Raw genomic sequence first — 230,686 nt, forward strand, 5'->3', positions numbered from 1 at the left:
GCAGACCATTTCCCGCGCATCGCCAAAGCCTATCTGATCGGCGAGGCACGTGATGAGTTCGCGGCTACTTTGAACGGCTATGTGCCAGCGGAACTGTTCGACAGCCTTGAAGAGGCAACAGCTGCCGCAATTAAAGATGCGCGCAACGACACGGCCGCCGACATCACGGTTTTGCTGTCACCGGCCTGTGCCAGTTTTGATCAGTTTTCCAATTTCGAACAACGCGGCGAGGCGTTTCGCGCCGCTGTGTTCAGTAACCTTTCGCGTAACGAAATGCATGGGGATCAATCATGAAAGTCTCACGCGCTGACAGAAGCAGCTTCGCCCATTGGTGGTGGACCGTAGACCGCTATCTTTTGGCGGCCTTGTTGACCCTTATGATTTCGGGCGTTGTCCTGTCATTTGCCGCCAGCCCTCCCATTGCGGAACGCTTGGGGTTGGACAGCTATCATTTTGTATTCCGCCACATCCTGTTTGCGGTGCCCGCAGTCTTGTTGTTGATCGGCATATCTTTCCTGAATGAACGTCAGGTGCGTCGCCTTGCCATGCTTCTTTTGGTGGGTGGGCTTGTGTTGATGGTAGCAACGCTGCTTGTGGGCTTTGAAGCCAAGGGCGCACGTCGTTGGATTTCCATTGCAGGCTTCTCCATTCAGCCCTCCGAATTCGTAAAACCGGGGTTCGTCGTGATCTGCGCCTGGTTGTTTTCGGAAGGGTCCAAACGCCCGGATATTCACGGCCATGCCATCGCTGTAGGCCTGTTGGTGCTGGTCTGCAGCCTGCTTATTCTACAACCGGATTTCGGGCAGACAATGTTGGTCGCCATGGTCTGGAGCGGAATCTTCTTTCTCGCGGGAATGCCATGGTTCTTTATCATTGGCTTGGCACTTCTCAGCGTTGCTGGAATTTTCACAGCTTACACTATGATTCCTCACGTTGCGGGCCGTATTGATCGGTTTTTGAACCCGGAAGGCGGCGACACATTTCAGGTCGATACAGCGCTGGAATCCTTCACCCGTGGCGGCTGGTTCGGGCGCGGACCGGGGGAGGGCACAGTGAAAAACATTCTGCCCGATTCCCATACTGATTTTATTTTCGCGGTGGCAGCGGAGGAATACGGCATTATCATTTGTCTGGTTTTGCTGGCGCTTTTCACCTTTGTGGTCATGCGCGGCTTTTCGCATGCGTTGAAAGAGCATAATGCGTTTACCCGTCTTGCGACCTCAGGTCTGATCGCTTTGTTCGGCGTGCAGTCGGTTATCAATATGGCGGTCAATCTGCATTTGATGCCGTCCAAAGGCATGACATTGCCGTTTGTATCCTATGGCGGTTCTTCCATGATGGCAGTTGCGATTGGCATGGGTATGGTGTTGGCATTGACCAGAAAACGCCTTGATACAAGTCGCTTGGTCTTTCACTCTGGCCTCGAGTTGCGCCATGCCTAAGATTGCCCTGTTATCAGCTGGCGGCACAGGAGGGCATTTGTTCCCTGCAGAAGCTTTGGGTCGCGAATTGATCGCGCGTGGGTGGCAGGTGCATCTGGCAACGGATACCAGAGCAAGCCATTTCCTCAGCGGTTTTGATGGGATTGAAGTTCACGAAATCCGCTCGGCGACACCATCCGTGTCCTCACCGATCAAGGCAATCAAGGCAATTGCGTCACTTGGGCTTGGCACATTGTCGGCGTTGAAATTGATTCGACGCATCAAGCCGTCGGTGTTTGTTGGCTTTGGCGGTTATCCAACTGCGCCGCCAGGCGTTGCGGCTGCCATTTTGAAAGTCCCGGTTGTGCTTCATGAAGCCAACGCAACGCCAGGCCGGGCAAACAAATTTCTTGCGCGCTTTGCCACAGCAGGCGCGCGCAGCCTTCCCGGACCCGCCTTTGCCAAAAAGGCGCGGGACGTAGAGACGGGAAATCCGGTGCGCGATGCCGTTCTGAACGCCCGAAGCCCCTTTATTGCGCCAGGATCCAGCGACCCCATAAAACTCCTGGTCTTTGGCGGCAGTCAGGGAGCACAGGTCTTTTCCACGCTTTTGCCTGCAGCTCTGTCCTTGTTGGATGACACTGTACGCAACCGCATCGAATTGACTTTGCAGGTGCGTGATGAAGACCGGCCTGCTTGCGAAGCCGAGCTTGCCCGATTGAATATCGTCGCTGATCTGGCCCCCTTCTTCAAAGATTTACCGACCCGTATCGCAGATGCTCATCTGGTGATTGCAAGGGCTGGTGCATCCACTGTTTCAGAACTGGCGGTGCTTGGGCGACCCTCGCTTCTCGTGCCTTATCCTTACGCTCTGGATCACGATCAGGCAGCCAACGCGGCGGTTCTGTCGGCAGCCGGCGGCGCTGAAGTCATTGTCCAAAAACAACTGACACCAGAAGAGCTTGCCAAACGGCTGACCGAGTTTGCGAACACGCCGGAACGGCTGGATACAATGGCCGCCGCCGCCGCCGCAATGGGCCGTCCTGATGCTACAGATCGTCTTGCTGATCTGGTCGCTGCAACCGCAAGGGCGTAGGTCTGCACCCAAGACCCTAGATTTGCCGCAATAATTGCGGCATAAGCCGCGACAATAAAAATTCGCGAATCTGCCGGGGTATTTCCATGAAGCTGCCACTCACCATCGGGCCAATCCACTTTGTGGGCATTGGCGGAATTGGCATGAGCGGTATTGCCGAGGTGCTGCACAATCTGGGTTATACGGTTCAGGGCTCCGATATGGCGGAGAGCCCGAATGTGCTGCGGCTGCGTGACAAGGGCATCATTGTCAACATTGGCCATGAAGCATCTCATGTAGATCATGCTGCAGTCGTTGTGGTGTCATCGGCGATCAAACGCGATAATGCTGAATTGAAAGCGGCGCGTGAGCACCGGTTGCCAGTTGTACGCCGGGCGGAGATGCTGGCCGAGCTGATGCGTTTGAAATCCTCCATTGCCATCGGCGGAACCCACGGCAAGACAACCACCACTTCGCTGGTCGCGACGCTTCTGGAAGCCGGTCACCTCGATCCAACCGTTATCAATGGTGGCATCATCAACGCCTATGGCACCAATGCACGGCTCGGCGATGGAGAATGGCTGGTGGCAGAAGCGGACGAATCGGACGGCACCTTTGTGAAATTGCCTGCTGAGATCGCAGTGGTCACCAATATCGACCCGGAGCATCTGGACCATTACGGCACCTATCAGGAAGTCAAAAATGCCTTTCAAAGGTTTGTCGAAAACGTGCCTTTCTATGGCTGTGCCGTCATGTGCACGGACCATCCGGAAGTGCAGGCGCTGGTTGGCCGCGTCGAAGACCGCCGTTTCGTAACCTATGGTGAGAACCAGCAGGCCGATGTTCGCTTTCTCGATGTTGAAGTGATCGACGGAAAATCCCATTTTCAGGTGGATGTGCGCAGCAGTTCCGGAGCGGTGCGCAGCATTGAAAATCTCATCCTGCCTATGCCCGGCGTTCATAATGTTTCCAATGCAACCGCTGCCATTGCCGTCGCTCTGGAACTTGGATTGACGGATGATGAAATTCGCAACGGTCTTGGCCGCTTTTCTGGCGTAAAGCGACGCTTTACCCACACCGGAACAATTGGTGACGTGCAAATCTTTGACGATTATGCGCACCATCCGGTTGAGATTTCAGCCGTGTTGAGGGCGGCGCGGTCTGCTGCCAAGCGCAATGTTGTTGCGGTGGTTCAACCACATCGTTACACGCGCCTGCAGAGCTTGTTTGAAGACTTCTGTGCCTGCTTCAATGATGCTGACACAGTGATTGTCGCGCCGGTCTATGCAGCCGGGGAAGAGCATATTGAAGGCGCTGATGAAAAAGCTCTGGCGGAAGGGTTGCGCATGCGCGGCCATCGCCATGTTCTGGAACTCTCTTCGTCTGATCAATTGGCGGAACTTGTCAGCCAGAACACCGAGGCGGGCGATCTGGTTATCTGCCTTGGTGCCGGCTCCATCACGAAATGGGCGTATGATTTGCCCGTTGGCCTGGAAGAAATCGGGGCGCACGCGTGACGCAATCTCTTGTAGAGCGCATACGCGGTGCGGTGCCTGATATCAGGGGCTCGCTGACAGAAAATGCTGATCTGTCGAAAATCACATGGTTCCGCGTTGGTGGCCCTGCAGAAGCCTTGTTCATGCCGGCAGATGACGCTGATCTGGCAGATGTCCTTGCCGCTTTGGGCGATGATGTGCCGGTTATGGTTCTGGGACTTGGTTCAAATCTTCTGGTGCGCGATGGCGGAATTACGGGGCTGGTCATCCGCTTGTCCGGCAAGGGGTTTGGTCAGGTTGAAGTGACCGGAGACCATACCATTCAGGTAGGCGCAGCCGTGCCGGATGTGCGGCTGGCAAAGGCCGCCGGTGAAGCGGGTATTGCCGGCTTTTCGTTCTATCGCGGCATTCCCGGCTGCGTCGGCGGCGCTCTGAGCATGAATGCCGGTGCCCATGGTGGAGAGACCAAGGATATTTTGATGGAGGCCCATGCGGTGGACCGTCAGGGCAATCGACACGTCCTTTCCAATGCCGATTTGGGCTATGCTTATCGCCATTGTTCTGCACCCAAAGATTATATTTTCACTAAAGCCATTTATCGCGGCACTGCTGGTGATCCAGCTGAGTTGCTGACGGAAATGGATGAAGTTGCTCGTTATCGTGAGGAAGTTCAGCCGGTCAAGGAACGCACTGGCGGCTCCACCTTCAAGAACCCGCCTGGCCACTCCGCATGGCGGGTCATCGACGAGGCCGGGTTTCGGGGCCACCGCGTTGGCGGTGCGCAAATGTCCGAAAAACACTGCAATTTCATGATCAATGTTGACGGCGCCACCGGCCATGATCTGGAAACACTCGGTGAAACTGTCCGCGCTGGCGTAAAAGCGCATTCCGGTATTGAACTGGAATGGGAAATCAAGCGGCTGGGCACATTCAGGCCTGGCGAATCTGTGATTCCCTTAATGGGCCAGTCGTAACCTTTCATTAATCATATTTGTCAGTTCTTTGGTCACGGAATCGGTCTGATTTCGTGGCTTTTGGTACACAAATCGTAAATCAGTCACGCAATCTGCAATTCGTAAACTAAACTTTTACCTGTTCTTAACCATGATGGGTTGGAACAGAGGTTCATAGAAGTTTGTGACGCGCCCGAAAGCGCATCGCTGAGGCAGAACCGCCAAAGAGAGTTCAGGCCCGATCTGATTTGGGTGAACGCGGATTAGGAATTGCATGACGCAGGCAAAACATATTGCTGTTTTGATGGGAGGGTGGTCTTCAGAGCGCCCGGTCAGCCTTGCGTCTGGAAAACCCTGCGCTGAGGCCTTGCGCACATGCGGCTACGATGTGACCGAGATCGACGTGGATCGCGACATCGCTTCTGTGCTCACGAAGCTCTCACCTGACGTGGCATTCAATGCGCTTCACGGTCCCTTTGGTGAAGATGGCACCATTCAGGGTGTTTTGGAGATACTGAACATCCCATACACCCATTCCGGCGTTTTGGGCTCGGCACTGGCCATGAACAAGGAAAAAGCAAAATTTGTGATGGGTGCGGCCGGCGTACCAATTGCTGATTCCAAAGTGCTGCACCGGCTGGAAGCTGCAAAGAAACATGTTCTGCAGCCGCCTTACGTTGTGAAGCCTGTCAATGAGGGCTCCAGCTTTGGTGTTTTGATCGTGTCTGCTGAAGCGGCTCATCCACCACAAGAGCTTTATTCCAATGAGTGGCCTTACGGCGATATCGTTATGGTCGAAAGCTATGTTGCCGGTCGCGAATTAACTTGTGGCGTGATGGGCAACTCCGCGCTGGGCGTAACCGATATTATTTCGCAGGGCAGCCCGTTCTACGATTTCGATGCCAAATATGCTGATGGCGGTTCCCGGCACATCTTGCCAGCTGAATTGCCAACCGATCTTTATGAGGCAATTCAGAACCATGCGGTAACTGCGCATAACGCCCTTGGGTGTCGTGGAGTTTCGCGGGCGGACTTCCGCTTTGACGAAGCGACAGAGGAATTGATCTGTCTGGAAGTTAACACCCAGCCGGGCATGACGCCGACATCGTTGGTTCCCGAAATGGCCGCACATGCTGGTTTCGACTTTCCTGCACTCATGAACTGGATGGTGGAGGACGCGTCATGCAATCGTTGATCCGCCGCGCCATGGGGCGTCCAGCACTTCAGCCAACTGTAACCGTGTTGGACTTTTCCTTCCTCCAACGAATGCTGGCAGCAGAGAAAACCATATTGCCGCGCGCACTGCGCAAACCTGTTCGCATGCTGTCGCGTCTGCAATTTGAAGTGCCGCAATGGATCGGGAAAAAAGCTGCGATCGGCTTGCTCGCATCAACTGCGGTCTATGGATTGATCATCGGGGGGCATGCCACCGCTCTGGTTGGGCATGCGACGTCTCTGACCGGCCTGAAAGTTCAGGAAGTGCGCATCAAGGGCCAGGTCGAAGCATCAGAAGGCGATATTATTCGCTCGCTGGATCTGAAGACACATGCGTCAATGGTATTGTTTGATGCAGCCGCTGCGCGCAGTCGCATTCGATCCATGCCATGGATCGAAGAAGTCAGCATTCGCAAGACCTATCCTGGCAGCGTTGATATCGTCATCAAGGAACGTCAGCCGTTCGCCCTGTGGCAAAGCGGAAAAGTCGTCTCCATTCTGGATGCGGACGGCCGGATCATAACCGGTCTTGAAGACAACAAATTTGCCTCTCTTGTGCTGCTGGTTGGTGACGGTGCGGACATGGCGGGCCCTGCCTTCTTGGAGACATTATCGGACTTCACCATTGTCGAATCACGTGTTCGTGCAGCCGTGCTGGTTGCAGGCCGCAGATGGAACCTTGTCTTGGATAATGGTCTGGAAGTGAAACTACCGGAATCCAACATGGAGCAGGCGCTGTCGAGAATGGCGATGCTGCAGTCCGACGATGAACTTCTGGACCGCGACATTCAGACCATTGATCTGCGTATTGCAGGCCGTATGGCTGTGCGTTTGCCAGAGACTGCAATGGAAGAGCACAAAAAGGCCTTCGACAAGCGTGTCAAAGAGCTAAAGGCAGGGGCAATCTGATGATGCAATTCGGTTCTGCCAAACCAAACACATTCCGGCCATTGTCGCCGAAAAAATCCGCAGTGGTATCTGTGCTCGATATCGGCTCCAGCAAAGTCTGTTGCCTGATTGCGCGTCTGCGCCCTCTTGAGGGGTTTGATGTGCTGCCTGGCAGAACGCATTCTGTTGAAGTGCTTGGCATCGGTCATCAACAATCTCGCGGTATCAAGACGGGCGTCGTGGTTGATCTTGACGGAGCGGAGCAGTCCATTCGGCTGGCGGTTGACGCCGCTGAGCGCATGGCGGGCATCACGGTTGAGAGCCTGATTGTCAGCGTAACCAGTGGGCGTGTTTCGAGCGAATCCTATTCTGCCAATATTGGTTTGTCGGGTCACGAAGTGTCGGACTACGATATTCAAAAGGTGCTTCAGGCCGGCAGTACTCATTCGGTTGGTGACGATCGCAGGGCCATCCACTCTCTGCCAATCGGTTATGCGCTGGACGGCAATCGCGGCATTGATGATCCACGCGGTATGATCGGCAAGGACCTTGGGGTCGACATGCATGTGGTGACCGCTGATACAGCGCCGCTGCGCAATTTGGAACTGTGCATCAATCGCTGTCATCTGAGTGTTGAGACGATGGTGGCGACACCTTATGCCAGCGGGCTTGCATCGCTTGTGGAAGATGAAGCTGGTCTTGGTGTGACCTGCGTCGATATGGGCGGTGGCACCACAACAATGTCGATCTTTATGGACGGGCATTTTGTCCACGCTGATGCGATTGCCGTTGGTGGGCACCACGTGACCATGGATATTGCACGCGGCCTGTCTACGCGCATGGTCGATGCTGAACGCATCAAAGCGCTTCATGGCAGTGCTCTGCCAAGCGTGTCTGAAGATCGTGACATCTTGTCAATTCCGCAGGTTGGCGACGGCGATGATGATGTTCCCAATCAGGTGCCGCGTTCCACGTTGACACGCATTATCCGCCCCAGGGTGGAAGAAATTCTTGAACTCATTCGCGATCGCCTCAGCGCATCCGGCTATGCCCCCCATGTGGGTCGCCGTATCGTTCTGACCGGCGGCGCGTCACAGCTGACTGGCATGACAGAAGCCGCCCGACGAATTATCGGACGCAATGTCAGGCTTGGACGCCCATTGGGCGTTGTCGGACTGCCGGAGGCGGCCAAAGGACCGGCATTTTCGGCAGCGGTAGGTCTTCTGATCTATCCCCAGATTGCGCAACTGGAGCAACTTCGCCCCCGCGCAACAACCAAGGTTCTGCTGAATGGCACGGACGGGTATTTTTCCCGTGTCGGACAGTGGTTCAAAGAGAGCTTTTGATGCGTAATTTCAGGAGCATAACGATGACGAGGTCGCCGGACGGGAACGCTGAATGCCTTCACCACCGGCTTAGAGAAATGGAGCGACCCGATAGCAACCGGTCGACCGAGACATTAACGAGGGTAAAATGACGATTAACTTGCAAATGCCTGAAATTACCGAATTGAAGCCACGGATCACCGTGTTCGGCGTGGGTGGAGCCGGTGGTAACGCCGTCAACAACATGATCCGAGCCGGTCTGCAAGGTGTGGACTTTGTAGTTGCCAACACCGACTCCCAGGCGCTTTCCATGTCCCATGCTGAACGGGTTGTTCAGATGGGTGTTGCCGTAACCGAAGGGCTTGGTGCTGGTTCTCAGCCTGAAGTCGGTCGTGCGGCAGCAGAAGAGGTCATGGATGAAATCAATGACCATCTGAACCAGGTTCATATGGCCTTCATCACGGCTGGCATGGGCGGCGGTACCGGCACTGGTGCTGCACCCGTAGTTGCCCGTGCGGCGCGCGAATCCGGAATTCTGACGGTTGGTGTCGTAACCAAGCCATTCCATTTTGAAGGCAAGCGGCGCATGGCGCTGGCGGAAGCCGGCATCGAAGAGCTGCAAAAACATGTGGATACGCTGATTGTCATTCCCAATCAGAATCTGTTCCGCATTGCCAATGAGAAAACCACCTTTGCCGATGCGTTCGGCATGGCCGATCAGGTGCTTTACTCCGGTGTTGCCTGCATTACCGATCTGATGGTCAAGGAAGGCCTCATCAATCTTGATTTTGCCGATGTGCGCTCCGTGATGCGCGAAATGGGCAAAGCCATGATGGGAACCGGCGAAGCGGGCGGCGAAGGCCGTGCGGTTCAGGCGGCAGAAGCCGCGATCGCCAATCCGCTTCTGGATGATGTATCGATGCGCGGTGCCAGAGGTCTGCTGATCTCGATCACTGGTGGCAATGATTTGACCCTGTTTGAGGTTGATGAAGCAGCGTCCCGCATCCGCGAGGAAGTTGACGATGATGCAAACATCATTCTGGGTGCGACTTTTGATGAATCCATGGAAGGCGTCATTCGGGTTTCCGTGGTTGCCACAGGCATTGATTCCATTGCTGAATTAAATGCTGCGCCAGCTGATGTTCGCATGGCAGAGCTGACCCAGCGCCTTCGCGGTGGAGCAGGTGCTGCTATCACAACATCAAACCAGACTGCCGAAGGGCAACAGCCGCAACTGGCGGCTCCAGCCCCTCAACAGCCTGAACATGCGCCCGCACAGGCATCAAATGAGCTGGAAGAAGATTTGCGAATTGCACGGCCAGCGCCACAGGCGGCTCAGCCGATGGCACGTCCTGCAGCATCTGATCCAAATGTGACATTGGCTCCGCTGAGAGCGCCTGCTCCTCAGCATCCGCCACATGACGCCTATGAACAACCACCTCAGGAAGCCCCGCGCACTGCCGGGTTTGTGCCTGCGGCAGCTCAGGTGCCGGAAAGCACCACGCCGCGGATGCCAAAAGTGGAAGACTTCCCGCAAGTGGCGCAGCGTCAGATGCGGGCACATGAGGGTGGCGCAGAAGACCGGACCCATGATGGCGATGATCGTCGCCCAATGGGCCTGCTGCGCAGACTGGCAAATGTTGGTCTGGGACGTAGCGAGGAAGAGCAGGGACATCCCGCTCAACCACAGCAACCGCGTCAGCCACAGGTTCCTGTAGCCCAGCAGCCAGCGGCACCACAACATGCGCCTGCGCCTCAGCACGCACCAATGCCGCAAGCCGCCCACCCACGTCAGGCGGCACCTGAGCCAATGATGCAACAGTCGGCTCCGCGCCCTGCTGCACCACAGCCAGCTGCAGGCCAACTTGATGCACATGGTCGGGCACCTGCACCAAACTACGGTCAGAATCCGGCTCAGAATCATGGCCACAATCCGGCCAATTCACCGCAGGAAGATGATCAACTGGAAATTCCAGCCTTTCTGAGACGCCAGGCAAACTGATCCTCGATCAATTTGTGTAACAATTAACCCCGCTGCGTGAGCAACGCAGCGGGGTTAATTGTTTGGTTTACCACCAAAAATTCGAAAAAGCGGCGAATGTTACGTAATATTACAAACATGACACATTAGGTTAAAAAGCGTGATTTTCGTTTCCGATGGCAAAACCCTATTGTCTGTGGCGAAAGCAAGGCAAATTGACTCGCGCTTACGATCTGCCAGATGGCGATAACATGTACCATTTGGTTTGATCACACGATGTCATGGTCTTGAAATCGAGGAAGTCAACAGAATCCATCAGGATCGGGGCTTTTGAGATCAGGTGACAGGGATGCGGGCCAGGTACCGCATTTTAGATGCACGTTGGAGTTTACGTGCAGGTTTATTGGGGCTGATATGACGATGTTTGATGTGAAGACAACCGCGCGGAATATAACTGCCGGAAAGACGTCCACCAGGACGGCACGTCAGACCACTTTGAAGGACAGTATTGGCATTGCGGGCATCGGTGTTCATTCCGGCAAGCCATCCAGTATTGTTTTGCATCCGGCCAAGAGTGGCAGCGGAATTACATTCCTGCGCAAGGCTGACGGAAATGCCATCGACCAACTGATTCCTGCTCATGTAAACAATGTTGGCGACACACGCCTTTGCACCGTTTTGGGCAATCCCGAAGAATTATATGTTGCGACTGTTGAGCACCTTCTGGCTGCGCTGCGCGGCATGAATGTTGATAATGTGCTTATAGAGATTGATGCCGCTGAAGTGCCCGTGATGGATGGCAGTTCCCGTCCGTTTGTCGAAGCCATTCGTGAAGTGGGAACAATCAGACAATCTGCACCACGGCGCTATATTCGTGTGTTGCGGGAAGTAAAAGCAGCTCATGGCAAAGCACATGCTGTGTTGCGCCCACATGATGGGACACGTTTTGACGTGGAAATCGACTTTGAATCAGAAGCGATTGGTCGCCAACGTTTTATCGCAGAATTGACACCTGAAGTTTTTGCCAAAGATATCTCCCGTGCCCGGACATTCGGCTTTCTGGCCGAAGCAAAGCAGTTGCGGGCCATGGGCTTGGCTCAGGGCTCTTCCTTCGATAATTCGGTTGTGATTGATGATGATGATCGCGTCATGAACGAAGAAGGCCTGCGTTATGAAGACGAGTTTGTGCGTCACAAGCTGTTGGATGCCATCGGGGATCTCGCTTTGGCTGGTTCACAAATTCTGGGCGAGTACAAATCCATTTGCGGCGGCCACAAGCTCAATGCGATGATTTTGGAAGCTCTGTTCGCGGATTCGAAAAACTGGTGCTTTGAAGATGCAGCTCCCGTTGAAGATCAGCCTATGTTTTCAACGCCTGTTGGAGCACCTGTTGGCCTCGAAGCTGCCAGTCAACCGGTCGCCGCTGCCAAGGCGTAAGTTTGGGCCAAAATTTGGGACCTAAGTTCAGGATCTGAGAAGGCGGATTAAGCGGAGCTTAAGGGCTTGTAATATATAGCTTGCTGCTGTTGGACACCGTTTTGCCATTCTTGCTTGTCAGAACATGGTTCGGTTGCGGTGGATGAAACTGATCACACATGAAATCCGATTGCCTTATTGAGGTGGTTTCATAGGAAGTTTTCCGGTATAAACCGCTGGTGAACAATTTAAGTCGCGCTTACAAGACAGTCTGATTATGGCCTTTATCAATATGTCTCCATTCGTGCCCGGTATGAGTCGCAATTCTATGAACATGATTTCGCGCCTGTTTCTGGTGGCAGGGCTTGGCCTTGCAGTTGCTGCCTGTGCGTCCAAGGCAGACGATTACAATCAGCTTGCTTTTGAAGAGCCAGATCCCGCTGATGCTACCTATAATGAAGGTCTGTCTCTGCTGAACGCAGGCCGGATTGGCAAAGCCGCTGACAAGTTCCAGGAAGTCGATAAGGCACACCCTTATTCAGACTGGGCACGTCGCTCGCTCATTATGTCCGCTTATTCCAGTTACAAGACCGGCGACTATGATACGACGGTGACGTCGGCCAGACGCTTCGTTTCGCTTTATCCAACAAGTCCTGATGCTGCCTATGCGCAATATCTGATTGGCGAGAGCTATTTCCGGCAAATCCCGGATATCACCCGTGACCAGGAAATGTCGGCGCGTGCGCTCAGAGCCATGGATGAGGTGGTCAAGAAATACCCCGAGAGTGAATATGCCGATGATGCCCGCCGCAAGACCCAGGTCGCGCGGGATCAGATCGCCGGTCAGGAAATGATGGTTGGCCGGTATTATCTGGAGCGCAAGAATTTTTCAGGCGCCTTGAATCGCTTCAAAACCGTCGTCAACAAATATCAAACCACACGCCACATCGAAGAAGCGCTGATGCGTTTGGTCGAAACCTATCTGGCCATGGGGATTGTAAGCGAAGCACAGACCGCAGCAGCCGTTCTTGGCCACAACTATCCTGACAGCGAATGGTACAAAGATGCGTACGCTTTGCTGGATACTGGTGGTTACAAACCTGAGCGCAATGCCGGCTCTTGGATTTCTCGGGCATTTGGTGCTGTTATTCCCGGGTAGGGATATCACCTGCTGTGGAGCCTGGGGGAGCCGACCGTAAATGCTGGCGAATCTTTCGATCCGCGACATCGTTCTCATCGATCAATTGCAAATCAACTTTGAATCCGGCCTGACCGTTTTGACCGGCGAGACCGGTGCAGGCAAATCCATCTTGCTGGACTCCCTCTCTTTGGCGCTTGGTGCGCGTGGTGATGGCAGCCTTGTGCGTGAGGGGCAGGAAAAAGGGTCAATCACAGCCAGCTTCGACCTGCCGCCATCTCACCCGGTTTTTTCCACCATGAAGGCTCATGATCTGGACGTCAGTGGAGATTTGATTCTGCGCCGGGTCCAGTCTGCCGATGGCAGGACACGGGCATTCATCAACGATCAGCCAGTCAGTGCCACCTTGCTGCGGCAAATTGGCGAAAACCTCATTGAAATCCATGGCCAGCATGATGACCGTGCGCTGGTTGATCCGGCAACACATTTGCTGCTGCTGGATGCTTTCGGTGGTCTGGACGCCGCCTGTGCAGATGTAGCTGCCTTGTACAAGGACTGGCGCAGCAAGAAAGACGAATTGGCAGAGCTCAGCCGCAAGTCAGAGGAAGCCAATCGCGAGGCTGACTATCTGCGTGCCAGCGTTGAACAATTAAGCACCTTGTCACCTGAAGAGGGCGAAGAAGAGGAACTTGCAGACAAGCGCCAATCCATGATGCAGGCGGAAAAGGTCGCTGGCGACATCCATGAAGCCTATGAGGCCGTTGCCGGACCGCAATCACCGGTTCCTGTCATTGCCAGTCTGATGCGTCGTCTTGAGCGCAAGGCGGAACAGGCCCCCGGGTTGCTGGATGAAGCGTTGGCAGCGCTTGATCGCGCCCTTTTGGCGTTGGATGAAGGGGCTTCATCATTGGGACTGGCCCTGCGAGCAACAGAGTTTGATGCAACCGTTTTGGAAAGCTGCGAAGAGCGGCTGTTTGCGCTGCGGGCCGCAGCACGTAAATACAATGTGCCTGTGGAAAGTCTCAATCATCTTGCGATCAAAATGGCAGATGAGCTGGATACATTGGACAACAGTGCGGAGCGTCTTGTTGCGCTGGAGAGGGAAACCAAAACGGCTGAAGCCGATTTTGTCTCTGCGGCCCGCGCTTTGTCTGAGCAGCGCCAGCATGTCGCCCACGCACTGGAAGAAGCTGTTGCCAAAGAACTGCCATCTCTGAAGTTGGAACATGCGCGTTTTCTTGTGGATTTCCAAAGTGACGAAACTCAGCGCAATGAGCGCGGAATTGATCAGGCTGCCTTCTGGGTTCAAACCAACCCAGGCACACGACCAGGACCCATGTTGAAAGTGGCCTCTGGCGGGGAATTGTCACGCTTTCTATTGGCGCTGAAGGTTGCGCTTGCCGATAAGGGATCTGCGCCTTGTTTGATATTTGATGAAATCGATACCGGTGTTGGTGGCGCAGTGGCAGAAGCAATCGGTCGCCGGCTCGCGCGACTGGCTGAAAGCGTTCAGGTGCTTTCCGTCACTCATGCGCCTCAGGTAGCAGCACGCGCGTCAGGACATTTGCTTATTGAAAAGGCTGGTGTCTCCGGGCAGAACAGGGTGGAAACCGCTGTCCACCCAATTGGTGGCGACGCGCGCAAGGAAGAAATTGCGCGTATGCTGGCCGGTGCCACAATCACCAATGAAGCAAGAGCGGCAGCGGAAAAGCTCATTGCTGGAACAAGCGAATCCTGAGACTGGGTATTACATATGGCTGAACTGGACGGAACGCCGGTTGATGAACTGACATTGGAACAGGCCGCTGGCGAACTGGAACGGTTGGCAGCAACCATCGCTGATCATGATCAGCACTACCATCAGGATGATGCGCCAAAGATAGATGATGCACAGTATGACGCTCTGAAGCGCCGCAATCTGGAAATTGAAGTGCGCTTTCCAGAATTGATCCGGTCGGATTCTCCCAGCAAGCGTGTTGGCTATGCGCCGTCGGAGAAGTTTTCAAAATACACCCACTCGGTTCCCATGCTCTCGCTGGACAACGCTTTTTCAGAGGGGGATGTACAGGATTTTGTTGGGCGAGTACGGCGTTTTCTGGGGCTTGACGGTGACGTTGCAATTCCCATCACAGCTGAACCCAAGATCGACGGCCTGTCTGCAAGCCTGCGCTATGAGAACGGCGTTCTGGTCAATGGTGCCACCCGTGGCGATGGGCAGGTCGGCGAGAATGTCACGGGAAATTTGCGCACTGTTGAAACCATCCCTCAGCGCCTGAAGGGATCTGGCTGGCCGGATATCATCGAAATACGCGGCGAAGTCTACATGGCACATGAGGATTTCAAAGCTCTGAATGCGCGGATGCTGGACAGCGGACGGCAATTTGCCAATCCGAGAAACGCCGCTGCCGGGTCCTTGCGGCAATTGGACGCCCGTATCACAGCCGAGCGCCCTTTGAGGTTTTTTGCCTATGCCTGGGGCGAAATCAGCGCTCCCGTTGCTACAAGTCAGCTTGAGATGATTGAGAATTTCAAAGCCTGGGGCTTTGACATCAATCCGCTGATGCGGCGAGGCGAAACTGTCGCCGAGCTGATTGCTGTCTACAATGATATCGAGGCGCAAAGGGCGAGCTTGGGCTATGACATTGATGGCGTGGTCTATAAAGTTGATGATTTGGCACTGCAGGCAAGGCTGGGCTTTGCGTCCCGTTTTCCGCGCTGGGCCATCGCCCACAAATTTCCTGCCGAACAGGCGACGACCATTCTCGAAGACATAGAAATTCAGGTCGGTCGCACAGGCGCACTGACACCTGTTGCCAAACTGCGCCCGGTCACCGTTGGCGGTGTCGTAGTCTCCAATGCCACCTTGCACAATGGTGACTATATTGCCGGAATTGGTGCCAATGGGGAGCCGATCCGCGAAGGTCGGGACTTGCGCAAGGGGGATCAGGTCACCGTTCAGCGTGCCGGGGATGTAATACCGCAGATCGTGGATGTGGATATTTCAGCGCGCGCTGCTAATTCCAAGCCTTTCGAGTTCCCTGAAATCTGTCCGGCCTGTGGCAGTCACGCCGTGCGCGAAGTCAATGCCAAGTCCGGCAAAATTGATGTGATACGTCGTTGTACGGGCGGTTTGATTTGTCCTGCGCAGGCCGTGGAAAAACTGAAGCACTTTGTGTCCCGCAACGCTTTGGACATTGATGGCTTTGGAGACAAGCAAGTGGAAGCGTTCTATCACGATGGTCTTGTCACACGCCCGGCAGATATCTTCACGCTCCAGGCTCGTGACAAGCGTTCTCTGAAACGTCTGAAAGACCGCGAAGGCTGGGGGGGAACCTCGGTGCGCAATTTGTTTGAAGCCATTGATGAGCGTCGCAACGTCGTTCTGAACAGGTTTATCTTTGGACTTGGCATTCGCCATATCGGGGAGGGCACAGCCAAATTGCTGGCCCGGCAATATGAAGATTTTGAGGGTTTGCGCTCTGCCGTCAAAGCTGCGGCGGACGAGACGTCTGATGCCTGGATGGATTTGGTGAATATTGACGGCATTGGGGAAACTGTTGCCCATGCTCTTGTCGAGTTCTTCACCGAGCCACACAATGATGAAGCGCTGGATACCCTGTTGGAACAGGTGAGCCCAACACCGATGGAAAAAACCGCAAGTGACAGTCCGGTTGCCGGAAAAACTGTGGTGTTTACGGGGGCACTGGAAAAGTTCTCCCGCGATGAAGCCAAAGCCATGGCCGAACGGTTAGGTGCCAAAGTCGCTGGCTCGGTTTCCAAGAAAACCGATCTTCTTGTGGCTGGCCCCGGAGCAGGGTCCAAGCTGAAAAAGGCTCAGGATCTGGAGATTGAAATTACCGACGAGGATGGTTGGCTGGCCATCGTAGGGTAGCGAGCATCTGATTCATTCGATTCACTGATTACAGCTTTCAATACAATGCGTGTGTGTTTGAACCCGTATGGTAGTATAAGACAGCATTGCTGACTTATTTATGAGGTGTGCATGTCTGTTGAAACACCACTGATCAACGAACGGCGAGAGTTCAAAGACGGTGTGAAAGCATCGCTGCCGATTGTTGCTGCCGTCAGTCCCTTCGGTGCTGTTTACGGCGCAGCGGCAATTTCCAATGGCATGAGCTTTTTTGATACCGTTTTCATGAGCGGCATTGTCTTTGCCGGAGCCAGCCAGATGGTTGCTGTTGATCTACTGGCAACGCCCCTGCCATTCTGGACAATTGTTCTGTCAGTATTCGCAGTCAATTTCAGGCATATTCTCTACAGCGCTTCGCTGGGGCGCAAAATGCATCGGTTTGGACCAATCCAGAAAGCATTGGCATTTATGCTGTTGATCGACCCGCAATGGGCGATTTGTGAAAAACGGACCCAGTCGCGGCCACTGACCGCCGGATTCTACTTCGGCCTCGCCATGCCTCTTTGGATTGTCTGGTTAGTGTCCAGCGGCTTTGGTGCCGTTTTTGGAAAGCTTGTCACCAATCCACAAGCGATTGCGTTTGATTTCATCTTGCCGATTTATTTCATAGCCCTGCTGATGGGATTTCGGGAACGGTATAGTTGGCTCCCGGTGGTTTTTGTCTCGGGCAGTGCAGCTTTGGTTGCTTTCTGGGTAATAGGCCCACCCTGGCATGTGGCCAGTGGCGCGTTTGCCGGTATTTTCTATGCTGCATGGCGTGGCAAGCCAAAGGACTTGATGGCGTTGTCCCCAAACGCAAATCAATCCGGAGAGGGTGCCAATGTCTGACATGATCTGGCTTATTCTGACCCTGGCGGTCCTGACCTATGCCACCCGATTTGGCGGGCATGTGGTCTTGTCGCGACTCAAACGGATCAACCCACGGCTTGAAGCTGCGCTTGATGCCGTTCCCGCAGCTGTCATTACGGCACTTGTGGTTCCCGCTGCCTTCACGACCGGCATTCCGGAATTTATCGGGGCCGCAATGGCAGTTGCGCTGAGCTTCCGGCTCTCAATGATCAGTGTTTTAATATTGTCCACTGGCACCGTGGCCGCTTTGCGCTATTTGCTGTGAGCTTTGCGCATCATTGGTGATGTTGCCCGTGACAGCCAGGCCGTCTCGTCCGGTGTCAGCAGATCAGTGTGAACCAGTTTTTCAAAGACTTCGTGATGGTATTCATTGAGCCACTCCAATTCCTGGTCGCTGAGACCATCAGCATCAACAGCACGTAGATCAAAAGGGCAGAATGTGATGGTCTCAAATCCCATCATGAGCATATCGCCGCCCTCAATTGGTTGCGGCTCTTCAACGATGATGAGGTTTTCCAGACGAATGCCAAAATGGCCGGGCTTGTAGTAACCGGGTTCATTGGACAGGATCATGCCCGGCTCAAGCGGCACATGACCGGTTTTGGCAATTCTTGCCGGCCCTTCATGAACATTCAAATAGGCACCAACGCCGTGGCCGGTTCCATGGCCGAAATCACAACCCGATTGCCAAAGCGGCAGCCGTGCTAGCGTATCCAATTGCGCGCCGCTGGTGCCTGATGGAAAGCGTGCGGTAGAAATGGCGATGTGGCCACGCAAGACCTGGGTGAAGCGCTGTTTGCGTTCCGCATCGACAGAACCGATGACGATTGTTCGCGTAATGTCGGTGGTGCCATCTTGATATTGCCCGCCTGAATCAACCAGATAGAGAGAGTCATCCTCAATACCCGCGTTGTGATGTTCCATAACCCGGTAATGCGGCAGCGCCGCGTTGCTGCCGGCTGCTGAAATCGTATCAAACGAAATTTCCTGCAACTGTGAGCTATCGGCCACCGCAGTTTCGCGCCTGATATCTTCAAGTTGGCGGGCAGCATCAATTTCCGTCAGACTTCCTGCCGGTTGCTGATCAAGCCAGCATAAAAACTTCACCATGGCAGCCCCATCACGCAAATGCGCCCGGCGCATGCCATCCAGTTCAACAGCGTTCTTTGTCGCCTTCATGGCCACCACCGGGTCTTTGCCTTCAACCAGTGTCGCACCACCTTGCTCAAGAACTATGCGCACAGCGTCTGCACAACTGTCTGGATCAAGCAAAATGGAAGGATTGGCGCTGGAAATACGTTCTATGGAGGCGCTGAAATCTGACATCTCTTCAATCTCGGCTATCTGAGACAGTGCATCACGAACGGAATTTGAAAGCTTTTCTCCATCGACCCAAAGAATCGGTTTTTCATTTTTTCGCAACAACGCAAAGGCAAGGGCAACCGGGTTGTGAACCACATCATTGCCTCGCAGATTGAAGGTCCAGGCAATTGAATCCGTCAGTGTGATAAGAGCCGCATCGGCGTTCATTCCATCCAGATGCTCCGAGAGGCGCTGTAGCTTGGCGGGGGCGCTCTCGCCTGCAAATGAAATGTCCTGCAGGACAATGCGACCTTTGGCAGGGGCGGGCCGGCCGCCTTCTTCCCAGATTTGATCAACCGGGTCGATAGGGCATGAAACCAGTTCTGCACCGGCTGTTTCGCAGGTTTTTTTGAAGTTGCGTACCTGTGAGACGGTCAAATAGAAGGGATGATACCCCACACGATCACCCGGTTTAAGATTGGTCTTCAGCCATTTGGCTGGACCTGTCATCACAACATCAACAGTTGAAAAAGTGTCAGGGTCAATCTGCTGAGAGGACTGTTCTGTATACCGCCCGTCAATGAACAGATATCCCCGGTCAGCCATCGCAATGGCCCAACCGGCAGAGCCAGTGAACCCGGTTATATACGACAGTCGCTCCTGATCAGCCGGCAGGTACTCGCTTTGATGTGCATCAGCGTGAGAGATGATGTAGCCATCAAGACCATTGCCTTTCAGAGCTTTTGCAAAGCGCGCAAATCTCTCTCCAAGCAGGTTCTTTCCAACGGGTGGCTGAGCAAAAGACTGAAACATAAATATCTCCTTTTATGCGCGTATGACCCGCCATCGGTCGAATGTCAAAACAGACAGCAATGCTGCATTGCGAAATAAATTCTTCGCATATGCAAAAAACGCAATGCTGACATGCAGCATTGGCCCTTTTCTTATGCGCCGTGATCCCTAAATTCTAAAACATCAGAGCGGCGCACTTTACTCCCTCCCAGATGTTGAAAGCGATCTCCTCCCACGCTGACAACGCAAGGTGCGCCGCTCGAAACCAATTTTAAAGCTAAGGACAAAGATCATGGCTACAACTGCCTCTTTTAATAAAGTCCCCGCTCGTGCCGCCGGTTCAAACTCCGTATTTCGTCGCGCAATGGACCGCATGGTATCTGCACGGGAACGTCAGGTATCCCGCTATGTAAACGGTTACCTTCTGACACTTGACGACCAGACACTGGCCGAAAATGGCTATAACCGCAAAGCGCTTGAAAAAGCAGGTTCTTCCATTTACCCGTTCTAAATCAGTCGCTTAAATCGAAATTAAAAACACCGGATGGTCTTACCATCCGGTGTTTTTTTGTATGGAGTTTGGATTCGGATGAACAACACAGGGCTCTAAAGCACGGCGCAAAAGGTCAGCGTTGTCCAGCCCTCGCGAGAAGCGCGCCGCTGCAACGCCAGACCATGTGCCACATAGGCTGCAACCACCCGGTTTGCCTGCGCATCCAGAATTCCCGAGAGTATCAGCGTTCCGCCAGCAGCCAGCTGACCGCCAATTTCTCCCGCCATTGTCATCAATGGCCCAGCCAGAATATTGGCAACAATCAGATCAAACGGTGCGGTAATGCGAATGGCCGCGTGATGCATCCCGTTTGCTTCGACTACGTGAATTCGGTTTGCGACCTGATTCAGTTGGGCATTTTCGCGTGCAACGACCACCGAAACCACATCAATATCGCTGGCCAGAACAGGTTGGTGACAGGCTTTGGCAATCGCAATGGCCAGAAGGCCTGTTCCCGTACCCATGTCAAAAATTCGTTCAAAAGAACGGCGCCTAAGAACATATTCCAGTGCCTCAAGACAGCCGGCGGTTGTGCCATGATGGCCGGTACCAAATGCCTGTCCCGCCTCAATTTCCACGCCAACCGCGCCGGCGGGAATAAGAGCCTTGTCATGGGCGCCGTGAACAAAGAATCGCCCGGCAGCAACGGGTCGCAAGCCTTCAAGGCTCATGGCCACCCAATCCTCATCGCCAACGTCTTCATGGGTCAATTTCAGACCTGACATATCGTTGGTACGCAGACCTTCGATTCGGTCCAGAACTTCTGTCAGCTCCTCTTTGGGAACATAAATATCGATGGTCCATTCCAGCGAATCGGGATTGTCGGGCTCCACCTCGAAATGCGAGATGGCATAGCCGTCTTCTTCAAACGCAGCTTCAAGCAATAAGAAGAGGTCGCTGGCTTCCGGAGTATCCAGCCGCAGCATAATACGGGATTGGTTCATGATCAGTGGGTTTCCAGAAAACTGTCGACGACTTTTTTGCGTCCGGCCTTGTCGAAATCCACTGTGAGTTTGTTGCCGTCGATCTGCGCCACCAGCCCATAGCCAAACTTCATGTGGAACACGCGTTCGCCAAGTGCAAAACTTGATGATGCAGCAGAACCGCTTTTGGCCACCAACTCACCTTCAATGGTGCGTGGGCCGCCGCTATTGCGTTTGGCGCCTTCGGTCTTGTGATGTTGTTGTGCACGCTGCCAGCCGGGGGTGGAATAAGTGTTGCGAAACGTATCCTGAGTGTCGAACCGACTGGCGCCATAGGCACCACCACCGGACGATCCATAGCCGCCATAGCTGCTGTTGCTTTCATTGATTTGGGCATGGGTCTCCGGCAGTTCGTCCAGAAAACGCGATGGAATAGAGGATTGCCAGGTACCGTGAATGCGCCGGTTTGAGACAAACCAGATCTTTGCGGCTTTCTTGGCACGCGTCAGGCCCACATAGGCCAGCCGCCGTTCTTCCTCCAGCCCGGAGCGCCCGGATTCATCCAGCGCGCGTTGATGGGGGAACAGGCCTTCTTCCCACCCGGGCAGATAGACAGTGTCGAATTCCAGACCTTTTGCAGAATGCAGCGTCATGATGCTGACCGCATCGTAATCTTCCTTCGTGTCGACATCCATAACCAGAGAGATATGCTCCAGAAAGCCGCCCATGCTTTCAAATTCTTCCATGGAGCGGATCAGCTCTTTCAGGTTTTCCAGACGGCCGGGCGCATCTGCGGATCGATCATTCTGCCACATCTCCGTGTAGCCGCTCTCATCCAGAATGATTTCGGCAATTTCCGTGTGGGGCAGATTGTCGGCCTGTTCGCGCCAGCGCGACAGGCTGGTGACCAGATTGGACAAGGCTTTGCGTGGTTTGGGCTTTAACTCTTCGGTCTGGCACAGTTCGTGCGCTGCTTGAATCAGCGGTATCGCGCGTGCCCGCGCAAAGGCGTGCAACAGATTGAGTGTTGCATCACCAAGGCCGCGGCGCGGCGTGTTGACGATCCGCTCAAAGGCCAGATCATCAGCCGGTTGCAGCATGGCGCGGAAATAGGCCAATGCATCGCGAATTTCCATGCGTTCATAAAAGCGCGGGCCGCCGATCACACGGTAATTCAGTCCTAACGTTACAAAACGATCTTCAAATGAGCGCATCTGGAACGATGCTCGTACCAGTATCGCCATGTCGTTCAGTGCATGGCCATCGCGTTGCAGTTGCTCGATATCTTCGCCAATGGCCCGGGCTTCTTCTTCTGAATCCCAGACGCTGGAGACGATAACCGGATTTCCCATTTCAGCGGTATCAGTGAACAGGGTTTTCCCAAGCCGGTCTTCATTGTTTTCAATCAACCCGGCAGCAGCGCCCAGAATATGGCCCGTCGAGCGATAATTACGCTCCAGTCGAATGACCTTGGCACCCGGAAAATCTTTCTCAAACCGCAGAATATTATCCACCTCGGCACCGCGCCAGCCATAGATCGACTGATCATCGTCGCCCACACAGCAAATATTGCTGTTGCCCTGTGCCAGAAGGCGGAGCCACATATATTGCGCCACATTGGTATCCTGATACTCGTCCACCAGAATGTATTTGAAACGGCTGTGATACTCTTTCAGTACGTCCGGATTCTTGCGGAACAAATTGAGACATTCCAGCAGCAAATCGCCAAAATCAACCGCGTTCAGGGCTTTCAAGCGGTCTTGGTAGGCCTGATACAGCTCGCCTCCTTTGCCATTGGCAAAGCTGCCCACATCGCCTTTGGGTACCTGATCTGGGGACCAGCCACGGTTTTTCCAGCTATCAATGATATTGGCCAATTGGCGTGCCGGCCAACGCTTCTCGTCAATGTTGTCCGCCTTGATGATCTGTTTCATCAGGCGAATCTGATCATCTGTGTCGAGGATCGTGAAATTCGATTTCAGGCCGACCAGCTCTGCATGTCTGCGCAGCAATTTGACGCCGATGGAATGAAAGGTGCCAAGCCAGGGCATGCCCTCTACCGCGCCACCAATCAGTTTCCCGATCCGTTCTTTCATTTCCCGTGCAGCTTTGTTGGTAAAGGTGACAGACAATATCTGCCCCGGATGTGCACTTCCCGTTGCAAGAATGTGGCCGATGCGTGTGGTCAGAACCCGTGTCTTGCCGGTTCCCGCACCAGCCAACACCAGCAGCGGCCCGTCAATGCTCTCCACAGCGTCGCGCTGTTCTGCATTCATGCCGTCCATATAAGGCGCAACCGGACGTGAAGCCGCCGCCTGTTTGCTGGCGCGCGCCGCCAGACCACCCGCCTTGGGTGTGTGCGGCGTAACAGAAGGATTTTGACGTGTGGCCATGATGGATGAATTGATTCGCTGTGTTGTTATTCAATGAAGATAGGACAGCTAAAGCGCGAACCCAATAAATTCTGTTCTATTGATGTTCTAGCGATGTTCTTCCACATTTGCATCAATCAGCGCATCATTGAAATAGGCCAGTGCCTTGACCTGAACAGCCCAACCGACAAAAGCTCTGTTTTTACCGCTTGAAACCACCGGAATGCGGCCCAGACCCGTCTCGTCGAAGGCTCGCAGGGCTGTTTCTAATGTATCGGTCAACGTCATAACCCGCATATCATCGCCAAAGCTGAATCCGTCTTTCAGGAATTCTGCATCGTCTTCGGGATTTGGCGGCTGAAGAAATTCGGCGACACGCACTGTCTGAACCAGATATTTGTGCGGCCCCACATTCACAAACAGCCCACGCATTTCCAACTGCCAGTGGAAATAGGAGCGCCCATGGATGGCCATGTTCAATCCGACCGCCACAGACACAGTCAACAAAAGCGCGATAGTGAGGCCGTAGCCGCCAGTGAGTTCAAATACGATCATAGTTGTGGAAATTGGTGCGCCAATGACTGCAGCCGACACAGCACCCATGCCCAGAATGGCATAGAGGCCCTGACTTGAGGCCATTTCCGGGAAGGCACTGGCGGCGATGATACCGAAGGCACCGCCAGCCATGGCACCCACATAAAGGGCAGGGGAGAATATGCCACCGCCAAAGCGCGACGCCAGCGTGATGGAGGTTGCAGCAGTTTTTGCAACAATCAGGGCCAGCATTAACGTCAACGGCAGTTGCTGTCTCAACGCCTGATCGGTTGCCTCATATCCCACACCCAGAACCTGCGGGAACCACAGTGCAATCAACCCAACCAGAAATCCTCCAACGACCGGCCGCAGAAAAAACGGAAAGGTCAGTCGGCGCGTGAGATAATCTGTACCGATCAGGGAAAACTGGAAAATCACAGCAACCAGAGCGCAGACAATGCCAAGAAGGAAGAATGCTGGAAATTCCAGATAAGAGGTAATCTGATAGACCGGGATCTCAAATGCCGCGACATCGCCAATCCAGACCCGTGAAAGAATTGTGCCGCAAACAGAGGCAATGACGATGGGCACAAAGGCAGTCGTTGCATAATGGCCAAGGATCACTTCCAGCGCGAACAGCACACCTGCAATGGGGGCATTGAAGCTGGCAGAGACCGCGCTTGCAACACCGCAGGCCAAAAGCGTGCGGCGGCTGGTTTCGGGCAGGCCCACGCGGCGGGTGATTGCCGTTGCAAGTGTTGCACCAAGATGAACGATTGGGCCCTCACGCCCGGCGCTAGCTCCGGAACCAAGGGAAATAGCCGTCAAAATCGCACTGCGAATTCCAGATCGCAGCCCCAGGCTTTCTGTACCGGATACGCGTGCCTCTATAACATCTGCTACGCCGCCGGTGCGCCGTCCCGGGTGAAGATATTGCAGCGCCAGCCCAACCACCAGACCGCCCGTCATGGGTGCCGCCAGTATCACCCACCAGGGCAATGCTGCAGCCGTAGACGCTACGCGTTCTGACATATCGCCCAGCCAGACCCATTGCACCGCGCCAATTGCCAGGCGAAACAGAATGGCGACAACGGCAACACCAAAGCCGATCATAGCTGCCAGAATCCACAATTCCGGCTGTCTTGTGCCAGCAAACACCCGCCAGTTCGGCTCTATCCAACTATGGGCAATTCCATAAAGACGCTTGATGTGGGAGCTCACGAAACCGGTTCCGAATTTATGGAGCCGCTGGATTTTCTTGTGAAAAAGCCGCAATGATTTTCATATCTGACAAGCTCAGGGAAGGGTGTGTTCTGCGCAGACACAAGTTGATTCTGACCAATGAGGCGGATGCGAGCATTGGCTCGATCCTCTAGGACATTCAGAAACCACAAGAAATTGGACTGCGTCAAGGGACAATGCCCCCTATATGGCAAGAATGGCTTGGTCTGCGTGTGGTGCTTTGCTACCCAGACCGGGCGACAGAAATTAACAGGATAAGAAAATGTCAGCTGACCTGGTTGCACCGAATGCCGAACGCGGAGATTTTGAGACAGTCGGCGCTGTTTTAAAGCAGCGCTTCGGTGAGCGATTTTCAACAGCGCAGGCTGTACGCGAGCAGCACGGGCATACAACAAGCTGGATAAAGAACCAGCCGCCTCAGGGGGTGGTCTTTGTTGAAACGACTGAAGATGTATCCGATGTCGTGTCCATTTGTGCGGATCATAATATTCCCATCATCCCTTATGGAACCGGCACGTCGCTTGAAGGCCATGTGAATGCACCGGAAGGCGGCGTGTCGCTGGACATGTCCAGAATGAACCGTGTGCTGAAAGTAAACGCGGAAGATCTGGACTGTGTGGTTGAACCGGGTGTGACCCGCAAACAATTGAATGATCATCTTCGCGACACCGGGCTGTTCTTCCCGATTGATCCAGGCGCTGATGCCAGCCTAGGTGGCATGGCGGCTACCAGGGCCTCTGGCACCAATGCGGTGCGCTATGGCACGATGCGCGACAATGTTATCAATCTCACGGCTGTCCTGCCGGATGGCCGGATTTTGAAAACCGGCAATCGGGCCCGCAAAAGCTCTGCGGGTTACGATCTTGCCAGATTGCTGATCGGCTCTGAAGGTACGTTGGGCATCATCACGGAACTGACCCTGAAATTGCAGGGCATCCCGCAGGCGATTTCAGGCGGCGTCTGTCCCTTCCCGACCATTGAGGACGCCTGTAACGCTGTGATTCAAACCATCCAGTATGGCATTCCGGTGGCCCGGATTGAGTTTCTCGACACCCTTCAGGTGAAAGCCTGCAATGCCTATTCCAATTTGCATTTGAGTGAACAACCAACCTTGTTCCTCGAGTTTCACGGCAGCGATGCGGGCGTTGCTGAACAGGCGGAAATGTTTGGCGAAATTGCAGACGACTGCAATGGCGGCGCGTTTGTCTGGACGGCGCAGGCAGAAGAACGGACCAAACTTTGGCAGGCGCGTCATGATGCTTATTGGGCGTCGATTGGATTGCGCTCCGGCTGCGAGGGTATCTCAACGGATGTCTGTGTGCCGATCTCCCGTCTTGCGGAATGCGTCACGGAAACGTTTCATGACATTGAGGAAATGGAACTTGTGGCCCCCATGGTTGGACATGCGGGCGATGGAAATTTCCACGTGCTGGTCTTGCTGGATATGGATGATGCCGATGAAGTGGCGCGCGCCGCCACATTTGTATCAAAGCTGAACAGGCGCGCAATTGCGATGGATGGTACTTGCACCGGCGAGCATGGCATAGGCCAGGGAAAGATGCCCTATCTTGAGGCCGAAATAGGACATGGGGTTGATCTGATCCGCCAAATTAAAGCCGCTATCGATCCGCAGAATATCATGAACCCTGGGAAAATCGTGTCTCAGGTAAAATAGTGCCAGCCAATTGATCTTGCAGGCCGAAACTGTCCCATTTGTATGCGGATAAGCAAAGAAATCGGTTGAATTCGATATGAGGCGTCTTAACGTGGTGCAAGCGTCTTTCACCGGCACCTTTGGAGCGCTGCCCTGAATAAATTATACATCTTCGTTGGAAGTTTTATCATTCTGATCCTTGTGGGCGGGTTGATAGGACCGTTTTTTATCGACTGGACTGCCTATCGGCAGATTTTTGAAGATGAGGCCTCCAAGGCGCTCGGGCATCCGGTGCGTGTAACCGGCGCAGCTGACGCCCGATTTCTGCCAATGCCGGCCATCACCTTTACCGATGTGCGCGTTGGCGAATCGGAAGGCGAAGCACTTGCGCGGATTGACGAAATTCGCGTGAGAATGGAACTGATGCCACTGCTGCGTGGCGAAATCCATATCACGGATTTGGTTGCGGAACGGCCCGTCGTTTCCGCCGCTATCGACGATTCTGGTCGTCTGGACTGGCTTTTGACTACAGATAATCGGACCCCGATTGATCCCGACAAGGTAATTTTCAACAGTGTGCGGGTTTCAAATGGGACCTTGCGGCTGATTGACGGTCGGCGTGACAATCTGTGGCAGTTGGACGATGTGAATTTTGAAGGCAATGCCCGCTCGTTGCTGGGCCCTTTCCGTGTTGAGGGTGGCTTCACTTATGAGGGGCAGCCCAATTCGTTCCGCGTTGCCACTGGCCGAACAGATGATCTGGGCAATTTGCGTGTCACCTTGCAGGTCAATCCGCTTGAAACGCCCGTGTCTCTGGCGCTTGATGGAATATTGTCGAACTCCGAAGGCGGCCCGGTCTATGAGGGCACCTATACTTTCAGTGCCTATGCCGCGGAGGAAGAGGATGATGCGCCACGAGAAGAGCCTCCAATCCGCTCACAGGGCCGCTATTCGCTGACCTCCGCCGATTTGGAATTGCCTGAATTTATCATTGCCATGGGCCCGCCAAGTCTTGCTTCCACTCTGGAAGGGACAGGACGTATTCTGTTCGGCGACACGCCGAGCTTTGATTTGAGCCTGCGCACGGATCAAATTGATCTGGACCGTTCCATCGGACGCGGCCCCTCCGAGCCGGCACGACCATCTCAGGTATCTGCCCTGCTCGGTCAGCTGGCTTTGGCAACACCAACGGAATTGGGAGTCGCTGGACGTTTGCGAATGGATGTCGGCTCAATTGTTTTGGGCGGCAGTATTGTGGAACGGCTTGCCCTCGACGCTTCAAATGATCGGGGCGGCTGGCAGATTGACAAATTTGAGGCACGGTTTCCCGGCAGGACGGCCTTCATAGCGTCCGGGCGTGTTGCGCGAAACGAGGAAACTCGGACACCGCAATTTGATGGATTTATGCGCGTTGCTTCTCTGGAGCCGGGGAACTTTGCCGTCTGGGCACGGCCAGATCAACCAGTACCGGGTACGCCGCCGCCAGCAGTGCAATTTGAAGCGCGTACCGAATTTGGCCGCGAGCATCTGGTTCTGGAAGAAATCACGGGTACGCTTGGAAACGACGCCCTGTCCGGTAATCTGGATTTGAGAACGCCTCTGGGTGCACGCAGCCAATTGGATATGACCATTGATGCAGAACTGCTGGATCTGGACGCCATCAATGATCTGACCCGGCTTCTGTCTGGCCGCGATGCGGTTGCAGCTGCAGCTGTCACGGACAATGTGTCACTGAACCTGCATGCAAACCGGCTGGTCAGCGAAGGCGTGAATGCACGTGACGTCATCGTTGAAGCGTCACTGGCAGACGAAGTGCTGGAGTTAAAACGTTTTCAGATTGACGCCGTTGCCGGTGCTAATATTACAGCCATTGGACGGCTGGAAAACGTGTTCAGCAGTCCGATTGGCACAATGACTGCCGAGCTTGAGGCACCGGATTTGTCTGGCCTGCTGCGGCTTATGACACCCTATCTGGAAGATCTGCCAGTCTTCAATGCGATCACCATTGCCGCGCCTGCTTTGGCTCCGGCAGATCTGGATATTCGCTTTTCCTCTGAAACAAAAGCAGAAGGCATTCAGGCCAATCTTCAGCTGGGTGGAACAGCTGGCGGGTCCCCGCTGTCTTTCAAGGGCGAGTTCAATGGTCGTCCTGACGTGATGGAAAGTGGCGAAGTGACCTTCACATTGGCCGCTGATTCAGAGGATTCCGCACAATTGCTGCGGCAATTCTCAATCCCGGCTGAGCCAACTTTGGAGCCGGTTTTCGGGGCGTTGAGCATGTCCGGTCAAGGGTCGCTGGATGCAGGAATATTCTCCAGTCTGATCGCCGATCTTGCTGGCACGCGCATAAATGCTGAAGGTTTTATCCGCCCCGGCAACGGCGCAGCCCTTGGATTTGACGGGTCGTTGACCCTGAAAACGAATGCGGTCAATCCGCTGTTGAAGATGGCAGGCATCACCTTCGCCGGCGCTTTGCAGAGCGAAGTGGGACTGGTCAGAGACCTGCCGCTGGAATTGGCCGGTCAGATCAGCCTGGATGGTGCGCGAATGGACGCGGAAATTTCCAGCGCCAGAATTGACGGCGAGGATATCACGGGAAGCGGAACACTGGATTTGTCAGACGACACCCCCAGTCTTGTCGGCGATTTTTCAGTGGATCGGCTGAGCTTGCCGTGGCTGCTGTCACTTGGTCTTGGAGAAGACCCGCTGGCAATTGTCATTGACGAAACAATCTGGTCCGAAAATCCGTTCAACGTGACAGCCCTTCGTGATTTGGAACTGGCAGTTGGATTGCGGGCAAAAATCATTGAGTTATCAGATCGCCTGGTTGCTGACTCTGGTGGTGTGACCTTGACCGCGCGCACCGGTAGCCTGGGTGTAGAGATAATCGAGGCGGGCTTTGCAGGTGGTCTTCTGTCAAGCGTCATCAACATTCGCAACACGCTTGGCTCGGTCGTCTTGGATGGTCGGGTGAGATTGCAGGAAGCTGCTCTGGAAGAACTGGTCTGGCGTCCCGAAGGCCGCGCTTCTGCCTTGGGTGGACTGAATTTCTCGGCCAATTTCGAAGGCAATGGCGACACCATGAAGGAGCTTGTCTCCAGCCTGACAGGCGGTGGTACTCTGCTGGTTGAAAACGGCGAGTTTCGCAGCATCAACCCTTTGGCCTTCAAAAAAACCATGAGGGCGGTGGATGCCGGGCTTGAACTTGAAGAAGAGAAAATCACCGAGGAATTCCTGAAGCACATCAATGATGGTGTGCTGCCCTTCAATTCTGCGGAAGGCGTGTTCTCCATCGTCTCCGGTTCTGTCCGCGCGGGTTCAGTCTCTGTAGATGCCGGGGAGGCGTCGGCGCTTGGCGGCGGCACAATTGATCTCATCAACTTGTTGCTTGAAAGCGACTGGACCTTGCGAATGGACCCAGGCACTGAAGCTGTTATTGGCGCTGAACCTCAGATCGACATCAGCTTTGGTGGCACTTTGGAAAACCCCGAACGTGAGTTTGATGTCTCAGCTTTGACAGGTTTTCTGACCCTGCGGGAATTCGAGCGCGAAGTGGCGCGTATTGAAAATCAGGAAGAAGACATTCTGGAAAAGGAATGGTTTGGACGTCAACTGCGCATGTTGCGTGAACGCCGCCAGAAGCGTGAGGCCGCAAATGCTGTGCCGCCAGCGCCTCAAATCAATCTGGAAAACCAGATTCGCGATGCGTTGCAGAATCCGCTCCAATAACCAGCTTTACTGATCACCGCGCCGCGCCGCTTTCCTGCTGATAATAGCGCAACACCATCACCCGGATGGCACTGGACAGATTTTCTGACGGTAGATCAGTCAGACCAGCGGTACGGGCCTCATCAATCTCCCGGATTAAGGATTGCAGCGATACATCGCGTTCGCGTGCAATGTGCTGCAGCCCATTCCAGAAAGCATCCTCAAGAGAGATGCTTGTGCGGTGGCCCTCAATGGAAATCGAGTGCTTTTTCAAGACACATCATCCCGGCGAGATCATCTTCGAAGGCACGACAATCTCATCATATTCCGCTTCCGTCACAAGTCCGGTCGCCAGCGTCTCCTCTTTCAGCGTGGTGCCGTTCTTGTGGGCTGTTTTGGCGATTTTCGCTGCATTGTCATAGCCGATTTTTGGCGCCAGTGCCGTGACCAGCATCAGTGAGCGTTCCAGCCCGCTTTGAATGTTTTCCAGCCTTGGCTCCAGGCCAACAACACAATTGTCAGCAAAGGAAACCGCCGCATCGGACATCAGGCGGACGGATTGAAGGAAATTATAGGCCATCACAGGGTTGAAGACATTCAATTCGAAATGGCCCTGACTGCCGGCAAAGGTCAGCGCTGCATTATTGCCGAAAATCTGCACACAGACTTGCGTCAAGGCTTCGCATTGTGTCGGGTTGACCTTGCCCGGCATGATGGATGATCCGGGCTCATTTTCCGGAAGTGACAACTCGCCAAGGCCGGCACGCGGGCCAGAGCCTAAAAAGCGGATATCATTGGCGATTTTAAACAGCGAAGCGGCAACGGTGTTGATCGCGCCATGAGAAAAGACCATCGCATCATGGGCGGCCAGGGCCTCAAACTTATTGGGTGCGGTGGTGAACTTCATGCCGGTAATACTGGCAATCTCGTCAGCCACTTTTTCCGCAAAACCAATGGGTGCATTCAGCCCTGTACCAACGGCAGTGCCGCCTTGCGCCAGCTCCATCAGCTTGGGCATGGCGCTTGTGATGCGTTCAATGCCATTATCAAGTTGCTGCACATAGGCGGAAAATTCCTGACCCAGTGTCAGGGGCGTTGCGTCCTGCGTATGGGTTCGGCCAATCTTGATGATCTTGTCCCAGGCCTGTGCCTTGTCATTCAGCGCATTGCGCAATTGCTGCAGGGCAGGGAGCAAACGATGCTCGATTTCCTCAGCGCAGGCCACATGCATAGCAGTGGGGAATGTGTCATTGGAGGATTGCGACATGTTGCAGTGATCATTGGGATGCACAGGTTTTTTGGACCCCATCTCACCGCCCAGAATTTCGATGGCGCGGTTGGAAATCACTTCATTGGCATTCATATTGGATTGGGTGCCGGAACCGGTCTGCCAGACCACAAGCGGGAAATGAGCGTTCAGCTTGCCTTCAATAACTTCCTGCGCCGCAGTCACAATGGCATCGCCAAGTTTTGGATCGAGCCGATCCAGCGACATATTGGCCCGCGCTGCAGCCTGTTTGACAATACCAAGCGCCCGAACAATTGGCTCTGGCTGTTTTTCCCAGCCGATTTTGAAATTACCAAGAGACCGTTGCGCCTGTGCGCCCCAATACCGGTCGCTCTGGACTTCAATCGGGCCAAACGTATCAGATTCCGTACGTGTTGCGGTCATGGCGTGTTCCATCCAGTCATATAATCAGTGAAAATCAGTTCTTTTTGCGGAAGGAGTCCAGCGAAACAACATCAGCGCCTTTGGTGTCGTCCTCATCAGTCACATCATCACCCTCAACGTCGGGCAGGTCTGACGGCTCACCATCTGCGTCTTCGTCATTGTCGGCTTCCGCCGTGGCCTTGGCGGCTTCCTCAGTCTCGCGCTTGGCAGCTTCTTCTGCCATGCGCGCCGCTTCTTCGCGCTGCTTTTCCCGCTCGCTTGGGAGCATTGGACGGGTGGCATGCAATTCTTCTACCTGAGCCGGGGCCGTTGGCACTGCAGCCAGCTCAACAGCATCGCTGCCTTCGCCTGCAACATCGTCATTTGTCTCAGCATCTTCATCTGCCGATTTGGCCATTTCAGGATCAAACTGAAGACCGAATTGCACCGACGGGTCATAAAACGCCTTGATGGCGGCAAAGGGAACATGCAGGCGTTCGGGAATGGCATTGAAGGACAAGCCAATCTCGAACGATTGCTCACCAACAATCAGATCCCAAAATTGGTGCTGCAGCACAATCGTCATTTCTTCAGAGTATTGAGACTTGAGCCGGTTGGAGATTCGCACCCCCGTTGCCGTGGTGCTGAAGGTGATGAAAAAATGGTGTTCGCCGGGAAGGCCGGTCTGAGAGACTTCCACAAGGAGTTTCCGAAGCATTCCGCGCAGCGCCTCCTGCGCCAGCACGTCGTAACGGATCATGTCTTTTGCCATAGGAATCGCAGCTCCGGTGTTCGCCCAGTTACCAAGGTGATAAAGCGTCACTGCGGGGTAGGGCAAGAGCCTAATGGAGATATTGCAGTTACGGCACGACCGATCCGGAAATGCGGACACGGATAAGTGGAGGCTTCTGTTGCCAGGTGCCTCCGAACCCCGCCAGTTCATGCGAATGAACTGGGCTTCAGTTGAAGTTGTCGAACCGCATTACGCAGCCAGACGAACCTCCGCATAGTTGTCATTTGCAACTACTAAAATGGTCCGATATCGGTGGTACCATGCCGAGCGAAAACACAATTTTTACACCCTCGTCGAAGCTGTTTCGCCCCCGCCGAAGCACACTTGCACTGAATCACATACATTGTGTCAAATGCGCTTTGGTGGAGGCGCCGGGTACCGCCCCCGGGTCCGAGTAGCTTATTACAGAGGCCATTTATCGCCATAGTCGGCTTGCACCGACAAAAGGAGATATAACAACTAAGCGGCGTTCTTTAAAGGCCTGTCATCAGGACAGTGCAAAACTCCTGTATAAACAAAACAGGTTCTGACGCGCTGCTCGCGGAAATGTGCATTGCAAGTGAACTGTGGATTTCTTTTATTGTTGCGGAAATCAGTCATCACTTCAGCAGATCGGGAATCGACATGCCCTCATTCAACCGCCGCAACTTCTTGACCCTCACAGCCTCTGCAGCCGTGGCTGCATCGCTGGGCCTTATTTCCAGCAGCGCCTTTGCCGCCAAGCCAGACATCTTTACCGGCCTGGTTAAAGGTGTCGCCGTTGCGGGTTACGATCCGGTCGCCTATTTCACCCAAGGCAAGCCTGTTAAAGGCAGCACAGAGCACAGCCTTTCGCATGAAGGCGCGGAATGGCGTTTTTCCAGCGCTGACAACAAAACCATGTTCGAGGCCAATCCAGCCAGATATGCCCCACAATATGGCGGCTATTGCGCTTATGCTGTGTCACAGGGCTACACTGCCAAGGGCGAGCCTGATGTCTGGAAAGTCGTCGATGACAAGCTTTATCTGAATTTCAGCCGTGGTGTTCAGCGCCGCTGGGAAAAAGACATTCCGGGCCACATCGTACAAGGCGATGGCAACTGGCCAACAGTTCTGAATAATTGAGTTTTGGCCAACTGAGTTTTGGCCAACTGAGTTTTGGCCAACTGAGTTTAAACTAACTGATCCTCCAAAGATCTTATCAGCAGCAATGGCTACGGATTCCGGTCAAACACCAGAAACGTAGCCATTGCTGTATCTTTTGCGCCTTGCGGCAACTTTTGACTGTCGCTCTTTATCCAGTCCTGCTCTGAAAGGCCGGGGAAGAACGTATCCCCCTCGGGCTCAATATGTATGCGCGTTAAGTAAATGCGAGAGGCCAGGGGCAGGGCCTGTGCATAAATCTCGCCGCCACCGATAATCATGATTTCAGCCGCGTTGCCAGCAAGCTCCAGTGCCGCGTCCAAAGTGGCCGCAACATCCACCCCGTCAGCCTGCCAGTCCGAATTACGCGTCACCACAATATTTTGACGGCCCGGAAGCGGGCGACCAATCGACTCAAACGTTTTTCGGCCCATGACAATCGGTTTTCCGCTTGTGATGGCTTTAAAGTTCTTCAAATCACCCGACACATGCCAGGGCATCTCGCCCTGATGGCCGATCACGTTGTTTTCAGCCGCGGCTACAACAATGCTGATTTTCGAACTATCGGAAATCATACAGCAATCGGTGCCTTTATATGCGGGTGCGGGTCATAGCCGGTGATTTTAAAATCCTCGAACTGGAAGTCAAAGATCGAATCGCGGTCATTCAACAGGTTCAGTTTTGGCAGTGGTTTTGGTTCCCGGCCCAACTGCAATTCGGTCTGCTCCAGATGATTGAGATACAAATGCGCATCGCCCAGCGTATGGACAAAATCACCAACCTGCAGATTGCAGACTTCCGCAACCATATGGGTCAACAGGGCGTAAGACGCGATGTTAAACGGCACACCCAGAAAAATATCGGCGGACCGTTGATACAATTGGCAGGACAAGCGCCCGTCAGCCACATAAAACTGAAACAGACAATGGCACGGCGGCAGCGCCATTTCGGGCACATCTGCCGGGTTCCAGGCGCTGACAATCAACCGGCGGCTGTCCGGATTGGTACGGATCATCTCAATCAACTGCGATATCTGATCAATCGTGCCGCCCTTATTATCGGGCCATGATCGCCATTGATGCCCATAAACCGGCCCCAGATCACCAGCTTCATCAGCCCAGTCATCCCAGATCGAAACACGGTTTTCATTGAGATAGGCAATGTTTGTATCGCCGTTCAAAAACCACAGCAATTCATAGATGATGGAGCGCAGATGCAGTTTCTTGGTGGTGACCAGCGGAAACCCTTTGGATAAATCAAAGCGCATTTGATGCCCGAACACCGATTTTGTGCCGGTTCCGGTGCGATCTTCCTTGCTGTGCCCCGTGTCCACAACGCGTTGCATGAGATCAAGATATTGCTTCACAATTGAGCGCTTTCACGAATCTGTTTTGATCGCGCCACAATACATGTCTCTGCCGCAAATGGGGAGCCGATACGGGAGCTGGATTCACAGCTTTCAGATAGGGTCTGGTCACGGCGCACTTCGACCTTTAAAAAGCACAGCTTCTGCCTCTGCAATACACAAGAAATTATGGGAAGAGATTCTATGGCTCACCGCGTCACAGATCATGATCTGCAAATCGACGAAAAACTGCATCAATTCATTGAAGAAAAGGCGTTGCCCGGCACTGGCGTCAGCAGCGAATCCTTCTGGGGTGGTTTGAGCAAACTGATCCACGAACTCGGTCCCAAAAACGCAGCTCTTCTTGCAAAACGCCAAGACATTCAGACTGAAATCGATAATTGGCATCTGACACACAAAGGTCAGGCGCAGGACATGGAAGCCTACAAGGCGTTCCTGACCGAGATTGGCTATCTGGTGCCGGAAGGCCCCGCTTTTGAAATTGAGACCGAAGCCGCCGATCCGGAAATCTGCGATATTGCCGGGCCGCAGCTGGTCGTGCCGGTTATGAATGCACGCTATGCCCTGAATGCCGCCAATGCGCGCTGGGGTTCGCTTTATGATGCGCTGTACGGCACCGACGCCATGGGCGATTTGCCAGCATCAAAAACCTATGATGCGGAACGCGGTGCCCGTGTCATCGCCTGGGCGCGTGATTTTCTGAATGATGCTGTGCCTCTGGATGGTGATTGGACAGAAGCCACCGGCCTGTCCATCAAGGATGGCAAATTGTCTGTTGCCACCAGCGCTGGCGACATTGGCCTGAAATCCGCCGACCAGTTGGTTGGCTTTCTGGGCGATGCAGGCGCGCCTTCCTCCGTGGTTCTGAAGAACAATGGTCTGCATGTGGAAATCGTGGTCGATGCTTCCAGCCCCATTGGCAGCTCTGACAGCGCCAGCATTTCTGATGTGCGTCTGGAATCAGCCATGTCCACCATAATGGATTGCGAAGATTCCATCGCTGCGGTGGATGCGGAAGACAAAATTGCCGTTTACACAAACTGGCTTGGCCTGATGAAGGGCGATCTGACCGAAGAAGTCAGCAAGGGCGGCAAAAGCTTTACCCGCAAGCTCAACCCGGATGTCACCTATCAGTCCGCTGATGGTGGTTCGGTCACGCTGAAAGCCCGCTCACTGATGCTGGTGCGCAATGTGGGTCACTTGATGACCAACCCTGCAATCCTCGACAAGGATGGCAATGAAGCCCCCGAAGGCATGCTGGATGCAGCCATCACAGTGCTGATCGCCATTCATGATCGCAACCGCGACGAAAACAAGAATTCTGAAGTCGGCTCCGTCTACATTGTAAAACCCAAAATGCACGGCCCGGAAGAGGTCGCTTTTGCCGATGAAATTTTCACGAATGTTGAAAATTTCCTGGGCCTGCCTGCCAACACGGTCAAAATGGGCATCATGGATGAAGAGCGCCGCACCACGGTGAATTTGAAAGAGTGTATTCGCGCCGCCAAAAACCGGGTTGTCTTCATCAACACCGGCTTCCTCGATCGCACAGGCGATGAAATGCACACCTCCATGGAAGCTGGTGCCATGATCCGCAAAGCGGATATGAAAACACAGCCATGGATCTCCGCTTATGAAGACTGGAATGTCGATGTCGGTCTGGCCTGCGGTCTGCGCGGCAAAGCCCAGATCGGCAAAGGCATGTGGGCCATGCCCGATTTGATGCAGGACATGCTGGAACAAAAGATCGGCCATCCCAAAGCCGGTGCCAACTGCGCCTGGGTGCCATCGCCAACAGCCGCCACACTGCACGCCACCCACTACCACAAGGTTGATGTCAGCGAAGTTCAGGCCGGGCTTGCCAAAGGCGGACCGCGTGCAAAACTGGACGATATTCTGACCATCCCGCTGGCCGACCGGCCCAACTGGTCCCCGGAAGATGTGAAGGCCGAACTCGACAACAATGCACAGGGCATTCTCGGCTATGTTGTGCGCTGGGTTAATCAGGGCGTTGGTTGTTCAAAAGTTCCCGACATCAACAATGTCGGCCTGATGGAAGACCGCGCCACCTGCCGCATCTCCTCGCAACATCTGGCCAACTGGCTGCATCATGGCGTGGTGACGCAGGAAAAGGTCATGGAAACCATGAAGCGCATGGCAGCCGTGGTCGACGGCCAGAATGCCGGCGACCCGGATTACACTCCCATGGCCCCCGATTGCGACGGCATTGCCTTCGGCGCTGCCTGCGATCTGGTGTTTGAGGGCCGTGTGCAGCCGTCCGGTTATACGGAGCCGATCCTGCATCGCAGACGGCTGGAGCTGAAAGCTCAGCAGGGTCTGAATTGATTAAAGGCGCAACTTCGGTTGCGCCTTTTGTCTTCTCGGGAGACCCGCAGGACCCAGATTCAGGAACGCCTGAACATCGCTGGTAAACCAGCGTCCTCTTGGCATATCAGCAAGATATGAGCGCATTGCAGAATGTTGGTTTCAAGCAGGCGGTCACGTGTTGGGACGAGGCCGTTTTGACCAGATGTTTGGGTGAAATAGATTTTGCCGGAACACTGTGTCTCAAACTCCGGCTTGAGACTGCATGACCGTTTCCTCAAAAGCCTGAACTGATATCTCGCGCAGTGTAAGTTCGCTTCCCGCAAGAAACGGGTGGTCACTTTAAGATCGGTCGCGGTACTGGAACGCAGCAACCCATGCCTCTGGAGCCGTTCGACATGACCAACGCCACATCGCCCACACTGGATGTGAAATCGACAAGCTTGTTGTTAATGCTGGCAGCGATTTGGGGTGGATCGTTTTTCTTCAATGAAATAGCGCTGCGTGAAGTGCCACCGCTCACCATTACCCTCCACAGAGTCATCTGGGCCGTGCCAATCCTGGCCGTGATTGTGTATCTGAAGCGGGTTGCCGTTCCCCGTTCCAAAAGTGTTTGGGGCGCTTATCTTGTCATGGGCGCACTTAATAATGCGGTTCCATTTTCGTTGATCGTGTGGGGGCAGACACAGATTGAAAGCGGATTGGCCTCTATTCTGAACGGGACCACAGCCATGTTTGCGGCGGTGGCCGCAGGGTTGCTGCTGAAGGATGAGCCTTTGACGGCAAAGAAAATACTTGGTGCGGTGCTGGGTCTTGCCGGTGTGGCTTTTATCATGGGCCCCAATGCGCTGACTGAATTCAATCTCACCAATCTGGCTCAACTCGCCATTCTCGGCGCAACACTGTCTTACGCATTCGCCAGTGTTTGGGGAAAAGCAGCACTGGCTGGCCATCCGCCGCTAATGAACGCACTCGGAATGTTGATCGGCAGCACCGTGTTGATGATCCCGATTGTGCTTGTTGTCGACGGCCCGCCAAACCTTGCACTGTCCGCAAGCGTCTGGGGTGCACTGCTGGGCCTGGCAACTTTGTCGACGGCGATGGCCTATGTCCTCTATTTCGCCATTCTCGCACGGGCCGGAGCCGCCAATTTGATGCTGGTCACATTGCTCGTTCCCCCCTTCGCAATTGCCCTTGGAGTGCTGTTTCTGGGGGAGCGAATGGGACCAGAGGCGTGGATCGGCTTTGCCATCATCGGCCTGGGCTTCGCAGTGACGGACGGACGGTTGTTGTCGTTTTTCATTCGAAAGTTCTCTGCGGACGCGGGCAGGGGGCAATCTTAGGCAGGCGTTTGTTTCGGCCCATAACCGACTTTCAAGTCATGCCCACCAGTCCTCAAAATGTGAGGATGAGCTCCGCTCAAAAGTAGCGGAGGTTGCCGGGTTGAGGTCAAAGGTGAAATTCCAAAAAGGTCGACACCTATATCATCGGATTATTGAAACAGGCATCAAAAAATGAGTCAATGGAACCGTGAATTGACAATAGATTGCTGGCGTGATCGGAAAATTGGTCATACTATTAATACTGGATCGGGAGATAAGAGCAGACAATGGCACGCGGTGAACTCATGAAGAAACTCTTAGCCAGCTTTGGCCGAGAGGATGAATTTAGGGCCGTGGCCGAACAAATCATCGGTGAGGAGGAGAAAAAGAACAACAGAGTTCTCGCAGATTCCCTTCGTAAGTCCCTTGATGCGCCTCTTGCCGGTAGGAAGCCAAAGCGCCATTCGGCTTTAGCTCCTCTTCTGCCATTTCCTGACGCAGCGGGTGATTTTGTAGAGCGCATCGAACCAGAAAAATCCAAGTCAGACATCGTATTGAGCGCACCCAATGTTCGAGTTTTATTAGGCCTTCAAAAAGAATATCGTAAATCTGATGAGATACGTCGACACGGTTTACCCGTTAGATCCAAATTGCTGTTTTGCGGCCCTCCGGGTAACGGCAAGACACTGGCAGCGGAAGTCTTTGCTGCGGAACTGGGATTGGTGCTCTATATTGTAAAGCTTGATCGATTGATTTCGTCATATCTGGGAGAGACCGCTAGTAATCTTCGTAAGGTTTTTGATATGGCACGCACGCAACCCTGTGTAATTTTCTTTGATGAATTTGATGCACTTGCAAGATCGCGTTCAGACGAGGGTGAACACAATGAGCTCAGACGCGTAGTCAATAGCCTTTTGGTATTCATTGATAGACTGCAACCGAAAGGTTTTCTAATAGCGGCCACCAATCACGACAAAGCACTGGACCCAGCGGTATGGAGACGATTTGACGAGGTTATCTGGTTCGAAAAACCTGAACTGCCCATGGTCCGCCGTTATTTGATAATGAAATTCAAGAATGTGAAAACTGAATTCAACCCTGCAGACTGGTCTCGAAAATTGGAAGGATTTTCATATGCTGAGATCGAGCGTGTTTGCCTACAATCGATAAAGTCTATGGTGATTGAAAGTCGTTCAAAGGTACGCGAGCGTGATTTCAACCGCGCCTTAACAGATGAAGTAAGGCGCAGATCCAAAAACCAAGCCCTTCAGTCGTAACGGAAACATTTCAACATGGCGCGTTATGATCACTTGAAACTCGTGCGTCTTCCTGAGCGCTTGGAGCGCAGGAAAACTGGCGGTGGTGGACCACCCCCAGCTAGAGATAGAGCAACTCACCCGGGGAAAGTTCGAGAGCAACTTGATCAGGCTATTGAGGTTCAACGGCAACGCCGCAAACCGGAAATGGTTGACCCGTCATTGATCTTGCGCGTCTCAATGACCGGCGCGTCGATGGAAGAAGAATGGGCAAAGCTTGGACTCACAGTTGTATCAAGTGACATGGATAAATCTCTCATCTTGTTTTCCTCAAGAGAGGAAATGGACCAGTTAATTGCTCGAATTGATGCTTATTCAGGTGAAATCCCAAAGGGGCAGAAGAACCCTTCGTATCAAGGGTTCATCCATGCAATCGATTCCATCGGTGTGGTTCAACCGAAGGATCGTGTTGGCCCGCGATTTCAGGAAGATGGTTTTGCGGAGATTGCTGATTTCGTTGCTGACGAAATGTACTGGGTCGATATAGAGGTTTGGCAAATTGGAAGGCGCGAAGCACGGGAAAGGAAACTCAACCAGATTGAAGACTATATAATAGCCAAGAGTGGCGAAGTTACAGACCGGTACGTAGGCCCTTCCTTAACCGTTGCAAGAGCTCATATCTCGGGCGCGTTACTTGTATCGCTTTTGAAAATCGAAGAAATTGCCACAATTGATTTGCCGCCACAACCTGACTTCGAAACGGAAGAAGCACTTGAGATGGAACTGGGTGGTATGCCCGTTCCGAACTCATTGCCGGATGACGCGCCAATTATTGGTATTATCGATAGCGGTATAAATGATCATCCAATGTTGGCCGATATTTTAGTCGGATCAATTGCTGTCCCGGCAACACTAGGAACCGCAGACGATTTTGGGCACGGAACCAGGGTTGGATCAATTGCTGCCTTCGGGGATATAAGAGCGCAAATCAACGCTGGCACAATGAACCCTGGCGCACGATTGTGTTCTGCAAAGGTAGTCAATGGAAACGGTCAATTTGACAATCGTCGCCTTGTTCCAACGCAGATGCGCGATGCTATCACTGGCCTGAATGAACAATTTGATTGCCGAATATTTGTCATATCATTGGGGGACAGAAAACTTCCATACAAAGGGGGTAAAGTTGGAATATGGGCAGCAACTCTCGATGAGCTCGCGCGCGAACTTGATGTTGTTATCTTTGTATCTTCTGGCAATCGAAGGCCACGGAGCGGCAACCGTGTTGAGGAGGGAATCACCGATTATCCGCTTTATTTGATGGAAGACTCAAACCGTTTCTTTGAACCGGCAGGTGCCATGAATGTAATGACAGTTGGTTCCATTTCTCACGGCGAAGGTATCGATGGAAACTTAGCTGCATTTCCGAATGTCAGAGCTATTACACGCGAAGGAGAGCCTTCGCCATTTTCCCGAATTGGGCCAGGTATGGCAGGATCAATCAAACCAGATCTCGTGGAGGTCGGCGGAACAATGGTTTACGACGCCACGGTTATGCGGTTGAGGCAGGGTGATGATCTACCAAGTGCGGGTGTACTGGCACTTCATCACGCTTATCTAGGTTCAGGACCCATTAAAATTTGGGATTCCCATCGGCAGTGATTTGTGATTCCTTCCAATCGAGGAGGATCACAGATGAGCACTTTGTTTTGGCTTTCCGAAGAGCAACTTGAGCGGATGAAACCACATTTTCCACTTTCGCACGGCATCCCGCGTGTCGATGACCGTCGTGTACTGAGTGGCATCATCCACGTTATCAGAAACGGCCTTCGATGGTGCGATGCGCCAGTTGATTATGGGCCGCATAAGACGCTGTACAATCGGTTTGTGCGGTGGAGCGGACTGGGCGTTTTTGATCGTATATTCAGCAGTTTGGTGGCCGAGGAAGGTCCGCCAGATACATTGATCATTGATGCCACACACCTGAAGGCTCATCGCACTGCGGCAAGCCTTCAAAAAAAGGGGTTCTTCCCCGTCGCATCGGTCGCACCAAAGGCGGGTTAAATTCCAAGCTTCACGCTGTCACCGATGGCAAGGGACGGCCCATCATGATGGCCTTGAGCGAAGGGCAAATGTCGGATCATCTGGGTGCCAAGCTGCTGTACCCAGCCATGCCAAGCGCCCAAACGCTGATCGGGGACAAAGGATACGATAGCGACGAGTTCCGCGCAGCATTGAAAGCAAAAGGCATCAAGCCCTGCATTCCGCCAAGATCAGGCAGGAATAATCCGGCCACATATTCAAAGGCATTGTACAAACAGCGCAATCTGATCGAACGCATGTTTGGCAAACTCAAGGACTGGCGCCGTATCGCGACCCGCTACGACCGATGCGCCCATACCTACTTCTCAGCAATCTGCATCGCCGCAACAGTGATCTTCTGGATCAATCAATGAGTCCTGACCCTAGATAGGTTGGTGACCTCTGGATCCGGAACATCCTACTCGACACCGCTAGCTGCATATAGCGCTTCCCAAATATTAACACGGTTACCCCAAGCTTCTGCAAATTTGGTTAGAGCATTGATGGTGGGTTCGGCGAGTATTCCTGAGGCTGCCGCCATACGATTGTCTGGATTGACGGGAGACGCTGCGCAAAAAATTTGTGGCCACGGACTACCCAATCTTGAGCGCGCTGCATTTTCAGATGATGATCGAGTTGTACTATACGCTGAAGACAGTTTACAAATTGATCATTTCGCGATTTACAAGGTACCCATTCCAGCGCCATTTAAGACTGGTGAAGGACGCCGGACTATCAAGGTGACGATGGCATATGATCCGCCAGTTCGTCATACTCGCGCAGATTATTTGGATACAGGGATGAGTTTCCGTCTTATACGTGGCTGTCCCGACGATGTGATTAGAGATCATTTTCGTAGAAGAGCCCAAGTCGAAGGAAAGCGGCCCGAATTAGCAGGAAGATTTCAATGTAATTTGGAGCCAGGCCCGAATGCGCGTGAAAAGGGAACAGTCCAGACGGCAACGGTGACGTTTCATCGTGAAGTGGAACGTTATGGTGATGAGTATCACCTGGTGGTCCGCTGCGAGTCAGGCTGGTTCGGCGATGCGGGTAATCAAGCGTATTCTATTGTTGTCGAAATTGCGCAGGAAGCGGAAGTGCGCTTGTACGAACGACTACGTGCACGTGTTTCGGTATAAGAACCAATGAGTATTTCCTCATTGAGATGTTCCACACGCCGGTCCCTCAGGAAGTATACCCAAAACTATTGCTTTCACGGAGCTCAGATGAAAACGGACATTCGGTCATAGCGCCGTGAATGCCCGCTTCCCGCCCAACATTGCAATTGAAAGAGCATTTGTGAATGTTTCTGCTTACGACGAAACCGTAAACACATGAGAAACGGTTGAATTCTCCAGAAACCCAGAAAGCCGCAATTCTTTACATCTCAAAATACGCAATCAAAGCCGCGAACATTCAATTTCAATCGTTTGAAAAGTCAGTTCTTTGTCCACCAAAGCGTTGGAGCGATTCAAGGGCCCTTGCCGGTTTTGGAACTTCAATGCACGTTCCCAATAGGGCAGGCCGCCGTGGCCCTGATTTTCCAGTTCACGTCGGTGCGGTATGCCCTTTGCCTGCCGCTCGCCTTGCAATGACTCCGCCACAAATAATCGCCGCCAAACCAATCAGCGAGAGCGCTGTCAAAACGTCACCGAACAGCAGCGCAGCAAGCACGACGCCGAAACCTGTTCCCCAATAGCCGATCTGGCTGAAGACGACGGGACCGGCAACTTTCTGAAGCTGAAAATTCAGAACGTAGGAAATGGCCGATACGGCAATCATGAGGGCGATCCAGCCCCATAGAACCGGCAGGGAGAATTCCCAAGTGCGAGGGTCTTCGAACAGGGGCGCCATGCATAAGACCAGCACGCTGGATGTCAGAAGGGTGGCACCGGCAAATGCCAGTGCCGAAGTGCCTGCTGGCCAAAATTTTGACCTGATGACATTCCCGATGGCCGCAAATGCGGGGATCAGAAGGCCGAGTGCGACCCATAATGTTGCATCAGTATCTATCTGCGTGAATTGCTGTTGAACCAAAATCAACATGCCGGTCAGGCCGATTAATATCCCCAGGAACCGTCGCAGATACATCCGCTCGATGCCCAGACCCGCCGCGAAAGACATGGTGAGAATGGGCGAGAGCGCGTAGACGGTGGACGTATAGGCCGGGCCGACGCGGTCCACGACGGCGTATGACAGCACGGTTGGTGCCGCAAAGCTGATGATGCCCAGCCCAAGATAGAGCAATATGTGGGCGCGACTGGTCGGAATGCGCTCCCCCGACCTCAGAATAAGGCCAAAGACCAGTAGGCCGGCACCAAGATTCCCCACAAATGCCAATTGGAACGGCAGAGCCCCCGCAGAAAGGGCAGCTTTTGCGACCATGATTTTTGTCGCAAACACGAAACTGCTGCCGACCAGAAGCAACATTGGAGATCTGGCCATAAGCGTCAGACGGTTTTTCATTTTGGCATAATCCATTTGTCTTTACCGAAAGATAAATGGATTTGTCTTTATGTAAAGGTAAAACTATTCTGTCAGTCATGATTGATTCCAAAAAACCAGATCATGTCGACCGGTTGCGTGCCCAATGGGCGGAACAACGACCTGATATCGACACATCGCCAATGGCTGTGCTGGGGCGCATCAACCGCATTGCACATCTCACCGGCCCGGCCATTCTGGCCTCAATGCAAAAACATGGTCTGGATCGCGGCGAGTTCGATGTTCTGGCGACATTGCGCCGGTCCGGTCCCCCTTTTACCCTGTCTCCGACCAATCTTTACACAAGCCTGATGCTCTCCTCGGGTGGTCTCAGCAACAGGCTTAATCGGATGGAACAAAAGGGATTTATTCAGCGATCAGACAACAAAACTGATGGCCGAAGCCAGCTTGTCAGCTTGAGTGAAAAGGGATTGATTATGGTTGATGAGGCGTTTGAGGCTGACATGAGTTTGGAATTGGACATGCTGTCGGGTCTGGATGAGACTGAGTTCAAACAAGCCGAGGCCGCCCTGCGCATGCTGTGCCAATCCATAGAGGCGGCGCTTTCAAAGCGATAATGCGGGTCGCCTCCAAATGCTTTGGCCTATTTGAACGTCAAGCAATCTGCTATGCCTGCGGTTCAAACGCATTCATATGTCTTCGCAAGTATCGTCACCAGCCTATCCCGGAGTTGTTATGTGGTTTCGCCTTTTGAACGTTATCTGCATCGTGTTTTTGCTTTTGTCTCCAGCCAGAGCTGACATCAAAGACCAGATTGCTGCCCTTGCACCGTCCGGGCTGGTGCTGGTGCTGGATGAAAAAGGCGAGGCACTGGTGGCTCAAAATGCTGATCAGCCATTTGTCCCGGCCTCCGTTGCCAAGATCGCCACGGCATGGCTGGCGATGGAAGTGCTCGGCAGGGATCACCGGTTTCAGACGCAATTTTACCTCGACAAAAAACGGGTGCTTTACGTGCGCGGTGGGGGAGACCCCTTTTTGATTTCTGAGGAGCTGGCTCTGCTTGCACCAAAACTTCTTGAAGCGACCAATACGGACCCGTTCAGTGGCATTGTCCTGGACACCAGCTACTACCCCGATGATCTGCGCATTCCCGGTATTGAAGACACTGACGAAGCGTATGATGCCTTGAATTCGGCGCTCGCGGTGAATTTCAATACCATCTATGCGGTCCGTAGGGGCAAGACCGTCCATTCGGCGGAAAAGCAGACGCCGATCACGCCTTTGGCCATCAGCCAGTTTCGCGCAAGGGGGCCAAATGGCAAGGGGCGCATCAGCCTGGCGCAACAGGACCGGCATGTCAGCGCGCTTTATGCAGGAGAGCTTCTCGCGGCGTTTATCCGCAAGGCAGGCGGAGAGGTTGAGGGAGACATATCGATTGGCGCGCTGCCTTCAAGGCAAAAGCCCATCTATGTGCACCGGCAATCGCGCGCGCTGCCGGAAATTCTGGCTGCCATGCTGCTTGGTTCGAATAATTATATCACCAATCAGGTTTTCCTGGAGATTGGCGCTTACCGTCTGGGTGGTCCGGTCAGTCTGAAGAAATCGTTGAAGGTCACTCAGGACATTCTTGCCAAACACAAATTAGCCGACGCAATTTATCTGGTCGAGGGATCCGGCATCAGCCGCGAAAACCAATTCACGGCGGCAGGTCTTGCAAAAATGCTGCATCTGTTTGCGCCACATGCAAATCTGCTTCGAAAGACAAAGGCAGGCTCGCGATACAAGACTGGCACGCTCTCCGATGTAAGTACTTTGGCAGGCTACGCCAAAACATCGGAACATGGTCTGGTGCGGTTTGTCATTTCACTGGGCGGTGGCAAGGGCAAGTTGAGATTTCGGCTGTTGCGCGCCATCGAACGCGGGTTGTGAGCCATTAGGCTCAAGAGATCAATTAAAGTCGGCAAACCCGCCAAGCGCTATGTATTGCCATTAAAAAAGGGCGCAGCCAAAGCTACGCCCCTTCATTGTCAAAACTGAAAAATCAGTTCTTTTCCTTGTCGACCAATGCGTTGGATTTGATCCAAGGCATCATGCCGCGCAGTTTTTCGCCGACTTCTTCGATCTGGTGGGAATCGTTCAAGCGGCGTGTGCCTTTGAAGCGGGCCTGACCGGCTTTACATTCCTGCATCCACTCGGATGTGAATTTGCCGCTCTGAATGTCTGTCAGAATGCGCTTCATTTCAGCTTTGGTTTCGGATGTCACGATACGTGGGCCGGACATGTATTCGCCCCACTCAGCTGTGTTGGAGATTGAGTAATTCATGTTGGCAATGCCGCCTTCATAAATCAGATCAACAATCAGCTTCACTTCGTGCAAGCACTCAAAGTATGCCATTTCCGGTGCATAACCGGCTTCAACCAGTGTTTCAAAACCGGCGCGGATCAGCTCGACCAGACCGCCACACAGAACCGCCTGTTCACCGAACAGATCAGTCTCGCACTCTTCCTTGAAAGTGGTTTCGATAACGCCGGAACGGCCGCCGCCAACCCCGGATGCATAGGACAGCGCCAGATCATGGGCATTGCCGGACGCATCCTGATCAATCGCGATCAGGCAAGGCACGCCGCCGCCTTTCAGATACTCGCCGCGCACTGTGTGGCCGGGGCCTTTTGGTGCGATCATGACAACGTCAATTTTGTCTGTCGGCTCGATCAGATTGAAGTGAACATTCAGACCATGTGCAAATGCGATGGCAGCGCCATCACGGATATTGCCCGCAATATGGTCGCGATAGATATCGGCCTGCAATTCATCAGGCGTGGCCATCATCATCAGATCAGCCCAGGCCGCAGCTTCCGCCACAGACATGACTTTAAGGCCATCAGCTTCGACCTTTTTGGCTGTCGCTGAATCCGGGCGCAGAGCCACGGCCAGGTTTTTAGCTCCGGAATCCTTCAGGTTCAGCGCGTGTGCACGGCCCTGTGATCCGTAACCGATAATGGCAACTTTCTTTTCCTTGATCAGATTAACATCTGCATCTCTGTCATAATAAACGCGCATGATTTTTTCCTCGTGTTTGCGGTTATCTTTGTTGACGGCGCTTACGCCCCGTATAGGTGGAAGAACTGTTGGACGGCCCGGTCCGCCTCGGTGGAAATTTCATTTTCTGTAAAACTCATTGTGTCCCCGAGCAGAACCCGAATGTGAACATCGCGCACCACAAGGCCGTAAAAGCTGCGAAAGGCATCTTCGCTGTCGCTCCGGCGCAGGAGCCCGGCTTTCATGCCAGCCTCCAAAGCCGGTTTCAGGCGCGGGCCGGTGGAAAAGCGTCCGTTCTGCAGCACAATTGATCCCATATTGATGCTGTCAGCGCCCTGATGCGCCTGAGCAATGGCAAGCCGGTTCAGCGCAATCGAGATTTCGCTGGTCAAAATGGTCAGCAGATCGGTGGCAAAACCCAGCAAAATCGAGGTCAGCTTGGCTTCGCTCATGCCCTCGGCGTCAAACGGCTCAACCTTCACCTTGGACGCCTGATAGCGCACCGTGGCAACCAGCAACCCATCCCGGTCACCGAACCACTTATACAGCGTTTCCTTGGAACAGCTGGCCCGCCGGGCAACGCCGATCATGGTGATGTTGGCCGCATTTTCAATCAGCAGGGACAGGGTGGCATCCAGCACCTGCCGCTGGCGCTCGGTCCAGTCATCAGGGGCGGTTTCAATCCGCTGTAAGGTTGCCAAATTGTTCAAACGTCAGGATCCAAATCCGGGAGGCTTCTATTGCGCCAAACCTTTTGGCAACTTCTAAAAATAGACTGTACCGTACCGTACGGTACGCAATTTCTATAGTTTTCCCGTTGCAGATGCAAGTAGGGAATCAAAAAACTTGGATGATGGAATGCAGGCTGATGTCTGGCGCTCGACGTCATCGCATCTATCGTGAAAAAAATCTTGTATTTTGAAAGCTGTCAGAGCCAGTTTGGATAGCGCAATTGTCAGGCTGATATGTGGATTCCCGGAATAAATCCGAGAATGACTGCGTGTGTTGTGGGCGCGTAATTTGGGTAAAAGGTGTCGGCGTATAGTCAGTCCTGTTGAAGACGCTCTCCGCGTCGTCCTTGGATTTATTCCGAGGACCCACGGAACCAGCCGGCATGGTCAGACAATCGATAAGACCAAACTTGCCTTGCGCTAATCCTCAACAGCCAACTCGTCATAGGGAACCATGACGTGGTCAGCGTATGCCGCACGGTCTGTCAGCGCATTGTAGTAAGCCGTCAGGACGGGGCGGTCGCGACGCTCAATATCAATGGTGAAATAGCGGAAGAGGCAATGTCCGAACTGGATGTCCGCAAGGGTCAGTTCTGGTCCGGAGAGATAGGGTGTTTTCGCCAACTGCGCTTCGGCAATGTCCAGCTTCTTATCAAGCGTGGCGAGAGCGTTTCTGATCGCCACCGGGTCACGCAGGGCAGGGGCTGTGCGCACAACCCGCCAGAAAATCGGTCCGGTGAAACTTTGTGTGAAATTGACTTTTGACCATTCCGCCCATTGATCCACAAAAGCACGGGCAGCCGGGTCTGCAGGCCAGAAAGTCTCCGGCGCATACATATTGGCCAGGTAACGCAGAATAGCGCCACTTTCCCACAGCGGCGGGTTTGTGCCGTCAACAAGCGTCGGCACCGTGCCGTTGGGGTTCATGGCCAGATAGTCTGGCGTATTCACCACACCATATTTGAACCCGGCATCAATGCGCTCAAAAGGCAATCCAAACTCGGCAATGCACCACATCACGGCCTGCACGTTTGACGATGTTTTTCGACCCCAGATTTTCAGCATGATATATCAGATCCTCACAGCCTATCGATACAGATCAGCCCGGCTTGGCGGCACGCTTGATGGGCCTTTGGCATTGTGTCCCGCAAGTGTCTGGTAGATGCGGGCAGAGCCACGCGTGAAAGCGAGAGAACAGCCTGCCAGATAGGCCACCCAGATGCGATAGGTCTGTTCGCCCACTATCTCGATGGCTTCTTCACGCCGGGCTGTCAGGCGCTCACACCAAAATCTTGTTGTGAGCGCGTAATGCTCGCGCCAGCCTTCCACATCATGCACTTCAAACCCGGCGTGTTCCAGTTCCTGCAAGGTGTTGCCAATGTCATCCAATTCGCCACCGGGAAAGATGTACCGCACCAATGCGCGCTGTTCAGGGCGGTTGGCAAAGCGTGTTGCCTTGCGTTTGGCGCGTCTCGTAATGCCATGGTTGAGGAACAATCCGTCAGGTTTCAGCAATGAGCGTATCTTGGACATATACTCCGGCAGTGCTGCAACGCCGACATGTTCATACATGCCGATGGAAGAAATTTTATCGTATTTGTCTGTGACGTGCCGGTAGTCAATCAGGTCAATGGATACCTTGTCCTGCAAGCCGTCATCGGCAATGCGTTTGACCGCATAATCATATTGGTCCTGAGACAGGGTCACGCCGTGTGCATGGACACCATAATGCCTGGCTGCATGGCAGATCAGTGCGCCCCATCCGCAGCCAATATCCAGCATGGTTTCCCCGGGCTTCAGCCGCAGCTTTCGGCAAATCATATCCAGCTTGTCGAACTGCGCCTTTTCCAAATCATGCGACCAGTCCGAAAAATAGGCACAGGTGTAGACCATCGCCTCATCCAGAAACAGCTTATAGAATTCATTGCTGACATCGTAGTGAAAGCCGATATTGTCGCGCTCATTGCGTGTCTTGCGGTTGCTGCCCGTCTCATCGCCTTCAAAGCTGCGGGAAGCGGAAACATTTGCTCCCGGCATGGTGACAAACGGCAGCAGGGTTTTGAGCAATTTTCGTTTCGAGATGGCCTTCAGTCGCTTTCGGCTGCTTTTGCCGCCCAGAACCTCGCCGATATCAATGAGTGTGCCACCCTCAAAATCGATCTTGCCATGGGCATAAAGCCGGATGATCCGGTCCAGTGTCGGACGCCGCAGCAGCGATGGCACCGCGCCTGGATCCGCTATGACAAGTGCCAGTTGCGGAGTGGAGCCATTGGTGGATTGCGTGCCAAGAGAAAACGAAGACCCGTCCCACAATTTCAGGCAAAGAGGCGCGTCCAGATGAGGGGCAATGTAAGAGGCAACCTCTTCCAGAGCCTGGCGCAGTTTTGAAGTTTGTTTGGAATTCATTTGGGAATAGAGCCCCGGCCCGTATGGCGACATTTGTGTCGGATAATCATAGGGTCAAATAATCAGGCGCGCAAATGGCGGAATAAAGGTCGCATCCCATGCAGGACATGTATTCTAGCTGGCTTGGGCAGTTAGTTCCAAAGGTACCGCGTCAGCTTTCGGCAAAATAATTTTGTCATTCGCAGGCTTGACGATCGTCAGTTCTTTGACTTGCTCCAAAAGCTGCTCTGCCGGAACCGGGCGTGAGAAATAGAAGCCCTGAGCTTCATGTATACCCATAGCCATCGTAACCGCTGCCTGCTCGGCAGTTTCAATGCCTTCGGCCACAACATTCATATTGTATTCTTTGGCCAACTGACAAAGCATCTCCACCATGAGACGGGATTTTTCGTTTTCCACAATTCCGTCAATGAAGAATTTATCGAGCTTTAGAATACCCGCTTCAAGAGTTTGAATGGAGGACAGGCCATTATGGCCGGTTCCTACATCATCAATCGCAATGCGAATTCCTTTTTCCGCATAGCGCTGTACGGTCTTGCGGGCCAATTCCAGATCGGCCATCTCCTGACGCTCGGTTATTTCCAGCACCACACAATTCATCGGGAAGTTTCCGACGATCAGAACTTCCTGCAAATCAACAAAAAAACGTGGGCTGAGAAATTGATCAGTCGTGACATTGAAAGTGAACTTCAAATTGGGATTTTCGTGCAGCAGCGGCACAATTTCTGCGCCAGCCTGGCGCAACAAGGCAAACGTCAGTCGGTCAACCCGATTCAAATTTTCAATAAGCGGAATGAATTTCAGCGGCGTTACCATCTCGCCTGATTTCCGCTGCCACCGCGCCAGCATTTCAAAACCGACTATTTTGCCCGAATTCAGGGCAACAATCGGCTGATAATGGGGAATGAATTCGCGGTTCTTGAGGGCTGCATCAATCTCTCCGACCGCACCGGTGGGCCGGAAAACAGCGCGTCCGACCAAAAAACCGATAATGATGCTGAACAAAACAATCAAAAGCTCAACTTCTAGCGATGTGAAATTACGCCAGTTCCAGAGAAAATCCGGAGAAACCGAAGTATAGGCCGTTATGGGATAGCGCTGGGATTCCGCGTTAACCAGAAAATCCGGCTCCCAATCTGCAACCAAATCCGGTTCGGCAGCGATTTGCTGGTAAGCTGCAACTGTCCGGCCATTGTTGAGAACAACTTTCATGGAAACCTGTTCGCGCAGCGCCGCAGGTATAATATCGTCCAGAAGGCCACCGGTGCTCAGAACAGCAACAACATCAAACTCGTCACCCGCCCAGCGGATTTTGAAGCGGGAATCTTTGGGAGCGCCGGTTGCCGCAAATTGCAATGTTGGATTGGTGGCAGACTCCCAATCAGCTGTTTCTGCAAGGTCTTGTGAAACAGTATCAGCGTTAAAGCCTGCACATGTCTGTTGTCCGTCCGAGAGCCTGATATCTTTAATGCTCGCGACCGAAAAAATCAGCTTCCGATATTCTTCGATTGTGCTGGGGGAACATTGCGTCAATCCATTGATGTGAATTTCAGCAATGGTTGTTACGGCTCTGTCCGCTGCCAGTTCCATGCGCACAATGCTGCGGTCCGTCAGATCGCGCAATTGAGCCTTGTTCCAGCTGCTCATTATGTTCCCAAGGATGAGATGCACGGATACGACGAGAAGCACAGACACTGCGACTGTGAGCAATATTTGGCTGAGTAGGCGGTTCAACATATTGCTGTGGACCTTAAGCGTTCAGATTTCAGCATTGTAAAAAAGATATATGCACCATACACATAGTCGAGAAACCAGAATCTTAATCTCAACATTTATGCAATAAAACCATTAGGTTTACGTAAACGTTGCCATATAAGTTGGAGGCAACTGCAAAAAGGGTCTTGATCCCGGCCCGCAATTAGGGTGCGGACCCTTTATGGGTGGTGAAATAGTCGGGATCGGTTTGTTTGCAGACCAGGAGCAAAGAAGCAGGAAGTCTGAAGACTTTCAAGTCTTTGCGACGCGGGCTGCGGGCAAAAAGGCCCGATCCCCGATGGACAGAAAAATGGCTGCGACCTGCGGCGTCAAAGCGCTTGACCGGGCAGAAAGCCCGCTCTGCGCGCATTTCCTTGCATCTCTTTGCCATTTGTTCTGCTATTTCGTCACCCATAAAGGGTCCGCACCCTAGTCCCTTGCAAGCCTCAGGGCTGCGGCGCCCGCAACCGGTCCAACAACCAGACTGATCAGCGACAGCGCGCACAGAACCAGAAAAGGCGTGGAAAAGGGGGTGGAGATGGTTGCGCTTGCACTGTTCAGCGCATTGGCGGCCGAGACACCAAAAATCAGCACCGGGATGGTGAGTGGCAGCACCAGAATGGATAGCAACATACCACCACGCTGCAGGGCAACCATCAGCGTTGACCCCACGATGCCGATAAAGACCAGCGCCGGGGTTCCAACAAGCAGGGTCAATGTGACGCCCGCAATAGCGGTCCCATCCAGATTGAGGAAAAGAGAAAAGACAGGCGCTCCGATGATCAGGGGCACGCCGGTTGCAATCCAGTGGCCAAGGCCTTTGGCCAAAACTGCCAATTCCAGCGGCAGGGGGCTGAGATAGAGAATATCCAGCGAGCCGTCTTCAAGATCCGCCTGAAACAATCTATCGAGGCCAAGCAGCGTTGCCAGCAATGCACCAATCCACAGAATTGCGGGGCCGATGCGCGCCAGCAGCTTCAAGTCCGGCCCAACCGCAAATGGCATGATGATGACAACCGCCAGAAAAAACAGCAGTCCAAGCAGCGCGCCGCCGCCAACGCGCCAGGCCAGTTTGAGGGATTGACCCAGGATTGCATTAAAACCGCTCACAGCCAGACCTCTTCCGCCAAGCTTGTATCCGCCATTGCCGGCTCCAGGTTCAGGACAGTTTCACTGCCGCCGGGCAGCGGCAGATGGGTGGCCGCAATAATTATTCCACCGGCGTCAAGGTGAGCCCCCATCATTACGCCAAGGCGCTCTTGAGAAGCGGTATCCAGCGCCGAAGTCGGCTCGTCCAGAAGCCACACTGGTCGCCTGTTCAAAAGCAAGCGCGCTAAAGCCACACGCTTGCGCATGCCCGCTGAAAGATAGGCGACGGGCAGCGAAATTGTATGCGCAAGTGCGACTTGTTGCAGAGCCTCCTCTATGGATAACATAGAGGAGCCAGTGCCATAGAGCTGTTTGAAGAAACTCAAATTTTCTTCCACACTCAAAGCACTCTTCAACCCATCGAGATGTCCGAAATAGTGACAGTGTTCGCCGCGCGGCGTGTCATCATCGATCTCCTGTCCCGCCAGATTTATGGTTCCGCTTTCAACAGGCAGCAATCCGGCAAGGGCGCGCAAAAGGGTTGATTTCCCGGCGCCATTGGGCCCGCGCACGGCAATGGACTGACCTTTTGACAGGTCAAAGTTGACAGGCCCAACAACGCGGCGTTCCCCGCGCACGAGAACGACATCTATGACGTTTAAACGCATTGCAACGGTCCACGAAATTTCTGGTTCCGGCATCCATTGCATCTCATTATTCTGAACACGTTCACTGTTTAACTCGCCCTAACGGGTTTCCTGGCACATGCGCCATACCAAAGGTGATAGCCGGGTCTCTGGTCACAGCGCAATATATCTATTATAAGCCAATCGACTCTCGTTATAGAATATGGCGCAGCAGCATGTCCCACTCTCCGGGTCATGCAGTGATCACCATTGATTTTCCGCCACCGGACAGGGCTGGTCGGAACCAATTTAAAGGAGCCGCCCATGGCTAAATCTCTAGACAGCTTCAAATCGCGAAAACAGCTTACCGTCAAAGGCAAGACTTACACCTATTTCAGCCTGACGGAAGCCGAGAAAAACGGTTTGGCCGGAATTTCTCGCCTGCCAATTTCATTGAAAGTTCTGCTGGAAAATCTGCTGCGATTTGAAGATGGCCGCACAGTGACTGCAGATGACATCAAAGCCATGGCCGAATGGCTGGTTGATCACAAATCCACGCGCGAAATCGCCTATCGCCCGGCCCGTGTGCTGATGCAGGATTTCACCGGCGTTCCTGCTGTTGTCGATCTGGCCGCCATGCGCGATGCAACAGCGATGCTCGGCGGAGATCCTGCCAAGATCAACCCGCAGGTCCCGGTTGATCTGGTCATCGATCACTCAGTGATGGTCGACAATTTCGGCAATGTAAAAGCGTTCCAGCAAAATGTTGATCGCGAATATGAGCGCAATGGTGAACGTTACACCTTCCTGAAATGGGGACAGGAAGCCTTCGAAAACTTCCGTGTTGTGCCACCAGGCACCGGTATCTGCCACCAGGTCAATCTGGAGTATCTGGCACAGACCGTCTGGACCAGGGAAGAAGGCGGCGAAACCATTGCCTACCCTGATACGCTGGTCGGTACTGACAGTCACACAACAATGGTCAACGGCATGGCCGTTCTTGGCTGGGGTGTTGGTGGCATTGAGGCTGAAGCCGCGATGCTGGGTCAGCCGGTTTCCATGCTGATACCGGAAGTGATCGGCTTCAAGCTGACCGGCAAGCTGCTTGAAGGCGTCACTGCTACTGATTTGGTTTTGCGGGTCGTTGAAATGCTGCGCGCTAAAGGCGTGGTCGGCAAGTTTGTTGAATTCTATGGTCCGGGTCTTTCCAACATCTCGCTGGAAGATGCGTCCACCATCGCAAATATGGCGCCTGAATATGGTGCCACTTGTGGCTTCTTCCCGGTTGATGATGATACTTTGCGTTATCTGGAAATCTCCGGCCGTGAAGAAGACCGTATTGCACTTGTGGAAGCCTATTCCAAAGACCAGGGCATGTTCCGCAGTGATGACACGCCGGACCCGGAATTCACCAGTTCGCTTGAACTGAACATGGATGATGTTGTTCCTGCGATCGCCGGACCAAAACGACCTCAGGATCGTGTTGAATTGTCCAATGCAGCGCCCGCTTTTGCGGATGCCATGCAGGGTGAGTTCAAAAAGTTTGCCCGTACTGATCGTGTTGCTGTCGAAGGCCGTGAACATGATCTTGGCAATGGTGACGTGGTTATTGCAGCCATTACGTCGTGCACCAACACATCCAACCCAAGCGTGATGATTGGTGCCGGCCTGCTGGCACGCAACGCACACGCCAAAGGCCTGAAGGTCAAGCCATGGGTCAAAACGTCCTTGGCACCTGGCTCTCAGGTCGTGACGGAATACCTGAAAGCCGCCAATCTTCAGGATGATCTGAATGCCATGGGCTTCAACCTCGTTGGTTACGGTTGCACAACCTGCATCGGTAACTCCGGCCCGCTGCCGGAAGAAATCTCTGAAGCGATCAACGAAAACGATCTGGTCGCGACATCTGTCCTGTCCGGCAATCGCAACTTTGAAGGTCGCGTCAATCCGGATGTGCGTGCCAACTATCTGGCATCACCGCCACTGGTCGTGGCCTATGCCATTGCCGGTTCGATGACGATTGACATCACCACGGAATCTCTCGGCGATGATCAGGACGGAAATCCTGTTTATCTGAAAGACATCTGGCCATCTTCCCAGGAAATCGCGGATCTGGTCCGCACGTCAATCACGCGTGCCATGTTCCGCGAACGCTATGGCGATGTGTTCAAGGGCGATGAGCAATGGCAGAACATCAAGATCTCCGGCGGCATGACCTATGGCTGGTCCGATGGCTCAACCTATGTCCAGAACCCGCCTTACTTCGACGGTATGGAGATGGAACCTGCTGATGTGTCCGACATCAAGAATGCCCATGTGCTGGGCCTGTTCCTGGACAGCATCACCACTGATCACATTTCACCGGCTGGTTCCATCAAACGCGATGGTCCGGCTGGCGATTATCTCATCGAGCATCAGGTGCGTCCGACCGACTTCAACTCCTACGGCGCACGCCGCGGCAACCATCAGATCATGATGCGCGGCACCTTTGCCAATATCCGCATCAAGAACCAGATGCTGGATGGTGTTGAAGGTGGCATGACCCGCATGGAGCCGGCTGGCGAAGCTATGCCCATCTATGATGCGGCTATGGCCTACAAGGAAGCTGGCACGCCGCTGGTTGTCTTCGCGGGCAAGGAATACGGCACGGGCTCATCCCGTGACTGGGCCGCCAAGGGCACACGCCTTTTGGGTGTGCGGGCCGTGATTGCTGAAAGCTTTGAGCGTATTCACCGCTCAAACTTGGTTGGCATGGGCGTTCTGCCATTGGTCTTTACCGGTGGTGACAGCTGGCAGTCTCTGGGCATCACAGGCTCCGAGCAGGTCAGCATCAGCGGCCTTGACGATCTGAAACCTCGCCAGAACCTCAATGCCGAGATCACATTCTCCGATGGCACGGAAAAGACGGTGGAATTGTTGGTTCGGATCGATACGGAAGACGAGTTGGAATACTACCGCAATGGCGGCATTCTGCACTATGTTCTGCGTAATCTGGTCAAAGCTGCCGCTTAGACAGCACCTTAATCAGGACTATAAAAACGGCCCCGTTCGGGGCCGTTTTTGTATCCGGCGTCGACCCAGTATTGATCAATGCTGCGATCCTCCAAACACGGCAGGAAACGCGTTGAGGACATTTTGCACAACGCTCCGTAACGATTGTGATGCATGAGTCTTGACTGTGGAATTTCAGAAATTGCTGGAGCTGATCCAGGCGACGGAAAGCACACTCAAAACACCCGCTCATTCTCGCACGCCATCGCTTGAACCAGGCCTGATCATCGCCATATCTGGAGGACAAACCCAACAGGAGAGTGCCTAATGCAGATGAAGTCCCTTCTCGACCAGTTCCTTGGATCCAATAGCGATGAGAATGCGCAAGGGGGAGGCTCCAATAAGGGGGCGCTCGCGAAAGGGGCTCTGGCCGGTGGTTTGCTGACACTATTGATGAGCGGCGGTTCCCCAAAAAAGATGATTAAACGCGCGGTCAAGGTTGGCGGTGCGGCCGCTATCGGCGGGCTTGCCTACAAGGCCTATTCCGACTGGCAAGCTGGTAAAGACCCGCAGGCGGTCACCAGGACTGATGCGGCGCCAGAGCTCCCGTCGCCTGAAGGCACGGCCTTCATGCCGACAGATCCTGTTGCTGCCGAGGATTTGTCGCTGCGCCTCGTGCGCGCCATGGTTGCTGCGGCCAAGGCCGACGGCCACGTGACCAGCGCCGAACGCCGGCGTATTCAATCGCAACTGCCGCAGCTTGGCCTTGGCACTGAAGCTGAAGCGTTGATCGCGGAAGAACTTGATGGTCCATTGGATGTGGGCCGTGTGGCCGATATGGCCAATGGTCCCGAGGACGCTGCCGAGATTTACGCCGCCTCGCTTCTTGTGGTCGACCACGAAGCTCCGGCCGAACGCGGCTACCTTGCCATGCTCGCTGCCCGCCTCAAGCTTGACCCGCGCCTCGTTGAGCATTTGCACACCAACGTCCACGCATTGGTTGAACTCTAAAGCACTCTTTCTCACCACCCATTATACAAAACGCTGTCCACAAAGCTTGGTATTTTAGCTTTGTGGACCCCAAGACAGGCAAGACTTGGCAGGGCATTGCCCGCTGTGATCCTGTCTGTATCATCAGTCGACTTTTGCAATGATCAACTGATCAAGAGTGCAGTCATCCAGCACTGCAAGAAATGCATTGGCTGCGTTGTGTACAACGCCCCGCAACAGGCATTGGGGCATGAAGGTGCAGGTTGATGTCTCTGCTTTCATGCACTCGACAATAGCAAAGTCGGCTTCGATCAGTCGAACCACGTCTCCAACCGAGATTTGATCTGGCGTGCGCCCCAGCAGGATGCCACCATTTCTGCCGCGCTGCGTTTCAACAAAGCCTGCCTGCGCCAATTTGGCAGTAATCTTCATGATATGAGACTTCACCAGGCTCAGACGCGTGGCGACCGCATCAATTGTCATGGGATCATCTTCCGATGCCAGAAGCATGAGAATGCGAAGAGCGAAATCGCTTGCCTGATTGAGACGCATGGTCTGATTTCCAAATGATGCATTTAATATGTTGCTTTTACCGCATGGTCTGCTAAAAATATAGATACATATTAAATGAATGTATTATCATGACATCCAATCAAATGAACATTAGAATTATTCCCGCACCGCCAGCACGCACGCTCGCACATGACACCATCACAGCTGAGCAAGTGTCTCATTTGGTAGACAGCTTTTATGAGCGCGTGCGATCCGATGAACAGCTGGCGCCCTTGTTTCTGCAGCATATGAGCCTAGACTGGCCGGAGCATCTGGGTCGAATGAAAGCATTCTGGCGCTCGGTTCTTCTGAAAACCGGAGAATATAAGGGTAAGCCAGTCCCTGCACACACCAAGATGCAGAATGTCGGGACTGAAGATTTTGCGCATTGGCTGGATCTGTTTGGAATGACGGTGAAGGAGGTGTTTGTGCCCGCTGCACAACCCATTGTCATTCAAGCCGCAGAAAGGATTGCCACAAGTCTGTGGCTGGCCATGAAAGCCGATCCGTTTGCAAAACCACCAATTTGGCCAAAGGTCGGAAGAGGCGATTCAAAATGATTATTCTCAAAAGGTTGTTGGCCGTATTTTTGTGGCCCGGAAACGCAATCAGCCGGGCACTTTCAATCGATATATCAGCGGATGGTGGTCAGGTAAGGTCCCTGGTGAATGGCCTTTTCTGGGGCACGCTTTTGCTCATCCTGACGCTTATCTTTCACGGCTAGCCCGCGCCTTGCTGAGACAGCTTACGATAGTTTTTCGGGGATAAAACAACGAATTCACAGTTGAAACCCGCATCAGCTGAGAAGGGATGCAACTAATTGGGGTCATTTGACGTATCTGAAACAGTGCAGCATTCTATTTCAGTTGATGATCCTCTTTATGACCGCTCTCAAAATCGTACTTCTGGCTCTCGCAGCCCTTACCCTTGTTCTGGCAGCCTACACCTATGCCACAAGCCGCTGGCTGGAGCGTGTATACCCGCCTTCGGGCGCGTTCATTGAGGTGGGTGATGAGCAACTGCATTACCTGGCAAAAGGGGAAGGGCAGAGCATCGTCCTGCTGCATGGCGCGAGTGCGTCGTTGCGTGACTTTGAAGCCAGCCTGTTTGACGGCCTGGCACAAGACCATCAGGTTATTGCATTCGACCGACCGGGTTACGGATACAGCACCCGGACATCTGAGAATTGGCCCAATCCGGAAGTTCAGGCAGACCTGATCCATCAGGCACTTGAAAAACTGAATGTTGAGAACCCGGTGATCATCGGCCACTCACTGGCTGGCTCCGTGGTGATGGCCTATCTCCTCAAATATCCTGACCAGGTGTCTGGCGGTGTTCTATTGGCGGGTGCAACGCATTCCTGGACTGATGGTGTCAGTGCCAATGTGCAATTGGCGGGAATCCCTGTTCTGGGTAAATTGTTTGCATCCACAGTGGTCATGCCAATTGGCCAATTGGTGTTTGATGGAGCGGTCAAAAACGTCTTTGAACCGGAGCAGCCGACGCAAGATTATCGCGAGCGCACTGGTGCCATACTGGCCTTGCGGCCCAATGCGTTCCAGGCCAGCGCCGAAGATGTGCGCAATTTGAGCGACTTTCTGGAACAGCAGTCCAAACGCTATGGCGAAATCAACAAGCCACTACTCATGATTACGGCGGAAAAAGACACGATTGTGCCCGCATGGAACCATGCTGACAGGGTGGAGAAACAAGTGCCGCAATCTGTCCAGATATCGCTTCCCGGTGCCGGCCATGCTCTCCATCATAGCCAAAGGGAGGAAGTGGAAAGCCTGATCCGAAACTTCATCTCAGACCTTCCATCAGATTAAGCCAGTATTTTGTGAAACCGGCCCGTTGCAATTGGCTTGTTACAAGCGACAGGCGTTCAGCTCAATGTTTGTGCGCGCATTTGAACCAAAAGTGCCGGATGCGGACTTGCTGTCCAGAGAAAAAGCCACTTTTGCGCCGACAATTTCAGAGCCGGACACAGTAATCTCCCGACCACCCATCGTGTCGTCCACATCAATGGTAAAGGAGATGCTTTGGCCCGCATCAAGCTGATTTATGTCCAGAGTAATCTGATTGTCGCCATCCTTCACGGTGGGAACACTGTGCAAAGCATTTGCGCCGGAGACGATTTCCAAGGGTTGAAACACCTCAACGCCTGCACCGCTTCCGGTCACATCAAATATCAGACCTGACTTCGAGCCAGACAGATCCAGCGTCACTTTTGCATTTGCGATTGTGCAAGAGCCCTTGTTCGCGAACGTGAACCGATCTTTCGGCGCGCCCTCATCAAATTCTACGGCCATATCGGCAAAGGCCAGCGATGTTGCGCAGGCGCAAACTCCGGCAGCAATCGTCAGGGTTTTCATCAAGGAATTCATCGTCTGGTATCCAGTTGTTGCGTCCAAAGAAATGCCGCTGATCCGATAGGTTTGGGATCAGCGGCAGGAACAAATCAGTTCGTGGCAAAGCACATGAACAGACCAGCACCGCCGGTCGAGACCAACGCTTCGGCTGAGCAGCCTCTGGAGTTATGAGCAGAATTCCAGGACGTGTTGCCACCACCATGGCGATCATGATGACCGACAGTTGCGCTGCCTTCGCCAGAGCTCGTCCAGTTACCGCAGGTCCGGTCTTCTGTGACGTTTGGGAAATATGCAGTTCCATCCATCATCGTGCCTGTCAGCAGATCATGCTGGTTTGGACTGTCACCTCTGCCGTTGACAAGGTTGCCGGCTTCATCCAGCGCTGTGGTCTTGATGATGTTCGGGCTTAGATGCAGCACATCCAGGTCGTCCGCGATCAAAACACCCTTTGCGTTGTGCCATGGGCCACTGCCGATGCGATCACGCGCTGAAACGCCACGCTTTCCATCTTCTTGGGTACTGAGATAAGCCTTCCATGTCTTGCCGGTCACGCCAGCCGCTTCTGCAAGCTGGGTGCAGTGCGCATCCGCACCGTCAAGGCCGCCAAGGTCTCCACCATTGCCGGGCCCGGCACTGGTAACGAAAAAGCTCATTGAGGTGTCCTGCGCATGTACCGCCGGAGCGCTAAAGGCGATCAATGGCAGGGCAGCGAGTGCAAGTTTTGCTAGTTTCATCGGAAATTCTCCACATTGGTTGGACCGTCCATGCGCACTTTGTGCGACGTGATCGAAACTAGCCTGATTTTCTGCCGCCTCAAGTCGCCATGAGCGCCGTTTCGCCAGTGGCATCGATGGGAGTGAGGATTGTTCCGGATAATCCCTTTGATTCAACGGTTTTGAAGGCCATAATGCATTCAAGAAGCATGAATGGATTGCATGAATGAAGCATATCGAAGAGCGCTATATGGCTTTGATTGCCCTGTTTGCCGCGTGCCTCATTGCAGCTCACAGTGCTGGCGGTGGCCCTGCAGCATTTCTTGGCACCTATTTCTACTGGCTTGTCCGCATTGGAGCGGAGAGCCTGCTGTTCTTCGGGGTCCGGTCCAATATCGAGAGCTACGCACCAAAATCCCTTTCGCTGACAATGATTACCATACTCGCAATCCTGATAAGCCATCTGCCCTTTGTTCTGTCAGTCACGGCCATGGATATTGTTCTGGGATATCCTGAATTGGGTATCAACGGGTCAGGAACTGGCGAAACATCACGGATAGCAGAGCTGGCACTGGAGATGATTTATCTCTTTGACAACCATTTGGCGCTTTGTTTGCTCCTGAGCGTGCCACGACTTGTTCAGCGCTCTTTATCCCGGCAGTCATTGCCTCATGAGGGGGGTAACAATGGCGCCTTCCTGTCTGCAATTGATCCTGCGCTGAACGGGGAAATCTTGTGGGTTGAGGCGCAGGAGCATTATGTGCGCATCACAACCGAACACGAAAACCGCATGGTGCTGGCGCGGTTTTCGGATATTGTCCGGGAGCTGTCACAGATGGACGGAATGCAGGTTCATCGATCCCACTGGGTGGCAAATTCAGCCATTGTCAAAGAACAGAAGAATGGACAAAACCTGACCCTGCTCCTGAGTACAGGCGATAATGTGCCGGTGAGCCGGTCATTCAAAAGCAAATTAGCGGCAATCAGAAACGACGAGGCGCAGGGCTGAAACTGAAAGATTGGCAGGTCTGGGCACGCGATTTGCTCCGACCCACGGTTGCCATGCTACCGGACAGTTTAAAACACTATTGGGCCACGCCCCCGCAAAGGTGCGGCCCATTGACTTACATCGCTTCTGGGCCACGGCTGAGCGCCGCAATGCCGGTCCGTGAGACCTCGACCAGACCCAGGGGACTCATGATCTGGATGAACTGTTCAATCTTTGAACTACGACCGGTAATCTCAAACACGAAATGGTTGATATTGGCGTCGATAACCTGCGCACGGAAGGCATCGGCAAGACGCAGGGCTTCAACACGCTGGTCACCTTTTCCGGCCACTTTGACCAGAGCCAGTTCTCGCTCCAGCGGTTTATCGTAGCCAAGTTCATCCGCCAGCCGGGTCAGGTCAACCACACGATGGACCGGGACAAGTCGTTCCAGCTGTGAGCGAATCTGACGCAGGACCTGCGGTGTGCTGGTTGTCACAATGGTGATGCGCGACAGATGCTTCTCATGCTCGGTCTCAGAGACCGTCAGACTGTCAATATTATAGCCACGGCCGGAAAACAGGCCGATAACCCGCGCCAGAACACCCGGCTCATTGTCCACCAGAACTGACAGAGTGTGTGTCTCGAGCGTATCGAGAAATTCGGGAATGAAATAGGCTGATCCCGGTTGGTCTTTAAGATTTGTATCGCTCATAAGTGTCTCAATTCATCTCTTTCAGAAGACGCAAAAGCGCTGGATTACACCAGCGCTTTGCCTTCTTCATCAATTGCGGAGCCCATGGCTTCATCGCTGGCTTCATCCGGCAGAAGCATTTCATTATGTGCCTTGCCCGATGGGATCATCGGCAGGCAGTTTGCCAGACTGGCAACACGGCAATCAAAGATAACCGGCCGTTTCACCGCAATCATTTCCTTGATCGCATCATCCAGCTCATCTGGTTTTTCCGCACGCATGCCAACGGCACCATAAGCTTCTGCCAGTTTGACAAAGTCAGGCATGGCTTCCGTATAGCTGTTCGACAGGCGGTTGCCATGAAGCAATTGCTGCCACTGCCGCACCATGCCCATATACTGGTTGTTCAGGATGAAAATCTTGATCGGCAATTCATGCTGAACCGCTGTTGCCATCTCCTGAATGTTCATCTGAACAGAGGCATCACCGGCCACACACAGACAAAGACTGTCTGGATGCGCAACCTGCGCGCCAATCGTTGCAGGCAATCCATAGCCCATTGTACCCAGCCCACCGGAGGTCAACCAGTGGTTCGGTTCTTCAAAGCCATAATACTGGGCTGCCCACATTTGATGCTGGCCCACTTCGGTGGAAATATAACTGTCCAGATGCTTGGTCAGCTCATAGATGCGCTGAATGGCATATTGCGGCATGATGACATCATTATTTGGCGCGTAGGCCAGCGAGTTGCGGTCGCGCCACTGGTCAATCTGTTTCCACCAAATTTTCATTGCGGCTTTGTCCGGTTTGCGGCTGCTGCCACGCACCAGTCGGATCATATCTTCCAGAACATGGGCGATATCGCCAACGATCGGCACATCAACGCGTACGTTCTTGTTGATGGAAGAGGGATCAATATCGATGTGGATCTTCTTCGCATTGGGCGCAAACGCGTCCAGTCTGCCGGTGATGCGGTCATCAAACCTTGCGCCAACACACACCATGACATCGCAATCATGCATGACCATATTGGCTTCATAGGTTCCGTGCATGCCCAGCATGCCCAGCCAGTTATCGCCGGAAGCCGGATAGGCCCCAAGACCCATCAATGTCGAGGTGATGGGAAAGTCTGTCAGGGCAACCAGCTCGCGCAGCAAATGCGTCGCTTCCGGGCCGGAATTGATGACGCCACCACCGGTATACAGGACCGGCTGTTCGGCATTCATCATCATGTCAACGGCGCGGCTGATCTCGCTCAACTCGCCTTTGACCTGCGGATGATAGGTTTTATGCGCAACATTTTTGGGTCCGGTGTAGATGCCTTTTGCAAACTGCACATCCTTTGGAACATCAACAACAACCGGTCCGGGACGTCCGGTTGTGGCAACGTAAAAGGCTTCATGCAGAATGCGCGACAGATCATTCACATCGCGTACCAACCAATTATGTTTGGTGGCGGGGCGCGTAATGCCAACCGTATCGCATTCCTGAAAGGCATCATTGCCGATGAGGTGCGTTGGCACCTGGCCGGTAATGCAGACAAGGGGAATGGAATCCATCAGCGCATCGGTGAGGGCGGTCACCATATTGGTGGCACCTGGGCCGGATGTCACCAGAACGACGCCTGGCTTGCCGGTTGAGCGCGCATAGCCTTCGGCTGCGTGTCCTGCGCCCTGTTCATGACGCACGAGGTAATGGCGCACGTCACTTTGCTGGTGAAGTTCATCATAAATTGGCAGCACAGCGCCGCCCGGATATCCAAACAAATCTGTAACACCCTGATCTTTCAGGGCCTGAATGACCATTTCTGCTCCGGTCATTTCTTTGCCGTCCATATTGCGCGTCACGATGCTACTCCCGTATGTCTGTGCGCCGAAAACCAATTCATGCAATTTCTGTATTCTGATCGGGCAACAAAAAAGGCCCCGTTCGGGACCTTAGCTGCGCGTTACCATTCGGTGCGATTGTCAAATCGCCCCGGCAACGCGCCTCATCACCACAAGAATAACAGACTTCAACATCAAATGCTCCGTTTCAAGTGTGGGCAAGTTAGATGCGGCACGATATGTGGTCAAGCCTGTTTTTCCAATTCTTGCGCGATTTGCTGCAAATCTTTCAGCATCTTATCACTGTCGTTAACCCATTCCATCGGATCAAGCCGGGGCCAGTCTTTCATCTGGTTGCGAAACCACGTCATTTGCCGCTTGGCATAGCGCCTGGTATCACGCACCGACTTCTCAACAACACCGGCGCGGTCAATTGTCTCGGGATCGTTCACATGTGTCGCGTAGTGCGGCAGGCTGATGGCGTTCATGACTGGCAGACCGGTCGCCAGGTTTTTCCGCAACAGGTTCAAAGCCTCAGCTTCCCCGCCGTCATCCAGCATGGCTAAAAACCGCTTTTCGATACGTGCATAAAGCCAAGACCGGTCGGCGGGCATCAGAACCCGATGAACTGTCTGTGCCAATGGCAGAAGCGCCTGCTGCTCAGCACTGCGTTGCCAGTCCGACAGGCTCTGCCCGGTCTGTTCCAGCACCATCAGGGCACGCAGGGTTCGCTGTCGGTCATTGCGCTCGATCTTGTTGGCCGACACCGGATCAAGCCGGGCAAGGCGTTCCTGCAAATCCTGAATGTCGATATCGGCATGATCCGCCACAAATGCTGCGTGTTCGGCCTCGGAAATGTGAGGTGTTTCTGCAATGCCTTCTGTCAACGCTTTGAAATAGAGCCCAGTACCACCAACCAGGATAGGCAATTGTTTGTTGTCCCAAATGTCCTGCAGTGTCGGCGAGACATCCCGCAGCCAGCCGCCGACCGAGTAGCGCGTGTCCGAAGAGACATGGCCATAAAGCCGGTGAGGCAGGGCCTGTTCATCCTCTTCAGAAGGGCGCGCAGTCAAAATCCGCAACCCATCATAGACCTGCATGGAATCTGCATTGACAATGACACCGCCCAACTGCTTTGCCAGCGCCATGGCAAAGCCGGACTTGCCGCTGGCCGTTGGTCCGGCTATCAACACCGCGCGTTTTGTCACCTTGTCCAACCTTGAATTCTTTATAGCTCTGGAGTTTCCATGCCATATGTTCTGACGTTAATTGCCGCCCCCGACTTCGTGGATTTTTCCGGCTTCGTCACAACAATCAGGCAACGTCTGGCTAGCACGCAGGAACCGGTCTGGCTACATCCCGGTCAGGCTGTTGATCTGTCGTTGCCCGAAAGTGATTTTGTGGTGGCTGAAGGGCTTCTTCAGGGGCAGGCCATCGACTATGCCTTTCAATCATCACATGCGCGCCGTCGTAAATTGCTGATCGCAGACATGGACAGCACAATGATTGGTCAGGAATGCATTGATGAACTGGCCGCAGAAGTGGGCCTGAAAGAAAAAGTGTCTGCCATAACCGCAGCTGCCATGCGCGGCGAAATCGAATTTGAACCGGCATTGCGGGAACGCGTCGCTTTGCTCAAAGGTCTGCCGGAATCGGTTGTCGATGAAGTCATCCAGAACCGCATCACCCTGACGCCCGGCGGCGCAGCGCTGGTCGCCACCATGAAACAGCATGGGGCTTACACGGCGCTTGTATCAGGTGGCTTTACGGCCTTCACAAGCCGTATCGCCAGCCGTATCGGCTTTGATGAAAACCGCGCCAATATTCTGAACGTTGAAAACGGTTTGCTGACCGGTACGGTTCAGGAACCTATTTTGGGACGGCAGGCAAAAATTGAAGCGCTTGAGCACATCACTGCGCGCCTTGGCACAACACCACAACAGGCTATTGCCGTTGGGGACGGAGCCAATGATCTCGGCATGATTCGTCTGGCCGGTCTTGGGGTCGCAATCCACGCAAAGCCCGCTGTCGCAGCTGAGGCAGATGTGCGTATCGAGCATAATGATCTGTCAGCATTGTTGTATCTTCAGGGTTACGCCCGGGACGAATGGGTCACAGAAGCGACATAAAAAAAGACCGCAACTTCAATAGGAAGCCGCGGTCTTTTGAATCAGTTCGTTAAAAACGGCTGACGTTTACTCGGTCTCTTCTTCTTCAAGCCGAACAGCGACAAAGCGCAGTTCGTTTTCCTTGTTCACCAGCAACAGCAGCGCTGATCGGCGACCGCCTTCTTCCTGCAGTTCTGCAATGCGCTTTACCACATCATCGACAGTGCTGACTTTCTGCTGAGAGACCTCTTGAATGACATCGCCTGCACGAACCTGCTTTTCAGCCGCATTCGAGTTTTCAATAACATCAATAACCAGAACGCCTTCGGCATCATCAGCAAGTTCGAACTTGGCGCGGGCATCATCGTCGATTTCGCCAAGCATCATGCCCAGAACTTCAACAGGTTTTGACGCATCATCCTCGTCCGCGTCTGTCTGAGCCGCGATCAGCTTCTCACCTTCTTCCAATCGACCAAGCGTGACGGCAATCTCAACGGCCTGACCATCACGAAGCACAGTCACGGAAACTGCTTTGCCAACAGCCGTATCGGCCACGATGCGAGGCAGTTCACGCATGCTGGGCACTACTTTGCCATCAAAAGTCAGAATCACATCACCCGGCTGGACACCAGATTTTTCAGCGGGACCGCCCGCAGTCACACCTGCCACCAGCGCACCGGTTGCTTCTTCCATATCCAGGCTCTCGGCGATGTCATCAGTGACCTGTTGAATGCGCACACCCAGCCAGCCGCGACGCGTCTCACCAAACTCCTGCAACTGGTTGACAACACTGGCGGCCAGATTTGAGGGGACCGCAAACCCGATACCAATGGACCCGCCGGTTGGGGAAATGATCGCTGTGTTGATACCAATCACTTCACCCTCTGCGTTAAACAGAGGCCCACCGGAATTACCGCGATTGATTGCGGCATCCGTTTGAATGAAGCTGTCATAGGGGCCGGAGTTAATGTCGCGGTTCTGGGCAGAAATAATGCCCACCGTCACTGTGCCACCCAGGCCGAACGGGTTCCCGATAGCCATAACCCAGTCGCCAACGCGCATGGATTTGGAATTGCCAAAGTCCACGGCAACCAGCGGTTCTTCTGGCTCAACCTGCAAAACGGCGACGTCGGTTTTTGGATCTGTGCCAATCAGTGTTGCCGTCAACGCCGAGCCATCAGAGAAGTTGGCAATAATTTCATCGGCGCCTTCAATCACATGATTGTTGGTAATGATGATACCGGAAGAATCAATCACAAAGCCGGAACCAAGAGACTGTACCTGACGCCCTCTCGGGCCACGTGGCTGCGGTGTTTCGTCACCGTCTTCGCCATTTTCGCCGCCATCTCTGTCGCCAAAAAATTCGTCGAAAAATTCCTGAAACGGTGAGCCCTCAGGGGCTCTTGGAACCGGCACCCGGCGCTGGTCCGTGGCCTGCACACGCTGCGAAGTTGAAATATTGACAACTGCGGGCAGGAGCTTTTCGGCCAGATCTGCAACCGAATCCGGTCCATCAGCCTGGGCCGAAAGGCTGCCGGCAAATGTCATGGTTACAATCAGGCTCGTGGCAACAAAGCCGCGCTTGAGAGTCTGAATAGCCGCTTCATGGAACATGAATCGTCTCTTTTTCTGCTGAAGTTAAAATTGTGATGTGAGAATTGGCAAAAGGCGCGGCGAATGCAAGCCCCTAACCGGATTTGCGAATTAAACTTCGTTCATAAAATTCGCAAGGGCTGTTCTATTGAGGGCTGAACTCAATTGGGAGATAGGGTCCGTACCCTAGTGCCGCAGCAGCCATACAATCACGAAGCCAAGGCCCATCGCGATCAGTCCACCGGTTCGCAACCGGGTTTCAGGAATGGGTAACATCTGTTGTATGGCGCGTTTCATAGCGCCAGGGGCTAGCGCATACAAAACGCCCTCGATCACAAGCACGAGACCGAGGGCGGTAAGTAGATCGTTCATTCAGAAACCGTCAATTCGTGGTTGCTGGTTCTGATGTCGAATCAGCAGGTGCCACATCATCAGATGGTGCAACGGCTTCATCATCAACAGCTTCTGTTTCTGCGCTCGGAGTTTCACGGAAAGCGCTCGGCTCTGCCGCTTGGCCAGGAGAAGCGAAGAACTGGAAGAATTCGCTGTTTGGAGAAATCACAAGCTGAGTGCTTTCACTGTCCAAACCACGCTCATAGGCCTGCATGGAACGGTAGAAGGAGAAAAACTCCGGATCCCGACCAAAGGCGTTCGCAAAAATTTCGTTTCGCTTCGCATCGCCTTCACCACGGACACGTTGGCTGTCACGTTCAGCTTCTGCGCGGATCACGATGCCATCACGGTCGGCTCTTGAACGAATGCGTCGACCGGCTTCCTCACCACGCGCACGAATGTCCGTCGCTTCACGCTCACGCTCTGTCTGCATCCGCTGATAGACCGCCTGACTGTTAGCTTCCGGCAGGTCTGCACGGCGGATACGAACGTCTACAACTTGTACGCCAAAGTCACTGGCTTCGCGGTTCAACGATGCTGTGATGCCTGTCATCAGAGCTTGGCGGTCATCCCGAACCAACTCCTCAAATGATGCCTCACCAAGAACCCGCCGTGTTGCGGAGTTCAGGACAGTTTCAAGCCGCTGATTGGCATTCACTTCAGAGCCAGCTGCCTGGAAGAAGCGTAATGGATCAACAATTTTGTAACGTGCAAAAGCATCCACGACGATACGCTTCTGATCCGAAGCGATAATCTCCTGCGCAGGCGCTGAGAGACTGAGAATACGTTTGTCGATATATACAACATTGTCGATCAACGGCAGTTTGAAGCTGAGGCCAGGTGAGGTGATAACATTTACCGGCTCACCAAAGCGCAACACCAGCGCTTGCTGCGTGACGTTGACAATGAAGAAACTACCATAGGCCAGCAGAACCAGCACACCTATGATGACAAGGCCTGCGCCTCCGAAAAGACTCTTCTTCATTGGGTAGTCCTTTTATTCAATTCGTTCAGTGGCAGATAAGGCACAACGCCTGAACCAGCCCCTTCTTCCAGAATGACCTTGTTTGTTCCCGCAAACACTTTTTCCATGGTCTCAAGGAACATACGTTTGCGTGTCACTTCCGGTGCGATTGCATATTGTTCGTAAATGCTGACGAAACGATCTGCCTGACCTTCGGCCTCGGCAATTGTCTGTTCACGATAGGCTGCTGCGTTCTCGAAAATACGAGCCGCTTCACCGCGTGCACGTGGCAGAATACCATTCAAATAGGCCTGCGCCTCGTTCTGCGAACGTTCAGCATCAGCACGAGCTGCCTGAACATCACGGAAAGCGTCGATGACCTGGCTGGGCGGATCAACCTTCAAAAGTTGAACCTGTGTGATGAGAATGCCAGATGCGTAGCTGTCCATGGTCGATTGCATGACTTCCTGAACGGCTGTTTCCGTAATCTGCCGTGCCTGTGTCAGGATTGGCTGAATGTCAGAACTGCCAACCACTTCGCGCATGGCGCTTTCAGCAACCGCTTTTACGGTCGTGTCTGCATCCTTGACGTTAAACAGATAATCGGACGCATTGTTGATGACCCAGAAGACTGCAAAATCTACATCGACGATGTTTTCATCGCCTGTCAGCATCAGGCTTTCTTCCGGCACATCGCGGATTGCAGTGGATCGTGGCCCATTGTCGCGCATGCCCACATCAACGCGATTCACACGTGTAACTGATGGTGTGAACACAGTTTCCAGTGGGTAGGGCAGGCGGAAATTCAGACCCGGCTGGGTCGTCCGGTGCATTTCACCAAATCGCAGCACAACGCCCTGCTGTTCTGGCTCAACGCGAAATGTGAAGAAATTGTAGAGCACGAACCCAAGAATTGCCAAAGCGGCAAAACCAAGGAAAACCGGGTTGCTGCCACCCAGGCCGCCGCCAGAGCCACCGCCGCCCGGCAGGACCTGCTTAAGGCGCTCCTGGCTTTTACGGATAAGGTCTTCCAGGTCAGGCGTGTTGTCACCGCCACCACCGCCGCTGCCATTCTGGCCGCCGCCCCACGGTCCCTGATTCTTGGGTCCGTCATTCTTTTTACCGGATCCCCACGGCCCGCCACTGCCGTTCGATCCGCCTCCGGTTTGGTTGCTCCAAGGCATAAATGTGTCCTTACAAGGAAAAAATTGCTTGAAGGGGTTATAGGCATGGCGTCGCTGGCTTTCAATGCGGTGAGGGCAATGAGCGTGTTGAAAGTAAATAATTTTCACTCATTTAATGAAGTAGTCGCCTTTGAGATCACAAACGACCCTTCTGGGAGGGAAGTTCAATTGCAAAATTTTTCTGCGCAGCTAAAAGGATGGCCATGAGCTGGTTTAACGATTTAGCAAATCCCACACGTTTTCTGAACCTGTCAGCAAAGCTGCTGCCGTGGCTGTGGGGTGCTGCCCTGATAATTCTGGTGGTCGGTTTTTATATGGCGTTCTTCGTTGCGCCAGAAGACTATCAGCAGGGCCAGACCATTCGCATCATGTTTATCCATGTGCCATTTGCCTGGCTTGCGATGGCAACCTACGCTTTGATGGCGATTTCAAGCATTGGCACGCTGGTGTGGAAGCATCCGTTGGCCGATGTCTCGGCAAAGGCCGCTGCCCCGTTGGGCGCTGCCTTTGCGCTGATCTGCCTGCTGACCGGTTCCTTCTGGGGCAAGCCCATGTGGGGCACCTGGTGGGTTTGGGATGCGCGCCTGACCTCCATGCTCGTGCTTTTTCTGATGTATCTTGGGCTGATAGCGCTTTGGAATGCGGTTGAGGATCCTATCCGTGCCGGCAAAGCCGCCGCCGTTCTGACACTGGTGGGCTCCATTAATCTGCCCATCATCAAGTTTTCAGTAGACTGGTGGAATACTCTGCATCAGCCTGCCAGTGTGTTTCGGTTTGACGGCCCTACCATTCATGTTTCCATGCTCATCCCACTTCTTTTGATAGCCGTCGGAATGACCATTTTGTTTCTGGCGCTGCATATGGTCGCAATGCGAACAGAAATCATGCGCCGACGTGTCAGAACGCTTCGGCTGCTGGAAGCTTCACGGGCTGTGGGGGCCTGACCATGCAAAATTTCGGGTTTATCCTGGCTAGTTATTTGTCCACCGTCCTCATCATTGGCGCTGTTGCGTTGTGGCTTGTACTTGACCACAAGAAGCAGAAGGGCGCTTTGCAGGCCCTGGAAGCGCGTGGGGTGCGGCGCAGGGCACAATCTGCGACCGCTGCCGCCGATCCTGCCAATCCAACCCCTACCAGCGAACAGGTGACAAAGTGACCTCACGCCGTATGCTTGCCTTTGTGCCGCTGTTGATCTTTGCCGGTTTGGCAGCCTTGTTCTTCATTCAACTGTCCCGGGGTGGCGGCAGCAACGTGGTGCCGTCCGCCCTGATCGGCGCAGCGGTTCCGCAAGTGGAACTGGCCGCACTGGACGGACTGAAGACCAATGGCGTGCAGGTGCCTGGCATGTCGCCGGACCAGATGAAGGGGCAGGTCAGCATCGTCAATATCTGGGCAAGCTGGTGCGCCCCCTGCCGGGCCGAGCATCCGCTTCTGGTGGAATTGTCTGAAGATGAACGGTTTCAGATGATTGGTATCAATTACAAGGATAAGCCCTCGAACGCGCTGCGGTTTCTCGGATCACTAGGCAACCCCTATGACATCGTGGGTGTGGATGAGGATGGGCGCTCTTCTATCGAATGGGGTGTTTATGGCGTCCCGGAAACCTTCATCGTCGATGCTGATGGCAAGATCGCACACAAACATGTGGGCCCGTTATCAGCCGCATCAATGGAAAGCTCTTTCATGCCGGCGTTGGCTGAAGTGTTGGCGTCGCGTCCGTCAGCCATCCTGAAACCTGATTGAGAGCATTCCCGGATGGCAAAAAACCCAAAAGACCCGATACAGATCGAATTGTCGCGCGGCGTGGCTGTTCCAATCATTGCTGTCCTGCTGGGTCTGGCGACCTGGCTCCTCGTCACACTCTTTGCCCTGCCAACCATTGATCAATCGGGAGTGGGCCTTCCGGGCACCGAAATTCTGACACGCTTTGCGCTGGGGGGGCTGCTGGCCGTCGCCATGATCGCGCCTGCCTATACGATGATCAGAGCCATTCTGGACAAACGCCCGTTGATGACATTTGATGAAATCGGCATTCGGGCACTCAACTGGCCGCTGATGCGTCGCTCCATCCTATGGCAGGACGTGGATCAGTTGATGGGCAAGGGAATTTGGGTCGTCATGCTGGACAAGAACAAGCGACGCCACAAAATGATCGAAAGTCTAACCGGTGCCAAAGGCCTGTGGTTGCCAACCGTGCTGGCCAAAGGCGGTACGGCGGTCGTTGCCGACGCGGTGAAGACTTTTCGGCCTGATTTGTTTGAACCGGGTAAGATGTCGTAGCCGCTTAATCCGGGCTGCAGCATCAAACAATATGCGTTGGGCAAATCCACCAGTTTGGATGTGATTTCTGCAAAGCCTGTGCCGCAATAACAGCGTTTTGCGAAGCGTCAAAAATTCCGAAACATGTCGCCCCGGAACCAGACATGCGTGCCATTTGCGCACCCTCATGAACCAGTTGCGCAATCACAAATTCAATGTCCGGGCAAAGCCTGCAGGCCGGTTCGAACAGATCATTGCGTGTCCCCTCCAGCCAGGTAAGCCAGGCGTGACGATCACTTTGATCCGGAAGAGGGGGCAGTGCGCTCTGATCCGTATCTTGAAGGGCCTGAAACACCTGTGGTGTAGAGACGGGCAATCCAGGATTGACCAATACGACATTAAAGCCGGGCATATGCCTTTTGCTCAGCGGCACCAGTTTTTCACCAATCCCGCTCATGCGGCAGCTTTTCTGAGCAATGCAAACGGCGACGTCAGCGCCCAGCCCTATGCCAATAGCTTCAAGCACATTGGGGGGAAGGTTCAGGCCCCAAAGACGGTTCAGAGCTCGTAATGTTGCCGCCGCATCAGCTGAGCCACCGCCAACACCAGCTGATATAGGCAGGGTTTTCTCCAACACCAAATCAGCACCGGCACAGCTGAGCTCCAGTCCATTTGTATTGGCATGGTGCAACAGCGCGTGGGCAGCCGCCAGAACACTATTGTTTGTATCAGACGGCAGCGTTTCTGCGCTGCCCCCCTGAATGGTCAATGAAAGTTTGGCAGCCGCAGTCGCTGAAATTTGGTCTCCGACGTCTGCAAAGACAACAAGCGAATCCAGCTCATGATAGCCGTCAGCCCGCTTGCCGGTGACATGCAATGCCAAATTGATTTTCGCGTGAGCGGTCTCAGCACAAGCGGCCGTATTGCTGTTCATCACCTTCGACCGGCTCAAGTCCCGATCTATTTGCGGTCAGGAATATGCAATTCGGTACCAACCACAAGCGGGCCGCTTTCCGGCAGACGGTCACGGTTCAATTCCAGAATATCAAGGTAGGCGTCGCCATCTCCCAAAAGAGACTTGGCAATGTCCCACAGGCTCTCACCATCGGCCACAATATGCGTGCGCCTTGCTTTGCCCTCGTCATTTGCCTGATCAATCACGGTGTCGGTTTGCTTGGCAGCAACTTTTCTAGCAGCCTCCGGTGGCAGACCGTTTTCAAGCTTGTCTTCAATCTTCGCCAGATCATCGGGGTTTTCCGGTTCCAGATCACGGGCATGAGCCCATTGGAACTGAGCCTCCAAAGTGCGGCCGGCGCGCCAATAGGCATCGCCAAGATGATCATGAACCAGGGGATCAGCGGCCATTTTCTCCGTTGCTTTTTCCAACTGAACGACGGCTTCTCCATAACGACCAAGCTTGAAGTAAGCCCAGCCCAGACTGTCCAGAATGAAACCCTCTTCGGGCCGCTGCTCGACAGCTTTTTCAATCATCCCAAGCGCCTCATCCAGATTGATGCCCTTGTCGACGAAAGAATAGCCGAGATAGTTCAGCACCAGCGGCTGGTCGGGGAACAATTCGAGTGCTTTGCGAAAATCGTCCTCCGCTGCGTCCCATTGGTCTGTGCGCTCATAGGTGATGGCGCGGGAATAGAACAAGGACCAGTGACGACGCTCAGGCGCATCAACGCCATCAATGATGATGTTGTAGATTGCATTGGCTTCTTCGAAACGCTTTTCAAATCGCAGCACATTTGCCAGTGCCAGATTTGCCGGAAACGGATCGTCCGTCTCGCGCGCTATATTGGTCAGGCGCTTAATCGCCTCATCGACTTTCTCCAGCCGAGCCAGATTCCGCGCCGCTTCAATATTGGCAGCATCTGCAAAAACGGATTCTTCTGGCAAACCATCGACCAGATCTACCGCCAAAGCATATTGCTCATCGTCATTGTAGACGTCCACCAGAGCCATAATCGCCAAATCGGATTGCGGATTGAGGTACAGTGACAATTGGAGATAAATTTTCGGGAGTTCCGAGCCGCCATCGCGGCCAAGAGCCGAGCCCAGCCCAAACAGCACCTCTGCGGCACCCTTCAGGCTTGAGCCTGCAAGCTCAACCCGCTTGCCATCATTTATATCTGCCTCAACGCGATCCATATACGGATGGCGAGGAACCTGCTGTTTGAAGGCGCGGATTGCGGCAAGGCCTTTTTCAGGGGAGCCTTTCAGTGCCTGCAGCCGCGCAAAGCCTTCAACAATGCGCAGAGCTGACTGATCATATTCATAGGCGCGGGCCACACGTGCAAAGGCCTGTTCCTGATCACCAAGATGCGCCGCGATCAATCCGGCGTGGAAAGAGCGGAAACTCTCATACCAATCCGGGCCTTCGAGCTTATCAATGCGTGCAATGCTTGCGGCAAGGTCTTCCTTACCCGCTTCGGACCATGCGGCCAGCAATTGATTGGTCAATAGTTCCAGAGGCGCTTGTCCGGATGCCTTGTCAAATTGTCCGGCAGCTTGCCCAAAATTGCCCTTTTTCAGCGCTGTCACGCCCAGAACGGTTCTTGCCAGATCATTGGATGCATCGAATTGCAGAATATCCTTGGCAAACGGCACGGCTTCTTCAACGGATCCATTTATGAGATGCAGGAAAAATGCTTGTTGAATAAGGACAGGGTTGCCCGGATCACGACTAAGCGCTCGTTCAAAAAATTGAACCGCAGCTAGGGTATCATTGTCACCGCCAGCTATTTGAGCTGCCAGAAAATTACCGGAAAATCCGCGGGCAAAGCGCAAAGGCTCGGCGTCTTCATCTGCAAAGGACGGCGCTTGAAAAGCGGCGCTGAAACCACCGACCAGCAAGGCGGCGGCCAGAACTTTGATGTGCTTTAAAGTACGGTCAGACAAGGCATGCCTGGACTTTGAGAATTTCACGGGTGTCGTTTGCTTCGCCATTTGGTCCATCTTTGTTTCAACCTGAGCCACGGTTTTCAGACGTGCTGTCGCATATCTTACCCCAACCTTCAAATTGTTGCATTTCGCGGCAGGTCGGTTTGTAGACTGTCTGATGACGTTTAATTCCGACAATTTCGCGGCGAATCCCAATCCGGGCTTCAATGTCCACGATAGATGCAGAAGTCGACAGTCTCCAATAAACTTTTCTTCATGTTGCTGTCCGGGAACGCAGCCAAGGCATCTTTTGCCACTGCACCATAATGGCTGGCGCGCTCGACAGTGTCCTTCAGCGCATCCAATTGCTTCATTGTGGCAATGGCGGTTTCAAGATCGCCATCCTGCACATCCCCTTCCATAAGCACGCGGTCAAAGAAGGCCCGGTCTGCATCGCTGCCACGGCGGTAGGAGAGAACCACGGGCAGGGTGATTTTCCCCTCGCGCAGATCATCCCCGATATCCTTACCCAGATCAGCTGCAGAGCCACCATAGTCCAGTGCATCATCAATCAGCTGGAAGGCAAGGCCCAGATTGGTCCCGTAAGAGCGGAATGCGGATTTGGCTGCTTGGGGTGCCTTGGCCAGCACTGGCCCCACTTCTGCTGCCGCCGAAAACAGAGCCGCTGTTTTAGCCCGGATGACTTCCAGATATTCATCTTCCGTCGTGGCCGTGTTTTTGGCCGCTACAAGCTGCATCACTTCGCCTTCTGCAATCACAGAGGACGCGGTGGAGAGAATATCAAGAGCTTCCAGAGAACCAACTTCCACCATCATGCGAAACGATTGTCCCAGCAGATAATCGCCAACAAGCACGCTGGCCTGATTGCCCCAGACCATGCGGGCTGATTTCTTGCCGCGCCGCATGTCACTCTCATCCACCACATCATCATGCAGCAGAGTGGCGGTGTGCATGAATTCAACGCAGGCAGCCAGCTTCACATGGCCATCACCCTCATAGCCGCACATATCCGCTGCAGCCAGGGTCAGCATGGGCCGTAGCCGCTTGCCGCCAGAAGAAATCAGATAATCTGCAATTTCCGGGATCATGTCCACATTGGCGCCAGCCATCTTCAGAATCAGATCATTGACCTGACCCATGCCCGGTTTGGTCAGCCGGATCAGTGCTTCCACACTTGGCTTCTGCTCTTTGTCTGGATTGAGGGGAACCACAATGCCCATAATACTGCTTTCTGATTGCCCGGTGTGATGTGCGGGATTTTTAGTCGATATGCTGCACTAGATTAGAAGTTTGATTGGCCAATAACAACTCTCGTTCAATTTATTTATGTAGTCCAATCCGAACGAAAAACCAGTCAGAGCAACATTCAATTCCTGCCGCCTGATATGCGCACCACACCTGATCGATTGATAATGTTCCAAACGCAACGATTGCTGCGTGGCAAGTCTCAACAAAACTCGTTCCCGCTTTGACTGGTGGTCAGGAAGACGATCTGGGCTGCCGGGTTTGTTATCAGATATGGTTTGAACCCTTCACGCTTGATCTTTGTTTCGCATCCAGCTAGCCGAATGTCGTGCCTGTTTGCGGCTGATCTGAGTTTTAGAAGCGTGGGAATGTTATCGACTGTTTCGTCGATCGGACATTCAATCCAGTAAGGGTCAAATTGGGCCAGTTCAGCCGTGGCCTGTGGGCGCTCATCTCGTTAAAACGCCAGTGACAATCCACCATCAGCCTTGCATCAGAACCGATCGCCCTTCGAATGGCATCCACACGAGCGACGCCCTCATCAATGAATTTGATGGTCTCTATCTTCGATTTCTCAGAATCCAGACTATCAAAAGGGGCGATCTTAATTGCATTGAATCCAGCCCTAATTGCATCTGAAGCACTGTTCGCAAATCCTTCAGGCGTACGATCCAATGTCCGGCGGTTGATGTTGGCATAGACAGGAATTTTGGCGCGAAGAGGTTCGCCCAAAACCGCGCTGGTTCGTTTGCCCGTATTCCGACCTGCAATATCCCAGATTGCATGCATGACCGCTTAGGAAAAAGCCGCTTCTGGAAGGGTTGAAAATGGTAGGGTTTGGAAAAGAGTATCAGGGGAATTTGCGTCGGCACCCAGCACCAGTTCTTGGTGCTTTTTCCCTGCTGCAACAACTTCAGCATCCTGACCATTGAGTGTCGCCTCGCCGACACTGTCTACGGCAAGACTGTAAATCAGAGCGATCAGGTGAAAACTCAAACAATAGAAGGACGTCTGTTCAAGATCGGGGATCGGGATGTGGATCCAGTGAGGCAACAGGTGCGACCTAGATCAGGCCCTCATAAGCGCCACCATCGAGTTGCAAATTCTGGCCTGTCATGAAGCCTGCCTGATCGCTGCAAATGAATGCGCAGGTATCGCCAAATTCAATCGGCTTGCCAAACCGGTTGGCGGGCAGTGTGGCAGCGATGCGGCGGCGGGCTTCTTCCATATCCACATCATGCTTTGCCATGATCCGCTCCGCCATGAATTTCTGGCGGTCCGTATCGAAGCGTTCCGGCAGCAGATTATTGATGGTGACATTGTCGACCATCACCTGACGTGACAATCCCTTGCAGGCTGCGGTCAGCCCGGCCCTTGCGGCGGTCGAAAGCGTCATTTGCGGACGTGGGGATTTTACCATCGCGGACGTGATGTTGATGATGCGGCCGAACTTCCGCGCCTGCATTCCTGGTAGCACGCCTCGGATCATCATCAACGCTGCCAGCATGTTAGCCTCGATTGCCTCAATCCATTGGTCATGCTCAAAGCCCAGAAATTCACCCGGGGGAGGGCCCGTATTATTGTTGATCAAAATATCCGCCTCCGGACAAGATGCCAGCAGCTCTGCACGTCCGTCAGCTGTGTTGATATCAGCAGCCACAACTCCAACCGGACGCTTTATCTTGGCTTCCAGTTTGGCTTTTGCGGCAGCCAGTCGCTCAGTGTCGCGCCCGTTGATGACAACGTCGACCCCTTCGCGTGCCAATGATGCGGCGCAGGCAAATCCCAAACCTTTGGACGACGCGCAAATGAGCGCCTTGCGTCCGGTCAAGCCTAATTCCATGTCAAACCTCGTTGTATTGAAGACTTCATGTTGAGCTGTCGCCGGTGATAGGCCCGGCGACAGGATTTTCAAGACAAGTGTCTATGCGTGCCCCGGTGCGCGGCCTGGATGAACTTGCGCGTAGTGTTGGCGCAAAAGATCCTTGCCGTAATCATTTCCATTCGGCGTGCGCACAACCGTATGAATATGACATTTCGCGGGCTCCTCATTGGCAAGCCAAATACCGCTGTGATGATCGAACTCCACCATGAGCAACGGGCTTTGGATGCGGTAGTAAAACGGGTCATCATCGCCCCAGCCACCAATCCAGCTCCACGATGTACGCTCCAGCTCTGCTTCGATCTGCGACATGCGCACAGTGCGGACAGCGTCAGGAAGATAGCAGATGAAAGCCTCAACGATCTGCAACAATTGGTCCCGCGCACGCGGCGCGAATTCCGACACGGGAACACCCTCTTCAGGGATGATCTGATTATCGCGGAATGCGCCGCCCAGATGCCTTTGATCCGCAAAATTCCAGCGCCCCTCCGGCATTGCCGGATCGTGCAGTTCCGCATAGGTCCGAGCACGACCCTGCAGCGCAGGCGACAGAGAACGCATAAGTTCAAGCCCGCCATCTTCTTCGTCGCTGAACAGGCGCAGCCCTTCATGAGGTCCGGCATCAATGTGGTTCGGCTCTGCTCCCATAAAAGTGGGCGAAATCACCATTTGCCCGCCAAGCACAAAGCAGTTGAGGGCCAGGTGATGACCATAAAAGCTCCAGCCCCATGGCTCGGCTGTCGATGGTGCTCCGAACAGGAGTATGTTGTAGCTCCATTCGTTCATCAGGTTTTCCAACCCACAAAGCTGGCCAAGAAAGGCATTGGTGCGCATGCAGCCAACAGCCTTTTGATACCCCGTACCGCTGAGGCTGGCGCGTATGAGCCCCATTGCGGCATCGCGCGCAGCCGGGTCCATCTCCTCAAGCCGCAATCCGTTGGGATTGATCAAAAATTCCGGATTGGCCCACCTTCGCCACTCGACTGCCTCGAGCGCGTAGACAAGCTGCGTGCGATCCGTGGCAGAGAGCGCGGACAACAATGCCTCGGCGGCTGCCACCATCTCATTGGTGGGCGCGCCCTCGTCAGCAAGGCAGAACAGCCCGTCTTCGAGCTGGCCATTGTTCGTGATTCCTTGAAATGGTTCGTTACTGAGGCTGTCCCACTTAGCAATCAGTGGTCCAACCAAAGGGTCCTGTCGCACGGCCATGCCAAAGTCACGGGCAGAAACGGAGCGAAGTTCGGAAAACCGGGCACAATCAAACGGGAGAAGAAGGTCGCGAAAATTATTGGACGGCATCAGATCGGCCCCTGGCTTCATTCTGACAAAAATCAGGGTCGCGTGCAGTTTGTCCAAATGACAAACCTTCGCCATCGCTACCCGCGGAAGCTTGTTATGCCACCCATACTGGCAAACATGTTCAGTATATCACGCACGACAGGCCTATCAAATGCCAAAGACATTGCTACTGTCACTTATGCGTCAGATGTTGGGCCTCCTGAGACTATAGAAACTTTGTTGAACGGGAGAACTGTGATCATATATGCTTGGAGTTGATGACGCTGTGGAGGCATTGGTGTGAAAGAAATTCTCAGAACGAATGATATGGTGCTGATTTCATTCGTCGAAACGCTGCTGACCGAAGCCCGGATCAAATATCTGGTCCTTGATCAGAATATGAGTGTTATGGATGGCTCGATTGGTGTGCTGCCTCGACGCTTGCTGGTGGCAGAAGAACAGGAAGCCGCCGCGCGTAAATTATTCGAAGAGGCCGAGATCGCCCACGAATTACGCAGCGCATAGGGTCGCAAAATAATATGACCACCACGGCCTCGAAAGATCAGTTTATAGGCGGTGGTGCTTATGTCCTGCAGCCACGCAGCGATGGACATCGCTCAGGCTTGGACGCTGTGTTTCTGGCGGCAACTGTGCCGGGAGCTGCGACGGGCCTACTCTATGATTTGGGCTCGGGTACAGGCGCTGCCGGTTTCTGCTGCGCCGCTCGCGCACCAGACCTGATGGTCCGTTTGGTCGAACGCGATGAAGATATGCTTGAATTGGCAAGGGAAGGCTGCGACCTTCCTGAAAACAGGACGTTTTCTGATCGGGTGGAGGTGTTGTCAGCTGACATATTAATGCCGGCACCCGCCCGCGAAGAGGCTGGGCTTGTTGCCAATTCGGCGGACTGGGTGATCGCGAATCCACCCTTTTATTTGCAACAAAAGGTGCGCAGTTCCCCGCATCAGCATCGTCGCGAAGCCCATGTGCTGGAAGAGGGAGATTTGGAAGCCTGGTTTCGCCTGACCGCCATGTTGCTGAAACCCGGAGGCCAGATGGCGATTATTCACACCGCAGACGCATTGATCGACGTGCTGAAATTATGCGAAGGGCGGTTTGGCAGCCTTGAAATCCGCCCCATCCATCCAAGGCTTGGCAAGAAGGCTAACCGGGTTGTGGTGTCAGGACAAAAGGGCAGTCGTGGGGAGTTGACGCTTCTTCCTGATTTCATTGTTCATGATGATGCTGGAAACACCACACAGGCCGCTGCCATATTGCGTGAGGGAAAGGGGTTTTCAGATTTGGAGACACCCCTTTAAATCCAGCCCGAAATAGACCATTTAAACTGAACTGATAGTCCAACCCACCGGAGCCCACCTTGTTGAAAGCCCTCAGAAACCGCATCCGTGTCTATTTGCCGGAAAAATACCGCACGCCAGCCCCTGTTGTCCCCGTGGTCAGGCTGTCAGGTATTATTGGTGCGGGCAGTAATTTCAGACCCGGCCTCAATCTGGCCAGTGTCGCAGGTCCTTTGCAAAAAGCGTTTTCGCATAAAGATGCGCCGGCCGTCGCAATTGTAATCAACTCACCCGGCGGCTCCCCGGTTCAGTCGAATCTGATTTTTAAGAGGATTCGCCAACTGGCTGAGGAAAAAGAGAAAACCGTTCTTGTCTTCGTAGAGGATGTCGCGGCGTCCGGCGGGTACTTTATTGCTGTTGCCGGCGATGAAATTATCGCTGATCCATCGTCTGTCGTCGGATCCATCGGTGTGATTTCATCAGGTTTCGGCCTGACCCAAGCCATCAGCAAACTGGGCGTTGAGCGCCGCGTCTACACATCCGGTAAAAGCAAATCGACGCTGGATCCGTTCCTGCCTGAAAAGAAGCAAGACGTTGCCCATCTGAAACAGCTTCAGGAAGAAATCCACGAAACCTTTATTGATGTGGTCAAATCGCGCCGCGCCGATGTTTTGAAGGAAGATGACGAGACATTGTTCAACGGCCTTTTCTGGACGGGCAAAACAGCGCTGTCCATGGGTCTGATTGATGGCATCGGAGATTTGAGCTCAACTGTAAAAGAACGGTTCGGCGAAAAAACCAAGCTCAAGGTCATCGACACCAAAAAGGGATTTAGCATGCGACGTCTGTTTGGCGGTGCCATAGATGAGACAGCCATAAGCCGAATTGGTGACGGTATTATCGGATCTGTTGAAGAGCGTGCCCACTGGGCACGGTTTGGATTGTAGGCCCGGATATGCTGCTAAAAATACTTATCTTTGTCGGCAGTCTGATCGCCGTCTATGTCGCTTCTAAACGACATCAGATTTTTGCCAATCTGATGTCGAGGGTGAGCGACAATCTTGGTTCAAAAGAAGCTCCGCCAAAACAGGCGGACGCAAAACCTGCCGACACAGTGCAGGACGAGGCGGACCAGATAGAAGAACTGGATTATGATCCCGAGACCGGCCGTTATTCAGTTCGGAAAAAGCGGAAAAGCTGATCCTGCATTCATCGCCGCAGCGATTGCATTAGATGCGGATTCTTGCGTGCGCATATGGTTGCATGGCTTGACCCTTTGTCCGCGTCATGGCAACACCGCGCCACAATCGCGAAAAGCTTGTCCCAGGTCACCCCATGTCTCCATCTGATCAGCAGTCCACGGCACTTGATCTGCCGCCTCATATGCGCCCCGAGCGTTCCTTTCAGGGCCTTATACTGGCGCTGCAGCGTTTCTGGGCAGATTATGGCTGCGTCGTGCTGCAGCCTTACGATATGGAAGTGGGCGCGGGTACCTTTCATCCAGCGACTACATTGCGCGCTCTGGGTCACAAACCCTGGCGCGCCGCCTATGTGCAACCCTCACGCCGTCCAGGCGATGGCCGCTATGGTGAAAACCCCAACCGCCTGCAGCATTATTACCAGTTTCAGGTGCTGCTGAAACCCTCTCCACCGGACCTGCAGGACCTTTATCTGAAAAGTCTGGCAGCCATTGGTGTGGATGCAGCGCTCCATGATGTGCGCTTTGTCGAGGATGATTGGGAAAGCCCGACATTGGGTGCTTGGGGCCTGGGCTGGGAGTGTTGGTGCGACGGCATGGAAGTTTCGCAGTTCACGTATTTTCAGCAGGTTTGCGGTATTGAATGCAGCCCGGTTGCAGGCGAGCTGACCTATGGTCTGGAGCGTCTGGCCATGTATGTGCAGGGCGTCGACAATGTTTATGATCTGAATTTCAATGGCCGTGATGGTGACGAACGCATTTCCTACGGCGATGTCTTTTTGCAGGCCGAGCAGGAATATTCGCGTCATAATTTTGAACACGTCAACACAGACATTCTGTTTCAGCATTTCAAAGACGCCGAAGCCGAATGTCAGGCTCTGCTTGCGGCCGGCGCACGGCAGATGGAAGAAGCAGGGGATGGCATCCACAAAGTCGTACTCCCAGCCTATGACCAATGCATCAAAGCCAGTCATGTTTTCAATCTGCTGGATGCACGCGGTGTGATCTCGGTGACCGAGCGTCAAAGCTACATTCTGCGGGTGCGCGATCTGTCAAAGGCTTGCGGTGAGGCCTTCCTTCAAACCGAGGCCGGTGGCGCTGTTGCAAAGGAGAGCCAAAATGCCTGATCTCCTGCTAGAATTGTTTTCAGAAGAAATTCCTGCGCGCATGCAAAAGCGGGCCAGCGAAGATTTGCAAAAACTGGTGACCGATGGCCTGGTGAATGCTGGCCTGACCTATGAAGGTGCCAAAGGGTTTGCAACGCCGCGCCGTCTGGCCTTGACTGTGCATAGCGTAACTGCGCGCTCTGCCGATACCCGCGAAGAACGCAAAGGCCCCAAGGTCGGCGCGCCCGAAAAAGCGCTGGAAGGCTTTATGCGCGCAGCGGGCCTGTCCTCTATCGATGAGGCGCAAATCCAGAGCGACCCGAAAAAGGGCGAGTTCTATGTTGCCGTGATTGAAAAATCAGGCCGCGATGCGCAGGAAATTATCGCCGAGCTGATACCGGGCATGATCCGCAATTTTCCGTGGCCAAAATCCATGCGCTGGGGCGCAGGCTCCACCAAACCGGATACATTGCGCTGGGTGCGCCCATTGCGCTCCATCCTGTGTACATTCGGACCGGAAACCGAAGACCCTGAAGTGGTTGCATTTGAAGTCGATGGCATCACATCAGGCGATGTGACCTATGGCCACCGATTTATGGCGCCAGCACCTTTGCGCATCCGCCGGTTTGATGATTACACTGACAAGCTGAATGCAGCAAAAGTGGTGCTGGATAGCGCCCGCCGTGAAGAGATTATCCTCGAGGAAGCCAAGAATTTGGCGTTCTCCCAGAATTTGGATCTGGTGGAAGATACAGCTCTGCTGCTTGAAGTGGCTGGCCTTGTGGAATGGCCGATTGTGCTGATGGGTACATTTGATGAGCGGTTTTTAAACCTGCCCGATGAAGTGATCCAGCTCACCATTCGCGTCAACCAGAAATGCTTTGTGCTGCGTGATCCGAAATCCGGCGCTTTGACCAATCGCTTCATTCTTGTCTCCAACCTGATCGCCAGTGATGGCGGCAAACAGATAGTGGCCGGGAATGAAAAAGTGGTGCGGGCGCGCCTGTCCGATGCAATGTTCTTCTGGGAAACCGATCTGAAGACGCCACTGCAGGCACGGGTGGAAAAACTTGGAAACATTATTTTCCACGAACAACTGGGTACGCAATTGCAGCGCGTTGAGCGGATCAGCGCCCTTGCAAAAGCGCTGGCACCTGCCACCTCTGCAAACATTGTTGAGGCGGAACGGGCCGCTGAATTGTGCAAGGCCGATCTGGTCACCGAAATGGTCGGTGAGTTCCCGGAACTGCAGGGCCTGATGGGCCGCTACTACGCCACCGCGCAGGACGAAACCGGTGCGGTTGCGGCTGCCTGTGAAGACCACTATCGGCCACAGGGGCCGGGCGATACGGTTCCATCCGATCCGATTTCCGTTACAGTTGCGCTTTCTGACAAGCTGGACACACTGTCCGGTTTTTGGCTGATTGACGAAAAACCAACCGGATCAAAAGACCCTTATGCTCTGCGGCGCGCAGCGCTTGGCGTCATCCGTTTGATTTTGGAAAATAATATTGAACTGTCTCTGATCGGTGCCATTGAACAGGCCTGTTCCGGCCATCGCAATGGCGAGATGCAAGTGTCCGTTGCGGACGGTGTTGCGACGGATCTTCTGTCCTTCTTCCACGACCGGCTAAAGGTCTATTTGCGCGATCAGGGCCGTCGTCATGATTTGATTGATGCGGTTATCAGTGAAAGCGCCGATGATCTGCAACTCATCGTTCGCCGTGTCGAGGCATTGAGCGATTTTCTGGCAAGCGAAGACGGCAAGGCACTTTTGTCCGGCAGCAAACGGGCTGCCAACATTTTGCGTGCTGAGGAGAAGAAAGAAGGCAGGGCCTTCGACGGCACCGTGTCATCCGACCTTTTGTCCCTCCCGGCTGAAAAAGCATTGGCGGAAGCGGTGGATGCGTCGGTTGGCAAGGCGAAAGCAGCAGTGGACGCGCATGATTTTTCTGCAGCCATTGAAGCGCTTTCGGAACTGCGTGCGCCAGTAGATGCTTTTTTTGAGGATGTCATGGTCAATGATGACAATGCGCAAATCCGCGAAAACAGGCTGAATCTTCTCAATCGAATCCGGCAAGCCACGCAAACCGTTGCCGATTTCTCCAAAATCGAAGGGTAGTGGCAACATTATGGTGAATCAGATAAGAACGTGCTTTTTAGCGCAACATGGACTATTTGGAACTTGAAGATCGCCAGACGGTCACATTTCTTCGATAACAAAGATCAGATATACTCTCAGGGGAATACTCATGAATAAAGCAATTGTTGGAATTTTAGGTGCTGTTGTTGGTGCTGCAGGTGGCTATTTCGTCCAGGACGCGAATGTCAAAAACGTTATGGATGAAGTCACTGCATTGACAGAAAAAGCCACAGGCCTGGAAAGCATGGTTGACGAATCCAAGACTGCCGCCGAAACCGCTGTCGCTGACGCGGAAACCGCGCTTGAAACAGCCAAGGCTGAAGCACAGGCCGCACTGGAAGCTGCACAGGCAGAAACCGAAGCTGCCAAAGCTGCCGCTGAAGAGGCTGCAGCCGCACTTGAAGGCGCAGAAGCTGAAGCAGCTGTTGCGCTGGCTGCAGCAAAAGCCGACGCAGAAGTAGCTGTCATGACAGCAAAAGCTGAAGCGGAAGCAATGATGGCACAGGGTGAAGACGCTTCAACTGCTGAACTGAGAACCCAATTGTCTTCCTATCAGGATCAGGTCGCTGCTCTCACATCTGATCTGGCCAGCAAAGAAGTCATGGCCGCTGATCTGAGTTCCGCTGTTGATGGACTGAAAGCCGAAGCTGCTGAAAAAGCACAGATGACTGCTGATTTGAGCGCAGAGGTTGATGCCCTGACTGCCGAAGCTGCTACAAAAACGCAGATGGCCGCCGATCTTGAAGCACAAGTTGACGCTCTGACTGCTGAAGTTGCGACAAAAACGCAAATGGCGGACGATCTTGAAACACAAGTTGATGCTCTGACTGCTGAAGTTGCTGACTTGAATGCATCCATGGAACAGATGAAAGCTGAAATGGAAGCTGCTGCTTCTGATGTTGATGCGGCACCTGCCAATTAATCCATTCTGACAGCTGAAGTTTCAATCGGGCGGTCTGCATACAGGCCGCCCTTTTTTGTGTCGGCATGCAATGCTCGGTTACTTCAAAATCCCTGTTTCATGCTTCCTTAAGTGAACTCCGCGCATAAAGCCTGCTGAACCGAAATCTGTCAGATGCGGAATTGCGGGCATTGGTAGCATCACGAAAATCATTGAAAAGCAGGCTTAAATCAGTCCTTGTCATGCTGCGGCCTGCACAGAATTCCTCTGTGAATGACGATGAGGCGGACGTAGAAGAATCTGACACGACCTCTGCCGGTCGTGCGGGCCTGTTTGCACTCATTATCCGGCTGGCCAATGCCGCCATCGCCTATGTAACCCAGATTATCTTCGCGCGCATGCTGGGCGAATTTGAATATGGTGTTTTTGCGCTGGGTTGGGTGTGGATCGCCATTCTTGGTCATACCACCACATTCGGCTTCTCCATGAGCGCCATTCGCTACCTGGCACGCTATAAGGCAACAGGAGAGGCCGGGCTGGCAGTTGGTTTCTTCCGTTTTTCATTACTCATCCCATTGCTCGTCAGTTGCCTGGCTGCAATTCTGGGCGTGTTTCTTTTGACCTCCCGAGCTTTGCCTGTGCCGGAGTACTATGTGCTGCCCCTGATACTCGCCGCGGTCTGCGTGCCGCTTTTTGCGCTTCAGGATATGATGGAAAGCTTTGCCCGCGCCCGCCATTGGGTTTTGTTGGCACTGATACCAACCTACCTGTTGCGGCATGGCTTTCTTGGCCTGTTTTTGGTCCTGGCGGTTGTCATCGGGTTTGATGCTACGGCCGTCACTGCGCTTGTTGTTGCTTTCGCGGCCATCGGCCTGTCACTGGCCATACAGGCAAGCATTCTGGCCAAACGCCTCATTGATGAACGACGAGCGCTCCCAAAGGCGGTGCCGCCACTTTACGACCGCAGAACCTGGCTCAAAACATCCGCGCCCCTGGCCCTGCAGGATGGTGCTTCATTGCTGGTGTCCTATTCAGACATTCTGGTTCTCAGCTTTTTTGTGTCGCCCGGCGAAATCGGGATTTACTTTGCGGCGACCCGCATTGCGCAAATTGTCGGCTTTGTCCGCTTTGCAGCCTCAGCAGGAACCGCAAACGTCTTTTCCAAACTGAGTGCGCAGGGCAAGACAGATGAATTGAAATCCCTGTCCCGAGCCACAATCCGTATCTCATTCTGGCTATCGCTCATCGCCTGCGCATGTCTGGCCATTGCAGGTCCGCTGCTGCTGAAACTGTTTGGAGCAGGCTTTACTGTGGGCTACCCGGTTCTGCTGGTTTTGATGGCAGGCTTGCTGGTTCAGGCCGCGTTTTCATCAGCGGAAGATCTGCTTAACATGACCGGTCATCAGGGCATGACTGCGTCTTCTTATTTTGGTGCGCTTGTGGTCAATCTGGTTCTCAATCTGGCACTCATTCCCTATTTCGGTCTGATTGGAGCTGCGATTGCCACCTCCCTATCAATTGGCTTCCGGGTCATTTATCTGGCCTTCGGCGTTCGCTCCCGCCTCAATATTTCTCTATTTGGTGCCCAGTTCGGGCGCTAGAGTGCTTTCAACAATGATGAAATCCAGAATTAGTCACCTGCCAGAAAGAACTGCCAGACGCCATCGGGAGAAATGCCAAGGCGGAAAAAATTATAGGCGCCAAAGACCTTCATATCTTCGTAGTCGCCGGCTGTCACCAGAGTGAAGAGCTCCACGCGTTGCTGCGGTGTCAGCGTATCAATGCGAATATTTGCAAAATAGGGCCAGACATAAATCTCCGCATCCGTGCCCGCATCAATCTGGGCGTATCCGGCTTCCAGAACTTCCAGCATTATGGCCAGAATTTCCTGACCTTCCTCGTCTCCAGACAATTCGCGCAGATACAGAACCGGGTCTTCCACCTCTTCAAACGCCACAACCGGTATCTTGCCATTGGCTACAATAATGGCGGTCAGTGCAGCAAGATTGCCATTGCGCGCAGCTGTCAGTAGCGTTGCGTGGATTTGTTGAACTGCTTGCGGCAGCAACGTCATATCGTAGGAAATGCGCGGTGGTGCTTCAGCATCATTGGCGTTGTCAGGTATGGTACCCTCTACATCTGATGAGGGCACGGATTGCGACTTTAGGGAAAAGGATTCCGTTTCAACCGTTCTGGCCGCAAATGCCATGTCAGCGCACGTAAATAAAAACGCGCCAAACGCAAAAATCGGCAGACTATGAGAAAAGCGATTAAGTGAGGTGTGTGCAAACATAGAAACAGATAAGGGCTACAAGCCCCGATCTGTCAAATGAATATGTTTTGGATGTCCGCTGCCGGATAAAGGGTGCTAATTCAGCACCCTGAACATAGTGAATTCGCCGGTCTGGATGCGTTCTGGCAGTTTCGCGCAATAGTCTGCAGCAACGTCTTCACCGTTTTCGGTGACAATCCGCGAGAGCGCGGCAAATATGGAAGTTTCGATCAGAATACCTGGCTCAACGCCTTGTTCCAGGGCTTCTTCCCATGCGGCTTGAAGCGTGCACAGGGCAGTTCTCTGGCGGTCTGCGAGTCCAAAGTCCTCGTCGAAATCTTCTTCTTCCTGCCACAGATTCTGCATGATCAACCTCGATTTGTGCAATATTGTAGCTAATTTATCACAAAGCTGAATGAGTTGGCGCAGTACCTGATTTTAGGGTCAACAAAGTCTAAACGGTCAATTTCCAGCTGAATTTACTGTGGGGCAGCGGTGTCCGCAGCTTCAGCTGAAGAGTCGTCGGCAGGGTTTTCTGCATCGGCATCTGCAGGAATGGGTTGAACGGGGCGATATTTGGTGGCCATAACCCGCGTCAGTTCTACGGCCTCTGTTTCATAACGACGCAAAATCGTCTGCGCGGCAGGCGTGCAGGTGTTGTGAACCTGTTCCAGAACCGCAAAGGCTTTGTTGTATGTAGCCATGATACGGGCGCGTCTGCCGGGTGTCGGCTCTTCAGCTTCCAGCAAATTGGCCATCTGGTCTCGCCACACACCGCGTGGGTGGCGTTCGCACAAGGGATGCAGGAATTCCAAAGACCCCATGATGCTGACGAGGCGAAGTAGCTCATTTTCGTAGGGTGGCAAACCGTCGCCCGACTGTGCAGACTGCGCATGTGCTGATCCCATCAGCATTGGCAGCAGGCACAAGCCAGCAAAAGAAACGGCACGGATGCGATTTGAGTTTGAAATCATAACCGCACCGTGCCGTGATGGCATTCAAATTTCAAGATTGATCTTGGTCCAGAGTGTCTTATTCCTGAATTATTTCTGCGTCGGGATGAAAGGCTAGAAAAGCAAACGCAAAGGTTACGTCGTAAACCGCCTCGTCACCTCGGCTGCCATCGGCATTTAGCTGATAAGCCACGACATTTCCAACATCCTTGCCTTCGGCAATACGACTGGTGTCCAGCGCAGAGTTCTGGCCGCTTTCCCATGTCAGCTCTACATCGCCAAGCTTCACCGATGCCTGATCACGCAGATGCGTCAGTGTTGTTGCCTTTGGCTCACCATCCTGTTTGACAACGACAACGCGCACCATTGGCCCGATATCGGAGGGCAGATCGCCACGGAACAACGGATACGGCGCGCCGCGACTGTCATAATTGACGTAAGGGTTGGAGCCGTAACGGCGCATATTTGGATTGTTCGGAACAAGCACTTTTCCGTCCGGATTGGCTTTCGCAAAGCGTTCAAAACTTTCCACACGGCTGGGGATCATCCGCAAATCCGTATCCAGCAATTCACCGACAATGGCGTTTCCTGTAAATTGCTGCCACCAGGATTCAGTCTGTCGATCATACATCACCAGATCAGAATTCCTGAGTTTCCCCGTGGTGCCAAAATCCAGTAATTGTTCACCAACCCGGCGGTCAAACACCAGTGCGGAATTACATAATGGGCAATAGGTAACTGCCACAGGCGTGCCGCCGACTTCATCATTCACAATTTCATGCCACGTCATGACCTGAAGCGGATAGGCGCGAATATCTCCGTTTATGTCCAACCGGATCACCGGCTCCAACGGCCCAAGATCGGTGATATCTTTTGCGGCCACAAATTGCGGATTGTCTATGGATGGAATTCCGTCGCGCGGAGGCCCGCCCGACAGGATTTCGTCGAATTCGATACTGCTCTTGGAAAAATCTGTCTGCCAACCTTCCGAGCGCCACAAACCCGCATCGGCAAATGCCTGGCTGGCGATTATAAGCAACAGCGGTACCAGCCCCGCTATGATCGATATCTGTAAGGCAGATGGAAGTCGCTTGTGGTCTGCGACAGCTGACTGCACGGGCTTCACTATGGGCATGACAAACCTCCCGGTTAATTATTCGCGAACTTATCTCTTCCACTGAGATTGTCATGTTTGCTGTGCATCACCAATCAATCCTGTTCACGGAGTTGTGACCGCAGCCCACCAATCTTCAAAAGGGAAGGCCCAGGCTCTCTTTGCTGTGTGCCAGGATGTCAGCAAGTCCGGGGACGGTTTCTAAATCCAGAAGGTCGGTAACGCTCATCCATTTTGCATCTGCGGCATCGTCCCCGGCAGCAAGATCGCCGACGGGATTTTCCGCCCGGACACAATTCAACACGTAGTGAAAGCCATCTTCAATTATCTCTCTGATGAAGAATATGTTTTTGGGAATGGCTTTCAGGCTGGTTTCTTCGCGCAACTCTCGTATTGCAGCGGCGGCAATGGTTTCCCCAGCATCGACTTTGCCACCTGGCAATGCCCAAAGGCCCTTGTTTGGTGCATTGGCACGCCGCACAAGCAATATTTTGTCGTCCTGCCAAATAGCGACGCAAACTGCTAAAACTGGATGTTGCACTGAATGAGAATTTGTTGGCACCATAAAATCCGGTCTGAGTCGCTGATTGTCTATCAGTGACCTAGTTTGTTTGTAGGAGGTCGCTTGTCAATTGTGTGGTCGATTAACATTAACGCACCCAAACGAGGCAGTTGCCGCGCTTTTTAAATATGAAAGCGACGACAAGGCCGCAGAGGAATTCCCGCCAAGATACAATATCGGCCCGACGCAACCCATTGTAACGATCCGGCAGGAGATGTCGCGCCGTGTTATGCGCCTTGTTCGCTGGGGGCTTGTGCCCGCCTGGGTCAAGGACCCGCAGCAATTTACCCTGTTGATTAATGCCCGGGCAGAAACCGTGCGCGAGAAACCAAGTTTCAGAGGCTCCATGCGTCATCATCGGTGTTTGGTGCCCGCGACCGGCTATTACGAGTGGCGTCGGGAAGGGGGGCAAAAGCAACCCTTCTACATGCGTCCCAAAACTGGAGATTTGTTTGCAATGGCGGGGCTTTGGGCCGAATGGTCTGGTCCCGACGGCAATCTGATCGATTCCGGTGCTTTACTTACCCAGCCTGCCAATGAGGCATTATCTGGCATTCACCACCGGATGCCAATTGTCCTGACGCCGGATCTATTTGACGACTGGTTGAATGTCTCGCAGATAGATGCACCCGAAGCACACCGATTGCTGAGGCCCGTCCCTGAAGACTTTTTTGAAGCGATACCCGTCAGCTCTCGCGTCAATCACATCCGCAATGACGATTCGGAGCTCATAAATAGAGTTGAAACTGAAACCAATAGTGAAGCACCGCAAACAGCCAAAGATGCACAACTGGACCTGTTTTAGACATTGCCTTTCAAAGGTGATCAGCACTGGACGTATGCAAATCGCTATGACAGATTTTGATTAAATTATTATCAGTCTGACGTACAGAATCAAAACCACAAACCATAAAGTGCGATAGAGCAACACAACCAACTTTGGGGCAAAGGCGAGTTGAATGGACCACTATGATCTGATTGTGATCGGAAGCGGCCCGGCAGGGCGGCGCGCTGCCATTCAGGCGGCAAAACTTGGAAAAGACGTTCTGGTGGTGGAGCGCGGTCGACGCGTTGGCGGCGTGTCCGTCCATACTGGCACCATCCCGTCAAAAACCTTGCGCGAAACAGCCCTGAATCTTTCAGGCTGGCGGGAGCGTGGCTTCTATGGACGTTCTTATCGGGTCAAACAGGATATTTCCGCAGATGATCTGCGCACCCGGCTTCACATCACGCTTGGTCATGAAGTTGAAGTTCTGGAGCATCAGTTTGCCCGTAATCAGGTGACCACCCTGGCCGGAGAAGCTAAATTTCAGGACGCCAAGACCATCGAAGTGACTGGCGAGGAGGGCGAAATCTTCCATTTCACCGCCGACTTCTTTCTGCTGGCTGTGGGGACAGTTCCTTTCAAGCCGGATTACGTTCCTTTTGACGGCGTATCGGTGTTTGACAGCGACAGCATTCTGGAACTTGGCAAACTGCCACGGTCATTGGCCGTGATTGGGGCCGGTGTCATCGGCATCGAATATGCCACCATTTTCAGCGCACTGGATGTGAATGTCACTCTGATTGAGCCACGTGACACAATGCTGGACTTCATCGACAAGGAACTGGTCAGCGACTTCACCTATCAGCTCCGCGACAGGGGTGTGGTTCTGCGTATGGGCAATGCTGTTACAAAGGTAACGAAACGCGATAATGGCGGCTGCACCATAGAACTGGAAGGTGGTCGGTCGATTCGATCAGAGACCGTATTGTTTGCGGCCGGGCGCATGGGCGCAACGCCCAATCTCAATCTTGAGGCGGTCGGGCTGGAATGTGACCACCGCGGACGCTTGAAGGTCAATCCTGCAACGTTTCAGACGGCCGTCCCGCATATCTATGCCGCTGGTGATGTTATCGGCTTCCCAAGTCTTGCTTCCACATCGATGGAACAGGGCCGCATTGCTGCCTGTCATGCCCTTGAGGTGGAATCTCATGCGCCGCCTGAATTTTTCCCCTATGGCATTTATTCCGTTCCGGAAATTTCAACTGTGGGTTTGACAGAAGAAGAGGTGAAAGAGCGCGACATCCCGTATGAGGTGGGAATTGCCAGATTCCGCGAAACGTCCAGAGGGCACATTATGGGGTTGGATTCAGGTCTCCTGAAAATGATCTTCTCTCTCAAGACGAGGCGTTTGCTGGGCTGTCACATCGTGGGTGAGGGGGCAACAGAACTGATCCATATCGGCCAGGCGGTTCTCAACCTTCAGGGAACGCTGGACTATTTTGTCGAGAACGCATTCAATTATCCAACCCTTGCCGAGGCCTACAAGATCGCGGCACTGGATGCCTGGAACCGTATGCAATCCGAATGATGGACATAGCCGTTGTCAAGGATATTGATCTTCAGGTGGCGTTTGATCTGCTCGCCCTGATAGGGACGGCTGTGTTTGCTATCAGCGGTGCATTGCTCGGTCTGCGCAATCGCATGGACATTGTTGGTGTTTCTTTTGTGGCCACGGTTACGGGCGTTGGCGGCGGCACCCTGCGGGATTTGCTGCTGGGCGCAACACCGGTCAGTTGGGTTGAACGCCCAATTGAAATTGCCATCTGCATTATCTGTGCAGTGGTGGTGAGCCTGTTCAATACAAAGATGCTCGGCCGTCGTATGCAGTGGTTGCTTTATGCTGATGCGGCCGGACTGGCCCTGTTCTGTGTGCTGGGAGCCGCAAAGGCAGAAGAGGCCGGCGCGCATGCGATGGTGGCGATCCTATTTGGGGCCATGAGCGCCAGTTTCGGCGGCCTGTTGCGAGACGTCATCTGCAATGAAGCTCCGATCATCATGCGCAAGGAAATCTATATCACAGCCGCTCTGGCAGGCGCGGCTGTTTATGTCCTGCTGCCAGCCTCAATAGGGTTTGATATCCGTGCCTTGGCCGGATTAACGGTTGCCTTGGTGTTGCGCATATCGGCCATTCGCTATGGCTGGAACCTGCCCTTTCCAAAATATGACGACGAATAGTTGCTACGGCAGCAAAGCACCGGGATTGAACACGCCATCAGGATCGAGTGTGCGTTTCATCTGGCGCATCATGTCCAGTTCCACATCCGATTTGATATGAGGCATCAGTTTTGCCTTCAGCCGCCCAATGCCGTGTTCGGCAGAGACAGAGCCGCCATATGCCGCAACAATGTCATGGACCACGGTGTTGACCCGATCCCACTCAGCCAGAAAGGCGTCCTTGTCGGCACCGATGGGCTGGCTGACATTGAAGTGAATGTTGCCATCACCAAGATGCCCAAACGGCACGGGACGACAATTCGGGATCGTGGCCTTAACGGCAGCGCTGGCTTCCAGAATGAAATCAGGCATTTTCGAAACCGGGACAGAAACGTCATGCTTGATTGAGCCGCCCTCAAATTTCTGGACTTCTGACATGGCATGCCGCAAGCGCCAGAAAGCATCCTGTTGGGCAAGGGAATTGGCAAGCACCGCATCATTGACATGGCCTGCGTCGAAAGCCGTTTCGAAGGCCTCGGCCATAAGCGCTTCAGCTTCGGCATCCGAGCGACCGCTGGAAATCTCAATCACAGCATACCACGGATGCTCGCCCTCTAATGGGTCACGTGCACCCTCAAGGTGGCGATATGTATACTCCATCCCGATCCGCGGAATGAGCTCAAACCCGGTGAGATTTGAGCCAGCCAACCCTTGCGCAATATTCAGTGTTGCAAGGGCTGCATGAGGGGACTCAAAGCCCATAAAGGCAACTTGTTTGCCTTTCGGTTTGGGGAAAAGTTTCAGTGTAGCGGCTGTTACAAGACCCAAAGTGCCTTCTGCGCCGATGAATAATTGTTTCAGGTCGTAACCTGTGTTGTTCTTTCGCAAGGCACGCAGTCCGTTCCAGATGCGCCCATCGGCAAGAACCACTTCAAGTCCGAGCACCAGATCGCGCGTATTTCCATAGGCCAGAACACCCGTGCCGCCCGCATTGCTGGAGATATTCCCGCCAATCTGGCACGAGCCCTGTGAGCCCAGCGACAGTGGAAAAAACCGATCCGCATCCGAAGCTGCCTGTTGAATACGCTCCAGCACAACGCCTGCTTCCACGGTGATTGAATTGCCCTCTGAATCGAGGTTTCGTATGGCGTTAAGTCTGTCTGTAGACAGGATAATATGGTTTTTTTCATCGTCGGGCATTTGCCCGCCAACAAGCCCGGTATTGCCGCCCTGTGGAATGATTTTCAGCCCGTGAGAGCAAGCCAGCTTCACGGCATCACTGACTTCCTGTGTTGTTGAGGGTCGAACTACCGCAAGTGCCTTGCCTTGGTAAAGGCCGCGCCATTCGCGCAAATAGGGTTGCATGTCATCTTGATTGCTCAGCACGGCATTGGCGCCAAGCGCGTTTTTGAATTCTGAAAGCATGAAATTGGTTTCTTAAGGCCTGACTGTGTGTTGCATCTGCTTGAAGCTGCTAAGCGCTTGTGGCATAAGCCGCCTCGATCCAGAGTCCGATCCCGGACCCTGAACACAGACCCCGACGCCACAGACTTTGCCCCACCCGGCGGCCTGCTTGCAAGAATAATCAAGGACGTTTTCAATGGCTGACGAATTTGCCAATCTTACCGGTAACATCATGAAGGGCAAAAAAGGCCTCATCATGGGGCTTGCCAACAATCGCTCCATTGCCTGGGGAATTGCCAAAGCTTGTCATGAACAGGGCGCGGATCTGGCATTTACCTATCAGGGCGATGCGCTGAAAAAGCGGGTTGAGCCATTGGTAGCGGAATTGGGCGGCCATGTTGCGGGCCATTGCGATGTGACGGACACGGCGACCATCGACGCCGTCTTTGCCGATTTGGAACAACATTGGGGCAAGCTCGACTTTGTCGTGCATGCCATCGCCTTTTCCGACAAGGCAGAATTGACCGGGCGCTATGTAGATACATCCGAAGCAAATTTTCAGAAGACAATGCTCATTTCGGTTTACTCGCTGACGGCTGTCACACAACGAGCAGAAAAGCTGATGACCGATGGCGGGTCAATTTTGACGCTGACCTATTTCGGCGCTGAAAAAGTTATGCCGCATTACAATGTCATGGGCGTTGCCAAAGCTGGACTGGAAGCATCTGTGCGTTATCTGGCCGTTGATCTCGGCCCCAAGAAAATCCGTGTAAATGCATTGTCTGCTGGCCCAATCAAGACATTGGCTGCCTCCGGCATTGGTGATTTCCGCTATATCCTGGACTGGAATGAAAACAATTCGCCCCTGCGCCAGACAGTGACAACTGATCAGGTTGGTCGCTCCGCCTTTTATCTGCTGTCTGATCTCAGCAGTGGGGTTACCGGAGAGGTTCACCATGTGGATTCCGGATACCACGTCGTTGGCATGAAAGCCGTCGATGCGCCTGATATTGTTGTAAACAAGAAGTAGCCACACAGTGAAACACACGATTTACTTTGTCCGCCATGGTCAGACGGACTGGAACCATGTTGGCCGCTTTCAGGGCCAGATGGACATTCCGCTCAATGACACAGGACGTGATCAGGCACGGCGCAATGGACGCGCTCTGAAAGATCATTTGTCCTCATTCGATTTGCCATTTCTGGCAAGCCCTATGTCGCGGACCAGCGAAACCATGGAATTGCTGCGCGGTGAAATGGGATTGCCACCGACCGATTACGCCACCGATGACCGATTGAAGGAAATTGGCTTTGGTAAGTTTGAAGGTCTCACGGCAGCGGAGATTGACGAACAGCATGCGGATCTGGAATCCGAGCGGAGACGTGATAAATTCCATTTTGCACCGCCTGGAGGCGAAAGCTACGCGATGCTGACAGAGCGTGTGCGCGGCGTCATTGAGTCCATCGACAGGGATATCGTGATTGTCTCCCACGGCGGCGTTAGTCGCGCAGTGCGCGGTATTTTGCAAAATCTTTCGGGCGACGAAGTTCTGGCTCTGCCAACCCCGCAGGATCAGGTGATGAAGCTTGTTGATGGGCGTGTCCTGCTGGTCTAGCAGAACATCAAATCCAACGTTGTGTTTGACCCAAACGCTGCACTCACTTAAACACCGGTCACCAGCAATTAGTGGCGTACTCTCATGTCTCACAACAGTTTTGGCCATCTCTTCCGCGTCACCACATGGGGCGAAAGCCACGGCCCGGCACTGGGCTGTGTGGTGGATGGATGTCCGCCCCGTCTGCCGATTTCCGAAGAAATGATCCAGCAATGGATGGAAAAGCGCCGTCCCGGCCAATCACGCTTCACCACACAGCGCAAAGAACCGGATCAGGTGCGCATTCTGTCCGGTGTTTTCCCAGATGAGGAAACCGGCACATTGCTGACAACCGGCACGCCGATCTCGCTGATGATCGAGAATGTAGATCAGCGCTCAAAAGATTATTCTGAAATCAAGGAACGCTATCGTCCCGGTCATGCTGATTTCACCTATGATTCCAAATATGGCATCCGCGACTATCGCGGCGGTGGGCGCTCATCAGCACGCGAGACAGCTGCGCGCGTTGCGGCAGGAGCCATTGCCCGTCAGGTCATCAACCCGATGCGTGTGCGCGGCGCTCTGGTGCAGATCGGAGACATTGCGGTCGACCGGGATCGCTGGAACTGGGATGAAGTCGACAACAATCCATTCTTCTGTCCCGATCCCGTTATTGCTAAGGAATGGGAAACCTATCTGGATGGAATTCGCAAGGCGGGTTCCAGTGTCGGTGCCATCATCGAAGTGGTCGCGGATCAGGTGCCGGTTGGCCTTGGCGCGCCGGTCTACGGCAAGCTGGATCAGGATATTGCTTCCGCCTTCATGTCGATCAACGCGGTAAAGGGTGTGGAAATTGGCAATGGCTTTGAGGCCGCCCGCTTAAGTGGTGAGGACAATGCCGACGAAATGCGCATGGGAGACGATGGCAAACCCGTCTTTTTGTCCAACAAGGCAGGCGGCATTCTGGGTGGCATTTCCTCCGGCGAGCCGGTTGTGGCGCGCTTTGCAGTGAAACCGACCTCTTCCATTTTGACAACGCGCAAAAGTGTGACCCGAAGTGGTGAGGAAGTTGATGTGCGCACCAAGGGGCGGCATGACCCGTGCGTCGGTATCCGCGCCGTGCCGATTGGCGAGGCGATGACGGCCTGTGTTCTGGCCGACCATTTTCTGCGTCACCGTGGACAGAATGGCTGACATCATGACAGACTCAAATCTGCGCGTTCGGCAGGCCATTGAGGCTTTCAAAGCCGGTGAAATGGTTGTGGTCACCGATGATGATGATCGCGAAAACGAAGGCGATCTGATTGTTGCGGCGGTGCATTGTACGCCGGAAAACATGGCGTTTATTGTGCGCTACACCAGCGGTATTGTTTGTGCGCCGCTGAGCCGTTCGCAAGCTGAGCGCCTTCAGTTGCAGCCGATGGTCGCGAATAATGATGCGCCGCACAGCACTGCATTTACGGTGTCGGTTGATTACCGCCACGATACGACCACCGGTATTTCGGCGGCAGAGCGGTGCTCGACAGTGCGCGCACTGGCCAATCCGAATGTCGGCGCAGTCGACTTTGTGCGCCCGGGTCATATTTTTCCTCTGGTTGCCAAGGAAGGCGGTGTTCTGACACGGTCTGGTCACACAGAAGCCGCCGTCGATTTGTGCCAGCTTGCTGATTTGCCGCCAGTGGGGGTTATCTCCGAACTGGTCAATGATGATGGCACAGTAAAGCGCGGCGCTGCGGTTGCGGCGTTTGCCGAAGAGCACGGTCTTAAATCAATTTCCGTGGCCGATCTGATTACCTTCCGCCAACGACGGGATAAATTGGTGGAGCGCGTGGGTGAGCGCCACATTCAGACAAGTTTTGGCGAGGCGCGCGCCATTTCCTACCGCACACCATTTGATCCCATGCAACATCTGGCTCTGGTCTTTGGTAATATCCATGACGGCGCGCCGGTGCCGGTGCGTCTTCACATGGAAGACATTCTGGGTGACGTTTTCGGGGCCAATTCGACCCTCAAGACGGGAGCAGCCTCAATTGCGGAAGAAGGCAGGGGCATCATTGTCTATCTGCGTGAAGGCGGTGCAGGTGTGACGTCGGATTCAGAACGCGAGTTACGTGGCCCCACGCTTTCCCCGGATGAAGAGGAAGCCCACGGATCGACCCAAAGCCGCGAAGAGGCCTGGCGTGAGATCGGCCTGGGCGCGCAGATATTGCGTGATCTGGATGTGTCCAATATTCGACTGCTGGCCTCCCGAAAACGCCACTATGTGGGCCTCAAGGGATTTGGGATTACGATCTCAGAGACCGACATTCTCGACGTTTGACGCTGTCACGGGACGCACCACAAAGCGCGTCAGGATAAAGGCAATGATCGAGCAGATGGCAATTGCAATCACCATGGGTGTTGCAGTTCCATCGAAAAATGGCCCGGCCACCATCACAGCCACACCACCTGCCACCATTTGCAGAGTGCCTCCAAGTGAGGATGCCAGTCCGGCGATTTCACCATGCTCTTCCAGCGCCATGACCATGGTCGTGGGGAACACCAGACCGAGACATGCATTTGCCAAAAACAGCAACCCGATAATGACGGGCAGTGTTCCAAAACCGGCAAGGGTCAGGATCAGCAGAAGGGTGGAGAACAGCATAAACCCAGTCACAGCGCCCGAAACTGTGCGGATCATGCCGAACCGCTCGCCAAAGGGGGCTGCCAATTGGGAGGCTGCGAAAAATCCAACGGCGTTCGCTGCAAAGGCCAGGCTGAACTGGACAGGGCTCATGCCAAACTGGCCGGTATAGACGAACGAGGCGCTGGCAATGAAGACGAAGAAACTGGCAAGGCCAAAACCGCCGATGAGTGTCAGCATCATGAAGCCACGATCCAGAAACAGGGTTTTGGTGCCCGTCGCAAGATTTTTCAAATTCACCGGGACACGATGTTCCTTTGCCAGTGTTTCCGGTTGCAAAAATGCGGTCATCAAAAGGCTGAGAACCGCCGCGCCGCAGAGGATCGCAAATATGGACCGCCAATTGCCGATGTAGATCACGCCGCTGCCAGCCAGTGGGGCAAGCATGGGCGATATGCTGATGACCAGCATGATCAGCGCCATCAAGCGGGTCGCTTCCGCACCAGTATGCAAATCGCGGATGATCGCGCGTGGTATCACCATGACGACCGCAGCACCCAGACCCTGCACAAAACGAAACGCTATCAGCGTCTCAATCGACGGGGCAAAGGTGCAGCCGAGGGAGCCAGCTATGAAAATGGAAAGGCCTATATAGAGCGGCGGCTTGCGCCCGACCTGGTCGGCCAGGGGGCCATAAACCAGTTGTGCCAGGCCAAACGCGATAAAATAGGCTGTCAGCGTCATCTGGGCGCCGGCAATTGTGCTACCAAGATCGGCCGCCACATTTGGCAATGCAGGTAAATACATGTCGATTGCAAATGGGCCTACTGCTGACAAGAGGCCAAGAATTGCTGCTGAACGAAAGAGTCCACTGGACATGGCTAAAGCCTTTTTCAAAGTCGGACACAGAAACGGCGCACATTAAGCGCGCCGTCCTATACCGGTTTTAGAGTTGGCCTGTCACATCAATAATGATGGGCGAGTGATCAACTCTTCTGATCACGGGCCTTTTTGATGCTGTCACCCAGCTGATCTTTGCCAACCGCGCCAAACAGAACCTGGTCACCAACCACATAGGATGGTGTACCGGTCAGGCCCAACGCATCTGCCAGCATATAGACTTCCTGAATGGTCTCGGCAGCCCGATCAGTTTGGGTGGCAGCCTCCAGTGTGGCACCATCAATTCCGAGGCTGGTTGCAACCCGCATTGCCTTGGCAGCATTTGCCTGACCTGGCCCAAGCAGCAGTTGCAGATGAAACTCTTCAAACTTCTCAGGGGCCAATTCACTCACAGCAATGCTGACACGGGCAGCTTCAACCGATCCTTCCCCAAGAACAGGGAATTCTTTTAAAACAAAGCGCAGATTGGGATCCGTTTCCAAAAGCGCCAACATATCCGTATGGGCTCGTTTGCAGAAGCCACAATTATAGTCAAAGAACTCCACCATGGTTACATCACCATCGGGGTTCCCCAGAACAACCTGATTGGGGGAATCGAAAATCTGTGCCTGCATGTTGGCGACGGCTTCAGTCCGCGCAGCTTCAGCCATCTGTTTCTGGCGCGACTCCAGCATATTTAATGCTTCTGCGATGATTTCCGGATTTTCAAGAAGATAGTCGCGCACGATAGACCGAATCTCATCCTGTTGCGCTTCAGGAAAACTCTGCGCTGATACAGGCACCGCGAGCGGCACAAGCAGAACTGCAGGCATGATAATGCGTGCCAGGCGGGAGAGTGTCAGTTTCAAAGGCATTGTATTGTTCCTAATGCAAAGTGATTGGCTTGAACGGTGCCGGGCCAAATGCTCGAACGAGTAGTTGGCGAGACTGTAGCAAACCAAATACCAAATTTTTGCTAAGGTCAGCAATTATGCTTGTCGCTTACGCCCGATACGCCCGATTAGTTGGTACTGAAATATGAGTTAGTCTAGATTTCCAGCCCGTGCCGGTCAAATAACGCTTTTGTCATGGAAGCCCGCAATTTCCGCGCAATCAATCTGGAGCGACCCCTCCGAAATACGCAGTCAGATTTGCAGCCAAAGCCTTATAGGTGGCAACGACTTCATCCAGATCGGGCACCACAACTTCATCGATCCGATGAAGATGAGGGCAGGTAACCACGGCTATGGCACGCGAAAAAGAATCAAACACCGGAAATGACAGATCGGTCACGCCCTGTGTGGCTTCGGATGGGGCCTGCTCGTAGCCACGGTCAAGAATGGCCTCGAGGCGTTTTTTCAGGATGGCCCTATCAGGTCTCGGCTCTCCAAGGGCGAGGCGATGATTGTCCAGCAGGGCTTTGCGTTCCTCCGAAGGTCGAAAGGCTGCCAGCACGCGCCCGGTCCCCGTATTGGTCAGTCCAATGACAGAGCCCGCGCGCATTGCAAGTCCCCAGTTTCCCGGAGAGGGATGCGACGCGACAATGACGACCATCCAGTTATCTTCCATCCCGATATGACAGGATTGCCAGGAACTTTGTGCCGCGGTCTGCATCAGCGGTGCGGCATAGGCCAGCAATCTGTGCATCGGCGGATGAAACTGTGCCAGCGAGAACATTTTCAGGGAAAGCGCAAAAAGATCACTTTTTGCATCACGTGAAATATAGCCCCGTTGCAGCAGCGTTGTCAGCATACGGTAAATCTCGTTTGGAGAGCGCCCGAGTGCCTCGGCAATGTCCTTCTGAGACAAGCCATGACTGCGCTCTGCCAGCAACTCGATGATATCGAGGCCCTTGTCGAGAGCCGGCGCGCGATACTTGTCATTGGCACTATCGTCCATAATGGCCTCTCATTCATGTCCACATACGGAATTATGACTTAAAAAAATAAATTTACAAACGAAGATATCATTTGTATATGAATTTCAAACATTCATGGGAGCGATCATAATGTCTTCATCATTACGTCTGGCGGGAAAAACTGCCCTGATAACTGCAGCCGGTCAAGGTATCGGCAGAGCCACTGTAGATATGTATGTGGCTCAGGGCGCAAAGGTGTTCGCAACGGACATCAATTCCGCCTCTCTAAGCGTTTTTGATGGCGTGGAACAGGTAACAGCCATGCCATTGGACGTGACAGATGCGGACGCCGTTGCCAGCACCGTAGCGGACATTGGTCCGGTTGATGTGCTGTTTAACTGTGCCGGATATGTCCATGCGGGAAACATTCTGGAATGCAGCGACGAGGACTGGACCTTCGCCTTTGATCTGAATGTGACAGCCATGTACCGGCTGATGAAACTGACCTTGCCTGGCATGCTTGAAAATGGCGGTGGGTCAATCATCAACATGTCCTCTGTGGCGTCTTCCATAAAGGGCGTTCCCAATCGCTTCGCTTATTGTGCGTCCAAGGCGGCGGTCATCGGCATGACCAAATCCGTTGCTGCGGACTTTGTGACAAAGGGCGTGCGCTGCAATGCCATTTGCCCGGGCACCGTTGATACGCCCAGCCTTCATGAAAGGCTTCGGGCTACGGGCAATTATGATCAGGCCTGGAAAGATTTTGTTGCCAGACAGCCAATGGGCCGTGTCGGCAATGTGAACGAGATTGCAGCTCTGGCCACCTATCTGGCCAGTGATGAAAGCGGCTTTACAACGGGACAGGCCCACGCCATCGATGGCGGATGGGCCATATAGAAAGAGGATTTTGACATGAAATTATTGCGATACGGGCCACAAGGATCCGAAAAACCCGGACTGCTGGACGATGACGGATCAATCCGCGATCTTAGCGGTGTGGTTTCCGATGTTTCAGGCAAGGCTTTGAGTGAAGGGCTGATCGATAGCCTCAGCGGACTGGATGTAAAAAGCCTCCCGGTGGTTGATGGTAATCCACGCTTGGGGCCATGCGTTGGCGGCGTCGGTAAATTCATCTGTATCGGTCTCAACTATGCAGATCATGCTGTAGAAAGCGGTATGGAGCTGCCTGAAGAGCCGGTGATCTTTTTCAAAGCGACCTCGGCCATTTGTGGCCCGGACGATAAGGTTGAAATTCCACGCAATTCGGTCAAGACAGACTGGGAAGTCGAGCTGGGTGTCGTCATCGGCAAAGAAGCCAAATATGTGTCGGAAGCAGATGCTTTGGACCATGTTGCCGGCTACTGTGTCATCAACGATGTCAGCGAGCGGGACTTTCAGTTGCACCGCTCCGGCCAATGGGTCAAAGGCAAATCTGCTGACACCTTCGGGCCTATCGGGCCATGGTTGGTGACGCGGGACGAAGTGGCTGATCCTCAGGATCTGGCCATGTGGCTTGAAGTGAATGGCCACCGTTACCAGAACGGCTCCACACGCACCATGCATTTTGGTGTTGCAACCGTGATTGCACATCTGTCGCAATTCATGTCGCTTCAGCCGGGGGATGTCATCTCCACGGGAACGCCTCCAGGTGTTGGCATGGGCCAGAAACCGGAAACCTATCTCAAGCCCGGTGATAAAATCGAGTTGGGCATTGATGGACTTGGCCAGCAATCCCAGGATGTGGTTGCAGGCTAATGGTCAAGATTACCGGACTGACCACACGCGATCTCAGATTCCCGACAAGTCTGTCTCTGGACGGCTCTGATGCGATGAATCCGGATCCGGATTACTCGGCTGCTTACGTCATTCTGGAAACAGATGGCACTCATGAAGGGCATGGACTGACCTTCACGATTGGACGTGGCAATGAAATCTGTATTGTTGCCATCAAGGCACTGAGCAATCTTGTGGTCGGTCTGGACCTTGACTGGATTCGCGATGATATGGGCCGTTTCTGGCGTCATATCACTGGCGACAGTCAGCTAAGATGGATTGGACCCGACAAGGGGGCGATCCATCTGGCAACAGGCGCGGTTGTCAATGCGGTTTGGGATTTGCTCGCCAAGGAAGCCGGCAAGCCGGTTTGGCAATTGGTTGGCGACATGTCGCCAGAGGAAATCGTCAAACTGGTGGATTTCCGCTATCTGGCCGATGCCCTGACCCCGGAAGAAGCGCTGGCGCTTTTGAAGAAGGCAGAGGCTGGTAAAGCAGAACGGATCGAACGTCTGAAACAGGAAGGCTACCCTTGCTACACAACGTCAGCAGGCTGGCTTGGCTATTCGGACGAAAAGCTGCGCGGTCTCTGCCGTGAAGCGCGGGAGTCCGGTTTCACCCACACCAAATTCAAGGTGGGGCGTGATCTGCAGGATGATATTCGCCGCCTGACAATTGCCCGGGAAGAACTGGGCGAAGAAATGACCATCATGATCGACGCCAACCAGGTCTGGGAAGTCAAAGAAGCCATCGACTGGGTCAAGGAACTGGCTTTTGTACGCCCGTTCTTCATTGAAGAACCTACCAGCCCGGACGATGTTGCAGGCCACAAGGCCATTCGCGACGCAATCGCGCCCATCAAGGTCGCGACCGGTGAAATGTGCCAGAACCGCATCCTGTTCAAACAATTCATCGCTGGCGGTGCCATTGATATTGTTCAGATCGATGCCTGCCGCCTTGGCGGCTTGAACGAAGTGTTGGCCGTGCAGCTGATGGCCGCCAAATATGGCCTGCCAATCTGGCCGCATGCTGGTGGCGTGGGCTTGTGTGAATATGTCCAGCACCTGTCGATGATCGATTATGTCGCCATTTCAGGAGAGAAGGACAGCAAGAGGATTGAGTTTGTGGATCATCTCCACGAGCATTTCATCAATCCCTGCATCGTAGAGGATGGCGCCTATCAGGCGCCACAAGCAGCGGGCTTCTCAATCGAAATAAAACCCGAAACGCTCAACAATCCGGACTTTATCCACGGATAGAAGTCGCCGTTTCAGGGATGGCCGTCAGGCCATCCCCACCTGCGGCAACTGGGTTGGCAACGCGTCATCCGGACGTGATGCGATCATACCTTCAAGTGTGGCACGCATATCCGCATAATCCGGATTTTCGTACAGGTTGACGCATTCATTCGGATCATTCAGCAGATCATACATCTCGCCGTCACCGCTGATCATATCCTTGCTCAATCTCTGGGTCCGTGTCCGCACTGTCCGCAGATCGAGCGCAACACCGGAGCGGGAGGAACGCAAATCCCACTCATTATAGGCAAATTCACGGTGTGCATCATCTGTCTCGATTAGGTCACGCAGGCTTTGGCTGTGCATATCCATGAGTTGCGGCGCATCGGCGTAATCCAGGATTGTGGCCGCAAAATCCAGATTGGACACCGGATCAGTAACCCGCTTTCCGGCAGGGATCCCAGGTCCTTTGATGATGCAGCCGACCCTCAGCAGCCCGTCATACAGCATGGGGCCTTTCAACAGCAGGCCGTGATCACCAAGCCAGTCGCCGTGATCGGCTGAATAGATAATGATTGTATTGTCATCCAGTCCAAGATGGCCAAGCTCTGCCATGATCCGACCGACATTGTGATCAATCAGCGCTATCATGCCGTAGTAATTGGCGATGACTTCACGCAATTGATCATCGCTCATAACCGGCGTGCGCGAGTATTTCGTGCGAAATTCTGCCAGATCTTCCCGAATGTCGGGTTTACCTTCCAACGCCTGCTTATGCCACCAGGGGCGTTTTTCCAGATCAAGCGTACGGTTTTCCGGCAGATCAACGTCTTCTGGCCGATGCAACAGGCTCCAGGGAACGGGGCAGTCAAAGGGATGGTGTGGATCAGGAAAAGAGGCCCAGATGAAAAACGGCTCATCTTCGTCCTGTACCTCATTGATGCGGGCAATGGTCCTGTCGGCCACCCAGGTTGAGTTGTGCCACACCGGGGGAAGCCCTGAATGCCATGTCTGTGGAGCATCCTTTGTATCCGGTCCCACATTGGCCGAGTAGGCTTCGTTCTTTTCAGCGCCGTACCCGTCTCCATAATACCAGTTTTCATAATGCTGGCCATTGGGCGGCTGCAGGGGAAGATGAATATTGTGTCCTTCGACAACCAGTTCGACATGGGAAAATCCCATATAAGGGCCAAACCAGTCTTCTGAATAATTTGCCATACTGTCACGGCATTCCGCCGAGCCAGTTGGCTCAAATGTATGTGCGGTGGCAAAATGAGCTTTGCCGATGAGTGTGGTGCTGTAGCCTGAGGCTGTTAAAGCGCCGCCAAATCCTTTTTCACCCAATTCAGGGTCCAGATCGATGCCATTGTCCGAAACCCCATGGGTTCTGGGCAACAGACCGGTGACCAGAGACGCACGCGCAGGCTGACAGACCGGATTTGAGGTGATGCAAGTGGCAAAATGGGTGCCCTCACGCGCCAACTGGTCCAGATGCGGTGTCTTGACCTTGCGCCCTTCAAACCCGAAACAGTCGCCGCGATGCTGATCAGCTGTGATGAAAATGATGTTTGGCCGTTTACTCATGAACTGCTTCCTGTATCTGGGGCATGTGTTGGCCCTGCCGATGGCAGGGCCAAACGGCTTACTTATTTGATCAGCTTTGCAAGATCAGACATGCTCTTGGCAGATGCGCCAATATAAGCTTCAGCTTCATCCAGCGGCTTCCAGATGGGTGTCACACCGTAGCTTCTGGCAAAATTCGTCCAGTCGTCGGACTGCGCCATGCCGCCGAAGATTGTGGCCAATTTAGCCATCACATCATCCGGCGTATCCTTGGGTGCCCAGAGCGCGGCCCAGATCCCAAGATCATGGGGAATGCCAGCTTCTGGAAAGGAAATCATATCTCCTTTGAATTTGACAAGCTCAAGCTCGGTTGAAGCCACAAGAAAGACCGCTTCTCCAGCATTGACTGAGTCCAGTCCTGCGGGCGCACCAGGCATACCAGCGTCAATCTGGTCACCAAGCAATGCGGCCATTGTCGGGGCGCCGCCACCATAGGGAATGATGTTCACGTCGATATCAAATGTGTCTTCAATGGCAATCACGGCAAGATGCTGCGGGCTGCTGAGCGCTGGCACGCCAACAGTCAGTTCGCCCGGACGTTCTTTTGCAGCTGCCACAAAGTCAGCCAGTTTTTCCCAGCCTTTTGAAGGGCGTGCCAACAGCCATGCGCCACGCAGGTTGAAAACGCCAATGGGGCGGAAATCTTCTGCGCTGACGGGAAGGTTTTCCTGAAACAGCGGCAAGGTGGTCATCACGGTATCGGCGACCAGAAGCGTATAGCCATCCGGCTTGGCACGTGATGCCTGTAAAATCCCGGTCACACCACCGCCACCTGTTACTGAATCAATGACAATCGGCTGATCAATGAAATTGTCAGACATTTTCGTCAGGCCGCGAATGGCCGTGTCAGTTGCGCCGCCGGGCGCAAATGCATTGATGATCTGGATGGGCTTCGATGGAAAATCCTGGGCCATCGATGCGCCATTGAATGAGACAGCAACAGCCGCCGCTATTGCCGCTAGTCCGGCTATTCTTGAAGTTATATTTTTCATTGTTTCCTCCTGTTAAAAAAGTCATGCGTCGGTCGATTGTTTGGCCTGTGTCTCGGATTTCTTTTTTGATTTTGAGACAAAGTCGTAGAGAAGCTTTCCCGCAAGCAGGGTCAGCAGAATGATGCAAATCAGCGAGATCGGGCTGGTGAGAAACACCATCGCGTCGCCGCGCGAAATCATCAGCGCCCGGCGGAAATTACTTTCGATGACCGGTCCCAGGATCAACCCCAGGGCCAGGGCGGGAATAGAGAACCCGAACCGATGCATCAAATAGCCGAGCACACCGAATGACAGGGCAATCATCATTTCAAACGTATTGTTTGTACTGGCAAAACTGCCTGCCAGCGCCAGCACCAGAACACTGCCAAGCAGCATGGAGCGATCAATGCGCAACACTGCAGTGAAAGGTCTGATCAACAGAACCGCGGCCAACAGGGTGGTCAGATTGGCAACCCCGAGCGCTATCAGAATGCCGTATGCCATATCAGGGCTTTCACGGAAAAACAGCGGGCCCGGTTGCAGCCCGAACAACATCAGTGCGCCCAGCATGATTGCCGTGGAGCCGTCGCCGGGAATGCCAAGTGTCAGCATCGGAATTGTAGCGCCGCCGGTGACGGCGTTGTTGGCAGCCTCTGGCGCTGCCAGGCCTTGCGGGACGCCTTCTCCGATTTTGCGATCGCTTTTCAAAAACCCTTTTTCGATCTGGCGTTTGACATAGGCAAAGGACAACCAGCCGGCAGTATCCGAGCCAACGCCCGGAACAACGCCAAGGATAGATCCGATGGTCGTGCCAACCGCCAACTGCTTGCGCATGCTCCACAATTCGCGCATCAGCGAAACCAGATTGAAGCGTCCTCTTTTTGTTGGGGGCTTGGCGTTCACAGCTTCTTCGGACATGTCGACCAGCACGGTTGCAATGGCGAACAGGCCGACAATCGCTGCCAAAAACGGAATGCCACCAAGCATTTGATAGTATCCCAGCGTCAGTCGTGGCGTGCCTGTCAGCTCATCCAGTCCAACTGTTGCCAGGATCAAACCAAGGCACGAAGACATCAGGCCTTTCAGCAGGTCCCGGCCAGACAGGCTGGAGACAGCGGCCAGCGCCATAAGGCCGATCATGGCCAGATCAGCAGATGAAATCCGGACCGCGTAAAGACCAATGACGCCAACCAGAGGCACGGCAACCATCCAGCTTACAGTCCCGCCCACAAAGGAAGAGCCAATCGAGATCGCCAGCGCCCGTCCGGCTTCTCCCCGCTGCGCCATGGGAAAACCTTCCATGGCTGTGGCGGCGGCAGCTGGTGTGCCGGGAGTGCGAATGAGAATGGCGGCAAACGCACCGCCGGTTTTGGTGCCGACATAAATGCCGATCAGGATCATGAAGGCAGAAAATGGCTCCATCCCGAATGTGATTGGAATGAGAATGGCCAAAGCCATTGGCGATGACAGGCCCGGCAGAACGCCGACCAGCAAACCCAATGCGCTGCCAACAAAGAGAAACGCAAAGCTCATTGGCTGAAAAATATCAGCAAACGCTCCGAGGATGTGAGAGGTCATGATCTCACCTCACAATCCCGACAATGTAGACAAACAAAATGGTCAGGAAGCCTGCTGATAGGGCTGTGCTGATGAGAAGCCGCTTCAATGGGCGCACGCCGAAAGACAGGAACACCAGGAATATGAATGCGAAGGTGAGGGGTGCAAATGGCACCAACCGGAACAGAAGAATGTAGAGCACCATCAGCACAGTTGCTGAGACAATGCGGTGCATGCTGTTCCAGTTCCAGTCGTAGATGCCGTCAAACGTGCCCGATTTGACAACAAACATCAGCATCCGAACAATTGCCAAAACGCCCATGGTACCTGCAGCCAGCCGTGGAAAAGTGCCAGATGCCACCTGACTGCCGCCAGCGTCCATGATGGAACCTGTCTGCACAAAGACCAGAACGGCGATGGCAAGAATAGCGGTTAAAACCAGCAATTCCTGAATCAGCGCATGTCGCATATTGTCCCTCCCCAGGGGGCGGATCCTGAACTGATCCGCCATAACTTGATCAAAGTCTCGCATTCAAGGTATATTCCAATCAAGACTGAATAGGTTGAAATATATATGACAAAAATGAATACCTTTGTTCCCCTGCGTCATGTTGCGGTCATGCTGACCATTGAAGAATATGGCAGCATCAACGCAGCGGCGAGTATTATGGGGATGACCCAATCAGCTCTCACCAAAGCACTGAAAAGAGCCGAGGACGAAATGGGCGTGCGGCTGTTTGACCGCCATGCCAAAGGTGTCACACCGACCCCGTCGGGCAAGCTGGCTTTGGAACACGCGAAAATCATCCGCAGTCAAAGCGATCAGATTATCAATGCGATTGATGGACTGAGAAACTCACCCGGCCGGGTTCAGGTCGGAGCAGGGGCATCATTTCTGGATGCCTTGTTACCACGCGCCATAGCCAATGTGGTTTCGCGTTATCCTACAGCGGAAATCCATTTGAAGATGGATAATGCGGTGGTGCTTTTGAACATGTTGCGGGAAGGTAAGCTGGACTTGTTGTTTGGCTCAGAATTTCCTGGAGCCGCCGCAATGGAGGACATTGAGTGGCTGCCCTTGATCGCAAATGAGATGGATGTGGTCGCTCGATCTGGCCACCCATTGGCCGGAAGACATAACATAGGCCCATCTGACTTGAGAGATTATGGCTGGGTTCTGGGTGGACAGAATGATCCGCCATATCTCCATCTGGAAAGCGTTTTTCGGGCGAAGGGTTGGGTCTTTCCCCATGTCGCAGTGCACTCGGTCTCGCGGACTGTCGCCATACGCATCGTCCAGCAATCCGATCTTTTGACGCTGTTGCCAAACATGCGCACCAATCCAAACCATAGCGATATTGTGCGCATTGATTGCGAAGACCTGACGTGGACGCGCATTGCAGGCATCGCTGTACGCAAAGGCTACGAACTGCCGCCAGCAGGAAGGGCGTTGCTTTCCGAGATTAAAAACGTCTGCAAGACCTATAATTAATCCAGCCTTGGATCAAAACCGTATCCTTTGTGGCATGTTGCGACGAACAGACATGCCCGCAGCTGCGAGTCGCAGGCAGGGCATGAGCTGCGTCATGCGTATGTGCATCTCAATTCATCAAACGGATCAATTGCAGGCGCTAGGAAACAATGAACAACAAGTGTCTGCAAGGAACCGATGATGCTGAGTGCAAAAATAATCGAGAACATAATTGATGCCGTGCGCGAGGCTGGCCGGAGCGAAATCATGCCGCGGTTTCGCAAGCTCGATGCAGCCAGCATCAACTCCAAATCCGCGCCGGATGATCTGGTCACCATCGCCGACGAAAACGCGGAAAAGCTAATTGCAGCATTGGTCCGTCAGGTTCTTCCTGAGGCTGATTTCGTGGGAGAAGAAGCCAGCGAAAAAGATCCCTCCCTGTTATCCCTGATTGACGGCAGCGAAATGGCCGTGATCATCGATCCGGTCGATGGAACATGGAACTATGCCAATGGACTGGCGACCTTTGGCAGTATCATAGCTGTTACAAGGCGCGGAGAGACTGTTTTCGGCTTGCTATATGATCCGGTGATGGATGACTGGATTGCAGCGGAAAAGGGCAGTGGTGCCTGGTCTGTCACCACCGGCGACAGACGCGTCTTGAACTGTACCAAGCCTCAGGACGGTCTATCTGGATATATTCCCTTCAACATGTTCTCGCCTGATGTGAAGAAAAATCTCTTTGAAGTGTTGCCGCAGTTTGACCGGGTCGCGTCATTGCGTTGCTCCTGTCATGAATACCGCATGCTGGCGCAAGGCCATGTCGGCTTTTGCATCGCTGCGTCGCTGAAGCCGTGGGATCATGCCGCAGGTGCCTTGATTGTCGAGGAGGCCGGTGGTGTTGCCAGGCTCATCGACAACACGCCTTATCGTCCGGGTGTCTTTAAAGGCACCATGCTGACCGCGATTAGCGAAGATGTATTTGAAAATGTGACCGCCATTTTGCAGCCTGTGTTTGCCAAGCAGTAGGCTCAGCTTTGTGTGGGCTTTTGCGCCAGTCTTGAGTCTTTGTGTTCTCGGTAAACCACGTAAAGTCCAGCCAGAATTGTAATCATGATACCTACTGCTGCCAGACCATTGGGCAAATCTTTGAAAATCAGAAATCCAAAAAATGTTGCCACCGGGATTTCAAGATATTGCATGGGTGCAAGGGTTGCGGATGGTGCAAATTTTAAAGACCACGTCATCAAAAGATGCGCGCCAGTACCCAGAACACCGATTGAAAGTAAAAGGTAAATTTCGGTGGCATTTGGGTATACAAATTGTGAGCTTATGGGTGTGCCGCCCAGCGCGAAAGCTGCATAGGCAAGCGCCAGAATGCCGACCGCTATCATGCCGCTGACAGCCTGCAGGCTGATAGGATCAACATCCTTTGCAATTTGACGCGTGACCAGCATGAACAATGCAAAATCCACAGCAACGACCAAAGGCAACAAGGCTGGCGCACCGACTTCGGAAAAACTCGGTTGGATAACCAGTAATGTGCCGAAAAAACCGACCGCACAAGCGGACAGGCGCCGATAGCCGACGGTTTCGTTGAGAACAAACCGGCCAAGCAGAAGCAGGATAAAGGGCATCACGAATGCGATGGCGATTGCGTCAGCCAATGGAAGATATTTCAGCGACACAAACATCGCCCCCACACCCACAACATGCAGCACTGTTCGGATGACAGTCAGTGAAAATATACGCCGGCTCATATGAAAATGGCGTGTTGTCACAATCACAATTGGCAGCAAAATGAGCGCCTGTAACGCAAATCGGACAATCAACAACTGCAACAGGGGAATCGTGCTGCCCAATAGTTTCGCGATGGAATCTCCCAATGGCGCGAGTAGACAGAAGCCGATCATGAGGCTGATACCCAAAACAGGGCGGTCATTGTTCATTGGTAAATTACCGAAGGTCGAATCTGGTGAGGAACTTGGTTGGCGCACACCTTCAGGTTTTAGCTGCAGGGATGCAAGACCCTGATTGATAGCCGATCTCAACCGGTTTTAAATTGAGTGTTTCAGCCGCTGCGATTGCCGCATCTCAGGTTTCAGATACATCACAGGAAGGCTCGGTCCGTTTTTCAACATTCATATTGAAGGGTCTTGCAGACCTTTCTCGACAACTGGAAACCAGATCTATCGTTCTGATATTAGTGCATCGCGGAACCACGCTTCAACGGCTCAAGTCCTAGAGCAGGGTCCATAAGTGGAACAGCAATCCAGCCAGAAACGAGCCACCCAAAGCCAGAGCAAGATACAAGACAAAAACCTGTTTCTTGACCAACGCGAAGACGGCAAGCGCTGCGGGCAGGGAAGTCACCCCTCCGGCGACGAGAAATGCCAGTCCCGCGCCCGGTGCCATGCCCTGTTCCACCAAGCCGCCAACAAGCGGGAGGGCCGCATACCCATTCAGATAGGCCGGGACTCCAACCAATGTTGCGATTGCAATTGGCAAAACACCTTCCCCGCCAAGCGAGCGCGACACAAGGTCAGCAGGCAGATAGGTCAGCATCAGGCTTTCCAGAATGTAAGCCAGGAACAGCCATTTGGTCAGAAAGAGTGTGATTTTGACGCCTTCACGAAAAAATCGATCAACACGTGTCTTGTCCTGCCAGAAGCGCCACGCGACCGGCTTTGCCATGCTGACCTTCGTTCCACCACAGCCGCCATTGCCAACACCGTCTTTCAGTGTATCAAGCAGCCTTCCGTTCGCTGAAAGAAGATAGACCACCGTGCCGCCCAAAAGGCCCAGACTTACAGCTGCCAGTGTTTTCACAAGTGCAAATTCAACACCCAGAACGCCTGCAGTCAGCACGAACATGGACGGGTCCATAATGGGTGACGCCAGCCAAAAAGCCATGACAGCTGCCAAAGGCACACCCATGGACAGGAGTGCGGCAATTAACGGGATCACACCACAAGAGCAGAACGGAGACAGCGCGCCAGCAATCGCGGCCAATACAATCATCTTTCGCGGTGATCCCTGAAAGACGCGCGCAATTAAACCATCAGCGCCCGTTGCGCTGGCATAGGCTGCCAAGCCAATGGACAGCAGCAGAAACGGAAATGTTTGCAACAGATTGGAAAGGGCAAACTGGAAGCTGCTGGATGCCTGTGGCGGGTTTATCGCCAGCAAGACAGACAATATCAGCAGCGAAACAAACCAGACCTGTCCCTTGTTCCAAAAACCAGCGACATTTATGACGAAGGGCCAAACTGCAAACGGCTTTGATTGTAACATTTCTAAATATCCGGATTTATAGTTATTTAAAGTCAAAAAAGGGAGGCCGCGTTCTTCTCAGGCCGCGTCCTCACTTGCAACGCCCAGACCAATGCAACACTCATCCGTCAGGAAAGAAACAGTCTGATTCATGATGTCAAAATCAACGCGGTTCAGCACTTCGCGGCCATTTTTCTGCTGAACAACAAGGCCTGTATGAACAAGGCTGGACAGATGATGAGACAGGGTCGAGGCCGGCATTTTCAAATGCGATCCAATTTCACCGACATTCAATCCTGGTTCTCCGGCCCGCACCAGAAGACGATAAATCTCCAGACGTGCTTCGTGGCCAAGGGCTGCAAGCAGGGGGGCATAGGTCATGTTCTCATTCATCCTACTAATATAACTAATAATCTAGTTATGTAAAGACTTTTCAAATGTACGGCGTTACTGGTCCATTATTGACCTGAACGACCACCTCTGATTCTGTGGAGTGGGGCTGGTGCGAAGGAATTGCCGATGAGCTATGTGCATGCCTGGAAATCCAACGGCGAGATTATTTCGAACAGTGACGCAATTGCCCCTTGGTGGAGCATTACGAAAACAGTCATTGCTGTGGCATGCCTCAAGTTCTGGGAAGCTGGTGATCTGGAGCTTGATAAGCCGCTCCGGAATCGTCCTTTCACGCTACGGCAGCTCTTGAGGCACACAGCTGGTGTTCCCAATTACGGGCGCGTCAAAGCCTATCACGATGCAGTATCGGGAAAGCAGAAAGCCTGGTCCGCCGAGAAGCTTTTAGCTGTTGTGAAGGCTGACACTCTGGATTTTGCGCCGGGCCAGGGATGGAACTACTCCAATACAGGCTATCTGCTGGTGCGGCAGCTGTTGGAAGATATTTCGGACAGACCCTTTGCTGAACTCATTCATCGAACCATTTTTGGCCCCCTTGATCTCAGCTCTGCTTCCATCGTGCAGACAAAAGCAGACCTTGAAAAATGCCGGTATATGAAAAACACCGGGTATGATGCCGGCTGGGTCTATCACGGTCTGGCAAGCGGAACGGCGGCGGATGCAGTTGGTTTTCTCGATCATATTCTCCACTCCGACTTTCTGACGCCCGCTTCAAAGATGGCTCTGCAAGACAGGGTTGAGGTTGGTGGACCTCTGCCCGACCGGCCCTGGCAGACCTGCAATTATGGTTTGGGTGTAATGTGCGGTGAGACGAAAAATGCAGGGCAGGTCATCGGCCATTCTGGCGCGAGCCCATTTTCGGTTTCGGCGCTGTATCATTTCTCCGATTTGCCGGTTCCGGTAACGGCCTGTGCGTTTCATTCCGGCACTGATGAAGGGAAAACTGAATGGGAGGTTCTGCGGCTGGCTCAAAAGTGCCAATAGCTGCTGGAGCCGCTTTGCACAGGCATTCTTGTCGTTTGACCTGTGCCAGTTTATGAACGCTTCCATTCACTGCCCGAAGCCTTCAAACCTATGAGTCAAACTTCCATGAAGACCACCCCCTACAAACTCGCCGCTTCTGTGCGCAGTGCGGTCGATCCGTTTTTGGCAATGGATGTCATGGTGGCTGCCCAGGCGCGCTCGGGAGAGGGCAAGCAGGTTCTGCATATGGAAGTTGGCGAGCCAGGACATCAGGCACCTTTGATCGTACGGGAAGCCGCAAAAGCTGCCATTGATCACGACCGGATTTCCTACACACCGGCCTTGGGGCTATTGTCCTTGAGGGAACGCATTTCCGCACATTATCAGGACGCCTACGGGGCTGTCGTTCCACATGAACGGATTGCCATCACAACCGGATCTTCGGCAGCGTTTATTCTCAGCTTTTTGTCGGCTTTCGACGCTGGCGCGCGTGTTGGCCTGGCAGCGCCAGGCTATCCGGCCTACCGTAATGTTTTGAAGGCTCTGGGCCTGGTTGCCGTCTCAATCCCGGTCAAAGCAGAAAACAGATATGTCATCACAGCCGATGATCTGCAGGCTGTGCATGATCAGACGCCACTGGACGGCGTGTTGATTGCAAGCCCGGCCAATCCATCAGGCACCATGCTGTTGCCAGATGCATTTGCGCAATTGATCGCGTGTTGCGCGCAGAACGGCATCAGATTTATCTCGGATGAAATCTATCATGGGATTGTCTTTGAGGGCACAGCCAGAACGGCATTGTCGCATACCGACCAATCCATCATCATCAACTCATTTTCCAAATATTACTGCATGACCGGTTGGCGCATTGGCTGGATGGTGCTGCCGGAAGATCTGGTGCGTCCGGTGGAACGGTTGGCACAATCCCTATACATTTCTGCGCCCTATATTTCGCAGATTGCAGCCGCAAAGGCGTTTGATGCATCAGACGAGTTGGATGCGATCTGCCAGCAATATGCCGCTAACCGGCAAAAACTTCTGAAAGCCTTGCCTGAAATCGGGTTTGAGGGCCTTCATCCCGCAGATGGAGCTTTCTACATCTACGCAAATGCCGGGCGCTTCACCAATGATGCTTTGAGTTTTTCAAAATCGCTTTTGGATAACACTGGTGTTGCCGCCACACCGGGCGTGGATTTTGACCCTGATCACGGCCAGACCATGATGCGGTTTTCCTTCGCCGGCGACGAAGTTACCATCGACAAGGCTATTGATGCCATGGCGCGCTGGCTGGGATAGGCAGTATATGAGTTTTTGGGGACCTGTTCTTGCGGGTTTTTCGCTTGGCGGTGGGCTGATTGTGGCCATCGGTGCGCAAAACGCCTTTGTGTTGCGCCTTGGGCTCCTGCGCAGTCACGTCTTTGCAATCTGTCTGCTTTGCGCCTTGTCGGATGCCGTTCTGATTATTCTTGGCATTGCCGGGCTGGATACGCTGGTCCAGCGCTCACCACTGCTTCTGACAACCGTGACTTATGGCGGTGCATTGTTTCTGTTTGTGTATGGCCTGATGGCATTTCGCAGGGTGTTCACGCCGGAGGCAATGAAAACCGCCCAGAAAGAAGCGCCAACCCTGGCAGCTGCTGTCGCAACAGCGCTGGCTTTCACGTTTCTCAATCCGCATGTTTATCTGGATACGGTACTACTGCTGGGAAGCTTTTCGGCCAAATATTTGGGGCAGGAGCGCGTTGCATTTGGCGTCGGCGCTGTAACCGCTTCATTTGCCTGGTTTTTTGGCCTCGGCTATGGCGCGCGCCTGCTTGCGCCTGTGTTCGCACGGCCACTCGCGTGGCAGGTGCTGGACGTGCTGATTGGCAGCGTTATGTGGTTGCTCGCCGCGTCACTGCTTTTTAGCTAGCAGGTTTTGCCGGAGCTGAGATCGATTTGTGCATGGGAGCGCTTTTGTGCTTGGTGCACAAAGACTGAGCTGCCTGTACGGATTTGATGCCGATTTCGCCGTAGTGCGAATCCAATTCCTTATCTTTTGCCCGGTCTTCCTTGCAGCGAAAACCCTTTGATTTCATCAATTGCATCACTCAACTCCAATACACATAGTCAGGTCAGTAACGTGCTGACAACGCACGACATCGCCATATTATTCCCAAGTCTGCGCCAGTTAAGTGAATCAAGTCTTAAGCCAGTGCATCAAATTGACTTGTTTTGAACCAATTGAAATTTGTAGAAAAGCATCGCAGTCGCCACGAAATGCGATATCTATGAGAGCCCAGTCAGGCTGCAGCCTCTTTTTGCGCAGGGATAGTTTTTGAACCGGACCGTCAACAGATCTATTTCACCTGATCCATTCTCGCTGCCAAAGCCCGAGTTAGCGCAGGAGACAGGGCATGTCGTTGTAGAGGCGTCCACAAGAGAACTTGCGGGGCTGGCCTTGCAGGGAATGCTGCTCACAGCTCTCACCTTGGGGCTTTATCGGTTCTGGTATGTCACAAGGGTCCGAAAGTATTTCTGGGCACACACACGCATTGGCAATTACCCGCTGGAATTCACCGGCCATCCAGTTGATTTGATCGTCGGCTTCTTCATGGCTGTAGCAATATTGCTGCCGCTCTATCTGGGTCTGTTTGTTGTGTCATTGGGTTTGCAAAATGGCGTTCTGGCCGCCAATTTGGGGGCTGTTTTGGTAGTGTGGTTTCTCAGCCAGTTTGGGCTGTACCGCGCCAGAAACTACCGCCTTACAAGAATGCTGTGGCGCGGTCTGCGGTTCCGGCAGGGTGGATCCGGTATCATCTACGCGCTTCTGTCGACAATTTGGCTTGTGATCGGGCTGGCCAGCCTGGGGTTGCTTTGGCCAGCGCGCCGCCTTGCATTGCAGGCCTATAAAATGCGCAACACCTGCTTTGGGAACCAGACGGCCAGTTTTGACGCATCACTGACACCGCTTTACCGCGCCGGCTGGCCGTTATTTCTGGGTGTGGCTCTGATCAGCACATGGACAGTCTGGCAATTTGCAAACATCTGGCAGGCAACACCCGGAACGTTTGATATTTTGGATGTTCTGGGATCTGACCTGCGCAATATGAGCTTCGAAGACACTGTGCGCGCAATTCCCTTTGCCGATATTCTTTGGGTCCTGAGCATCGCGGGCTTCGCGTTCGTTGCTGTTTTGGCGCTTGCCGGGCCTTCTTACCTGGCGGCTGAAACACGTCATTTTGCAGGTGCCACATCGTTTGGCGTAGTCAGAATGAACTCAAAGCTCACAAGGTCATCCTTAGTCGCCGTTTGGGGGCGGTTTCTGGCGATCCTGGCAGTTTTCAGCGCCGTTTATCTTGGACTGGGTGCCGTCCTTTTCGGAGCGTTTCTGTATTCCGATTTGCCTGTCGGCATTCTGGACAGCGCCACAACCCGCTTCTGGTTTTTTGCGGCTCTTTTTCTGTATTACTGCATCGGCTTCATAACCTATGCAGTCATTCATCTGGTCCATTTGCGTTTCCAGCTCTGGCGCGCGATCGGCAATTCCATGTCGTTTTCGCCAACAGACCCGATATCCAGCATAGCCGTAGGATCGGCAGAAGAGTTGCGCCGCCGCGATGGGTTTGGCGAGGGTATCGCAGACGCCCTGGACGCGGGCGGGGTGTAAGATGCAGCAAAGCCAAATCTCACTGGAAAATTCGCCACTAGAACAGCACAAATTCAAGGCCGTTTTTTTCGATGGTAAAACTGCCTTAGCGCAGTTGGTGCGTGTCACTGTCGAAAAAGACAAACTGCTTGTTGTCAATTCGAAGACTGAAATGGCAGACAAGGTCAGCCTCGATCATCTGCTGCGCCCCATAACCACATCAGATCAAATCGTCCTCGCTGTCGAAGGCCCGCAAAATGACCGCCGCATTACGATTGAAAAGGTCAATGTGCCAACCGATGTCTGGACGTATCTGAAGACCCTTCCGGAAGCGCGTCGGCAATCCCCGGGCCATCCACTTCGTATCATTCTGGCCAGTGTACTGTTCATTTTGGCTTGTCTCGCCACCTTTACGATCCTCATCCCTTTAGCATCAGACCGTTTGGCTTTAATTGTACCGCGAAGCATTGAACAGACACTTGGTGATCGCCTGGAACGCACCGTGCTGCAGGTTGGTCCTCAGAACATATGCGGCTCGTCATCAGACAATCCCCATCTGGGCTTGCTGGCTAAACGTTTGCAGACAGCAAGCAGCAGCACTGAACCGGTCAGCCTGCACATTATTGATCTGCCGGTGGCCAATGCCTTTGCCTTGCCATCAGGGCGGATATTCATAACTAGGCCGTTGTTGGATCTCAGTCAGAATTCCGATGAACTGATCTCGATTCTTGCCCATGAGATGGGGCATGTTCGAGCGCATCATGCCATGCGCCTGTCTTTACGGGTGGGCGGATCTTCTGCCATGCTCGGCTTCCTGTTGGGTGATTTTACCGGAAGTGCCGCAATCATTGCCATCGGGCAGATCTTGATGGGCACTGCTTTCAGCCGCGAGTTTGAACGGGAAGCCGACGAGATGGCCGTGCAGATCCTTCAGGATCTGGGCGTTTCGCCGCTGGTTCTGGCAAACATGCTGGAGCGGTTGCAGGGGGATGACCAGCAGGTTGGTTTGCTGGCAACACATCCGCTGACCGCTGACCGCCGCGCTTTTCTGACGCAGGCCGCTTTGGCGTGGGACAAGACAACGCAGCGTCCGGAAGCAGAGAAACTTTCAATTCAAAGCTGGGATTCGCTTAAGTTGATTTGCGATTAGCCGGAATCACTGATAAAACGCTCCAAATTCCAGCATTTGGGGCCCAGTATTTGGGGCAGTGTATTTGCCATGTCTGCGGTTGATTTTGAGTACAACGGCTTTAAGAAATCGGGAAGCGGGTATCAGGGTGCTTCCTTCGCACGGATAAGTGCAGGACAACAAACCCGAGAAGATGTATCCCGCTCCGCAATCTGGGCCAGAAAAACAGCTCCCTTGGGATTTGCGACCATTATGTTGGGCGCATTGCTACATCGTTTTGGATTCATTCCTGTTGATGAAATGCTGTCCGTTCTGGGAGCAGGCGCGCTGCTTGCTCTGGCTGCGGTCGGTATGTCGCTCAACAGTTTCATTGATATCTGGCAGTTGGGCGTACGCGGCTTTTTTCGCGCCGCAGTAGCACTGGTCATCAGTCTGATAACATTGGCACCCTTTGCCCTTGTTGTGATTGGGCTGCTTTATCTGCCAAAAGTCAGCGGTGTCACAACGAATGCGGAAGATCCGCCATTAATGCTGGCAGACATTGCCTTTGGCCGGGTTGATCAGCAGGTGCTGACAGATCAGCAAGCGGCCTATCCCGCCATCCAGACTCAGGAATTCCCCCTGCCTGCACCCCAGGTCTATGATCTGGCGCGCGGTGCCGCGGAACGCACAGGGCTGAACATAACCTTTGAATTGCCGCCCATCGTTGCAATCAAATTCATTGAGGTTGAAGGCGAAAGCGTTGCAAGCATACCCGCCCCAAGAGCGAAGCCCATCGTTTTGAGAGACGGTTCGGTGATGCGGCGCACAGTGGCGAAATTCTACACCGAAGCTTCTGCTGAAGGTGTGTTCGAAGCGTCCGGAAAGACCCCAGTTCTGGGCTTTATTGATGATGTGGCAGTTCGCGTTCGCGCCACCAACAATGGCTCAACTGTGGATGTCAGGTCAGCGTCCCGGATTGGCGATCACGATCTGGGTGCTAATGCCAGACGTGTCCAGGCCTTCCTGCGGGAGCTGGATTTAACGGTCAAAGCGCTGAGCGTGAATTAACCGATCAACTGGCAGTTTTGAATCTCGACGAAAGTATCGCCTGAGAATCAGCGGTTTTTACTTTGCCCGCTTCAATCAGGGATTCCAGATGTGCCAGAACCGTCATGGCGGCTGCGCCCTGCAGCTTTGCAGGAAGAGTGCGATAGAGAATTGCGACAAGTTCAGGAATGCTATCCACTCCTTTTGACACCTGATCCAGAATGGCCGTTTCGCGCATGATCCGGTGGGTTTTTAAACCTTTTACATAGGCATGTGCCTGCGGAATTGCGTCGCCATGTCCGGGTAAATAATGCTTCTCTGGACGCGCCAGCAACACGTCCAGCGATCGCAGATAATCAGCCATGGAACCATCAGGTGGCGCAACAACCGTGGTTGACCAGCCCATCACATGGTCACCTGACAACAGCAAGTCAGTGCCACTGATAGCGAAGGCAGAATGATTGGCGGTGTGTCCCGGCGTCAGGACTGTCTCAATTTGCCAGTCGCGTCCCTCAATCTTATCGCCATCCGCCAGGATGTGGTCTGGCATAAAGCCAAGATCAGCGCTGCGACCAAGGATTTCAGTCTCTTCTTGCGTCAAATCGCGATAGGGCTTGTGCGGTCCTGCTGCGTAGACAGCTGCGCCGGTCTGGCGCTTCAATCTTGCGGTCAGAGGTGTGTGGTCGAGGTGACTGTGGGTCAGAATAATGGCATCAACAGAGCGGCCGCCGATGACGGAAATCAGCGCGTCAAAATGTGTGTCACTGTCAGGCCCCGGATCGACCAGCGCCAGAGTTTGTTCGCCAATCAGATATGTATTTGTGCCGCGAAACGTATAGGGGCCGGAATTGGGGGCCGTCATGCGTTTCACGCCGGACGCGATATCCACAGCAAAACCATGTTTCGGATCGAAGTCTGTATTGAAGGAAAGGGCCATCAGGACGCTCCTGCGGGCGCGCAATCTGTTCGCTGCGCCCAAAATGATAAGTTTTCTTGAGGGCGGTTTATCTGGGAACTTGTTTCAAAACAAGCAAACGGCTAAAAGCAGAAAACGAAACACGGCAGGTGGAATTCAACCTGTTATCTTCGTGTTTCAGGAATTTCTCGCAAGTAAGAATATCTCATAAGGATGTAGCCCATGAGTGCTCAAAGTCTGACCTCTCCCAATCCACTCGCAACTGCCCTTTGGCCAACGCAAGCAGAGAGCAGTGCGCAAGCCGCATTGCGCTTTATCGCGCTGGCCATTATCGGAGCCGCATTGCTGGCCATTTCGGCAAAAATTCGCGTGCCGCTGCCATTTACACCAGTGCCAATGACCCTGCAGACAATCGCCATCATGGGCCTTGGTGCGGCCTATGGCATGCGTCTTGGGCTGGCAACTGTCCTGCTATATCTTGCCATTGGTGCATTGGGCATGGATGTGTTCACCAGCTCGACAGCTGACAAAAACGGTCTGGCCTACATGATGGGCGGCACAGGCGGTTATCTGGTTGGCTTTATCATTGCCATGGGCGTGATCGGCTATTTTGCAGAGCGCGGCTGGGATCGTTCGATTGTCAAACTCTTCGGCTTGATGCTGTTTGCTGACGCGATCATTTTTGGCCTTGGCGTGTTGTGGCTCGGCAATCTTGTCGGTTGGGACAAACCGGTTCTGGAATGGGGTCTTTATCCGTTTGTGGTTGGCGATCTGATCAAGATCGCGCTTGCATCGGCGCTTATCCCTGCCATCTGGACTTGGTTGAAACGCAGCTAGACCGGCAACCGTCTATGATTTGAGAAAAACCCGGCCCAGTGCCGGGTTTTTTGTGCCGGGTTTTTTGTTTCGGGCTTCTGAATTCTATGTCCAATTCAGGACAATTTTCCCGCATGCACCCTCATTCATGACAGCAAAGCCCTGCTCATAGTCGCCAATGTCAAAACGATGAGTGATGATGCGTTTCACCGGCAGGCCGCCTTGGATCAGCGCAATGGCCTTGTACCAGGTTTCAAACATCTCACGACCGTAAATCCCCTTGATGGTCAGAGCCTTGAACACGATTTTGGTCCAGTCAACCATGGTCGGTTTTGGAGGAATGCCCAGCATCGCAATGCGGCCTCCCATAATCATATGCGTGACCATCTGATCAAACGCGGCAGGCGCGCCACTCATTTCCAGCCCGACATCAAAGCCTTCACCAATGTTGAGGCGGGCGCGCGCGTCTTCAAGCGTCTCTTTTGCCACGTTGACAGGCACAATATCTGCGCAGGTGCCAGCAAGGGCCAGACGTTCCGGGTTAATGTCTGTCACCACAACCTGTCTGGCACCCACATGGCGCGCAATCATGGCCGCCATAATGCCAATTGGCCCGGCACCTGTGATCAGAACATCCTCGCCCACCAGATCAAATGACAGCGCCGTATGGACCGCATTGCCGAACGGGTCCAGAATGGCGGCAGTCTCATCATCAATATCATCGGGTAATTTGATAACGTTGAAGGCAGGCAGGCGCAGATATTCGGCAAATGCACCAGGAATGTTGACACCAATCCCCTTTGTGTCCGGGTCCAGATGGTATTTTCCAGCGCGCACCGCCCGGCTTTTATGGCCAATAACATGACCTTCTCCGGTTACCCTTTGGCCAATATCAAGATCGCGAACATGAGAGCCAACTGCCACGATCTCTCCGGAATATTCGTGTCCGACAATCAGCGGCACGGGAACTGTCTTTGACGCCCAGGCATCCCAGTTCCAGATATGCATATCTGTGCCGCAAATGCCGGTCCGGTGGATTTTAACCAGCACATCATCCATACCGAATTCCGGGATTGGCATATCCTGCAGGGTCAGACCGGGAGCAGGCTCTGCCTTGACCAGCGCGCGCATATTATGAATTGGCAGGTTCATCTCGTCGCCTTCAAATTACGCCAATCGACCGGCCAACACTGGTGAAAGCGTCAAGGGCCTCGTCAAGATCAGCTTTGGTCAATGCTGCATTCATCTGTGTGCGAATTCGGGCCTGGCCCTTCGGCACAACGGGAAAGAAAAACCCGGACACATACACGCCCTTCGCATTCAATCCGGACGCCATCTGCTGTGCCAGGTGCGCTTCTCCCAGCATGACGGGAATAATGGGGTGTTGGCCGGGTAGCACTTTAAACCCGGCGCGTTCAAGACCGGCGCGCCAATAGGCAGAATTACTGAACAGGCTTGCACGCAATTCGTCACCCGCTTCGGCGATTTCAATGGCCTTGATTGCGGCCCCGACCACCATAGGCGGTAACGCATTTGAAAACAGATAGGGGCGGGCACGCTGCCGCAGTAAATCCACAACTTCCTGTGCACCGGCCACATAACCGCCCAACGCACCACCCAGCGCTTTGCCAAAGGTTCCGGTCAGAATATCCACCTGGTCGGCAACACCGGCAAGGTGCGGCGTGCCACGGCCCTGCGGCCCCATAAAGCCGGTTGCGTGACAATCATCAACCATCACCTGCGCATCAAACCGCGCTGCCAATTCTGTGATTCCCTTCAAATCTGCCAGATAACCGTCCATGGAAAACACGCCATCTGTCGCAATCATGATATGACGCGCACCATCAGACCGCGCCGCCTTCAATTGGTCTTCCAAGGCCGTCATGTCATTATTTGCATAGCGATACCGCTTCGCTTTGCACAGGCGTATGCCATCAATGATGGACGCGTGGTTCAGGGCATCTGAGATAATCGCATCCTGTGGACCCAATAATGGTTCAAACAAACCACCATTTGCATCAAAACAGGCCGCAAACAAAATACTGTCTGCTTTGCCCAGATAATCGGCAAGCCGCCTTTCCAGAACACGGTGCAAATCTTGAGTGCCACAAATGAAGCGCACAGAAGCCATGCCAAGCCCATGGGTTTCAATCGCGTCCATCGCAGCTTTTGCAAGTCGCTCATCATCTGCCAGGCCGAGATAATTATTGGCGCACAAATTGATCAGAGTTCGTGTGGTGTCTCCGTCCACAACATCCACATGAGCGCCTTGTTTTGATGCCAAAGGCCGCTCGATCTTTTCAAGACCATCGGCTGCGATTTCATCCAGTGTTTGACGAAGATGTGAGTAAAATGACGCTGACATATCTGCCTCCGAATTTCCGGCGCTAATCTGCATGGTTTTCTATAGCGTGGAGCGGGGTAAAAACCGACTGATATCTTGCAATTCCGGCAATGAACACAAAAACAAACAGCTCGACCGGATTTTCTGTTTCTCGCGCCTTGCGGTGGCGAAAAGACATCGCTATAGACTGGTCCGACTTGGAGAATGAAAGCCGCTTCGGCACATTCACCGGATGGGGCGTAGCCAAGTGGTAAGGCAACGGCTTTTGATGCCGTGTACCGTAGGTTCGAATCCTACCGCCCCAGCCACCATCCATAACATTTTGAGTACAATGGAGAGTTGCCGGATTTCCGCCGTGTTTCCGGGGGTATTCTGAGTTGTCGCATGTCCCCAGACTGCCGATTTGTGCTCATATTGGCAGAATCTGTCAAAAGTCTGGGAACCGTTTTTCGGCGGTAGCAGTTTGACGGTCGTTGTTGGTAAGGGTTTTGGAACTATTGCAATTGCTTAGCGCATTTGGGTGGATGCTCAGAGTGCCTTGAATAGGTCCCGCTGCTCGATCCACATCGGTGTGAATGCATGGGATTTCAACCATTGGGATGTGAGCCCCACGGGTTGCCTGCCTTCCCAACCATCCCGTATGACGTCGGGAGCGAGCAACGCCAGTTCAACCAATTGCTGGATCTGCCGTTTCGAGACACCTTCAGCTTGAGCAATTTCCGTATAAGTTTTGCCGGATCGGATCATATCGAAGTATCTATGTGCCAAAGCAATGTTTCTGAACAGCGTGTCGTCGCGCCCCCCGACTGCATCGGCCAAGATCAATTTGGTTTCAACACCGCGCTTGCGAAGGCGGAAGTCAGACTCAATGCTCAGATATTCATCACAGATGCATTCCTGCTCGAAGGCCAGGCGTTCTGCGATCGCTTTTGCGGCGATTCTGATCGAGAGCTTCCCGGGCGTGATCTGGACACGTTCGATCAAGCTGAGTACTGCCCTTTTTGTCTTTTCATCGTCGCTGCTTGCAGCAACGCTCAAACCCGTCATCCGTTGCGCGATTAATGCAATCTCTTCCGTTTTGGCAGGACAGACAATATTAGTTTGCACAGCCGGAACACTCAGGTGCTTACTAACCAGATCGGCAATCTGGGTTTCAAGTTCCGGTGCGGGCAACCGTCATCCACCGGGATCCTTTGGGCCAGAGCTGCGGATCAGACGATGAGACACATAATAGCGCAGCCTGCGTCCGTTGCCGGTCTTGGTATGGCTGGGCGTCAGCCGGTCGCCGGTTTCGTCAAACAGCTTTCCGACCAGCAGCGAGACCTGCTTTTTCTGACCATATCTGTTGCGTCCTTGTCCCGGGCGCGACCGGATGGCACCGGCCATCAGTTTTTCCTGCAGCGCATCCCAACGAGCAGGCTCAATAAGTGCCGGGTGCTGACCAGGCCAGACCTTTTCCTTGTGCCTGATACGGCCTGCATAGATCGGGTTGGTCAGAATATGATAGATATGGCCAAAGCTGAACGGTGTTCCACCCTTCAGTCGGCCTGACGACAATGTGCGGATTGCTGTCTTCAGACCCTGCTTGTCAGCCTCGGTTTTGACGATCCGGACATTGCGGTGCCTGTCGTAGAGATCATAGATCATTCGGATCGTCGCAGCATCTGCCTCAGTGATCTTCAGCGTTCGCCCATCGGGTTCATAACCAAGAGGCACATTGCCGCCCATCCACAGCCCCTTCCTTTTGGAAGCCGCAATCTTGTCGCGGATACGCTCTGCAGTCACCTCGCGTTCAAACTGGGCAAAGCTCAGCAGCATGTTTAGCGTCAACCGCCCCATGCTGGTGGCGGTGTTGAATGATTGGGTGACAGAGACAAAGGACGCGCCGGTGTTATCCAGAATGTCGACAATCTTGGCAAAATCAGCCAGTGATCTGGTCAGCCGGTCGATCTTGTAGACCAGGATCTGGTCAACAGCCCCGCGATCAATGTCTGCCAGAAGCCGCTGCAGACCGGGCCTTTCCAGTGTACCTCCGGAGATGCCGCCGTCATCGTAGCGATCCGGCACCTGCACCCAGCCTTCGTTCTTATGGCTAGTGATGTAGGCAGAACATGCCTCATGCTGCGCATCAAGCGAGTTGAAGTCCTGTTCCAGCCCGTCTTCCGAGCTCTTGCGGGTGTAGATGGCGAGCGGATCTTTTTCATGCGCCGCTCCCTGTGGCTTTATTCAGCCCGAAAAAGCGCGGTCCTGACCAATTTGTGCCGGTGATATGTAGCGCAATATCTGACAACGATTTGTAACGGGTGTCATTCATGACGTATCCGTCTTCGCTCACATCAACCTGATACCGGCGCCCGTTCCATTCCCGGACCAACTGGGTCCCGGGACGGATTGCGGGAGCCGGGCCGCGTACCGATCTGCGATCCGCTGCCGCTTTCAGCGCGCGCCTTAAATCCGGGGCCAGCCTCCCGAACCTGCGGCACTGCGCCTCCCAGATCAGTGCCTTGCGCATAAAGATCATCGACAGGAAGTATGGGGGTGCCTCCCCAAACGCTTTCGCCCACGCCGTGCGCAGAGCGGAGCGGTCCATTATCTCCAACTCAGCCCACCGTGACGCTATGACAGCCTCGGTCTCCATCACGTAGTCTCCGCGCCAGCCAGCCCGGCTATCTGGTATCGGGAGGGCTTTCCATTGTCAGGTTTTACCGAAGTGATCTCATAGCCAGACTTGCGGAGGCCTGTTAGGGCTGCGCGTGTTGTATGTGGTAACCATCCGAGAGTGTTGCTGAGGCTTGGCACATCAGCTCCGCCCTTCTGGCTTAGAAGGGCGATCAGCCTTGCCTTTTTTGTGACCTTTGCAACTGTAGAAACCTGTTTTGGCGCTCGTGCCGTAGCAGGTTTGGTTGCATTCTCTCGTTTCGGATTTGTCGTTTTCGTCATGATGTTCTCCTTCTTCATCAGGCCGGACCAAGAAGGTCCCGGTACTGATGAAAGCCCGGAGTGCCGGGCGCAGAAGGTGGCACCCTGGCGCAGGGTGCGTCGGTCCGCACAGTACCGCTCTGTTTGGCAAGCAAGTCCAGTCGTGCCTGCCTTGAAACTCACAGGAATTTTCCGGGAGCTGCAGGCTCATGACCTGGAGGTCGTAGGTTCAAATCCCACCCCCACAACAAAAATTTCTATTTAAAAACAATACGTTAAACATATCGAGAAATTGCGTTATTTCGCGATTTTCAAATTAATAAGGCTATAATAAGGTGGCGGAATAGCAATCAGTAGGAATGCAGGGTGATTGTCGCATTGAACATGTCTCGATCTTCAAAAACTTCGTGCTCAAATTGGCGACACTAATCATCTGCCCAACCTCTGAAACTTAGTTCATCTGGAAACCTAAATAGCAACTGCTTCACACATCTTGACTGGGTTCATCATGCAACAATGGTCGATTGATTTCCCACTTTTACATTGCTGGAAAGTCGTCATCTTGAGACAAACTTCTATCGAATTTGGTCATCATTCTGATCAACGGTCCTGAACTGCGTTGTGATCCGATGCAAAAATGGGCGGAAAGCAGCAGTTCGCTTCAGATGCGAATACAATTCTACAACTAGTCAATGCAGACAATTCGGTGCACAAAAGCTCGATTACGTGACTCCTTCAAGACTAACTTGCCGCCGCTTAGGATTCTATATCTCGTGGATACGCACATCAACTCCACACACGTCTTTCGCAATCTCGACAACGTGCCGGTGATGCGTCAAATATACGGCTTGCCCAGTCAGGCCAATCCGACGCATTAGCCCGCAGGCAGCGCGCGTACGATCTTCATCAAACGTCTCAAATACGTCGTCGCAGAAAAAGGGAAGAACAGTACCATTCTCTGCCATCTGTTCGTAGGCCGCAGCCCGAAGAGCGAGGTAGAGCTGAAAGCGAGTCCCCTTCGACATCGCATGAGCCTGCTTCGCTGCACCATCAGAGGATTGGGTCGCAACTAGGGTTTCGTTAGTTCCTTCGATTTGTGTGGTGAGGCCACTATATGCCCCAGTCGTAAGCTCTGTGAAGGCGGCTTCAGCCGCCTCCATCATCTCGCTACGATGTTTGTCTCTGTAGCGGCGAATAGCTTCATCGGCCATCAAATGTCCAATTCTCAATTCGAGAAAATCGCGGATAACGCTTTCCATCTCGAGTTCGATTGTCTGACGACGAGCAACAAGCATTGCGACATCGGCATCACCAGTAATCGCATCAAGGTCGGACTTCGCACGAGTTCTGTTCTCGATTGCCGTTGTCAAGCTTTCCTCGAGACTGGAGAGGTCCAGTTTGACCTCATGCGCCAAAGCCTTAGCCTCAGACAGTGATTCTCGCTCAAGTATTTCTTCGGCGTCGGACTTGGACTTAACATTGAGGACCGAACAGAGTTCGCTCGACAAACTGGCAATCTCATCACGCAATTCGATCGCGCGGCTTCCTCGCAGAACGGATTTGCGAAGCTCTTCCACTGTGCCGGTTGGAATGGCGGCATCGAACATTGCCGCCGAGAGTCCCACCTGCGCGTCGACGTCGTCTAGGTTACCTTGGGCAGACCGACGACTGTCTTCAGCGACTTCGATCTCGCTGGATAGTTCTGCCCGCATACCGTCGGATTTGATGGCGGCTTCAGATTTCGATACCAGGGCATCATAAGCGTCGGTCGTTGGCATGTCAGCCAGCTCGGGATCATTTGCGATCACCGACACCAAGGCCTCGTTCAACGCCTTCTGATCGGCTTCCATGCCGTGGATTTGGCGCAGTATGCCAAGCAGTTTTTCATTGAGTTCACGAATTTCCCGAAAAATCTCGAATGCCTGGGGAAACGGAACGACTCTGCCAACATCATCAAACGCGTCTTCCAGTGCTTTGGACCACACCGATTTTGCTTCGTCTCTCGTTCCTGCGGCGACCGTTTTCTTGTTTGCCCTTTTCAAATGCTCCGTTTCCGCATCATCCACGGTCCTTTGCGCCGCCCGCCGCTCGATCTTCGTCTTTTCACGCTCTGCCGCGATCTTGCTTGCCATGGCGACCAAAGCGTCAAGTGTTGCTTCGGGAGCATGGAGAGCCCTGGCAAGTTCTTTTCTCAACAGTTCCGCCGCCTCAAGAACCGGTGCGGCTGCGACTTGTTCGTTCTCTGCGGCAATCGCCTGTTCGCGTGCTGCCTCTACCTTACGCACCCAATCGGTGAAGCCGGTTGGCGATAGATCACGATTCAATCCAGCGGCAGATGGATGCCCCAGCAATTCGGATTGAAGAGTATCTAAGCGACTGTTTGCCTTCTCAATCGCAATCTTCTTCGCCAGGGATTTGCTGTGTGCTTCGGCCAGCACGACTTTGAGTTGTCTGACCTCAGCTAGTTCCTTTGCTTGGCTGTGACGAGCGAGGCTCTTTGCGTCGTCCACGCGCATTGCGGTCTCGAACAAGTCCGCCGAGGGTTTGGAAAGGTCGCCGAGATGCTCATTCCAGAGGCTATCACGCTTGCTGCGCAACGCTATCGCCTCGTCATCTGTGATAAATGCGCCCGAGTCTTCTAAGGCATCTATGCGAGAAACAAGCTGTTCGGCGGCTTCTTCCGCGCCGGCCAATTCATCTTCAGTACGGCTGACCGCACCTTTCGCGGACTCAACGTCGCGCGCCAAAGTTGATGCGTCTTCAGAGCTCAGTGGCAACTCAGGCATGGATTCAAAACTTTTCCCGACGAGAGAAAGTAGCGAAAGAGCCCTGCGTGCTGACTGTTGCACCAGCCTCTGCGCTTCTGTCGCCTTGGTAGCTTCTGTGACGATGTATGACGCATTTCGAAGATCTAAAACCTTCTGTATATCGGGAACATCTCCAGTCTCTTCGGGCAGACCGGCAAGTGTCCTTCCAGCCGCCTCAACCGTTTTAAGGGCGTTTTCTTCCTCTTCCTCGGCCGTTAGAAGCTTTGCGTCAGCATCGGAAACAGCCTGAAATTTCAACTCGAGTTCCCGCAGATAAGTTAGATCAAAGACGAATTGATCAGGCATATCCACGGACTTCAGCCCAATATCGACAAGGCCTCGTTTCATGTCCTCGATAACCTCATCTCGTTGGATTTGTCTCCGCGGAAGATCGGTCGCGGCGGTTCCGCACCTATCTCTGAGCTCTCGCAAATCACCGAGTTTTTTCAGGATTTGAACCATCTTCGGTTGCGACACGATTGCGTCGCGCTCTTCTGTCTTTTCGTCGATCAAGTCACTGAGACGTTTTTGCTCAGCTTCGAGCAGGACACGACGTTTCGAAAGTTCGACAAGTTCTTCTGGATCTATGTCCAAATCGATCGGGAAATGCTGCAGCGGATTCAACTCATGCGCCAATTCCGCAATCTTAGTCGACACCGGAAAAGCTTTGGCAATTGCCTCTAGGCTTGCTTGCAATTTTATCTTATCTTGGCGCTCTTCCCGCACCTCTTTTTCCAAGGCTTCAGCATCTTTCAAGGTCTGATTTCGATTGCGGTAGTCTGAAACGCTGATATCCGCTTCCCGAATTTGTGCGGTGACATCGTCCAAATCGCGCTTTAGATGGGCAAAGACAGATTTGCTACCACCTTTTTGTAGAGATCGCCGCAGCGTTTATCGACCGTATCCAGGACTACGGACAAATCGTTTACACCGGCAGCGGCTGAAAACAGCAGCCGCCCTATATCACCTTTGCTGTTTGCAATCTCTTCACCACCATCCTCTATCGTGGCATCGTCAAGGCAAAGCAGCTTGCGGTAATCATCAATAGCAAGGCCCGAAAGCACGCCTTGAAGTGCAGTTTCCGGTACCTTAGTGCCAGATTGATCGACCAGGCTGTTGTTACGACCAGGAAGGCGAGTAAATTTTCGGATACCATCTTCCAGCATAAGCGTAGTGGATACCTTGAGGTTTGGCCGCTTGTGCTTGAAGTCGTATGGTTCGATGTGGCGGAAGCCGTAAAGTAAGCGGAGATAGCCCTCCATGACGGTCGTTTTGCCCGCTTCGTTGGACCCATAAACCAAGTGAAAGTCGGAACCTCCGTCAGGACGGTCACCAAAATCCAGCCACTTGTCTGTGAAATGGCCGAAGAATTCGAGCCCGAGACGTTGGAGCCGCATCATTTCGATGCTCCCTTCATTAGGGCCAACATCGAGATCGCTGCCTGATCAGTGATGTCCTCAAGCAGTTTTGCCGAAGCGGGTTCATCTGGAGTGAGGGCTTGTCTGCGGTCAGGGGGCAATAGTGAAATGAGGTGATCCAGCTCCTGTTTCGCAGATCTCTGGAGGCCTTCCTCACCGCGCAATTCGCTCATGATGCTCTTTAGTTCAGATACAGCGTTTGCGGACCCCGGGTCCTCCGAGTTCACGACAACATCCAATTCGACTTTCTCGACCCAAAGACAACCCGTCTCCTCAGCAAGGTCCCTTATGGTTTCCCTCCACACATCAGCGTCTCGCCGGATCTGCCAAGCTCGCTCGGTCTGTCCGACTAAGTTGAGCCTTAGGATTGCTGCATCAGAGTTGGTTGTCGCGGCTTCGGCGCGAAAATGGGCGTGAATACAGCTCCGAAGATCTTCATCATCTGCAACGTCCGACACGTCGCAGCGGCTCACCCGAAACTCTACAGGCGCCAACGGCACTTCTTCGATCCCTATGCTGGACCCGTCGATATTCAGAAGCGTCGCAGATTTCGGCCCTGCCTCACCGATATCGCTCCCATGCGGGATACCTGGCATGACAATCCGAATGGACCTCGCGCTTATGCACGTGCCCTAAAGCCCAATAGTCAAAGCCATGGCCGATCAGTTCTGAGACTGTGCATGGCGCATAGGGATCATGGCCGGAAGCTCCGGACAGCGACGTGTGCATCATTCCGATGTTCACAGCGCCAGCGACTGGCGGATCATATTTTGGCAGCAGACTTTCAACCGCATGTTTGTCGCGAAAACTGACGCCGTGTATCCAGATGTTTTCTTCGGTAAGTTGGACCTTTCCACCTCGACCATCGAAAACATGCACATTAGCAGGCAACTCGAAAGCTCCAGCTACAGGGTTTTCCGCATCATGATTGCCTTTGACATAGAAAACGGAAATCCCAGCCTCATGCAGTTGCTCCAACGCGGAGATCAGGAATGCTGCGGTCTTTGCGCTCCGTTCTTTCCCATCAAACAGATCGCCGACGATGAGCAACGCGCTGACACTCTCATCAATGCAGTATTGCACCAACCGATTGAGCGTAGTTCGCGTTGCGATCTGAACCTGTTCGCGAAGCCGTTTATCTTTCAGCGCAAGACTCTTTAGCGGAGAATCAAGATGCAGGTCTGCTGTGTGAATTATCTTTATCACTTCAAACCATCTCCTTTGCGAATAATCCAATCCAAACGAGCAGAACCCAAGGTCTCACGCTAACAGAGCATTCACAACTTTTTCCAGCACAGGAAATCTTCTCCCAGCATCCCAAGCTGAGGCTATGGAAGCTGAGACGTAGATTGGTTGCTTTCTAGAATTCTTTAGATTGCCTACTGCATTCTTTCCTGCTTGATGAAAAGCTTCGCTTTCGGCCCCAAATTCCTCTTCGAGTATGTTCTCTATATTGACACGCCAAGCCGTTAGTGTTCCTCGTCAGCGCCAATGGAACAAACATGTAGTGTCGTATGTTGCGTGCGCGCTACCTTCTTCGTGCTATGGACGTTCAGGCCCCGAACCTTGGTTCTGGTATGCCCTTGATGCCCAAATCATAGATTGCAAACAGGCTGCCCCGCAGCGGACCGTCGCCTGGAAAGCGTGGCAAGGGCGGTTTGGCCATTGAGGTCACATAGAGCACGTCCATGTCTGGTCCGCCGAAATTGACACTTGTGACTTTCTTGACCGGCATGTCGATCACTCGATCAACTGTTCCATCTGGGGCAAAGCGGGTCAGTTTTCCCTCATAGACCAAAGCGTTCCACAAATAGCCTTCAGCATCGACGGTTGAGCCGTCTGCCGCACCGCCATTTGAGCCGTCTATCTTGGCAAACGTCCTGCGATTGGACACGGTGCCGGTTTCGATGTCGTAGTCATAGGCCCAGATTTCACCTGTCCAGGTGTCCTGAAAATAGAATGTCTTGTCGTCAGGACTGAAGCACGGTCCGTTTGAACAAATGATCCCTTCATCAACCTTTGTGACGGTAAAATCAGGATCAACGCGGTAGAGCGCGCCGTTGGCACCTTCTTCCATCGTGTCCATGGACCCGGCAAAAAAACGTCCTTTGCGATCTGCTTTGCCATCGTTCAACCGGTTGGCTGGCAAATCAGGTTCAGGATCGTGAAACAGCTCGCAATCGCCGGTGTTGAAATCCAGCCGATGGAACCCGCCCTGCAGACTGACAATTGCGCCCTCTCCATCCTTTCGCAGCACCATGGACCCGATTTTACCGGGCACATCCCATGCACGGACTTCGGTTCCATCTGCGGTGCATCTGAAAACACGCCCATCCATGGAGTCGATGAAATACAGCCTTTGTTGCCCTACGTCCCAGACCGGACCTTCACCCAAAGTGGTTTTGACATCCAGTAATACGTCTATCCGCATGATGGTTCCTCCATATGATTCAGCTGTGAAACAAGCACCTAGAAGGCGACCTGATCGCCGCCTTTGAGCGACAGAATTTCGCGGGCTTCATCCGGTGTGGCAACGAACAGACCCAGCCCTTCAATAATACTGCGGACCTTGGCAACCTGCACAGCGTTGGACGTTGCCAACTCGCCCTTGCCAGCCCAAATACTGTCTTCAAGACCAACACGCACATTGCCGCCAAGGGCGGCCGCCTGGGCCGCGATGCGGAATTGATTGGACCCCGCGCCCAACACGGACCAGCGGAAATCGTTGCCAAACAACCGATCGGCGGTGCGCTTCATATGCATGACATCTTCAGGGTGCGGCCCGATCCCGCCCAATAAGCCAAAGACCGACTGCACAAAGAAAGGGGGTTTAACCAGGCCGCGCTCCGCGAAATGTGCCAGATTGTAGAGATGCGAAATGTCGTAACACTCGAATTCAAACCGGGTGCCGTTCCCATAGCAAGTCTCCAATACGTATTCGATGTCCTTGAAAGAATTGCGGAACACCAGATCGCGGGAGCCTTCCAGATGAGCGCGTTCCCACTCGTGTTTGAATTCCTTGTATTTGTTCAAAAGGGGATACAGACCGAAATTCATTGATCCCATATTGAGCGATGCCACTTCTGGCTGGTAGGTGGCCGCCGGGCTTACGCGCTCGGCCACGCTCATGTAAGGACTGCCGCCCGTGGTGATGTTGATCACCGCATTGGTGCCTTGCTTGATACGCGGCAGAAACGGGGCAAACGCTTCCGGTGTCTGGTCTGGTTGGCCGGTTTCAGGGTTGCGCGCGTGCAGATGAAGGATGGAAGCACCGGCCTGGGCTGCGGCAACAGCCTCTGAGGTGATTTCATCGGGCGTAATCGGCAAATGCGGCGTCATACTGGGGGTGTGGATTGCGCCAGTGATCGCACAAGTGATGATGACCTTACCATTCTGGGCGGTTGATGTGCTCATGATCCGAACTCCTTATTTGCCTTGTTTTTATGTTCGATCAACGCCATCAGCCGGCGGTCGCGCCAAGCTTGTCTTTCAGAGAGCTGTGCCGCATCCAGCCGGGTACGGCGGTCGGCTTCAATCTCGTCCAGCACCGGACCGGTCCAGTCAGGGCGTGTCGGTATTGCTGTATTCACTCCGGTATACATCTTCGCATACCGGTTGACATAGTCACGCACGCCTCCCGGCGCGTTGAGGTCAATGGTCTCAAAGGGTCCCATAAAGGCCCACCGCAAGGCGAGGCCATCACGAATGCCGATGTCCACATCTTCAGCGCTGGCATAACCCTCTTCGACAAGTCGGAACGCCTCGTCCAGAAGAGCACCTTGAAGGCGGTTCATCAGGAAACCGTCTACTTCCTTGTTCATCACAATGGGGGCTTGCCCCATAGATGTCAGAAACTCCGCCGTGCGGGTTACCACATCGAGAGAGGTCTCAGGCCCCGGCACGATCTCGACTGCTGGCACCAGATAAGGCGGATTGATTGGGTGGGCTACAAGGCAGCGCGCAGCCCCTGGCAGTCCGTGATAAATGGCTGACGGCAAAAGTGCCGATGTGGAACTGGCCAGCACTGTCTCAGCGTCGGCGGCAGCATCAAGCTGCGCAAAAATTGCGCGTTTATTGTCGATCACTTCCGGTGTATTTTCCTGCACATGCGCTGCATCTTTGACGCATTTTTGCAGCGTATCGCAAATATGGAGACGCGACAGAATGCTGTCAGTGTCCTCCTCCAGCAGGCCATGGGCTCGTAAGTCCCCAAATGCATGAGGCAAAGCGTCTTGCACTGCTTCGCAGACGCCAGTTTTCGCATCCCAAAGTGCAACCTCGCAGCCACCGCGCAGAAAACTGATAGCCCAGGCTCGCCCGATTAACCCACATCCTATGATGGCAACACGTGTCATGATTCAGAGTGTCTCCACATTGCCATCGACGGACAGTGACTGGCCGGAAAGGTTGGCTCCTGCATTCGACAACAGGAAGGCCGTTGTGGTTGCTACATCCTCCATTGTCACCATTCGGCGCAGGGATATCTTGGCGAGGTAATCCTGCTCCATTTCGTCATAGCTGACGCCGGTGGCTTTTGCGCGGTCGCGAATGACGCCCTCCATTCGCGGTCCGGAAACGATACCCGGCAAAATGGCATTGACACGAATGTTGTCTGGCCCAAGCTCTTTCGCCAGGCTTTGGGTCAGGCCGATCACGCCAAACTTGGCCGCTGAATAAGGCGTTCGGTAGGCATAACCATGCTTGCCCGCTGCGGATGACATATTGACGATCGACCCACCTCCTGCCGCTTTCAGCATTGGAACTGCATTGTGGGCGCAGATAAACTGACCGGTCAGACAGATGTCGATACACCGCCGCCAGCTCTCAACCGAGATGTCCTCAACACCGCCGGTGGGGCCTGCGATGCCCGCATTGTTGATCAGTGCATCCAGCCCGCCCAGATCTGATTTCGTCTCCTGGAAGAACGCTTCCACTGCCGCTTCATCTGACACGTCAGTGATGCGGGCCAGGCAATCACCCAGCTCTGCACTGGCCTGCTCCAACGCTTTGGCGTCTATGTCACATATCGCCAGTTTGGCACCCTGCGCATGGAGCTGGCGTGCGATGGCCAATCCAATGCCATTGGCACCAGCAGTGACAACAACACGCTGGCCCACCAATCCGGGTAATTGAAGTTTCGAAGATTCAGACATGGCTAGTGGCTCCTTTTTTCACGCAAGGCTATGACCGCCGCAAGAATGACAAGGCCGAAAAAAACCGACCGGAAAGCAAAGGGAAGCGTGGTGCCCGCAAGCAGGGTTTGCATTGCGGTCAGCAACAGAGCACCTCCAAACATGCCCAGGTAATGGCCCCGTCCGCCGGTGATCAGCGCGCCCCCAACAACAACCACAGCAATGGATGGCAAGAGGTAATCATCTCCCATGCCAAGGCTCGCCTGTCCCGAAAAGCCGGTCAGCAATATGCCCACCAAAGCCGCGCATTGCGCCGATAGAATATAGACCAAAATCAGGGATTTTCCGGTGTTGACACCTGACAAACGTGCGGCTGTTTCGCTGTTGCCAATGGCATAGATCCGGCGCCCGAATGCTGTGCGGTCGAGTAGCAGAACTGCGACCATTACAAACAGAGCCAATGCGGGAATAATCGGCGTCACGCCTAATATTTCTCCCGTCATCATCCAGCGTAATGCGGGGGCCGCAAATCCGTCAGGCGTGCCATTAGAATAGATCAACGCCACACCTTGCAGCAGGCCGTTCATCGCCAGCGTGACCACGATTGGCGACAGGCCCAGTGCCACGATCCCCAAACCGTTCAGGAATCCAATGACCATTGCCACAATCAACACGATGGGAATGGCATAGATCAAAGCAATATCTGCGCCTTGTACAATGCCCGCCACAAGTATGCCGGACAAACCAATGGTCCATGGCACCGACAAATCAAGCCCGCCAGTCAGGATCACCGCGCCCTGCCCAAGGGCTAGAATGATCAGAAACGATGACAGCACAAACAGCGCATCCCAGTAACGCAGCGAGGTGAAAACATTCCCAAATGCAACCTGAGTGATCAACAACACAATCAGGAGGCAGACAAAGGCAGGAAGCGTATAACGCATCAAGGCACCATGACGCTTCCAAAAACCCGGCTCGGCTTGGGATGAGGGGCTGGTGCGTGCTGCAAAGTCCAGCCGGTTGTCGGCAAAGGGTCGTTGCGAAATCAACATCCCCTTGCGACGGGCAGAGATGTACCGCTTTGCGCCACGCAGTTTGTGAGCCAGTGGACTGTTGGTTGAAAGTGATCCTGCCAGAACCGCAAGCAACAGAACCGCGCTCTCCGCGATGGTGGCATAATAGGCTGAGATATTCAGTGACAACAAGATGTTCACAACGATCATCAGGATATATGCCCCAAAAATCGTGCCTACCAATCCGCCTTTGCCGCCGCCAAGACGAGTGCCGCCAATGACCACCGCAGCAAATGTGGGCAGGAGCAGAGAATTCCCGACTAGCGGATCTCCTGACCCTGTTTGCGCGCTGACAAAGACCCCGGCCAGACCATACAGGCCTCCCGCCAATACATAGGTGAAAAAGATGACCCAACTGGTTCGCAGGCCGGTAGCGCTAGCAGCTTCAGGGTCGCTGCCCATGGCATATAAAGCCAAGCCGAAGGGCGTGCGTTTCAGCCACAGCCAAAGCAATACCACCACCCCCATCAGAACCACGGAAGCGGGAAGCAAATTGGGGATGGCATCTCCCATGAAGGCAGATCCGATGGAGGGAGAGACAAACCCGCCAGGCTTGTCCATCACCAGCAATGTCAGGCCTTGAACGATGAACATCGTTGCAAGGGTAACCACGATGGGTTGCAGGCGCAGATAGGCAATGAAGAAACCGTTGAACGCTCCAACCCCCATGCCGACCGCGATACCGATGGCAGTCCACAGTGGTACTGAAGCCTCAAAATTCGAAGGGTCCATCTGGGAGGCCAGAACCGCATTGACCAATGATATGACCGCTCCTGCGGAAAGATCAAAGCCGCCGGACAGGATGACAAGCGTCTGGCCCATTGCGGCAAGGGCTGTCGTTGTACCGCCGCTGGCCAGGAATGAGACGTCAAAGTAGGAAAGCGGGTATGGGCTGATCGTGCTGTTCAATGTCATCAAAGCAGCCAGAACCATCAGTGCCGCCAGCACCGGACGGCTGCGCTGAAGGTTTCGCATAAATCGAGGTATCACAGTCGGTGCAGGGGTGCGTGTTGTGTCAGAATGGCTCATGCGGCGTTCTCTTGCGCCATGTTTGTGGAGCCAAGAGCAGCCTGGATAATCCCTGTTTCGGTGATCTTGTCGCCGTCCAACCACGTGGTCATGCGGCCCTCATAAAGCACACCCACGCGGTCTGACATGTGAACAAGTTCCGGAACTTCAGTCGAGTGGAACAAAATCGCACCACCGGCAGCGACATACTCACTCATCAATTTGTAAAGCTGTTGCTTGGTGCCAACGTCGATCCCGCGTGTCGGGTCAAACAGCAGCAGGATACGGCTTTGCGCGACCAGCCATTTTGCAATTGCAATCTTCTGCTGGTTGCCACCCGAGAACGCACTTACTGGCAAATATTGCGCACGCTCGTCGACCTCCACAGCCGCAAATGCTTTTGCAGTGGCTTCAGCCTCGTCTTCAGAATTGAGCAGCATGCCCTTCCGGAAACGGTCGATCACTGGAAGACTGGCATTGTGCTTGCCCGGCAGGGTCAGGAACAATCCTTCGGTCTTACGCTCTTCAGGCACCAATCCGATGGCAATCGAAGGGTGCAGCGCATCTGCCGGGGAACGCAGGTGCACCGGACGGCCGTCCACAATCATCTCGCCATTGTCGATTGAAGTGTTACCAAACAGGGCAGTGAACAGGTCCTTCTGACCCATGCCTTGCAATCCGGCGATACCCAGGATTTGGCCTGGATGCAAAGCGAAACTGATGTCGCGAAGTTTGGCCCCGGCAGACAGTTGGCGTGTTTCCAGAACCGGCTTTTTCTGATGGGCGGCTTTTGAAGCGCGCGGCGGGAACGTGGCTTCGACCGAGCGGCCGATAATTAATTCGATGATTTCATCATCGGTAATATCATCTACCTGCGCCGATTTCACATGCCGCCCGTTTCGCAGGATCGACAGTGAATCACAGAATGCACGGACTTCCGGCATCCGGTGGGAAATGAATAAAATGGTTGTCCCGCACGCCTTAGCGTCTGCGATGACCCGGCCAAGCCAGTCCACATCGTCTCCTGATAGAGCCGATGTCGGCTCGTCTAATAGCAGAATGCGTGGATCGCGAAAAATTGCGCGTGCGATTTCAATTTTTTGACGTGAGGCTAGGTCAAGATCGCTGGCTAAATCGCCAAGATCGACAGTCAGACCGACAGATCGAAAGTGCTCTGATACTTTGCGCGCGGCCTCGGCTCGTTTGAGCATGTAAATTGGGTTTATGGGCCCTTTGGGCAGCATCATGTTTTCCAGAACCGTCAAATCGGGGATCAGTGTCAGTTCCTGAAAGGCGGTCTGAATACCCGCGGCATGGGCGTCGCGCGGAGAATTAAGTGTTATCTGCTTGCCGTCGATCCGTATTGTACCAGTATCGGGGCGGATCAAACCGGAGAGCAGCTTCATCGTGGTTGATTTCCCAGCGCCATTTTCACCCAACAGCGCATGAACAGTCCCTTGGGCAACGCTGAAACTTACATCGTCATTGGCAATGGTCGGACCATAGGCCTTGCGGAGATTGGTCACTTCAATAATCGGATTGCTTTCCGCATCTGACATGCACGATTTCCCAATGAGCGGCTGAAAATTGCGCCCGGCGCAGGAGTGCGTCGGGCGCGTCTTGCACCTTTGGTAGCCTTAGTCCTCAGGTTGTCCTACCAATGCCGCGTTCAGCCCGACTTCAGGCATGTCTTCCGAGAAGATCGACGCAAACCAACCGGGGTTGGAGACCAGAGAGGGGAGGAATGCATTGCAGCCAGCCTTTTGCTCTTCCCAGGACCCGGTTTCGCAAAGTTGCACCGTTTCGCTGGTCACAAGGGGCAGTGGCAATGTGGTCAAATCAGCAACCTCTTTACCATCCAGCACATCGATGGCCAGTTTGAAGGCCAATGCGCCAGAATAAGGTGGCGAGGCATAAGAGATCCGCGGCGCACCAAGAGGCGCATAGGGACCGGAAGCACCCTCAACTTCGGTGCCTGCTGGTAGCATCTGGATCCGGCCACCGTTTGAGCCCTCGCCTGCACAAGGCAGTAGAGCATCTGCGGCAATACCTGCTTCAAGCTGCATCGCGTTTGCGGTGAAGCAGCCAACCTGCATCCACAACCCGTCAACATCGCTCCAATCACGCGTAGCCAGTATCTTGGAAAGCTCATTGCGGGCTACAGCCTGGCTCCACATGCCAATGGCCTCGCCTATGACATTGATGCCGTCATGCTTTGCGAAGACTTCTTTGGCAGCCGCGGTGCGGGCTGCGTCAACGGATGTTCCCGGAACGCCCGTCATCAGAACAACGTCGCCTTTGCCATCCATTTTTTCCACCAACCATTCGGCGGTCACGCGGCCGGCTTCAAGCTGATCAATTGTCACATTATAGGCGCATGGCTCGGAAATTTCGCCGTCATAGGCAATTATGGTGACACCCTTGTCACAGGCGTTCTTGACGACGTTGTTCAGTGCCGTAGGCGAGATCGGATAAACAACGATGGCGTCCGCACCAGCTTGCACCATGGCATTTATCTGCTGGATCTGACGCTGAGCATTAGGGCCTGCTACCTGCACCCGTAGGTTTACCCGGTCTGCGTAGTTGGAATGCGAGGCAATTGCCTTGACCATATTGGCCGCTTCGGCCTGCCAATCATTCCCAATATAGCTCATCGACAAATAGACTTCATACTTGTCCTGAGCGGCGGCGGGTGCGGTTGCTGACAATGCCATAAGGCCTGCCGCTACAACCGTGCTGGCCGCAGTTTTGAAATTAAACATAGTTCCTCCCAATCATGGACATTCATTAAATGATGACTATATTGATTATTGATATTTGATCAAAAGTCAATGGCTTTTAATTAGGAAACTTCACGGCTAGAAAGGGTTCTTTAAAGAGGGTTTCTGGATGAATTCTACCTTAAGTACCATCAAACCTGTGCGACGCGAAACTTTGCAGACTGCGGTTTATGAGCAGTTGTGCGAATTGATTCTGGAAGGCAATTTAGCTCCGGGCGAATCCATTACTGTGGCCAATATCGCGAAAGCCTTCGATGTCAGCCCCATGCCGGTGCGCGAGGCCATAACGCGCCTTATGGCAGCAGGAGCGTTGACGGTGGTGTCAGGTCGATCCATCGGTGTCCCGCAATTGGACCGCAGCGTGTTTACTGATCTTCGCAACGTTCGTCTGGAGATTGAAACTGTTTCATTGCGCTGGGCGATACAAAACGCCACTGAGGCCTTTCACCGTGATCTCGAAGACAAGCTTAGCGCCATGATTTCCGCCGAGCAAAAAGGCGAGGTCAAAGGCTTCATTCGGGCTAATTATGAGTTTCATTTTGCAATTTATCAACAGGCGAAATCTCCAGTCCTGTTGGAGACGATCAGCAAAATTTGGCTGCGTATCAATCCATATTTCCATCTTCTTCAGCAATCCGGGCACTATAAGATCTCCAACGACCAGCATTCCGAGATGGTCGAAGGGATCGTCCAGAATGATGAAAATAAAGCGGTTGAGGCGCTGAAAAGAGATATTAGCAGCGCCTACAATACAATGGTGTCCCAACTGGCGGGGAAAAAAGAAACCAGCCAATAGGGAGGAAGGGCACTCAGAGCGACTATGCTTTGCCAATGCGCTTCTCTTGAGAAGTATGCTCAACAGCTACAAATGAACCGCCACGGGCCCAACGGAAGCAAAGATCAACGGTTTACATGCAAAAATTGGAAGCACAGACTCATGACTGAAAAGAATATAGCTCTCATCGTCGGTGCAACCGGACTGTCGGGCAGTTACACGGGCCGCCTCCTCAAAGAGAAGGGCTGGACAGTAGTGACTGTCTCGCGCGGTGTTGTCGATCTGGGTTTTTCGGATCTACATATCGCGACGGATCTGAAGGATGCCGAAAGCAGCAAAGCAGCGCTGGCTGCAGTTGGTAGGGTGACCCACGTGTTTTATTGCACCTGGTCACGTGAAGCCAACGAGGACGAAAACGTTCGCGTCAACGCGCTGATGATCCGAAACCTCTTTGAGGGAATCGCCGATGCACCTGTGCGCCACGCGGCATTGGTAACAGGGCTCAAGCATTATCTGGGCTCTTTCGAAGATTACGCGAATGTCAAACCGTATACACCATTTCTCGAAAATAGCCCGCGCCTGTCCGGGGCCAATTTCTACTATGCGCAGGAAGATGTCTTGTTCGAGATGGCTGCACAGCAAGGCTTCAATTGGTCCGTGCACCGCCCCCACACCATGATCGGTCTGGTGATCGGTAATGCCATGAATATGGCTGTGACGCTTGCAGTCTACGCTTCAATCTGCAAACACACAGGCAGGCCCTTCGTCTATCCTGGCTCGCCTGAGCAGTATAACGCGGTGACTGACGTTTCAGACGCGCGCATCGTGGCGGCACAACTACACTGGGCTGCGACAACACCAGAGGCCGCGAATACGCCCTTCAATACGGTGAACGGTGATGTCTTCCGCTGGACTTGGCTCTGGCAGCAGATCGCAGATTACTTTGGTGTGGAGGCTGCGGACTATCCAGGCCACCCGACCCCTCTGGAAACTCAGATGGTTGACTCACCCGCAATTTGGGCCGAGATCATTGCCAAGCACGAGCTTCAGGATATTCCGGTTGGCAGGCTCGCCTCCTGGTGGCACAGTGATGCTGACTTGGGCCGTGACATCGAATGCTTCACTGACATGGCAAACAGCCGCGAACTTGGCTATAGCGCCTATCAGCGGACACCCGACAGCTTCACTCGAGTGTTCAACGAACTGCGTGCACGCAAAATTATCCCTTCCTGAGACCGCGCAAGCACGTTAACTCAGATGAACCAAAAATGCCGACATTACCCCAGATCAAGCAGCAACAATTTGATGCCATTCGGCGAACGCCTCGGCGCGCGTTTGACGAAGAGTTGGGCGGGAGATCAGATGACGTTGCACATTGAAATGATTGTAGATGGCATCGTGGACGGACAGAAAACGTTGCATCGATCCGGGCGATTTAAACCGACCCATTCGGCGTTCTCGTCGGCGCGTCGGCTGGTGTGATACTCCGGCCCGATTGTTCAAGCGACCACCCGTGACATGACGGTGCTCAAGACCAAGTTCTCGAAGCGCTGCAGAATATGACCCTAGCTTGTCGGTGACAATCTTGTCCGGACTGTACCCCTGCTTTTTCAGGAGTTTCCGCATAAGTTTAAGGGCCGCGCGCTTGTTTCGGCGAGATTGGGCCAGGACTTCAAGAACCTCGCCTTCATCGTCAACCGCGCGCCACAGATATGTCCGCTTGCCACCAATGCGGACAAAAACCTCATCAAGATGCCAGATTCCTGACGGCTGAACTCTGCAGGATCTAACGTTGGCGGCAATCGCGGGACCGAATTTCAAAATCCAACGGCGAATTGTTTCATAGCTCACATCAATCCCACGTTCTGCAAGCATTTCCTCGACGTCACGAAAGCTCAACGGAAAGCGAAAATAGAGCCAGACGGCACGATGGATCACAGCTCCTGGGAACCGGTGGCGGGAATAGGAAATCTTTTTCATCCCCTGCCGTTACGCTGAATTCACCCCGTTCGTCGAGTTACCGTGACAATGCCTCGCCTACACCCTTATCGAAACGGCCAAGCTAAATGGCGTCGATCCGCAAGCCTGGCTAACCGACGTTCTCGGCCGCATTGCCGACCACAAGATTACGCGACTTGATGAACTCTTGCCCTGGCGTTACGCTCAGGGCTGAGCGTAACTGGCAATTGGCCCGTCAGTCCAGGTGGGTACAACCGGACGGTCACCTTTTTACAGTGGGTTGATCATCCCAAGCTCACCGCGCCCGATACGCCCGTAAAAATGTCTGCACTGCATTCTCCGCGCTTTGGTCGATGTCCGCTTGCGTAAAATCTTTGCGGATGCCGAAGATGGAGACGTGGAAGAAGTCGGCTTTGACCAGTTCCAGAAGCTGGCGGGCGGCGAGATTCACATCGTCTATGTCGAGTTCGCCGGTGTCGATGTGCTTTTGCAGGATTGCAGTGATCAGGGTTTCGCCGGTTTTGGGGCCTGATTCATAGAAGGTGCGTCCGATTTCTGGGAAGCGGGTGGTTTCGGCAACGGCTAGGCGAAACAGATTGGACAGGGCCGGTGCCGTGAAGGTCTGGCCGATTGTGCTGGCGATGACGCGCAGGTTTTCTTCCAGCGTTCCGTCAATTTTACTCAGTTTTTCAATCCGTTCGCTGTAGACTTTGCATTGAAGCTGAATGACAGCCTTGAACAGCTCCTGCTTGTTGGCAAAATATTTGTAGAGCGTGGCTTTTGACACATCTGCCGCTTCGGCAATCATGTCCACACTGGCCCCCTCGAAACCCTGCTCGTCAAAAATCCGGGCAGCGCCGTCCATGATCTGACGGCATTTTTGCCGGGCTCTTGGGGTACATGGCTCTAACATTCGGCGCTCCTTTATGAAATGAACCGTTTAGTTCAATTTTTTGTTGACATCAAGTGTTTTTATGATTTATATGCAAATTATGAACTAAACGGTACAGTTTATTATGAAGGTGATATGATGCCACATTCACAACAAATCAACGGTCTGAACAGGCCGCTGCCACTATCGGACCTGCTGCTGGCCGCCGGGGCCATCGGGCAGGCCGGGCTTGCTAGGTGCATGGTGAGGTGTATGGCCATGTGCATGAGCTGCAGCGATTCCACGAGATTGGCCAGTGCGGGCTGTTTGAGCGACAATGCGCGGCAGGCGAGAGCATTGGACCCGCAGGGCCAGGCGAGCAGTATCCCCGATGCCCTTATTGATGATGCAATCATTGACGACCCTGCCGCCCATGCGCCCCTTGCAGGGCTGGAAATCCGGCTCAGCGCGGCAATGCTCGGCTTCACCGTGGTCGGCGCGATCATGGCCTATCTGATGTGGGTCAGCGGGCCGGGATTCCTTGTCCTGTTTGTTCTGCTGCTGTTTGCCAGCAGGCCATTTAATCTCAAGGGCCTTAATTATCTGGCCAGCACTGACGCCAGCATTGACCGGAAGATGGAGGTTTGAAATGGCCAACATGAATTTGCCTGATGCCTCTGAACCTCATGAGGACGCCGCAACTTCTGCCAATCTGTCATCCGAAGCGCGGGGCCGCGGTCTCGGAACCTATGTGATGGGGGTCAGTTACCGAAAATCGTCGGGTTTGAATTTTGCTCGCCTGTCGAAAGACGACGACGCGTTCGAGGTGTGGAGCCAGTATTGTTCATCCCGATCAACCCGCCGAAGCAGGCGCACCATAGCCGGTATCGGACGTCTTGCGTGGGGCGGTGCCATATCTGAAAATCAACCAGCAGACCCGCTATCCCCTGATCGAAGCCACCAAATTTAATGACGCCGATCCGCAGGCTTGGCTCACTGACACGCTGGGCTGCATCGCTGACCCACAGGGTCACCCGCATCGACAAACTTCTACCCTGGCATTACGCGACATCCGCAGCGCAACTAGTGAACCTCATCACCTCACCAGAGCGGTGTCGCAGGACGGGTATGAAATGGTTGGCGGAAAATGCATTCTCAACGTGAGCGTTCGGTGAGCCCCACCTAAGGTGGTCGTTTTTGGCGCGTTAGTGTCCACTTGTTTTATACCACCGGCGGTATTTTCTGACTTTTCACAGATGCGCCCAGTCCCGCATACCTATTGATGTGATAGTTGACGGTTTGTCGATCTATGCATTCCACGCATCGCAGGCTGCATCGACGATGTCGTTGTAGTCGTTGAACACGCGGTTTGAGAGGTAGTTGGCGCGCAGATATTGCCAGACGTTCTCGATTACTACCCGGCAGTTGATTGCGGGACAATCCACGGGAGGGCGGGTTCAGTTCGGGTGATTTCGATGGGAGCAGGATGATGGTGAGATTTTTTGGCACCTTTAACTTGCCGGTGCTGTGCCATCCGGCCCGGTCCATGAGCACAACAGCATGAGCCTTGGGCGCAACGTATTTGCTGATCTCGTTGAGATGCAACTGCATCGCTTCGGTATTGGCCCTTGGCAGGACGAGTGCCGCTCCAGTGCCGCGTTTGGGACAAATCGCGCCAAACAGATAGGTGTTTTCATACCGTTGATCGGCAGGCAGTCGTGGGCGGGTCCCCTTTTGCGCCCAGACGCGCACCTGGCCGTTCTTTTGGCCAATCCGCGCTTCGTCTTGGAACCATATCTCTACCGGTCTGCCTTTCGGTAGATCAGCTACATGCGCTGCCAGCGTGTTGACGAAGTTTTTTTGAACGCATCGATCACCCCGGCATCCTGCTTGGGATGTCTTGGGCGACCGGAGATGTTGGAGAAACCCAACTCGGCCAGATAGTCCGACATTGACTGTTCGGAGCATTCCACACCAAACCGCTCGGCCATCACCCGCACCAGGTCTATGCGCCGCCAGCGTACCACACCATCCACCTCAATATCTGGCCCAGTCTCGACGATTTGTGCCAGTTCCTGCATCTGTTCATCGTTCAACCGACGCGGACGACCGGCTCCTTTCGCATTGGTCAGCCCATCAGGGCCGTGTTTATTGAACTGATGAACCCAGTCGCGCAGCGTCTGGCGGTCCATCCCGCCAATCCGAGCTGCCTGCGTCCGATTCATACCTTCATAGACCGCCGCCAAGGCCAGCAACCGGCGTATCTGTCTGTTGTCGCTGCAACGACGGGCCAATCGACGAAGCTCTGTCGCTGAATAATCAGTACGAAGTGGAACTGCTGATCCCATGGCAAATCTCCTTTGCCACATTGAATCGGACCAAAAGTGATTTGGGAATCCCAATAGAGTCAGAAAATCTCTCTGTTGGTATTACTGATGTTCTCAGCCGTATCGCAGATCACAAGATCAACCGTATTGACGAACTACTGCCCTGGAATTACGTTGCAGGTGAGTGACCACATGGGCGCTTACCGAACGTGAAACAGTAGTCATCGAACACATCGCCGGGCCCGTCCTCGACAAAATGCGAGAAAACCTGCGGCGCGTCAGTGACGTGGTAAACGCTGCAAAAGCCGGGCCCCTTGCTCCGGGCGGCTTGCTTGACAGGCCCATTTCGCAAAACGCGTCGACGTCCTTAGGAACGAAAGGCTGTCCCCAATTGGCCACGTAAAGCGTTCCGCTGTTGCCTCTTCGGCAGTGAGTAATATCGCATTTTGCCGTCACTGAGGCTCTTGTCGTACACGCCGTGGTTGTTCTGGATCAGTTCGACCAGAATGCGGCGGTGAAAATCAGCAATCGAAACTCTCAGGCCATCTCGATAGCGCCGGTAATCAGGCCAGTAACTTCCTCGGGAGATGTTTCGGCCACCGGTTTGTCAGCGACTTTGGTTCCGCGTCGCAAGACCACCACCCGGTCGCAGACCGAAAATACGTCGGGCATCCTGTGACTGATGAGTATGACTGCGAGCCCCGCGCTTTTCAGACGCCCGATTAGGTCCAGCACTTCGGCTACCTGCCTGACACTTATGGCGGCGGTAGGTTCGTCCATAATAACGATGTTAGGCTTTGATAGCCGGGTTCGGGCAATTGCAACTGCCTGTCTTTGCCCACCCGACATCTGAAGGACTAGATCCTTGGGCCGGGTCTCCGATTTGAGATCCGCAAATAGCTCAGCAGACCGTTCGTTCATCGCAGCACGGTTGAGAAAGCTGAAGGGACCAATTTTGCGCACAATTTCACGGCCAAGAAATACATTCATGGATGCAGTGAGGTTGTCGCACAATGCTAGGTCCTGATGGACTACTTCAATGCCAGCGTCGCGGGCTTCCCGCGGGCGAGAAAAATTTACTGTTTTGCCGTCGAGGCTGATGGTTCCCGATGTTGGGGGAAAACTGCCAGCAATTATTTTGATCAGCGTGGATTTACCCGCTCCATTGTCGCCCATCAACCCTAGGACCTGGCCCCGCTCCAAGTTGATATCGACTCCAGCAAGAGCGTGAATACCGCCAAAGTTTTTTGTGATGCCGTTCAGTTCCAAGATACTCATCAGGCCATCCCCTATGCCCGGCTGCGCGAAGCAGCATACTGATCGAAGGCAACTGCTGCGATGAGGATCAGACCAATTACAATTTGTTGCACAAACGAAGACACATTCATAAGCACCAGGCCATTTCGCAGCACACCGATTAGAAGCGCTCCGACAACTGTACCGAAAATGCTGCCCAGTCCGCCAAAGAGCGAGGTGCCCCCTATGACCACAGCGGCGATCACGTTGAGTTCCAGTCCCATTCCCGCAACGGCTTCAGCCGAGTTCAATCGTGCAGACAGGAGAAAGGCCGCCAGGCCGCAGAAGAAGCCCACAATCACATAGACGAGGAATGTAACCCGGCGCGTGTTCACTCCATTCAGATCCGAAGCAGCAGCATTTCCGCCAACTGAATAGACGTGCAAACCGAAGCGGGTATGTTTGAGAACAATGTGCGCTATTGCGGCTGCTGAAAAAAACAAGATCACAGGCACCGGAACGTTACCGATCCGTCCCTGACCCCACCACGTATACTCCTGCGTGAAGCCGCTGATCGGTCCACCACCAGAAAACAGCAGGGCAACCCCGCGAAACACGCTCAGACCGCCAAGTGTAACCACAAATGGAGGGACCTTAAGTCTGGTGATTGCCAGTCCCTGAAGTGCACCACCGGCTATTCCCACGGCAATTGCTGCAAGAACTGCAAAGATGACGGGATTGCCGGTCGCCGCCTCCGCACCAATGGCGAAACGGTTGTCCAGCCCACCCTTGGAAACATAGGCGGCGACCAACCCAGCAAGGGCCACTAGGGAACCCACAGAGAGGTCGATACCTGCAGTCAGGATTACGAATGTCATACCTATGGCTACCAGACCAGAAATCGAGACCTGGCGCAGAACGTTAAGAAGGTTCAGGGGATGCAAAAAATTGGGCTGGAGGAGTGCAAAGACCAAGACGAGCACAAGCAGAAAAATTGGGGCAGCGTATTTTGCCGCATACCCAAACCAGTCAGTTCCTTTGTCAGGCTCTTGGTCGCCAGTTGTGTTGTCTAAATTCATACGCCTGCTCGGAAGGTCTGTCTTCAGTTACGATTTGGGCCCGCCACCTTATCCGGGTGGTGGACCCATTACTTGCCAAGTTAAATCAGTTAAGTTCCGAAAGACGTTCGGCCTTATCAATATTGTCCTTGGTAATTGCGAACGGCTCTAGCAAAACCAAAGATTCTGGTGTTGTTCCGTTGCGCAGGAAATTGACAAGTGCCTGAAGTGCAAGACGGCTCTGACCACCAGGTGTTTGTTCGATTGTTGCTGTTAAACCGCCGTCACGCACACTTGCAAGAGCCTCAGGCAGCGCATCAAACCCAAGGATCGCGATGTTTAGACCTTGTTCCTGAGTGACCTGTAGTGCGCCGAGCGCCATATCATCGTTGGCTGCAACAATGACATCTGGTGGTGAATCAAGTCCGGCCAATATCGATTCTGTGACGGACGCACCTTCTTCTCGGGCAAAATTTGCAGTCTGTTCCGCAACGAAAACATATTTGTCCGACATCGAATCCAGGATATTATGAACCCCTTTATTGCGGTCGATGGCCGGGCTCGCTCCGGGTTGACCCTGAAGATTGACGATAGTTGCGCCGTCAGGGAAGAGTTTGATAATCAGTTTTGCCTGTGCCTCGCCGCCGATCACGTTATCAGCGCCCACATGGCCAAGTACACCCTCGACACCATCGACACGTCTGTCGATTGTCATTACAGGAATTCCTGCATCGATCACTTGTTTAACACCAGGAGCCAATGCGACGGAATCAGCCGGGCTGATGACCACACCACTGACTTGATTGATAATTGCAGCCTCAAGTTCGGCTGTCTGTTTGGGTGCAGAATTCTGACCATCCTGGTTGATCATTGTAATGCCGCCGAGTGCTTCCGCTTCGGCGTTAAGCGCATTTTGCATATGAACAAAGAATGGAAATCCGAGGCTCGGCATCGAAGTAACGATAGTCAAATCTTGCGCCTGAACTGGAGCTGTTGAAATCATCACGGCGGCGACCGCTGAAACAATTCCCGATGCAATTCGAAACTTGGTCATTTTTCCTCCTAGAAAATAGTGACTACTAAATATAGTCTTCTTCAAATAATTGATCTTCCCCAAACAACAGGGACTAGAGACAACGTTATGTGCTCCAACGCACTGTTGCAACCCAATTTACGCATCCCGTTTGGTGCGGTGCCGTCTCTGCAATCAAATGGAAGATGCTGTCAGACGAATACCGACAATGGCTTTCTGGAATTGAATAACAAAACTTGCGAGCGCGCAATGAAGCCAGTAGCAATCGGACGCAAGAATTGGATGTTCGCCGGTTCTGAGCGCGGTGGCAAAGCCATGGCCATTGCCTTCACCCTGATTGAGACCGCCAAGCTCAACGGCGTTGATCCCCAAGCGTGGCTTACTGATGTTCTCAGCCGTATAGCAGATCACAAGATCACTAAATTGGACGAGTTAATGCCTTGGCGTTACGCTGAACACTCAGCGTAATTAGCCTCCATGACACATGCCAGAGCGCTTTCACCGGACGGTTACTTCTCAACTCTATCCCACCTATCATCATCCAATTCATGCAACTTCAGATTGAATACCGGCAGCAATATTTAGAATGTCAACTTTAGGCGTATGGATTTGGAGTAATTTGGCGAATATTTTTGCGGGAATGGCTGGTGAAAACAGATAGCCCTGCACCTCATCGCATCCCATCTGTTTGAGCAGATCGAGTTCTTCTATTGTCTCGACACCTTCGGCGATAACACGCAAGTCCATGATATGTCCCAATTCAATAATTGCATTGGTGATTGATTGGTTGGTCGGTTCATTCGATAAAGACTGGACAAAGGACCTATCAATTTTCAAGCGGTCAATGGGAAACGTTTGCAATCTGCTTAATGATGAATGGCCGGTTCCAAAATCATCGATTGCTAGCCTGACCCCCATTTCCTTCAGATCACCCAGAGTTTTGACACTTTCTTTTTGCATTGCCAAACTTTCGGTAATCTTGATCTCTAGCCATTGAGATTCAAGGCCGGTGGTTTCTAGGGCATTCGTTATAGTCTTCAATATGTCCTGGCGCCTAAACTGGGTTGAAATGGGGGTGGCCGGACGCCCCGGAATCCCCAGCGGGATCAAATCGGAATGGCCGGCCGGATGCTCCGGAATGCGCACTCATGGAATGGCAGCACCCTGTCGTTGAGCAAATCAGCCGCCGTGATAGGCGTCTTGGTGGTGTAAAGCTTGGCATGGGCCACCTTGCTGTAGGTGTCGACATAGGTCTGCTGATAGACGCGCTCGACGCCCTTGAGGGTGCCGACGTAGAACGTGTCCGGTGAGCCCAGATAGCCCGGGTGGGCCGTCTCGATCTCACCGCAAGCCTCGTCATCGTGTTTCTTCTTTTCAAGCGCCTGCACCTGCGCTTCAGTCAGAATGCCACCGCCTTCGGCAACCTTGGCTTCCAGCACCTTGAGCCGGTTTTTGAAGTTTGCCAAGTCGTGCCGCAGCCAGATAGACCGCACGCCCGAGGGCGAGACAAAGACCCCCAGCTTGCGCAACTCGTTAGATGTGCGTGCCTGGCCGTAGGCCGGGAAGTCCGTGGCGGATTTGATCACCGCGTCCTCGGTCGCCTGATCGATCCGGTTCGCCAGATTGGGCCTGCGCCGGGTCCGTTCGAACAGGGCCTCAACGCCGCCGTCCTCGACCGCCGATTTGTAGCGGTAGAACGTGTCGCGCGACATGCCCATCACTTGGCAAGCTTTCGACACGTTGCCCAGTTCCTCGGCCAGGTTCAGCAATCCGGTTTTGTGTTTGATTATCTTGTCGGTAGTATTCAACATCGTGGTTTCCTCGTTTTGTGGTTGGGTTTGCACCACCATCAAAACGGATAACCATCATCTCCTTCAAGAGATGTGCCGTCCCCATTCCAGCTTGCTGGGAAGGGGGCGGTGTCAGATCACATCGAGACTAATTCAGCTAAATCACGCGGCCAATTGTTCCAAAAAATCTGACGACGGACATTGTTCGCCATCAGCGCCAAATGGATAGATTGACGTGTTCGCGTAAGGGAGGGTTTTGGCTGTTCTTCACCGCACAGAGGTGAAGAACAAGACTTACGCCAGAACGTCATACCAATGCGGCTGACCGCACGGTGAAGGATATCCGCCGCAAGACGCGCAAACGCTATTCATCTGAAGACAAATACGCGTCGTCCTTGCTGGGATTCGTGGTGAGGATACGACTGCTGAGCTTTTTCGTACATTACCCGGCAGGCAATTGCGAAGCAAATGCCGAGCGGGAGGAAGGCATTGCCCACAGCCAGTGTCAGTCGCTATAAATCCGGCAGATACTCCTCATACATGTCGAGAATGCGCCGCGTATGCACAATGTCATCTTCGATAACAGACTTGTATTCCTGCATGCTCGGATCATTGAGATCGGCCTTTAGTTGAGCCAATTCTTCTATGAACTCCTGTTTCTTGGCGTGCAAATCGTCGCGATCCTGCTTTTCTTCTCGCGTCATGGGGCCGTTGATGCTGACAGTTCCTTGCCGCATATTGATGATGATATCGTCAGGGTGTGGAATTGGATCAGGAGCCTCAACTCCGTGGGCTCTCCGGCGTGTCAGTTCGCGTTCCCACTCGACTTTGTATTCGATCGTCTTTTCCAGCCATTCATCATGAAGCCGTTTATGTGACGTTTCAGTAGATGCCAGCATTTCAGAGAACAGCCGCTGTGCGCGTGTGTTGCCTTTGACCGCGTTGTGGGCAAGAGAACGGACAATGGCCTTGGCCATGGGCACGCTGACCTGGCGATGGCCTTCATTGACTTTAATCTCACGATAGGCCTCCTCCAGAATGATTGTCTTGAGGCGTTCTTCGTTCTATGCCGGAAATTTATTACGTGCGCCCTTGGGCCTTCCCTTTGGATTGCCGGACATGCCAGGTTTAAATCGGGAACTTTGCGGAGGCTTTGCATAGCCAACCTCATAGTCTGCATTGTCGGGCAGGCGCGTCCCTAAGCTTTTCGATTTGTTGTTGAATGGCTCGCTCATTCCGCGGCCTCCAACATGGCGTGACAGCCTGGTATTCCACACGCGATCAACTCCGCTTCATCCTTGGCGAAGGCTTCGTAGCGCGCGATAATGCGATCGCAATAGATCGGGTCCAATTCGCACATGCGTGCCCTGCGCCCGGTTTTGTGTGCAGCAATAAGTGTTGATCCGGACCCACCAAACAGATCCAGCACAATGTCAGTCCTCGCAGAGACATCCTTTATGGCATCAGCAATCATTTGCACGGGTTTGACTGTGGGATGAAGTGCCAACTCCTGCATCCGGCCAGCCTTCATGGTGTTCACACCCTTATATTGCCAGACATTGGTGCGATAGCGCCCATGCTGACCAAGTTCAAAACTGTTGATGTGCGGTGCAGTACCAAGTTTATAGGCGAAGATCAGTTCGTGACGGGAGCGGTAGAATGTGCCCATCCCGCCATTGTCCTTGACCCATGTGATCAGGTTCTTCAACTCGGTATACACATGACTTCCAGCGTCAAGGAGCTCACTTATGTGGCGCCAGTCCATGCAGATAGAATGAATGGAACCGTCAGCTGATCTTCAACATGTCCTTTCGGTTGCGAACCAACTGAACATCAGCAAGGAGGCGGCTGCACGACGCTATGTCGAACTTCACGAAGAGTGTGTTGGCATCGCGTTCAGCAAGGATGATCGGTTGCGATGTTGGGTGTCGAATGATGGCTTTCCCAAAACAATTATTGCAAAAGACCAAACGATGCCGTGGCTGCCACAGGAAACTGATGTCAGGAAACCGACTGACCTGCATGAAATCAACCCATCTGACTGGTTTGCAATGCTGAATGACGGCCAAGCCTATATTCAGACTTATTATCAGCAGCATGGGTATGCCATGTCGCTTCTGACTGTTGAAAAAAACCATGACACTGAAGACTATAGTGTGACAGATAGCGTTGATTGGTATTCCAGCTTTGACCGTAAATAGGTGTCGGGCGTTGTTCCTGATTTCGCCAAATAAGTTCCCTGATAGATCTGATAAAAACCCTGTTTTGGAGGACTGAATTCCCTGTTATTGAATCTAGGGAAATTCACTGCAACGCTCTGGAATTGCTGCGTGAATCCGGCCTGTTTGTAGAGCATGCCTGAGTAAAAGTTGAATTTTCCCTGTATTTTCCCTGTAAATGGAGACGAAACTGCTGAGACTGGTTAGCTCAAGACTGCCAGCACAGCCACCCACTTCCCCGATTTAAGACAGTGAGAGTTCACTGCGCATTTCGCCCGTGTTTTCGGGAGCTTGGCATGTGCAGATTTCAGGTGAGACGCGGATATGAGTGTTATGCAGGACGAATTACGGCCGAAGTCTCAGTTTGCGATTCCGGCGGTACGAGTTTTGCGTAATGCTGGAAGACTTTGCCTCGAAGTACTTTGAATTGCTTACGCTGTTCTGACCATATGGCAGGGAAGCCCTTTTTGATCAGGTCGTCCGTGGCAAGGCCATCAGGCTGCTTACCAGAGGCGATTGCATCGAGAATGTTTGGTGCCGGCAATGACGAGAAGAAATCGCAGCCGCGAGTTTAAGCGTGAAACAGCTCAGTGATGTCTTTCCTAGCGGTAGATCAGGGTCGGCAACCACATGGTAATACCGGGAATGAACGTCACCAGCAAAAGCACGATTACCAGCGGAATCAGAAAGGGTGCTGTGCCGACAACGCAATCTTCAAACGGAATCTTGGCGACCCTTGCAAGAACATACAGCACCATGCCGACCGGCGGCGTCAAAAGCCCCAGCATCAAGTTCAGCACCATTATCACGCCAAAATGCACCGGATCGATGCCCAAAGTCACGGCAATGGGCAACAGCACCGGTACCATAATGGTAATCGCTGCCACCGTTTCCATGAAACAACCAACCGCCAGGAGGATCAGGTTTATCAGCAACAAGAGCACCCAAGGGCGGTCAGAGATGGCCAGCAATCCGGCGGCAAATTGTTCTGGCAAGCGGTTGGATGTGAGAATCCAGGCAAAAATCGACGCAGCACCCACTACCAGAAGAACCACGGCCGTTGTTTCGATCGTGTCAAAGCTGACGCGCAGGAACCGGGGCAGTGACAGGGTGCGGTACACCACAAGCCCCAGAAACAGAGCCCAAGCGCAGGCCGCTACCGCAGCCTCAGTTGGGGTGAATGCACCCGAAAGAATGCCCCCCACGATGATGACCGGGGTCAGAAGTGACAGAAACGCGCGCTGGAATGTCGACCACAGGACTGACCAGTAAAAGGATTGATCGCGCCCGAACCCTTTGCGCCGAGCCATGATAGCGATCATGACCATCAGCGATCCCGCCATCATCAACCCCGGAATGAACCCCGCAACAAACAACTGACCAATACTGGCCCCTCCTACCACGCCATAAATCACCATCGGCAGAGATGGTGGAATAATAGGCCCGATGGTGGAAGATGCCGCAGTGATGCCGACCGCGAATTTTGCATCGTAGTTGGCATCTCGCATCGCCTTGATTTCGATCGCGCCGAGCCCCCCTGCGTCGGCCACCGCAGCACCCGACATACCCGCAAAAATAACCGACGCACCAACATTCACATGACCAAGGCCCCCTCTCATCCAGCCGACAAGCGCCAAAGCAAAGTTGAAAATGCGTTCGGTAATTCCGGCTGTGTTCATCAGGTTTCCCGCCAGAATAAAAAACGGTACTGCCAGCAAAGGGAAACTGTCCACACCGTTGATCATGCGGTGGGCCACCACCATGGGCGGAGGCGAGCCATTGAAGATGATAAAGATCGCCGACGACCCAGCCAAAGCTATGGCCACTGGCATGCCGAAAACCAACATGCCCGCCAGCATTACGAAAATCCAAATAATGTCCACTGGGGCCTGCTCCTAGTCGATGGCGCGGATCTGGTCCGCATGCAATTCTGGGTCGATCAGTTTGCTGGTGCCGCTGCGCAGGTGACGCCAGGTATTCCAGGCGGAATACAGCGCCATACAAACAAATGCGACGGCGACTATCCAGTAAACCGTCGATTTCGGAATATCGAGCGATACCATCATCTGCCGGGTACGGCCGGCGATTTGCGCGCTGAACACGGCAAGCATGATAAAAAAGCCAGTGGTCAGTACGTCGATCACGGTTTGGGCAATGCGCCGTCCCATGCGCGGGATCCATCGGTAAATGAATTCAACCGCAATATGGCTTTGCTTGCGGGTCGCCATGATCGCCCCGATAAAGGTAACGCCAATCAGCAAAAATCGGGCAATTTCTTCGGTCCAGGCGATGGAGTCGTTTAAAATATATCTCGTAAAGAATTGAAGAAAAACGACAAAGGCCAAAACCCAGAACAGGATCAGAACCAGAGAATCGTCCCAGCGCTGATCGGACAGGTCGATCTTCTCTTCTTCCATGGTAATCGGCGCTGACGCTGTTTCGTCAGACGCGTTTTGTCTGCTCATGACTTATCCTTAGGGAAAAGGGTGCAGGCGGGCACAGCGCCCGCCTGCAAAGAGAAGAGCCGATTTAGTCGATGGCTTGCAACCGGTCATACGTGGCCTGATCCCAGGTGGCCATTTCGCCGTTATGCATAGCCTTAACCGCCTCGATAAACGGGCCGCGGTCCACTTCGTTCACTTGCACGCCTTCACCGCGGAACCATTCAGCCAATTCGCCTTCGGCCTTGATAATGGCATCAGTGGCGCACACGGCGGTGTCTTTGGTCACTTGAGTCAGATTGGCCTGATCTGTGGCATCCATTGCATCCCAAGCTGGGCCGCCAATGATAGTGAGCAGAGCATCGGTGATGTGGCCGGTCAGGTTGATGTCGCTTTGCACTTCATAGAACTTTTTGGCCTGGATCGTCGGCAGGGGGTTTTCCTGCGCATCCACGGTACCTTGTTGCAGGGCCAAATACACCTCCGCAAAGGCGATTGGCGCCGGGTTGGCTCCCGTTGCCTCTGGGAACATCATGTAAAGTGGGGCATTGGGCACGCGAATTTTCAGCCCATCCATATCGGCAGGTGTCAGGATCGGCTTGTTGGATGTGACATGGCGCGCGCCATAATATGTCATCGCTGTGATGTGATTACCCGTGGCATCTGTGTATCCTTGGGACAATTCATTAAACAGTTCGGAATTGCGGAATTTGTCCCAGTGATCCCAATCGCGGAACATGAACGGCGCGCCGCCAATGGCGATTGGGCCGTAGGAGCGGCCTGCAAACAACTGTCCTGTGTAAATGATGTCGACCGTGCCGAACCCCAGACCTTCGTTGATGTCGACCTCTTTGCCTAAGGACGAGGCGGGGAATACTTCGATTCCATACCGGCCTTCGGTGGCATCCATCAACAGCTCGTTAGCAGCCACAGCGCAGGTGTGGTATGGCTCGCTCGATTCATAAACGTGCGCCCATTTCAGTTTGGTTTCGGCAACTGCCGTGGCAGGCAAAAGCCCCAGCACAGCAACGGTCGAGGCGGTGGCGAAAAGCATATTCTTAATGTTCATGTCGTTCCTCCCTAGGTTGACGCGGCGGTGCCACTAGGGCTGCCACGTTCAGTACCTAACCTTATGGGTTACACAGTGTTAGGCAAGCCCGCAGAGGAATAATTGGCGCATTTTTGTCGGAGACTTTACCTAAGCGGCCGGCAGCTTAGGTTCAGGACCCGTTAAATTCACCATATGACGATAGCTGCAATGCATATGCCTGAAAGGAATGTGCGTACCCATCGCTCATATCGAGTTGCTGCGCGCCGCCAGTCCTTGAGTCTGCCGAACATGTTTTCCACCTTGTGGCGTTGTTTGTGGAGGGTTTTGCTATAACCGGCGGGAAGATTGCGACCCTTTCACAGTGGAATGCAGGACGTTATTCCCTTGGCTTTCAGCCCAGCTCTAAACTCATCGCTGTCATACCCTTTGTCGCCGATCAGGCGGGATGCTTTTTAAGGAAACGCCGGATAAATCAGTTTGGCGCCGATGTGATAGCTTAAGTGGCCCTCACTCAGACCCATGATGATTGGACGTCCCTTGCCATCACAGACCGTATGCAGGTTGGAGTTCAATCCACCTTTTGTGCGGCACCTCTCGACGGCGCTTCACTTGTTTGCCGGGCAGCGGATATGGCTGGGAACATTTCCATTTTCAGCAGACTGCAGGCAGTTCGGTGGGCTTTCAAGTGAGGGCATCGGATTCCGCCAGTCGGGAGGCCAGAGCCTATCTGAAGAAGCATGATATCCTAAGGGTATGGACCCTAGACTGGTTAGCCCCAGACTGCCAGTACAGCCACCCACTTCCCTGTCCGCTCCGCAGACATAGGTAACAGTTTGTACCTAAGACATAGGTTACACCCTTGTGCCGAACGGGTTGTCGATAGTTTGCAGTGTTTTTTGTTCCAGGTCGATATAACCCAGATCATATTTCATGAAGCTGATTTTCCAGATTGTAGAGTCCATTGCCAGAGACAAATGGCAAGCCATGATCCATTCTCGTTGCCTCTGGCAGGCCGTGTTCTTCAAACAACCCTTGGAAAGCCGACAGAGCATTGATCTGTTTGGTTGAATCATGAGCTTCACTCATCAACAGCATGGTCGGTCACAGTCAAAGGGTAACAATATTGACCATTGCCAAGCTTGAACTCGCCCTTGTAGTCAGCACACCACAGGGCGTTGGCCTGACCAGCGATATAACCGTGCAAACGTTCCTGCAACGCAAGATCGCGACCGATGCTCAGGTCACGCTGAGTATTCCCCCAGAGCGGATTACTTTATTTGATCCCTCCGGGAATCGGTGTTCACCCGCAGAAAAGCCTGACGGCGGGGGCACCGCGGAAGCAACCGCATGACATAAACGATGACATCGCCAGCGCTGGCGTTTCCCAGCTTTACAGCCCTTGGGTAGCCGGTCGATACATAACCACGTTCGTACTTGTGTCGCCGCAGGTCCCGCACCAAAAGCCAACGGCTGCTGGCAGCACAATACACAGCTCTGTTAAAACAGGACACGCAGGATATTCAGCAACCGCTGCAACCAAGCGCTCCCTGCAAATCTATCAGACCCAAAAACCCTGATTTTGACGGCGACTATTCACTTGCCGGTTTCAATGCAGGTGCTCCTGTTGGCTTGAGACTGCTGAATGGTTTTCCGGTCGTCTCTTCGTATTCAGCCTCGTCCCAGAAGCCCATCAGGATGCCACGTTCTGCTGCATTTCCCTGTCTTGCCAGGATGTCTGCTGTGGCTGTGATCCGCGTGTGATGTTGCATTGACCAAGACAGGAGCGCCTGTTCCATGTCAGCCCGTATTTGCTTGTGCTCGGGTTCGTCACTCCCACCCAAATTGATGAACTCGTTCGGATCGGATTCATGGTCAAATAGAACCGGAGGGAAGCCTTCGCAGCGTATGTATTTCCAGCGCCCATCAAAAATCATGACGGTGCGCGCATCCTCTTGGGCAACATTTAAGGCGCGCGCCATTTCGAAGCTCGAATAATCATGTTCGCTGATGGCGTAGCGCCGGGAGAAACCATCTATTGCATGGAGCAGGGGCGTCAGATCGCGGCCTTCAATGACATGTGGTTTGGGCGCGCAGCCCATCGCTGCCATGAAGGTGGGCGCAAGGTCGATCATCTCGATCAACGCCTCGGATGTCGTCCCGCGCGTTTTGTCTGCATCGGACCGGGGATCGGCAATGATCAGGGGTACTTTCGCTGCGACGTCGTGGTAGAAATCCTTGTCACCCATCCAGTGATCGCCCATGTAATCCCCGTGATCCGAGGTGAAGGCGATGATCGTATTATCGGTCAATCCTTTTTCATCAAGCCACGCAAACAGCCGCCCAAGGTTGTCGTCCAGCTGTTTGATCAGCCCCATATAGGCCGGGATCACATGGTCGCGCACGTGGTCCCGAGAGAAGCTGCGGCAGATCCGGGCCTGCTGATAGGCGCGCAACAACGGATGATCGGTGTCCCGCTCAGTCTGTGATCTTATCGGATCCACAATGTGCTCGGGGCCGTACATATTGTGGTAAGGTGCAGGCACAATATAGGGCCAATGGGGTTTGATGTAGCTCAGGTGACAGAGCCACGGTTTGTCGCCCTCCATCGCCTGTTCCATGAAGTCCATCGCCCGGTTGGTCATATAGGCAGTTTCCGAGTGTTCTTCTGGCACGTTGGCCGGCAGACGCGAATTCTTGAGCAGCCATGCCGACATCAGATTGCCATCCGGGTCCAGACCGGAATTGGCGAAATCCTCCCATGGATTGTCGGATTCATATCCAAGGCTGACCAGATAATCGTCATAGGCCGACCATTTCTGCTGAGGACTGTCGGGATGAAGACCATCGTCCCGTTCAAACGGTTCAAAGCCACACTCGGACACGCGCACACCAATTTCGCTGGTCGGATCAATGCCGAGCCACGCCATGCCCTCACGATCTGCGATCATATGAGTTTTGCCCACCAGAACCGCCCGCGCCCCTGCTTCATGCAGATGGTCCCCAAGTGTCGGTTCGCCCACGCGCAGCGGTGTGCCGTTCCATGTGGAGCCATGGCTGCGTACATAGCGTCCGGTATAGGCGGACATGCGCGATGGGCCGCAGACGGGCGATTGCACGTAGGTATTGGTAAACCGCACGCCTCGTGCTGCCAGAGCGTCGATATGGGGGGTGTGCAGATGCGGGTGCCCGTAGCAACTGAGATAGTCAAACCTCAACTGATCGGCCATAATCCATAACACATTTGGCGTATCGGTCATTCTGTGTATCCTCATTCCAGTATCGTGTCGGCGCTAGAGCCGCACCAGCTCTCTTTGGTCGTAAGGCTTGTACATTGTGGGCATGGCTCGTCGTCTTACCCCAGCTCCGGCCCGGCGATTGCAAACAGGCGGCCGGGATCGCCGGTGGGCGTTGGTGTGCCCAGATACATGCGGATGAATGGCCGCTCGACCACGAAGCCCCGGGCCTGCAACAATGCGTCGAAACCGGGTTGGGCATCACAGGCGTCCATCACCAACTCTTCGTCAAATTGCGCAAGAGCCGTATCCAGCAGCCGCCCGGCGGTGGCCATGTCGGTCGCACAGAGCGGGCCGATCTGGCGGGCGTTCAGGCCCATCCGGTGCAGCAGAAAGCCGTCGTCATCGGCAATCCAGCCCATTGGAACGTTGCGGTTACACAGGTCTTGGATGAGTTCGGGGCGAGGGGCGCCAAAGATCTCTGTATCCAGCGCTGTGATCCGCGCCAGATCGTCCCGCCCGGCGGGATTGATGCCAGCCGCGACCTCGCCTTCGGGCACACGTGCCGGGCGGCGCCAGCGCGTAATCCGCTCGCTACCTGCAAAGCCGAGGCGTTCATACACCGGCTGACCCGCAGGTGTTGCGTCCAGTCCTGCTACCCGGCCAGCTTCGCGCAATTCGGTAATGCAATCTTCCAGCAACCGGGTCGCGCAGCCGCGCTTGCGCCATGCGCCCGCCACAAGGACCATGCCAATCCAGCCCAGGCCGGTGCCATGGGGCAGGGTGAGCGCGCTTGCCACGATGCGCCCTGTCCCATCGGCCAATCCGCGCCCGTTTCCCAGCGCGAGCATCATCTTCCAGTCCCGTGGCGTCTGGTTCCACCCGGCCTCTTTGACCAGCGTCATGAGGTTGGGCAAGTCGTCCGGCGTTAGCGCGCGCAGCGCTGGGGCGTCAATGCTTTCCATTGCGATTTGAAACTTGGTCAGTTTGCCATGGGTCGGCTTGTCTCGAGTGAACCGGTCGGTGGTGCAGCGCCTCGATGTCTTCGAACTTTTCAGGCAGGGTGTTGCCGCCGGATTGAGTGTTCATGTGATCTCCGCCGCTTGAATAGAATTGACCAATGCGCTAACTTTGGCGCTTATCAACCATCTGGTTGAAAACTGCCACAGCGCCAGAGGATAGGCAAGGGTCATGACTTCAGAGTATCGGATTCTCTATGGTGATATTCACAACCACAACGCGCTTGGCTATGGCGTCGGGTCGCTGGAGCGGGCCATCGACATCGCTCGCCATCATCTGGATTTCTTTTCCTTTACAGGCCATTCTCACTGGCACGATATGGAGCCGATGGAAGGCGGGCGCGAGGCTCATTGGCTGAACGGATTCCAGCGGTTGGAAGAGGGCTGGCCGGATGTCCAGAATCTGATCGCCGATGCTAATGGTGCCGATGATTTCAGTGCTTTTCTGGGCTTCGAGTGGCATTCCAGCAAGTTTGGCGACCAATGCGTCGTCTTCCCCGAGGATCACCGCCCGCTGATCCGCCCCAATGACCTTGAGACGTTGCGCGGGTTTTGCCGACAAGAAAGCGCGCTGATGATCCCCCATCATCTGGCCTACCCCAAAGGGCACAGGGGCGTGAACTGGGATGTCTTCAACTGTGACTGTTCGCCCGTGGTCGAGATCTTTTCTGAACACGGCAATTCCGAAGACGACCGTGGTGCGTTTCCCTTCTTTAACCACTCCATGGGCGGACGCGAGACAACGAACACTGTGGCCCATGCGCTTGACTCAGGATTGCGGTTCGGGTTCGTGGCGTCATCAGACAGTCACAGCGGCTTTCCGGGGGCGTATGGCGAAGGGCTGATGGCGGCGCTGGTCAAAGAAAACACACGCGGTGCAATTCTGGACGCGATCCGCCAGCGGCGCACCTATGCGCTGACCGGTGATCGGATCGGGATCGACTTCAGCGCTGACGGGGCACCCATGGGGACATTTCTTGGCGCACGCGACAGCGTCGAGATCACCTATGATGTCCAGGGGCGGGACGAAATGGACGTCGTCGAAATTATCTCGGGCGGAGAGATCGTTCATCGCGACTTTGCTCCCCCCGCGCGGCTGGGCGGCGATACCTTTGCCGAACCTGTGCAACTTCGGCTCGAATGGGGCTGGGGGCCATGGGGTGACCTGGCACTTGAACGGACCTGCGACTGGGAGATGGACGTGGCGGTAGAGGGAGGGCGATTGCTCAATTTCTGGCCTTGCCTGCAATCGGGGCCGTTCGATGAAGATCGGCGGCATCGTATCACACGCGAGGGGAGTGACGGCCTTTCGATCCGGTCCTTCACTTCGCGCAGGGACGCCTATCGAGGCAATCCGAACCAGAGTGCAATTTTGGAGATTGCAGGGGATGCGCAGACCAGGGTGGCCCTGTCGTTGCGCCAACCGGTCGAGCAGACAAGCGAAACGTCGTTGGCGGATCTCGCGGTAACATCAAAGAACTTCTTCACCGGGCCGTTTCCGAAGGAAGCCTATCAATGGCACAGACTGGTGCCGCTGAAAGCCTCACGCATCGCGGGGCGCTGCGACGTACCGATGCGGGGTGGCTGCGGCCATGCCTATCTGCGCGCCCGTCAGGCCAACGGGCATTTGGCATGGGCAAGCCCGGTGTTTGTAGGGTAGAACAGGTGTCATGGATAACCAAAACCCCTCTGCACCGCCCTCTCGCATCAATTCAGACGCAACCGGTCGGGTGCGTGACCCTGAACGCACCCGCGAGCGGATACTCGATGCGGCGCGCGATGAGTTCTCGAGCGTGGGGCTGGGCGGTGGGCGCGTCAACATGATCGCCGAGCGGGCAGGGGTGAACAAGCAGTTATTGTATTATTATTTCAAGAATAAGGAAAAGCTATACGGTGCGGTGCTGGAGCGCGCCTATCGCGACATTCGCAAGCGCGAAATGGCGCTGGACCTTGACGCGCTGTCGCCGGTTGAGGCGCTGCGCAAATTCATCCACTTCAATTTCGATTACACCGTCGAAAACCGGTATTTTGTCCCTCTGCTGAACGATGAGAACCTGCATAAGGCACGGCATGCCAAGGCGAGCGATGAAATCCCCGCCTTACAGGGCAGCATGAAAAGCACATTGGGGCGGGTAGTTCGGCGCGGGCTGGACGACGGCAGTTTTCAGCGTGACGCCGATCCGGTCGAACTTTACATCTCGATTGCCTCACTGTGTTATTTCTTTCTCTCCAACCAGTACACGCTATCGGTGATCTTCGACGTGGACCTGCTGGAAAGCGACAGGATTGCTGCACGCCGCACCCATGTGAGCGAGATGATCCTGAGCTTTCTGCGCACCGCGCCCGACCTTCCGTAGTTGCAAGATTAAGCTTGACACAAGCCGGGGGCACCGGCGTAAGCTGGTCTCAACCAAACGGTTGAAAGCGGCCTGACTCTGGACCGCGCGACACGCCGCGCACTTCTCATCGGAGCCCGGCGCAGGGATACACCAAAGGGAGAAACCAGCATGAAACCGACCAAGATGTTCACGAACGTGCTCGCCGCGTTGACAGTAGCGACCGGGTTTGCCGGAGCGGCTGCCGCCGGAGATTATCCGGAAAAACCGATCTCGATGATCGTCACATGGAACGCAGGGGGCAGCACAGACGTGCTTGCACGTCTGCTGGCTGTGCCGCTGAGCGAAGAGCTTGGCACGCCGGTAGCTGTGACGAACATGCCAGGTGGTGGCGGGTCGCTGGGCACTCAGGCCGCACTGGATGCACCCAAGGACGGCTATACGATCCTCGCCACGACATCTGGCAATCATGTCCTGACGCCCCTGAAGAACGATGTTGGCTATCGCTATGACGACTTCGAGCCGATCGGACAGCTTGTGGCGGCAACGCTCGTCCTTGCAGTCCGCGAAGATTCGCCGTGGCAGACGCTGAACGACTTCGTCGAGGCGGCCAAGGCTGATCCGGGCAAATACCTGTTCGGCGCCGTTCCGAATGTGGCGCCGCACCTGACGCTGCTCTCTCTGACCGACAGCGCAGGGATCGATGTGGTCCATTTGCCCCAACAGGGCGGCGCACCGGGCGCGACAGCCCTTCTTGCGGGCGACATCGACTTGCTGCCCGCCAATGCAGCTACGGTAGCATCCAGCATCAAGGCCGGAAAAATGCGCGGTCTGGCCGTATTCAGCGCCGAGCGTGACAAAGCATTCCCCGACATCCCGACCGCCAAGGAACAGGGATACGAGGTTTATGGCAGCCCCTTTGTGGGCCTTGCCGTCGCCAAGGGTGTGCCGGACGATGTTCTGGAAACGCTGAAAGCAGCCTTTGACGCTGTCGCACAGGATCCGGATTTCCAGGCGCGTGCGGTTAAGTCGGCCTCCGAGCTGACCTATTTGCCAGCTGCGGAATTCGGCAAAGTCTGGGAGCGTGACTGGAACACCTACGCGCCAATGCTGCAAAAATGATGGCCAGACCGCACAAGACGAGACGGCTCGATGCCGACGGGTGGGCAGCTGTCATTCTTCTCGGACTCTGTGCGGTCTTCCTGACCAACCTGCTTGGCAGTGACGCTACGGGAGCCTACGTGACCTCGACGACAATGCCAATTGCAGTCGTCATCGTGATGGCGGGGCTGGCAGTCTTGCTGCTGGCCGGCTCGGTCCTGCGTATGGTTCGAACGACGCCATCACAAGGGACTGTTTCGACGAATGGTGCAGCAGCCCGATCGGGTCTCGACTGGCGCGTGCCGATGATGGTGGCCGGACTGTTGGTTTACATAGCCGCGCTGCCATGGCTCGGCTATCTGCTGGCCAGCGGGGTGTTCCTGATCGGTGCGGGTCTGCTTTACGGTAACCGCAACTGGTGGGTGCTGCTCTGCTTGGCAGCGGTGTTGCCGGGCGTGTTGTTGCTGTTCTTCGAAAAGGTCATGATCGTGCTTCTGCCTGCCTCCAGACTTTGGAGCTGACGGATCATGGATTTCCTACTTCAGGGGATTCCCGAGGTCGCGTCATTTCAGGTATTCCTGATGCTGTCTCTGGGGCTGGTGGTCGGGATCGTTATCGGCTCGATCCCTGGCCTGAACGTGCCACTGGCAGTGGCCATTGCCCTACCAATTACCTTCACCGTCGAACCTATTGCCGGTCTGGCTATGCTGGTCGGGATCTACAAGGGCGGCACCTATGGCGGGTCGCTGACCGCCGTACTGATAAATGTGCCTGGCACGCCAGCAGCGGCGGCGACCGCCATCGACGGCAACGAACTGACACGGCAGGGCAAAGCGGGCAAGGCGCTGAAAATGTCGCTCTACGCCTCCGTGATAGCGGAGTTCGTCAGCGACATCGCCCTTATCGCCTTTGCAGTGCCCATGGCAGTTTTCGCCTTGCGTATCGGCCCGCCCGAGAGCTTTTCGCTGGGTATCTTCGCGCTGACGCTGGTCGGTGTTTTGTCCCAAGGCAACATGGTCAAGGGCCTCATCGCGGCGGCCATGGGGCTGTTTCTGTCGACCTTTGGCGTCGATCCACTCAGCGGTGAGTTCCGACTGACATTCGGCGTCCGCCAGCTTTCCGGTGGCTGGTCATTCATCGCGTTGGTTATCGGCGTCTTCGCCATCGCCGAGGCGTTGAGCATTTTGGAGACAAGCCTGACGCGCCTGAAGCGCAAGGGGCCATTGCGGTTGAGCGATCCGGAGCATTGTCTGGACCGCGATGACTGGCGCCGTTCGCTACCGGTGATCGGTCGGTCGTCCATAATCGGAGTGTTCATTGGTGCCATTCCGGGATTGGGGTCTGCGGTGTCTGCCTATCTGAACTATGGATTGAGCCGCAGCCTGTCGCGTGAGCCTGAACGCTTCGGCAAAGGCGCCATCGAAGGTGTCGCGGCAGCGGAGGCAGGCAACAATGCCGTGACAAGTTCGACCTTCGTGCCGCTGCTGACGCTGGGCATTCCGGGCGACGTCATTACAGCGATTATGCTGGGTGCCTTTATCGCCCATGGGCTTATTCCCGGCCCCGCATTGTTCGAACAGCAGGGGGCGTTCGTCGCCGGTTTCTTCTTGATGATCGTGATGGCCTCGGCCCTGCATCTGGTGATCGCGCGCCTTGGCATGTACGCTTTCATACAAACCGCACGAGTGTCGAATCCGGTGCTCTTTCCTGCTGTTCTGGTGCTGGGCGTGACGGGGATTTTCGTTTCCACAAGCAGCTATTTCGACGTCTATGTCATGGTCGGCTTCGGCGTCATGGGCTATTTGATGAACCGGTTTGGCTTTCCCATCGCGCCACTGCTGATCGGCTTTATCCTTGGCCCGCTGATTGAGGTCGGGCTGCGTCAGGCGGCGATCATGGGGCGCGGCGATTTGACTATTTTCCTGACCCGGCCCATTTCCGCGATCTTCCTGGCTTGCGCGTTGCTGACCATTTTGGTGGTCGGATGGCGCGAATATGCGGACAGGCAAAAACGTACAGACCGGCAGAAAGAGGAGCCGCAGATATGAAGATTGAACGAATTGAGGTGCTGCCAGTGCGTCTGCCGCTGAAAGATGTGCTGAAACTGGCGCGCGGCGTGTCACGCTCGCTCGAAGAGGGCAAGCAGATTGCGCTGGTGAAGATGACCAGCGACGACGGAACCGTGGGCTGGGGAGAAGCGGGGCCGAGCCGGCGTTGGTCTGCTGAAACCATCCATTCGGTCACGACGACAATCCGGCACGTTCTGGCACCGGTCTTGATCGGGCGCGACGTCTTTGACATTGCTGGACTTCACGCGGCGATGGACATGGAGTTAGCCCCCGGATTTGATCCCGGCCAGCCGATTGCAAAGGGCGCGCTGGATATGGCCGCGCATGATCTGATTTGCAAAGCGCTGGGGATCAACCTTCAGACATGGCTGGGTGCCAAGCGGGCGGACCGGGTTGAACTGGCCTATCTCGTCTCGCAACCAGGGCCGGATGAGACGGCCAAGGCAGTTGAGGCCGCACTGGCCGAAGGCTTCCGCGCCTTCAAGGTCAAGGTCGGTAACACTCCCGCCTTTGATGCTGAAATTGTGCGTACGGTACATCAGGTGGCCCCCGATTCAGTGGTGTGGGTCGATGCCAATCAGGGTTACGATCTGGACAACGCCCTGCGCGCGGCAAAACTTTTCGAGGCTGAAGGAGTTGAGCTCTTTGAACAGCCGATCCCAATGACCGATATTTACGGATTGAAGAAGCTGCTCTCGGCCACGACGATGAACATTGCCCTGGACGAATCCGCCATGGGGTTGCCGCTGATCATCGAGCTTTTGCGCCGCGATGCGGTCGAGGGACTGGTCTGCAAGGTACAGAAAGTGGGTGGCATCCATTATGCCCGACAACTCTGCGATCTGGCGCGGAACGCTGGAATGAAGCTCATCGGCTCGGGGCTCATGGACGCGCCCATCGGGTTTGCCGCCTCGGTGCATGTCTTCGCCGCCTATGGCATCGACTATCCTGTCGATCTGAACGGGCCGCAGCATCTGGCCGGAGATTACCTGCGCACACCGCTGCCGCGCGAAGGCCAGGCGGCACTTGTGCCCCAAACCCCAGGACTGGGCTGCGACATAGACGAGGACCGCGTACGCGGCGAGTTGGCGCTGGAGCTGTCTATTTAGTCACATAACTCTCTAACAGGTTCGCCATTTTCGCTCTGAAACTGGGTGTTTCTTAAAGCGTCTCTCTCGTCGCCTTAAACAATACTTTGATCAATTCGTTAGAGCTGATGCCTTCAGTTTGTTCGCCCGATGCGCTGGCATCCAAGACTTCCGGCGCCAGCAATGCCGGTTTCAATCCTGCTGCGCGTTCAACCAGATCATATAGTCATTTCCGGTATTATTGATGTGCAACCGCAGCAATTGACAAAATTTCGTGACGTTTCCCTGCTCTATCAGTTCATGCAAGGTCGTGTGCATCCGCATGGAACTGTTCACGACCTTTTCGGAATCCTGCGCACGGGTGCGCAATGCGCCGATTTTAGTGGCGACAAGTTTGTAGGCTGCGCTCAAATAGGAATTTCCACCATTTTCAAGAATTATATCGTGGAATTGAGCATCCAGAACTCTGTATTCGGCTCGGTCACCTTCACCAAGGGCGACGCGCATTTTTTCAATGACCTCACCGATTCCATTGGCAAAAGCGGTGCGGTCCCCCGCAAAAGCATTTTGTGAGGCACGCACTTCCAGCAATTCGCGGAAGGCGCGAATAGCCTCGATTTCATTTTGATCTATATGGAAAATTGATGTGGCTTTCTGTGGGTCGATCTTGACCAGACCCTCACGTTTGAGTGTGAGGAGGGCCTCACGCACCGGGGTCTTGCTTATCCCCAGCATCTCTGAAAGCCGAAGTTCAGAGACCTGATCGCCAAGTTTAAGGCGTCCATCCACTATGGCAGCGCGCAGTTCACGCGAAGCCATGTCTGCGAGCGATTCAGGCCGGTTAAGACGATCCAACTTCACTTTCTAATTCCCCTATTGCCAACTTCTGGTATCTGGTATATCAGATATTAGAAGCCGATCTTCCAATCCCTTGGAGACTTTTACATTGATGTTCCTATTCCGGCAATTGCGGCCCTGTTACAGATATCTTGATCAGAGCAGATGAGTAAGCAACGGCCCCTCCGGTCCGCTCGGTGGTTTGAGCAGGACAGCATCCGTGGGTTTGCCCACCGGCAAAGAACTCTTCAAATGGGCTACCGTCGCGAGGATTTCATGGGGCGGCCTGTGATTGGTATCATCAATACGCATTCCGACCTCGCGACTTGCCACCAACATCTTCGCCAACGGGCAGAAGATGCCAAGCGCGGCGTCATACGTGCCGGAGGCTTCCCGGTCGAGCTGCCAACTTTCTCGCTAGGTGAAGTGCTCGTTAAGCCGACAACCATGCTTTACCGCAATCTGCTCGCAATCGAGACTGAAGAGCTGCTGCGGTCGCATCCCATCGACGCGGCAGTGCTTCTGGGCGGATGCGACAAGACCACGCCAGGACTTTTGATGGGGGCTACGTCCGCTGACATTCCTGCTGTGTTTGTACCAGCTGGCCCCATGATTTCCGGTAGTTTTCGTGGTCGCCCGGTTGGCGCAGGAACGCACACAAAGGAATACTGGGACGAGCGCCGACAAGGTCGGATTACCGAGAATGACTGGCTGGACCTTGAATCCGCGATGACACGCTCGCCAGGCACGTGCCAGACGATGGGAACCGCATCGACCATGACCTGCATCGTTGAAGCGATGGGTCTGACATTGCCAGGTGCAGCGTCAATTCCCGCTGTAGATAGTGCGCACCCACGGATGGCAGCAGATGCCGGAGAAGTCGCGACCCGTCTGGCCACACATGGTTTGCCTCTGACGCAACTTCTGACGCAGGCGCATTTTGATAATGCAGCGGTTGCTCTGATGGCGCTGGGCGGTTCAACCAATGCGGCGATCCATCTGATAGCAATGGCGCGACGTGCTGGGCTCGGTGATTACAAGTTGGACGATCTTATCGCTGCCGGACGGGACGTGGCTGTATTGGCCGATCTCTTCCCCCATGGCTCTTATATGATGCAGGATTTCCACGATGCCGGAGGGATGCCTGCCTTGTTAAGCAGGCTGCAAAACCGTCTCAACCTGGATGCCGTTGGCGTGAACGGGGAAAGTCTTGGCTCGGCAATCGATGGTGCACAGGTCTGGAATGACACAGTCATTCGCAAAATCGACAATCCGGTAACAGATCGTCCAGCCCTTGCCGTTGTTAAAGGCAGCCTTGCGCCGGGTGGTGCCGTTATCAAGCCAAGCGCTGCCAGCCAGAAACTTCTGAAACACCAGGGCCGTGCCATCGTGTTCGATGGCCCAGCAGACATGGCAGCTCGCATCGACAAGGAAGAGATCAATGCCGATGACATTCTGGTGCTGCGGGGAGGCGGGCCTGTAGGGGCTCCAGGCATGCCGGAATGGGGCAACCTGCCCATACCGAAACCCTTATTGGAAAAAGGGGTGAAGGATATCGTACGCATCTCGGATGCGCGCATGAGTGGCACCCATTACGGCACATGCATTCTTCATGTTTCGCCTGAGAGTGCGGTCGGTGGCCCATTGGCGCTGGTACAGACCGGCGATCAGATCGCGCTGGATGTGAGCCGTGGACAGCTCGACTTGATCGTAGACGAAAGCGAATTGGATGAACGGCGGAGCAATTGGCGTCCGCCTGACGCGCCTCGGCGTGGTTGGCCTGCACTTTATGTCGCTCATGTCGGGCAGGCAGAGGATGGTTGCGATTTTGACTTTCTGCTCGCTGATGGGCTGCCCGTAAAAGACCCGGAGATTTTTTGATGACCAATCTGCTGAAACAAGCCCTTTTATTACGTGAACGCCCGCTTATTGGATGCTGGACGATGTTTGGAAGTCCGCTGGTCGCTGAAGCCATGGCGTGGTGCGACTATGATCTCATCGTCATTGATGCGGAGCACACACCGCTTTCAGCCATGGGTGCCCTGCAGTCTTTACAGGCTGTCGCGGGCACGCCGTGTCTTCCTTTGCTCCGCTTGGCTGATGATAACCAGACGATGATCAAGCAGTTCATGGATATTGGTGGAAATTCGCTGATGGTGCCTATGGTTGATGGCGCGGATCAGGCGCGCGCGCTCGTGCGATCAACCAGATATGCCCCCGAGGGAAACCGGGGGGTTGCAGCAATGCACCGTGCAAGCCGTTTCGGTGCAAATTCAGAATATACCGCAAATGCAAACAACAATGTTCTGCTGATAGCACAAGTAGAAACCCCCAAAGCAGTTGAAGCGCTGGACGACATACTCTCTGTCGATGGCATCGATGCGGCCTTTGTCGGCCCGGGTGATCTATCCGCAGCAATGGGGCGAATGGGTCAGGGTGCATCTGACGATATGCTGAGAATAATGGAAGCTTGCGCTAAGCGAGCGCATGCCGCCGGAAAACCGATTGGTGCCCTGGCCCTGAATAACGACATGGCAAAACGTCTCGTGGAGATGGGTTTTGACATGGTTCCAATCAGCAATGACATCGCGATGTTAACCCGCGCCGCGCGGGCAACGCTAGAAGATATTCGCGGCAAACAGTGAACAAAATAGGAGGAGACCACATGACTAATTTTAAGACTTATCTGAGTGCAACTGCAATAGTTTCAGCCGGAGCTATTGCGATGATTGCAGCTAGCACATCTGCTGTAATGGCCGAATATCCAGAACGGCCGGTAACTTTGATTGTACCATTTGGTGCAGGCGGTAATACAGACGCAGTCGCCCGTGCATTTCAGGCTGATTTCGCCACAGCGCTTGGTTCTGAGGTGGTTGTCAAAAACACTGCCGGTGCTGCCGGTACAATTGGCACAGCTGAAGTCGCTGCATCCGAAGCAGATGGATATTCGCTTGGCGTTATTCCCATTGGTCCGCTGACAACGCAACCACATCTGCGTGATTTGCCATACGGCAAAGACAGCTGGGAATATATCTGCAACGTCACGAAGAACCCAATGGTTTTCCTCGTGTCAAAAGATTCGCCCTTCAACTCCATCGCCGACGTTAAAACAGAGCTGGAAGCAAACCCGGGTAAATACCTTTACGGTTCGGCCGGGCCCGGCACGCTACCACATTTGGCAATGGCCGCCAGCATGGGTGCCATGGGTGTAGAAGCCAAACATTTGCCTGATAGCGGGACTGCCGACGGAATGCGTTCAATGGCTTCTGGTACGATCCAGTTTTTTGCTGATCCACCACTCGTCCTGTCGCGTTATGACGTCAAAGCGCTGGGCAGTTTTACTGATGAGCGTATCGAAGGTTTGCCGGATGTGCCAACCATGAAGGAGCAGGGTTATCCACTAAGCTTCTCGATATGGGTAGGTATTGTGGCGCCCAAAGGAACGCCGGACGCAGTGGTTCAAAAACTCTCGGCGGCTTGCGGAGAAGCGACCAAGGGACCAAATTTTACAAAAGTAACCTCATCCACTTCCACAAATGTTGAGTATATGGACTCGGCGGAATTTGGAAGTTTTGTGGAGTCAGAGTTTGTAAAGAACGGTCAGGTTCTTAAAGATGCCGGCCTGTCGAAATAGGCGGCTGAATTGAAAAGATCTCCACGTATAATATTTGCGCTCGCCCTGTTGTTACTGGGCGGCGCACTTTTTGCACACAGCTTTGCTGAACGATATGCGGCAATGGGAATTGGGTCGTCCGTCAATCCGGTTTTCTTTCCCCGCATATTGTTGTTTTTGTGGATTCTGCTGGCTTTGGTCATTCTTTTCGAAGCGTTCCGCTTACCCGAAAGTACCGAAACAGAAACACACCGATGGCGCGCGCCGATCGGCATGATAGCGGTTGCTGGTGTTTCAATCTGGGCGATGCGTTGGCTGGGATATATCGGGGTGGCCGGACCGCTCGCATTTGCTTGCGGATGGCTGCTTGGCTATCGCCGACTTTATATTCTGATCGCAATTGCTGCCTTTTCCGCAATCACGACGTGGTGGTTATTCGATCAAGCCCTCGGGATTCCATTGCCACGCTGGCGTCTGACATGATGACCGGAAGCTTCTTATGATCAACATACTTTCTGAATCATTCTGGCTCGTATTCGACCCGCTTGTGTTTGCAACACTCATAATTGGCACTGCGTTCGGAATTATCGCCGGCGCGCTGCCCGGCCTGGGATCTGTGATCGCAGTCACCATCTGCTTGCCATTTACATATTCACTTGGGCAGGTTCCCTCTATTGCATTGCTGCTGGCGGTTTATTGCGGCTCTGTCTATGGCGGTTCAATCTCGGCCATCCTAATTAACACGCCCGGAACACCGCAAGCAGCGGCAACAACACTTGATGGATATCCCATGGCTGTGAGCGGCAATGCCGACCGGGCACTGGGATGGGCGACCTTCGCCAGTGTCTTTGGAGGTGTGTTCTCATGTTTGATACTCATTTTTGCCGCACCTCAGCTTGCCGCCCTGGCCTTGAACTTCGGGCCTATCGAGATTTGCGCACTGATTGTCCTCGCTCTGACCTGTATTGCATCTGTGTCCCGGGGCTCAGTCGCAAAGGGATTGCTTGCCGGAATTATGGGCCTGTTTATTGCCATTATCGGATCAGACCCGCTGACTGGAGACATGAGGTACACGTTCGACATCTTCGTTCTGTCGGCTGGCTTCGATGTTATTCCGGTCGTCGTAGGACTGTTTGCCCTGTCTGAAGTTTTCATGCGAGCGTCTGAACCCCAAAAAGCACAGGCGCGTATAATCCGCTACACCGGCATGATCTTGCCCTCCTTGTCAGACCTCAAGGGACGCTGGGGAGTGTTGCTCAAAAGTTCGGGTCTTGGGTCTGCAATAGGCGTTCTGCCAGGGACTGGAGCAGCGACGGCTGCTTTCATCGCTTATGCCGAGGCAAAACGCTCATCGCCTCGCAAAAACGAAATGGGCAGCGGTGAGCCGGACGGCATAATTGCACCTGAAAGCGCTAACAACGCCGTGACAGGAAGTGCTCTTGTTCCTGCGCTTGCACTTGGCATTCCAGGTGATGCTGTGACTGCCGTGATGCTGACCGCACTTATTGTGAACGGGGTCACTCCCGGGGTCCGACTGATGGCCGATAACCCGCAGATCGTCTATGCTGCTTTCATCGCCCTGTTTCTTGCAAACGTCGTCATGTTCGCTCTGGCCTTCGCATCGGCGCGGCTTTTTGCGGTTGTGCTACGCCTGCCTGAAGCGCTTCTCATGATGTCTGTTATTTTGCTGAGCATTCTTGGCTCATATGGGGTGCGCGGGAATGTCTTCGATCTCTACGTCATGCTGGCGGCTGGGGTCGTCGGTTTCGTGCTGCGAGTCTTTGGTGTTCCGCTCGCGCCAATTGTCATCGGCCTTGTATTAGGACCAAAATTTGAGGTCGCTCTGCGTCAGGGGCTCATTTTGACAGATGGCAGTTTCTGGCCATTTCTTTCAAGCCCCCTGGCATTGGCATTGTTCATCGCAGCCGGTATCGCAATTGTCTGGCCAATTTATGCGGCGCGATCGAAAGGGCGTGACCAGGCGTAAGCGGTCTCCGACCACTAAGACCATGAGTATGTCGACCGTGCAGTCATTCAGCCGAAGCGTACATACTGCGTGCATTGGTCTGTTCAACCCGCCGTGAAACGCGGGTTGATCAGTCAGTTGGAGGTGATGCCTTCAGTGCTGGGGCTGCTCAGCAACGCTTGCCATTTTTGACCATTTCAGATCGCCCTCATATCTCCAGGCCATTTGCCCGTTCTCATCAAGCGCAAAAAGATGTAACCAGCGATTGTCGAACAGCGCCCGAACGCCGTCATGTTTTTTGAGAACATCGCTCATCGCTTTCCGGGGGGCCTCTATGCAAACCGACAGACGCAGCGGATCATGGGCGTGTACTGAGCCATCATGCACCGATTGCCAGGGCAGGCCCGCACGCAATGTGCCGCCATTGCCTTCGACAACACCAATGCCACCGGTCACATTGTGCAACAGCTTGTTGCCAGACCCAAAAACGTCTGGCGCGACCGTCGATCCGTAATACTGCAGGCTGATCCAGCTGGCGACGACCACGGGAGCCGTCATGATCAATTCCAAAACGCCGAAGTTCTTGTCCGCAGCCCAGTCGTAATCATGCAGAAACGCGCGTCCTTCAAAGTTCTTTCCAACAGTCCGATGGCGCGGAGCGGCAACGAATGCCTTGCATCCGGCCAGGGCCCATTCAGGCCGTGTTTCCGCCCAGTTCCGACTGCGCACTGCAATGTCGGCATCGCCCTTTGCACGGGGCAAACGCAATGCCCGCTCGCCACGTGTGATTAACCCGGCCGATGCAAACCAGTCCTGTGCCTGCGCAAGATCGGTGGCATGGCTCGCAGAAGGATGGTCACCCTCATAAAGCATGATCTTGTCGGTGGTGGTGTCATGTAATGCAGCTACGAAAAGTGTGTCGTCGGGGATGTCGATACCACGTGCGGCAAGCCCCTTTTGCACGTCTTTACTATTCAAAAGACCAGCCAGGAGGCGGGCGTTCACTTCCCCCGAATAACCACCACAGGCCCCGCAATGGAGGCCGCTGGCGAAGGGATTGTTGACAACATTGGCCCCGTGCCCTGCCAGAACGACCAACCGCGCGAAGGTGTCGGTAAAAGACATTGCGCGCAAAATGGTCTCTGCCGCATCCGTCTGCGCGCCAAGGTCAAGCGCAGGGTCTAAACGTGGGGCCGGATCATTCGGCACGTCGTTAGGCGCAAGGTTCAGCGCATCCCGAACAAGTTTGCCCGCATAGATGGGCCCTGTGGCTTCAACGAATGCAAAGGATGACACGGCGGCCAGTTTGAACCGGCCCCATGCACGGCGCGCGCGGGCTTTGAAACGCGCCATCTGATCTGCGTTGGTATCGTTGCCCTGAGAGGTTGAACTGACGCTGGGCGTGAGAAGCACGGGCAGACGCAGCTCTTCCACATCGGACGCAAAGCTTTTGTGGGATGCGGTCAGACCGAAGAAGCCCGCAAATCCAAGCGTCCGGACGCCTGGATTGACGGCCTCAAGGGCCCGCCGGAATACTTCTGAGCGCACATCAATGCAAAAGGCGGCCTGAAGCTTGGGGCGTGCCGCATCCACGGGCGATTGAGGGGCGGCAAAGGTTTTGGCCAGGTCGCGTTGCACTGCACGCTCCCAAGCCTCTTGCAGGATTGCATTTGCCTGAAGGTCCGCGTCCGGAGCCACAGGTGTCGCATGGGCGCGCTTTACGTCCTTCCAGGCGTCGGCAATCTGGTCTTCATATTGTACAAAAAGTGCCTCTTCCCACAAAAGCCGGATGGTCAGAATGTCAGTGATGGCCTGATCGGTATTGCCAGCCAGTTCTGCTTGCCAGAGGTGATAGCGGGCCAGCTGTGCCCAGCCGCCGAGGGAAAAAAGCAGCTGGTGCAGATAGGTTTCAAGCGCGCCTTCGGTCAGCCCGAGCCGTTTGACAGCCTGCGCCTTTGCTTCATCCGCAGTATCCGGTGTCTCGCTGATGAATTGGGCAAATCCCTTCAGGCCCATGATTTCGGGCGTCAGGTCGTGGGTCGCGTTCTGACGCCATGCGTCATACGCCCCTCGCCTGAGGGGAGCGGCCCAAAGCGCTTGCCCCTGATCGAAATAACCTGCCGCCCAGGCGCCGAAACGGTCTGTAAGAATGCCGGGCCAGTCGATTCCGGATATATCTGCTGCAAGGTCAGCTAAAGTTGGCTGCGGCGCAGAAGTAGCTGCATGCACGCCAGCAATACGTTTGAGTTCTGCCAGATCAGGCAGACTGGGCAGATCAGGCAGGCCAGTAGCTGCTTGCGCCTTAAGGGCAGCGGTGATGTCTGCGTCCGTGATCGTACCGTCGTCAATGCGCAGCTTATACCAGTCCCTTGGCATCGTGACGGGCACTCCGCCAACGCGGCTCAGCCGCGCTCCGACCTGCGCCAGAGTCTCATTTGTCTGGCCCAAAAAAGGGTTCACAGCAACAGAAGAGGCCAACGGCCAGAGCGGCGGAATAGCCCTTGCGGCCGTTTTGCTGGCCTTGGTCACGGTTGTGTGCGGAAGCTCGGAGAGCATGTCCATGGAATTGTTCCTTTGCTTCAATCAGGATGTGGGCTTGGTTGACCAACCGCGGAGCAGCTTGTCAAAAATGGCATTGGCATAAAGTCCGTTAGACAGGTGTACGCGCAGACCAGCCGTCGCAGGATGATAGGCCCAGAGCGGGAACATGGCCTGTGCTACCGCGACCAGCCCGAAACTCAACAGCGCCAGAACGATCAGCGCCCACTCCAAAGGACCGGGTGCGGGTGTGGCGGGCAGGGTTCCCTGCATCAGCCACTCTGCGCCGGTTTGAAGGGCAAAGTATCCAAAGGCAGCAGCCAGAGAATAAGCGGCGGTGCGTTGCGTCAGCACTCTTGGTGCTGCGTCAGCAAGACCCTGCGCCAAAAGATACGCCACGCCGAAGATCAAAATGGTGCCAAGGGCTATGGCCTGTGGGGACTTTCCAGCCAACCCGAAGATGAACCCGACAACGGCATAGATCACGAGCGCGATCAGAAACGCCCGACCAACCGCCACACCATTGGGGATCGCCACAGGTCCCGGACGCCGGATCGCGGCCGCGCCGTCCACGGCCATACCGGATGCCAAAAAGGCATGCGCCTTATAAAGCGAATGAGCAACAATATGCAGCAGCGCAAGAGGAAACAGCGCCAAACCGCATTGCAGAATCATAAAGCCCATCTGCGCCACGGTCGACCATGCCAGCGAGGTCTTGACCGCCGATTGGGTCAGCATGACCAACCCGCCGAAAAGTGCCGTAAACCCGCCGATCATCACCAATACCGCCAGCACGCCAGGCGACAGCAGCATCACATCGGCGAAGCGGATCAACAGGAAGCCGCCCGCATTGATGACACCTGCATGGAGCAATGCGGAAACCGGTGTTGGCGTCTCCATCACTTCGGTCAGCCAGCCATGCATCGGGAATTGCGCAGATTTCAGGACCGCCGCCACGGCGAGAGCTATTGCGATCCATACCGCAGCGTCACGACCTTCGCCAACGCTGGCCGCAGTCAGAATTTCAGCAATATTGCCGGTCCCGTATGTGCCATAAAGAAGCATCGCCGCAACCAGCAGTGCCACATCACCCAAACGTGCTGTCACCCACTTTTTGCGCGCCGCCCGTTGTGCGGCAACACGGAGCGGGTAGTGCAACAGCAGCTTGTGCAGAAACAGGCTTGTTGTGATCCATGCAAGGACGAGTTGCAGGATGTTCCCTGCGATCACCAGCATCATCACGGCGGCAAGCGTCGCGCAAAGCCAACCTGTAAATGCGCCTTGCCGTGCCTCGCCGTCGATGTTCGTGGCGGCATAGCGCACCACCACCCAACCGACGAAAGATACCAGTAACAGCATCACCGCGCTGACTGCATCATGCCGCACTGAAAGCCCCAAGCCGTAGAAGCCGATCAGCGGGCTGGTAGCGGGGCCGTTGAAGATGAGAAGAACACCGGAAAGAACCGCAAATGCCAACGCGACCAGCGATGCAAGTTCAACGCTTCGCAGCACTTTGACAGGTCGCAATTGTGGTCCACGGAAAGCAAGAACTGCGGCTATGATGAGTGTAGTCGGTACAAGAAATGGCAGGATGGCGATAAACACGGAAGGGTTTTCTTTCGGCAGGATTATAAGTTGGCCGACCGATAGCAGCCCTGCCGAAAACAAAAAAGTTCATTATTTGCGTGAAATCGTTCTGTTTAATGTATGAATTGGGATGATCTCGATTGTCATCACTTGCGTTCACTCTGTGCGGTTGCCCTTACGGCAAGCTCACACGGACAGCAGAGCGGTTATATCTGTCGACTTCGCTTCATTTGAACGGTTGGAAAATGCAGGCGGATCCAGACCCGCCATGGTATTCTGTTTCGTAACCGCCTCAGTTCATGGAGCCGACACACAAACGGCATCTTAATCCAGGTGACGTTATGGAACTGAGTTTTGAAGTGCTTGGGCGTCAGATACAGGTGGTCCGGTAGAGATTGAATGGATCTGGAATGTCAAAAAAGCTAATATTGCGCGGATTGACCTGGGATCATCCGAGGGCCTGCGATGGGCTCTTCGCAGAGACACATCGATTCAATGCATTGAGCGACGACATTGCCATCGTATGGGATGTCCACAGCCTGCGCGGTTTTGAGGCGACACCAATCGTGGAGACGGCAGACAAGTATGATCTGATTATTCTGGATCATCCCTTCATGGGCGACGCAGCAGCTGGGGGGGCGCTTCTAAATCTTCAAGAACACCTCGATGCCGCCGATCTGGCCGCTCTGCAAGAAAGCTACATTGGCCTCAGTTTCAAGAGCTACGAGTATGGCGGCGGCCTCTGGGCCTTGCCCATCGATGCCGCCTCGCAAGTGGCTGTCTGTCGTCCCGACCTTCTTGATGGTGCTGTGCCAGCAACCTTTGATGAAGCAATTGCTTTTGGTCAACGCGGAGGGCTTGGCCTCTCAATGGCCAACCCTCACGCATTCATGAACTATCTCGGTATTGCCAGCTGTCTGGGGGCAGATATTTCCGGCAACGATGAGAATTTTCTTCCTCAGGATATTGCGGTTCAGGCCCTGTCGATCCTGCGCCGGCTTGCACGCCATATTCCTGATGCGGCGTTCGATTGGTCATCAATCGATCTGTTGGAAGCCATGGCCCATTCGGATGACGTCACATACTGCCCGTTTGTTTTTTCCTTTAACAGTTACGCGCAGGCCCCAGCGGCCGGACACCATCGCCTTCGCTATTGCGACAGTCCGACCAATACTGCGAATGCCGCTACTGTGCTTGGAGGCACCGGATTGGCAGTGTCATCTTCAACGCGCGATATTGGCGCTGCCGTTAAAGCTGCCCTTCATCTGGTTAAGGAAGGCGCACAGATCCGAATGACAGAAGCAGGCGGCCAGGCCGCGCATCGCAGCGTTTGGTCGCCGACAGCTCAAAAGACGATCAACGGCACGTTTTTCGACGAATGCCGGACCATGCAAGAGAATGCGGTCCTGCGCCCCCGGTGGCCGGGATACATAAAATTGCAAAATTTTGCGGGTCAGTTACTGCAAACCGATTGTCTGGATCAAGCCGGAGATGGGACCCAGACAATCAGGGATATCGAAGACTATTTCCGCTCGGCCAGAGCGGGGGAATTGGAATTTTGAGCATAGTCCAAAAGCTTTTCGAGGCCGCAGCGGCCTCATTCAGGACGACCCGGACCGCTCTTTGATCCCTCAACCCTATCCGCGCTTCAAGTAGACCTCAAATCCCCACTATCCGGTTCAAAATAATGTGGGAATATGCGTTTCATACTTCATGCACAAAACGCGCTCGCTATCCGATACCATTTTTTCAAGCTGCGCCTGCGTGGGAGCCCCTTGCGCGCTGTTGGGGACATATCCAGCGCCACACTGAAGGCCGTCTCGGTCACAAATTCGGAGTGTCCGACTGTGTGTTTCCGTTGTTGGCGGTGTATCGGTTCTTTGAATGGCAAATCCGCCTTCTGTCGCGAACAGCGCCCGGTTGGTTGTGATTTTATGCGCCCGAATGCGCCAGGGGGCACGGGCAATCAGTCATGTTTCTACTTCAATTTCATCGTCAACTTTCCAGACTGAGTAAGGAAATCCGAGCCAATCCGCGCCTCTTCCAGGGGAGCGCGCGTCATGAAAATCCGACAATTATACGAAAGTGCCAGCATGTTATCGAAAGGATTGGACAAAAACCCAACCGGGTCTGAATCTATCGAGAAACCCAGCTTGGTCGAATAGGCGAACTTTCCATATTTCTCGGACGTTCCATGAAACGGCTGCGTGACCTGCTTGCAGGACGACAGCATGACCCGGTTTCCGCCCGCTTCGAACCCGATCATTCCGGGAACTCGTGAGACCAACAGCTCTGGCGTTTGCTGTTTCTCTATTTCGTCTGCCTGCCAGAAGGGGTGGTCTTCGGCCAATGCGAGTGGAAGGTAAGCTTTCATGGCCCAATAGGGTGAGCCGGGCGAATTATACACTTCGCAAATATGCAGATTGGGGTAGCCGTACCCAACCGGCATAATGCCGTCCCGGTCGAAATAGTCGCGGTTGCCCCACCACCGCATATTGCGAGCCCAAAATCCCCGGATTTGGCCCCATGGAAGTGCCTCGACATCGGCAAAAAGGCCTGTCCAAAAGGAGGCTTGCGCAAAGCGATATGTCATCGAACGCCTGAAGGCGAGACTGGCACCTTCTGCATCAAACCAGTGCTGAAAATCCTGTGCGAAGTCCCGCGCGCGTTGACCGAACCGTTCGCAACGTTCCTCATCGCCCTTGGCCACTTTGGAATAGATCAGCCCATAGAAATGCATCGCAAACGCAATATAGTGGTCAAATTGACGCCTTGGACCTTCAGCATTCTCGATGAAGTGGCCAGCACGGTACTTGTTTTCAAACAGGGGTAGCTTTTTGTTCCATCGTAAAATCCAGGACAACAGAAACTCGGCAACCGGCACTGCATTGGCGTCTGCGCTGTTGACCAGACGAATGTTGCGGTCAAAGAAGGAGGGGTCCACCAGGTGGCGGACAGTTCCCGCGCAATGGACCACCAATTTGAGCGATGGACACGCGTCCTACAGATCATTGGTCAATTTTGGTGTTGACCAGCCGGTCATCAGAACATCAATTTTTTGAGCCCATGGGTGGCTTAACAGGCCTTCAATGGTCGTGGCGTGAAAGTAGCTGCCAGCTGCAGTCAGATCGCGCAATTGCTCCAATTGGCAGCCGCTCATTTGGGCGTCAAACACCTTTTGAGGCATAAGAATCGCGATAAATGTCAACTTTCAGCCTCCAACTGATTGAAGCCAACTGAAAACAGACTATAAAAATTTTTTTGCAATATAGAAATTTTTGCAGAAATTAGGAGCTCTTGTGAAAGAGTTAGGCATTTTCTGATTATTTTTGGCGGAAAATATGGGTTTAAATCGGTTTACTAGACGTGCGCAGAGCTGTTTCTGGCAATCAATTTTCCGGAAATTTGCATAATTTCGGGTGCTGAAAGTGGTGAAATCATACGTTTGTGCAAAATTTGCACGGTTTGAAGTCCTATCTGTGTCCAGTCGATGTGAAATGTCGTCAATTCCGGATCTGAAATTTCCGCAATTGGCAAATCGTCAAAGCCGACAACTGAAATGTCATCGGGTACAGAAAGACCCATGGATTGAAGACGTTCTATCGCCCACACAGCCGCGCCATCATTGAAACAGCACAATGCAGTGGCGTCGCCCCGTTCCGTCTTGATCCAGTGTTCGAAACGCTCGTTTTTTTCTTTTGATTGGTCTGCCCATTCCTCAAATATTGAGAGGATTCCGGTTCCCGAACTATCGCCATGTCGTTCGATATATTTCTCAAAACCCAAATAGCGAAGCCGCAAGGTTGCCCGATCAGTGCCTGCCACATACAGGAACTTCCTGTGGCCCAATTCCAACAGGTGACGTGCCATGATAGCTGAACCCTGGTAGTTGGCCGGACTGATGGAATCCAGAATGAGTTCCTCGTCCAAACCATTACAGACGATTGCCGGAATGCCTCTATCGACCAGATTTTGCGCCGTTGCAGCGTCTGGCGTAACGCCCAGAAAAATACACCCGCATTTGGGGCCGAGTTTTTTGTCGATGGCGTCAGGAATGGGCGTTCGGGATTTTGCAATGGTAATGGAGAACTCTCCACCGTAGCGCGAGGCCTCCGTGCGAATGCCTTCCAGCAGACTATTATACATTGAGGAGCGCGTATCGCGAAAAGCATCCAGAGAAGTCAGAACGGCGATTCGTTCAAACCCTTCAAAATCCTGCGCTTCTTTGAAGCGGTAGCCAATTTTGACAGCGGTGTCGCGGACCTGTTGTTTAACACTGTCCTTGATAAGGGGAGATCCCGCCAGGGCGCGCGATACCGTGCTGACAGATACGCCAAGGGTTTTCGCGATATCAGTTTGTCCTGGCCGCGTCTTTTTGCGCGTCTTTTGCATGAGCTAATCCCGGTGATCTGAAGCTTACTATCCCACCTGCAATAATTGCATTGAGGTTTTTCTGCAAGAACAGCCGTTTTTGCCCAGCCTGTTACCTGGTTCGCGCACCAAACCACGAATGAGTGGATGTGAAATCCAGAAGCGGCTGTATTTTTGATACAGACCTTTGTCTTTGTGGCTAAATAACTTGGGAAATATCTATCCGACAAAGTGGAACCCATTCCCGCTTTGAGCCACCCCTCAAACTTCGGCAAGGCAGCAAATGTCTGCTTTCGGCGGAACATAATGAAAAAATCAGAGATCAAGCGTTTAGACTTTGACTTTCAACAATACCTCAGACTGGAGCATTGAAATGGGTTATGCTGCCGGGACCTTGCAAAAGTTCAGGTCCACATAGAGATGACACGCAAGACTCAAACCGAGATGCAAGCGATATGCAGCCCTCCGCCTCAAAGGTCGTAAGTGATGAAGCTTTTGAAGCCCTGGTGCGTGATAACCTTACGTGGATCCTGCGTTTGGCGGAGGGTATTCTAAACGACGCTGCACTGGCCGAAGATGCGGCGCAATACGCATTTATCAAAATTCATCAAGGGCTTGGCCAATTTGAAGGTCGCTCAACGTTAAAGACCTGGATGCACCGAATTGTCGTAAACGAAGCACTGATGCTTTTGCGTAAAAACAAACAGCGTGCGGAAATCATTATCGAGGCGATGTTGCCCGTGTTTGACAAAAATGGTTGTCGGATCGCGGACGGATCGATCACGCGTGAGACCGGTGAGACAATATTGACTACAAAGCAAACCAGCCTTGAAGTACGCCGATTGATCGCGGAATTGCCAGACGGATATCGAATCGTTTTACAGTTGCGAGACATTGAAGAGATGACAACTGCCCAGGTCGCTTTAATTTTGGATCTTAGCGAGGCGAACATAAAAGTACGATTGCATCGCGCGCGCGCAGCCCTAAAAAAAGGGCTTGAACCATTGTTTTTAGGGGGGGCGTTTTGACCAGCCGAATAGATACGATGCGACGCAAGATTCACGGTGTCATGTTCAAATTGCCCGGAATGATTACTTGCGTGCAATTCGAGGACTTTATCCTAGCATATCTGGACGACGAACTGCCCCCAATTCAGCGCAGGATTTTCCTGCTGCACCTGATGGTTTGCCGTGAATGCAAACGCTATCTTGAGGCGTATCAGCGTGCGATGGATGCCGTGAGCGAGATGTCCGATGCGGATAAGGCGGGCTTGGCCGAAGTACCCGAAGACCTTGTTCAAGCAATTCTTGCCGCCAAACAGCCTTAGGGCGCGCATCCCTTTAGTGTAGCACATGTGATTGTGTAACCAATTCGGCAGCCGTTGCATTCAACTTTTGCCAGGTCCCCTTGTCGGGGAGGCGGTTGGGGCGTCCGTCGGCCGTAGGTTCTTACGCGCAAAGCCACCAATTTGACATCGGATTTGTATGAAAGTGCCGGGCATTGACCTTGTTGGCGTTGCCTAACTGAGTGCTACTCTAACAGGTGGGAATGGTTTTTTCTCTGCGTTCGTCCCTGGATTAGCATTTTGTGGTTCGTCCCTTGGCGATCTTCATTGCGTTAGTGGGAACCGATGCATCCGTGCTGACCTGCATATTCTTTGGCTGGTTTGATCCGCGCAGCCTTGCGAGTGCGTTATTCGCCTGCTGATCGTCGAACAGATTACACATGAGTACGCAGACCAGATCTTGCATATTGCGATCTACGCGGTCTGGATTAGCGCACTTTTGCATGGCCTGAGTGCCGCACCACTTGAGCGGTGGTATGGGAACAAGACATCACAGATGCACTCGTTCTCCAAAACCCGAGACATCGAGAATTCGGCGCGTCCTGTCATCACCAATGACAGGTGATGAAAGAATTTTTCACTTTATTTGTAACCATTCACCAATTCGGCGCATCAAATATTTTCGCATGAATATATGGAAATCTCGAAAACAGAACTTAAAAAAGGACGGAAATATGAAGAACGGAGCATTGGCGGGATTGGCCGCAACGGCGGTATTATCGGTTTTGATGATCATGAAATCGATCATGGGCATCATGCCGCAATTCAACGTGATTGCTGACTGGGTCGCAGTCTTGGCAAAATTTGGGCTGCCCGCATCTATGGCGTTGGGTTGGATCGCGCATATCGCACTTGGAGCCGTTTTCGGCGTTGGTTTTTCCCAAGTGCGGTCAATGCTTCCCGCCTCAGATATTGTGGCCGGGATCGCATTTGGTGTGGTCGCATGGCTTGGGATGATGATCTTTTTTATGCCGCTTGCAGGAAATGGTGTCTTTGGCATGAATATCGGAATGATGGTGCCCGTAATGACCTTGATATTGCACGTCGTCTTCGGGGCAGTTTTAGGTTTTGTATTTCGGAAGCTGAACGCCACCATCTAATCATCGCACCTGCGCCGGCGTTTCGTTTGCGTCGGTGTGGACCCCATCACATACTGGAGACTTCGCGCGATGAGACGTTATTTTGACGACTTGATAATGACCAATTTATATCTCTTCACGACCGCATTTATCTTTTTGATAGGGCTTGGTGTGTTGGCCATTGTCGTGATGTTCTTCATCGACATCACACAAAACAAGGACGTTGTGCGCAGGAATTACCCAGTGGTGGGTCGGTTTCGATCATTTTTCACGACACTTGGTGAGTTTTTTCGCCAATACTTCTTTGCTATGGACCGCGAAGAAATGCCATTTAATCGTGCTGAACGCGATTGGATTGGGCGGGCCGCAAAGGATGACGATAACACCTTGGCGTTCGGATCCAGTAAGGTTCTGACTGTTCCAGGTACAGCGATTTTCGTGAACTGCCCTTTTCCAACCTTGGACGACGATGCGATAAAGGTTCAGCCTTTGCGGATTGGAGCGGGATGCGCCAAGCCCTACGACGCGCATTCATTTTTCAACATCTCGGCGATGAGTTACGGCGCATTGTCGACACCTGCCGTCAAAGCCCTGTCCGCTGGTGCAAAGATGGCCGGATGCTGGATGAACACTGGCGAAGGCGGACTGTCGCCGTATCTCCTTGAAGGGGGCGCTGATATCATCTTCCAGATTGGCACTGCCAAATACGGTGTACGCGACGATAGCGGCATTCTATGTGATGACAAACTGCGTGAGATCGCAGCGCATGAACAGGTTAAAATGTTTGAGCTCAAGATGAGCCAAGGCGCCAAGCCCGGCAAGGGTGGTATATTACCCGGCATGAAAGTTACGGCCCAGATTGCCGAAATTCGTGGTATCCCGGAAGGCGAGGATTCGATATCGCCAAACCGCCATCCTGAAATCAAAGATGCGGCGTCTATGCTCGATATGATCAACCATATCCGCGATGTCACGGGGAAACCTGTCGGCTTTAAGGCCGTCGTAGGAAGTTATGGCTGGTTGTCCGATCTGGCGATTGAAATTCACAGTCGTGGTATTCAGTCCGCGCCTGATTTCATAACGGTCGACAGTGGCGATGGTGGCACGGGTGCAGCACCGATGCCGCTGATGGACAATGTGGGGCTGGTCGTCAGGGAGTCCTTGCCGCTTGTGGTTGATATCCTGACGGAATACGGACTGCGGGAGCGGATCAAAGTTATTGCATCAGGTAAGCTGGTTACACCTTCGGAAGTCGCATGGGCCCTGGCGACGGGTGCGGACTTCATCAATTCCGCGCGCGGCTTCATGTTCTCGCTGGGCTGTATTCAATCGCTGAAATGCAACAAAAACACCTGTCCGACAGGGATCACGACCCACAATAAACGGTTGCAGAGGGGGCTGGACCCGGCATCAAAGTCGGTCAAGGTTGCTAATTTCTGCAAGAATCTTGTGCACGAGGTCGAAATGATATCCCACTCGTGCGGGGTCGGCAGACCACGGCTACTAAAGCGTAAGCATGTACGTATTGTGCTGCCAGATGGAATATCTGTCCCTATGGACGAGCGTTATCCATATAAGGACATCTTGCCTGAGTACGCGCCCAAAACCGCCGCTGAATAGGCTAAGCGAAGCAGCGAGCCGACAGGCTGTAACCAAAGGACCACCCGAATATGACTGATCAAAAACCCCAGACCATCAAGGCTTCCGATCTGTTCGTCAAAGCCTTGGAAGCCGAAGGCGTCGAGCAGATTTTTGCAGTTCCGGGTGAAGAAAACCTTGATCTCGTGGAATCGTTGAGAACCTCCAGCATCGATTTGATCTTGACGCGCCATGAACAAGGCGCCGGTTTTATGGCGGCGACCTATGGGCGCCTGACGGGCAAGCCAGGCGTCTGTATGGCGACCCTTGGGCCCGGTGCGACCAATCTCGCAACGCCCGCAGCCTACGCACATCTCGGTGGTTTTCCGTTGATAATGATAACGGGCCAAAAACCAATCAAAACGTCGAAGCAGGGCCAGTTCCAGATCATTGATATCGTCAGTCTTTTCGAGCCCATTTGCAAAATGTCCAAACAAATTGTTCATGGCAATGCGATCCCCGCTCTTGTGCGCGAGGCATTTCGGTTGGCAGGCGAAGAACGCCCCGGTGCAGTCTTGCTTGAACTTCCAGAGGATATTGCCGAAGAGTGCTGCGATGTTCCCGTCATTGCGCCTCACACACGTTATTATGCTGAAGCAGGCGATGCAGTTATCGCAGATGCGGTGGACTTGATTAAGAAGGCAAAGATGCCGTTGGTTCTGTTGGGTGCGGGTGCAAACCGTAAAGATGCACGCAGCGCAATCTCAGACTTTATTGACACTACGGGTATCCCTTTCTTTGTTACCCAAATGGGTAAGGGCGTCGTGGACGAGCGGTCTGAATTGTTCCTTGGTACAGCGGCTTTGTCTGACAATGATTATTTACATTGCGCCATCGATCGATCTGATTTGATCATTAATTTTGGACATGATGTCGTAGAAAAACCACCCTTTTTCATGGAGGCGGGCGGTAAAAAAGTCATTCACGTCAATTATAAGTCTGCGCAAGTCGACCAAGTCTATTTTCCGCAAGTCGAGGTGGTTGGCGATCTTGCATCATCAGTGAAAAAGCTTCGCGATACGCTGGATGATACGTTGGATTTTGACATTTCATATTTCAAGATCATCAAGGCCGAGGTCGAAAAACACCTAGCGGAGGGGGTTGATGATTCCCGTTTTCCTGTCACGCCACAGCGCTTCGTCGCGGATACACGTAAGGCGATGGGCGACGGGGACATCATCGCACTCGATAACGGAATTTACAAACTTTGGTATGCCCGAAACTATAAAGCGTATGAGCCCAACACCGTGCTTTTGGATAACGCCCTTGCCACGATGGGGGCGGGCCTACCGTCAGCCATGGCAGCCGCATTCTTGTATTCTGAACGACGTGTTATGGCGATTTGCGGTGACGGTGGCTTCATGATGAACAGTCAGGAACTTGAGACTGCAATCCGTTTGAAATTAAATCTCGTTGTTACTGTGCTGAACGACAGTTCCTATGGAATGATCCGCTGGAAACAAACGGCATCAGGGTTTGAGGATTGGGGGCTGGAATTCGGCAACCCTGATTTTGTGAAATATGCGGAAAGCTACGGCGCGACGGGTCACCGGATTGAGGCTGCTGATGATCTGATCCCGACATTTGAGGCGGCGTTCAAGGCTGGTGGCGTCCATGTGATCGATTTGCCTGTTGATTATTCCGAAAACCAAAAGGTTTTGATCGATGAACTTGCGGCAAAAGCGTGCCTGCTATGAGCACTCCAAAAACCTTGGAAGTTGTGAATCCGTTTGACCTTAAGGCTATCGGCGCGGTGCCACTGAAACAATGGGAAGAGATTGATGGATATCTGACAAATGCGGTTCAACTTCATGCGAACCAAAGAAACTGGCTGCCTGCGCATCAGAGGATCGACATCCTCAGGAAAACGGGCGACCTCATGCAAGCTCGTACTGAAGAACTGGCTTTTCAAATCGCAAATGAGGGCGGCAAGCCTTTGGTGGATGCTCGCATCGAAGTCATCCGTGCAATCGACGGGGTCGGTTTGTGTATCGGTGAAATGGCAAGCTTGGCTGGCAAACAAATCCCGATGGATTGGACGCAGGCCGGCGCAGGCCGCCTTGCCTTCACCCAGCGGGAACCAATCGGACCCGTAGTTGCAATTTCGGCCTTCAACCATCCGCTGAACCTGATCGTGCATCAGGTTGCACCCGCCGTTGCAACGGGCTGTCCGGTCCTTATTAAACCAGCGGATGACACGCCACTGTCATGCAAGACCTTCGTCGATATCCTGTACGAGGCGGGCCTGCCAGAAGAATGGTGCCGCTTTGTGCCCTGCGATATTCCGACTGCCGAACAGATGGTTATTGATCCACGGGTTGCATTCTTTAGTTTCATTGGTTCTGGCAAGGTAGGTTGGATGCTGCGCTCAAAGGTTGCGCCAGGCACGCGCTGCGCGTTGGAACATGGAGGTGCCGCGCCAGTAATTGTCGACAGCAGTGCCGATATCGATGCGATGATCCCTGACCTTGTGAAGGGAGGGTTCTATCATTCCGGTCAGGTCTGTGTGTCAGTTCAGCGTGTCTTTGCACCGAAGGATATCGCCGATGACATTGCTGGCTTGTTGGCTGATGCCGCGTCGAAACTTGTCGTAGGTAACGCTATCGAGGAGGACACCAACGCTGGTCCATTGATCCGACCACCTGAGGTGGATCGCGTGGCCCAATGGGTGACTGAGGCCAAAGAAGCGGGTGCGAGCGTCGTAACTGGTGGCGAGAAGTTGAGTCGGACAACCTACGCTCCAACGATCCTGCTACGTCCGCCGCACAAAGCCAAAGTCTCATGCCAGGAGATTTTTGGCCCCGTCGTGTGCGTCTACGAATATGACACGGTCAGCGCTGCGGTGCGGCAGGCAAACGCCTTACCATTTGCGTTTCAAGCGGCGGTGTATTCTCAAAACCTTGATATGGCGATGCAGGCAGTCCAGCAACTGAATGCGACCGCCGTGATGGTTAACGATCATACGGCATTTCGCGTTGACTGGATGCCATTCGCTGGGCGCAAGCAATCGGGATACGGCACGGGCGGTATCGGCTACACAATGCAAGACATGACGCAAGAAAAGATGGCCGTGATCAACCTCTGAGCGATGTTATCCGCGATGGGCTTGGAAGCTGCAATTGGTATAGATACAAGGCATTGGCTGCATGACATCCAGGATGCCAAATTCAGGAAAACTGGCAGGAGATATGATAAGACAATTGGGCCGATTAGATTAGATGTTGTAAGAAGCAATCATCAATGGGCTTGCGTCCAAGCTCAACTTTGCCCGTACTGCCAGCCTTGGCCAGCTCAGTTCACACCGCGCATCGCAACATCAATCGTGTAGACAGATGTTGTCGCCGTAATCATCATCTGGCTGCCGCTGCGTCCGCCAAAGGTCAGATTTGCTGCAACTTCAGGCACAAGAATTGAGCCAAGGGCCACCCCCTGCGGATTAAAACACTCAACGCCAATGGCGCTGCTGGTCCAGATATTGCCATCCACATCAATGCGCATACCATCCGGCACACCTTTTTCAATATCGATCAGCACGTCTCCGCCGGTTAACGCAGAGCCATCACAGTGAAACGCACGAATATGGTGTGGGCCGTCCGGATCATGCGAGCGGCCGGAATCCGCGATATAAAGAACACTCTCGTCTGGTGAGAATGCCAGACCGTTTGGCTTTACAAAATCATCAACAACAATTGTGGTCTCAAACGTCTTCGGATCAACACGGAACACGTAGCACCCGCCCTGTTCCTGGGGGGCGATTTTGCCCTCATGATCACTGATGATCCCGTAAGGCGGATCAGTGAACCAGATTGAGCCGTCAGATTTGATGACAACGTCGTTGGGTGAATTCAGTCGCTTTCCGTCATGGCTGTCGGCAAGCACCGTCAGACTGCCATCATGTTCGGTGCGGGTAACGCGCCGCGTCAAATGCTCACAGGAAACAAGCCGTCCTTCAAGATCGCGTGTATGACCATTGCAGTAATTGGACTCGTTATCATAAACGCGGGCACCACAACCTTCGGTCCATTGCATGACCAGATGGTTGGGAATATCACTCCACAGATAATAATCGCCGTGAGGGAAATAAACGGGACCTTCAGCCCACACAAATCCGCTGTGAATCTTTTCCAGTGGTGCATCCGCTTTGATCAGGTCTTTGAACCGTGGATCATGAATAACTAAGTGATCTGACATAGACTCCCCCTATATTATATCCCAACCGGATAAATCTGAATGCGCTACAAAACAAGGTGCGCGTGGCAACATATCCTGCGCATATGCACACAATGGATGCGGAAATCCGTGGTTGGCAGCGCGGAAAACTGAAGCTGATAGCAGAACCCGGCGACTTTCCTCTTGGGTGAGCCATGCCCTACACTGCAGCAAATCGGAGTTGATAGATGCAAACACGGGTCGACCACACTCTGGACCATTACCTGGCCATTTCCCGTGCTGTGGCCGGGCAGATGGACTTTAAAGCTGTGCTGCATCAGATCGCCGGAGAAGTGCAGAACATAGTGCCTTACGACCACATGGACGTGGTCATCATCTCTCCAGACAATACCGATTGCCATGTGTCGGTCGAGGTTGGCGTTGCAACCAAATGGGGCGATGATGATGAGTCCCGGCCAATCATGGAAAGTCCGATCCGGGACTTGCTCACCGGTGATCTGGATTACATCCTGTCAGGCGATGCGTGGGAAGATCCGAGCTTCCACATCACGGGTCATTTTTCAGCACCGATTTTTGAAGCGGACCTGCATTCCAGAATCCATGTGCCACTGCTGGTTCATGGCAAAATTCATGGGTCCCTGAACATTTCAAGGCACAAGAAAAATGCCTATGATGAAGACGATCTGGCCGCCGCAAAGAACATTGCAGATTTGATTTCACCCTATTTCTATGCGCTTTCCATGGGAGAACGCGCACGAAAACTGGCCTTGTCAGAAGGGTCTGCACGCGGGCGGGAAGAAACGCTACGGTCAGGCGCTCTGCGGCTCACGGAAGGAATGGAATATCAGCGCAAGCGCCTGGGAATGGAGTTGCATGATCAAACATTGGGTGATCTGTCCCGCATCTATCGGCAGATGACCACGCTTTCACGGCGCAGCAAAGTAACCGCCGCGGAAATTGCGGGCATCGGCGATGCAATTGGGCAATGCATGGGGGAGTTGCGCCGGATTATCGAGAACGCAAAGCCAGGTGTACTGGACCTGTTTGGATTGCAACAGGCCATCGAGGCGCAGCTGGCGCAGACGGTAGAGGGCATTGTCCCAAAGATCGCTTATTCGGTGAGTGATGAAACAGAAGGTGCGCTGGACCACGCGCCGGAAATGCTGCGCACATCCGTTTTTCGTGTCTGTCAGGAGGCGGTGAATAATGCCGTTTACCATGGCCATTGCCGCAATTTGAACGTTGCCATTGTCAAAAATGGCGACAGTATCGATGTCTCGATTTCCAATGATGGTGTCAAGCCACCGGTCAACTGGGCGCAATCGACACGGGGCATTGACAACATGCGCGTGCGCGCTGCCCTGATCTCTGGAAAAATTTCCTTTGAACGCATGGACGGTCTGACGGTCATCCGTTTGACAGTGCCCGGATCATATAGCGTAAATCCTGTACCGCAGCTTCTAACGGAGGCCTCCTGATGAATTTACTTATTGCTGAAGACGACCCGTTCCACCGGTCATTTCTGCGGACAATTGTCTCCAGGGCGCTGCCGGATTGTGAAGAAATCTTTGAGGCGGTTGATGGGGAAGAGGCACTGGATTGTGTAAAGCGTGAGACCATTGGCGGCGTGGTGATGGATTTGCAGATGCCGAAAGCCAGCGGCGTGGCTGCGGCCAGCGGCATTTGGCATCACAACCCCACAATGCGCATTCTGTTCTGGTCCAACTATGCTGATGAAGCCTATGTTCGTGGCATCTCCCGCATTGTGCCAGCCGATGCCGTGTATGGATATTTGCTGAAAACGGCCTCCGAACACCGGCTCGAATTGGCGGTTCAGGGTGTGTTTCAGGAAGATCAATGCGTTGTTGATCGGGAAGTGCGCGGCGTTCAGCAACGCAGCCAGAACATACATGAAGGTCTGAGTGATGCAGAATTTGAAGTTCTGCGTGATATTGCGTTGGGCATGACCGATAAGGCGATCGCTGCCCGCAGGTCCATTTCCACCCGTGGCGTCCAGAGTCGTCTCAAAAGCCTATATGATAAAATGGGCATTGATCCCACCCCAATTACAAAGGAAATCGGCCCTGCCTTTAACTCCCGAACAAGGGCTGTCGCAGTGGCGGTGGCGCGCGGATTGCTGAACGCTGAAGGGCTCGCGATTGACGAGGAGCGCTACAAGGCGTGGCTTGATAAGGTCGGACTCTAGATTTGCCTGCGCCTGAGACTTGCGGAGACCCGCAAGTTTGGCGGTGCATATACGAAGTTGAAATCGCCTGAACCACGCAGACTGTTGGGCTTGTCCGAGGATATTTCATTAGGGTAAGCTTAGCTTCCCGACCGGGTAACACATGTCTAGAGCCGGGGTTGAGGCCACGCAAAGCCGTGGTGCGTTAGAATATCGCTAAAAATCAAGAAGCCGAAAACGGCTCAAGTTTTTGTCAACGGAGGAAAATATGAAATTTACCAAAGTAACTGTCGCTGGTGCAGCGCTTGCCTGCCTTCTTAGTTCTGTCGCAGTGCCTGCTTTTGCAGATACTACCGACAAAAAGATAGCTCTATCCAATAATTATGCTGGTAATTCATGGCGTCAGGCCATGCTGACCAGCTGGGAAACTGTCGCCGGACAGGCTGCAACTGACGGCGTTGTCGCCGCAGCTGATGCCTTCACAACGGCTGAAAATCAGGTCACCGAACAGGCGGCTCAAATTCAGAACCTCATTCTGCAGGGCTATGATGCAATTGTCATCAACGCAGCCTCACCGGAAGGGCTGAATGGCGCTGTGAAAGAGGCCTGTGATGCGGGTCTTGTTGTGGTTTCATTTGACGGTATCGTCACTGAGCCATGTGCATGGCGCATCGCCGTTGATTTCCATCAGATGGGCAAAATCCAGGTTGAGTATCTCGCTGGACGCCTGCCGGATGGTGGCAATCTTCTGGAGATCAGAGGGCTTGCTGGCGTCTTTGTGGATGATGAGATTTCAGGTGGCATCCACGAAGGTGTAGCTGAAAACGCGAAGTTCTCCATCGAAGGTTCGGTCCATGGTGACTGGGCGCAGGATGTGGCTCAAAAAGCTGTTGCTGGCATTCTGCCAAGCCTGTCCGACATCAAAGGTGTCGTGACGCAGGGCGGTGATGGCTATGGTGCTTCGCAGGCTTTCAAAGCCGCTGGTCGTGACATGCCGATCATCGTAATGGGCAACCGTCATGATGAATTGTCCTGGTGGAAAGAGCAGAAAGACGCGAATGGTTATGAAACCATGTCAGTGTCCATTGCTCCGGGTGTTTCGACACTCGCATTCTGGGTTGCCCAGCAAATTCTGGATGGTAAGGACGTGCCTAAAGACCTGACTGTTCCATTCCTGTCGATCTCTCAGGACACTTTGGAAACAAGCCTGGAGACGACACAGGCTGGCGGTGTTGCCAATGTGGAATACTCTCAGGAAGAAGCGCAGGGTGTCATTGCCGGCGCAATGTAACTGCTGTCTCGTTTGACAGGGTTTACTAAATGATCAACGACCTCCCAGTCGTAGACGTTCACGGCGTCGGAAAATCTTTCGGTGCCGTGAACGCCCTCCAGGACGCTCATCTTGTGGTCCAGCCCGGCGAATGCGTCGGATTGGTGGGCCACAATGGAGCAGGAAAATCCACCTTAATGAACATACTATCCGGCGTGTTGTCGCCGGATACAGGCACGATAAGCTTTGCAGGTCACGCCATCACGGCGCGCTATGGCGTAAGCGAGGCCAAGCAGTTTGGTCTGCGCTGTGTCTTTCAGGAATTGTCTCTTTGTCCCAATCTGACGGTTGCGGAAAATGCCCGTATCACCCATCCCCAAATTCGCAGCTTCGGCTGGCGCAAACGCGCCTCCGAGCTCATAACCAAATGGCTGGATGAGATTTTCCCCGACAACGGCATCAAGGGCGATGATGTGGTCGGCGATCTGACGATTGCCCGCCGCCAGATGGTCGAGATATCCCGTGCCTTTTCATCATTGGATGAACAAGTGCGTCTGGTCATACTCGACGAGCCCACATCATCTCTCGACAAGATTTCAGCAGATCAATTGCTGGCCTTCGTGAAAAAATTCACAGCACAGGGCGGAAGTGTCATTCTGATCTCGCATATGTTGAGGGAAGTCCTGGGCACATCCGACCGTATCGTGGTCATGCGCGACGGCACCATGGTGGCAGATGATGCTACATCAAATTTTGATCGCGACCGTCTGGTGCGCGAAATGGGGTCTGTTCTGGCCGAAGATGCGGAAGAGACGCGCGCCGAGACTGCGCGCGCCAACACGGCCAGGGTCATTCAAATTCCCGCAAAAAACGGAATTGAGCTGAACGTTTTTCAGGGTGAAATCGTAGGCTTTGCAGGCATTGCCGGGCAGGGACAAACTGAAAAATTGATCCAGATATTTGACGCATCAAATGGCAAGGTCAATGCAGTTAACATTGATAATGTTGCCGCTTTTGTGGCCGGCGACCGCCAGGCCGCAGGTGTTTTTCCCGGCTGGTCAATTGAGAAAAACATTTCAATAGCCTCGGTGCGCATGATGGTGCAGCGCTATCTCATCGACCCATTGCAGGAAATCAGTATTTCCAATGAATGGAAAGAGCGCCTTGGTATTCGTACGGACGATCTGTCGAACAACATTCTGTCGCTTTCGGGCGGCAACCAGCAGAAGGTTCTGTTTGCACGTGCGCTTGGCTCTCCTGCACAGATTGTGCTGATGGACGACCCAATGCGCGGCGTCGATATCGGCACAAAGCAGGATGTCTATGCAATCCTGAAACAGGAAGCGGAAAACGGGCGCACATTCGTCTGGTACACCACGGAAATGGATGAGTTGAAACACTGCGATTATGTTTATGTCTTCCGCGACGGCGAGGCTGTGGCTGAATTGCCAAGTCACAAAGTGACTGAGGCCAGCATTCTGAATGCATCATTTGATCCAGCGACGGCTGCCTGATGTCCAGATACATCACAGCCAATATGATGCGTACATTGCTGCCCGCTTTATCACTGGCGGCAATTCTGGTCGCAATCTTTTATCTGCAGCCGCGTACCATGAGTTATTTCGGGTTGAATCTTCTGCTCAATCTTGCGGTGCCAATTGCTCTGGCAACCATCGCCCAGATGTTCATCCTGTGTGTCAATGATCTTGATCTATCACTTGGCGCTTTCGTCAGCCTGACAGCCTGCATCACAGCAACATGGTTGTACGACACACCTGTGCTGGGCGTATTGGCTCTGGCAGGCTGCATATTGGCCTATGCGGCGCTGGGCGCGCTGATCCATCTGCGGAACTTGCCATCCATTGTCGTGACCCTTGGCATGTCCTTTGTCTGGGTGGGCATTGCTGTGCTCATTCTGCCGACACCGGGCGGTAAGGCACCGGAGTGGATCCGGGCGCTGATGACCTTGAAACCTGCCTTGATTCCGTTTCCCATCATTGCGGTGGTAGTCCTTGGAATTGTTGTTCATTTCGGCTTGATGAAGTCCGCTGCCGGAGTTGTCTTGCGCGGGGCTGGTGGCAATCCATTGTCAGTGGAACGGGCAGGGTGGTCACTGCTGAAAGTCAAGGTCACAATGTATGCGATATCTGGCTTTTTCGGAGTGCTGTCCGGCATGGCGCTGGTGGGCCTGACGACCTCTGCCGATGCCAATATCGCCGAGCGTTACACCTTGCTCAGTATTGCCGGGGCTATTCTGGGTGGTAGTGAATTTGTTGGTGGGCGTGTGTCGCCAATCGGAGCGGTGATCGGCGCTGTTACATTGTTGTTGACAGGGTCCTTCCTGTCCTTTCTGCGGCTCAATCCAGACTGGCAGATTGGCGCACAAGGTGCGATCCTTATCCTTGTTCTGGCCATGCGAATGCTGATCAACAGATCGGACAAGCGCTCATGAACCTGACCGAGAAACCATGGATATGGGCCTGGCTTGGCACCGTCTCAATCTGGTTGGTGATTGCCTCCATTTCCGGTCTGTCCGCCGGGACAGAAGTCCTCACCGCTGCTGCATCCTTCGGAACGTTTTTCGTGTTGGTCGCCATCGGCCAGATGTTTGTCGTGACCCTTGGTCCGGGCAACGTGGATCTGTCGATACCCGCCTGTATGACACTGGCCAGTACCGTCGCGATGAAAGTGATGAATGGCTCTGAAGCCATGCTGATTCCGGGTTTTCTGATTGTCATTGCAATCGGGCTGACCATTGGTGCCTTCAATTTTGCGCTGATTATCCTGCTGCGCATCCCGCCGATCATCGCAACCCTGTCGTCCAGCTTTCTCTATCTGTCGACGGCGATCTGGTACAATCGCGGTTTGCGCGTGAAACCACCTGAGGCACTGGCCGAGTTTGCGACCGGAAAAATTGGTGTGGTTCCGATGCTGGCCATCGCCGTACTGGTGCTGACGGTCTTCATGCATTTCGTCCTGCACCGAACCTATTTCGGCAGATCGATTCTGGCTGTTGGCCAGAATTCCAAAGCTGCACATCTTGCCGGTATTCCGGTCGAGCGCACACGTTTTATGACCTATGTCATGTGCGCTGTCCTGGCTGCAATTTGTGGCTACTTTCTGGCTGGTTTTTCCGGAGGTGCGGCATTGAACATGGGCGAGGAATATCTGCTCATGTCCATCGCGGTCGTGGTTATTGGCGGAACCTCGGTTGCAGGTGGCTTCGCTAATCTGCCAGGCCTGTGGGGCGCTGCGCTTTTCATGTTCCTGCTGGTGACGATGCTGAACACGCTGGGCCTCAGCGCAGGATATCGTCTCATTCTGACCGGGACCATCATTGTGGCAGTCATCGCGATTTCGGGCAAAAAGCGTTAAGGCGATGAAGCCAAAGTCTGGATGGTGCTACCGCAGCGTTTCACTGCGGTAAATTCTATCCCAACCCGTCCTCCAGAACACAGCTCTCCAGAATGCGTTTTTGAAAAACGTCAACAAGCCCGACATCACTCAACCGCGGCCCTGCATTGCAAACCAGTGATGCGCCAAACAAGGCTTTGAAAACGAGGTAGGGCGGCTGCCAGTCAACAAGCCCGTCGAGCGCTTCGCGCAGATTGGCAAAATCCCTGGCGACATCCTGCAGTGGTCTTTCGCTGATAAGCCCGGCAATCGGCAGTTCAAGATTTGCAATGACTTTGCCCTCACAGGCAACGGCAAGGCCGCCTTGTGTTTGTCGCACCGCATTGGCTGCGGCGGCCATATCGTCGGGCGTGCGTCCAAAGACAGTGAGATTGTGGCTGTCATGAGAAACGGTGGTCGCAAAGGCACCGCGCCATTTGCCCCAATTTTCCAGAAATGCAACGCGTGTCGGCGTGTTTTGGCCGTAACGATTGCAGATCGCCATGCGGATCATGTCATCAGGCAGCACAAGCTTGTCATCTTGCACATCAACCTGGCGCTCGCCCCATTCAGGAAAGCGCGGTTTGGAGAGGGTTGCGATCCGGGCCAAGGGGCCCTTGGCGGGTATTTCAAAATCTGCTGGCGCGAATTCTTGTGTGTTTACGGTTTGCGTTATGCTGGAAGGACTTGGAACAGTGCGCGCTGGATGAAGCAGCTTTCCGGACTGGGCGACCAGTTGACCATTGGCCAGTACATGTGTGGCAGACACGTCAGCAAGACTTGAGACAAGCACAAGATCAGCCCTCTTTCCAGGGGCCACGAGACCAAGATCGGAGCGGCCCGTCCGGCTCGCGGCATTCAAGGTTGCAGCACGATAGACCCAGGCAGGCGGCATCTCATTGGCAGTCAGAATCCGGATCACATGATCAAGACCGCCTTTGACAAGAAGATCATCAGGAAACACGTCATCGGTGCAAAGAGTGACCGTTTGCGGCAGGTGCCCAAGGGAGAGCAAGGCTTCTGCGAATTCTGGCAATAAATGTTCGTGAGAACCGCGTAGTTCGACGGTGAATCCGGCTTCCAGCCGAGCCATAAGATCGACGGCAGACGTTAATTCATGATCGGTCTCGACACCGGCAGCGGCATAGGCCGCCAGATCGCCTCCGGTTAAACCACGGCCATGGCCACAGACGCGTTTGCCGCTGGCAAGACCTGCGGCCACGATGCCCTGCACGCGAGGATCACCATCCAGCAAAGGATGCATGGTCATGAGTTCCGCCGCACCGTGAATATCATCACGCGCCAGCATCTTTGCAATTTCATCCGGCCCAAAATCACCGCCGCTCATCTCAAAGCCGGGGGCAGAGGGTACGCAGGTGGGCGCAAGCGGGAGGAGCCGCATTGGCAGGTTTTGAGCGGCACGACAGGCATATTCCACGCCCTCAAGCCCCGCGACATTTGCCAGCTCATGTGGGTCCCAAAACGCCGTTGTAACGCCACGCGGGAGCACAGCTTTGGCATATTCCGCAGGGGTGACCATGGAGCTTTCGACATGCATATGTGTGTCAATGAAGCCCGGAAGGATATAGGTGCCACCCGCATCAATCTGCGCTTTTGCATCCCGGGCAGGGTCAGGGGCATGAACACTGGCAATCAATGGTCCCACAAGACCAATATCTGCAGGCCGTTCTTGACCGGTGACCATGTCGAGCACGACAGCATTGCGCACCAGCATATCGAACGGGCGCAGGCCACGTGCAGCCTTGACCGCATTGGACCGAAGGGGTGGGTCGTTGAGATCTTCATCAGTCGACATGGGTTTCCTTACCTGCGAGTGCTGTGAGGCATATCCGAGCAATTTCGACGTTTGTGCCAACTGCAAGGCGCGTTGATCCGCTGCTATCTTTTTCAAAAAGTGTTTTTCCGTAACTTTCATCTGAAACAACCGAGACGCTCATAGCGCATGGCATGAATGCGAATGCCTCTGTTTGATGGCTGGCGAGTGCGGCAACCGGATCATATATCGCCATGCTGGTGTTCCCACGAGAGAGCCCGATATCAAGATAGCCGCCCAGCAAATCAGAGGTCAGATCATCACATTTCGGCAGATCATCAGTTCCAAAGCGCACTTGGCGGCAAAGCGTCAGATCAATCACATCCAGATTTAGGCCAGCCTGCGCGACAATCGCTGCAGCTTCCGGGTCAGCAAGCGCGTTGAACTCAGCCTCTGCGGAATGGTTTCCAGGCCCATTGCTCCCGCCCATCCAGATAAGGCGCGTTATTTTCCGGGCCAGATCGGGCGCCGCGCTGATAAGGCGCGCAATATTTGTCAAAGGCCCAATTGCCAGAATATCACGCTTGTCTTTGGGCCTTGCCGCGTGAAGCCATTGCTGAAATCCTTTGTCGGCATCGGGGAAGTCCTGTTTGCCAGCCACGTCAGGCAGATGTTGGCCACGGCTCAACATTCCGCGTGGCCCGAGAATGCGCTCGGCGGTTTCCAGAGGGCGAACGAGCGGGCGATCCGCCCCTTTAAAGATAGGAGCTTCCAGACCGTAGGCCTGCTGTGCCCCCAGAGCGTTGGACACCACCTGGGTGAGCGGCACATTTCCAGCAACCAATGAAAGGCCTGCGATGCGCACACCTAAATGGCGCAACAGCAGCATGGCCCAAAGATCGTCGAACCCGAAATCCGTATCGACCCAAATCTCGCTCATGCGAGAAGGGGGCGTGCTGTGGATTGCGGAAGGTCAAAGGCAATGCTCTGGCCCAGTGGCACCTCGGCTGTTTCAATCGGGGCGTCTGCTTTGATCTCGCCCAATTGGCAATCAAATACATATTCGCGGTGCCCTCCTGCAAAGCTGCTGGCAACAACGCGGCCGCTGAACGGGCCCTTTCCGACATGCACGCCGCCTGGCCGCCATGCGAGCATGGGCGAACGTGCCTCAAACCCCAATGGCAGTTGCCCGGAGTTGGAGACGAGGTTTTCACCCTCTACACGAAAGATGTTTTCAAAGCCCATAAACTCTGCGGCAAATGCTGTGGCTGGTTCTGCGTATAGCTGGCTTGGTGTGCCCAATTGTTCGATCTTGCCATCCTTCATCAGCACAATACGGTCTGCCAAAGCCAGTGCCTCGGATTGATCATGGGTCACAAACACCATGGTCACCCCGGTATCTTTCTGGACGCGTTGCAATTCAGTTCGCATTTCCAACCGCAAACGTGCGTCTAGATTGGAAAGCGGCTCATCGAGCAGCAGAACCTTGGGTTCCATAACCAGCGACCGGGCCAGTGCCACACGTTGCTGTTGGCCGCCCGACATTTCAGCAGGTTTACGCGCTTCAAAACCAGCCAGGCCAACCGTTGCCATGCCAGCCTCCGTACGGGATCGGACTTCAGCATCAGCCATGTTCTTCAGGCGCAGGCCAAAGGCGACATTTTCAAAAGCGCTCAGATGGGGAAACAATGCGTAAGACTGAAACACCAGACCAATGCCGCGTTTGTTGGCCGCGAGCCGAGTGACGTCACGACCGTCGATCTCGATTGCACCCGATGTGGGCGTCAACAGACCGGCTATGGCGCGCATGGTGGTTGTTTTTCCGCATCCTGATGGCCCCAGCAGGGCGATCAACTCACCCTCCACGACGTCAAGGTTGAGGTTCGGGACAGCAATTGTCTTTCCGTAAGACAGGGTCAGATTGGAGAGGCGGACATATTTATCAGACATAACGAGAAAACCCCAAAAGACGTTCTGCGATGAAGACAATGGCAAGAGACATGAAAGCCAGCAGTGCAGACAAGGCCGCCACAGAGGGATCATATGTGATTTCCATATAAGCCAGCATGTCGATGGGCAGTGTTTTCACGCCCGGACCGGACAGGAACAGCGAAACAGGAACCTGATTGAAACTGGTGACAAATCCCAGAATGAACGCTGCCAGAACCCCGCCACGAATGTTCGGCAACACCACTTTCATGAAAGCCTGCAACCTTGTGCATCCCAGTAATACGGCGGCTTCTTCCATATCAGCCCGCAGATTGTTCAGGCTTGATGAAACCACCCGCACGGCATAGGGCAGTACAAGGGCCGTGTGGGCCATGAACAGTGCCATTGTAACCGTAAAATCAAGCGGTATGACCAAATAGCGCAACAGCGCCAGACCTACGATGATGCCCGGCACAATGATTGGCGCGGCGACGATGGTTCTGATGGTCTCATTGCCCGGCAGATCATAGCGGTTCAGCGCGTAAGCCGCCGGTATGCCCAGCAGCAACGCTGTCAAAGTGCCGAAAATCGCCAGGAACATTGATAGTAAAAAACTATCGCGGAAGCTCTCGATGGTGAAAACTTTGAAATACCATTTCAGTGACAATCCATTGGGGGGAAAGGCCAGCGCTTCGCCAGCGGACGCACCGGCAAAAATGATGATGATGAATGGCCCGATCAGAAAGGTCAGGGTAAGGCCGAGGATGCCCCAGATTGTGAGGTTTCTCATGGAACTATTTCCTTGCCGTTGCGATGCGCTTTAACAGCAGATTGGCTGTAAACGACATGACAATCAGGATCATTGCGATCACGCTGGCCGAGACGAAATCATTGGCCACATTGACCCTTTGATACAGCAGCGTCTCCAGCATCAGCACTTTTGATCCACCCAGGATGGCGGGCGTAATATAGGCTGTCAGTGCGCCGGTAAAGACAAGCGTACCACCAATAACGAGGCCCTCTTTGGTCAGCGGCAGGATGACTTTGAAAAACACCTGAAACCAATTCGCGCCGAGCACGCGGGCAGCGGGTATGACGTCGCGGGGAATGTTTTCCATGGCTGAAATCAGCGAGATAATCATCAGCGGCATGAAGAGTTGCAGCAAGCCCAGGAAAACCGCCGTTTCGGTAAACAGCAGGCGGATCGGCGTGTCAGAGAGGCCCAGTCCAACAATGGTGTCGTTCACGATCCCGGTTCGCCCCAAAATCACGATCCAGGCATAGGTGCGGGCAACCGGAGAAATCATCAATGGCAAAACCACCAGGCCGAAGATACGTCCCCGAGCCGAAGGAGGAAGATTGACGATACAAAACGCCGCCGCATAGCCGATAATTGCTGACGTGGCCGCAACCAGCACGCCCAGTTTCAGCGTGCGCAGGAACACCGTCCGGTTCAGCGGCTTTGAGAAAAACTCGATGTAGCCATTCAGTGTCCATCCGGCATCAGACCGAAACGCTTCTGACAACAGAATGCCGACAGGCACGATGAACAGCAGCAGCGCAAAGAACGCGGCAGGCAAGGCCAATGCAAGCCCTTCACGGGTGTTGAAAAACATCTGCTTGGTCCGATCTCGAAACTGGAGATACAGGGCGGCCCAAAGACCGCCCCGTTGGTGTTATCTGATAACTTCAGTGTTCCACTGCTCGACCCACGCTTCGCGGCTGTCGATGATCTTTGCAGGATCAAGGATATTCAGGGAATTGATCAGCTCGGCCCCATAGGTGAGGTTGTCAGCAACGTCTTCGCTAACCACGACCTCTGTGTTCGCAGGACTGTCGATGAGCGCCTCTGCAACGCGGGTCTGCACTTCGGTGGACAGCCAGTAATCCATGAACTGATAGGCCAGTTCTTCGTTGCCATTGCCTTTGGTCATGATCATGACATTCATGCCGCCGGCTTGGCCTTCGGCTGGTTCTGCCCAGGCAAATGGCAATGGCGAACTTTTGAAACGGCTCCATGCAAAGCGCCCGACGGGAGCTGCAATCACTTCTTCCTGATTCATCAACTGCGCAAGTTCAGATGAGCGGGAATAGAAGGTGACGATATCGTCAGCATGTTCGCCAATGCTGGAGATTACACTGGAATAATCGTCCGTTTCATTGCCCGCAGCTTTGGCCAACATCATCAAAGTAAGCGGTCCCTGCGTACCTGTGATGTTCGGGAGCGATACATTCCCGGCCAGCTTTTCGTCCAGCAAATCACCCCAGCTGGAAATCTCGACAAGGTCGGTCCTATAAACGATGGAACTGGCATAAAATGTATAGCCAACAGCCATGTTTCCACCAATCGGATCCTGCGCGGCAGCATAGAGTTTCCCATGGTTGGTGAGTTTTGAGATATCAAGCGGGGCCAGCAGATCCTTGCGCGCCAGGCTCAGGGCGTCGTGTGATGAAATCACCGCCATATCAATAACCGGGTCATTGGCATTGGCTTCGATCTTGGCCATACGCTCCACGCTGTTACCGGTTTCGATGACCAGATCACAGCCGCAAATGGCTTCAAATGGATCGTAAAGCGCTTCCTTGTAAGCGTCCTGTGCAAAGGAGTAGACCGAAATGGTCAGGGTTTTGTCTTGCGCGAATGCCGTTGAGGCAAGTGCGCAGGACAGCGCTGCTACAGTTAGTGTGGCTTTCATTGAGAAATCTCCTGTTTGAAAGTGAGGTTTGGGTTGGGAGAGTGTCTTGGATTCGCTGTGGAATTTCGGACCACCAGATGCATGGGGATTGTGGATCCCATATCTGGCAGGCTTTCTCCACTGATGGCCAGTGTAAGAAGGTCGATGGCACGTTCCGCGATTTGCGCAACATCCTGCGCAACGGTGGTGAGCATCGGATGCATGGCTGTCGCCAAAGGCAAATCATCAAAGCCCGTGAGGCTGACATCGCTTGGAACAGAAAATCCGGCGCGGGTTAAATGCGAATGCGCGCTGAGCGCCAGCAGGTCTGATGTGGTCATGATGGCGGTCACGCCTGATTCAACGGCCCGGATCAGATTACCAAGACCGTCCTGGCTCCAAAATACCTGGAACTCGGATTCTCCGGCCAGACCGGATATCATGCCGTCAATTCTGTCGCCTTGCACTTCGGACACGGGGTCTGCGCCCAGCATCGCCACCTTTCGGTGTCCGAGACCTGCGACATGTGTGGCGATCAGTTTACCGCCGCCTGCATGATCCGCCGAAACAGTGTTTCTCGGATCAGAAGCCGTATTGATAATCACCGTTGGCACTGGTTGGGATTCGGGCGAGGTGCCCTTCTGCGGCACAATCAGCAGACCATCGACCCCGCGATCAACAAGTCGGTTCATGGCCTGACTTTGTTCCATCGCATTGCCGCGAGAATCTGCGATTAAAATACTCAAATGACGGTTGTCCGCTTCCAGAGAGAGGTGCTGGGCAATGCGCGGAAAAAGCGGATTTGTAAGATCAGGCATCACCAATCCAAGGATGCCCGTTTGGCCACTGCGCAGCGCGCGGCCTGCAAGGCTGGGACGGTAGCCCAAGTCCTGCGCACATTTGCGAATACGCTCGACCATTTCCCGCGATACACGGCCTTTGCCGGTCAGGGCATTTGAAACGGTCGCGACCGAAACACCCATGTCCGCAGCAATTTGCTTGATATTGGCCATCTCTTCTCCGGTTGATGAAACGATTAATCACTCCGGGGGCGATTCTGTCAACAGTGCTGATTAAACGATTAATCCATGAAAATCTGACATGACTGTGAAGCTTGCCTGGAGAAGAAGCCAAACAATAACTTGAAAAAACCTGCATCCAAATTGCGTCCAGACCTTATTCTGGTACCAAACCGAAGCGAGTGGCTGACAAATCGAATGGATTTTGATCCTTTCAGTCTCATTGCCTCTGATTAAATAAAACACGCAAGCTTGTCAGCCAGAGAATTGAATCCTGGTGTGCTACCTCCATCGATTTTTCTGCAGCAATGGGTTATTACGGGCTGACACGAGTGCTTCAGGCGCACTCTCCCACGCAGACGAGATCTTTATGACCCCTGATATCCTATGCCTTGGCGAACCCATGCTTGAGTTTAATCAGCAGCCCGATGGCATGTATTTGCCGGGTCATGGCGGCGATACTTCCAATTGTGCCATTGCAGCAGCGCGTCAGGGCGCGAGCGCTGGCTGTTTGACTCACCTTGGCAAGGATGCGTTCGGAGACAGCTTCATGGCGCTTTGGATGTCCGAGGGTGTCAGCGTAGCCAATGTAGAGCAGATCACCGACGCGCACACAGGCATATATTTCGTCACCCATGGTGAAGAGGGCCATGAATTCAGTTATTTCCGCGCCGGATCAGCCTGTAGTCTCATGACCGCTGACGATTTGCCGAAGGGCGCTTTGCAATCCACCAAAATACTCCACGCATCCGGCATCAGTCAGGGTATTTCAGAAAGTGCGGCAGATACAGTGTTTGCAGCAATGGATATTACCAAAGAGGCCGGTGGTCTGGTGTCGTATGACACCAATTTGCGTGAGAAATTGTGGCCTTTATCACGGGCAAGAGCCATCATTCATGCAGCCGTCGCGCAATGTGATATCGCCTTGCCCGGATTGGATGATGCAGAACTCCTGACCGGAATGTCCGACCCGGAAGCCATAGTTCAGTTCTATCTTGGTCTGGGCGCAAAAATTGTTGCTTTGACTTTGGGGCCCAAAGGCACGCTGGTTGGAACAGAGTCAGAAGTCAGGATGATTCCGGGCCGCAAAGTCACCGCCGTGGACGCAACCGGGGCAGGAGATACATTTGACGGGGCATTCCTGTCGCAAATCGTTGCCGGATCAGATCCATTTACCGCAGCCAATTATGCCAATGCTGCGGCCGCCCTTTCGACGCAGGGCTATGGTGCCGTAGCACCGATGCCATACGCTTCCGAGGTTCAGGCATTTTTGGCAGACACTGCATAAGTGCAGGTTGGAAACGCTGCCTTGCCGTCACAATTCAAACCATGGCTGCAGCTTTTGCAAATGGCATGAAGGTGCGGATCAACTTGCTGTCCAGCCGCTCACGCAGGCAGATCAGCGCTTCATCCATGGTGATATTCGCGTCCGCAATTTCAATCTTGCAGAGCCGCTGATCAACCCCGAATTCGGCTTCTGAAACCAGTCCCACGCCAGCACCGGCGGCAACAATCTCACGAACAGCCTCGCGGCCTTCCGCCTCTATTCGGACTGGCAGATCAATATTGTTCTTGCGCGCAAACTCCTCCAGCTTGGAGCGGGTTTTTGAACCTTTTTCCCGCATCACCAGGGGCATTTCTGCCAGTTCCCGAAAGCTGATCGATTTTTTGGCTGCATAGATACTGTCTTTGGGCGCAAAGGCGATTATAGGGGTGGAGTTCAGATGCACGACTTGAAAGTCACGCCCTTCCGGAACTTCTCCCAATACGCCAATATCCGCTTCATAGGTATTCAGTGCATCGATAACCGCTTCGCTGTTACCGACACGTATTGAGACGTGGATATCTGGATAGCTGACGCGAAACGACCCAAGAATATGCAATATATGATGGGCTGAATCAGCCATGATCTGAAGATTTCCGGATTTCAGCGCGCGGGTTTGTGACAACAAATCATGAGCCTGTGTCTCAATCTCAAACATGCGCCGCGTCAGTTCCAGCAATTCCTGGCCTGCTGCTGTTACCGTTACCTGTTTGCGATGCCGATTAAAAAGACGCACGTCATATTCCGTTTCAAGTTTACGAACCTGATCGGAAATTGCCGGCTGTGTCAGATGCAGGGCTTCCGCTGCCCGAGAAAAACCACCATGGCAGGCCACATAGTGAAAGGCGCGCAATTGGACGTAGCGCAAGGGTATCTCCACTTCTATCAGCAAATCAGATACTGTAATAAGAACTATCGTTTTGATTAATGCAACACTCTTCCCGTAATCGCGAAGATCGTTTATATTAGCCGTCAAACAAAATGATCGTGAATCGCGAATAGGATTTTCAATGCATCTCTCAGGTTTTCTGGTGCAATTGGCGGGCGCCATAATGCTTCTGCTTTACTCAACTCGAATGGTGCGGACGGGTATCGAGCGGGCAGCAGGGCCAATGCTGCGCACTCTGTTTGTGAAATTGGGAAAAGGACGCTTCAGAAGCGTTTTTGCCGGCGTGGTCGGCGCTATCTTTTTGCAAAGCTCCACTGCCATTGCCTTGCTCGTTTCAGGGTTTGCCGCAACCGGTGTGGTCAGTGTTACGGCTGCGCTTGCTATTGTGCTGGGAGCCGATCTTGGCACGGCCATTGTGGTTCAGTTCCTGAGCCTTGATCTCACCTGGCTTATGCCTGCATTGCTGGCCATTGGCGGCTTCATGTTCCTGAAAATGCATACGCGACTGGCCAAGCAACTGGGCAGGGTGGTGATTGGCATTGCGCTGATATTGTTGTCGCTGGGCATGATTGGCACCGCCAGCGCGCCCTTGCGTGAAGCAAGCTGGATGCCGGGCATTGTCAATTTTATGAGCGAAGACCTGCTGATTTCCTTCTTCGGCGGTGCTTTGTTGGCCTTTTTGTTCCATTCCAGTGTTGCAGCCATTTTGCTGTTCGCAACCTTGTGCGCTCAAAGTGTTCTGCCAATTGAGGCAGGCTTGCCTCTGGTTCTGGGCGCTAATGCCGGTGGGGGGCTTATTGCAGTGTGGCTGTCCCGGGGTGGAAAAATGCCGGCACGCCATGTGACGGCCAGTAACTTCCTGTTCCGTCTCGTTGGCGGGTTGGCGGTGCTCGCGGTTTTATACGGCATGGATATTCCTACCGACCGGCTTGGCCCATCGGCAGATCGCCAATTGGTGAATTTCCACCTGCTTTTCAATGCCGGCCTTGTGATTGTCTGTCTGCCATTCATTCAGCCGGTGCTGGCACTGATGCGCGGACTCATCAAAGAAGACCCGGAGAGTGAGCAGGAACGCTTGCGACCAGCAAGTGCGCTGGATGCCGCAGTGCTCAAAACGCCGAGCCTTGCCCTAGCCAGCGTCACCCGTGAATTGCTGCGTATGAGCGAAATCGTTGAAATCATGGTAACCCCGGTCATGGATTTCTTTGATGCGTCCAATCCGCAGCAGGTCCAGCGTATCCGGCAGCTCGATAACGATGTGAACCGCGCACACACTGAGATCAAGCTCTACATTGCTCAACTCAGCCAGAACGAATTATCATCAGACGAAGCAAATCGTGCGGTGGAATTGACCAGCGTCGCCATAAGTCTGGAACGCGTTGGCGACATCATTTCAAAAGAGCTGTTGCCCCTGACGGTGGAAAAGCATCGTCGTAATCTGGAGTTTTCAGAAGCAGGTTGGAAAGAACTCACCACGCTCCACGCCCGTGTCATCACCAATATGCAATTGGCACTTAACGTGCTGGTTTCCGAAGATATTGAGACGGCCAGAAAGCTGGTTGAGGAGAAGGCGGTGATGCGCAAACTGGAACGGGAAAGCCATGACAAGCACATGGCACGGCTTGGCAGCGGCACGCCTGAAAGCCGTGCCAGCAGTGACATTCATCTGGAAACCATTCGGGCACTGAAAGAAATCAACTCGCGATTTGCCACCTTTGCCTACCCGACACTGGAGCGGCGCGGAATTTTGCTGGACAGCCGTCTGAGCTAAGGCCTGAACTCAATTGGGATTTGAAAAATCGATAATTCAATACGTATTATCGATTTAACATATGGGGTGGCAGACACTATTTTTGCCATTCGCACTCCCTATTGTTCTTCCGGATAGGCTCAGCCCATGACATCAGTTCCCAAAAATCCAATAAGCCCGCCGCCGCTGGGCGAACCTTATTTGCTGACGCCTGGTCCTTTGACAACAGCCTATTCAGTCAAGGAAGCCATGCTGCGCGACTGGGGGTCCTGGGACGGGGATTTCCGGGCGATGACAGCACAATTGCGGGCTGACTTGCTGGATTTGATTGGCGATACAGATAATGCATTTGATTGCGTTCCCATTCAGGGCAGTGGCACCTTTGTCGTTGAGGCCATGCTGGCATCCTTTCTGCCAAGAGAGTCGAAAACGCTGGTGCTGGTCAATGGAGCCTATGGCAACCGGATTGCCGAAACGCTGAAATATCTGGGACGAGATCATACCATCATCGACAAGGGCGATTATCTGCCGCCGCGCGCCACAGAGGTCGCAGCAGCGCTGGAAGCAGACCCTGCAATCAGTCATGTCGTGGTGGTGCATTGCGAAACCAGCTCTGGCATCCTCAACCCGATCAAGGAAATATCGGACACGGTTTATCAGGCAGGCTGCAAGCTGCTGATTGATTCCATGAGCGCATTTGGCGCATTGCCGGTGGATGTGGATGCCATAAATTATGAAGCAATTGTTGCCTCAGCCAATAAGTGCATTGAGGGTGTGCCCGGATTTGGCTTCGTAATTGGCCGCAAGAGTGAGTTGGAATTGGCAAAAGGACGCAGCCATTCGCTCAGCCTTGATGTCCATGCCCAATGGGCCAACATGAATAAAACCGGGCAATGGCGCTTCACTCCGCCCACGCATGTTGTGGCAGCCTTTATGGAGGCGCTGCGCCTGCATAAGGAAGAGGGTGGTGTCGCTGGCCGGGGTCAGCGCTATACGGAAAACCGCGATGTTCTGGTCAAGGGCATGCGCGATATCGGTTTTGAAACCCTTTTGACAGAGCCATGGCTGTCTCCGATCATCGTGACCTTTTTCAACCCGGCCCACGCTGCCTTTGAATTTCAGAAGTTCTATGACGCCATGAAAAAACGGGGCTTCATCATCTACCCTGGCAAACTGACTGTCGTGGACAGTTTCCGCATCGGCTGTATTGGCCATATGGACGGGGCGATCATGCAGCAGGTTGTGGACGCCGCGCGCGACGTGTTGGTGGAACTGGGCGTTGACAGTGCAAGACCGCCGGAAATCGCTCTTCTGGAACGTTCCAAACTGGCTGCCTGAGGCGGCCCGCTAATTGCCTTTCAAACCGGTTGTGACCACGCAGCCGACACAGATTTTGGAAAGAACAAGAATGAATGATCTGTCACCCATGAACATCACCGTCAATGGCCGCACCTATGCCAGACCTAAAGTGCCAGCCATTGCCATTTGTCTTGATGGTTGCGAACCGGCTTATCTGGATGAAGCCATCGCAGCCGGTCTGATGCCAACGTTGAAGCGCATCAAGCAAAGCGGCACGGTGCGCATGGCGCACAGCGTCATCCCCAGCTTTACCAACCCGAACAATCTGTCGATCGCGACCGGACGACCACCGTCTGTCCACGGCATTTGTGGCAACTTCCTCTATGATCCGGACACCGGTGAGGAAGTGATGATGAACGATGTTCGCTTCCTGCGCGCACCAACTATTTTCCAGACCTGTTTTGATGCCGGCTTGCGTGTTGCCATTGTCACGGCAAAAGACAAATTACGGGCTTTGCTGGGGAGCGGGCTGAGCTTTGAAGACGGCCGCGCCATGTGTTTCTCGGCGGAACGATCCGATACGACGACAGTGGCTGAACACGGCATCGACAATGCATCAGCGCATTTTGGATTGCCCGTTCCAGACGTTTATTCAGCAGAATTATCCGAATTCGTTTTTGCTGCCGGTGTGCAATTGTTGAAAGAGTTCAAGCCGGATGTGATGTATCTGACCACCACCGATTATGTGCAGCACAAATATGCGCCGGGCGTGCCTCAGGCCAATGCGTTCTATGAAATGTTCGACAAATATCTGACGGAACTGGATGCAGCAGGCGCTGCCATTGTGGTCACCGCTGATCACGGCATGAAACCAAAACATCTTGAAAATGGCGATCCTGCCGTCGTCTATCTGCAGGATTTGCTGGATGAATGGCTGGGCGAAGCCGCTGCCCGCGTCATTCTGCCGATTACCGACCCTTACGTGGTGCATCACGGCGCGCTTGGCTCGTTTGCCACCGCCTATCTGCCTGATGGTGTGAATGCAGTAGAGATCGTCACCCGTCTTGGCGGTGTTGATGGGATATTGCTGGTCGTCGATAAGAAAACGGCTTGTGAGCGGTTTGAACTGCCTGATGATCGCATTGGCGACATCGTGGTCATCTCAACAGAAAACATGACCCTTGGCACAAGCGCACATCGGCATGATCTGGCAGCGCTTGATGAACCGCTGCGCTCGCATGGCGGGCTGACAGAGCAGGAAGTGCCGTTCATCGTTAACCGGGTTTTGCCCGATTTGCAGGACGCGCCAACGCTTCGCAATTTTGACGCCTTTCACATTGCCTGCATGGCAGCCGCGCTTTAAGTCGCGCGTATTCGGGAACCCTTTATGTTGAACTCAGATTTCAAAATTCGAAATGACGCTATGCGGATTGGCGGTGAAAAGATCTTCACCAAGGATCTGGTGGAAGTGCGCTATCCCTACGCCGATGAGGTCATTGGAACTGTGCCTGCAGGTACGGCTGAGCATGCAGCTGAAGCGTTTGAAATAGCTGCTAATTACCGACCAACCCTCACGCGCTATGAGCGTCAACAGATACTTTTTCGCACTGCGCAACTGATTGTTGAACGCCGGGAAGAAATCGCTCATTGGCTGACCCTGGAGCTTGGCATCTGCAAACAGCATTCATTGTATGAAACCGGCCGGGCCTATGATGTGTTCATGCTGGCTGGTCAGTTGGCGATACTGGATGACGGACAGATTTATTCCTGCGATCTGACGCCACATGGCAAAGATCGAAAGATTTACACCATGCGGGAACCGGTTGGTGCCATCTCGGCCATCACTCCGTTCAACCATCCGCTGAATATGGTTTCGCATAAAATTGCGCCTTCCATCGCGACCAACAATTGCATGGTCTGCAAGCCGACAGAATTAACACCACTGACGGCCATTACACTGGCCGACATTCTCTATGAAGCGGGTCTGCCGAAAGAGATGTTCCAGATTGTCACTGGAATGCCCGCTGATATCGGTGATGAGATGATCACCAATGAGCATATCGACATCATCACATTCACCGGCGGCGTGAAGGTCGGTAAAATGATTGCTGGTAAGGCGGCCTACAAACGCACCGCGCTGGAATTGGGCGGCAATGATCCGTTGATCATTCTGAACGATCTGTCAGAGGCTGATCTGGAAAAAGCGGCAACGATCGCCGTTGCCGGAGCCACGGGCAATTCCGGCCAGCGCTGTACCGCCGTCAAACGCATTCTGGCGCAGGATTCCATCGCTGATAAGTTGGTGGAACTGATCACGGAAAAGGCCAAAGCCATTCGCTTCGGTGATCCCCAGGATTCAGATACCCAATTGGGTTGCGTTATCCATGCACATGCCGCTGAAACCTTTGAATCCCGTGTCTATGAGGCGGAGAAACAGGGCGCAAAAGTGCTGTATAATCCGGGTCGTAATGGCGCTTTATTGCCACCGATCGTTGTGGATCATGTGCCGCATGACAGCGAATTGGTCTATGAGGAAACCTTCGGACCTATCATCCCGATTGTGCGTGTTCCGGAGAATGATGACGAAGTCATGCGGATCTCGAATTCTACGGAATTTGGTTTGTCCTCGGGCGTTTGCACCAATGATCTGAACCGCGCGATTTCTTACATCAATGGTCTGAATGTCGGCACGGTCAACATTTGGGAACAGCCCGGATATCGCATCGAGATGTCTCCTTTTGGCGGCATCAAGGATTCTGGTAATGGTGTGAAAGAGGGCGTTCTGGAAGCCATGAAATTCTTCACCAACGTCAAGACTTATTCGCTGCCCTGGCCGCGCTGAATGTGTGGATAGGTGAGGGCGGCACTGCGCCTGCCCGATCATCATGACAGGACCTCCGTCACTTCTTGCCCTCAGCATGATTCTCTCGGCGGCAGTCCTGCATGCAACATGGAATGCCATCATAAAGGGCTCCGCCGACCGGGCCCTTGCGATGGGATTGCTCAATTTGGGCCATACTGCGCTGGGTCTGGTGCTGGTTCTTCTCTATGCTCCCCCGGCGGCTGAAGCCTGGCCGTTCATCATTGCCTCAACCTTTATTCACTTCTTCTATTACGGATTTTTGCTGTGGGCCTACCGGCACGGTGATCTCAGTCAGGTCTATCCCATCGCCAGGGGCATTGCCCCTGTTCTGGTTGCCTTGGGCGCGCAGGTTTTTGCAGATGAATTTCTGCCGCCAATTGCCTGGGCAGGTATTCTGCTGGTGTCTTTCGGCATCAGTGTTTTGTTTTTCGGGCGCAGGCACAATGCGGCAAGTGCTCAGGCTATTTCTGCCGCTGTTTTGACCGGCATTGCCATTGCATCCTACTCGATCGTGGATGGTCTGGGCGTGCGCGCCTCCCAGAGTCCGCTCGGCTATATTGGCTGGTTGTTTTTACTGGAATGCATTCCGGGCGTCTTTTTCATTGTCTATCGTCGGAAGCACTTGAGCGGTATTCAAACCAAAATTCTGACCATTGGTATTGGCGGAGGGCTGTTATCTGCGGTCGCCTATGGCCTCGCGATTTATGCCAAGAGCCTTACGAGCCTAGGCACCGTTTCCGCGATTCGCGAATCCAGTGTCATCATCGCAGCACTCATCGGCGTGATCTGGTTCAAGGAACGACCGTGGAAATTGCGTATGCTGGCGGCCATGATAGTGGCAGGCGGCGTTGTTTTATTGGCCGTTGGCGGGTAACGCTTCAGACTCCTGAAGGATCAAAGCTCCAGTAAAGGTATTTCAAGATCCTGTTGTGGTGGTCCGTCTTTTTCAATTGACGCAGTGAGCGCTTTCACCAGAAATGTACCTGCCTGGCTGACATTCTCCCGCACCACAATGATTTCCTTTCGGAAATGCACCAGAAAATGAAGCGCTTCCTTGGCCACCAGGTCTACATCTGTGCCGAGCAGCAGTCCCTCATTCTCTACGGCGTTCACAATCGCCATGGCTCCGCTGGTGCTTCCGCTGATAAAGCCATCCGGCGGGTTGGGGCCTTTCATGGTCTTGGAAAGGGCCGCTTCAATCTCGGTCATATCGCTGTCGCTGGTCACCAATTCCAGGGTCCTGTGATTTACTCCGAGCCGTTCTGCCGCCGCGCCGAAGCCACTAATCATGTGCTTGCCGTAAGTCTGCTCAGCAGGCGGGGACAACAAGGCAAGGTTTCTGCGGCCAAGGGACACCAGTTTTTCCACGCCCAATTCGGTAAAGCGCTCATTGTCGAAATCAAAATAAGGGTGAGCGATCCCCATCTCGGTGCGGCCATGTGTGGCGAATGGAAGGCCGTGTTTACTCAGATAGGCGATGCGCGGATCTTTTGGTTCTATCTGGTTCAGAATCACGCCATCCGCAGAGCCGGTCTCAACAATGTATCGAATGGGCTCCATGGGATCATCATCAGCAGAATAGGGCGTGACGTTGAGATGATAGGACGTGTTTCTGAGCGCTGTTGAAATTGAGTAAATCAGCTGTGCCGTATGATTCATAACGTGGCTTTCAGCCGACATCACAAGGCAAATTACATTGGTTTTGCCCGTGCGCAGACGCACGCCGGCACGGTTTGGGCGATAGCCAATTTCATTTGCAACTTCGCGAACCCGGCTTTTAGTTGCCTCGCCGATATCGGATGCATCTTTCAAGGCCCGGGACACCGTAGCAATCGACAATCCGGTAATCATCGCAATTGTTTTCAGGGTCGGTCGTTTCGGCAGACGATGATCTGAACCGGCGCTTTCCGCCTCCGGCTTGTCGGCTTTGTTATGCGGCTGATTGGTATCCATATTTCTGCTTTCGGTAACGCGCGCAGTCCATATCGGTTTTGCCGCTGACACACCAGTCACAGGGTCCAGCTACCGTTCATACACACATTTCAGCATGATCAAATAAAATTGAAAATACTAGATTGATTCGTAATCTAAATCGTTATAGCGTCCTACTATAACGTTATAGTTTCATCTGGGAGGAAAATATGAAACTGAAAACACTAGCTGCCGCATTGATGCTCACTGCGGGAATTCCAATGGCCGCGCAAGCGACTGATCTGGAAGTAACACATTGGTGGACCTCTGGTGGCGAAGCCGCTGCCGTGGCAGAATTTGCCAAAGCTTTTAATGATGGCGGAGACAAATGGGTTGATGGCGCGATAGCCGGATCCGGCGGCGTTGCCCGCCCGATTATCATTTCCCGTATCATTGGCGGTGACCCGATGGGCGCGACCCAACTGAACCACGGACGCCAGGCTGAAGAATTGGTGGAAGCCGGTTTGATGCTGGATCTGACAGAAATTGCGGAAGCAGAAGGCTGGCGCGATCTGGTCAATCCGGTGCGTTTGCTCGATGGTTGCACAGTGGACGGCAAGATTTATTGCGTCCCAGTCAATATTCACTCACCACAATGGTTGTGGCTCAGCCATGAAGCCTACAAGAAAGCCGGCGTTGCAGTGCCAGCGAATTGGGACGAATTCGTTGCTTCAGCACCAAAATTGCGTGAGGCAGGCATCGTGCCATTGGCCATGGGCCAGCAATCCTGGCAGACCCAACTTGCCTTTGACACCATGATGGTCGCTGTCGGTGGGATCGATCTGTATAAGAGCATCCTGTCCGACAAGGATGCTAAGGCTGCGGCCAGTGCAGAGGCTACTGCAGTCTTTGAAGCCTATGCGGCTGCGCGATCCTTGTCCGAAGGCTCAAATGTTCAGGATTGGAATCAGGCCACCAATATGGTGATCACCGCCAAGGCCGGTGGTCAGATCATGGGCGATTGGGCACAGGGTGAATTCCAGGTTGCCAACCAGGTGGCTGGTGAAGATTACACCTGCCTGCCAGGTCTCGGCGTGAATGAAGTGATCGCCACCGGTGGTGATGCATTCTATTTCCCCAAAAACGATGATCCTGAGATTACAGCCGCTCAAAAGCGGATGGCGTCACAGATGATTTCAAAAGAAGTGCAGGTCGCTTTCAACCTGAAGAAGGGATCTTTGCCAATTCGTGGGGATGTTGATCTGTCTGCTGCCAATGACTGCATGAAGAAGGGCCTCAAGATCCTTGCTGATGGCAACATCCTGCCAGATGGCGTGAATGTTCAGTCTGCTGATACCCAGGGCCAGATCCAGGATCTGATGGTGGAGTTCTGGAACAGCAAAGATATCACGGCCGCTGACGCGCAGAAACGTTACGTCGCAATTATCGAAGACGCTGACTGACATCTTCGCCAAAATCTGACCGATCCGAAAATCTCGGATCGGTCTACCGGGCACAAGATCTGGCTCAAAAGTTTTCCGATAAATTAATTTATAAATTTGTCTTCAGGTGGGGAGAAGGGTCATGGCGCAGACCGGGCGGCCAACACAATTATTCCGCAATATGAGTGCCAAGATCGCGGCCATTCCCATGGTTCTGACTGCGTTGGTGGTCTTTGTCGGTGCAACCTTGTGGACGGTGTTTCACTCATTCACAAATTCAAAACTTCTGCCCAATAGCAAGCTTGTCGGTCTGGATCAGTATGAGCGCCTGTGGAGCCAGAACCGTTGGCTGATTTCTATTGAAAACCTGGCCATCTACGGCATTTGTTCCATGATATTTTCATTGGTTATCGGTTTTCTCTTGGCCGCTATGCTGGATCAGAAGATCCGATTTGAAAACACCTTCCGATCTATCTTCCTGTATCCCTTCGCCCTGAGCTTCATCGTCACGGGACTTGTGTGGCAGTGGATATTGAACCCCGAATTCGGCATTCAGAAAATCATCCGTAATTTGGGGTTTGAGGACTTCGTTTTCGACCCGCTATATAATCCGGACATAGTCATTTACGGCGTTCTGATTGCCGGACTGTGGCAGGGCACGGGACTGATCATGTGCCTGATGCTGGCGGGTCTGCGTGGCATCGATGAGGATATCTGGAAGGCCGCTCGAGTCGACGGTATCCCGATGTGGAAGACATATGTGTTCATTGTCATTCCAATGATGCGGGCGGTGTTCATCACGACCCTGGTCATTATCGCGTCGGGCATCGTCAAGGTCTATGATCTTGTTGTCGCTCAAACATCCGGCGGGCCAGGCATCGCCTCGGAAGTGCCGGCCAAATACGTCTATGATTACATGTTCAAAAACCAGAATTTGGGGCAGGGATTTGCGGCCTCAACGATGATGCTTTTATCGGTTCTGGTGATTGTCATCCCATGGGCTTACCTGGAATTCAAAGGGGAGCGATCACGTGGCTGACACATCCGCAACCAATTCAAAAGTAACGACAACGGTAGGGCCAAGGGGGCGCAAGCCCAAGCGGGCGCTGTCGCCGCGTAACATCATGTTGTATGGCACCCTCATCGTCATCGCGATGTATTATCTGCTGCCGCTCTATGTGATGGTGGTGACGTCCCTTAAAGGCATGCCGGAAATTCGTCTGGGCAATGTATTTTCACCTCCCGTGGAAATCACATTTGAGCCTTGGGTCAAGGCGTGGTCGGAAGCCTGTACCGGCTTGAATTGCGATGGCCTGTCGCGCGGGTTCTGGAACTCTGTCCGCATCATGGTTCCCTCTGTCGCGATTTCCATATTGATCGCGTCTGTGAACGGCTATGCGCTGGCGAATTGGCGTTTCAAGGGCGCCAACATCTTCTTCACGATTTTGATATTTGGGGCGTTCATTCCCTATCAGGTCATGATCTATCCAATTGTGATCATTCTGCGCGAGATGGGCCTTTACACCAAACTGGGTGGACTGGTCATTGTGCACACTGTGTTCGGCATGCCCATTCTGACGCTTCTGTTCCGTAATTACTTCAGTTCTGTCCCGGAAGAATTGTTCAAGGCGGCGCGCGTTGATGGCGCTGGATTCTGGGGTATTTATTTCCGGATCATGCTGCCAATGTCGTTGCCGATTTTCGTGGTTGCCATCATTCTGCAGGTGACAGGTATCTGGAATGATTTCCTGTTCGGCGTGATCTACACCAAACCGGAAAATTATCCGATGACTGTCCAACTCAATAACATCGTGAATTCGGTGCAGGGTGTGAAGGAATACAACGTCAACATGGCAGCCACCCTGCTGACAGGCCTCGTGCCGCTATTCGTCTATTTTGTATCCGGTAAATTGTTCGTACGCGGCATTGCTGCGGGCGCCGTGAAGGGCTGAGAATCATGGAAAATCCGAGCGTATCAATCAAGCATCTCGACCTGGAATTTGGTTCGGTCAAAGTATTGAAGGACCTTAATCTGGATATCGGTCAGGGCGAGTTTCTGGTCCTTCTGGGCGCGTCTGGCTGTGGCAAATCCACCTTGCTTAACTGCATTGCGGGGCTTTTGGATGTGTCCGACGGGCAGATATTCATCAATGACAAAAATGTCACCTGGGAACAGCCTTCCGAACGCGGAATTGGCATGGTGTTTCAATCCTATGCACTTTATCCGCAGATGACCGTTCGTGGAAATCTGACATTTGGGCTGAAAAACGCAAAAATGCCGAAGGACGAGATAGAAGCGCGCGTTAAACGGGCAGCAGAAATTCTACAGATTGAACCCTTGCTGAACCGTAAACCTGCGGCCTTGTCTGGTGGGCAGCGCCAGCGTGTTGCCATCGGCCGGGCATTGGTGCGCGATGTGGATGTATTCCTTTTCGATGAGCCACTGTCCAATCTGGATGCAAAACTGCGTGCTGATTTGCGCGTCGAGTTGAAAGTGCTGCATGAACGCCTCAAAAACACGATGATCTATGTCACCCATGATCAGATCGAGGCGATGACACTGGCCGACCGAATTGCGATCATGAAAGACGGTCTGATCCAGCAACTCGACAGCCCCCAGGAAATCTATAACCGGCCAGTCAACAAATATGTTGCTGACTTTATCGGCTCACCTTCTATGAATTTCTTTGAAGGTGAAGTCGTCAACGGCCAATTCATCAGCGGGGACATGAGTATTGATTTGTCACGTTATGATTTTTCAGATGAGAGCGCTAAATCCTCCGCGTGGTTCGGGATTCGACCGGAGCACGTTTTAGTCAATGAGGACGCGCCTTTCAGTGCCAATGCACATGTTGATATTGTTGAACCAATGGGCTCTGACACACTGGTCTGGACCAAGATTAACGGCGCGCCGTTCCGGTTCAGAATGGATGGTCAGGCATCGGTTTCAACGGGTGATGATTTGAAAATCGGGTTCGACCCGACACGTGCTTCATTATTCGACAAAACGACTGAGCTGCGCCTGTAAGCGCAAAGACGCAGCGTCACAATTAAGAGTTCAACATGATTGACCTATCTGGCGAATGGTTGCTTTGCGACCAGCAGCAATCCTATTCCCTTACGATGATGCTCCCGGGCGATGTCGTGAGCGCACTTCAACATGCCCAAATTGTACCGGATCCATATAGGGGACGAAACGAGTATGATGTGCGCTGGATTGCGGAACGTGACTGGATTGTCAGCCGCATTTTCCACACCGACAAGACCGATCTGTCCCTCATCCTGCAGGATGTGGACACAATTGCTGAGGTCAGCATCAATGGGGCGGTTGTGGCGACGACACAGAACAGCTTCCGCACCTACAAAATCGATGTTTCAGACACTCTTTTGGGGGGTGAAAACGAAATCACAATTCGGTTTGCATCATCGCCCCGCATCGCTGCGAAATTGCAGGAAGATCAGCCATTTTACGTGCCGTGGCACAAGGAAAATTGCCCGATCGCCAATGGCAATATGCTGCGAAAGGTTCAGTGCGATTTCGGCTGGGACTGGAATATCGCTCTTGCCCCTCTTGGCGTCTATGGCCGTATGGAATTGGAGCAAAATCGGCCCGCTACAATAGGGCAGATCCGCGTTGATCAGATAAGCACCAACGAGCGCGCCGACGTCACAGTGACAGTGGCAATAATCGGGCAGGGCGGCGGCGGAAGTATCAATGTAGAATTTGCCGGTGAAAACCGCACAATTGAAATTGTCGATAACTCGGCAACCGCAGACTTCTCGTTCAACAAGCCGGACCTGTGGTGGCCTTTTGGGCTTGGTGACCAGGTTTTGCACGATTTGACAGTCACACTGGATGACCAGGCCGAAACGCGGCGTGTCGGATTGCGCTCTATCGATCTGGTGACGGAAACAGATGCCGCTGGTCTGGGGTTCAAATTCCGCATCAACGATCACGACACTTTTATGCGGGGCGCAGACTGGATACCTGCTGACGCGCTGCCGGGGCGCATTACAAAAGAGAAGACGCGCGCGCTTCTTCAGTCCGCAGTTGATGCCAATATGAATATGATCCGGGTCTGGGGCGGCGGACGGTATGAGCCGGATTATTTCTATGATTTTTGCGATGAAATGGGCCTGTTGATCTGGCACGACTTCATGTTCGCCTGCAATCTCTACCCGTCAACACCGGCGTTTCTGGCAGAAGTTGATGCTGAGGTGCGTGAGCAGACAGCGCGTCTGGGGCACCATGCCTCAATTGCTCTGTGGTGCGGCGATAATGAACTGATTGGTGCACTGACCTGGTTTGAGGAAAGCCGGAAAGACAGAGACCGCTATCTGGTCAGCTATGATCGGCTAAATCGTACCGTTGAGACCGCTTTGAAAGATACGCTGCCAAATGCCAATTGGTGGCCGTCCAGCCCATCACCTGGACCCATGAACTTTGGTGATGCCTGGCACGATGACGGCTCCGGCGATATGCATTTCTGGTCGGTCTGGCATGAAGGCAGAGACTTTTCTCATTATCGCGATGTGAAACCTCGGTTTTGTTCCGAATTCGGGTTTCAGTCTTTCCCGTCGATGAATGTCATTCGTGATTTTGCCGACGAGAAAGATTGGAATATTGCCTCGCCGGTCATGGAGAGCCATCAGAAAAACGCCGGGGGCAATGCACGGATCGCAGAAACCATGTTTCGCTATTTCCGGTTTCCCGTTGGTTTTGAAAATTTCGTCTATCTCAGCCAGGTTCAACAGGGGTTGGCCATCAAGACTGCCGTTGATTACTGGCGCAGCATCAAGCCGCATTGCATGGGAGCACTTTATTGGCAGTTGAATGACACATGGCCAGTGGCAAGCTGGTCCAGTCTGGACTATGGCGGCAACTGGAAGCTGTTGCACCATATGGCAAAAGACTTTTTCGAGCCAGCAGTTGTGGTTGCGGTCCCGACCGACGATAATATTGCGTTGATTGCGATCAACGATCTGCGCGATCAGCGAGAACTGCGCGTCACGGCCTATGCTGTGTCCATGTCTGGAACGCAACGCGAGCTCGGAGCAGGTCGCCGGAGCATCAATTCTACTGAAAACGCTGTTCTGCTCAACCTACCGAAACAGGACCTTCAGGTTGGTGAGATCCTTTATTTTGAATGGGCTGGGCCAGATGGCATTATTCACAGTGACCATTTCACCAATGAACCCTATAAGACGCTGGATCTCCAGAACCCGGAAATTGAATTTGACATTACGCCGTCTGGTGAAGGTTGGGAGGTGACGTTGACCTGCCAAACGCTCGCGCTGTTCGTGGCGCTGGAAGCGGATAGTGCAGGGCGGTTTTCTGATAATGCCTTCACCATGCTGCCAGGCCGCAAAAAAGCCCTGCATTTCGTACCAGATGTATCAGACAAAAAACCTGAAATTACAGTGAGAGATCTTTTCACTGCGACTTACGGCACTGCATGACGCGCGCTGCCCGCACCTCAAGGAGAATATGACATGACCGATTTTTCCTATCAGCTCTACAGCTCCCGCAATTTCACACCGATGAGCGATACTTTCGCCATGCTGACCGATCTTGGCTACAAATCGGTCGAAGGATATGGCGGGATTTACGCCAGCAAGGCAGCTATCGATAGTCTCAAGGTTGATCTGGCAGATAGCGGTCTCACCATGCCAACCACTCATATGGACTTGAATCTGGTTGAGAACGAACCGGGACAAGCAATTGAAATAGCGAAATTACTTGGCATCAAATCCATCTTCGTACCCCATCTGGCAGTTGATCAACGCCCCACTGATGCGGATGGCTGGCGCGCATTTGGCAAAAGATTGCAGGCGGCTGGAAAACCTCTGTGTGATGCTGGCATTGCTTTTGGCTGGCACAATCATGATTTTGAGTTCAGCACACTGCCGACTGGCGAACTGCCGATCGATCTCATCTTTGAAGGCGGCCCTTTGCTTCATTGGGAAGCTGATATTGCCTGGATTGCCCGCGGCGGTAAAAACCCGCTGGATTACATTAAAAAATTCGGTGACAGGCTGACCGCCGCTCACATCAAAGACATCGCGCCGGAAGGTGAAAAGGCTGATGAAGACGGCTGGGCTGATGTCGGAGACGGCACCATGGACTGGCCGGCCATTATGGCTGCCCTGCGCAAGACAAAGGCTGAGGCTTTTGTGATGGAACATGACAATCCGAGCGATGACAGGCGGTTTGCCGAACGCTCGCTTAAAGCTGCAAAGCAATTCTGAAAGGGTTTGAGATGAGTGTACTTGGCGTTGGCATCATTGGATGCGGAAATATCTCGACAACCTATTTCTCGCTTGCCCCCCTGTTTAAAGGCATCGAGATAAGGGCCTGTGCTGACTTGAACAGCGCTGCCGCAAAAGCAAAGGCAGATGAGTATGGCGTGCGGGCTGATACAATTGACGGCCTGTTGTCAGCAGATGACATCGACATCATCGTCAATCTGACCATTCCCGATGCGCATTACGGTGTGACAAAGCAGATATTGGAAGCTGGAAAACACGCTTATTCTGAAAAGCCGGTCGTGCTGACCCTTGAAGAAGGGAAAGCCTTACGGGATTTGGCAGCACAAAAGGGACTGATGGTCGGTTCAGCGCCCGATACGTTTCTTGGCGGTGCACATCAGCAGGCCAGAGCGCATATCGATAGCGGTGCCGTTGGCACGATTACCTCGGGAACCGCTATTGTTCTGAGCCACGGCATGGAGCACTGGCACCCGAACCCGGATTTCTTTTTCCAGCCAGGCGGCGGCCCGGTGCTGGATCTGGGACCTTATTACATCGCGAATTTGATCAACCTCATCGGGCCGGTCAAGCGTGTCGCAGCACTGACATCCATGGCTTCCAGGACCAGAACGATTTCGAGTGAACCACGTGCGGGAGAAACCGTCCCGGTCGATACGCCAACCAACGTCCATGCATTGTTGGAATTTGAACAGGGTGCCACCATCACCATGCTGTCCAGTTGGGATGTCTGGGCCCACCAGCATTCCGAAATGGAGTTGTATGGCACTGGTGGATCGGTCTATCTGCCTGATCCGAATTTCTTTGGTGGTGCTGTTTCCGCTGGCGGCGCTGATTTCTCCGAGGTGGCTCCTTTGCCGGATTGGGATCATCCTTTTCGTGTTAACAATCAGGAGCAGAATGGCGTCGGTCGGGCAAATTACCGTGCTGCCGGGTTGGCAGACATGGCAATGGCCATTATGGATGGACGGGACCATCGTTGTTCCCTTGAGCGCGCATTGCACGCGGTCGATATCATGACCTCGATCCTGAAATCCGGTGAGACCGGCGAATTTGTAGCCATGAGCACCACATGCAGTCGCCCGGCAGCACTTGGCATTGCTGAGGCCGAAGCACTTTTGAAGTAGGACCCCACATATGAACTGGCTTCCCAACGAAAATCGTTATGACAAAATGCGCTACAATCGCGTTGGCAAAAGCGGGCTGAGACTGCCCGCATTGTCATTTGGGCTGTGGCATAATTTTGGTGATGAAACACCGCACGCAACGAAGCAGGCTTTGTGTCGGCAGGCATTGGACTGCGGCATTACCCATTTTGATCTGGCCAATAATTACGGCCCACCTCCCGGGTCAGCCGAAATCGCATTTGGCAAAATTCTAAAAAATGATTTTCGTGGTCTGCGCGACGAGCTGATCATTTCATCAAAGGCTGGCTACCGCATGTGGCCGGGTCCTTATGGCGAATGGGGCAGTCGTAAATATGTGATTGCCAGCTGCGATCAGAGCCTGAAGCGCATGGGCCTCGATTATGTGGATATCTTCTATTCCCACCGCTTTGACCCTAACACGCCGCTGGAAGAAACCATGGGCGCTCTGGATCACATTGTACGATCGGGCCGGGCGCAATATGTTGGCATTTCGTCCTACAATTCTCAGCGCACACGGGAAGCGGTTAAAATTCTGAACGATCTCGGCACTCCCTGCCTTATTCATCAGCCCAGCTATTCCATGATCAATCGCTGGGTGGAAGAGGATGGACTTCTGGACACGCTTGATGATCTGGGTGTCGGATCAATTGTGTTCTCGCCCTTGGCGCAAGGCATGCTGACCAACAAATATCTGGGTGGCATACCCACTGACAGCCGCGCGGCGCAAGACTCGTCCCTTGATCCTGATTTCCTCAATGAGAAAACCCTGTCGAACATACGGGCACTTAATGATATTGCGCAAAGCCGTGGGCAGACACTGGCCCAGATGGCCATTGCCTGGGTTCTGCGCGGTGGGCGGGTGACGACCGCGCTCATTGGTGCCAGCCGTCCGGAACAGATTGTGGATTGTGTTGCGGCGCTCGACAAATCAGACTTTACCGAAGAAGAACTGGCACTGATAGACGGTCATGCCAAAGAGGCTGACATCAATTTGTGGGCAGCATCTGCTGAACGCGATTAGGGCTGAATATTAATGAAACTGACAAAAAACCTGGTGAATAGAGACACTCTTTCGCCAGGTTTTTTCCAAGCATGGTGTGTTGAGACGGTCGGTTTTCAATACAGAATGGTGCAGCCTGCCCGTAGCCTGCCCGTAGCCTGCCCGCAGCCCGCTTGTAGCCGCATTGTCATGCAAAAAGAGCTCCAGTCATTGGCAGGCATCCTCGCCTGTGCCATAGAGGCGGCCAAAACCGACGAAGCAAAACCAATAACATTGTAAAAAGCAAAAGGGAGCGGGACATGAAACTCGTACGTTTCGGGGCGCTGGGCGCTGAAAAACCAGGCATACTCGATAGTGACGGCGCGTTGCGCGACTTGTCCGGGCATCTGCATGATATCGAGCCGGCAACGTTGACACGTGAGAGCCTTGCCCATTTGCGCGAACTCGATCCAGATAGCCTTCCCATGGTGGATGGTCAGCCTCGCATTGGTGCTTGTGTCGGCTCTGTTCCCAACTACTTTTGTGTTGGTCTGAACTATGCAAACCATGCCAAGGAAAGCGGCATGGACGCGCCTTCCGAACCAATCCTGTTTTCCAAAGCGACCTCGGCCATTCAGGGACCAACTGATGAAGTCATTATCCCGAAGGGCAGTGTCAAGTCGGATTGGGAAGTAGAGCTCGGCGTGGTCATTGGTGCCAAGACTGAACATGTCAGTGAAGCTGATGCACTCTCCCATGTTGCCGGATATTGTCTTATCAATGACGTGTCTGAGCGCAGCTTCCAGATTGAACGCGGTGGACAGTGGATCAAAGGAAAGTCAGCACCGACTTTTGGTCCGATTGGCCCCTGGCTGGTTACAGCAGACGAAATTCCAGACCCCCAGGCATTGCCACTCTGGTTGAAACTGAATGGTGAAACC

210 protein-coding genes, 1 tRNA gene, 1 other RNA gene and 5 pseudogenes (2 of these 217 cut by a window edge) are annotated in these 230,686 nt (G+C 53.7%); 114 read left to right on the forward strand and 103 right to left on the reverse strand.

Annotated features, from left to right (window positions below; all coding sequences use genetic code 11):
- From murD to RAL91_RS09825, 15 genes are all read left to right on the forward strand, one after another.
- A protein-coding gene (gene murD / locus RAL91_RS09755; RefSeq protein ID WP_306261768.1) for a UDP-N-acetylmuramoyl-L-alanine--D-glutamate ligase crosses the window boundary here: on the forward strand, positions 1-294 show its final stretch. The gene continues 1,110 nt to the left of window position 1, outside the view; the window shows 294 of its 1,404 coding nt (coding positions 1,111-1,404); the start codon falls outside the window, past its left edge; the stop codon is at positions 292-294.
- Positions 291-1,442, forward strand: coding sequence for a putative lipid II flippase FtsW (gene ftsW, locus RAL91_RS09760; RefSeq protein WP_306261770.1), 1,152 nt, complete (start codon positions 291-293; stop codon positions 1,440-1,442). The genes murD and ftsW overlap by 4 nt, the downstream gene beginning before the upstream one ends.
- Positions 1,435-2,517 (forward strand): undecaprenyldiphospho-muramoylpentapeptide beta-N-acetylglucosaminyltransferase, encoded by a 1,083-nt coding sequence (gene murG, locus RAL91_RS09765; protein WP_306261772.1) that lies wholly within the window; start codon positions 1,435-1,437, stop codon positions 2,515-2,517. Before ftsW ends, murG begins: the two co-directional genes overlap by 8 nt.
- A gap of 86 nt (positions 2,518-2,603) precedes the next feature.
- On the forward strand, positions 2,604-4,013 hold the full coding sequence (gene murC / locus RAL91_RS09770) for a UDP-N-acetylmuramate--L-alanine ligase (RefSeq protein WP_306261774.1): 1,410 nt from the start codon (positions 2,604-2,606) through the stop codon (positions 4,011-4,013).
- Positions 4,010-4,966 (forward strand): UDP-N-acetylmuramate dehydrogenase, encoded by a 957-nt coding sequence (gene murB, locus RAL91_RS09775; RefSeq protein WP_306261776.1) that lies wholly within the window; start codon positions 4,010-4,012, stop codon positions 4,964-4,966. The genes murC and murB overlap by 4 nt, the downstream gene beginning before the upstream one ends.
- Positions 4,967-5,219: 253 nt before the next feature.
- The gene (locus RAL91_RS09780; protein ID WP_306261778.1) at positions 5,220-6,140 is read left to right on the forward strand and encodes a D-alanine--D-alanine ligase; all 921 of its coding nucleotides are present in this window, start codon (positions 5,220-5,222) and stop codon (positions 6,138-6,140) included.
- Positions 6,128-7,069: a cell division protein FtsQ/DivIB gene (locus tag RAL91_RS09785; RefSeq protein WP_306261780.1), complete on the forward strand. Its 942-nt coding sequence runs from the start codon at positions 6,128-6,130 to the stop codon at positions 7,067-7,069. Before RAL91_RS09780 ends, RAL91_RS09785 begins: the two co-directional genes overlap by 13 nt.
- A gap of 2 nt (positions 7,070-7,071) precedes the next feature.
- Entirely contained in the window at positions 7,072-8,394 is a 1,323-nt protein-coding gene (ftsA, locus tag RAL91_RS09790; protein ID WP_306262867.1) for a cell division protein FtsA, read from the forward strand.
- Between the two features lie 127 nt (positions 8,395-8,521).
- The gene (ftsZ, locus tag RAL91_RS09795) at positions 8,522-10,375 is read left to right on the forward strand and encodes a cell division protein FtsZ (protein ID WP_306261782.1); all 1,854 of its coding nucleotides are present in this window, start codon (positions 8,522-8,524) and stop codon (positions 10,373-10,375) included.
- Between the two features lie 393 nt (positions 10,376-10,768).
- On the forward strand, positions 10,769-11,791 hold the full coding sequence (gene lpxC / locus RAL91_RS09800; protein WP_306261784.1) for a UDP-3-O-acyl-N-acetylglucosamine deacetylase: 1,023 nt from the start codon (positions 10,769-10,771) through the stop codon (positions 11,789-11,791).
- Between the two features lie 307 nt (positions 11,792-12,098).
- The gene (locus RAL91_RS09805) at positions 12,099-12,929 is read left to right on the forward strand and encodes an outer membrane protein assembly factor BamD (protein ID WP_371932500.1); all 831 of its coding nucleotides are present in this window, start codon (positions 12,099-12,101) and stop codon (positions 12,927-12,929) included.
- A 40-nt stretch (positions 12,930-12,969) separates the two neighbouring features.
- A complete protein-coding gene (gene recN, locus RAL91_RS09810) occupies positions 12,970-14,646 on the forward strand; it encodes a DNA repair protein RecN (protein ID WP_306261786.1) in 1,677 nt (558 codons plus the stop codon).
- A gap of 15 nt (positions 14,647-14,661) precedes the next feature.
- A complete protein-coding gene (gene ligA / locus RAL91_RS09815; RefSeq protein ID WP_306261788.1) occupies positions 14,662-16,800 on the forward strand; it encodes an NAD-dependent DNA ligase LigA in 2,139 nt (712 codons plus the stop codon).
- A 111-nt stretch (positions 16,801-16,911) separates the two neighbouring features.
- A complete protein-coding gene (locus RAL91_RS09820) occupies positions 16,912-17,667 on the forward strand; it encodes an AzlC family ABC transporter permease (RefSeq protein ID WP_306261790.1) in 756 nt (251 codons plus the stop codon).
- Positions 17,660-17,953: an AzlD family protein gene (locus RAL91_RS09825; protein ID WP_306261792.1), complete on the forward strand. Its 294-nt coding sequence runs from the start codon at positions 17,660-17,662 to the stop codon at positions 17,951-17,953. The genes RAL91_RS09820 and RAL91_RS09825 overlap by 8 nt, the downstream gene beginning before the upstream one ends.
- Here RAL91_RS09825 and RAL91_RS09830 read toward each other — a convergent pair.
- Positions 17,941-19,803 carry an aminopeptidase P family protein gene (locus tag RAL91_RS09830; protein ID WP_306261793.1) on the reverse strand — a complete coding sequence of 621 codons (1,863 nt, stop codon included), beginning with the start codon at positions 19,801-19,803 and terminating at the stop codon, positions 17,941-17,943. The two genes, RAL91_RS09825 and RAL91_RS09830, sit on opposite strands and share 13 nt — an antisense overlap.
- 271 nt (positions 19,804-20,074) lie before the next feature.
- On the opposite strand from RAL91_RS09830, the gene RAL91_RS09835 reads away from it, so the two are divergent.
- Positions 20,075-20,293: a hypothetical protein gene (locus tag RAL91_RS09835; protein ID WP_306263128.1), complete on the forward strand. Its 219-nt coding sequence runs from the start codon at positions 20,075-20,077 to the stop codon at positions 20,291-20,293.
- A 95-nt stretch (positions 20,294-20,388) separates the two neighbouring features.
- Here the strand turns inward: RAL91_RS09835 and RAL91_RS09840 are convergent, their stop codons facing one another.
- From RAL91_RS09840 to RAL91_RS09850, 3 genes are all read right to left on the reverse strand, one after another.
- Entirely contained in the window at positions 20,389-21,279 is an 891-nt protein-coding gene (locus RAL91_RS09840; RefSeq protein ID WP_306261795.1) for a 50S ribosomal protein L11 methyltransferase, read from the reverse strand.
- A 2-nt stretch (positions 21,280-21,281) separates the two neighbouring features.
- On the reverse strand, positions 21,282-23,651 hold the full coding sequence (locus tag RAL91_RS09845) for an ATP-dependent helicase (RefSeq protein ID WP_306261796.1): 2,370 nt from the start codon (positions 23,649-23,651) through the stop codon (positions 21,282-21,284).
- 87 nt (positions 23,652-23,738) lie between these two features.
- Complete coding sequence (locus tag RAL91_RS09850; RefSeq protein ID WP_306261798.1) at positions 23,739-25,385, reverse strand: chloride channel protein; 1,647 nt, start codon at positions 25,383-25,385, stop codon at positions 23,739-23,741.
- Positions 25,386-25,668: 283 nt separating this feature from the next.
- Here RAL91_RS09850 and RAL91_RS09855 point away from each other — a divergent pair, with 283 nt between their 5' ends.
- Both RAL91_RS09855 and RAL91_RS09860 read left to right on the forward strand, forming a co-directional pair.
- Positions 25,669-27,081: an FAD-binding oxidoreductase gene (locus RAL91_RS09855; RefSeq protein WP_306261800.1), complete on the forward strand. Its 1,413-nt coding sequence runs from the start codon at positions 25,669-25,671 to the stop codon at positions 27,079-27,081.
- A 147-nt stretch (positions 27,082-27,228) separates the two neighbouring features.
- Positions 27,229-30,789, forward strand: a complete 3,561-nt coding sequence (locus tag RAL91_RS09860) for an AsmA family protein (protein ID WP_306262870.1) — start codon at positions 27,229-27,231, stop codon at positions 30,787-30,789.
- Between the two features lie 13 nt (positions 30,790-30,802).
- Here the strand turns inward: RAL91_RS09860 and RAL91_RS09865 are convergent, their stop codons facing one another.
- The 4 genes from RAL91_RS09865 to ssrA form a co-directional block, all read right to left on the reverse strand.
- Positions 30,803-31,042, reverse strand: coding sequence for a ribbon-helix-helix domain-containing protein (locus RAL91_RS09865; RefSeq protein WP_306261802.1), 240 nt, complete (start codon positions 31,040-31,042; stop codon positions 30,803-30,805).
- Positions 31,043-31,048: 6 nt separating this feature from the next.
- On the reverse strand, positions 31,049-32,440 hold the full coding sequence (gene fumC, locus RAL91_RS09870) for a class II fumarate hydratase (RefSeq protein ID WP_306261804.1): 1,392 nt from the start codon (positions 32,438-32,440) through the stop codon (positions 31,049-31,051).
- A gap of 34 nt (positions 32,441-32,474) precedes the next feature.
- The gene (locus RAL91_RS09875) at positions 32,475-33,179 is read right to left on the reverse strand and encodes an SspB family protein (protein ID WP_306261806.1); all 705 of its coding nucleotides are present in this window, start codon (positions 33,177-33,179) and stop codon (positions 32,475-32,477) included.
- Positions 33,180-33,316: 137 nt separating this feature from the next.
- Positions 33,317-33,694, reverse strand: a transfer-messenger RNA (tmRNA) gene (gene ssrA, locus RAL91_RS09880).
- A gap of 142 nt (positions 33,695-33,836) precedes the next feature.
- Between ssrA and RAL91_RS09885 the strand changes: the two genes are divergently transcribed.
- Positions 33,837-34,316, forward strand: coding sequence for a YHS domain-containing (seleno)protein (locus RAL91_RS09885; protein ID WP_306261807.1), 480 nt, complete (start codon positions 33,837-33,839; stop codon positions 34,314-34,316).
- Positions 34,317-34,405: 89 nt separating this feature from the next.
- On the opposite strand, the gene RAL91_RS09890 is transcribed toward RAL91_RS09885, so the two are convergent.
- Positions 34,406-34,909 (reverse strand): dihydrofolate reductase, encoded by a 504-nt coding sequence (locus tag RAL91_RS09890; protein ID WP_306261810.1) that lies wholly within the window; start codon positions 34,907-34,909, stop codon positions 34,406-34,408.
- Complete coding sequence (locus RAL91_RS09895; protein WP_306261812.1) at positions 34,906-35,700, reverse strand: thymidylate synthase; 795 nt, start codon at positions 35,698-35,700, stop codon at positions 34,906-34,908. Before RAL91_RS09895 ends, RAL91_RS09890 begins: the two co-directional genes overlap by 4 nt.
- A gap of 183 nt (positions 35,701-35,883) precedes the next feature.
- Between RAL91_RS09895 and RAL91_RS09900 the strand changes: the two genes are divergently transcribed.
- The 6 genes from RAL91_RS09900 to RAL91_RS09925 all read left to right on the forward strand — a co-directional run bounded on the left by RAL91_RS09900 (position 35,884) and on the right by RAL91_RS09925 (position 43,821).
- On the forward strand, positions 35,884-38,046 hold the full coding sequence (locus RAL91_RS09900) for a malate synthase G (protein WP_306261814.1): 2,163 nt from the start codon (positions 35,884-35,886) through the stop codon (positions 38,044-38,046).
- Positions 38,047-38,423: 377 nt separating this feature from the next.
- Positions 38,424-39,368 (forward strand): DMT family transporter, encoded by a 945-nt coding sequence (locus RAL91_RS09905; protein ID WP_306261816.1) that lies wholly within the window; start codon positions 38,424-38,426, stop codon positions 39,366-39,368.
- Positions 39,369-39,634: 266 nt separating this feature from the next.
- Positions 39,635-40,624: an AAA family ATPase gene (locus tag RAL91_RS09910; RefSeq protein WP_306261818.1), complete on the forward strand. Its 990-nt coding sequence runs from the start codon at positions 39,635-39,637 to the stop codon at positions 40,622-40,624.
- 15 nt (positions 40,625-40,639) lie between these two features.
- Complete coding sequence (locus RAL91_RS09915; RefSeq protein ID WP_306261819.1) at positions 40,640-42,262, forward strand: S8 family peptidase; 1,623 nt, start codon at positions 40,640-40,642, stop codon at positions 42,260-42,262.
- Between the two features lie 33 nt (positions 42,263-42,295).
- Positions 42,296-43,056 (forward strand): IS5 family transposase gene (locus RAL91_RS09920; protein ID WP_306258212.1). Its coding sequence is split into 2 segments (ribosomal slippage): positions 42,296-42,611 and positions 42,611-43,056, totalling 762 coding nucleotides; the frame shifts between segments, so codons are not numbered across the junction.
- Between the two features lie 21 nt (positions 43,057-43,077).
- Positions 43,078-43,821, forward strand: coding sequence for a S8 family serine peptidase (locus RAL91_RS09925; protein ID WP_371932501.1), 744 nt, complete (start codon positions 43,078-43,080; stop codon positions 43,819-43,821).
- Between the two features lie 409 nt (positions 43,822-44,230).
- On the opposite strand, the gene RAL91_RS09930 is transcribed toward RAL91_RS09925, so the two are convergent.
- The gene (locus RAL91_RS09930; protein ID WP_306261823.1) at positions 44,231-45,148 is read right to left on the reverse strand and encodes a DMT family transporter; all 918 of its coding nucleotides are present in this window, start codon (positions 45,146-45,148) and stop codon (positions 44,231-44,233) included.
- A gap of 35 nt (positions 45,149-45,183) precedes the next feature.
- Here RAL91_RS09930 and RAL91_RS09935 point away from each other — a divergent pair, with 35 nt between their 5' ends.
- Together RAL91_RS09935 and RAL91_RS09940 are read left to right on the forward strand one after the other, a co-directional pair.
- Positions 45,184-45,744, forward strand: a complete 561-nt coding sequence (locus RAL91_RS09935) for a MarR family winged helix-turn-helix transcriptional regulator (protein WP_306261825.1) — start codon at positions 45,184-45,186, stop codon at positions 45,742-45,744.
- Between the two features lie 118 nt (positions 45,745-45,862).
- The gene (locus RAL91_RS09940; protein WP_306261827.1) at positions 45,863-47,056 is read left to right on the forward strand and encodes a D-alanyl-D-alanine carboxypeptidase/D-alanyl-D-alanine-endopeptidase; all 1,194 of its coding nucleotides are present in this window, start codon (positions 45,863-45,865) and stop codon (positions 47,054-47,056) included.
- Positions 47,057-47,168: 112 nt separating this feature from the next.
- Here RAL91_RS09940 and ilvC read toward each other — a convergent pair whose 3' ends face one another.
- The 8 genes from ilvC to ccmA form a co-directional block, all read right to left on the reverse strand.
- Complete coding sequence (gene ilvC, locus RAL91_RS09945) at positions 47,169-48,188, reverse strand: ketol-acid reductoisomerase (RefSeq protein WP_306261829.1); 1,020 nt, start codon at positions 48,186-48,188, stop codon at positions 47,169-47,171.
- A gap of 41 nt (positions 48,189-48,229) precedes the next feature.
- Positions 48,230-48,877, reverse strand: a complete 648-nt coding sequence (locus tag RAL91_RS09950) for a TetR/AcrR family transcriptional regulator C-terminal domain-containing protein (RefSeq protein WP_306261831.1) — start codon at positions 48,875-48,877, stop codon at positions 48,230-48,232.
- Between the two features lie 441 nt (positions 48,878-49,318).
- Positions 49,319-49,963 carry a glutathione S-transferase family protein gene (locus RAL91_RS09955; protein WP_306261833.1) on the reverse strand — a complete coding sequence of 215 codons (645 nt, stop codon included), beginning with the start codon at positions 49,961-49,963 and terminating at the stop codon, positions 49,319-49,321.
- 21 nt (positions 49,964-49,984) lie between these two features.
- The gene (locus RAL91_RS09960) at positions 49,985-51,304 is read right to left on the reverse strand and encodes a class I SAM-dependent methyltransferase (RefSeq protein WP_306261835.1); all 1,320 of its coding nucleotides are present in this window, start codon (positions 51,302-51,304) and stop codon (positions 49,985-49,987) included.
- A gap of 114 nt (positions 51,305-51,418) precedes the next feature.
- Positions 51,419-52,951: a cyclic diguanylate phosphodiesterase gene (locus RAL91_RS09965; RefSeq protein WP_306261836.1), complete on the reverse strand. Its 1,533-nt coding sequence runs from the start codon at positions 52,949-52,951 to the stop codon at positions 51,419-51,421.
- 271 nt (positions 52,952-53,222) lie between these two features.
- Positions 53,223-53,450 carry a hypothetical protein gene (locus RAL91_RS09970; protein ID WP_306261838.1) on the reverse strand — a complete coding sequence of 76 codons (228 nt, stop codon included), beginning with the start codon at positions 53,448-53,450 and terminating at the stop codon, positions 53,223-53,225.
- Between the two features lie 38 nt (positions 53,451-53,488).
- Positions 53,489-54,169 carry a heme exporter protein CcmB gene (gene ccmB / locus RAL91_RS09975; protein WP_306261840.1) on the reverse strand — a complete coding sequence of 227 codons (681 nt, stop codon included), beginning with the start codon at positions 54,167-54,169 and terminating at the stop codon, positions 53,489-53,491.
- A complete protein-coding gene (ccmA, locus tag RAL91_RS09980) occupies positions 54,166-54,816 on the reverse strand; it encodes a heme ABC exporter ATP-binding protein CcmA (protein ID WP_306261842.1) in 651 nt (216 codons plus the stop codon). The genes ccmB and ccmA overlap by 4 nt, the downstream gene beginning before the upstream one ends.
- Before the next feature lie 282 nt (positions 54,817-55,098).
- Here ccmA and acnA point away from each other — a divergent pair, with 282 nt between their 5' ends.
- A complete protein-coding gene (acnA, locus tag RAL91_RS09985) occupies positions 55,099-57,786 on the forward strand; it encodes an aconitate hydratase AcnA (RefSeq protein ID WP_306261844.1) in 2,688 nt (895 codons plus the stop codon).
- Positions 57,787-58,092: 306 nt separating this feature from the next.
- A complete protein-coding gene (locus RAL91_RS09990) occupies positions 58,093-58,776 on the forward strand; it encodes a tellurite resistance TerB family protein (protein ID WP_306261846.1) in 684 nt (227 codons plus the stop codon).
- 123 nt (positions 58,777-58,899) lie between these two features.
- Here the strand turns inward: RAL91_RS09990 and RAL91_RS09995 are convergent, their stop codons facing one another.
- A complete protein-coding gene (locus tag RAL91_RS09995) occupies positions 58,900-59,307 on the reverse strand; it encodes an Rrf2 family transcriptional regulator (RefSeq protein ID WP_306261848.1) in 408 nt (135 codons plus the stop codon).
- Positions 59,308-59,411: 104 nt separating this feature from the next.
- On the opposite strand from RAL91_RS09995, the gene RAL91_RS10000 reads away from it, so the two are divergent.
- The 3 genes from RAL91_RS10000 (at position 59,412) to RAL91_RS10010 (ending at position 61,136) form a co-directional block, all read left to right on the forward strand.
- Positions 59,412-59,867, forward strand: a complete 456-nt coding sequence (locus tag RAL91_RS10000; protein ID WP_306261850.1) for a group III truncated hemoglobin — start codon at positions 59,412-59,414, stop codon at positions 59,865-59,867.
- On the forward strand, positions 59,864-60,031 hold the full coding sequence (locus tag RAL91_RS10005) for a hypothetical protein (protein ID WP_306261851.1): 168 nt from the start codon (positions 59,864-59,866) through the stop codon (positions 60,029-60,031). The genes RAL91_RS10000 and RAL91_RS10005 overlap by 4 nt, the downstream gene beginning before the upstream one ends.
- Positions 60,032-60,188: 157 nt before the next feature.
- Positions 60,189-61,136: an alpha/beta fold hydrolase gene (locus tag RAL91_RS10010; protein WP_306261852.1), complete on the forward strand. Its 948-nt coding sequence runs from the start codon at positions 60,189-60,191 to the stop codon at positions 61,134-61,136.
- 39 nt (positions 61,137-61,175) lie between these two features.
- On the opposite strand, the gene RAL91_RS10015 is transcribed toward RAL91_RS10010, so the two are convergent.
- The gene (locus RAL91_RS10015) at positions 61,176-61,694 is read right to left on the reverse strand and encodes an aggregation factor core (RefSeq protein WP_306261854.1); all 519 of its coding nucleotides are present in this window, start codon (positions 61,692-61,694) and stop codon (positions 61,176-61,178) included.
- 74 nt (positions 61,695-61,768) lie between these two features.
- A complete protein-coding gene (locus RAL91_RS10020; protein WP_306261856.1) occupies positions 61,769-62,413 on the reverse strand; it encodes a hypothetical protein in 645 nt (214 codons plus the stop codon).
- 205 nt (positions 62,414-62,618) lie between these two features.
- Here RAL91_RS10020 and RAL91_RS10025 point away from each other — a divergent pair, with 205 nt between their 5' ends.
- Positions 62,619-63,401: a LytTR family DNA-binding domain-containing protein gene (locus RAL91_RS10025; protein WP_306261857.1), complete on the forward strand. Its 783-nt coding sequence runs from the start codon at positions 62,619-62,621 to the stop codon at positions 63,399-63,401.
- Positions 63,402-63,516: 115 nt separating this feature from the next.
- On the opposite strand, the gene ilvN is transcribed toward RAL91_RS10025, so the two are convergent.
- The 3 genes from ilvN to miaA form a co-directional block, all read right to left on the reverse strand.
- The gene (ilvN, locus tag RAL91_RS10030) at positions 63,517-64,095 is read right to left on the reverse strand and encodes an acetolactate synthase small subunit (RefSeq protein ID WP_306261860.1); all 579 of its coding nucleotides are present in this window, start codon (positions 64,093-64,095) and stop codon (positions 63,517-63,519) included.
- A 44-nt stretch (positions 64,096-64,139) separates the two neighbouring features.
- Positions 64,140-65,894: an acetolactate synthase 3 large subunit gene (locus RAL91_RS10035; protein ID WP_371932537.1), complete on the reverse strand. Its 1,755-nt coding sequence runs from the start codon at positions 65,892-65,894 to the stop codon at positions 64,140-64,142.
- A gap of 251 nt (positions 65,895-66,145) precedes the next feature.
- Positions 66,146-67,108, reverse strand: a complete 963-nt coding sequence (gene miaA, locus RAL91_RS10040) for a tRNA (adenosine(37)-N6)-dimethylallyltransferase MiaA (RefSeq protein WP_306261862.1) — start codon at positions 67,106-67,108, stop codon at positions 66,146-66,148.
- 39 nt (positions 67,109-67,147) lie between these two features.
- Here miaA and serB point away from each other — a divergent pair, with 39 nt between their 5' ends.
- Entirely contained in the window at positions 67,148-68,029 is an 882-nt protein-coding gene (gene serB, locus RAL91_RS10045; RefSeq protein WP_306261863.1) for a phosphoserine phosphatase SerB, read from the forward strand.
- 66 nt (positions 68,030-68,095) lie between these two features.
- Here serB and RAL91_RS10050 read toward each other — a convergent pair whose 3' ends face one another.
- From RAL91_RS10050 to hflK, 4 genes are all read right to left on the reverse strand, one after another.
- Entirely contained in the window at positions 68,096-69,622 is a 1,527-nt protein-coding gene (locus RAL91_RS10050) for a DegQ family serine endoprotease (RefSeq protein WP_371932502.1), read from the reverse strand.
- A 165-nt stretch (positions 69,623-69,787) separates the two neighbouring features.
- Entirely contained in the window at positions 69,788-69,973 is a 186-nt protein-coding gene (locus RAL91_RS10055; RefSeq protein ID WP_306261865.1) for a DUF2065 domain-containing protein, read from the reverse strand.
- A gap of 10 nt (positions 69,974-69,983) precedes the next feature.
- A complete protein-coding gene (hflC, locus tag RAL91_RS10060; RefSeq protein ID WP_306261867.1) occupies positions 69,984-70,979 on the reverse strand; it encodes a protease modulator HflC in 996 nt (331 codons plus the stop codon).
- The gene (hflK, locus tag RAL91_RS10065; RefSeq protein ID WP_306261869.1) at positions 70,976-72,142 is read right to left on the reverse strand and encodes an FtsH protease activity modulator HflK; all 1,167 of its coding nucleotides are present in this window, start codon (positions 72,140-72,142) and stop codon (positions 70,976-70,978) included. The genes hflC and hflK overlap by 4 nt, the downstream gene beginning before the upstream one ends.
- A 197-nt stretch (positions 72,143-72,339) precedes the next feature.
- On the opposite strand from hflK, the gene RAL91_RS10070 reads away from it, so the two are divergent.
- The 4 genes from RAL91_RS10070 to RAL91_RS10085 are packed head-to-tail and all read left to right on the forward strand — an operon-like array spanning position 72,340 to position 74,422.
- Positions 72,340-73,086: a heme ABC transporter permease gene (locus RAL91_RS10070; protein ID WP_306261871.1), complete on the forward strand. Its 747-nt coding sequence runs from the start codon at positions 72,340-72,342 to the stop codon at positions 73,084-73,086.
- A gap of 2 nt (positions 73,087-73,088) precedes the next feature.
- Positions 73,089-73,298: a heme exporter protein CcmD gene (locus tag RAL91_RS10075; RefSeq protein WP_306261873.1), complete on the forward strand. Its 210-nt coding sequence runs from the start codon at positions 73,089-73,091 to the stop codon at positions 73,296-73,298.
- The gene (locus RAL91_RS10080) at positions 73,295-73,885 is read left to right on the forward strand and encodes a DsbE family thiol:disulfide interchange protein (protein WP_306261874.1); all 591 of its coding nucleotides are present in this window, start codon (positions 73,295-73,297) and stop codon (positions 73,883-73,885) included. The genes RAL91_RS10075 and RAL91_RS10080 overlap by 4 nt, the downstream gene beginning before the upstream one ends.
- Positions 73,886-73,897: 12 nt before the next feature.
- Positions 73,898-74,422 (forward strand): hypothetical protein, encoded by a 525-nt coding sequence (locus tag RAL91_RS10085; protein ID WP_306261876.1) that lies wholly within the window; start codon positions 73,898-73,900, stop codon positions 74,420-74,422.
- 22 nt (positions 74,423-74,444) lie between these two features.
- Here the strand turns inward: RAL91_RS10085 and RAL91_RS10090 are convergent, their stop codons facing one another.
- The 7 genes from RAL91_RS10090 to RAL91_RS10120 all read right to left on the reverse strand — a co-directional run bounded on the left by RAL91_RS10090 (position 74,445) and on the right by RAL91_RS10120 (position 81,791).
- Positions 74,445-75,335 (reverse strand): 4-(cytidine 5'-diphospho)-2-C-methyl-D-erythritol kinase, encoded by an 891-nt coding sequence (locus RAL91_RS10090; protein WP_306261878.1) that lies wholly within the window; start codon positions 75,333-75,335, stop codon positions 74,445-74,447.
- A gap of 26 nt (positions 75,336-75,361) precedes the next feature.
- A complete protein-coding gene (locus tag RAL91_RS10095) occupies positions 75,362-77,353 on the reverse strand; it encodes a tetratricopeptide repeat protein (RefSeq protein WP_306261879.1) in 1,992 nt (663 codons plus the stop codon).
- Positions 77,354-77,511: 158 nt separating this feature from the next.
- Positions 77,512-78,528, reverse strand: a complete 1,017-nt coding sequence (locus tag RAL91_RS10100; protein ID WP_306261881.1) for a polyprenyl synthetase family protein — start codon at positions 78,526-78,528, stop codon at positions 77,512-77,514.
- Positions 78,529-78,907: 379 nt separating this feature from the next.
- The gene (locus RAL91_RS10105; RefSeq protein ID WP_306261883.1) at positions 78,908-79,285 is read right to left on the reverse strand and encodes an enolase C-terminal domain-like protein; all 378 of its coding nucleotides are present in this window, start codon (positions 79,283-79,285) and stop codon (positions 78,908-78,910) included.
- A 63-nt stretch (positions 79,286-79,348) separates the two neighbouring features.
- A complete protein-coding gene (locus RAL91_RS10110; RefSeq protein ID WP_306261885.1) occupies positions 79,349-79,606 on the reverse strand; it encodes a hypothetical protein in 258 nt (85 codons plus the stop codon).
- Between the two features lie 10 nt (positions 79,607-79,616).
- Positions 79,617-80,396, reverse strand: a complete 780-nt coding sequence (locus RAL91_RS10115) for an SDR family oxidoreductase (RefSeq protein ID WP_306261887.1) — start codon at positions 80,394-80,396, stop codon at positions 79,617-79,619.
- 81 nt (positions 80,397-80,477) lie between these two features.
- Complete coding sequence (locus RAL91_RS10120) at positions 80,478-81,791, reverse strand: DUF3500 domain-containing protein (protein ID WP_306261889.1); 1,314 nt, start codon at positions 81,789-81,791, stop codon at positions 80,478-80,480.
- 222 nt (positions 81,792-82,013) lie between these two features.
- Here RAL91_RS10120 and RAL91_RS10125 point away from each other — a divergent pair, with 222 nt between their 5' ends.
- From RAL91_RS10125 to RAL91_RS10160, 8 genes are all read left to right on the forward strand, one after another.
- Positions 82,014-82,238 carry a DUF2007 domain-containing protein gene (locus RAL91_RS10125; RefSeq protein ID WP_306261891.1) on the forward strand — a complete coding sequence of 75 codons (225 nt, stop codon included), beginning with the start codon at positions 82,014-82,016 and terminating at the stop codon, positions 82,236-82,238.
- A 14-nt stretch (positions 82,239-82,252) separates the two neighbouring features.
- The gene (locus RAL91_RS10130) at positions 82,253-83,032 is read left to right on the forward strand and encodes a tRNA1(Val) (adenine(37)-N6)-methyltransferase (protein WP_306261892.1); all 780 of its coding nucleotides are present in this window, start codon (positions 82,253-82,255) and stop codon (positions 83,030-83,032) included.
- Positions 83,033-83,094: 62 nt separating this feature from the next.
- The gene (locus tag RAL91_RS10135; RefSeq protein ID WP_306262877.1) at positions 83,095-83,958 is read left to right on the forward strand and encodes a S49 family peptidase; all 864 of its coding nucleotides are present in this window, start codon (positions 83,095-83,097) and stop codon (positions 83,956-83,958) included.
- 8 nt (positions 83,959-83,966) lie between these two features.
- Positions 83,967-84,212, forward strand: a complete 246-nt coding sequence (locus RAL91_RS10140; RefSeq protein ID WP_306261893.1) for a hypothetical protein — start codon at positions 83,967-83,969, stop codon at positions 84,210-84,212.
- Positions 84,213-84,346: 134 nt separating this feature from the next.
- Complete coding sequence (locus RAL91_RS10145; protein ID WP_306261894.1) at positions 84,347-85,336, forward strand: glycine--tRNA ligase subunit alpha; 990 nt, start codon at positions 84,347-84,349, stop codon at positions 85,334-85,336.
- Positions 85,329-87,437 carry a glycine--tRNA ligase subunit beta gene (gene glyS / locus RAL91_RS10150; protein ID WP_306261895.1) on the forward strand — a complete coding sequence of 703 codons (2,109 nt, stop codon included), beginning with the start codon at positions 85,329-85,331 and terminating at the stop codon, positions 87,435-87,437. Before RAL91_RS10145 ends, glyS begins: the two co-directional genes overlap by 8 nt.
- Positions 87,438-87,567: 130 nt before the next feature.
- Entirely contained in the window at positions 87,568-88,380 is an 813-nt protein-coding gene (locus RAL91_RS10155; RefSeq protein ID WP_306261896.1) for a hypothetical protein, read from the forward strand.
- A 221-nt stretch (positions 88,381-88,601) separates the two neighbouring features.
- Entirely contained in the window at positions 88,602-89,960 is a 1,359-nt protein-coding gene (locus RAL91_RS10160; protein WP_306261897.1) for an oligosaccharide flippase family protein, read from the forward strand.
- A gap of 29 nt (positions 89,961-89,989) precedes the next feature.
- Here RAL91_RS10160 and RAL91_RS10165 read toward each other — a convergent pair whose 3' ends face one another.
- The 5 genes from RAL91_RS10165 to RAL91_RS10185 form a co-directional block, all read right to left on the reverse strand.
- Complete coding sequence (locus tag RAL91_RS10165; RefSeq protein WP_306261898.1) at positions 89,990-90,568, reverse strand: hypothetical protein; 579 nt, start codon at positions 90,566-90,568, stop codon at positions 89,990-89,992.
- 159 nt (positions 90,569-90,727) lie between these two features.
- A complete protein-coding gene (locus RAL91_RS10170; protein WP_306261899.1) occupies positions 90,728-90,997 on the reverse strand; it encodes a hypothetical protein in 270 nt (89 codons plus the stop codon).
- A 113-nt stretch (positions 90,998-91,110) separates the two neighbouring features.
- Positions 91,111-91,629, reverse strand: coding sequence for a TIGR02301 family protein (locus RAL91_RS10175; RefSeq protein WP_306261900.1), 519 nt, complete (start codon positions 91,627-91,629; stop codon positions 91,111-91,113).
- A 34-nt stretch (positions 91,630-91,663) separates the two neighbouring features.
- Positions 91,664-92,719 (reverse strand): DUF3179 domain-containing protein, encoded by a 1,056-nt coding sequence (locus tag RAL91_RS10180; RefSeq protein WP_306261901.1) that lies wholly within the window; start codon positions 92,717-92,719, stop codon positions 91,664-91,666.
- Between the two features lie 115 nt (positions 92,720-92,834).
- The gene (locus tag RAL91_RS10185) at positions 92,835-93,263 is read right to left on the reverse strand and encodes an NUDIX hydrolase (RefSeq protein ID WP_306261902.1); all 429 of its coding nucleotides are present in this window, start codon (positions 93,261-93,263) and stop codon (positions 92,835-92,837) included.
- Positions 93,264-93,330: 67 nt separating this feature from the next.
- Here RAL91_RS10185 and RAL91_RS10190 point away from each other — a divergent pair, with 67 nt between their 5' ends.
- The 3 genes from RAL91_RS10190 to RAL91_RS10200 all read left to right on the forward strand — a co-directional run bounded on the left by RAL91_RS10190 (position 93,331) and on the right by RAL91_RS10200 (position 96,261).
- Positions 93,331-94,065: an SOS response-associated peptidase gene (locus RAL91_RS10190; protein ID WP_306261903.1), complete on the forward strand. Its 735-nt coding sequence runs from the start codon at positions 93,331-93,333 to the stop codon at positions 94,063-94,065.
- Positions 94,066-94,219: 154 nt separating this feature from the next.
- Positions 94,220-95,614 carry a Si-specific NAD(P)(+) transhydrogenase gene (sthA, locus tag RAL91_RS10195; RefSeq protein ID WP_306261904.1) on the forward strand — a complete coding sequence of 465 codons (1,395 nt, stop codon included), beginning with the start codon at positions 94,220-94,222 and terminating at the stop codon, positions 95,612-95,614.
- Positions 95,611-96,261, forward strand: a complete 651-nt coding sequence (locus tag RAL91_RS10200) for a trimeric intracellular cation channel family protein (protein ID WP_306261905.1) — start codon at positions 95,611-95,613, stop codon at positions 96,259-96,261. The genes sthA and RAL91_RS10200 overlap by 4 nt, the downstream gene beginning before the upstream one ends.
- A gap of 3 nt (positions 96,262-96,264) precedes the next feature.
- Here RAL91_RS10200 and RAL91_RS10205 read toward each other — a convergent pair whose 3' ends face one another.
- Positions 96,265-97,665, reverse strand: coding sequence for an FAD-binding oxidoreductase (locus tag RAL91_RS10205; RefSeq protein ID WP_306261906.1), 1,401 nt, complete (start codon positions 97,663-97,665; stop codon positions 96,265-96,267).
- A gap of 175 nt (positions 97,666-97,840) precedes the next feature.
- Here RAL91_RS10205 and fabI point away from each other — a divergent pair, with 175 nt between their 5' ends.
- The 4 genes from fabI (at position 97,841) to ribB (ending at position 101,559) form a co-directional block, all read left to right on the forward strand.
- Positions 97,841-98,674 (forward strand): enoyl-ACP reductase FabI, encoded by an 834-nt coding sequence (gene fabI, locus RAL91_RS10210; RefSeq protein ID WP_306261907.1) that lies wholly within the window; start codon positions 97,841-97,843, stop codon positions 98,672-98,674.
- A gap of 7 nt (positions 98,675-98,681) precedes the next feature.
- The gene (locus tag RAL91_RS10215; protein WP_306261909.1) at positions 98,682-99,260 is read left to right on the forward strand and encodes a histidine phosphatase family protein; all 579 of its coding nucleotides are present in this window, start codon (positions 98,682-98,684) and stop codon (positions 99,258-99,260) included.
- An 84-nt stretch (positions 99,261-99,344) separates the two neighbouring features.
- Entirely contained in the window at positions 99,345-100,433 is a 1,089-nt protein-coding gene (gene aroC, locus RAL91_RS10220) for a chorismate synthase (RefSeq protein ID WP_306261911.1), read from the forward strand.
- Positions 100,434-100,437: 4 nt separating this feature from the next.
- Positions 100,438-101,559 (forward strand): 3,4-dihydroxy-2-butanone-4-phosphate synthase, encoded by a 1,122-nt coding sequence (gene ribB, locus RAL91_RS10225; RefSeq protein ID WP_306261913.1) that lies wholly within the window; start codon positions 100,438-100,440, stop codon positions 101,557-101,559.
- Here the strand turns inward: ribB and RAL91_RS10230 are convergent.
- The 3 genes from RAL91_RS10230 to RAL91_RS10240 all read right to left on the reverse strand — a co-directional run bounded on the left by RAL91_RS10230 (position 101,533) and on the right by RAL91_RS10240 (position 104,640).
- Complete coding sequence (locus tag RAL91_RS10230; protein WP_306261915.1) at positions 101,533-102,741, reverse strand: multidrug effflux MFS transporter; 1,209 nt, start codon at positions 102,739-102,741, stop codon at positions 101,533-101,535. The two genes, ribB and RAL91_RS10230, sit on opposite strands and share 27 nt — an antisense overlap.
- Positions 102,742-102,848: 107 nt before the next feature.
- Positions 102,849-103,616 (reverse strand): DsbA family protein, encoded by a 768-nt coding sequence (locus RAL91_RS10235; protein WP_306261917.1) that lies wholly within the window; start codon positions 103,614-103,616, stop codon positions 102,849-102,851.
- 238 nt (positions 103,617-103,854) lie between these two features.
- Entirely contained in the window at positions 103,855-104,640 is a 786-nt protein-coding gene (locus RAL91_RS10240; RefSeq protein ID WP_306261919.1) for an IclR family transcriptional regulator, read from the reverse strand.
- 109 nt (positions 104,641-104,749) lie between these two features.
- Here RAL91_RS10240 and RAL91_RS10245 point away from each other — a divergent pair, with 109 nt between their 5' ends.
- The 3 genes from RAL91_RS10245 to RAL91_RS10255 are packed head-to-tail and all read left to right on the forward strand — an operon-like array spanning position 104,750 to position 107,631.
- The gene (locus tag RAL91_RS10245) at positions 104,750-105,496 is read left to right on the forward strand and encodes an SDR family oxidoreductase (RefSeq protein WP_306261921.1); all 747 of its coding nucleotides are present in this window, start codon (positions 104,750-104,752) and stop codon (positions 105,494-105,496) included.
- A gap of 15 nt (positions 105,497-105,511) precedes the next feature.
- The gene (locus RAL91_RS10250; protein ID WP_306261924.1) at positions 105,512-106,354 is read left to right on the forward strand and encodes a fumarylacetoacetate hydrolase family protein; all 843 of its coding nucleotides are present in this window, start codon (positions 105,512-105,514) and stop codon (positions 106,352-106,354) included.
- The gene (locus RAL91_RS10255; RefSeq protein ID WP_306261926.1) at positions 106,354-107,631 is read left to right on the forward strand and encodes an L-fuconate dehydratase; all 1,278 of its coding nucleotides are present in this window, start codon (positions 106,354-106,356) and stop codon (positions 107,629-107,631) included. Before RAL91_RS10250 ends, RAL91_RS10255 begins: the two co-directional genes overlap by 1 nt.
- 24 nt (positions 107,632-107,655) lie before the next feature.
- Here the strand turns inward: RAL91_RS10255 and RAL91_RS10260 are convergent, their stop codons facing one another.
- The 4 genes from RAL91_RS10260 to RAL91_RS10275 all read right to left on the reverse strand — a co-directional run bounded on the left by RAL91_RS10260 (position 107,656) and on the right by RAL91_RS10275 (position 112,230).
- Complete coding sequence (locus RAL91_RS10260; RefSeq protein ID WP_306261928.1) at positions 107,656-109,194, reverse strand: sulfatase-like hydrolase/transferase; 1,539 nt, start codon at positions 109,192-109,194, stop codon at positions 107,656-107,658.
- A 62-nt stretch (positions 109,195-109,256) separates the two neighbouring features.
- Positions 109,257-110,225 carry a tripartite tricarboxylate transporter substrate binding protein gene (locus tag RAL91_RS10265; protein WP_306261930.1) on the reverse strand — a complete coding sequence of 323 codons (969 nt, stop codon included), beginning with the start codon at positions 110,223-110,225 and terminating at the stop codon, positions 109,257-109,259.
- A gap of 21 nt (positions 110,226-110,246) precedes the next feature.
- Entirely contained in the window at positions 110,247-111,782 is a 1,536-nt protein-coding gene (locus tag RAL91_RS10270; protein WP_306261932.1) for a tripartite tricarboxylate transporter permease, read from the reverse strand.
- Between the two features lie 4 nt (positions 111,783-111,786).
- Positions 111,787-112,230, reverse strand: coding sequence for a tripartite tricarboxylate transporter TctB family protein (locus tag RAL91_RS10275; RefSeq protein ID WP_306261934.1), 444 nt, complete (start codon positions 112,228-112,230; stop codon positions 111,787-111,789).
- 105 nt (positions 112,231-112,335) lie between these two features.
- Between RAL91_RS10275 and RAL91_RS10280 the strand changes: the two genes are divergently transcribed.
- Together RAL91_RS10280 and RAL91_RS10285 are read left to right on the forward strand one after the other, a co-directional pair.
- The gene (locus RAL91_RS10280; RefSeq protein WP_306261937.1) at positions 112,336-113,253 is read left to right on the forward strand and encodes a LysR family transcriptional regulator; all 918 of its coding nucleotides are present in this window, start codon (positions 112,336-112,338) and stop codon (positions 113,251-113,253) included.
- A 180-nt stretch (positions 113,254-113,433) separates the two neighbouring features.
- The gene (locus RAL91_RS10285; protein ID WP_306261939.1) at positions 113,434-114,261 is read left to right on the forward strand and encodes an inositol monophosphatase; all 828 of its coding nucleotides are present in this window, start codon (positions 113,434-113,436) and stop codon (positions 114,259-114,261) included.
- Positions 114,262-114,263: 2 nt separating this feature from the next.
- Here RAL91_RS10285 and RAL91_RS10290 read toward each other — a convergent pair whose 3' ends face one another.
- The 3 genes from RAL91_RS10290 to RAL91_RS10300 form a co-directional block, all read right to left on the reverse strand.
- Positions 114,264-115,181, reverse strand: coding sequence for a DMT family transporter (locus RAL91_RS10290; RefSeq protein ID WP_306261941.1), 918 nt, complete (start codon positions 115,179-115,181; stop codon positions 114,264-114,266).
- A gap of 292 nt (positions 115,182-115,473) precedes the next feature.
- Complete coding sequence (locus tag RAL91_RS10295; protein ID WP_306261942.1) at positions 115,474-116,526, reverse strand: permease; 1,053 nt, start codon at positions 116,524-116,526, stop codon at positions 115,474-115,476.
- A gap of 57 nt (positions 116,527-116,583) precedes the next feature.
- Entirely contained in the window at positions 116,584-116,886 is a 303-nt protein-coding gene (locus RAL91_RS10300; protein WP_306261943.1) for a helix-turn-helix transcriptional regulator, read from the reverse strand.
- A 138-nt stretch (positions 116,887-117,024) separates the two neighbouring features.
- Here RAL91_RS10300 and RAL91_RS10305 point away from each other — a divergent pair, with 138 nt between their 5' ends.
- From RAL91_RS10305 to RAL91_RS10330, 6 genes are all read left to right on the forward strand, one after another.
- On the forward strand, positions 117,025-117,900 hold the full coding sequence (locus RAL91_RS10305) for a serine hydrolase (RefSeq protein WP_306261945.1): 876 nt from the start codon (positions 117,025-117,027) through the stop codon (positions 117,898-117,900).
- Positions 117,901-118,005: 105 nt separating this feature from the next.
- Positions 118,006-119,175 (forward strand): pyridoxal phosphate-dependent aminotransferase, encoded by a 1,170-nt coding sequence (locus RAL91_RS10310; protein ID WP_306261947.1) that lies wholly within the window; start codon positions 118,006-118,008, stop codon positions 119,173-119,175.
- Between the two features lie 7 nt (positions 119,176-119,182).
- Positions 119,183-119,791, forward strand: coding sequence for a LysE/ArgO family amino acid transporter (locus tag RAL91_RS10315; RefSeq protein ID WP_306261950.1), 609 nt, complete (start codon positions 119,183-119,185; stop codon positions 119,789-119,791).
- A 405-nt stretch (positions 119,792-120,196) separates the two neighbouring features.
- Positions 120,197-121,528, forward strand: coding sequence for a DUF898 family protein (locus RAL91_RS10320; protein WP_306261952.1), 1,332 nt, complete (start codon positions 120,197-120,199; stop codon positions 121,526-121,528).
- A gap of 1 nt (position 121,529) precedes the next feature.
- Positions 121,530-122,657, forward strand: coding sequence for a M48 family metallopeptidase (locus RAL91_RS10325; RefSeq protein ID WP_306261954.1), 1,128 nt, complete (start codon positions 121,530-121,532; stop codon positions 122,655-122,657).
- A 69-nt stretch (positions 122,658-122,726) separates the two neighbouring features.
- Positions 122,727-123,686, forward strand: a complete 960-nt coding sequence (locus RAL91_RS10330) for a DUF1499 domain-containing protein (RefSeq protein ID WP_306261956.1) — start codon at positions 122,727-122,729, stop codon at positions 123,684-123,686.
- A 4-nt stretch (positions 123,687-123,690) separates the two neighbouring features.
- On the opposite strand, the gene RAL91_RS10335 is transcribed toward RAL91_RS10330, so the two are convergent.
- A complete protein-coding gene (locus tag RAL91_RS10335; RefSeq protein ID WP_306261958.1) occupies positions 123,691-124,602 on the reverse strand; it encodes an MBL fold metallo-hydrolase in 912 nt (303 codons plus the stop codon).
- 201 nt (positions 124,603-124,803) lie between these two features.
- Here RAL91_RS10335 and RAL91_RS10340 point away from each other — a divergent pair, with 201 nt between their 5' ends.
- On the forward strand, positions 124,804-125,418 hold the full coding sequence (locus RAL91_RS10340) for a biotin transporter BioY (RefSeq protein WP_306261960.1): 615 nt from the start codon (positions 124,804-124,806) through the stop codon (positions 125,416-125,418).
- Positions 125,419-125,502: 84 nt separating this feature from the next.
- Here the strand turns inward: RAL91_RS10340 and tdh are convergent, their stop codons facing one another.
- Positions 125,503-126,528 (reverse strand): L-threonine 3-dehydrogenase, encoded by a 1,026-nt coding sequence (gene tdh, locus RAL91_RS10345; RefSeq protein ID WP_371932538.1) that lies wholly within the window; start codon positions 126,526-126,528, stop codon positions 125,503-125,505.
- Between the two features lie 31 nt (positions 126,529-126,559).
- A complete protein-coding gene (locus RAL91_RS10350) occupies positions 126,560-127,762 on the reverse strand; it encodes a glycine C-acetyltransferase (protein ID WP_306261964.1) in 1,203 nt (400 codons plus the stop codon).
- Between the two features lie 212 nt (positions 127,763-127,974).
- On the opposite strand from RAL91_RS10350, the gene RAL91_RS10355 reads away from it, so the two are divergent.
- Positions 127,975-128,049: transfer RNA gene (locus RAL91_RS10355), tRNA-Gln, on the forward strand.
- 220 nt (positions 128,050-128,269) lie between these two features.
- On the opposite strand, the gene RAL91_RS10360 is transcribed toward RAL91_RS10355, so the two are convergent.
- The 15 genes from RAL91_RS10360 to RAL91_RS10430 form a co-directional block, all read right to left on the reverse strand.
- Positions 128,270-128,914, reverse strand: a complete 645-nt coding sequence (locus RAL91_RS10360; protein ID WP_306261966.1) for a hypothetical protein — start codon at positions 128,912-128,914, stop codon at positions 128,270-128,272.
- A 3-nt stretch (positions 128,915-128,917) separates the two neighbouring features.
- Positions 128,918-129,967 carry a recombinase family protein gene (locus RAL91_RS10365; protein WP_306262879.1) on the reverse strand — a complete coding sequence of 350 codons (1,050 nt, stop codon included), beginning with the start codon at positions 129,965-129,967 and terminating at the stop codon, positions 128,918-128,920.
- Positions 129,942-130,379, reverse strand: coding sequence for a DUF2924 domain-containing protein (locus tag RAL91_RS10370; protein WP_306262881.1), 438 nt, complete (start codon positions 130,377-130,379; stop codon positions 129,942-129,944). Before RAL91_RS10370 ends, RAL91_RS10365 begins: the two co-directional genes overlap by 26 nt.
- The gene (locus RAL91_RS10375) at positions 130,379-130,681 is read right to left on the reverse strand and encodes a DUF3489 domain-containing protein (RefSeq protein WP_306261968.1); all 303 of its coding nucleotides are present in this window, start codon (positions 130,679-130,681) and stop codon (positions 130,379-130,381) included. Before RAL91_RS10375 ends, RAL91_RS10370 begins: the two co-directional genes overlap by 1 nt.
- Positions 130,682-131,424: 743 nt before the next feature.
- Positions 131,425-134,295 carry a hypothetical protein gene (locus tag RAL91_RS10380; RefSeq protein WP_306261970.1) on the reverse strand — a complete coding sequence of 957 codons (2,871 nt, stop codon included), beginning with the start codon at positions 134,293-134,295 and terminating at the stop codon, positions 131,425-131,427.
- A gap of 8 nt (positions 134,296-134,303) precedes the next feature.
- A complete protein-coding gene (locus RAL91_RS10385) occupies positions 134,304-134,867 on the reverse strand; it encodes an AAA family ATPase (protein ID WP_306261972.1) in 564 nt (187 codons plus the stop codon).
- Entirely contained in the window at positions 134,864-135,481 is a 618-nt protein-coding gene (locus RAL91_RS10390) for a hypothetical protein (protein ID WP_306261974.1), read from the reverse strand. The genes RAL91_RS10385 and RAL91_RS10390 overlap by 4 nt, the downstream gene beginning before the upstream one ends.
- On the reverse strand, positions 135,447-136,091 hold the full coding sequence (locus RAL91_RS10395) for a DNA repair exonuclease (RefSeq protein ID WP_306261976.1): 645 nt from the start codon (positions 136,089-136,091) through the stop codon (positions 135,447-135,449). The genes RAL91_RS10390 and RAL91_RS10395 overlap by 35 nt, the downstream gene beginning before the upstream one ends.
- A gap of 346 nt (positions 136,092-136,437) precedes the next feature.
- Positions 136,438-137,316: an SMP-30/gluconolactonase/LRE family protein gene (locus RAL91_RS10400; protein WP_306261978.1), complete on the reverse strand. Its 879-nt coding sequence runs from the start codon at positions 137,314-137,316 to the stop codon at positions 136,438-136,440.
- A 38-nt stretch (positions 137,317-137,354) separates the two neighbouring features.
- On the reverse strand, positions 137,355-138,299 hold the full coding sequence (locus tag RAL91_RS10405; protein ID WP_306261980.1) for a 3-keto-5-aminohexanoate cleavage protein: 945 nt from the start codon (positions 138,297-138,299) through the stop codon (positions 137,355-137,357).
- Entirely contained in the window at positions 138,296-139,240 is a 945-nt protein-coding gene (locus RAL91_RS10410) for a 3-hydroxyacyl-CoA dehydrogenase (protein WP_306261982.1), read from the reverse strand. The genes RAL91_RS10405 and RAL91_RS10410 overlap by 4 nt, the downstream gene beginning before the upstream one ends.
- A gap of 3 nt (positions 139,241-139,243) precedes the next feature.
- On the reverse strand, positions 139,244-140,038 hold the full coding sequence (locus tag RAL91_RS10415) for an SDR family oxidoreductase (RefSeq protein ID WP_306261984.1): 795 nt from the start codon (positions 140,036-140,038) through the stop codon (positions 139,244-139,246).
- 2 nt (positions 140,039-140,040) lie between these two features.
- Positions 140,041-142,119: an ABC transporter permease gene (locus RAL91_RS10420; RefSeq protein WP_306261986.1), complete on the reverse strand. Its 2,079-nt coding sequence runs from the start codon at positions 142,117-142,119 to the stop codon at positions 140,041-140,043.
- Positions 142,116-143,657, reverse strand: coding sequence for a sugar ABC transporter ATP-binding protein (locus tag RAL91_RS10425; RefSeq protein WP_306261988.1), 1,542 nt, complete (start codon positions 143,655-143,657; stop codon positions 142,116-142,118). Before RAL91_RS10425 ends, RAL91_RS10420 begins: the two co-directional genes overlap by 4 nt.
- Before the next feature lie 78 nt (positions 143,658-143,735).
- The gene (locus tag RAL91_RS10430; RefSeq protein WP_306261989.1) at positions 143,736-144,860 is read right to left on the reverse strand and encodes a sugar ABC transporter substrate-binding protein; all 1,125 of its coding nucleotides are present in this window, start codon (positions 144,858-144,860) and stop codon (positions 143,736-143,738) included.
- A 127-nt stretch (positions 144,861-144,987) separates the two neighbouring features.
- Here RAL91_RS10430 and RAL91_RS10435 point away from each other — a divergent pair, with 127 nt between their 5' ends.
- Both RAL91_RS10435 and RAL91_RS10440 read left to right on the forward strand, forming a co-directional pair.
- On the forward strand, positions 144,988-145,674 hold the full coding sequence (locus RAL91_RS10435; protein WP_306261991.1) for a GntR family transcriptional regulator: 687 nt from the start codon (positions 144,988-144,990) through the stop codon (positions 145,672-145,674).
- Between the two features lie 141 nt (positions 145,675-145,815).
- Positions 145,816-146,886, forward strand: coding sequence for an SDR family oxidoreductase (locus tag RAL91_RS10440; RefSeq protein ID WP_306261993.1), 1,071 nt, complete (start codon positions 145,816-145,818; stop codon positions 146,884-146,886).
- A gap of 54 nt (positions 146,887-146,940) precedes the next feature.
- Here the strand turns inward: RAL91_RS10440 and RAL91_RS10445 are convergent, their stop codons facing one another.
- Positions 146,941-147,633, reverse strand: coding sequence for an IS6 family transposase (locus RAL91_RS10445; protein WP_306261995.1), 693 nt, complete (start codon positions 147,631-147,633; stop codon positions 146,941-146,943).
- Positions 147,634-147,691: 58 nt separating this feature from the next.
- Between RAL91_RS10445 and RAL91_RS10450 the strand changes: the two are divergent.
- Positions 147,692-147,826, forward strand: a pseudogene (locus RAL91_RS10450) (transposase domain-containing protein); the annotation flags it as partial.
- Between the two features lie 81 nt (positions 147,827-147,907).
- Here RAL91_RS10450 and RAL91_RS10455 read toward each other — a convergent pair.
- Positions 147,908-148,525 (reverse strand): TetR/AcrR family transcriptional regulator, encoded by a 618-nt coding sequence (locus tag RAL91_RS10455; RefSeq protein ID WP_306261997.1) that lies wholly within the window; start codon positions 148,523-148,525, stop codon positions 147,908-147,910.
- A gap of 243 nt (positions 148,526-148,768) precedes the next feature.
- Here RAL91_RS10455 and RAL91_RS10460 point away from each other — a divergent pair, with 243 nt between their 5' ends.
- Together RAL91_RS10460 and RAL91_RS10465 are read left to right on the forward strand one after the other, a co-directional pair.
- Positions 148,769-149,131, forward strand: a complete 363-nt coding sequence (locus RAL91_RS10460) for a hypothetical protein (protein WP_306261999.1) — start codon at positions 148,769-148,771, stop codon at positions 149,129-149,131.
- Between the two features lies 1 nt (position 149,132).
- The gene (locus RAL91_RS10465) at positions 149,133-149,453 is read left to right on the forward strand and encodes a hypothetical protein (RefSeq protein WP_306262001.1); all 321 of its coding nucleotides are present in this window, start codon (positions 149,133-149,135) and stop codon (positions 149,451-149,453) included.
- A gap of 337 nt (positions 149,454-149,790) precedes the next feature.
- Here RAL91_RS10465 and RAL91_RS10470 read toward each other — a convergent pair.
- The 4 genes and pseudogenes from RAL91_RS10470 to RAL91_RS10485 all read right to left on the reverse strand — a co-directional run bounded on the left by RAL91_RS10470 (position 149,791) and on the right by RAL91_RS10485 (position 154,158).
- Positions 149,791-150,831 (reverse strand): annotated as a pseudogene (locus tag RAL91_RS10470) (IS630 family transposase).
- Between the two features lie 516 nt (positions 150,832-151,347).
- Positions 151,348-152,088: an ATP-binding cassette domain-containing protein gene (locus tag RAL91_RS10475; protein ID WP_306262003.1), complete on the reverse strand. Its 741-nt coding sequence runs from the start codon at positions 152,086-152,088 to the stop codon at positions 151,348-151,350.
- Between the two features lie 11 nt (positions 152,089-152,099).
- On the reverse strand, positions 152,100-153,125 hold the full coding sequence (locus RAL91_RS10480; protein WP_306262005.1) for an ABC transporter permease: 1,026 nt from the start codon (positions 153,123-153,125) through the stop codon (positions 152,100-152,102).
- A gap of 85 nt (positions 153,126-153,210) precedes the next feature.
- The gene (locus RAL91_RS10485; protein WP_306262007.1) at positions 153,211-154,158 is read right to left on the reverse strand and encodes a substrate-binding domain-containing protein; all 948 of its coding nucleotides are present in this window, start codon (positions 154,156-154,158) and stop codon (positions 153,211-153,213) included.
- An 87-nt stretch (positions 154,159-154,245) separates the two neighbouring features.
- On the opposite strand from RAL91_RS10485, the gene RAL91_RS10490 reads away from it, so the two are divergent.
- Positions 154,246-154,605, forward strand: a complete 360-nt coding sequence (locus tag RAL91_RS10490) for a transposase domain-containing protein (protein ID WP_306262009.1) — start codon at positions 154,246-154,248, stop codon at positions 154,603-154,605.
- A gap of 78 nt (positions 154,606-154,683) precedes the next feature.
- On the opposite strand, the gene RAL91_RS10495 is transcribed toward RAL91_RS10490, so the two are convergent.
- The 4 genes and pseudogenes from RAL91_RS10495 to RAL91_RS10515 all read right to left on the reverse strand — a co-directional run bounded on the left by RAL91_RS10495 (position 154,684) and on the right by RAL91_RS10515 (position 157,692).
- The gene (locus tag RAL91_RS10495) at positions 154,684-155,283 is read right to left on the reverse strand and encodes an EAL domain-containing protein (RefSeq protein WP_306262011.1); all 600 of its coding nucleotides are present in this window, start codon (positions 155,281-155,283) and stop codon (positions 154,684-154,686) included.
- Positions 155,283-155,948: pseudogene (locus tag RAL91_RS10500) on the reverse strand (helix-turn-helix domain-containing protein); the annotation flags it as partial. The gene RAL91_RS10495 and the pseudogene RAL91_RS10500, both read right to left, overlap by 1 nt.
- 491 nt (positions 155,949-156,439) lie before the next feature.
- Positions 156,440-157,162, reverse strand: a pseudogene (locus RAL91_RS10505) (DUF5681 domain-containing protein).
- Positions 157,159-157,692 (reverse strand): site-specific DNA-methyltransferase, encoded by a 534-nt coding sequence (locus RAL91_RS10515; protein WP_371932503.1) that lies wholly within the window; start codon positions 157,690-157,692, stop codon positions 157,159-157,161. The pseudogene RAL91_RS10505 and the gene RAL91_RS10515 overlap by 4 nt, the downstream one beginning before the upstream one ends.
- 13 nt (positions 157,693-157,705) lie before the next feature.
- Between RAL91_RS10515 and RAL91_RS10520 the strand changes: the two genes are divergently transcribed.
- Positions 157,706-158,128 carry a hypothetical protein gene (locus RAL91_RS10520; RefSeq protein WP_306262015.1) on the forward strand — a complete coding sequence of 141 codons (423 nt, stop codon included), beginning with the start codon at positions 157,706-157,708 and terminating at the stop codon, positions 158,126-158,128.
- 620 nt (positions 158,129-158,748) lie between these two features.
- On the opposite strand, the gene RAL91_RS10525 is transcribed toward RAL91_RS10520, so the two are convergent.
- From RAL91_RS10525 to RAL91_RS25085, 5 genes and pseudogenes are all read right to left on the reverse strand, one after another.
- Positions 158,749-160,029 carry a TRAP transporter large permease gene (locus tag RAL91_RS10525; RefSeq protein WP_306262017.1) on the reverse strand — a complete coding sequence of 427 codons (1,281 nt, stop codon included), beginning with the start codon at positions 160,027-160,029 and terminating at the stop codon, positions 158,749-158,751.
- A gap of 12 nt (positions 160,030-160,041) precedes the next feature.
- Complete coding sequence (locus RAL91_RS10530; protein ID WP_306262019.1) at positions 160,042-160,563, reverse strand: TRAP transporter small permease; 522 nt, start codon at positions 160,561-160,563, stop codon at positions 160,042-160,044.
- 112 nt (positions 160,564-160,675) lie between these two features.
- Complete coding sequence (locus tag RAL91_RS10535) at positions 160,676-161,656, reverse strand: sialic acid TRAP transporter substrate-binding protein SiaP (protein WP_306262021.1); 981 nt, start codon at positions 161,654-161,656, stop codon at positions 160,676-160,678.
- 167 nt (positions 161,657-161,823) lie between these two features.
- A complete protein-coding gene (locus tag RAL91_RS25080; RefSeq protein WP_371932504.1) occupies positions 161,824-161,928 on the reverse strand; it encodes a hypothetical protein in 105 nt (34 codons plus the stop codon).
- 655 nt (positions 161,929-162,583) lie between these two features.
- A pseudogene (locus tag RAL91_RS25085) lies at positions 162,584-162,815 on the reverse strand (IS481 family transposase); the annotation flags it as partial.
- On the opposite strand from RAL91_RS25085, the gene RAL91_RS10540 reads away from it, so the two are divergent.
- A complete protein-coding gene (locus tag RAL91_RS10540) occupies positions 162,762-162,989 on the forward strand; it encodes a hypothetical protein (RefSeq protein ID WP_306262023.1) in 228 nt (75 codons plus the stop codon). The pseudogene RAL91_RS25085 and the gene RAL91_RS10540 sit on opposite strands and share 54 nt — an antisense overlap.
- 238 nt (positions 162,990-163,227) lie before the next feature.
- Here RAL91_RS10540 and RAL91_RS10545 read toward each other — a convergent pair whose 3' ends face one another.
- Positions 163,228-164,895 (reverse strand): sulfatase-like hydrolase/transferase, encoded by a 1,668-nt coding sequence (locus tag RAL91_RS10545; RefSeq protein ID WP_306262025.1) that lies wholly within the window; start codon positions 164,893-164,895, stop codon positions 163,228-163,230.
- 95 nt (positions 164,896-164,990) lie between these two features.
- On the reverse strand, positions 164,991-165,836 hold the full coding sequence (locus RAL91_RS10550) for a GNAT family N-acetyltransferase (protein ID WP_306262027.1): 846 nt from the start codon (positions 165,834-165,836) through the stop codon (positions 164,991-164,993).
- Positions 165,837-166,062: 226 nt separating this feature from the next.
- On the opposite strand from RAL91_RS10550, the gene RAL91_RS10555 reads away from it, so the two are divergent.
- The 6 genes from RAL91_RS10555 to RAL91_RS10580 all read left to right on the forward strand — a co-directional run bounded on the left by RAL91_RS10555 (position 166,063) and on the right by RAL91_RS10580 (position 172,505).
- Entirely contained in the window at positions 166,063-167,550 is a 1,488-nt protein-coding gene (locus RAL91_RS10555; RefSeq protein WP_306262029.1) for a DUF3604 domain-containing protein, read from the forward strand.
- Between the two features lie 10 nt (positions 167,551-167,560).
- Positions 167,561-168,247, forward strand: coding sequence for a TetR family transcriptional regulator (locus tag RAL91_RS10560; RefSeq protein WP_306262031.1), 687 nt, complete (start codon positions 167,561-167,563; stop codon positions 168,245-168,247).
- Between the two features lie 165 nt (positions 168,248-168,412).
- Positions 168,413-169,348, forward strand: a complete 936-nt coding sequence (locus tag RAL91_RS10565; protein ID WP_306262034.1) for a tripartite tricarboxylate transporter substrate binding protein — start codon at positions 168,413-168,415, stop codon at positions 169,346-169,348.
- Positions 169,348-169,848, forward strand: coding sequence for a tripartite tricarboxylate transporter TctB family protein (locus tag RAL91_RS10570; RefSeq protein WP_306262885.1), 501 nt, complete (start codon positions 169,348-169,350; stop codon positions 169,846-169,848). Before RAL91_RS10565 ends, RAL91_RS10570 begins: the two co-directional genes overlap by 1 nt.
- A 6-nt stretch (positions 169,849-169,854) precedes the next feature.
- On the forward strand, positions 169,855-171,375 hold the full coding sequence (locus RAL91_RS10575; protein ID WP_306262036.1) for a tripartite tricarboxylate transporter permease: 1,521 nt from the start codon (positions 169,855-169,857) through the stop codon (positions 171,373-171,375).
- A complete protein-coding gene (locus tag RAL91_RS10580; protein WP_306262038.1) occupies positions 171,372-172,505 on the forward strand; it encodes a mandelate racemase/muconate lactonizing enzyme family protein in 1,134 nt (377 codons plus the stop codon). The genes RAL91_RS10575 and RAL91_RS10580 overlap by 4 nt, the downstream gene beginning before the upstream one ends.
- A 171-nt stretch (positions 172,506-172,676) precedes the next feature.
- On the opposite strand, the gene RAL91_RS10585 is transcribed toward RAL91_RS10580, so the two are convergent.
- The gene (locus tag RAL91_RS10585; RefSeq protein WP_306262040.1) at positions 172,677-173,345 is read right to left on the reverse strand and encodes a GntR family transcriptional regulator; all 669 of its coding nucleotides are present in this window, start codon (positions 173,343-173,345) and stop codon (positions 172,677-172,679) included.
- Between the two features lie 141 nt (positions 173,346-173,486).
- On the opposite strand from RAL91_RS10585, the gene RAL91_RS10590 reads away from it, so the two are divergent.
- From RAL91_RS10590 to RAL91_RS10610, 5 genes are read left to right on the forward strand one after another with little or no spacing between them, the layout of a single operon-like run.
- Complete coding sequence (locus RAL91_RS10590) at positions 173,487-175,202, forward strand: dihydroxy-acid dehydratase (protein ID WP_306262042.1); 1,716 nt, start codon at positions 173,487-173,489, stop codon at positions 175,200-175,202.
- Complete coding sequence (locus RAL91_RS10595; protein ID WP_306262044.1) at positions 175,202-175,966, forward strand: HpcH/HpaI aldolase/citrate lyase family protein; 765 nt, start codon at positions 175,202-175,204, stop codon at positions 175,964-175,966. Before RAL91_RS10590 ends, RAL91_RS10595 begins: the two co-directional genes overlap by 1 nt.
- 20 nt (positions 175,967-175,986) lie before the next feature.
- Complete coding sequence (locus RAL91_RS10600) at positions 175,987-176,955, forward strand: tripartite tricarboxylate transporter substrate binding protein (protein ID WP_306262046.1); 969 nt, start codon at positions 175,987-175,989, stop codon at positions 176,953-176,955.
- A gap of 9 nt (positions 176,956-176,964) precedes the next feature.
- Complete coding sequence (locus tag RAL91_RS10605) at positions 176,965-177,417, forward strand: tripartite tricarboxylate transporter TctB family protein (RefSeq protein WP_306262048.1); 453 nt, start codon at positions 176,965-176,967, stop codon at positions 177,415-177,417.
- A 16-nt stretch (positions 177,418-177,433) separates the two neighbouring features.
- A complete protein-coding gene (locus RAL91_RS10610; RefSeq protein ID WP_306262050.1) occupies positions 177,434-178,921 on the forward strand; it encodes a tripartite tricarboxylate transporter permease in 1,488 nt (495 codons plus the stop codon).
- A 132-nt stretch (positions 178,922-179,053) separates the two neighbouring features.
- On the opposite strand, the gene RAL91_RS10615 is transcribed toward RAL91_RS10610, so the two are convergent.
- Together RAL91_RS10615 and RAL91_RS10620 are read right to left on the reverse strand one after the other, a co-directional pair.
- The gene (locus RAL91_RS10615; RefSeq protein ID WP_306262052.1) at positions 179,054-181,462 is read right to left on the reverse strand and encodes a YbcC family protein; all 2,409 of its coding nucleotides are present in this window, start codon (positions 181,460-181,462) and stop codon (positions 179,054-179,056) included.
- 21 nt (positions 181,463-181,483) lie between these two features.
- On the reverse strand, positions 181,484-183,043 hold the full coding sequence (locus RAL91_RS10620) for a proton-conducting transporter membrane subunit (RefSeq protein ID WP_306262054.1): 1,560 nt from the start codon (positions 183,041-183,043) through the stop codon (positions 181,484-181,486).
- A gap of 392 nt (positions 183,044-183,435) precedes the next feature.
- Between RAL91_RS10620 and RAL91_RS10625 the strand changes: the two genes are divergently transcribed.
- On the forward strand, positions 183,436-184,587 hold the full coding sequence (locus tag RAL91_RS10625) for an extracellular solute-binding protein (protein WP_306262056.1): 1,152 nt from the start codon (positions 183,436-183,438) through the stop codon (positions 184,585-184,587).
- A 416-nt stretch (positions 184,588-185,003) separates the two neighbouring features.
- On the opposite strand, the gene RAL91_RS10630 is transcribed toward RAL91_RS10625, so the two are convergent.
- From RAL91_RS10630 to RAL91_RS10640, 3 genes are all read right to left on the reverse strand, one after another.
- A complete protein-coding gene (locus RAL91_RS10630; protein WP_306262057.1) occupies positions 185,004-185,969 on the reverse strand; it encodes a DUF2264 domain-containing protein in 966 nt (321 codons plus the stop codon).
- Between the two features lie 57 nt (positions 185,970-186,026).
- On the reverse strand, positions 186,027-186,233 hold the full coding sequence (locus RAL91_RS10635; RefSeq protein WP_306262059.1) for a hypothetical protein: 207 nt from the start codon (positions 186,231-186,233) through the stop codon (positions 186,027-186,029).
- 152 nt (positions 186,234-186,385) lie between these two features.
- Positions 186,386-187,417, reverse strand: a complete 1,032-nt coding sequence (locus RAL91_RS10640; protein ID WP_306262061.1) for a LacI family DNA-binding transcriptional regulator — start codon at positions 187,415-187,417, stop codon at positions 186,386-186,388.
- Positions 187,418-187,851: 434 nt separating this feature from the next.
- Here RAL91_RS10640 and RAL91_RS10645 point away from each other — a divergent pair, with 434 nt between their 5' ends.
- The 6 genes from RAL91_RS10645 to RAL91_RS10670 all read left to right on the forward strand — a co-directional run bounded on the left by RAL91_RS10645 (position 187,852) and on the right by RAL91_RS10670 (position 194,543).
- Positions 187,852-188,424, forward strand: a complete 573-nt coding sequence (locus RAL91_RS10645) for an RNA polymerase sigma factor (protein ID WP_306262063.1) — start codon at positions 187,852-187,854, stop codon at positions 188,422-188,424.
- The gene (locus RAL91_RS10650; protein WP_306262065.1) at positions 188,421-188,723 is read left to right on the forward strand and encodes an anti-sigma factor; all 303 of its coding nucleotides are present in this window, start codon (positions 188,421-188,423) and stop codon (positions 188,721-188,723) included. Before RAL91_RS10645 ends, RAL91_RS10650 begins: the two co-directional genes overlap by 4 nt.
- Before the next feature lie 572 nt (positions 188,724-189,295).
- Positions 189,296-189,841, forward strand: a complete 546-nt coding sequence (locus RAL91_RS10655; RefSeq protein WP_306262067.1) for a DUF6789 family protein — start codon at positions 189,296-189,298, stop codon at positions 189,839-189,841.
- Positions 189,842-189,910: 69 nt separating this feature from the next.
- A complete protein-coding gene (locus RAL91_RS10660; protein WP_306262069.1) occupies positions 189,911-191,440 on the forward strand; it encodes an FMN-binding glutamate synthase family protein in 1,530 nt (509 codons plus the stop codon).
- Between the two features lie 50 nt (positions 191,441-191,490).
- On the forward strand, positions 191,491-193,155 hold the full coding sequence (locus RAL91_RS10665; RefSeq protein WP_306262071.1) for an acetolactate synthase large subunit: 1,665 nt from the start codon (positions 191,491-191,493) through the stop codon (positions 193,153-193,155).
- Positions 193,152-194,543: an aldehyde dehydrogenase family protein gene (locus RAL91_RS10670; RefSeq protein WP_371932505.1), complete on the forward strand. Its 1,392-nt coding sequence runs from the start codon at positions 193,152-193,154 to the stop codon at positions 194,541-194,543. Before RAL91_RS10665 ends, RAL91_RS10670 begins: the two co-directional genes overlap by 4 nt.
- A 206-nt stretch (positions 194,544-194,749) precedes the next feature.
- Here RAL91_RS10670 and RAL91_RS10675 read toward each other — a convergent pair whose 3' ends face one another.
- Positions 194,750-195,649: an SMP-30/gluconolactonase/LRE family protein gene (locus RAL91_RS10675; RefSeq protein ID WP_306262075.1), complete on the reverse strand. Its 900-nt coding sequence runs from the start codon at positions 195,647-195,649 to the stop codon at positions 194,750-194,752.
- A 206-nt stretch (positions 195,650-195,855) separates the two neighbouring features.
- Between RAL91_RS10675 and RAL91_RS10680 the strand changes: the two genes are divergently transcribed.
- The 6 genes from RAL91_RS10680 to RAL91_RS10705 all read left to right on the forward strand — a co-directional run bounded on the left by RAL91_RS10680 (position 195,856) and on the right by RAL91_RS10705 (position 202,458).
- Entirely contained in the window at positions 195,856-197,106 is a 1,251-nt protein-coding gene (locus RAL91_RS10680) for a GAF domain-containing protein (RefSeq protein WP_306262077.1), read from the forward strand.
- Positions 197,106-197,834 (forward strand): response regulator transcription factor, encoded by a 729-nt coding sequence (locus RAL91_RS10685; protein WP_306262079.1) that lies wholly within the window; start codon positions 197,106-197,108, stop codon positions 197,832-197,834. Before RAL91_RS10680 ends, RAL91_RS10685 begins: the two co-directional genes overlap by 1 nt.
- Positions 197,835-198,081: 247 nt before the next feature.
- On the forward strand, positions 198,082-199,104 hold the full coding sequence (locus tag RAL91_RS10690; protein ID WP_306262081.1) for an ABC transporter substrate-binding protein: 1,023 nt from the start codon (positions 198,082-198,084) through the stop codon (positions 199,102-199,104).
- A gap of 29 nt (positions 199,105-199,133) precedes the next feature.
- On the forward strand, positions 199,134-200,597 hold the full coding sequence (locus RAL91_RS10695) for a sugar ABC transporter ATP-binding protein (protein WP_306262083.1): 1,464 nt from the start codon (positions 199,134-199,136) through the stop codon (positions 200,595-200,597).
- Positions 200,597-201,535 (forward strand): ABC transporter permease, encoded by a 939-nt coding sequence (locus RAL91_RS10700; protein WP_306262085.1) that lies wholly within the window; start codon positions 200,597-200,599, stop codon positions 201,533-201,535. Before RAL91_RS10695 ends, RAL91_RS10700 begins: the two co-directional genes overlap by 1 nt.
- Positions 201,532-202,458, forward strand: a complete 927-nt coding sequence (locus RAL91_RS10705) for an ABC transporter permease (RefSeq protein ID WP_306262087.1) — start codon at positions 201,532-201,534, stop codon at positions 202,456-202,458. Before RAL91_RS10700 ends, RAL91_RS10705 begins: the two co-directional genes overlap by 4 nt.
- 55 nt (positions 202,459-202,513) lie before the next feature.
- On the opposite strand, the gene RAL91_RS10710 is transcribed toward RAL91_RS10705, so the two are convergent.
- Genes RAL91_RS10710 through RAL91_RS10740 form a run of 7 tightly spaced genes read right to left on the reverse strand, consistent with a single transcriptional unit; the run spans position 202,514 to position 209,867 of the window.
- Positions 202,514-204,292: an adenine deaminase gene (locus RAL91_RS10710; RefSeq protein WP_306262089.1), complete on the reverse strand. Its 1,779-nt coding sequence runs from the start codon at positions 204,290-204,292 to the stop codon at positions 202,514-202,516.
- Positions 204,282-205,190 carry a nucleoside hydrolase gene (locus RAL91_RS10715; protein WP_306262091.1) on the reverse strand — a complete coding sequence of 303 codons (909 nt, stop codon included), beginning with the start codon at positions 205,188-205,190 and terminating at the stop codon, positions 204,282-204,284. Before RAL91_RS10715 ends, RAL91_RS10710 begins: the two co-directional genes overlap by 11 nt.
- The gene (locus RAL91_RS10720; protein WP_306262093.1) at positions 205,187-206,200 is read right to left on the reverse strand and encodes an ABC transporter ATP-binding protein; all 1,014 of its coding nucleotides are present in this window, start codon (positions 206,198-206,200) and stop codon (positions 205,187-205,189) included. The genes RAL91_RS10715 and RAL91_RS10720 overlap by 4 nt, the downstream gene beginning before the upstream one ends.
- Positions 206,193-206,969, reverse strand: a complete 777-nt coding sequence (locus tag RAL91_RS10725; RefSeq protein ID WP_306262095.1) for an ABC transporter permease — start codon at positions 206,967-206,969, stop codon at positions 206,193-206,195. The genes RAL91_RS10720 and RAL91_RS10725 overlap by 8 nt, the downstream gene beginning before the upstream one ends.
- Positions 206,970-206,973: 4 nt before the next feature.
- The gene (locus RAL91_RS10730; RefSeq protein WP_306262097.1) at positions 206,974-207,795 is read right to left on the reverse strand and encodes an ABC transporter permease; all 822 of its coding nucleotides are present in this window, start codon (positions 207,793-207,795) and stop codon (positions 206,974-206,976) included.
- A 60-nt stretch (positions 207,796-207,855) separates the two neighbouring features.
- Positions 207,856-208,875 carry an ABC transporter substrate-binding protein gene (locus tag RAL91_RS10735; protein WP_306262099.1) on the reverse strand — a complete coding sequence of 340 codons (1,020 nt, stop codon included), beginning with the start codon at positions 208,873-208,875 and terminating at the stop codon, positions 207,856-207,858.
- Entirely contained in the window at positions 208,872-209,867 is a 996-nt protein-coding gene (locus RAL91_RS10740) for a LacI family DNA-binding transcriptional regulator (RefSeq protein WP_306262101.1), read from the reverse strand. The genes RAL91_RS10735 and RAL91_RS10740 overlap by 4 nt, the downstream gene beginning before the upstream one ends.
- Before the next feature lie 376 nt (positions 209,868-210,243).
- Here RAL91_RS10740 and RAL91_RS10745 point away from each other — a divergent pair, with 376 nt between their 5' ends.
- Positions 210,244-211,161 carry a sugar kinase gene (locus tag RAL91_RS10745; RefSeq protein WP_306262103.1) on the forward strand — a complete coding sequence of 306 codons (918 nt, stop codon included), beginning with the start codon at positions 210,244-210,246 and terminating at the stop codon, positions 211,159-211,161.
- 34 nt (positions 211,162-211,195) lie between these two features.
- Here the strand turns inward: RAL91_RS10745 and RAL91_RS10750 are convergent, their stop codons facing one another.
- On the reverse strand, positions 211,196-212,065 hold the full coding sequence (locus RAL91_RS10750; protein WP_306262105.1) for a LysR substrate-binding domain-containing protein: 870 nt from the start codon (positions 212,063-212,065) through the stop codon (positions 211,196-211,198).
- A 142-nt stretch (positions 212,066-212,207) separates the two neighbouring features.
- Here RAL91_RS10750 and RAL91_RS10755 point away from each other — a divergent pair, with 142 nt between their 5' ends.
- From RAL91_RS10755 to RAL91_RS10775, 5 genes are all read left to right on the forward strand, one after another.
- Positions 212,208-213,857: a Na/Pi cotransporter family protein gene (locus tag RAL91_RS10755; RefSeq protein WP_306262106.1), complete on the forward strand. Its 1,650-nt coding sequence runs from the start codon at positions 212,208-212,210 to the stop codon at positions 213,855-213,857.
- 126 nt (positions 213,858-213,983) lie between these two features.
- The gene (locus RAL91_RS10760; protein ID WP_306262108.1) at positions 213,984-215,174 is read left to right on the forward strand and encodes a 2-aminoethylphosphonate--pyruvate transaminase; all 1,191 of its coding nucleotides are present in this window, start codon (positions 213,984-213,986) and stop codon (positions 215,172-215,174) included.
- A gap of 70 nt (positions 215,175-215,244) precedes the next feature.
- Positions 215,245-216,498, forward strand: coding sequence for a phosphonoacetate hydrolase (gene phnA / locus RAL91_RS10765; RefSeq protein ID WP_306262110.1), 1,254 nt, complete (start codon positions 215,245-215,247; stop codon positions 216,496-216,498).
- Between the two features lie 24 nt (positions 216,499-216,522).
- The gene (gene phnY, locus RAL91_RS10770) at positions 216,523-217,977 is read left to right on the forward strand and encodes a phosphonoacetaldehyde dehydrogenase (RefSeq protein ID WP_306262112.1); all 1,455 of its coding nucleotides are present in this window, start codon (positions 216,523-216,525) and stop codon (positions 217,975-217,977) included.
- Between the two features lie 43 nt (positions 217,978-218,020).
- The gene (locus RAL91_RS10775; RefSeq protein WP_306262114.1) at positions 218,021-218,872 is read left to right on the forward strand and encodes an EamA family transporter; all 852 of its coding nucleotides are present in this window, start codon (positions 218,021-218,023) and stop codon (positions 218,870-218,872) included.
- A 20-nt stretch (positions 218,873-218,892) separates the two neighbouring features.
- On the opposite strand, the gene RAL91_RS10780 is transcribed toward RAL91_RS10775, so the two are convergent.
- On the reverse strand, positions 218,893-219,951 hold the full coding sequence (locus RAL91_RS10780; protein ID WP_306262115.1) for a LacI family DNA-binding transcriptional regulator: 1,059 nt from the start codon (positions 219,949-219,951) through the stop codon (positions 218,893-218,895).
- 188 nt (positions 219,952-220,139) lie between these two features.
- Between RAL91_RS10780 and RAL91_RS10785 the strand changes: the two genes are divergently transcribed.
- The 10 genes from RAL91_RS10785 to RAL91_RS10830 form a co-directional block, all read left to right on the forward strand.
- The gene (locus RAL91_RS10785) at positions 220,140-221,372 is read left to right on the forward strand and encodes an ABC transporter substrate-binding protein (RefSeq protein ID WP_306262117.1); all 1,233 of its coding nucleotides are present in this window, start codon (positions 220,140-220,142) and stop codon (positions 221,370-221,372) included.
- Positions 221,373-221,493: 121 nt separating this feature from the next.
- Complete coding sequence (locus RAL91_RS10790) at positions 221,494-222,390, forward strand: carbohydrate ABC transporter permease (protein ID WP_306262119.1); 897 nt, start codon at positions 221,494-221,496, stop codon at positions 222,388-222,390.
- A gap of 85 nt (positions 222,391-222,475) precedes the next feature.
- The gene (locus tag RAL91_RS10795; protein WP_306262886.1) at positions 222,476-223,303 is read left to right on the forward strand and encodes a carbohydrate ABC transporter permease; all 828 of its coding nucleotides are present in this window, start codon (positions 222,476-222,478) and stop codon (positions 223,301-223,303) included.
- A 5-nt stretch (positions 223,304-223,308) separates the two neighbouring features.
- Positions 223,309-224,379, forward strand: coding sequence for an ABC transporter ATP-binding protein (locus RAL91_RS10800; protein WP_306262121.1), 1,071 nt, complete (start codon positions 223,309-223,311; stop codon positions 224,377-224,379).
- 35 nt (positions 224,380-224,414) lie between these two features.
- Complete coding sequence (locus RAL91_RS10805) at positions 224,415-226,811, forward strand: glycoside hydrolase family 2 protein (RefSeq protein ID WP_306262123.1); 2,397 nt, start codon at positions 224,415-224,417, stop codon at positions 226,809-226,811.
- A 33-nt stretch (positions 226,812-226,844) separates the two neighbouring features.
- Positions 226,845-227,600, forward strand: a complete 756-nt coding sequence (locus RAL91_RS10810) for a sugar phosphate isomerase/epimerase (RefSeq protein ID WP_306262125.1) — start codon at positions 226,845-226,847, stop codon at positions 227,598-227,600.
- A gap of 11 nt (positions 227,601-227,611) precedes the next feature.
- The gene (locus RAL91_RS10815) at positions 227,612-228,745 is read left to right on the forward strand and encodes a Gfo/Idh/MocA family protein (protein ID WP_306262128.1); all 1,134 of its coding nucleotides are present in this window, start codon (positions 227,612-227,614) and stop codon (positions 228,743-228,745) included.
- 10 nt (positions 228,746-228,755) lie between these two features.
- Complete coding sequence (mgrA, locus tag RAL91_RS10820) at positions 228,756-229,787, forward strand: L-glyceraldehyde 3-phosphate reductase (protein ID WP_306262130.1); 1,032 nt, start codon at positions 228,756-228,758, stop codon at positions 229,785-229,787.
- A gap of 12 nt (positions 229,788-229,799) precedes the next feature.
- Complete coding sequence (locus RAL91_RS10825; protein WP_306262132.1) at positions 229,800-230,045, forward strand: hypothetical protein; 246 nt, start codon at positions 229,800-229,802, stop codon at positions 230,043-230,045.
- Positions 230,046-230,065: 20 nt separating this feature from the next.
- Positions 230,066-230,686, forward strand: the 5' portion of a protein-coding gene (locus RAL91_RS10830) for a fumarylacetoacetate hydrolase family protein (RefSeq protein ID WP_306262133.1). 228 nt of this gene lie beyond the right edge of the window; 621 of the gene's 849 nt are visible here — the first part of the coding sequence; its start codon is at positions 230,066-230,068; its stop codon lies off the right edge, out of view.

The sequence above is a fragment of the Pararhizobium sp. IMCC21322 genome (genome assembly GCF_030758295.1).
GTDB lineage: Bacteria > Pseudomonadota > Alphaproteobacteria > Rhizobiales.

Coding starts and splice junctions, on each gene's coding strand:
- RAL91_RS25080 (WP_371932504.1), bottom strand. CDS start 161,928: ATGTTCGGCAGACTCAAGGACTGGCGGCGCGCAGCAACTCGATATGAG.
- RAL91_RS10180 (WP_306261901.1), bottom strand. CDS start 92,719: ATGCCCATAGTGAAGCCCGTGCAGTCAGCTGTCGCAGACCACAAGCGA.
- RAL91_RS10440 (WP_306261993.1), top strand. CDS start 145,816: ATGACTGAAAAGAATATAGCTCTCATCGTCGGTGCAACCGGACTGTCG.
- RAL91_RS10300 (WP_306261943.1), bottom strand. CDS start 116,886: ATGACCTATGCCCCCCTGCTTGCAGCCCTTGGCCACGAAGCACGTCTG.
- RAL91_RS10445 (WP_306261995.1), bottom strand. CDS start 147,633: ATGAAAAAGATTTCCTATTCCCGCCACCGGTTCCCAGGAGCTGTGATC.
- RAL91_RS10000 (WP_306261850.1), top strand. CDS start 59,412: ATGAACATTAGAATTATTCCCGCACCGCCAGCACGCACGCTCGCACAT.
- RAL91_RS10425 (WP_306261988.1), bottom strand. CDS start 143,657: ATGTCAGATGCGGAAAGCAATCCGATTATTGAAGTGACCAATCTCCGC.
- phnY (WP_306262112.1), top strand. CDS start 216,523: ATGTTGAACTCAGATTTCAAAATTCGAAATGACGCTATGCGGATTGGC.
- murG (WP_306261772.1), top strand. CDS start 1,435: ATGCCTAAGATTGCCCTGTTATCAGCTGGCGGCACAGGAGGGCATTTG.
- RAL91_RS10535 (WP_306262021.1), bottom strand. CDS start 161,656: ATGAACATTAAGAATATGCTTTTCGCCACCGCCTCGACCGTTGCTGTG.
- RAL91_RS10710 (WP_306262089.1), bottom strand. CDS start 204,292: ATGTCGACTGATGAAGATCTCAACGACCCACCCCTTCGGTCCAATGCG.
- RAL91_RS10700 (WP_306262085.1), top strand. CDS start 200,597: ATGTCCAGATACATCACAGCCAATATGATGCGTACATTGCTGCCCGCT.
- RAL91_RS10805 (WP_306262123.1), top strand. CDS start 224,415: ATGATTGACCTATCTGGCGAATGGTTGCTTTGCGACCAGCAGCAATCC.
- RAL91_RS10165 (WP_306261898.1), bottom strand. CDS start 90,568: ATGGCATTTGCGGCCAGAACGGTTGAAACGGAATCCTTTTCCCTAAAG.
- RAL91_RS09830 (WP_306261793.1), bottom strand. CDS start 19,803: ATGTTTCAGTCTTTTGCTCAGCCACCCGTTGGAAAGAACCTGCTTGGA.
- ccmA (WP_306261842.1), bottom strand. CDS start 54,816: ATGCGTTTAAACGTCATAGATGTCGTTCTCGTGCGCGGGGAACGCCGC.
- RAL91_RS10480 (WP_306262005.1), bottom strand. CDS start 153,125: ATGAATTTAGACAACACAACTGGCGACCAAGAGCCTGACAAAGGAACT.
- RAL91_RS09935 (WP_306261825.1), top strand. CDS start 45,184: ATGGATTTGTCTTTATGTAAAGGTAAAACTATTCTGTCAGTCATGATT.
- RAL91_RS10015 (WP_306261854.1), bottom strand. CDS start 61,694: ATGAATTCCTTGATGAAAACCCTGACGATTGCTGCCGGAGTTTGCGCC.
- RAL91_RS10520 (WP_306262015.1), top strand. CDS start 157,706: ATGGAACCGTCAGCTGATCTTCAACATGTCCTTTCGGTTGCGAACCAA.
- RAL91_RS10755 (WP_306262106.1), top strand. CDS start 212,208: ATGCATCTCTCAGGTTTTCTGGTGCAATTGGCGGGCGCCATAATGCTT.
- RAL91_RS10790 (WP_306262119.1), top strand. CDS start 221,494: ATGGCGCAGACCGGGCGGCCAACACAATTATTCCGCAATATGAGTGCC.
- RAL91_RS10255 (WP_306261926.1), top strand. CDS start 106,354: ATGGTCAAGATTACCGGACTGACCACACGCGATCTCAGATTCCCGACA.
- fabI (WP_306261907.1), top strand. CDS start 97,841: ATGGCTGACGAATTTGCCAATCTTACCGGTAACATCATGAAGGGCAAA.
- RAL91_RS10660 (WP_306262069.1), top strand. CDS start 189,911: ATGAGACGTTATTTTGACGACTTGATAATGACCAATTTATATCTCTTC.
- ilvC (WP_306261829.1), bottom strand. CDS start 48,188: ATGCGCGTTTATTATGACAGAGATGCAGATGTTAATCTGATCAAGGAA.
- ftsA (WP_306262867.1), top strand. CDS start 7,072: ATGCAATTCGGTTCTGCCAAACCAAACACATTCCGGCCATTGTCGCCG.
- RAL91_RS10140 (WP_306261893.1), top strand. CDS start 83,967: ATGCTGCTAAAAATACTTATCTTTGTCGGCAGTCTGATCGCCGTCTAT.
- RAL91_RS10655 (WP_306262067.1), top strand. CDS start 189,296: ATGACAGGTGATGAAAGAATTTTTCACTTTATTTGTAACCATTCACCA.
- RAL91_RS10290 (WP_306261941.1), bottom strand. CDS start 115,181: ATGAACAATGACCGCCCTGTTTTGGGTATCAGCCTCATGATCGGCTTC.
- phnA (WP_306262110.1), top strand. CDS start 215,245: ATGAATGATCTGTCACCCATGAACATCACCGTCAATGGCCGCACCTAT.
- ftsZ (WP_306261782.1), top strand. CDS start 8,522: ATGACGATTAACTTGCAAATGCCTGAAATTACCGAATTGAAGCCACGG.
- RAL91_RS10295 (WP_306261942.1), bottom strand. CDS start 116,526: ATGTTACAATCAAAGCCGTTTGCAGTTTGGCCCTTCGTCATAAATGTC.
- RAL91_RS10410 (WP_306261982.1), bottom strand. CDS start 139,240: ATGACACGTGTTGCCATCATAGGATGTGGGTTAATCGGGCGAGCCTGG.
- RAL91_RS09875 (WP_306261806.1), bottom strand. CDS start 33,179: ATGATCCGTTACGACGTGCTGGCGCAGGAGGCGCTGCGCGGAATGCTT.
- ftsW (WP_306261770.1), top strand. CDS start 291: ATGAAAGTCTCACGCGCTGACAGAAGCAGCTTCGCCCATTGGTGGTGG.
- RAL91_RS10545 (WP_306262025.1), bottom strand. CDS start 164,895: ATGACCGATACGCCAAATGTGTTATGGATTATGGCCGATCAGTTGAGG.
- RAL91_RS10205 (WP_306261906.1), bottom strand. CDS start 97,665: ATGCTTTCAGAATTCAAAAACGCGCTTGGCGCCAATGCCGTGCTGAGC.
- RAL91_RS10475 (WP_306262003.1), bottom strand. CDS start 152,088: ATGAGTATCTTGGAACTGAACGGCATCACAAAAAACTTTGGCGGTATT.
- RAL91_RS09995 (WP_306261848.1), bottom strand. CDS start 59,307: ATGCGTCTCAATCAGGCAAGCGATTTCGCTCTTCGCATTCTCATGCTT.
- RAL91_RS10050 (WP_371932502.1), bottom strand. CDS start 69,622: ATGTTCCATGAAGCGGCTATTCAGACTCTCAAGCGCGGCTTTGTTGCC.
- RAL91_RS10735 (WP_306262099.1), bottom strand. CDS start 208,875: ATGAAAGCCACACTAACTGTAGCAGCGCTGTCCTGCGCACTTGCCTCA.
- RAL91_RS10730 (WP_306262097.1), bottom strand. CDS start 207,795: ATGTTTTTCAACACCCGTGAAGGGCTTGCATTGGCCTTGCCTGCCGCG.
- RAL91_RS10775 (WP_306262114.1), top strand. CDS start 218,021: ATGACAGGACCTCCGTCACTTCTTGCCCTCAGCATGATTCTCTCGGCG.
- RAL91_RS10130 (WP_306261892.1), top strand. CDS start 82,253: ATGACCACCACGGCCTCGAAAGATCAGTTTATAGGCGGTGGTGCTTAT.
- RAL91_RS10465 (WP_306262001.1), top strand. CDS start 149,133: ATGGCCAACATGAATTTGCCTGATGCCTCTGAACCTCATGAGGACGCC.
- RAL91_RS10115 (WP_306261887.1), bottom strand. CDS start 80,396: ATGGAATTAGGCTTGACCGGACGCAAGGCGCTCATTTGCGCGTCGTCC.
- RAL91_RS09890 (WP_306261810.1), bottom strand. CDS start 34,909: ATGATTTCCGATAGTTCGAAAATCAGCATTGTTGTAGCCGCGGCTGAA.
- RAL91_RS10235 (WP_306261917.1), bottom strand. CDS start 103,616: ATGCCTTTGAAACTGACACTCTCCCGCCTGGCACGCATTATCATGCCT.
- RAL91_RS09845 (WP_306261796.1), bottom strand. CDS start 23,651: ATGGCCACACGTCAAAATCCTTCTGTTACGCCGCACACACCCAAGGCG.
- RAL91_RS10075 (WP_306261873.1), top strand. CDS start 73,089: ATGCAAAATTTCGGGTTTATCCTGGCTAGTTATTTGTCCACCGTCCTC.
- RAL91_RS10400 (WP_306261978.1), bottom strand. CDS start 137,316: ATGCGGATAGACGTATTACTGGATGTCAAAACCACTTTGGGTGAAGGT.
- RAL91_RS10795 (WP_306262886.1), top strand. CDS start 222,476: ATGTTGTATGGCACCCTCATCGTCATCGCGATGTATTATCTGCTGCCG.
- RAL91_RS10745 (WP_306262103.1), top strand. CDS start 210,244: ATGACCCCTGATATCCTATGCCTTGGCGAACCCATGCTTGAGTTTAAT.
- RAL91_RS09820 (WP_306261790.1), top strand. CDS start 16,912: ATGTCTGTTGAAACACCACTGATCAACGAACGGCGAGAGTTCAAAGAC.
- RAL91_RS10350 (WP_306261964.1), bottom strand. CDS start 127,762: ATGTCAGCGTCATTTTACTCACATCTTCGTCAAACACTGGATGAAATC.
- RAL91_RS10185 (WP_306261902.1), bottom strand. CDS start 93,263: ATGGTGCCAACAAATTCTCATTCAGTGCAACATCCAGTTTTAGCAGTT.
- RAL91_RS09955 (WP_306261833.1), bottom strand. CDS start 49,963: ATGCTGAAAATCTGGGGTCGAAAAACATCGTCAAACGTGCAGGCCGTG.
- RAL91_RS10580 (WP_306262038.1), top strand. CDS start 171,372: ATGAAGATTGAACGAATTGAGGTGCTGCCAGTGCGTCTGCCGCTGAAA.
- RAL91_RS10385 (WP_306261972.1), bottom strand. CDS start 134,867: ATGATGCGGCTCCAACGTCTCGGGCTCGAATTCTTCGGCCATTTCACA.
- RAL91_RS10565 (WP_306262034.1), top strand. CDS start 168,413: ATGTTCACGAACGTGCTCGCCGCGTTGACAGTAGCGACCGGGTTTGCC.
- RAL91_RS10160 (WP_306261897.1), top strand. CDS start 88,602: ATGCTGCGGCCTGCACAGAATTCCTCTGTGAATGACGATGAGGCGGAC.
- RAL91_RS10715 (WP_306262091.1), bottom strand. CDS start 205,190: ATGAGCGAGATTTGGGTCGATACGGATTTCGGGTTCGACGATCTTTGG.
- RAL91_RS10010 (WP_306261852.1), top strand. CDS start 60,189: ATGACCGCTCTCAAAATCGTACTTCTGGCTCTCGCAGCCCTTACCCTT.
- RAL91_RS10690 (WP_306262081.1), top strand. CDS start 198,082: ATGAAATTTACCAAAGTAACTGTCGCTGGTGCAGCGCTTGCCTGCCTT.
- RAL91_RS10680 (WP_306262077.1), top strand. CDS start 195,856: ATGCAAACACGGGTCGACCACACTCTGGACCATTACCTGGCCATTTCC.
- RAL91_RS10595 (WP_306262044.1), top strand. CDS start 175,202: ATGACCAATCTGCTGAAACAAGCCCTTTTATTACGTGAACGCCCGCTT.
- RAL91_RS10420 (WP_306261986.1), bottom strand. CDS start 142,119: ATGAGCCATTCTGACACAACACGCACCCCTGCACCGACTGTGATACCT.
- RAL91_RS10785 (WP_306262117.1), top strand. CDS start 220,140: ATGAAACTGAAAACACTAGCTGCCGCATTGATGCTCACTGCGGGAATT.
- RAL91_RS10615 (WP_306262052.1), bottom strand. CDS start 181,462: ATGGACATGCTCTCCGAGCTTCCGCACACAACCGTGACCAAGGCCAGC.
- RAL91_RS10760 (WP_306262108.1), top strand. CDS start 213,984: ATGACATCAGTTCCCAAAAATCCAATAAGCCCGCCGCCGCTGGGCGAA.
- RAL91_RS10305 (WP_306261945.1), top strand. CDS start 117,025: ATGAGCTATGTGCATGCCTGGAAATCCAACGGCGAGATTATTTCGAAC.
- acnA (WP_306261844.1), top strand. CDS start 55,099: ATGGCTAAATCTCTAGACAGCTTCAAATCGCGAAAACAGCTTACCGTC.
- RAL91_RS10570 (WP_306262885.1), top strand. CDS start 169,348: ATGGCCAGACCGCACAAGACGAGACGGCTCGATGCCGACGGGTGGGCA.
- RAL91_RS10375 (WP_306261968.1), bottom strand. CDS start 130,681: ATGACGAAAACGACAAATCCGAAACGAGAGAATGCAACCAAACCTGCT.
- RAL91_RS09915 (WP_306261819.1), top strand. CDS start 40,640: ATGGCGCGTTATGATCACTTGAAACTCGTGCGTCTTCCTGAGCGCTTG.
- RAL91_RS10810 (WP_306262125.1), top strand. CDS start 226,845: ATGACCGATTTTTCCTATCAGCTCTACAGCTCCCGCAATTTCACACCG.
- ligA (WP_306261788.1), top strand. CDS start 14,662: ATGGCTGAACTGGACGGAACGCCGGTTGATGAACTGACATTGGAACAG.
- RAL91_RS10070 (WP_306261871.1), top strand. CDS start 72,340: ATGGCCATGAGCTGGTTTAACGATTTAGCAAATCCCACACGTTTTCTG.
- RAL91_RS10145 (WP_306261894.1), top strand. CDS start 84,347: ATGTCTCCATCTGATCAGCAGTCCACGGCACTTGATCTGCCGCCTCAT.
- RAL91_RS10625 (WP_306262056.1), top strand. CDS start 183,436: ATGTCAAAAAAGCTAATATTGCGCGGATTGACCTGGGATCATCCGAGG.
- ribB (WP_306261913.1), top strand. CDS start 100,438: ATGACAGACTCAAATCTGCGCGTTCGGCAGGCCATTGAGGCTTTCAAA.
- RAL91_RS10675 (WP_306262075.1), bottom strand. CDS start 195,649: ATGTCAGATCACTTAGTTATTCATGATCCACGGTTCAAAGACCTGATC.
- RAL91_RS10230 (WP_306261915.1), bottom strand. CDS start 102,741: ATGTCCAGTGGACTCTTTCGTTCAGCAGCAATTCTTGGCCTCTTGTCA.
- RAL91_RS09825 (WP_306261792.1), top strand. CDS start 17,660: ATGTCTGACATGATCTGGCTTATTCTGACCCTGGCGGTCCTGACCTAT.
- murC (WP_306261774.1), top strand. CDS start 2,604: ATGAAGCTGCCACTCACCATCGGGCCAATCCACTTTGTGGGCATTGGC.
- hflK (WP_306261869.1), bottom strand. CDS start 72,142: ATGCCTTGGAGCAACCAAACCGGAGGCGGATCGAACGGCAGTGGCGGG.
- RAL91_RS10740 (WP_306262101.1), bottom strand. CDS start 209,867: ATGGCCAATATCAAGCAAATTGCTGCGGACATGGGTGTTTCGGTCGCG.
- RAL91_RS10550 (WP_306262027.1), bottom strand. CDS start 165,836: ATGGAAAGCATTGACGCCCCAGCGCTGCGCGCGCTAACGCCGGACGAC.
- RAL91_RS10695 (WP_306262083.1), top strand. CDS start 199,134: ATGATCAACGACCTCCCAGTCGTAGACGTTCACGGCGTCGGAAAATCT.
- serB (WP_306261863.1), top strand. CDS start 67,148: ATGCCATATGTTCTGACGTTAATTGCCGCCCCCGACTTCGTGGATTTT.
- RAL91_RS09885 (WP_306261807.1), top strand. CDS start 33,837: ATGCCCTCATTCAACCGCCGCAACTTCTTGACCCTCACAGCCTCTGCA.
- RAL91_RS10815 (WP_306262128.1), top strand. CDS start 227,612: ATGAGTGTACTTGGCGTTGGCATCATTGGATGCGGAAATATCTCGACA.
- RAL91_RS10200 (WP_306261905.1), top strand. CDS start 95,611: ATGATGGACATAGCCGTTGTCAAGGATATTGATCTTCAGGTGGCGTTT.
- RAL91_RS09930 (WP_306261823.1), bottom strand. CDS start 45,148: ATGAAAAACCGTCTGACGCTTATGGCCAGATCTCCAATGTTGCTTCTG.
- RAL91_RS10780 (WP_306262115.1), bottom strand. CDS start 219,951: ATGGATACCAATCAGCCGCATAACAAAGCCGACAAGCCGGAGGCGGAA.
- RAL91_RS09780 (WP_306261778.1), top strand. CDS start 5,220: ATGACGCAGGCAAAACATATTGCTGTTTTGATGGGAGGGTGGTCTTCA.
- RAL91_RS10315 (WP_306261950.1), top strand. CDS start 119,183: ATGAGTTTTTGGGGACCTGTTCTTGCGGGTTTTTCGCTTGGCGGTGGG.
- RAL91_RS10720 (WP_306262093.1), bottom strand. CDS start 206,200: ATGTCTGATAAATATGTCCGCCTCTCCAATCTGACCCTGTCTTACGGA.
- sthA (WP_306261904.1), top strand. CDS start 94,220: ATGGACCACTATGATCTGATTGTGATCGGAAGCGGCCCGGCAGGGCGG.
- RAL91_RS10670 (WP_371932505.1), top strand. CDS start 193,152: ATGAGCACTCCAAAAACCTTGGAAGTTGTGAATCCGTTTGACCTTAAG.
- RAL91_RS10285 (WP_306261939.1), top strand. CDS start 113,434: ATGCTGAGTGCAAAAATAATCGAGAACATAATTGATGCCGTGCGCGAG.
- RAL91_RS10100 (WP_306261881.1), bottom strand. CDS start 78,528: ATGGGCATTGTGGTTCCCCTCAATCCAGACAAAGAGCAGAAGCCAAGT.
- RAL91_RS10275 (WP_306261934.1), bottom strand. CDS start 112,230: ATGCGACATGCGCTGATTCAGGAATTGCTGGTTTTAACCGCTATTCTT.
- aroC (WP_306261911.1), top strand. CDS start 99,345: ATGTCTCACAACAGTTTTGGCCATCTCTTCCGCGTCACCACATGGGGC.
- RAL91_RS09835 (WP_306263128.1), top strand. CDS start 20,075: ATGGCTACAACTGCCTCTTTTAATAAAGTCCCCGCTCGTGCCGCCGGT.
- RAL91_RS10405 (WP_306261980.1), bottom strand. CDS start 138,299: ATGAGCACATCAACCGCCCAGAATGGTAAGGTCATCATCACTTGTGCG.
- RAL91_RS09905 (WP_306261816.1), top strand. CDS start 38,424: ATGACCAACGCCACATCGCCCACACTGGATGTGAAATCGACAAGCTTG.
- RAL91_RS10455 (WP_306261997.1), bottom strand. CDS start 148,525: ATGTTAGAGCCATGTACCCCAAGAGCCCGGCAAAAATGCCGTCAGATC.
- RAL91_RS10325 (WP_306261954.1), top strand. CDS start 121,530: ATGCAGCAAAGCCAAATCTCACTGGAAAATTCGCCACTAGAACAGCAC.
- RAL91_RS10560 (WP_306262031.1), top strand. CDS start 167,561: ATGGATAACCAAAACCCCTCTGCACCGCCCTCTCGCATCAATTCAGAC.
- RAL91_RS10085 (WP_306261876.1), top strand. CDS start 73,898: ATGGCAAAAAACCCAAAAGACCCGATACAGATCGAATTGTCGCGCGGC.
- RAL91_RS10800 (WP_306262121.1), top strand. CDS start 223,309: ATGGAAAATCCGAGCGTATCAATCAAGCATCTCGACCTGGAATTTGGT.
- fumC (WP_306261804.1), bottom strand. CDS start 32,440: ATGACCGCAACACGTACGGAATCTGATACGTTTGGCCCGATTGAAGTC.
- RAL91_RS10610 (WP_306262050.1), top strand. CDS start 177,434: ATGATCAACATACTTTCTGAATCATTCTGGCTCGTATTCGACCCGCTT.
- RAL91_RS09840 (WP_306261795.1), bottom strand. CDS start 21,279: ATGAACCAATCCCGTATTATGCTGCGGCTGGATACTCCGGAAGCCAGC.
- RAL91_RS10335 (WP_306261958.1), bottom strand. CDS start 124,602: ATGGCCCTTTCCTTCAATACAGACTTCGATCCGAAACATGGTTTTGCT.
- lpxC (WP_306261784.1), top strand. CDS start 10,769: ATGACGATGTTTGATGTGAAGACAACCGCGCGGAATATAACTGCCGGA.
- RAL91_RS10460 (WP_306261999.1), top strand. CDS start 148,769: ATGAGCTGCAGCGATTCCACGAGATTGGCCAGTGCGGGCTGTTTGAGC.
- RAL91_RS09970 (WP_306261838.1), bottom strand. CDS start 53,450: ATGGCAAAGAGATGCAAGGAAATGCGCGCAGAGCGGGCTTTCTGCCCG.
- tdh (WP_371932538.1), bottom strand. CDS start 126,528: ATGCGCGCGCTGGTCAAGGCAGAGCCTGCTCCCGGTCTGACCCTGCAG.
- RAL91_RS10435 (WP_306261991.1), top strand. CDS start 144,988: ATGAATTCTACCTTAAGTACCATCAAACCTGTGCGACGCGAAACTTTG.
- RAL91_RS10245 (WP_306261921.1), top strand. CDS start 104,750: ATGTCTTCATCATTACGTCTGGCGGGAAAAACTGCCCTGATAACTGCA.
- RAL91_RS10020 (WP_306261856.1), bottom strand. CDS start 62,413: ATGAAACTAGCAAAACTTGCACTCGCTGCCCTGCCATTGATCGCCTTT.
- RAL91_RS10280 (WP_306261937.1), top strand. CDS start 112,336: ATGACAAAAATGAATACCTTTGTTCCCCTGCGTCATGTTGCGGTCATG.
- mgrA (WP_306262130.1), top strand. CDS start 228,756: ATGAACTGGCTTCCCAACGAAAATCGTTATGACAAAATGCGCTACAAT.
- RAL91_RS10490 (WP_306262009.1), top strand. CDS start 154,246: ATGTGCTCCAACGCACTGTTGCAACCCAATTTACGCATCCCGTTTGGT.
- RAL91_RS10600 (WP_306262046.1), top strand. CDS start 175,987: ATGACTAATTTTAAGACTTATCTGAGTGCAACTGCAATAGTTTCAGCC.
- RAL91_RS10090 (WP_306261878.1), bottom strand. CDS start 75,335: ATGAACAGCAATACGGCCGCTTGTGCTGAGACCGCTCACGCGAAAATC.
- glyS (WP_306261895.1), top strand. CDS start 85,329: ATGCCTGATCTCCTGCTAGAATTGTTTTCAGAAGAAATTCCTGCGCGC.
- RAL91_RS10330 (WP_306261956.1), top strand. CDS start 122,727: ATGTCTGCGGTTGATTTTGAGTACAACGGCTTTAAGAAATCGGGAAGC.
- RAL91_RS10155 (WP_306261896.1), top strand. CDS start 87,568: ATGAATAAAGCAATTGTTGGAATTTTAGGTGCTGTTGTTGGTGCTGCA.
- RAL91_RS10270 (WP_306261932.1), bottom strand. CDS start 111,782: ATGACCTCTCACATCCTCGGAGCGTTTGCTGATATTTTTCAGCCAATG.
- RAL91_RS10025 (WP_306261857.1), top strand. CDS start 62,619: ATGAAGCATATCGAAGAGCGCTATATGGCTTTGATTGCCCTGTTTGCC.
- RAL91_RS10250 (WP_306261924.1), top strand. CDS start 105,512: ATGAAATTATTGCGATACGGGCCACAAGGATCCGAAAAACCCGGACTG.
- RAL91_RS10260 (WP_306261928.1), bottom strand. CDS start 109,194: ATGAGTAAACGGCCAAACATCATTTTCATCACAGCTGATCAGCATCGC.
- RAL91_RS10705 (WP_306262087.1), top strand. CDS start 201,532: ATGAACCTGACCGAGAAACCATGGATATGGGCCTGGCTTGGCACCGTC.
- RAL91_RS09960 (WP_306261835.1), bottom strand. CDS start 51,304: ATGAATTCCAAACAAACTTCAAAACTGCGCCAGGCTCTGGAAGAGGTT.
- RAL91_RS09940 (WP_306261827.1), top strand. CDS start 45,863: ATGTGGTTTCGCCTTTTGAACGTTATCTGCATCGTGTTTTTGCTTTTG.
- RAL91_RS10340 (WP_306261960.1), top strand. CDS start 124,804: ATGAGTGCTCAAAGTCTGACCTCTCCCAATCCACTCGCAACTGCCCTT.
- RAL91_RS10415 (WP_306261984.1), bottom strand. CDS start 140,038: ATGTCTGAATCTTCGAAACTTCAATTACCCGGATTGGTGGGCCAGCGT.
- RAL91_RS10175 (WP_306261900.1), bottom strand. CDS start 91,629: ATGCCATCACGGCACGGTGCGGTTATGATTTCAAACTCAAATCGCATC.
- RAL91_RS10265 (WP_306261930.1), bottom strand. CDS start 110,225: ATGAAAAATATAACTTCAAGAATAGCCGGACTAGCGGCAATAGCGGCG.
- RAL91_RS10170 (WP_306261899.1), bottom strand. CDS start 90,997: ATGCAGAATCTGTGGCAGGAAGAAGAAGATTTCGACGAGGACTTTGGA.
- RAL91_RS10515 (WP_371932503.1), bottom strand. CDS start 157,692: ATGGACTGGCGCCACATAAGTGAGCTCCTTGACGCTGGAAGTCATGTG.
- RAL91_RS09785 (WP_306261780.1), top strand. CDS start 6,128: ATGCAATCGTTGATCCGCCGCGCCATGGGGCGTCCAGCACTTCAGCCA.
- RAL91_RS09855 (WP_306261800.1), top strand. CDS start 25,669: ATGTCAGCTGACCTGGTTGCACCGAATGCCGAACGCGGAGATTTTGAG.
- recN (WP_306261786.1), top strand. CDS start 12,970: ATGCTGGCGAATCTTTCGATCCGCGACATCGTTCTCATCGATCAATTG.
- RAL91_RS10370 (WP_306262881.1), bottom strand. CDS start 130,379: ATGGAGACCGAGGCTGTCATAGCGTCACGGTGGGCTGAGTTGGAGATA.
- hflC (WP_306261867.1), bottom strand. CDS start 70,979: ATGAAGAAGAGTCTTTTCGGAGGCGCAGGCCTTGTCATCATAGGTGTG.
- RAL91_RS10665 (WP_306262071.1), top strand. CDS start 191,491: ATGACTGATCAAAAACCCCAGACCATCAAGGCTTCCGATCTGTTCGTC.
- RAL91_RS09910 (WP_306261818.1), top strand. CDS start 39,635: ATGGCACGCGGTGAACTCATGAAGAAACTCTTAGCCAGCTTTGGCCGA.
- RAL91_RS10055 (WP_306261865.1), bottom strand. CDS start 69,973: ATGAACGATCTACTTACCGCCCTCGGTCTCGTGCTTGTGATCGAGGGC.
- RAL91_RS10825 (WP_306262132.1), top strand. CDS start 229,800: ATGAAACTGACAAAAAACCTGGTGAATAGAGACACTCTTTCGCCAGGT.
- RAL91_RS09805 (WP_371932500.1), top strand. CDS start 12,099: ATGAACATGATTTCGCGCCTGTTTCTGGTGGCAGGGCTTGGCCTTGCA.
- RAL91_RS10430 (WP_306261989.1), bottom strand. CDS start 144,860: ATGTTTAATTTCAAAACTGCGGCCAGCACGGTTGTAGCGGCAGGCCTT.
- RAL91_RS09965 (WP_306261836.1), bottom strand. CDS start 52,951: ATGAGCAGCTGGAACAAGGCTCAATTGCGCGATCTGACGGACCGCAGC.
- RAL91_RS10310 (WP_306261947.1), top strand. CDS start 118,006: ATGAAGACCACCCCCTACAAACTCGCCGCTTCTGTGCGCAGTGCGGTC.
- RAL91_RS10725 (WP_306262095.1), bottom strand. CDS start 206,969: ATGAGAAACCTCACAATCTGGGGCATCCTCGGCCTTACCCTGACCTTT.
- RAL91_RS09990 (WP_306261846.1), top strand. CDS start 58,093: ATGCAGATGAAGTCCCTTCTCGACCAGTTCCTTGGATCCAATAGCGAT.
- RAL91_RS10240 (WP_306261919.1), bottom strand. CDS start 104,640: ATGGACGATAGTGCCAATGACAAGTATCGCGCGCCGGCTCTCGACAAG.
- RAL91_RS10685 (WP_306262079.1), top strand. CDS start 197,106: ATGAATTTACTTATTGCTGAAGACGACCCGTTCCACCGGTCATTTCTG.
- RAL91_RS10640 (WP_306262061.1), bottom strand. CDS start 187,417: ATGCAAAAGACGCGCAAAAAGACGCGGCCAGGACAAACTGATATCGCG.
- ilvN (WP_306261860.1), bottom strand. CDS start 64,095: ATGAGCGATACAAATCTTAAAGACCAACCGGGATCAGCCTATTTCATT.
- RAL91_RS10095 (WP_306261879.1), bottom strand. CDS start 77,353: ATGGCGAAGCAAACGACACCCGTGAAATTCTCAAAGTCCAGGCATGCC.
- RAL91_RS10645 (WP_306262063.1), top strand. CDS start 187,852: ATGCAGCCCTCCGCCTCAAAGGTCGTAAGTGATGAAGCTTTTGAAGCC.
- RAL91_RS10035 (WP_371932537.1), bottom strand. CDS start 65,894: ATGACCGGAGCAGAAATGGTCATTCAGGCCCTGAAAGATCAGGGTGTT.
- RAL91_RS10390 (WP_306261974.1), bottom strand. CDS start 135,481: ATGCCAGGTATCCCGCATGGGAGCGATATCGGTGAGGCAGGGCCGAAA.
- RAL91_RS10485 (WP_306262007.1), bottom strand. CDS start 154,158: ATGACCAAGTTTCGAATTGCATCGGGAATTGTTTCAGCGGTCGCCGCC.
- RAL91_RS10575 (WP_306262036.1), top strand. CDS start 169,855: ATGGATTTCCTACTTCAGGGGATTCCCGAGGTCGCGTCATTTCAGGTA.
- RAL91_RS10530 (WP_306262019.1), bottom strand. CDS start 160,563: ATGGAAGAAGAGAAGATCGACCTGTCCGATCAGCGCTGGGACGATTCT.
- RAL91_RS10590 (WP_306262042.1), top strand. CDS start 173,487: ATGAGTAAGCAACGGCCCCTCCGGTCCGCTCGGTGGTTTGAGCAGGAC.
- RAL91_RS10555 (WP_306262029.1), top strand. CDS start 166,063: ATGACTTCAGAGTATCGGATTCTCTATGGTGATATTCACAACCACAAC.
- RAL91_RS09900 (WP_306261814.1), top strand. CDS start 35,884: ATGGCTCACCGCGTCACAGATCATGATCTGCAAATCGACGAAAAACTG.
- RAL91_RS10005 (WP_306261851.1), top strand. CDS start 59,864: ATGATTATTCTCAAAAGGTTGTTGGCCGTATTTTTGTGGCCCGGAAAC.